Source organism: Flavobacterium sp. FlaQc-48 (assembly GCF_044007335.1).
GTDB lineage: Bacteria > Bacteroidota > Bacteroidia > Flavobacteriales > Flavobacteriaceae > Flavobacterium.
On record NZ_JBIPCR010000003.1, the window covers coordinates 230,687 to 461,372 of the forward strand.

The 230,686-nt window shown below is 34.5% G+C and carries 187 protein-coding genes, 4 tRNA genes, 1 pseudogene and 2 riboswitches (2 of these 194 cut by a window edge); of the genes and pseudogenes, 98 read left to right on the forward strand and 94 right to left on the reverse strand.

The annotated features are described in order from the left end of the window. From ACHRWY_RS06345 to ACHRWY_RS06380, 8 genes are all read left to right on the forward strand, one after another. Positions 1–481 carry the 3' portion of a DUF58 domain-containing protein gene (locus ACHRWY_RS06345; RefSeq protein ID WP_395353418.1) on the forward strand. It extends 446 nt beyond the left edge of the window, so 481 of the gene's 927 nt are visible here — the last part of the coding sequence; its start codon lies off the left edge, out of view; its stop codon occupies positions 479–481. Between the two features lie 86 nt (positions 482–567). After that, positions 568–641, forward strand: a tRNA-Asp gene (locus ACHRWY_RS06350). 571 nt (positions 642–1,212) lie between these two features. After that, a tRNA-Asp gene (locus tag ACHRWY_RS06355) sits at positions 1,213–1,286 on the forward strand. 195 nt (positions 1,287–1,481) lie between these two features. After that, positions 1,482–2,369 (forward strand): helix-turn-helix domain-containing protein, encoded by an 888-nt coding sequence (locus ACHRWY_RS06360; RefSeq protein ID WP_395353419.1) that lies wholly within the window; start codon positions 1,482–1,484, stop codon positions 2,367–2,369. 378 nt (positions 2,370–2,747) lie between these two features. After that, complete coding sequence (locus ACHRWY_RS06365) at positions 2,748–4,058, forward strand: TolC family protein (RefSeq protein WP_395353420.1); 1,311 nt, start codon at positions 2,748–2,750, stop codon at positions 4,056–4,058. Positions 4,059–4,141: 83 nt separating this feature from the next. After that, positions 4,142–5,194 carry an HlyD family secretion protein gene (locus tag ACHRWY_RS06370; protein ID WP_395353421.1) on the forward strand — a complete coding sequence of 351 codons (1,053 nt, stop codon included), beginning with the start codon at positions 4,142–4,144 and terminating at the stop codon, positions 5,192–5,194. A gap of 1 nt (position 5,195) precedes the next feature. Beyond that, positions 5,196–6,779 carry an MFS transporter gene (locus ACHRWY_RS06375; protein ID WP_395353422.1) on the forward strand — a complete coding sequence of 528 codons (1,584 nt, stop codon included), beginning with the start codon at positions 5,196–5,198 and terminating at the stop codon, positions 6,777–6,779. Positions 6,780–7,040: 261 nt separating this feature from the next. Further along, positions 7,041–7,703: an HAD family hydrolase gene (locus ACHRWY_RS06380; RefSeq protein WP_395353423.1), complete on the forward strand. Its 663-nt coding sequence runs from the start codon at positions 7,041–7,043 to the stop codon at positions 7,701–7,703. Between the two features lie 103 nt (positions 7,704–7,806). On the opposite strand, the gene ACHRWY_RS06385 is transcribed toward ACHRWY_RS06380, so the two are convergent. Next, complete coding sequence (locus ACHRWY_RS06385) at positions 7,807–8,733, reverse strand: hypothetical protein (protein WP_395353424.1); 927 nt, start codon at positions 8,731–8,733, stop codon at positions 7,807–7,809. Between the two features lie 276 nt (positions 8,734–9,009). Between ACHRWY_RS06385 and ACHRWY_RS06390 the strand changes: the two genes are divergently transcribed. Further along, positions 9,010–9,240 (forward strand): hypothetical protein, encoded by a 231-nt coding sequence (locus ACHRWY_RS06390; RefSeq protein WP_395353425.1) that lies wholly within the window; start codon positions 9,010–9,012, stop codon positions 9,238–9,240. A 327-nt stretch (positions 9,241–9,567) separates the two neighbouring features. Here ACHRWY_RS06390 and ACHRWY_RS06395 read toward each other — a convergent pair whose 3' ends face one another. After that, complete coding sequence (locus tag ACHRWY_RS06395) at positions 9,568–10,020, reverse strand: hypothetical protein (protein ID WP_395353426.1); 453 nt, start codon at positions 10,018–10,020, stop codon at positions 9,568–9,570. A gap of 105 nt (positions 10,021–10,125) precedes the next feature. Next, positions 10,126–10,207 (reverse strand) — tRNA-Leu (locus ACHRWY_RS06400). A 109-nt stretch (positions 10,208–10,316) separates the two neighbouring features. Here ACHRWY_RS06400 and ACHRWY_RS06405 point away from each other — a divergent pair. The 4 genes from ACHRWY_RS06405 (at position 10,317) to ACHRWY_RS06420 (ending at position 14,277) form a co-directional block, all read left to right on the forward strand. Further along, positions 10,317–11,705: a dipeptidase gene (locus tag ACHRWY_RS06405; protein ID WP_395353427.1), complete on the forward strand. Its 1,389-nt coding sequence runs from the start codon at positions 10,317–10,319 to the stop codon at positions 11,703–11,705. Positions 11,706–12,066: 361 nt separating this feature from the next. Continuing rightward, positions 12,067–12,489, forward strand: a complete 423-nt coding sequence (locus ACHRWY_RS06410; RefSeq protein ID WP_395353429.1) for a hypothetical protein — start codon at positions 12,067–12,069, stop codon at positions 12,487–12,489. A gap of 193 nt (positions 12,490–12,682) precedes the next feature. Further along, a complete protein-coding gene (locus ACHRWY_RS06415) occupies positions 12,683–13,054 on the forward strand; it encodes a BlaI/MecI/CopY family transcriptional regulator (RefSeq protein WP_056244584.1) in 372 nt (123 codons plus the stop codon). Further along, on the forward strand, positions 13,051–14,277 hold the full coding sequence (locus tag ACHRWY_RS06420) for a M56 family metallopeptidase (RefSeq protein WP_395353430.1): 1,227 nt from the start codon (positions 13,051–13,053) through the stop codon (positions 14,275–14,277). The genes ACHRWY_RS06415 and ACHRWY_RS06420 overlap by 4 nt, the downstream gene beginning before the upstream one ends. A 278-nt stretch (positions 14,278–14,555) precedes the next feature. On the opposite strand, the gene ACHRWY_RS06425 is transcribed toward ACHRWY_RS06420, so the two are convergent. Next, positions 14,556–15,920: a saccharopine dehydrogenase family protein gene (locus ACHRWY_RS06425; RefSeq protein WP_395353431.1), complete on the reverse strand. Its 1,365-nt coding sequence runs from the start codon at positions 15,918–15,920 to the stop codon at positions 14,556–14,558. Between the two features lie 191 nt (positions 15,921–16,111). Between ACHRWY_RS06425 and ACHRWY_RS06430 the strand changes: the two genes are divergently transcribed. Both ACHRWY_RS06430 and pckA read left to right on the forward strand, forming a co-directional pair. Then, on the forward strand, positions 16,112–16,498 hold the full coding sequence (locus tag ACHRWY_RS06430; RefSeq protein ID WP_395353432.1) for a DUF423 domain-containing protein: 387 nt from the start codon (positions 16,112–16,114) through the stop codon (positions 16,496–16,498). 301 nt (positions 16,499–16,799) lie between these two features. Further along, entirely contained in the window at positions 16,800–18,404 is a 1,605-nt protein-coding gene (gene pckA / locus ACHRWY_RS06435; RefSeq protein WP_395353433.1) for a phosphoenolpyruvate carboxykinase (ATP), read from the forward strand. A 104-nt stretch (positions 18,405–18,508) separates the two neighbouring features. Here pckA and ACHRWY_RS06440 read toward each other — a convergent pair whose 3' ends face one another. Continuing rightward, positions 18,509–19,567: a phytase gene (locus tag ACHRWY_RS06440; protein ID WP_395353434.1), complete on the reverse strand. Its 1,059-nt coding sequence runs from the start codon at positions 19,565–19,567 to the stop codon at positions 18,509–18,511. 74 nt (positions 19,568–19,641) lie between these two features. Continuing rightward, on the reverse strand, positions 19,642–22,452 hold the full coding sequence (locus ACHRWY_RS06445) for a TonB-dependent receptor (RefSeq protein WP_395353435.1): 2,811 nt from the start codon (positions 22,450–22,452) through the stop codon (positions 19,642–19,644). 267 nt (positions 22,453–22,719) lie between these two features. On the opposite strand from ACHRWY_RS06445, the gene ACHRWY_RS06450 reads away from it, so the two are divergent. Next, a complete protein-coding gene (locus ACHRWY_RS06450) occupies positions 22,720–23,820 on the forward strand; it encodes a DUF4407 domain-containing protein (RefSeq protein ID WP_395353436.1) in 1,101 nt (366 codons plus the stop codon). Positions 23,821–23,919: 99 nt separating this feature from the next. Here ACHRWY_RS06450 and ACHRWY_RS06455 read toward each other — a convergent pair whose 3' ends face one another. The 9 genes from ACHRWY_RS06455 to ruvC form a co-directional block, all read right to left on the reverse strand. Next, on the reverse strand, positions 23,920–24,630 hold the full coding sequence (locus ACHRWY_RS06455; RefSeq protein WP_395353437.1) for a PH domain-containing protein: 711 nt from the start codon (positions 24,628–24,630) through the stop codon (positions 23,920–23,922). 71 nt (positions 24,631–24,701) lie between these two features. After that, on the reverse strand, positions 24,702–25,073 hold the full coding sequence (locus ACHRWY_RS06460; RefSeq protein ID WP_065449175.1) for an MmcQ/YjbR family DNA-binding protein: 372 nt from the start codon (positions 25,071–25,073) through the stop codon (positions 24,702–24,704). Positions 25,074–25,080: 7 nt separating this feature from the next. Further along, complete coding sequence (locus ACHRWY_RS06465; protein WP_395353438.1) at positions 25,081–25,431, reverse strand: DUF4260 domain-containing protein; 351 nt, start codon at positions 25,429–25,431, stop codon at positions 25,081–25,083. After that, positions 25,428–25,826 carry a GNAT family N-acetyltransferase gene (locus ACHRWY_RS06470; RefSeq protein WP_395353439.1) on the reverse strand — a complete coding sequence of 133 codons (399 nt, stop codon included), beginning with the start codon at positions 25,824–25,826 and terminating at the stop codon, positions 25,428–25,430. The genes ACHRWY_RS06465 and ACHRWY_RS06470 overlap by 4 nt, the downstream gene beginning before the upstream one ends. A 37-nt stretch (positions 25,827–25,863) precedes the next feature. Further along, positions 25,864–26,628, reverse strand: coding sequence for a cyclase family protein (locus tag ACHRWY_RS06475; protein WP_395353440.1), 765 nt, complete (start codon positions 26,626–26,628; stop codon positions 25,864–25,866). 53 nt (positions 26,629–26,681) lie between these two features. Then, positions 26,682–27,059 (reverse strand): GxxExxY protein, encoded by a 378-nt coding sequence (locus ACHRWY_RS06480; RefSeq protein ID WP_395353441.1) that lies wholly within the window; start codon positions 27,057–27,059, stop codon positions 26,682–26,684. A gap of 120 nt (positions 27,060–27,179) precedes the next feature. Next, positions 27,180–28,313, reverse strand: coding sequence for a radical SAM family heme chaperone HemW (hemW, locus tag ACHRWY_RS06485; RefSeq protein WP_395353442.1), 1,134 nt, complete (start codon positions 28,311–28,313; stop codon positions 27,180–27,182). Positions 28,314–28,333: 20 nt separating this feature from the next. Continuing rightward, on the reverse strand, positions 28,334–30,502 hold the full coding sequence (locus tag ACHRWY_RS06490; RefSeq protein ID WP_395353443.1) for a P-loop NTPase fold protein: 2,169 nt from the start codon (positions 30,500–30,502) through the stop codon (positions 28,334–28,336). Positions 30,503–30,557: 55 nt separating this feature from the next. After that, a complete protein-coding gene (gene ruvC, locus ACHRWY_RS06495) occupies positions 30,558–31,112 on the reverse strand; it encodes a crossover junction endodeoxyribonuclease RuvC (protein WP_395353444.1) in 555 nt (184 codons plus the stop codon). Between the two features lie 114 nt (positions 31,113–31,226). Here ruvC and ACHRWY_RS06500 point away from each other — a divergent pair, with 114 nt between their 5' ends. Together ACHRWY_RS06500 and ACHRWY_RS06505 are read left to right on the forward strand one after the other, a co-directional pair. Further along, the gene (locus ACHRWY_RS06500) at positions 31,227–32,171 is read left to right on the forward strand and encodes a hypothetical protein (RefSeq protein ID WP_395353631.1); all 945 of its coding nucleotides are present in this window, start codon (positions 31,227–31,229) and stop codon (positions 32,169–32,171) included. Further along, positions 32,168–33,286, forward strand: a complete 1,119-nt coding sequence (locus ACHRWY_RS06505) for a glycosyltransferase (protein ID WP_395353445.1) — start codon at positions 32,168–32,170, stop codon at positions 33,284–33,286. The genes ACHRWY_RS06500 and ACHRWY_RS06505 overlap by 4 nt, the downstream gene beginning before the upstream one ends. Before the next feature lie 297 nt (positions 33,287–33,583). Here ACHRWY_RS06505 and ACHRWY_RS06510 read toward each other — a convergent pair whose 3' ends face one another. Both ACHRWY_RS06510 and ACHRWY_RS06515 read right to left on the reverse strand, forming a co-directional pair. Further along, positions 33,584–34,063, reverse strand: a complete 480-nt coding sequence (locus ACHRWY_RS06510; protein ID WP_395353446.1) for a hypothetical protein — start codon at positions 34,061–34,063, stop codon at positions 33,584–33,586. A 47-nt stretch (positions 34,064–34,110) separates the two neighbouring features. Next, positions 34,111–34,341: a hypothetical protein gene (locus tag ACHRWY_RS06515; RefSeq protein WP_395353447.1), complete on the reverse strand. Its 231-nt coding sequence runs from the start codon at positions 34,339–34,341 to the stop codon at positions 34,111–34,113. Positions 34,342–34,541: 200 nt separating this feature from the next. Here ACHRWY_RS06515 and ACHRWY_RS06520 point away from each other — a divergent pair, with 200 nt between their 5' ends. Both ACHRWY_RS06520 and ACHRWY_RS06525 read left to right on the forward strand, forming a co-directional pair. Next, positions 34,542–35,042, forward strand: a complete 501-nt coding sequence (locus ACHRWY_RS06520; RefSeq protein WP_395353448.1) for a DUF456 domain-containing protein — start codon at positions 34,542–34,544, stop codon at positions 35,040–35,042. A gap of 281 nt (positions 35,043–35,323) precedes the next feature. Continuing rightward, positions 35,324–35,926, forward strand: coding sequence for a DUF937 domain-containing protein (locus ACHRWY_RS06525; protein ID WP_395353449.1), 603 nt, complete (start codon positions 35,324–35,326; stop codon positions 35,924–35,926). A gap of 66 nt (positions 35,927–35,992) precedes the next feature. Here ACHRWY_RS06525 and ACHRWY_RS06530 read toward each other — a convergent pair whose 3' ends face one another. The 5 genes from ACHRWY_RS06530 to ACHRWY_RS06550 all read right to left on the reverse strand — a co-directional run bounded on the left by ACHRWY_RS06530 (position 35,993) and on the right by ACHRWY_RS06550 (position 41,027). Continuing rightward, entirely contained in the window at positions 35,993–36,901 is a 909-nt protein-coding gene (locus ACHRWY_RS06530; RefSeq protein ID WP_395353450.1) for a pseudouridine synthase, read from the reverse strand. Between the two features lie 216 nt (positions 36,902–37,117). Continuing rightward, complete coding sequence (locus ACHRWY_RS06535; protein WP_395353451.1) at positions 37,118–38,074, reverse strand: geranylgeranylglycerol-phosphate geranylgeranyltransferase; 957 nt, start codon at positions 38,072–38,074, stop codon at positions 37,118–37,120. Between the two features lie 63 nt (positions 38,075–38,137). Then, positions 38,138–38,728 carry a hypothetical protein gene (locus ACHRWY_RS06540; protein WP_395353452.1) on the reverse strand — a complete coding sequence of 197 codons (591 nt, stop codon included), beginning with the start codon at positions 38,726–38,728 and terminating at the stop codon, positions 38,138–38,140. Between the two features lie 73 nt (positions 38,729–38,801). After that, positions 38,802–39,740, reverse strand: coding sequence for a mevalonate kinase (locus ACHRWY_RS06545; protein WP_395353453.1), 939 nt, complete (start codon positions 39,738–39,740; stop codon positions 38,802–38,804). Between the two features lie 183 nt (positions 39,741–39,923). Next, positions 39,924–41,027 carry a diphosphomevalonate/mevalonate 3,5-bisphosphate decarboxylase family protein gene (locus ACHRWY_RS06550; protein WP_395353454.1) on the reverse strand — a complete coding sequence of 368 codons (1,104 nt, stop codon included), beginning with the start codon at positions 41,025–41,027 and terminating at the stop codon, positions 39,924–39,926. Positions 41,028–41,168: 141 nt separating this feature from the next. Between ACHRWY_RS06550 and ACHRWY_RS06555 the strand changes: the two genes are divergently transcribed. Beyond that, on the forward strand, positions 41,169–41,645 hold the full coding sequence (locus tag ACHRWY_RS06555; RefSeq protein WP_395353455.1) for a TspO/MBR family protein: 477 nt from the start codon (positions 41,169–41,171) through the stop codon (positions 41,643–41,645). 107 nt (positions 41,646–41,752) lie between these two features. Here ACHRWY_RS06555 and ACHRWY_RS06560 read toward each other — a convergent pair whose 3' ends face one another. From ACHRWY_RS06560 to ACHRWY_RS06625, 14 genes are all read right to left on the reverse strand, one after another. After that, a complete protein-coding gene (locus ACHRWY_RS06560) occupies positions 41,753–42,487 on the reverse strand; it encodes a hypothetical protein (protein ID WP_395353456.1) in 735 nt (244 codons plus the stop codon). An 85-nt stretch (positions 42,488–42,572) separates the two neighbouring features. Next, positions 42,573–43,238: an MBL fold metallo-hydrolase gene (locus ACHRWY_RS06565; protein WP_395353457.1), complete on the reverse strand. Its 666-nt coding sequence runs from the start codon at positions 43,236–43,238 to the stop codon at positions 42,573–42,575. A 61-nt stretch (positions 43,239–43,299) separates the two neighbouring features. Then, a complete protein-coding gene (locus ACHRWY_RS06570) occupies positions 43,300–43,872 on the reverse strand; it encodes a Crp/Fnr family transcriptional regulator (RefSeq protein ID WP_395353458.1) in 573 nt (190 codons plus the stop codon). A gap of 3 nt (positions 43,873–43,875) precedes the next feature. Beyond that, positions 43,876–44,523 carry an HAD family hydrolase gene (locus ACHRWY_RS06575; RefSeq protein ID WP_395353459.1) on the reverse strand — a complete coding sequence of 216 codons (648 nt, stop codon included), beginning with the start codon at positions 44,521–44,523 and terminating at the stop codon, positions 43,876–43,878. Between the two features lie 4 nt (positions 44,524–44,527). Further along, a complete protein-coding gene (locus tag ACHRWY_RS06580; RefSeq protein WP_395353460.1) occupies positions 44,528–45,736 on the reverse strand; it encodes an NAD(P)/FAD-dependent oxidoreductase in 1,209 nt (402 codons plus the stop codon). A gap of 144 nt (positions 45,737–45,880) precedes the next feature. Further along, positions 45,881–46,558, reverse strand: a complete 678-nt coding sequence (locus ACHRWY_RS06585) for a glycerophosphodiester phosphodiesterase (RefSeq protein ID WP_395353461.1) — start codon at positions 46,556–46,558, stop codon at positions 45,881–45,883. 110 nt (positions 46,559–46,668) lie between these two features. Continuing rightward, positions 46,669–48,258: an alpha-amylase family glycosyl hydrolase gene (locus ACHRWY_RS06590; protein WP_395353462.1), complete on the reverse strand. Its 1,590-nt coding sequence runs from the start codon at positions 48,256–48,258 to the stop codon at positions 46,669–46,671. A gap of 398 nt (positions 48,259–48,656) precedes the next feature. Continuing rightward, a complete protein-coding gene (locus ACHRWY_RS06595) occupies positions 48,657–50,534 on the reverse strand; it encodes a glycoside hydrolase family 13 protein (RefSeq protein WP_395353463.1) in 1,878 nt (625 codons plus the stop codon). 30 nt (positions 50,535–50,564) lie between these two features. Continuing rightward, complete coding sequence (locus tag ACHRWY_RS06600; RefSeq protein ID WP_395353464.1) at positions 50,565–51,389, reverse strand: hypothetical protein; 825 nt, start codon at positions 51,387–51,389, stop codon at positions 50,565–50,567. A gap of 130 nt (positions 51,390–51,519) precedes the next feature. After that, a complete protein-coding gene (locus tag ACHRWY_RS06605) occupies positions 51,520–53,634 on the reverse strand; it encodes a glycoside hydrolase family 97 protein (protein WP_395353465.1) in 2,115 nt (704 codons plus the stop codon). Between the two features lie 27 nt (positions 53,635–53,661). Further along, a complete protein-coding gene (locus ACHRWY_RS06610; RefSeq protein WP_395353466.1) occupies positions 53,662–55,965 on the reverse strand; it encodes a glycoside hydrolase family 65 protein in 2,304 nt (767 codons plus the stop codon). A 176-nt stretch (positions 55,966–56,141) separates the two neighbouring features. After that, entirely contained in the window at positions 56,142–56,795 is a 654-nt protein-coding gene (gene pgmB / locus ACHRWY_RS06615; protein WP_395353467.1) for a beta-phosphoglucomutase, read from the reverse strand. An 18-nt stretch (positions 56,796–56,813) separates the two neighbouring features. Beyond that, complete coding sequence (locus ACHRWY_RS06620; protein WP_395353468.1) at positions 56,814–58,169, reverse strand: MFS transporter; 1,356 nt, start codon at positions 58,167–58,169, stop codon at positions 56,814–56,816. A 178-nt stretch (positions 58,170–58,347) separates the two neighbouring features. Then, positions 58,348–59,379 (reverse strand): LacI family DNA-binding transcriptional regulator, encoded by a 1,032-nt coding sequence (locus ACHRWY_RS06625; RefSeq protein ID WP_395353469.1) that lies wholly within the window; start codon positions 59,377–59,379, stop codon positions 58,348–58,350. Positions 59,380–59,615: 236 nt separating this feature from the next. On the opposite strand from ACHRWY_RS06625, the gene ACHRWY_RS06630 reads away from it, so the two are divergent. From ACHRWY_RS06630 to ACHRWY_RS06645, 4 genes are all read left to right on the forward strand, one after another. Next, a complete protein-coding gene (locus ACHRWY_RS06630; protein WP_395353470.1) occupies positions 59,616–62,591 on the forward strand; it encodes a SusC/RagA family TonB-linked outer membrane protein in 2,976 nt (991 codons plus the stop codon). Positions 62,592–62,628: 37 nt separating this feature from the next. After that, entirely contained in the window at positions 62,629–64,254 is a 1,626-nt protein-coding gene (locus ACHRWY_RS06635; protein ID WP_395353471.1) for a RagB/SusD family nutrient uptake outer membrane protein, read from the forward strand. A gap of 20 nt (positions 64,255–64,274) precedes the next feature. After that, positions 64,275–65,372 carry a SusE domain-containing protein gene (locus tag ACHRWY_RS06640; protein WP_395353472.1) on the forward strand — a complete coding sequence of 366 codons (1,098 nt, stop codon included), beginning with the start codon at positions 64,275–64,277 and terminating at the stop codon, positions 65,370–65,372. An 84-nt stretch (positions 65,373–65,456) separates the two neighbouring features. After that, a complete protein-coding gene (locus tag ACHRWY_RS06645) occupies positions 65,457–68,333 on the forward strand; it encodes an alpha-amylase family glycosyl hydrolase (protein WP_395353473.1) in 2,877 nt (958 codons plus the stop codon). Between the two features lie 112 nt (positions 68,334–68,445). Here the strand turns inward: ACHRWY_RS06645 and ACHRWY_RS06650 are convergent, their stop codons facing one another. The 3 genes from ACHRWY_RS06650 to ACHRWY_RS06660 all read right to left on the reverse strand — a co-directional run bounded on the left by ACHRWY_RS06650 (position 68,446) and on the right by ACHRWY_RS06660 (position 70,531). Continuing rightward, positions 68,446–68,673, reverse strand: coding sequence for a DUF6814 family protein (locus ACHRWY_RS06650; protein WP_395353474.1), 228 nt, complete (start codon positions 68,671–68,673; stop codon positions 68,446–68,448). Between the two features lie 11 nt (positions 68,674–68,684). Next, a complete protein-coding gene (locus tag ACHRWY_RS06655; RefSeq protein WP_395353475.1) occupies positions 68,685–70,181 on the reverse strand; it encodes an MFS transporter in 1,497 nt (498 codons plus the stop codon). Positions 70,182–70,455: 274 nt separating this feature from the next. Continuing rightward, positions 70,456–70,531, reverse strand: a tRNA-Phe gene (locus ACHRWY_RS06660). 99 nt (positions 70,532–70,630) lie between these two features. Here ACHRWY_RS06660 and ACHRWY_RS06665 point away from each other — a divergent pair. The 6 genes from ACHRWY_RS06665 to ACHRWY_RS06690 all read left to right on the forward strand — a co-directional run bounded on the left by ACHRWY_RS06665 (position 70,631) and on the right by ACHRWY_RS06690 (position 77,602). Next, positions 70,631–71,365, forward strand: a complete 735-nt coding sequence (locus tag ACHRWY_RS06665; RefSeq protein ID WP_395353476.1) for a type III pantothenate kinase — start codon at positions 70,631–70,633, stop codon at positions 71,363–71,365. Beyond that, positions 71,358–72,590, forward strand: coding sequence for a hypothetical protein (locus tag ACHRWY_RS06670; protein ID WP_395353477.1), 1,233 nt, complete (start codon positions 71,358–71,360; stop codon positions 72,588–72,590). Before ACHRWY_RS06665 ends, ACHRWY_RS06670 begins: the two co-directional genes overlap by 8 nt. A 52-nt stretch (positions 72,591–72,642) precedes the next feature. Further along, positions 72,643–73,194: an LPS export ABC transporter periplasmic protein LptC gene (lptC, locus tag ACHRWY_RS06675; RefSeq protein WP_395353478.1), complete on the forward strand. Its 552-nt coding sequence runs from the start codon at positions 72,643–72,645 to the stop codon at positions 73,192–73,194. A 208-nt stretch (positions 73,195–73,402) separates the two neighbouring features. Continuing rightward, positions 73,403–74,662 (forward strand): hemolysin family protein, encoded by a 1,260-nt coding sequence (locus ACHRWY_RS06680; protein WP_395353479.1) that lies wholly within the window; start codon positions 73,403–73,405, stop codon positions 74,660–74,662. A 108-nt stretch (positions 74,663–74,770) separates the two neighbouring features. Beyond that, positions 74,771–76,870: a peptidylprolyl isomerase gene (locus ACHRWY_RS06685; RefSeq protein ID WP_395353480.1), complete on the forward strand. Its 2,100-nt coding sequence runs from the start codon at positions 74,771–74,773 to the stop codon at positions 76,868–76,870. Between the two features lie 327 nt (positions 76,871–77,197). Then, a complete protein-coding gene (locus ACHRWY_RS06690; RefSeq protein WP_395353482.1) occupies positions 77,198–77,602 on the forward strand; it encodes a hypothetical protein in 405 nt (134 codons plus the stop codon). Positions 77,603–77,611: 9 nt separating this feature from the next. Here the strand turns inward: ACHRWY_RS06690 and ACHRWY_RS06695 are convergent, their stop codons facing one another. Both ACHRWY_RS06695 and ACHRWY_RS06700 read right to left on the reverse strand, forming a co-directional pair. Then, on the reverse strand, positions 77,612–78,532 hold the full coding sequence (locus ACHRWY_RS06695) for a GYDIA family GHMP kinase (RefSeq protein WP_395353483.1): 921 nt from the start codon (positions 78,530–78,532) through the stop codon (positions 77,612–77,614). 122 nt (positions 78,533–78,654) lie between these two features. Further along, entirely contained in the window at positions 78,655–79,968 is a 1,314-nt protein-coding gene (locus ACHRWY_RS06700) for a hydroxymethylglutaryl-CoA reductase, degradative (RefSeq protein WP_395353484.1), read from the reverse strand. Between the two features lie 182 nt (positions 79,969–80,150). Here ACHRWY_RS06700 and ACHRWY_RS06705 point away from each other — a divergent pair, with 182 nt between their 5' ends. From ACHRWY_RS06705 to ACHRWY_RS06740, 8 genes are all read left to right on the forward strand, one after another. Continuing rightward, positions 80,151–82,322, forward strand: a complete 2,172-nt coding sequence (locus ACHRWY_RS06705) for a S9 family peptidase (RefSeq protein WP_395353485.1) — start codon at positions 80,151–80,153, stop codon at positions 82,320–82,322. 37 nt (positions 82,323–82,359) lie between these two features. After that, entirely contained in the window at positions 82,360–84,036 is a 1,677-nt protein-coding gene (locus ACHRWY_RS06710; protein WP_395353632.1) for a peptide MFS transporter, read from the forward strand. 76 nt (positions 84,037–84,112) lie between these two features. Then, positions 84,113–85,771 (forward strand): peptide MFS transporter, encoded by a 1,659-nt coding sequence (locus ACHRWY_RS06715; protein ID WP_395353486.1) that lies wholly within the window; start codon positions 84,113–84,115, stop codon positions 85,769–85,771. A 14-nt stretch (positions 85,772–85,785) separates the two neighbouring features. Continuing rightward, on the forward strand, positions 85,786–87,270 hold the full coding sequence (locus ACHRWY_RS06720) for a peptide MFS transporter (RefSeq protein ID WP_395353487.1): 1,485 nt from the start codon (positions 85,786–85,788) through the stop codon (positions 87,268–87,270). A 52-nt stretch (positions 87,271–87,322) separates the two neighbouring features. Next, positions 87,323–87,790: a thioredoxin family protein gene (locus ACHRWY_RS06725; protein WP_395353488.1), complete on the forward strand. Its 468-nt coding sequence runs from the start codon at positions 87,323–87,325 to the stop codon at positions 87,788–87,790. 223 nt (positions 87,791–88,013) lie between these two features. Beyond that, positions 88,014–88,466, forward strand: coding sequence for a thioredoxin family protein (locus tag ACHRWY_RS06730; protein ID WP_395353489.1), 453 nt, complete (start codon positions 88,014–88,016; stop codon positions 88,464–88,466). A 265-nt stretch (positions 88,467–88,731) separates the two neighbouring features. After that, positions 88,732–89,178, forward strand: a complete 447-nt coding sequence (locus ACHRWY_RS06735; protein WP_395353490.1) for a thioredoxin family protein — start codon at positions 88,732–88,734, stop codon at positions 89,176–89,178. A 217-nt stretch (positions 89,179–89,395) separates the two neighbouring features. Next, a complete protein-coding gene (locus ACHRWY_RS06740) occupies positions 89,396–89,842 on the forward strand; it encodes a thioredoxin family protein (protein WP_395353492.1) in 447 nt (148 codons plus the stop codon). A gap of 18 nt (positions 89,843–89,860) precedes the next feature. On the opposite strand, the gene ACHRWY_RS06745 is transcribed toward ACHRWY_RS06740, so the two are convergent. The 5 genes from ACHRWY_RS06745 to surE form a co-directional block, all read right to left on the reverse strand. Further along, positions 89,861–91,897, reverse strand: a complete 2,037-nt coding sequence (locus ACHRWY_RS06745) for a ComEC/Rec2 family competence protein (RefSeq protein ID WP_395353493.1) — start codon at positions 91,895–91,897, stop codon at positions 89,861–89,863. Positions 91,898–91,952: 55 nt separating this feature from the next. Further along, positions 91,953–92,330 (reverse strand): C40 family peptidase, encoded by a 378-nt coding sequence (locus ACHRWY_RS06750; protein ID WP_395353494.1) that lies wholly within the window; start codon positions 92,328–92,330, stop codon positions 91,953–91,955. Between the two features lie 120 nt (positions 92,331–92,450). Next, positions 92,451–93,569 (reverse strand): lipid-A-disaccharide synthase, encoded by a 1,119-nt coding sequence (gene lpxB, locus ACHRWY_RS06755; RefSeq protein ID WP_395353495.1) that lies wholly within the window; start codon positions 93,567–93,569, stop codon positions 92,451–92,453. A gap of 68 nt (positions 93,570–93,637) precedes the next feature. After that, a complete protein-coding gene (locus ACHRWY_RS06760) occupies positions 93,638–93,910 on the reverse strand; it encodes a hypothetical protein (protein WP_395353496.1) in 273 nt (90 codons plus the stop codon). Then, a complete protein-coding gene (surE, locus tag ACHRWY_RS06765; RefSeq protein ID WP_395353497.1) occupies positions 93,903–94,682 on the reverse strand; it encodes a 5'/3'-nucleotidase SurE in 780 nt (259 codons plus the stop codon). Before surE ends, ACHRWY_RS06760 begins: the two co-directional genes overlap by 8 nt. Before the next feature lie 212 nt (positions 94,683–94,894). On the opposite strand from surE, the gene ACHRWY_RS06770 reads away from it, so the two are divergent. Together ACHRWY_RS06770 and ACHRWY_RS06775 are read left to right on the forward strand one after the other, a co-directional pair. Further along, a complete protein-coding gene (locus tag ACHRWY_RS06770) occupies positions 94,895–97,078 on the forward strand; it encodes a carboxy terminal-processing peptidase (protein WP_395353498.1) in 2,184 nt (727 codons plus the stop codon). A 123-nt stretch (positions 97,079–97,201) separates the two neighbouring features. Beyond that, positions 97,202–97,987: a DNA/RNA non-specific endonuclease gene (locus tag ACHRWY_RS06775; RefSeq protein ID WP_395353499.1), complete on the forward strand. Its 786-nt coding sequence runs from the start codon at positions 97,202–97,204 to the stop codon at positions 97,985–97,987. Here the strand turns inward: ACHRWY_RS06775 and ACHRWY_RS06780 are convergent. After that, positions 97,984–99,525 (reverse strand): MFS transporter, encoded by a 1,542-nt coding sequence (locus ACHRWY_RS06780; RefSeq protein ID WP_395353500.1) that lies wholly within the window; start codon positions 99,523–99,525, stop codon positions 97,984–97,986. The two genes, ACHRWY_RS06775 and ACHRWY_RS06780, sit on opposite strands and share 4 nt — an antisense overlap. Before the next feature lie 83 nt (positions 99,526–99,608). Between ACHRWY_RS06780 and ACHRWY_RS06785 the strand changes: the two genes are divergently transcribed. After that, complete coding sequence (locus ACHRWY_RS06785; protein WP_395353501.1) at positions 99,609–100,448, forward strand: AraC family transcriptional regulator; 840 nt, start codon at positions 99,609–99,611, stop codon at positions 100,446–100,448. A gap of 177 nt (positions 100,449–100,625) precedes the next feature. Here the strand turns inward: ACHRWY_RS06785 and rpe are convergent, their stop codons facing one another. The 15 genes from rpe to ACHRWY_RS06860 form a co-directional block, all read right to left on the reverse strand. Beyond that, positions 100,626–101,288 carry a ribulose-phosphate 3-epimerase gene (rpe, locus tag ACHRWY_RS06790; RefSeq protein WP_395353502.1) on the reverse strand — a complete coding sequence of 221 codons (663 nt, stop codon included), beginning with the start codon at positions 101,286–101,288 and terminating at the stop codon, positions 100,626–100,628. Positions 101,289–101,620: 332 nt separating this feature from the next. Continuing rightward, on the reverse strand, positions 101,621–102,484 hold the full coding sequence (locus tag ACHRWY_RS06795; RefSeq protein ID WP_007804760.1) for an RNA polymerase sigma factor RpoD/SigA: 864 nt from the start codon (positions 102,482–102,484) through the stop codon (positions 101,621–101,623). Between the two features lie 119 nt (positions 102,485–102,603). Continuing rightward, entirely contained in the window at positions 102,604–104,340 is a 1,737-nt protein-coding gene (locus ACHRWY_RS06800) for a hypothetical protein (protein ID WP_395353503.1), read from the reverse strand. Then, positions 104,328–105,554, reverse strand: coding sequence for a DUF4249 domain-containing protein (locus tag ACHRWY_RS06805; protein ID WP_395353504.1), 1,227 nt, complete (start codon positions 105,552–105,554; stop codon positions 104,328–104,330). The genes ACHRWY_RS06800 and ACHRWY_RS06805 overlap by 13 nt, the downstream gene beginning before the upstream one ends. 5 nt (positions 105,555–105,559) lie before the next feature. After that, positions 105,560–108,301 (reverse strand): carboxypeptidase-like regulatory domain-containing protein, encoded by a 2,742-nt coding sequence (locus ACHRWY_RS06810; protein WP_395353505.1) that lies wholly within the window; start codon positions 108,299–108,301, stop codon positions 105,560–105,562. Positions 108,302–108,320: 19 nt separating this feature from the next. Then, positions 108,321–109,040 (reverse strand): hypothetical protein, encoded by a 720-nt coding sequence (locus ACHRWY_RS06815; RefSeq protein WP_395353506.1) that lies wholly within the window; start codon positions 109,038–109,040, stop codon positions 108,321–108,323. A gap of 195 nt (positions 109,041–109,235) precedes the next feature. Then, positions 109,236–109,487, reverse strand: coding sequence for a hypothetical protein (locus ACHRWY_RS06820; RefSeq protein ID WP_395353507.1), 252 nt, complete (start codon positions 109,485–109,487; stop codon positions 109,236–109,238). A gap of 192 nt (positions 109,488–109,679) precedes the next feature. Continuing rightward, positions 109,680–110,426, reverse strand: coding sequence for a LytR/AlgR family response regulator transcription factor (locus tag ACHRWY_RS06825; protein WP_395353508.1), 747 nt, complete (start codon positions 110,424–110,426; stop codon positions 109,680–109,682). 256 nt (positions 110,427–110,682) lie between these two features. Continuing rightward, positions 110,683–110,826, reverse strand: a complete 144-nt coding sequence (locus ACHRWY_RS06830) for a hypothetical protein (protein ID WP_395353509.1) — start codon at positions 110,824–110,826, stop codon at positions 110,683–110,685. A 73-nt stretch (positions 110,827–110,899) separates the two neighbouring features. Further along, positions 110,900–111,040: a hypothetical protein gene (locus ACHRWY_RS06835; RefSeq protein ID WP_395353510.1), complete on the reverse strand. Its 141-nt coding sequence runs from the start codon at positions 111,038–111,040 to the stop codon at positions 110,900–110,902. A 49-nt stretch (positions 111,041–111,089) separates the two neighbouring features. Further along, entirely contained in the window at positions 111,090–111,227 is a 138-nt protein-coding gene (locus ACHRWY_RS06840) for a hypothetical protein (protein WP_395353511.1), read from the reverse strand. 47 nt (positions 111,228–111,274) lie between these two features. Further along, complete coding sequence (locus ACHRWY_RS06845) at positions 111,275–111,418, reverse strand: hypothetical protein (protein ID WP_395353512.1); 144 nt, start codon at positions 111,416–111,418, stop codon at positions 111,275–111,277. 148 nt (positions 111,419–111,566) lie between these two features. After that, complete coding sequence (locus tag ACHRWY_RS06850) at positions 111,567–113,024, reverse strand: ATP-binding protein (protein ID WP_395353513.1); 1,458 nt, start codon at positions 113,022–113,024, stop codon at positions 111,567–111,569. A 409-nt stretch (positions 113,025–113,433) separates the two neighbouring features. Further along, complete coding sequence (locus tag ACHRWY_RS06855; RefSeq protein ID WP_395353514.1) at positions 113,434–113,859, reverse strand: hypothetical protein; 426 nt, start codon at positions 113,857–113,859, stop codon at positions 113,434–113,436. A gap of 234 nt (positions 113,860–114,093) precedes the next feature. Then, entirely contained in the window at positions 114,094–115,056 is a 963-nt protein-coding gene (locus ACHRWY_RS06860; RefSeq protein WP_395353515.1) for a hypothetical protein, read from the reverse strand. A 103-nt stretch (positions 115,057–115,159) separates the two neighbouring features. Here ACHRWY_RS06860 and ACHRWY_RS06865 point away from each other — a divergent pair, with 103 nt between their 5' ends. After that, on the forward strand, positions 115,160–115,900 hold the full coding sequence (locus ACHRWY_RS06865) for an LA_2272 family surface repeat-containing protein (protein WP_395353516.1): 741 nt from the start codon (positions 115,160–115,162) through the stop codon (positions 115,898–115,900). 2 nt (positions 115,901–115,902) lie between these two features. After that, on the forward strand, positions 115,903–116,505 hold the full coding sequence (locus ACHRWY_RS06870) for a CDP-alcohol phosphatidyltransferase family protein (protein WP_395353517.1): 603 nt from the start codon (positions 115,903–115,905) through the stop codon (positions 116,503–116,505). 126 nt (positions 116,506–116,631) lie between these two features. Here the strand turns inward: ACHRWY_RS06870 and ACHRWY_RS06875 are convergent, their stop codons facing one another. The 5 genes from ACHRWY_RS06875 to ACHRWY_RS06895 all read right to left on the reverse strand — a co-directional run bounded on the left by ACHRWY_RS06875 (position 116,632) and on the right by ACHRWY_RS06895 (position 121,531). Beyond that, positions 116,632–118,767, reverse strand: a complete 2,136-nt coding sequence (locus tag ACHRWY_RS06875; protein ID WP_395353518.1) for a polyribonucleotide nucleotidyltransferase — start codon at positions 118,765–118,767, stop codon at positions 116,632–116,634. 163 nt (positions 118,768–118,930) lie between these two features. Next, entirely contained in the window at positions 118,931–119,197 is a 267-nt protein-coding gene (rpsO, locus tag ACHRWY_RS06880; RefSeq protein ID WP_134147936.1) for a 30S ribosomal protein S15, read from the reverse strand. Positions 119,198–119,354: 157 nt separating this feature from the next. After that, positions 119,355–120,296 carry a TonB family protein gene (locus tag ACHRWY_RS06885; RefSeq protein WP_395353519.1) on the reverse strand — a complete coding sequence of 314 codons (942 nt, stop codon included), beginning with the start codon at positions 120,294–120,296 and terminating at the stop codon, positions 119,355–119,357. A 49-nt stretch (positions 120,297–120,345) separates the two neighbouring features. Further along, complete coding sequence (locus ACHRWY_RS06890) at positions 120,346–121,041, reverse strand: hypothetical protein (RefSeq protein WP_395353520.1); 696 nt, start codon at positions 121,039–121,041, stop codon at positions 120,346–120,348. A gap of 34 nt (positions 121,042–121,075) precedes the next feature. Then, complete coding sequence (locus ACHRWY_RS06895; protein WP_395353521.1) at positions 121,076–121,531, reverse strand: GAF domain-containing protein; 456 nt, start codon at positions 121,529–121,531, stop codon at positions 121,076–121,078. A gap of 72 nt (positions 121,532–121,603) precedes the next feature. Here ACHRWY_RS06895 and xrtF point away from each other — a divergent pair, with 72 nt between their 5' ends. From xrtF to ACHRWY_RS06925, 6 genes are all read left to right on the forward strand, one after another. Further along, the gene (xrtF, locus tag ACHRWY_RS06900) at positions 121,604–122,140 is read left to right on the forward strand and encodes an exosortase family protein XrtF (RefSeq protein ID WP_395353522.1); all 537 of its coding nucleotides are present in this window, start codon (positions 121,604–121,606) and stop codon (positions 122,138–122,140) included. Next, entirely contained in the window at positions 122,130–122,576 is a 447-nt protein-coding gene (locus ACHRWY_RS06905) for an exosortase F system-associated membrane protein (protein WP_395353523.1), read from the forward strand. Before xrtF ends, ACHRWY_RS06905 begins: the two co-directional genes overlap by 11 nt. Before the next feature lie 46 nt (positions 122,577–122,622). After that, on the forward strand, positions 122,623–123,021 hold the full coding sequence (locus ACHRWY_RS06910; RefSeq protein ID WP_395353524.1) for an HYC_CC_PP family protein: 399 nt from the start codon (positions 122,623–122,625) through the stop codon (positions 123,019–123,021). A 115-nt stretch (positions 123,022–123,136) separates the two neighbouring features. After that, positions 123,137–125,143, forward strand: a complete 2,007-nt coding sequence (locus tag ACHRWY_RS06915) for a TonB-dependent receptor plug domain-containing protein (protein WP_395353525.1) — start codon at positions 123,137–123,139, stop codon at positions 125,141–125,143. Between the two features lie 49 nt (positions 125,144–125,192). Further along, the gene (locus ACHRWY_RS06920; protein WP_395353526.1) at positions 125,193–125,534 is read left to right on the forward strand and encodes a heavy-metal-associated domain-containing protein; all 342 of its coding nucleotides are present in this window, start codon (positions 125,193–125,195) and stop codon (positions 125,532–125,534) included. A gap of 131 nt (positions 125,535–125,665) precedes the next feature. Continuing rightward, positions 125,666–126,346, forward strand: coding sequence for a DedA family protein (locus ACHRWY_RS06925; RefSeq protein WP_395353527.1), 681 nt, complete (start codon positions 125,666–125,668; stop codon positions 126,344–126,346). 241 nt (positions 126,347–126,587) lie between these two features. Here ACHRWY_RS06925 and rodA read toward each other — a convergent pair whose 3' ends face one another. From rodA to purH, 6 genes are all read right to left on the reverse strand, one after another. Continuing rightward, a complete protein-coding gene (gene rodA, locus ACHRWY_RS06930; RefSeq protein WP_395353528.1) occupies positions 126,588–127,823 on the reverse strand; it encodes a rod shape-determining protein RodA in 1,236 nt (411 codons plus the stop codon). 15 nt (positions 127,824–127,838) lie between these two features. Then, positions 127,839–129,788: a penicillin-binding protein 2 gene (mrdA, locus tag ACHRWY_RS06935; protein ID WP_395353529.1), complete on the reverse strand. Its 1,950-nt coding sequence runs from the start codon at positions 129,786–129,788 to the stop codon at positions 127,839–127,841. Beyond that, positions 129,785–130,291, reverse strand: a complete 507-nt coding sequence (locus ACHRWY_RS06940) for a rod shape-determining protein MreD (RefSeq protein WP_395353530.1) — start codon at positions 130,289–130,291, stop codon at positions 129,785–129,787. Before ACHRWY_RS06940 ends, mrdA begins: the two co-directional genes overlap by 4 nt. Next, positions 130,284–131,108 (reverse strand): rod shape-determining protein MreC, encoded by an 825-nt coding sequence (gene mreC, locus ACHRWY_RS06945; protein WP_395353531.1) that lies wholly within the window; start codon positions 131,106–131,108, stop codon positions 130,284–130,286. Before mreC ends, ACHRWY_RS06940 begins: the two co-directional genes overlap by 8 nt. Before the next feature lie 109 nt (positions 131,109–131,217). After that, entirely contained in the window at positions 131,218–132,246 is a 1,029-nt protein-coding gene (locus ACHRWY_RS06950) for a rod shape-determining protein (protein WP_007804822.1), read from the reverse strand. 54 nt (positions 132,247–132,300) lie between these two features. Then, positions 132,301–133,827 (reverse strand): bifunctional phosphoribosylaminoimidazolecarboxamide formyltransferase/IMP cyclohydrolase, encoded by a 1,527-nt coding sequence (gene purH / locus ACHRWY_RS06955; protein ID WP_395353532.1) that lies wholly within the window; start codon positions 133,825–133,827, stop codon positions 132,301–132,303. Positions 133,828–133,993: 166 nt separating this feature from the next. Here purH and ACHRWY_RS06960 point away from each other — a divergent pair, with 166 nt between their 5' ends. The 3 genes from ACHRWY_RS06960 to ACHRWY_RS06970 all read left to right on the forward strand — a co-directional run bounded on the left by ACHRWY_RS06960 (position 133,994) and on the right by ACHRWY_RS06970 (position 137,514). After that, positions 133,994–135,241, forward strand: a complete 1,248-nt coding sequence (locus ACHRWY_RS06960; protein WP_395353533.1) for an ABC transporter permease — start codon at positions 133,994–133,996, stop codon at positions 135,239–135,241. 100 nt (positions 135,242–135,341) lie between these two features. After that, positions 135,342–136,388, forward strand: coding sequence for an NAD(P)-dependent alcohol dehydrogenase (locus tag ACHRWY_RS06965; protein ID WP_395353534.1), 1,047 nt, complete (start codon positions 135,342–135,344; stop codon positions 136,386–136,388). A 238-nt stretch (positions 136,389–136,626) separates the two neighbouring features. After that, a complete protein-coding gene (locus ACHRWY_RS06970; protein WP_395353535.1) occupies positions 136,627–137,514 on the forward strand; it encodes a cupin-like domain-containing protein in 888 nt (295 codons plus the stop codon). Positions 137,515–137,551: 37 nt separating this feature from the next. Here the strand turns inward: ACHRWY_RS06970 and ACHRWY_RS06975 are convergent, their stop codons facing one another. The 6 genes and pseudogenes from ACHRWY_RS06975 to ACHRWY_RS07000 form a co-directional block, all read right to left on the reverse strand. After that, complete coding sequence (locus tag ACHRWY_RS06975; RefSeq protein ID WP_395353536.1) at positions 137,552–138,178, reverse strand: hypothetical protein; 627 nt, start codon at positions 138,176–138,178, stop codon at positions 137,552–137,554. Positions 138,179–138,264: 86 nt separating this feature from the next. Continuing rightward, positions 138,265–138,357, reverse strand: a pseudogene (locus ACHRWY_RS06980) (transcriptional regulator); the annotation flags it as partial. A gap of 274 nt (positions 138,358–138,631) precedes the next feature. After that, on the reverse strand, positions 138,632–139,186 hold the full coding sequence (locus tag ACHRWY_RS06985) for an SMI1/KNR4 family protein (protein ID WP_395353537.1): 555 nt from the start codon (positions 139,184–139,186) through the stop codon (positions 138,632–138,634). A gap of 237 nt (positions 139,187–139,423) precedes the next feature. After that, positions 139,424–140,278 (reverse strand): acetyl-CoA carboxylase, carboxyltransferase subunit beta, encoded by an 855-nt coding sequence (gene accD / locus ACHRWY_RS06990; RefSeq protein ID WP_395353538.1) that lies wholly within the window; start codon positions 140,276–140,278, stop codon positions 139,424–139,426. A gap of 77 nt (positions 140,279–140,355) precedes the next feature. After that, the gene (gene fbaA, locus ACHRWY_RS06995; RefSeq protein ID WP_395353539.1) at positions 140,356–141,423 is read right to left on the reverse strand and encodes a class II fructose-bisphosphate aldolase; all 1,068 of its coding nucleotides are present in this window, start codon (positions 141,421–141,423) and stop codon (positions 140,356–140,358) included. A gap of 59 nt (positions 141,424–141,482) precedes the next feature. After that, positions 141,483–144,056, reverse strand: coding sequence for a BamA/TamA family outer membrane protein (locus tag ACHRWY_RS07000; protein ID WP_395353540.1), 2,574 nt, complete (start codon positions 144,054–144,056; stop codon positions 141,483–141,485). A gap of 37 nt (positions 144,057–144,093) precedes the next feature. Between ACHRWY_RS07000 and ACHRWY_RS07005 the strand changes: the two genes are divergently transcribed. Continuing rightward, a complete protein-coding gene (locus ACHRWY_RS07005; RefSeq protein WP_395353541.1) occupies positions 144,094–144,822 on the forward strand; it encodes a TrmH family RNA methyltransferase in 729 nt (242 codons plus the stop codon). A 9-nt stretch (positions 144,823–144,831) separates the two neighbouring features. On the opposite strand, the gene ACHRWY_RS07010 is transcribed toward ACHRWY_RS07005, so the two are convergent. From ACHRWY_RS07010 to ACHRWY_RS07025, 4 genes are all read right to left on the reverse strand, one after another. Then, positions 144,832–145,542: a porin family protein gene (locus tag ACHRWY_RS07010; RefSeq protein ID WP_395353542.1), complete on the reverse strand. Its 711-nt coding sequence runs from the start codon at positions 145,540–145,542 to the stop codon at positions 144,832–144,834. Position 145,543: 1 nt separating this feature from the next. Beyond that, positions 145,544–146,275 carry a bifunctional demethylmenaquinone methyltransferase/2-methoxy-6-polyprenyl-1,4-benzoquinol methylase UbiE gene (gene ubiE / locus ACHRWY_RS07015; RefSeq protein ID WP_395353543.1) on the reverse strand — a complete coding sequence of 244 codons (732 nt, stop codon included), beginning with the start codon at positions 146,273–146,275 and terminating at the stop codon, positions 145,544–145,546. A 584-nt stretch (positions 146,276–146,859) separates the two neighbouring features. Continuing rightward, complete coding sequence (locus ACHRWY_RS07020) at positions 146,860–147,342, reverse strand: dihydrofolate reductase (protein ID WP_395353544.1); 483 nt, start codon at positions 147,340–147,342, stop codon at positions 146,860–146,862. Positions 147,343–147,354: 12 nt separating this feature from the next. After that, complete coding sequence (locus ACHRWY_RS07025) at positions 147,355–147,699, reverse strand: 2TM domain-containing protein (RefSeq protein ID WP_395353545.1); 345 nt, start codon at positions 147,697–147,699, stop codon at positions 147,355–147,357. 237 nt (positions 147,700–147,936) lie between these two features. Between ACHRWY_RS07025 and ACHRWY_RS07030 the strand changes: the two genes are divergently transcribed. Further along, complete coding sequence (locus ACHRWY_RS07030; protein ID WP_173970880.1) at positions 147,937–148,233, forward strand: isoamylase early set domain-containing protein; 297 nt, start codon at positions 147,937–147,939, stop codon at positions 148,231–148,233. Between the two features lie 37 nt (positions 148,234–148,270). Here ACHRWY_RS07030 and ACHRWY_RS07035 read toward each other — a convergent pair whose 3' ends face one another. From ACHRWY_RS07035 to ACHRWY_RS07050, 4 genes are all read right to left on the reverse strand, one after another. After that, positions 148,271–149,122 (reverse strand): thymidylate synthase, encoded by an 852-nt coding sequence (locus ACHRWY_RS07035; RefSeq protein WP_395353547.1) that lies wholly within the window; start codon positions 149,120–149,122, stop codon positions 148,271–148,273. Between the two features lie 83 nt (positions 149,123–149,205). Further along, a complete protein-coding gene (locus ACHRWY_RS07040; RefSeq protein ID WP_059114911.1) occupies positions 149,206–149,829 on the reverse strand; it encodes a bifunctional nuclease family protein in 624 nt (207 codons plus the stop codon). Between the two features lie 166 nt (positions 149,830–149,995). Next, entirely contained in the window at positions 149,996–150,964 is a 969-nt protein-coding gene (locus ACHRWY_RS07045) for an electron transfer flavoprotein subunit alpha/FixB family protein (protein WP_395353548.1), read from the reverse strand. Between the two features lie 80 nt (positions 150,965–151,044). Further along, positions 151,045–151,791, reverse strand: a complete 747-nt coding sequence (locus ACHRWY_RS07050) for an electron transfer flavoprotein subunit beta/FixA family protein (protein WP_071636150.1) — start codon at positions 151,789–151,791, stop codon at positions 151,045–151,047. 490 nt (positions 151,792–152,281) lie between these two features. On the opposite strand from ACHRWY_RS07050, the gene ACHRWY_RS07055 reads away from it, so the two are divergent. From ACHRWY_RS07055 to ACHRWY_RS07075, 5 genes are all read left to right on the forward strand, one after another. Next, positions 152,282–153,259 carry a pyruvate dehydrogenase complex E1 component subunit beta gene (locus ACHRWY_RS07055; RefSeq protein WP_395353549.1) on the forward strand — a complete coding sequence of 326 codons (978 nt, stop codon included), beginning with the start codon at positions 152,282–152,284 and terminating at the stop codon, positions 153,257–153,259. Between the two features lie 67 nt (positions 153,260–153,326). Then, positions 153,327–155,828 (forward strand): DUF5686 family protein, encoded by a 2,502-nt coding sequence (locus ACHRWY_RS07060; protein ID WP_395353550.1) that lies wholly within the window; start codon positions 153,327–153,329, stop codon positions 155,826–155,828. Positions 155,829–156,367: 539 nt separating this feature from the next. Next, positions 156,368–156,967 (forward strand): DNA-3-methyladenine glycosylase family protein, encoded by a 600-nt coding sequence (locus tag ACHRWY_RS07065; protein WP_395353551.1) that lies wholly within the window; start codon positions 156,368–156,370, stop codon positions 156,965–156,967. Positions 156,968–157,077: 110 nt separating this feature from the next. Then, positions 157,078–157,608: an inorganic diphosphatase gene (locus tag ACHRWY_RS07070; RefSeq protein WP_395353552.1), complete on the forward strand. Its 531-nt coding sequence runs from the start codon at positions 157,078–157,080 to the stop codon at positions 157,606–157,608. Positions 157,609–157,721: 113 nt separating this feature from the next. Beyond that, positions 157,722–160,271, forward strand: a complete 2,550-nt coding sequence (locus ACHRWY_RS07075; protein WP_395353554.1) for a sodium-translocating pyrophosphatase — start codon at positions 157,722–157,724, stop codon at positions 160,269–160,271. Positions 160,272–160,450: 179 nt separating this feature from the next. Here the strand turns inward: ACHRWY_RS07075 and ACHRWY_RS07080 are convergent, their stop codons facing one another. Continuing rightward, positions 160,451–161,065, reverse strand: coding sequence for a deoxynucleoside kinase (locus ACHRWY_RS07080; RefSeq protein ID WP_173966545.1), 615 nt, complete (start codon positions 161,063–161,065; stop codon positions 160,451–160,453). Beyond that, positions 161,065–161,880, reverse strand: coding sequence for a hypothetical protein (locus ACHRWY_RS07085; protein ID WP_395353555.1), 816 nt, complete (start codon positions 161,878–161,880; stop codon positions 161,065–161,067). Before ACHRWY_RS07085 ends, ACHRWY_RS07080 begins: the two co-directional genes overlap by 1 nt. Positions 161,881–162,101: 221 nt before the next feature. Here ACHRWY_RS07085 and ACHRWY_RS07090 point away from each other — a divergent pair, with 221 nt between their 5' ends. The 3 genes from ACHRWY_RS07090 (at position 162,102) to ACHRWY_RS07100 (ending at position 168,078) form a co-directional block, all read left to right on the forward strand. Continuing rightward, complete coding sequence (locus ACHRWY_RS07090; protein WP_395353556.1) at positions 162,102–163,007, forward strand: GLPGLI family protein; 906 nt, start codon at positions 162,102–162,104, stop codon at positions 163,005–163,007. Between the two features lie 43 nt (positions 163,008–163,050). Beyond that, positions 163,051–165,738: a carboxypeptidase-like regulatory domain-containing protein gene (locus ACHRWY_RS07095; RefSeq protein WP_395353557.1), complete on the forward strand. Its 2,688-nt coding sequence runs from the start codon at positions 163,051–163,053 to the stop codon at positions 165,736–165,738. Positions 165,739–165,828: 90 nt separating this feature from the next. Beyond that, the gene (locus ACHRWY_RS07100; RefSeq protein WP_395353558.1) at positions 165,829–168,078 is read left to right on the forward strand and encodes a hypothetical protein; all 2,250 of its coding nucleotides are present in this window, start codon (positions 165,829–165,831) and stop codon (positions 168,076–168,078) included. 66 nt (positions 168,079–168,144) lie between these two features. Here ACHRWY_RS07100 and ACHRWY_RS07105 read toward each other — a convergent pair whose 3' ends face one another. Next, positions 168,145–169,911, reverse strand: coding sequence for a DUF4153 domain-containing protein (locus tag ACHRWY_RS07105; RefSeq protein WP_395353559.1), 1,767 nt, complete (start codon positions 169,909–169,911; stop codon positions 168,145–168,147). A 181-nt stretch (positions 169,912–170,092) separates the two neighbouring features. Here ACHRWY_RS07105 and ACHRWY_RS07110 point away from each other — a divergent pair, with 181 nt between their 5' ends. Then, positions 170,093–171,559, forward strand: coding sequence for a M28 family metallopeptidase (locus ACHRWY_RS07110; protein ID WP_395353560.1), 1,467 nt, complete (start codon positions 170,093–170,095; stop codon positions 171,557–171,559). A 185-nt stretch (positions 171,560–171,744) separates the two neighbouring features. Here the strand turns inward: ACHRWY_RS07110 and metK are convergent, their stop codons facing one another. Continuing rightward, entirely contained in the window at positions 171,745–172,995 is a 1,251-nt protein-coding gene (metK, locus tag ACHRWY_RS07115) for a methionine adenosyltransferase (RefSeq protein WP_395353561.1), read from the reverse strand. Positions 172,996–173,526: 531 nt separating this feature from the next. On the opposite strand from metK, the gene ACHRWY_RS07120 reads away from it, so the two are divergent. From ACHRWY_RS07120 to ACHRWY_RS07170, 11 genes are all read left to right on the forward strand, one after another. Then, positions 173,527–176,373 carry a TonB-dependent receptor plug domain-containing protein gene (locus tag ACHRWY_RS07120; protein WP_395353563.1) on the forward strand — a complete coding sequence of 949 codons (2,847 nt, stop codon included), beginning with the start codon at positions 173,527–173,529 and terminating at the stop codon, positions 176,371–176,373. Between the two features lie 408 nt (positions 176,374–176,781). Then, a complete protein-coding gene (locus tag ACHRWY_RS07125; protein ID WP_395353565.1) occupies positions 176,782–176,973 on the forward strand; it encodes a hypothetical protein in 192 nt (63 codons plus the stop codon). A 73-nt stretch (positions 176,974–177,046) separates the two neighbouring features. After that, positions 177,047–178,351: an O-acetylhomoserine aminocarboxypropyltransferase/cysteine synthase family protein gene (locus ACHRWY_RS07130; protein WP_395353567.1), complete on the forward strand. Its 1,305-nt coding sequence runs from the start codon at positions 177,047–177,049 to the stop codon at positions 178,349–178,351. Between the two features lie 190 nt (positions 178,352–178,541). Next, complete coding sequence (locus ACHRWY_RS07135) at positions 178,542–179,630, forward strand: aspartate kinase (protein WP_395353568.1); 1,089 nt, start codon at positions 178,542–178,544, stop codon at positions 179,628–179,630. Positions 179,631–180,239: 609 nt separating this feature from the next. Beyond that, entirely contained in the window at positions 180,240–180,443 is a 204-nt protein-coding gene (locus ACHRWY_RS07140) for a hypothetical protein (RefSeq protein ID WP_194615935.1), read from the forward strand. A 188-nt stretch (positions 180,444–180,631) separates the two neighbouring features. Beyond that, positions 180,632–180,740: riboswitch (SAM riboswitch) on the forward strand. Between the two features lie 77 nt (positions 180,741–180,817). Then, positions 180,818–181,801, forward strand: coding sequence for an alpha/beta fold hydrolase (locus ACHRWY_RS07145; RefSeq protein WP_395353569.1), 984 nt, complete (start codon positions 180,818–180,820; stop codon positions 181,799–181,801). A gap of 1 nt (position 181,802) precedes the next feature. After that, positions 181,803–184,217, forward strand: coding sequence for a bifunctional aspartate kinase/homoserine dehydrogenase I (thrA, locus tag ACHRWY_RS07150; RefSeq protein ID WP_395353570.1), 2,415 nt, complete (start codon positions 181,803–181,805; stop codon positions 184,215–184,217). 167 nt (positions 184,218–184,384) lie between these two features. Further along, a complete protein-coding gene (locus ACHRWY_RS07155; RefSeq protein WP_072954712.1) occupies positions 184,385–184,810 on the forward strand; it encodes an OsmC family protein in 426 nt (141 codons plus the stop codon). A gap of 142 nt (positions 184,811–184,952) precedes the next feature. Further along, entirely contained in the window at positions 184,953–186,125 is a 1,173-nt protein-coding gene (locus tag ACHRWY_RS07160; protein ID WP_395353571.1) for a trans-sulfuration enzyme family protein, read from the forward strand. 173 nt (positions 186,126–186,298) lie between these two features. Further along, positions 186,299–186,799, forward strand: coding sequence for an RDD family protein (locus ACHRWY_RS07165; RefSeq protein WP_395353572.1), 501 nt, complete (start codon positions 186,299–186,301; stop codon positions 186,797–186,799). Between the two features lie 143 nt (positions 186,800–186,942). Next, positions 186,943–187,353 (forward strand): Rrf2 family transcriptional regulator, encoded by a 411-nt coding sequence (locus ACHRWY_RS07170; protein ID WP_055097114.1) that lies wholly within the window; start codon positions 186,943–186,945, stop codon positions 187,351–187,353. An 85-nt stretch (positions 187,354–187,438) separates the two neighbouring features. Here the strand turns inward: ACHRWY_RS07170 and ACHRWY_RS07175 are convergent, their stop codons facing one another. Continuing rightward, positions 187,439–188,221 carry a sulfite exporter TauE/SafE family protein gene (locus ACHRWY_RS07175; protein WP_395353573.1) on the reverse strand — a complete coding sequence of 261 codons (783 nt, stop codon included), beginning with the start codon at positions 188,219–188,221 and terminating at the stop codon, positions 187,439–187,441. 313 nt (positions 188,222–188,534) lie between these two features. Here ACHRWY_RS07175 and ACHRWY_RS07180 point away from each other — a divergent pair, with 313 nt between their 5' ends. The 18 genes from ACHRWY_RS07180 to ACHRWY_RS07265 all read left to right on the forward strand — a co-directional run bounded on the left by ACHRWY_RS07180 (position 188,535) and on the right by ACHRWY_RS07265 (position 212,859). Further along, positions 188,535–189,437 (forward strand): sulfite exporter TauE/SafE family protein, encoded by a 903-nt coding sequence (locus ACHRWY_RS07180; protein ID WP_395353574.1) that lies wholly within the window; start codon positions 188,535–188,537, stop codon positions 189,435–189,437. 31 nt (positions 189,438–189,468) lie between these two features. Continuing rightward, positions 189,469–190,179, forward strand: a complete 711-nt coding sequence (locus ACHRWY_RS07185) for a phosphoadenylyl-sulfate reductase (protein ID WP_395353575.1) — start codon at positions 189,469–189,471, stop codon at positions 190,177–190,179. Between the two features lie 145 nt (positions 190,180–190,324). After that, positions 190,325–191,224: a sulfate adenylyltransferase subunit CysD gene (cysD, locus tag ACHRWY_RS07190; protein ID WP_395353576.1), complete on the forward strand. Its 900-nt coding sequence runs from the start codon at positions 190,325–190,327 to the stop codon at positions 191,222–191,224. A gap of 132 nt (positions 191,225–191,356) precedes the next feature. Beyond that, complete coding sequence (locus ACHRWY_RS07195) at positions 191,357–192,601, forward strand: sulfate adenylyltransferase subunit 1 (RefSeq protein ID WP_395353577.1); 1,245 nt, start codon at positions 191,357–191,359, stop codon at positions 192,599–192,601. 84 nt (positions 192,602–192,685) lie between these two features. Next, a complete protein-coding gene (locus ACHRWY_RS07200) occupies positions 192,686–194,776 on the forward strand; it encodes a nitrite reductase (RefSeq protein ID WP_395353578.1) in 2,091 nt (696 codons plus the stop codon). Continuing rightward, the gene (gene cobA / locus ACHRWY_RS07205; RefSeq protein WP_395353579.1) at positions 194,769–195,542 is read left to right on the forward strand and encodes a uroporphyrinogen-III C-methyltransferase; all 774 of its coding nucleotides are present in this window, start codon (positions 194,769–194,771) and stop codon (positions 195,540–195,542) included. The genes ACHRWY_RS07200 and cobA overlap by 8 nt, the downstream gene beginning before the upstream one ends. Positions 195,543–195,665: 123 nt before the next feature. Next, positions 195,666–196,247, forward strand: coding sequence for a bifunctional precorrin-2 dehydrogenase/sirohydrochlorin ferrochelatase (locus tag ACHRWY_RS07210; RefSeq protein ID WP_395353580.1), 582 nt, complete (start codon positions 195,666–195,668; stop codon positions 196,245–196,247). Between the two features lie 94 nt (positions 196,248–196,341). Then, the gene (locus ACHRWY_RS07215; RefSeq protein WP_395353582.1) at positions 196,342–197,394 is read left to right on the forward strand and encodes an NAD(P)/FAD-dependent oxidoreductase; all 1,053 of its coding nucleotides are present in this window, start codon (positions 196,342–196,344) and stop codon (positions 197,392–197,394) included. A 289-nt stretch (positions 197,395–197,683) separates the two neighbouring features. Then, complete coding sequence (locus ACHRWY_RS07220; RefSeq protein WP_395353583.1) at positions 197,684–198,043, forward strand: TfoX/Sxy family protein; 360 nt, start codon at positions 197,684–197,686, stop codon at positions 198,041–198,043. A 187-nt stretch (positions 198,044–198,230) separates the two neighbouring features. Continuing rightward, a riboswitch (SAM riboswitch) is annotated at positions 198,231–198,344 on the forward strand. A gap of 238 nt (positions 198,345–198,582) precedes the next feature. Then, complete coding sequence (locus ACHRWY_RS07225; protein WP_395353584.1) at positions 198,583–199,587, forward strand: homocysteine S-methyltransferase family protein; 1,005 nt, start codon at positions 198,583–198,585, stop codon at positions 199,585–199,587. Between the two features lie 390 nt (positions 199,588–199,977). Then, entirely contained in the window at positions 199,978–202,653 is a 2,676-nt protein-coding gene (gene metH / locus ACHRWY_RS07230) for a methionine synthase (protein ID WP_395353585.1), read from the forward strand. 83 nt (positions 202,654–202,736) lie between these two features. Continuing rightward, positions 202,737–203,693 carry a methylenetetrahydrofolate reductase [NAD(P)H] gene (gene metF / locus ACHRWY_RS07235; RefSeq protein ID WP_395353586.1) on the forward strand — a complete coding sequence of 319 codons (957 nt, stop codon included), beginning with the start codon at positions 202,737–202,739 and terminating at the stop codon, positions 203,691–203,693. Positions 203,694–203,911: 218 nt separating this feature from the next. Then, a complete protein-coding gene (locus ACHRWY_RS07240) occupies positions 203,912–204,565 on the forward strand; it encodes a class I SAM-dependent methyltransferase (RefSeq protein WP_395353587.1) in 654 nt (217 codons plus the stop codon). 318 nt (positions 204,566–204,883) lie between these two features. Continuing rightward, entirely contained in the window at positions 204,884–206,107 is a 1,224-nt protein-coding gene (locus ACHRWY_RS07245; RefSeq protein ID WP_395353588.1) for a dicarboxylate/amino acid:cation symporter, read from the forward strand. Between the two features lie 128 nt (positions 206,108–206,235). Next, on the forward strand, positions 206,236–207,645 hold the full coding sequence (locus ACHRWY_RS07250) for a pyridoxal phosphate-dependent decarboxylase family protein (protein ID WP_395353589.1): 1,410 nt from the start codon (positions 206,236–206,238) through the stop codon (positions 207,643–207,645). Between the two features lie 285 nt (positions 207,646–207,930). Further along, on the forward strand, positions 207,931–210,312 hold the full coding sequence (locus ACHRWY_RS07255; RefSeq protein WP_395353590.1) for a TonB-dependent receptor domain-containing protein: 2,382 nt from the start codon (positions 207,931–207,933) through the stop codon (positions 210,310–210,312). Between the two features lie 103 nt (positions 210,313–210,415). Further along, positions 210,416–211,588 (forward strand): DUF4374 domain-containing protein, encoded by a 1,173-nt coding sequence (locus tag ACHRWY_RS07260; protein WP_395353591.1) that lies wholly within the window; start codon positions 210,416–210,418, stop codon positions 211,586–211,588. A 98-nt stretch (positions 211,589–211,686) separates the two neighbouring features. Then, positions 211,687–212,859, forward strand: a complete 1,173-nt coding sequence (locus tag ACHRWY_RS07265) for a PepSY-associated TM helix domain-containing protein (protein ID WP_395353592.1) — start codon at positions 211,687–211,689, stop codon at positions 212,857–212,859. A 290-nt stretch (positions 212,860–213,149) separates the two neighbouring features. On the opposite strand, the gene ACHRWY_RS07270 is transcribed toward ACHRWY_RS07265, so the two are convergent. Further along, complete coding sequence (locus ACHRWY_RS07270; RefSeq protein ID WP_395353593.1) at positions 213,150–215,273, reverse strand: TonB-dependent receptor domain-containing protein; 2,124 nt, start codon at positions 215,271–215,273, stop codon at positions 213,150–213,152. A gap of 502 nt (positions 215,274–215,775) precedes the next feature. Further along, positions 215,776–216,672, reverse strand: a complete 897-nt coding sequence (gene gldA / locus ACHRWY_RS07275; protein WP_395353594.1) for a gliding motility-associated ABC transporter ATP-binding subunit GldA — start codon at positions 216,670–216,672, stop codon at positions 215,776–215,778. 145 nt (positions 216,673–216,817) lie between these two features. Between gldA and ACHRWY_RS07280 the strand changes: the two genes are divergently transcribed. The 5 genes from ACHRWY_RS07280 to ACHRWY_RS07300 all read left to right on the forward strand — a co-directional run. Continuing rightward, on the forward strand, positions 216,818–217,399 hold the full coding sequence (locus tag ACHRWY_RS07280; RefSeq protein ID WP_395353595.1) for an outer membrane beta-barrel protein: 582 nt from the start codon (positions 216,818–216,820) through the stop codon (positions 217,397–217,399). 93 nt (positions 217,400–217,492) lie between these two features. Next, entirely contained in the window at positions 217,493–217,891 is a 399-nt protein-coding gene (locus ACHRWY_RS07285) for a hypothetical protein (RefSeq protein WP_395353596.1), read from the forward strand. 507 nt (positions 217,892–218,398) lie between these two features. Beyond that, entirely contained in the window at positions 218,399–219,943 is a 1,545-nt protein-coding gene (locus ACHRWY_RS07290; protein WP_395353597.1) for a hypothetical protein, read from the forward strand. Between the two features lies 1 nt (position 219,944). Continuing rightward, positions 219,945–222,299 (forward strand): PorP/SprF family type IX secretion system membrane protein, encoded by a 2,355-nt coding sequence (locus ACHRWY_RS07295; protein WP_395353598.1) that lies wholly within the window; start codon positions 219,945–219,947, stop codon positions 222,297–222,299. A 129-nt stretch (positions 222,300–222,428) separates the two neighbouring features. Further along, positions 222,429–230,686: the 5' portion of a T9SS type B sorting domain-containing protein gene (locus ACHRWY_RS07300; RefSeq protein ID WP_395353600.1), read on the forward strand. It continues 3,865 nt past the right edge of the window; 8,258 of the gene's 12,123 nt are visible here — the first part of the coding sequence; the start codon lies at positions 222,429–222,431; its stop codon lies off the right edge, out of view.

The following is a 230,686-nucleotide window of genomic DNA, read 5'->3' on the forward strand; positions in this document are numbered from 1 at the left end:
CCATCATAGGATGCTTTTGAATAAACTGGAAGAATTATTACAACAGCCAAAAGTCAAAAAAACTACTGATACGATTACCTATCTGCACCAAATTGCAGAGAAAATGCACCGCCGTTCGATGATCATCATATTTACGGATATGTTTCAGTCAGAAGATGATGAGAAGCTGTTTAATGCCTTACAGCATCTTAAACACAACAAACACAAAGTAGTGTTGTTTCATGTGGTTGATGATAAAACAGAGCTCAAATTTGATTTTGATAATACGCCAAGAAAGTTTATTGACCTGGAATCAGGCGAAGAAGTATCTATTTTTGCCGATAATGTAAAAGCAGCATATGAAAAAAGGGCAGAAGAGTATTTTAAAAAACTGTCCTTGACCTGTGCAAAGAACCAAATTAAGTACGTTCCGGTGAATGTTGGAGATAATTTTGAAAAAATATTGACTACATATTTAGTTGAAAAACAAAACTTTGGCTAAGAATTTAAAAATATATTTAATTTTTTTTAGCAAAACGCTTGCAGAAATGAAATTCTGTACTATCTTTGCAACCGCAATAACGCAGAGGTTTGGTAGTTCAGTTGGTTAGAATACATGCCTGTCACGCATGGGGTCGCGGGTTCGAGTCCCGTCCAGACCGCAATATTGGGGAAAGCCTTTCTTAACAGAAAGGCTTTTTTGCCCAAATACGGTATCTAAGATTAGTTGTGTTGTTTTGCTACGACTTTGTAACTCGTAGCTGGTTTAGTAGTTAGACCAATGAAAAGCTTTCCACTTTTGTGGATGGCTTTTTTGATTTAGGACACTTTTGATTTAACCACAAGGAGCGCTAAGATTTACTCAAAGTCCGCAAAGTTTTTTTTAAGCTTTGCGGATTTTTTGTTTTTACTTATGTTTTTTAACTGCTAAGGTCACAAAGTTGATTCATGACAAAGCTTTGCGAACTTTGTGGTTAAATTTTACCGCAAAGGTCACTAAGATTTACGCAAGGTTCGCAAAGCTATACATAAACTTTGCGAACCTTTGTGCTTTTAACTTTGCGCTCTTTGCGGTTAAATCCCGGCTTTTTAGCTTTTTTGATCTGGAATTTGAAAATTATGAGATTGGAATTTATTTAAAATCAGTTCGTTAAAAATATTTTAATTTTAATTCATAAAAACCCTTGTATAATCCAAGTTCTGTTGTATTTTTGCACTCACAATAACGCAGTTGGTTTGGTAGTTCAGTTGGTTAGAATACATGCCTGTCACGCATGGGGTCGCGGGTTCGAGTCCCGTCCAGACCGCAAATATTGGGAGAAGCCTTTCTTAACGGAAAGGCTTTTTTGTTTTTTATAGCTATTTGAATTTTAACCGCAAAGAGCGCTAAGATTTAATTTTACTTTACGCATAGAAAACACAAAGTTCGCAAAGCTGGATCAACACAAAGCTTTGCGAACTTTGTGTTTTCTAAAAAGCATACTTTAAAAACTTTGCGGACTTTGCGGTTAAATCATCGCTATTTTACACCTCAAACTATTTATTTCTTCTTATATTTATATGTCACTATTACTTCAATGGAACATTCCGGTCAGAAACTAGATAGATACTATATCAAAAAAGTAGATGCCGATAAAAAAAGCATTTATTGCCACCACGATTTGATGGGAGAATTGTTTGTGCCCACACATAAACACGACAAAGCGCAATTGTTATATGCCGAAGGTGATGTGGTTTTTGTAACGACGGAAACCAAATCCTATTTTTTGCCCGCAAGACATTTTATCTGGATTCCGAGTGGGGTGGCGCACAGTATTGAACCAAAATCTGAAAGCGTAACAATGCGTAACTTGTATTTTCCGGTTGAAAAAGACGAAGATGTTTTTTATAAAAGCGAAGGTATTTATCCGGTGAATAATTTGCTGCTTCAAATGATGCTTTTTACAAATCGTTGGAATGGTGATCTTAAAAAAGGAAGCCCGAATTTTACGATTGCCAAAGCCATTAAAGCAATACTGCCTCAAATTTGCCTGACCAATTTACCTTTAGAATTACCACAGCCAAAAGATCCGCGTTTGAGTAAAATTCTTAGACATATCGAGAATAATCTGGGAGAAACGATTCTGTTTGCTGAGGTTGCACATGAATTTGGGTACAGCGAACGCTCTTTGTATCGCTTGTTTCAGAGAGACCTTAATATGTCATTCATTCAATATTATACCATTCGAAGAATTTTAAAAGCCATCGAACTTCTGCTTGACAGAAAACTTTCGGTCAAAGAAGTGGCCCTGGAAGTAGGGTATAGTAGTGTACCGACATTCAGTAATACTTTCTTTAAATTCCTTGGACAAAGACCTTCTGATTACTTTAACGGAGAGAATATTTTATAAAACAGACGAAATTATTCTCTTGCAGATTTAGCAGATTCGGCAGATTTTTATTTAAAATGTAATTTATCTGCTTGATTTGCTAAATCTGCGATAGATTTTTACTTCAAATTAAAATAATCTGTGCGTATCTGCCTAAATCTTTTTAAATCTGCGTGAAACCTTTCAATCGTATATTTTTTTTTAACCTGCTATTATTCAATATTTTAATATAACGTTTTCGGAAATTAAAATTTTAACATTTGTCCGAAATGAATACGTTATTGACTTTTTAGAATTATCAGTCACCAAAAAAATGAAGGAACTTTGCAGTATTAAAATCTTAAAATATTCATGTTCCTTAAAATAACAAATTCTACAGAAGATTGTTTTCTCAAAATCGTGTTGATATTTTTAATCATATTGACATTTAATAGTTTGCAAGCACAGGAAATTCACTCGGTTTCGTTAAGCGAAGCGGTGAAACTGGCGAAAGAAAACAATAAAAAAATCCTTAGATCTCAATTAGAGACGACGCTCTCAGAGCAAAACATCAAAGAAAGAAAAGAACTCCGTTTACCGGATATCGAATTAAACGGTGTGTATTCGAGAATTACCAATATTACGGAATTCAAAGGAAGCGGTTTCCTGAAAGACAAAGAAGTGACAAAGGCGATTCCTGAAATTTATGAGGTGAATTCAACCTTTAAAATGCCAATTTATGCGGGTAATAAGATCAATAACGCTATTAAAATTGCCAATCAGGAAAACGAAATTGCCAAAATAAAAACCGAAAAGACTGAAAATGATATTGAGCTTGAAGTGGTGGCCAATTATCTGGCGATTTACAAAATGATGGAGCTTCAGAAGATTTTTGAAGAAAACATCAAAGAAGAAAAAAGCCGATTGAAAGAAGTGCAGTCCCTGCAAAAACACGGAACGGTGACTAAAAACGAAGTCATCAGGGCCGAATTGCAGCTTTCGGACAGAGAATTAAACTCGCTGACAAACTCCAAAAATATAAAAATCGCACTGCACGATTTAAAAACGTTGATTCAGCTTCCGGAAAACGAAGAAATAGCCATTGATACTACAGCTGCTATCGATAACATGAACGGTTTGGATCCGTATGATTTCTATTTGGAAAAAGCTTTTCAGAACGAAGAAATGCGAATCGCCAGTCAGGAATTAAACATCAAAAAAACCGAACTGAAACTGGTTAAAGGAAACTATCTGCCAACGGTAAACTTCTTCGGGAATTATGGTTTTTATTATCCAAACTATAAATTTTTTCCGCCAAATCCGTACTTGTACACTTTAGGACAAATTGGTATCGAAGCACATTTTGATATTTCGGCTTTGTATAAAAACAAAACCAAAGTACAACAAGCTACGACACAAATAGAATGGCAGAAAATGCAGACTGAAATTACAAAAGATGAAATTCAGGATAAGCTGTTTAAAGAGCATACCCAATATCAGGAAATCCTTGAAAAATTTGTGGTGGTTGATAAAGCTTTGGATTTGGCCAATGAAAATTACCGAATCGTAAAACTAAAATACCTTAATCAACTGGTTTTAATAACCGAAATGGTCGATGCTGATAATGCTTTACTACAGGCGAAATACAACAAGATTTCTACAAGATTGGATGCCGTTCTAAAACATTACGAATTGCTTCATACTGCGGGGATAATGCCGAGTGAGATTTAGTTTAAGAAGAAAGAGGGTAGACGCAAGAAGAAAGAAGAAAGAGAATAGAGTAAAGAATAAAGACAAAAGATATACAGTTTATTATGGTTAAGATAAAAAATGAAACTAAGAGAAACAGAACGTTTCATATATTAATAACAATTATTGCCTGCGTATTGGTGGCAAGCGGAATCATTTTAGGGATTTGGTTTTATGTATTCAACAGAAACCACGAAGAAACCAATGACGCTCAGGTCGAGCAATACGTAACGCCTATTATGTCGCGTATTACGGGTTATGTGCAGGAAGTTCGTTTTGATGAAAATCAGTTTGTACATAAAGGAGATACTTTGGTCATTATCGATAACAGAGAATACAAATCGAAACTGAATGTGGCTTTGGCCGATGTTCAAAGCGCGAAACAAAGCAGCGTTGTGGCCGAGAAAAATGTAGCTACAACAGCCAGTTCAACCGTAATTGGAGAATCGCAATTGGCGGCAGCCAAAACCAATCTTTGGAAAACAAAATTAGAATACGAACGTTACCAGGCTTTGGTAAAAGACGAGGCTGCGACATCGCAACAATTAGAAAAAGTAAAAGCAGATTACGAATCGGCTCAGGCACATTTTCAGGAAATGCGAGACAGGATTCAGTCTTCGAATTTAAGTACTTCTCAGGCGCAGGCAAACGTTCCTACGATGCAAACCAATATTGCTTCAAAACAGGCTGTGGCAGATAATGCAGCATTGTTTCTTTCGTACACCATAATTACCGCGCCTTATGACGGTTGGGTGGGTAAAAGAACTTTGCAGCCGGGACAATTGGTAAAAGAAGGCCAATCGTTACTTTCAATCGTAAGCAAAGAAAAATGGATTACGGCCAATTTTAAAGAAACGCAACTACAATATTTAACCGTGGGGCAGGAAGTGAGAATTCAGGCCGATGCAATTGATGGTAAAGAATTTACAGGAATAATAACTTCGCTATCACCTGCAAGTGGTGCGAGATTTTCATTATTGCCTCCGGACAATGCAACAGGAAACTTCGTGAAAATCGAACAAAGAATTCCGGTTCGTATTCAATTGAAAGAAACGGATAAACACGCTGATTTTTTAAGAGCCGGAATGAATATCACCGTTATTGCGGAACACAACTAAAATGGAAGATAAAAGTATTTTTAAATCCTGGGTTCCCAAATGGGCAATCATTATTATTTTGTTTGTCTGTTTGCTGCATTCCATGATTTTATTGGGAGTTTATACTTCAAACGTAACCTATGCGGCAAGTTTTCTGGACATTGAGCCGGAAGATTTGCAGTTTGCAATGTGTGTTACGTATGGAACTTTGCTGGCCACGATTTTGATAGAAAGTAGATTTTCGAGTTTTTTTCCTGCAAAAAATTACCTGATGGCGGTGTATTCCTTAATTGGGATTACGATTATTTCATCGGCGTATATTACCAATTTTTATCTGTTTTTATTGCTGAGAGTGGCCGAGGGAATCTTAATGGCGCTTCCGGTTATTACAATCAGGCAATTATTGATCGAGCAGTTTCATTCTAAAAATGCCATTATAATTGGCTTCTCCTTTTATTACGGTTCACTGTTATTGTCAACGCCGTTTATTATGAATATTGCTGTTTGGTTTCTGGATCATTACGATTGGAAATATATGCTGTATGTTTCAGGAGGGCTTCAGGTTTTGAATGTCTTTTTGATTCTGGTGACTTTTCGCGGGCACAGAATCACCAAGAAAATTCCGTTGTATCAAATCGACTGGATCAGTTATATTTTGGTTTTAACGGCAATTCTCTGTGGCGCTTACTTTTTTGTTTATGCCGAAAAAAAATATTGGTTTGACTCTTCTCAAATGGTTTTAATGTTGATGATTGCCTTGATAACAGGAGGTTTATTCATTTTTAAAGAACGTTTGGTAAAAAGGCCTACTTTTGATTTTGAAGTCTTTAAATACGCGAATCTGCGTATTGGGTTTTTGTTGTTCTTTCTTTTTTATATCAGCAGGGCAACGTTGAGTCTTTGTCATTCGGCGATGTATTCAATCTGGAATTGGGATCCGTCCCGGGTTGCCGGAGTACAATACATAAACGGGTTAGGAAACGTAATAGGGCTTATTTTGGCTGCTTTTTTTCTGATGAAATCCGTTTCGACCAAGCTTATTTTTATAATAGGATTTTCGCTTATTGCGTTGTTTCATTTTTGGTTTACGTTTCTTTTTGTGCCGGATGTAGCGTTATCCGATATTATCATTCCGTATATTTTGCAAGGTATTGGAGTCGGGTTTTTGTTTGTGCCGTTAATATTATTCACGACATCATCTGTTCCGGCAAAAATGGCGGTTTCTTCAGGAATTGTTGGGGTTTCAGGACGTTTTTGGGGAAGTACGATTGGTTTTTGTGTCATGCAGAATGCCATGGTATTTTTAAACAAAAAACACTTTCTCAAACTAAGCCAATTCGTAACCGGAGATAACCCGCAAGCGCAGGAAACGATTACCAAAACAGCCCAGAGTTTCGCGGCAAAAGGATATTCGCTTGACGAGTCGAATGCCCTCGCCTTAAAAAAAGTCTTCGGAACCATCACCAAGCAATCGACTTTACTGGCCGATATGGAAATTTATACCATTGTAGGCTACGGATTGTTAGTTTTGATTATTCTTATTGCGTGCAATCAGCATTTAAGACAAACAATGACTTTGGTGAAAAGTAAGGTTTGGATAGGGTAAGTTTCTTTTAGTTTCAGGTTTCAGGTTTCAAGTTTTTTCTCAGTTTATTTGTCATCCTGAGGAACGAAGGATCGCACACGATTTACCGCAAACATAATCGCCAATCTTTGTCGAGCTTCTTGTGCGATCCTTCCTGCGTCAGGATGACAAACTGTACGGTTAATGATTACTTTAACAAAAACTCAGCGAATCTCTGCGAGAAACTCTGTGCAACTCTACGGAAATAATTATCTTGCAACCGTTAAAAAAACAAAATATACAATGAAACAGCAATGTGTGATTTTTGATATGGATGGCGTGATTTCTCACACCAATCCGCATCATGTAAAGGCTTTCGAGGCGTTTTTCGATAAATATCAGGTTCCTTATACCAACGAAGAGTTCGAAGAACATATGTACGGAAAACACAATAGTTATATCATGTCGCATTTCTTCAAACGGCCAATCGCCGGAGAAGAACTTACAAGGCTTGAAGATGAAAAAGAAGGAATGTTTCGTGAAATTTATAAAGACAAAGTCGATACGATCCCGCATTATTTAGAGTTTTTAAGCGAATTGAAATCCCGTGGTTTTAAAACCGCTGTTGCAACATCTGCGCCACGTGCGAATCTTGATTTGATTATAGATACCTTAAAAATTGCTGATAAAATGGATTCTATGATGTCAAGCGAAGACGTAACGTTTCATAAACCCAATCCCGAAGTTTATTTAGAATCTGCCAAACGTGTTGGTGTTGCGCCGTCTGATTGTGTGGTTTTCGAAGATTCTTTTTCGGGCGTTACAGCCGGACTAAATGCCGGAATGAAAGTCGTGGGCGTTTTGAGTACACATACAAAAGAACAGCTTCCGCCATGTAGCTTTTATATTAATGATTATAGTGAAATTAGTGTTGATAAGATTCTGGAGCTTTTGAGTGAAAAGTAATTTGTAAAAAGTGAATTGTGAAGATTTGAACCATATAAGCGATATAAGTTCATTTAAATACAGTATGCCTTTGTCAAAGTTTAAAACTTTGACAAAGGTTTTTTTATTCAATCCACTGTCCTTCATTAATCTTTAAATCTAAATACTGTCCGGTATGCGCATTATAGGTTAGTTCCTTTGAAAGAAAGACGCCATGGGGTTTAAATTCCTGATTAATGAATTTCCAAATCAAAATGTTTTTATTGGGATCATAATACATTTCTGTTTGTGTTTTTTCATTGTAAAACTTTTTGGCAATGGCTTTGTTTTTAATTTTTTTAAAAGAGACAAACTCATTGATTTTTAAATTGTTTTTAGGAAAGTTTATTTCTTTAATTATGTTGCCAAATTCGTCCAGTTCAACATTAGAGGCATATTCCCCAATTCCTTTTTCTATGTTCGAATAAGCAAAACATAAATAATAATGATATCGTGTAGTCATTTTAAAATTTCTGGAATGTTTTTTAGCAGGAATGCTGTCTAGTACTTGTCCTTTTTTGAAGTAAATATTTTTGTAAAATTTTTCACCTACTCTTAGACGTATATATTCTTTAACTTTTTGTGATATAATTGCAGGTAAATCAACATCAAGATTTCGGGGTTCTTTTGGAATATAAGCGCCAAAGCTAAAATAGGGGCAAGGTGAAACAAACACGTCTTTTGGGAATGATTTGCAATTGCAGTTTGGGTTGGGCTTTAATTTTATGATTAAAGTGTCATTGTTTTTTAAGTTTAATTCCTGATCAATTTTTACAAATCGAGAATCGTCCAGATATAAACGATATGTTTTAAGGCTATCCAATTTTAAATTTTTTAAGTTATAAAAGCCGTTATGTTCATCAATGCCTAGATGATGCATAATATCATCCTGATCTAATAAAAAATAATTGAAATGCCTGTTTTTTTCTTCATCCGGTTCAACTTTAATTATAGTCTGAGAGAACGAAGTTAGAGAGTAAAGCAGGATTATTATTTGAATTGTCTTTTTCATCTTAATAGATTTATTTAGGCTGGTTGTAAAATTAAAGATAGAATTAAAAAATAGATTGTTATTTCGATATTTTTATAAACAAAGCATTGCTAAAGAATAAGATATAAGCAAAATTTGAATTGCCTTCAGTTTTAACTGAAGGTTTTTTATGTTTAAAGAAAAGGCCTTAGCTAAAATTTGATTTTATATATGAAAATAATAATTAAAGTTGAAGGCATATATGAGTTCAAATGCAAATAAGTTTTGAGGAATTTTGCTTTTTTAAACTTTAAAATTATGAACAAAAATCATCTGTCCAAAGAAGTTGAAATGAGATTAAAAGATTTTTTTACTGATGTTATGGATCCTGAAGATATGGCAAAGGCACTACGACAGGTAAACTTTACACTTTCTTTATGTATCATGCGAGGATGCGAAACAGTTGGGTCTGAAATCAAAAATATGGAGGATAATTTTTATTGGCTCAATAAATTAGCCGAAGCTTTAGATCCTTATTTAGATGTTTGATCAACTTTGCGTTTAAATGGATTTTAATCCATCTTCTGCAATTATAATCGACCTTTTTTGTCATTCTGAGGAACGAAGAATCGCATCCAATATTCCGCACAGGGTGTGCTCAGCGCGTGTGATTCTTCGTTCCTCAGAATGACAAACTTTGCGTTTAAATGGATCGAAATCCCTTGCTGTTAAATACTCATTCCTCTGGAATTTTCTAAAAAGTTCAAGAAAACGTGAAGTATAATAAAACAAAAAAGCTTCTGATTTCTCAGAAGCTTTTTTTAAGTGCATATAATAATATTTTTAATGTCTTGAATAGTTGATATGAAAAACTTTTTATTTTGTTGTCACGTACTTCCCTTTAATAACTGAGTCGACAAATAATTCTAAGTTGCTTTGCATCATTGAATTTGTTAAGATCATGGTTAATTTATTCTTAGGATCTTCGTTTAATATAATTACTGCTTCGAGTATTTTTTTTAGTTGGTTGGAAGAATAGAATGCATAAGAATTATAAATTGTATAATTGTAGTATTTAAAATTTATACTTTCTAAAATTTGTGTTGTCTTTTCTGATGTCCAATTATTTTCTATCGCATAGTTCTTTACTTTTTTTGTACAATAATCAATGAAGTATTTTTCATGTTTTGTTGCTGAAATTATTTTATCAATTAAAATGTTATTGCTTTCTTTTGGCATTCCCATTGGAGGAGGATTTGTCTGACCAATTGTGGTTAAAAAACATAATAAAAGACTAAAGGTTAGGATAATATTGATTTTTGTTTTCATGATTTGAAAGCTTGATAGTTGATGTGAATATTATTTTAAAGAAGACATAAAGTACAATTTGTATAAAACAAAAAAGCTTCTGATTTCTCAGAAGCTTTTTTTCAGTGCGGATAATAGGACTCGAACCTACACGCCTTGCGGCACCAGATCCTAAGTCTGGCATGTCTACCAATTTCACCATATCCGCTCAATTGTGGGTGCAAAGATAAACATAAGTTCTATATTTCAAAGCATTTTTTGAAAAAAAATATTAATTCTCTTTTTTGTATTTTTGAAATTCTATAAAAATAATTGAAATGGAAAATATAAAGTCTTACGTTCAACAACATAAAGATCGCTTTATCAATGAGTTGATCGAATTATTAAAAATTCCGTCGGTAAGTGCCGACACTGCATATTCGCAAGATGTTATCGATACTGCCGAGGCAGTAAAGGAAAGTTTATCAAAAGCAGGCTGCGATTTAGTCGAAATTTGCGACACTCCGGGGTATCCAATTATATATGGAGAGAAAATAATCGACCCCAATTTACCTACCGTTCTTGTTTACGGACATTATGATGTTCAACCGCCAGATCCAATCGAATTATGGACATCGCCACCATTTGAACCCGTAATCAAAAAGACCGAAATTCATCCGGAAGGCGCAATCTTCGCTCGTGGAGCCTGCGATGACAAAGGACAAATGTACATGCACGTAAAAGCCTTAGAGCTTATGGTGCAAACCAATACTTTGCCTTGTAACGTAAAATTCATGATCGAAGGCGAAGAAGAAGTAGGTTCAGCAAGTTTGGCCTGGTTTGTAGAACGCAATCAGGAAAAACTAAAAAACGATGTAATCCTTATTTCAGATACCGGAATGATCTCGAACCAACAACCGTCGATCACGACAGGTTTACGTGGTTTAAGTTATGTAGAGGTAGAAGTTACAGGTCCAAACCGTGATTTGCATTCAGGTTTATACGGTGGAGCAGTGGCGAACCCAATAAATATTCTGGCAAAAATGATCGCTTCTTTGCATGACGAAGACAATCATATTACCATTCCTGGTTTCTACGATAAAGTACAGGAATTATCTGCAGAGGAAAGAGCCGAAATGGCAAAAGCACCTTTTAGCTTAGAAAAATATAAAAAAGCCCTAGACCTAAACGATGTTTATGGCGAAAAAGGATATGTAACCAACGAACGCAACTCAATCCGTCCAACATTAGACGTAAACGGAATCTGGGGCGGATACCAGGGCGAAGGAGCAAAAACGGTAATTGCAAGCAAAGCTTTTGCTAAAATCTCTATGCGTTTGGTTCCAAATCAGGATTGGCATGAAATCACAGAATTGTTTACCAAACATTTCCTAAGCATTGCACCGGCCGGAGTTACTGTAAAAGTGTCGCCACATCATGGTGGACAAGGTTATGTAACACCAATTGATAGTATTGGATATAAGGCAGCCAACAAAGCCTATACAGAAACGTTTGGAGTTCCTGCAATTCCGGTTCGTTCCGGAGGAAGTATTCCAATTGTGGCGTTGTTTGAGAAAGAACTAAAAAGCAAAACCATCCTTATGGGCTTCGGTTTAGATTCTGATGCGATTCACTCACCAAACGAGCACTTCGGGATCTTCAATTTCTTGAAAGGAATTGAGACTATTCCGTTGTTTTACAAATATTTTGTAGAGCTTTCTAAATAGTTTAACCGCAAGGGCGCTAAGGTTTCGCAAAGCACGCAAAGTTTATTTTCCTAACAGGTTTTCAAAACCTGTTAGGTATCCAAATACAATCCGTTTATTCTTTAAGAGTAAGCGGATTTTTTTATGGGTGTTCAAAGGTTTAAAAAAGGTTCAGAGGAGCAAAGGGACAAAGTGACAAAGGTTTTTCTCATCAGAATTGAATAGGCTTCAGCTAAAGCTAAGGCCTTTTGAACGTTCTGAAACCTGAAACCTGAAACCTGAAACTTGAAACAAAAAAACGCTAAACTTTTTTCTTGCACATTAAAAAAATAACTCTACATTTGTAGAACAACATCTATAAACGTAGAGTTAAACTAAAAATATGAAAAACCTTCTTTTACTATTTTTTTGCGGAATGATACTTTTTAGTTGTAAAAGCAAACCCATCAATCAGAAAATTGATAAGAAGAAAGAAGGACTTTGGATTGATAATTACAAACAAGATAGTACGACCTATAAATCTTTCGAATATTATAAGAATGACCAACCGGTAAAAAAGTGGAAATCCTACATCAACGGAAAAATCTATAAAACCGAAAAATACAAAAACGGAATCTGCATCGTAAAATATTATTATGAAAATGGAAAACTACAATCAAAAGGAAAAACAAAAATCGAAGTCGATACTGTAGAAACACATTGGTTTTATTTTGGCGATTGGAAATTCTACTCCGATAAAGGAAAACTAACCGAAATTAAAAAGTATAACAACGGCGATTTGATTTCGGAACAAACAATACAATAGCCCACAGGTTTAGCGGATTAAATGGATTGATGCGGATTTTTTTTTAGAATATAGAATATAGAATATAGAATATAGAATATAGAATATAGAATATAGAATATAGAATATAGAATATAGATTGATCTTAATCACTCTAATTAGTGGCAAAAAAACTCAGCAACTTAGAGCCTTAGTAACTTAGAAACTTAAAGAAATGCAATTATCAAATTCAGAAGAACAATTAATGGAGCATCTCTGGAAGCTTGAAAAAGCTTTTATGAAAGATTTGCTCGAAGCGTATCCGGAACCAAAACCGGCAACCACAACCGTTGCAACGCTTTTGAAACGAATGATCGACAAGAAATTCGTAGCGTATAACGAATTCGGAAATTCTCGGGAATATTATCCTTTGGTCGAAAAGACCGTTTATTTCTCGAAACACGTCAACGGATTAATCAGCAGTTTTTTTAATAATTCGGCATCACAATTTGCTTCTTTTTTTACGAAAGAAACCAATTTAACGACTTCGGAATTAGAAGAACTAAGAAAAATAATCGATTCAGAAATTCAAAAAAAGAAAAAATGATATTCTATATTTTAAAATCAGGAATACTGCTTTTGGTTTTTTATGCAGTATATAAATTGTGGTTAGAGAACGAAAAAATGTTTGGTTTTAATCGCATTTATTTGTTAGCAAGTTTGGTTTCTAGTTTTGTGATTCCGTTGAAGCTTATTTCGTTTACTTCTGGTTTTTCCAATAAAATTGGATTCATTCAGCTAGAAGAATTGGTAATTCAAAAAAGTAGTGAAAATTTAGAAACAATTTCATTCAATGATTTTGCATTTGTTTTAATTAGAGTTGTTTATGCTCTTATGGTTTTGATGTTAACAATTCGCTTTGTCCTGAATTTGTATTCATTTTATAACAGAACAAAAAATAATCAGCTACAATTTGTGCAGGGAGAAAAAATAGTTTTAATCGAAGAACCAGTTTTACCACACTCTTTTTGGAAATCTATTTTTATCAATAAAAACGAATTCGAGAACGGCAAAATTCCATCAGAACTAATAGCGCACGAGAAAGCGCATTTGCAGCAAAAACATACTCTGGATATTCTTTTTGTTGAAGTTTTGCAGATTGTCTTTTGGTTCAATCCGTTGCTTTTACTTTATAAAAGAGCGATCAAACTCAACCACGAATTTCTGGCCGATGAAGCGGTAAATAAACAGTTTGGAGCTGTTAGAAATTATCAAAATCTGTTGCTTGAATTTGCTTCAAATAAAAACACCATTGCTTTGGCAAGCAATATCAATTATTTAATAACTAAAAAACGTTTACTTATGATGACCAAAAAAGAATCTCCGATTAAAATTGTACTAAAAGTATTTAGTGTAGGTGTAGTTTATACTTTCTTGTTGTTTGTTTTTAGTACAAAAACAATAGCTCAAACAGAAAAAGCTTCGCCAAAAACGCCAGATGGATTTGCTGTTAGTTATGACACCACCAGCACAAAAGAACCTGAGTTCCCGGGTGGATTAGAAGAATTTTACAAATTCATAGGCAAAAACTTCAAAATGCCCGCAGAAGCTTCTAAAAGTAAAATTAATGGAAAAGTAGAGATGTCATTTTCAGTAGAAAAAGATGGGACTTTGTCTGATTTTAAGATTGAGAAAGATCTGGGTTTTGGCCTTGGTGAAGAAGCAATTCGTGTCCTAAAACTTTCTCCAAAATGGATTCCGGCTTCTAAAGAGGGTAAACCAGTAAAAGTTTTATATAGTTTACCGATAACCATTCAGGCTGAGAAATAAGTTTTTTTTAAGGTTCAAAGGAACAGAGTGGCAAAGGTTCAAGGGTTTCTTTTGGATATGAATAGCTCCAGCTTTAGCTGGAGTTTTTTTTTGAGAAAAGAAGCCATTTCCTAACAATCTATTTTACCCCGGCTAAAGCCGGAGCCTATACAAAAAACCTCTGTCCCTTTGAACCTTTGCAACTTTGAACCTTTAAAAAAAAAATCCGCCTCTAAAAAATCTAGAAGCGGATAAAATTAAAAACTAAAAAAAATTCTAAAAAACTAACAAAACCGGACCTAAAATAAGTCCGGATTATATCCAAAATAGGGCATGTTTTGTTCGTTGAAAATCACCCCATATTCTTCTAACTCTTTTAAAATAGGCAAATAAACTTCTTTCTTTATCGGAAGTTGTACGCCCGGAGTTGTAATTTTTCCGTTCAAAATCAATAATGTTGCCATGGCAACCGGTAACCCAACCGTTTTTGCCATTGCAGTATAAGTCTGATCGTCGCCAATACAAACCATTTTTGAATCTATTTGCTGTTTTTTGCCATTGAGTTCGTATCCAAATTTGTGATACATGACAATCATATCTTTATCGTTGGGTTCTAAAGTCCAACTGTCTGATAATATTTTTTCTAATATCTGGGCAGGAGTGGCATTGGGTAAATTGACTTTTTTATCCGGATTAAATAAATCCAGTTCCAGGAGTTTATCCCACATGATATCGTCCTGATCGATTTTTAAAATCAATCGCGTTTTAATTTCTACAGAATCAGTTGGATGATATGGTAAAAAGGAGTTTACAAATTGGCGGTAACTCATATTTTCAGAGTCTTCCATGATATAACTGTCATCCGTCATCCCAAGTTGAACAAACATATTCCATGCTTTAGAATAACCCACTCTTCTAATCGTTCCGCGATATAAAGTCAGGATATCATCTAAACCATAAATCGATCTGTATTTAAGCGAATCCCGATTCGAATAGGCTTCAAATTTTCCGTAACCTTCCACTTCCAGAAATTCGGTTCTGCGAAAAACCGTTCCGTACGGAATATATTTATAAGTACCTTCCTGAATAAATTTTGCTGCACCGCCTTGTCCGGCAAGAACCACATTTCTGGGTGCCCAGGTAAATTTGTAATTCCATAAGTTGTTATCACATTCGGGAGCAACCAATCCGCCGCAAAAGGATTCAAAAAGCAGCATATTGCCCCCTTTCTCCCTAATTTCGTCAATAACTTTCATGGCACTCATGTGGTCGATTCCGGGATCCAGGCCAATCTCGTTCATAAAAATCAAATTGTTTTTCTTTGCCTCTTCGTCTAGTGCCTGCATTGCATCACTTATATACGAAGCGGTAACAAGATGCTTTTTGAAGGCAAGGCAGTCTTTGGCAATTTCGATATGCAAATGAGCCGGCAACATCGAGATTACGATTGAGGCTTTTGCAATTGCCGCTTTTCTCTCTACGGTATCAAAAATATTTAGAGCAATGGGAGTGGCATTGGGGTGTTTTTGCGTTTTTTTTTCGGCTAAAGCCAAAGACAAATCGGCTACAACCAGGTGTAGATCTTCAGTTTCTGACTTTGCCAGTAAATATCGTATTAGTGACGAGGCAGATCTACCGGCTCCAATGATTAAGATGCTTCTCATGTTTTAAATATATAACACAAATATATTAAATTGTTAAATATATAACAATTTTAATTTTCTAAAAATGCACTATTTTTTATTTTGAAGCTAAAATATAGCAGATATCTTTTTATGAAAATATTTTCGAAAACTAAAAAGCTTTTTAATTCGGTTTGAAGTATTTTTGTGTAAAATTTGAAAGTATAGAAACTATGAAAAGAAAATTTGTTTTGGCAGGAGCTTTTATGGGAATGTTAGCTATTATTTTGGGTGCATTTGGGGCTCATTTACTGAAAAAATATTTATCTGTTGAAGAGTTAAATACTTTCGAAGTGGGTGTTCGATATCAAATGTATCATGCCTTGTTTTTACTCTTTCTTTCTACCAGAAAAGACATCGTCGAAAAAACCTTAAAAACGATCTATAATTTAGTTGTTGCAGGTGTGGTTCTTTTTAGTGGTTCTATTTATTTGTTAGCAACGAAAAATCTTACAGTTTTTGATTTCAAAATTATCGTATTCGCAACACCTTTGGGTGGTTTTTTATTAATTATTGCCTGGGCAGTGTTATTTGTTACGATTTTGAGGAGAAAGTCATAAAATCTCAAATAAAAAATTCTATCTAAAAATTAATCTTTAATTTTGTCACATAAATAACATATGATCTTATTTATGTGAATTTATCTTGTTTTTTACTTTAATGTGTAAAGAATATAACAAATTCATTAAATTTTATTATAAGAAAACAATTTAAAAGCGGTTATTTTTTTATTTAATTGATTTTTAAGGTTAAATTTTACTTTTTTAATATAAATAAAAGTGAAATTGAAATAATTTTAAAGGATTAATAATAAATTCTATAATTTTGCTTTTTATTAAACATCACACACAACTTAAAATTATGGACAGTCACACAGTTTTCACGCAATCGATTTCGTTAAATGAATTAGGAATTGAAAATGCAAAAGTTCGCTACCAATTATCTGCTGATGAATTGCATGCGATCACTTTGCAATTGGGCCAAGGTGTTGAGAACTCTACAGGCGCATTGGCAATTAATACGGGTGAATTTACAGGACGTTCTCCTCAGGACCGTTTTATTGTAAAAGACAGTATCACAGAAGATCAGGTTTGGTGGGGAAATGTAAACATTCCTTTTGAGCCGGCCGCTTTTGAAAAATTATACAATAAGGTAACTCAGTTTTTATCCAATAAAGAAGTTTTTGTACGCGATTCTTATGTTTGTGCTGATGCCAACTATAGATTAAATGTTCGTGTGGTTACAGAAACTGCCTGGTCTAATTTGTTTTGCTACAATATGTTCTTAAGACCGGAAGAGTCAGAATTAGCGAATTTTACTCCTGAATGGACTGTAATCTGCGCTCCAAGTTTTATGGCAGATCCTGCTGTAGACGGAACGCGCCAATCTAATTTTGCTATTTTGGATTTTACTAAAAAAGTAGCGCTTATTGGCGGAACAGGGTATACAGGAGAAATGAAAAAAGGGATTTTCTCTGCTTTAAATTTTGTTTTACCCGTTTTCGAGAATACTTTGCCAATGCATTGCAGTGCCAATGTTGGTGAAGACGGAGATACAGCGATTTTCTTTGGATTATCAGGAACAGGAAAAACAACTTTATCTGCAGATCCTGCACGTAAGCTAATTGGAGATGATGAACACGGCTGGACTGCAGAAAATACCGTTTTTAACTTTGAAGGCGGCTGCTATGCAAAAGTGATTAATCTAACAGAAGAAAACGAACCGGATATTTTTAGAGCTATTAAAAAAGGCGCCCTTTTAGAAAACGTAGTTTTCAAATCGGGAACAAACGAAGTTGATTATGATGATGTTTCCATCACTCAAAATACACGTGTAAGTTACCCAATTACACATATCGATAATATTCAGCCGGGATCTATTGGTCATAATCCTAAAAATATATTTTTCTTAACGGCAGATTCTTTTGGAATTTTGCCTCCAATCTCAAAATTAACTCCAGGTCAGGCAGCGTACCATTTTATCTCAGGATATACGGCAAAAGTTGCAGGAACAGAAGCAGGTGTAACAGAACCACAACCTAATTTCTCAGCTTGTTTTGGGGCACCATTTATGCCTTTGCACCCAACACGTTATGCTGAAATGCTGACTAAAAAAATGAAAGATGCCGATGTAAAAGTCTGGCTAATTAACACAGGCTGGACTGGTGGAGCATACGGAACCGGAAGCCGTATGAAACTAAAATATACCCGTGCCATGATTACAGCTGCATTAAACGGGGAACTGGATAATGTAGAATATAAAAATCATAAGGTATTTGGAATCGCAAAACCACAATCTTGCCCTAATGTTCCGAGTGAAATTTTAAATCCTAGAAATACTTGGGAAGATCCTGAGTTATACGATAAAAAAGCAATTGAACTGGCGCAGAAATTCAAAGCCAATTTTGCCAAATTTGAAGAGTTTGCCAACGCTGAAATTTTAGCCGGAGCACCGATTACAGAATAAGGAAGATTACTAATTCAAACTAAAAAAGCTGTTCATTATGAACAGCTTTTTTTTTGGTTTCAGGTTTCAAGTTTCAGGTTTAGTTTGAACCTGAAACAAAAAAACTATTTTTTAACTTCGTCAATATGTTTCTGAATCAAATCCCAGGCATAATAATGAAAAGTCATTCCGTTGCTCATGGCTACAAAAAGTCCGTTTTTAAAACTTCCTCCTAAATTTATGCTGGTTACATCAGCACCATCACATTCAATAGTCGATGTTGGGATTTCTGCCAATAAAGGATAATCGTTCGGATTGCCTTTTGCACCTTCTCTTGGATATACCATAAAAGTATTGGCCTGCTGGTTTGATACTAAAATATATCCGGTAGAATCAGTTTTTTTATAAATCGCAATTCCTTCATTATCGGCTTTAAAACCTGTTTTTCCAAAAATTGTCAGTTCCTTATTGTCATTTAGAGCAGGATCGGCTTTGTATTTTCTGATCCCAAATTGTTCGTCGCAATACAAAACAGTTCCTAATTCGTTATCAACTGCGATGGCTTCGATTTCTTTCTTTCCGCTATAAGCGCCAAACTTGCGGATTACTTTTGCTGTAGCGAATTTTCCATTTCCTGAAAGTTCATATTGCCATAAATAACTTCCTGAGGGTCCTGATTTTCTCCCTACAATCGCGAAGATTTTACCGTCACTTTTTCGGGTATACAAAGCGATTCCCATTGGGTCGCGTAATGCTGAACCTTCAAAAACAGCAATTCCGCCGTTGTCAATTGCTTTTAAATCCGGCAAACTAAAAATTCTGATTTTGTTTGATTCGCGTTCTGTGGTTACGGCAACATCAACTTTTTTTCCTTCGATTACTAAACCGTAAGCGATATCTACATTGTTTGGTCGTTTTAGCACTTCAGATTTTGCAACGATTTTTCCCTTTAAATCAAAGGCATACAAAGCACCATCAGTATCTTTATCTGTTCCTACAATAATACTTTTAGAGGCATCAGTTGGGTGAATCCAGATCGAAGGATCGTCTGTATCGTGAGGTAAAGCTTGAGTAACAACAGTTGGTTTTACTGCATTTGCAGCAACTGGAGCTAATTTATCATCTTTACAAGCTGTGAATAAAGTGCTTAAAAGTAAAAATGTTATTATAGATTTATTTTTCATTATGGATTTCATTTGAATAAAATTAGACAGAACCGCTAAGTCCTGCCTAATTTAAGAATTTTATAAATGGATTATTACAAGTCAAGTTTCAAACCAAAATTATATCGGGCCTGATAATACTCTGCTTGTTTGGTATGCGCCTCAACTCCCTGGTAGTAACGTAAAGGCTGGTTAGTTAAGTTATTAGCTTCGGCAAAAAGACGAAGTTTTGGTGTAATTTTAAAAGAAGCATTGGCATCTAAGAAAAACTGTTTGTCGTAATAACTGTCTTTGTATGATTCTGAACCCAATTCATCTAAATAATCTGAAGTGAAATTGGTTGAAACTCTTGCAGAAAAACGTTTGTTTTCCCAGGACAATGATCCGTTGAACATGTGTGGCGTTGTTCCCGGAAGACTGATGTTATTTCTTTCGTTTCCATCTTCATCGGCAATTCCTTTTGCTTTAGATTTGGTGTAAGTGTAGTTTAAATAAATACCAAATCCTTTTAGGAATTTGCCCGGAAGAAAATCTAACTGGCGCTGAAATGCGACTTCAAAACCGTAAACATCAACTGTATCTCCGTTTCTTGATTGTAAAAATGACCAGTTTTCACCCGCTGGGATTGGATTGGATTGGTTTGGAAAATCAGCAGCAAATTTTGCAGCATCGTATTGATTGTCGCTGTAATTGTAAATGAAATTATCCAATCTTTTGTAGAATACGCCTCCTGAAATTAATCCCACAGATTTGAAGTAATTCTCGGCCATGAAATCATAGTTGTATGAATAGGTGGCATCAAGATCCGGGTTTCCGGCTGTAATTTCTTTATCAGCGGCAATATTGTTTACGTAAGGAGCTAATGCGTAATAATTTGGTCTTGCTAAAGCCGTTGTAACAGCCGCTCTTAAAACTAAATCTTTGGTAGCATTATATTGAAACGAAATACTTGGCAATAAATTAGTATACGAATTTGTAGTGTTGATTTTACTTTCTAATTCTTCTTCATCCAAAACACGATTTCCGGTATAATCAATATGGGTATTCTCTACACGGAAACCTAAAACCATAGATAGTTTATCGTTAAAATCCTGATCCCATCTTACATAAGCGGCATAAATACTTTCTTTAGCATTATAATTTACGGCTAAAAATTCTGCCGGATCTGCTGATTTATTGAATAAGGCAGCATTGTTTAAATCTAAACTTCCCAAAAAATTGGCAGAGGCAAAACTTCCGGGAACATATTTACTTCCGGGATTAAAGTTTTGTCCATCGTAGTAACTGTTTGGAACTTGTGATAACAAAGCCATATCAGTATTGATTGGCGTATAAGCATAGAAATTGTTATCTCTTTCTTTTTCTTTTAGTCGAAGTCTAATTCCTGTTCTCAATCTGCCTTTTTCAGAAGGAATAATGGTAAAAGGAAAACGAATGTTTACTTTGGCCCCAAATTCACTTTCGCTGGTTTCATCTGTGTTTTCAGTAACGGTTTGAAATTTGAATTTATCCAGCGATTCTCCGGTTGTTGTGATTAAAGGAAATCTGATATCGGATAAATCCTGAGTCATATCCAATCCTTTCTGACGGTATTCTATATAACGTTCTCCCGGACGGTATTCTCTTGCTTTTGCATAATTGGCAGACCAGTCTAAATCTAATTTTGAGTTGATTAAATGTTCTCCGCGAATCGAATAGTTCTGCACACGCTGATCTTCTAATCTGCGGTTTTTATCACGATCATTATCAATTCCACCTTTTGTCTGACGTTTTACACGACCTTCAAAACCTGTAATCTGTTCTCCGTTATAAATAGGTTCGATATCATCATAAGTCGTTCTGAATCGGTTTTCTCTGTCATCTCTCCAGTTGTAAATGGCATTCGCAAAAATGGTATTGTTTTCGTCAAATTTATAGTCTAGTGCTACAGATCCGCTGCGACGAATGCGTTGTACATCATACTTTCTAATTTCTGATGCTTGTAAATATTCATTTCCAAATTTATCTTTTACCCATTCGTTTTCGATATTATCAGATCCGTAGTTTACATTATTATACGATCCGCTAAAAACGGCACCTAATTTATTGTCCAGGAAACGATTTCCGTAAACTAAACCAGCTGTATATGTAGCGTGTTCGCGAATTGGCATATAACCACCGGCAAGCGTTGCTGAGATTCTTTCGCCATTTGGAGTTGCTCTGGTTACTAAATTCACAGAGCCTCCAATCGCATCGGCATCCATGTCTGAAGTTAAGGTTTTGTTGACTTCAATAGTAGAAATCATATCAGACGGAATCAAATCCATTTGTACGTTTCTGTTGTCTCCTTCGGCAGAAGGGATTCGGTCACCATTTAAGGTTACCGAGTTCAATGATGGAGCCAAACCTCTAATGATAATATTACGCGCTTCACCCTGATCATTTTGCATGGTAATACCGGGAACGCGTTTTAGAGCATCTCCAACATTGGCATCAGGAAAACGGCCCATCTGATCAGATGAAATAATGTTTCCGATGTTTTTACTGTTTTTTTGTTGGTTTAGTGCTTTGGCCTGACCTTTTAAAATGTCTCCAACCACCACTTCATTCAACTCAGTTCCTGAAGTTTTAAGCGCAAAATCAATCACATTATTTTTACCTTGTTCTACTGTTATTTCCTGAGTTATGGCGGTATATCCTATATATTTTACTTCTACTTTGTATGTTCCAACATTAATGTTCAGTAATTCAAAACGACCATTGTAATCGGAAACCGTGTATTTGTTTTCACCTACAACTTGTATCATCGCTCCCGGTAAAGGAAGTTTGTCGTCAATATCTAATACTTTTCCCGAGATTATTGCTTTTTGGGCATAACCTGAAAAGGCTAATAGCATGAATGTTACTACTAAATAAATTTTTTTCATTGTGTTTTATTTTGTTTTGTTGCGAAACTAGAACCTTAATGTTACTAAAGGCGTTCAAAAAAATTAACATAGTGTTATGATTCCCTTTCAACATTAGAAATAGATTAATGTTAAAATAACATTTAATAAATAAGGAATTTTTATGGGCGCAACTAAAAACAAATCAACTATTTACCTCATAATTAAATTTTTGGCGCTAAATTTGCCCTATCACACGAGCCTATAGGGCGAACTGACGAAATAATCATCAATCAAAAATCATCAATCATGTTAAAGCAATTTTTCATCCTATGTTCCGGAGCCGACCGAGACTTACTCGAAGGCTGTTCTGAAGGCGAGCAAACCAAATATGTTGGTATTGGCGCCACCGTTTTTTTTACCGCCGTTATGGCTTTTCTAGCGAGTGCTTATGCGCTTTTTACCGTTTTCGATTCTATTTATCCTGCTTTAATCTTCGGATTTGTGTGGAGTTTACTGATCTTTAATTTAGACCGCTTTATTGTTTCGACAATCAAAAAAAGAGATCGTTTTATGGATGAATTTCTACAAGCGACTCCTCGAATTATGCTGGCGATTATTATTGCCATCGTAATTTCTAAACCTTTAGAGATTAAAATTTTCGAAAAAGAAATCAATACTGTTTTATTGAAAGAAAAAAACGAAATGGAATTGGCCAATAAAAAACAAGTTGGTAATTATTTTAAATCAGATTTAGATAAAAACAAGGCTGAGATTGCGGCTTTAAAAACAGATATTGTAAATAAAGAAAAAGAAGTAAATGCTCTTTATTCTACTTACATCACAGAAGCCGAAGGAACTACCGGAACTAAAAAACTCGGAAAAGGTCCGGTTTATAAAGAGAAACGTGAAAAACACGATGCTTCTTTAAAAGAATTTGAAACTCTAAAAGCAACAAACGAAGCTAAAATTGCTGAGAAAGAAAAAACAGGCAAACAATTACAAGCCGATTTAGATAAAAAAGTATCGCAAACACAGCCTATTATTGAAGGTTTTGACGGATTAATGGCCCGTATTAATGCATTGGATAAATTGCCCTGGCTGCCTTCGTTTTTTATCATGTTGTTGTTTCTGGCGATTGAAACGTCTCCAATTATAGCCAAATTATTAGCTCCAAAAGGCGAATTTGACTTTAAACAGGAAGAAGCTGAAACAGCAATGAAAGCGACTCTTACGCAAAATAAATACCAACGCGAATTATTGGTGAAAACCAGTGCTCAAATGCACGACAGAGTTTATGCTGATATCGCCGAAGATAAAAACCTATACGATTTGCAACGTAAAAATGCAAAAGAGTTATTAGAACTGCAGTCGAATAGTTTTGTAGAAAAGCAGAAAGCGACTCTTTAAGTCTGAAAGTACTTCGACTTATATAAAAAAGAAAGCCAGAAAATATTATTCTGGCTTTTTTACTTTAAAAACTTTATGACTTTAGACTTTCAGACTAAATTACATGTAACTCAATATTTCTTTTTTGTAAACATCATATTCCCCTTGCATGATTAATCCGTTGTCAAGTAATTTTTTGTAATTCTGTAACTTATCAAAAAGTTCTTCTTTAGACAATTCGCTTAATTTGCGATCTCCCGTAGAAGCCGGTGTTGGTTGCTGAATTGGCTCGTAAGTTTCGTATGGTGTTGTCGCAGGTAAAATTTCTGCATAATTCGTTACCTCTTCAGTTTCAACTTCTTCTACTTCCTCTTCTAAATCATCTTCTGCTTCTATCGTTTGAGCAGGTTCTACAGGAGCCTGGTTCACTACAGGATTTTTAAGTAAATCTAATTGTTCTTTAGCGTACGTATAAATTTTTCTCGCCTGAGTTTTAGGAATATAATCTATTGAAATCGTTAAATCTGTTGTAGTGCCAAAAGAAAATTCAGAACCTAAAATGTTTTCTTTTACAAAAGTGCTTGTAATATCATCCCAGGTATAATCTGTAAAATCCATTGAAAGACCTAAATTTTTAGGTTTGCACATGATAATACGTTTATTAGTCAAGATAATACTATCTGGAAAAACAGTAATTGCTGGTTTTTTTTGAACTGCAATATAACCTATTTCTTCGTTTTTCATCAATAAATCATTGAGTTTCGAAGTGATTTTTTCAATCGCTTTTGGGTCTTGTTCTTCGTTCAGAAATTTTTTAAATTGTTCTTTCATGGTTGTATAAGTTGCTAAGTTATCTAGTAACTAAGTTGCTAAGTTTTTTTCTTATGATGCAAATGTAATGCCTAATTTTCTAATTCAATAATTTCATTCTGAATTTTCTTTGTCAAACTTTTGAAAACCAATTCATACGAATGATCGATTAATTCTTTGACCAAAGTATTCGATAAATTTCCGTTTAAGGCAATCGTATTCCAATGTACTTTGCTCATATGAAATCCCGGTTTTATCTCATCATATTCGGCACGTAATTCCTGAGCCCTTTCAGGATCGCACTTTAAATTGACAGACGGCTCGTTTTTCTCCCATTGAGAAAGCGAGGATAAAGCAAACATTTTTCCGCCTACTTTAAAAACCAAAGTATCTTCATCAAAAGGAAAATGTTCACTAACCCCTTTTTTTGAAAGACAATATTCGTAATACGTTTCTAAATTCATCTTATTTTTATTTACCAATTTCACCTAAATGAGTGTATTTAAAACCCTTTTCATATTTTAAACCATAACCAAAAACCCGATCCATTGCCGAATGTGAAAATAAAATAATTCCGGCTAACTGGATAGCTTCAAGACTCAAATAACATCCTAAAGCATACACTAAAAGTGCAATTCCTTTATGATGAAATACATTGTAGCAAAGTGCACCGCTTTTGTTTCCAAATAGATAACCCAGCATTGACAAATCCGGAGTTAAAATTAAAACTAAAAACCACCACCAGTCAAAAGTTAAACGATTGAATAAAAAAATTCCGAGAATAAATAAGGCTAATTCTTCGAGTTTGATAATTGTTTTCATATTTTCTTTTCCATCATTTTTTCCGGATATTCCAGAGCAGTAAAACCAAATTTTTCATATAAAAAGTGAGCATCAGTTGTGGCCAGTCTCCAGATTTTAATGTCTTTAAGGATCGCTTCATTCATCATTGTTTCAATTAAAATAGACGAATATCCTTTTCCACGATGCTCTTCGGCAATAAAAACATCCATTACATAACCAAAAACCACATAATCTGTAATGACCCTTGCAAAGCCAATTTGTTTGTTGTTTAAGTAAATCCCAAAACAAACTGATGCATTAATTGTAGTCTGAACTTCTTCTATTGTTCTTCCCGCAGCCCAATAAATATCCTTCAGAAAGTTTTGTATAAAGGGAATGTCAAGTTTAGCTTTATCTGTTGATACGGTTATCATTAGTATTCAGTGTTTATTTTAAGTTTTTAGTAAAAAGCTACACTCTAAAATCTGCAATTTTAAATAGTATGGGCTTGCTTGGGCTTGCATCATTTTCAAACGAAGCGATTTGAAGATTTAGTATATATTCTCCATCTTCTATTTCGTCCGGAACGTAAATCATCTCAGTAATCGTTGCATTCAATCTCGCATCAGAGTTTAAGTGTAAAGTGTCTTTTACGTTCCAGAATGCTTTGTGTGCCAGTAATTTTCCTTCGTCATGTTCTTTGTCCACACTTGGTAAATCAATCAATAAATGCTGAATTTCGCTTTCGCGGATGAATATTGCGGCTTCCTCAGACAAATAAGGCGGATTTGTATTGGAATATTTTCTTGACTTCTTGTCTTTTGGGTTGGGAATTGTTCTGATGATTAGAGCTTCGGTTTTTTTATTTACTAAAGCCGAAACCTGCTCTTTCGTAATTACCAAATCTTCTCCGATTTTTTCAGGTTCAACCGTAATTAGTTTTGCATAAAAGAAGAACTGTTTTAAAGATTGATTAATGCTGTAAAAATTATGGGTAATATGACCTAAACATTCCGTGTGAGTACCATGCCCATGCGGATTGAAGAAAATATTATTGAAATTGGTAGATGATTTTCCCTCAGAAACTTTCCCGATCCATTCTCCAAAAACTACGGGTTCAATAACCGGTTTTTCGATGTACCACGCAATTGGGTTTTCGTCTGTATTTGTTAATGCAATCGAAATGTCAATGGGTTTTGATAAGTCTATTTCGAAGTTGTTGATTTTTGCTATCATGATTGTTTAACCGCAAGGTTCGCTAAGGTTTACGCAAAGGGCGTAAAGTTTTTTTAAAGATTGTTTACAATTCTTCTGACACCATTTTTTATTAAAACTACATTGAAATTTATTAGTAAGCCTAATTTGCAATTTGTTAATTTTAAATAAGTCAGTAGTTGTGCAAAATGAATTTCATTTAATGCATCTACTGATTTTATTTCCAAAATTAATTTATTTTCGACTATTATATCCACTCGATAACCAATATCTAATTTTATTTCTTCGTAAATTAAAGGTAGAGGTTTTTGTTTTTCAATTTGTAGACCTAATTTTTTTAATTCATAAAAGAGGCATTCTTCATAAGCACTTTCTAAAAGTCCGGGACCTAGAGTTTGATGAACTTTTAAAGCACAGTTGAATACAATTCGTGATAATTCATTTTCTGACATGAGTATTAATTATAATATTAATACTCAAATGTAGCACTTAAAAATATTTTATATAAATTTATTCTTACAAAAAACATAGCGTCCTTTGCGTAAACCTTCGCGAACCTTGCGGTTAAACCCTTACTCCAAATTTAGGTAAAACAGATCACTTGCAATTCCATCTGTCAAAAATTTTCCTTTTGCGGTTGGTTTTAGGATATTATTTTCAATTGAAAGCAATTCATCATTTAAAAATTTCTGGCTTTGGTTTTTGAGATAATCAAGATATTCCAAGCCAAATTCAGTTTCGATTCTTTCTAAGGAAACACCCCAGATGGTTCTCAAACCGGTCATAATATATTCGTTATAACGATCAGAAATGGTGAGGGTTTCAGTTTCGATTGGAAGTTCATTGTTCTGAATTGATTTTAAGTAAAGCGAATTATTGGCAATATTCCAGCCCCTTTTTTCGCCATCATAACTATGTGCCGAAGGACCAATGCCGATATATTTTTTACCCAGCCAATACGCCGAATTGTTTTTAGAGAAGTAATTTTCTTTCCCGAAATTGGATAATTCATAATGGATAAAGCCATTTTTTTCAAGTGTTTCAACTAAAATCATGAAATGATTAGAAGCCACTTCGTCTTGTGGTTCAGCAATTTTCCCGGTATCGATTAGTTTTCGTAAAGCCGTTTTGGGCTCAACTGTCAGGGCATAACTCGAAATATGGGGAATACCAAACGACAACGCGGTTTCAATATTTTTCCTCCACATTTCATCTGTCAATCCCGGAATTCCGTAAATTAAATCGAGCGAAATATTATCGAAATATTTACTCGCTTCTGTCAGGCAATTTATAGCTTCAGTTGAATTATGCGCACGATTCATCATCTTTAGCTCTTCTTCATAAAAAGACTGAATTCCAATGCTTAAACGGTTTACAGGACTTTTTGATAGTTCAATAATTCGTTCTGTAGACAAATCATCAGGATTGGCTTCGAGGGTTATTTCGGGATTTTCTACGACGCTATAATTTTTATAAACTTCAGAAATTAAAAAGTTAATTTCGTCATTACTCAATACTGACGGAGTTCCTCCACCGAAATATATGGTTTCTACAACTTCATTGGAAAACTCATTTTTGCGCATGACAATTTCTTTGGCTAAAGCCAAAACCATTTCGTCTTTCTTTTTCATCGAAGTCGAAAAATGAAAGTCGCAATAGTGGCAAGCCTGTTTGCAAAAAGGGATATGAATGTAGATACCGCTCATTTTATAGTGTTCAATTTTATTTATAAGAGCAGTTTTCTCTTTTCTTGATCTTTTTTATGCCAATAAATGAATTGTTCTAAATTTTCCTCTAAACTATTTTCATCAACATCAGAAAATTTATATGTCAGAAGATCTATACTTTTAATCAATTCAGGGTTAAATTCATTTTCTTTTTGATAAATAAAATCAACATCCACTAGTTGATTCATATACTCATAATCTTTATACTCTAGAGGGCCGAAATAAGAATTATTCCAGAAACTGGGAAAATTTCTAACTAAAAGTTTGATGTTTTCTTCATCAATTATTGTTGATCTTATATGGTGGTTGTATTCTTCATTATTGCCTAATTTCCAATAGTGCATAATCATTTTATTAGGTACATTGTTGGGGTTTTTATATACTGGATTGCCAGCACTAAAAGTTGTTTTAGCTTTGGATATAATAAGTTTTTTTAAAGATTCTTTAAATAATTTATTGTCATTAAATTTTCTAGTGAAATGTGATAGCTGATAGATGTCCAAATTCTTTGCTAGGGATACTGCTATTTTGGTATTGTCATTTGTAGCATCTTTGTCTAAAGTTGATGCTGTTAATTCAATTAATCTTAATCGATAATCAAGGCCATATAGGTCAAATTTTGAATTAGGAATAAGTTTTAAATTATTAAACAAAAATGAATAAAAAAAGTTGCGTTCATTTTCCTCTGCCAATTCTTTGATTATCAATTCGATTCTGTATAATACCTTGTAATGTTGGGTTTCGTCTAAAAATAAATCTTTAAATAATAAAATTAGATTTGTAGAATCATTATTGCTTATTAAATTTTCAATCGAATTAAGTTTTAATACTGACGTTTTTCTAATATTGTGGAATGAAAAATATTTTTCATAATGCCCCAGTGAATTAATTTTTGATTGTTTATCTAATAATTCTAAATTAGGCTTTCCTCCTGTAATGGTAGGACCATTGCTATATAAAGGAAATAAGTTGTTGATTATGATAATGACACTTTTAAATTTTTCGAGAAGATATTTTCTACTACCATTTATGTTTTCGTTTGAGCTATAATCATCATTAAAATTGATAGTTCTATCAAACTCCTGAATTCCCGATTTTGGATGATAACTTTTCATAAAATTATAGCATTCTCCATTTTTAATTTTAAGATATTCAATCCAAAATAAGTCCCTTAAATTAACTTCATCTCCTATCGCAAATGCTCCAAGAAAAAAACTATTTAAAACTCGAATTATTTCTCTAGGCGAGCTAAACAAATCGGATGAAAACTCCATGTCTATTTCCTTAAACATCTCCTGAGTTTTTGTGTTATTGCTTAAACTTAAATTAACTTTGATTTGTTCAAGTTTTTTTCTAAAAAATTCTCTTAAATCAGCATCTTCTATTTTAGGTAAATGAATAGGAATGTTAATTATTTTTTCTAAAAAAAAATGGCCGTCTTCGATATCATCACCATAACGATTTTTAATTGCTTTAGCGACATGGTCGCTATCAATATTGACAATGAAAATAAAATTGCTAAAATTAGCATTTAGTTTTATTAATTTTAAAATAGTATAAATTTCTTCTTTATCTAACCTATCTAAATCATCAATAAATACAACAACTTTAAAATTTGATAATTTTATTTTATTATTGACCTTATCTTTTAATAAATCAAGAGTCAATTTTTCACCTTCCATGTCTTCTCCTAAAGCTTGGAAAATTTCACTAGCATCAAATGAAACTTCACCATTGAATATTTTAGGTAAACCAACAGTTGCGGATATTTTTACAGCTTTTAAGTATTTACTATATTTTGAAATCCATTTACCAACTTCTTGAAGATTTGTGTTTTCTTGAACGTAGAATTTTTTTGATAAAGCGTCAAAAAAATCAAATAACATCTCATCTTCACTAGAATATCTCCAAGGATTGAAATGAAATTTTAGATATTCTTTATCTCCGTCACTTTTTTCAAAGTGATCAATTTTATTTTCAATTAAGTTTAAAAAGGAAGTTTTACCTTCTCCCCATTTTCCATAGATACCTATAGTAATTGGTTCTGGATTACTAGAGTTTAATTGAATTAATTTCTGAACTTTTTCTGCATAAAATTTAAAATTAAATAAATCTTGCTGAGGATTATTTATTGCACTATCATCTAAAAAATGAATATTATTTGACATATTTTGACTATAATTGATTTAATAAATAACTGTAAACTGCCACTGCGACTGAAAACTATTTTCTAATTTTATCCTCATTCTGTTTCACAAAAGCATCCCAGCCCGAATAACTTTTTCCGGCCACGATTTTTCCGGAATTAAAGAAATGGCAAACAGCAGCTGCCAAACCATCTGTTGAATCGAGGTTTTTGGGTAATTCTTTTAAACCTAAAAGCTGTTGCAGCATTTTTGCGACCTGTTCTTTACTGGCATTTCCGTTTCCGGTAATGGCCATTTTTATTTTTTTGGGTTCATATTCTGTAATGGGAATATCTCTCGAAAGTCCCGCAGCCATTGCAACACCTTGTGCGCGGCCCAGCTTTAACATTGATTGTACGTTTTTGCCAAAGAAAGGGGCCTCAATTGCAATTTCGTTCGGATTGTGTGTTTCGATCAGTTCGATGGTACGCTCAAAAATGATCTTTAGTTTTTGGTAATGATTGTCGTATTTGGAAAGCTGCAATTCGTTCAATTGCAAAAATTCCATTTTTTTATTGATGACTTTTATCAATCCAAAACCCATGATGGTGGTTCCGGGGTCAATACCTAATATGATGCGTTCTTTTGTCAAGTGATTTTTTGTTTCAAGTTTCAGGTTTCAAGTTTGAAAATTGCTGGAAAAATGAATATTATTCATTTTCTAATTTTCAAATTGCCGCATTTTCAAATTGATTACTTTTGCAGCATGATTTCAATTCCTCACAAAGCTAAACAATTCCTTGTTCTTCTGCTCAAACTTTTGATTGTAGGTGGTGCTTTTTATTTTATTTATAATCAGTTGGCGAATAATGATAAACTAGACTGGCAAAAGTTCATCACATTGTTCCGTAAAAATCAGTCGGTTTTAGGAATTGGGTTTATATTACTTTTAAGTGTTTTGAATCGTTACTTCGAAATCCTTAAATGGCAGAACTTAGCTAAACTAATTCACGAAATTTCATTGGGAGAAGCTACAAAACAAGTGCTGGCGGCTCTGACAGCCGGAATCTTTACGCCAAACGGAGTAGGAGAGTATGCCGGAAAAGCTTTGTATTATCCAAAAGCTGAAGCTAAAAAAGTGGTTTTCCTGAACTTAATTTGTAACGGAATCCAGATGATTTTAACGGTTGCTTTTGGTCTTTTCGGCTTGTTATATTTCAATGCCAGATATGGGATCATCACAGCCAAAACCGTAGCTGTTTTATTTGGAATTTTTGTATTTCTTTTTGTTGTTTTGTTTTCGTTGAAGAAAATAACAATCAAAGGATACTCGATTGAAAAATTAGTTCATAAAATTAATGAAATTCCGAAACCTATTCATCGTAAAAACATTCTTCTGGGAGTTTTGCGCTATTTGGTTTTTTCACATCAATACTATTTTTTGTTTTTGGCTTTTGATGTCGATTTGCCTTATTTTACACTAATTGCTACAATTGCTGTGGTTTATTTTTTAGCTTCTTCATTGCCTACTTTTCAGTTTTTAGATTTTGCGGTAAAAGGAAGTGTTGCGATTTATTTCTTCGGGATTTTAGGCGTAAACGAATGGATTGTAGTTTTTATCAGCACTTTAATGTGGTTTCTAAATGTAGTTTTACCGGTAATTATCGGGGCTTATTTTGTGTTGAATTTTAAAACCATAACAAAAGAATGAGTTGGGTTTTGTATACCATATTAAGTATTTATGTAATTACTATTTTATTTATTATTTACGGTTTTACGAAAGTAAAAAACTTTCAAATTCCCATGACTGCCGGGACAAGTCTGAAACCTCAGACAAGTTTTACTATTATAGTTCCGTTTCGGAATGAAATTGATAATTTACCGAACCTTTTACAAAGTTTTTCAAAACTCAATTACCCAAATGATTTATTTGAGGTGATTTTGGTGGATGATAATTCCCGGGAGAAAATTTTTGTATCTAGTTTCAGGTTTCAGGTTTCGGTTATTGACGCCATCCGTGTTTCAAATTCTCCTAAAAAAGATGCTATTTCGACTGCGATGAAACAGGTAAAAAACAATTGGGTCATTACTACAGATGCTGATTGCCTGGTGCATGAAAACTGGTTGTTAACATTTGATCATTATATTCAGCAAAATAATGTCTCAATGCTTGCCGGAGCAGTTACCTATAAATGTGAAAATTTGTTTTTGCATGACTTTCAACAATTAGATTTAACGAGTTTGCAAGGTGCCACTATTGGAAGTTTTGGGCTTCAAAAAGCTTTTATGTGTAATGGGGCTAATTTTGCATACAGAAAAACAGTATTTGAAAGCTTAAACGGATTCGAAGGAAATAACAAAATCGCGAGTGGTGATGATGTTTTTTTATTGCAAAAAGCAGTGGGTTTATTCCCGGATAAAGTTCATTATTTAAAAGCAAAGGAAGCAATTGTTATTACAAAGCCAACTGAAAACTGGTCGTCTTTATTTTATCAAAGGGTACGCTGGGCTGCAAAAACGAGTTCGTATCAAAGTAATTTCGGAAAAGTTTTAGGATTGATTGTTTTCTTTGGAAACCTGAATTTTGTAATTGGATTTTTCTTTTTTGTTTTGGGTTTTTGGTCTTGGTATATTTTGGTTTTGTTTGTTTCTTCTAAGTTTATAATTGATTTTATTTTGATTTATATAACAAATCAGTTTTTAACTAAAGCGAGAATAAGAAGTCTGATTTTAAGTAGTTTATTGTATCCTTTTTTTAGTACGACTGTAGCTTTGTATAGTCTGTTTGGAACCTATGAATGGAAGGGAAGAAGATTTGGGAAATAAATTCCAGATTCGAATGTAATACGCATAATATTTTGGTCATATTGGAACGCTAATAGGGCACACGGATGACACGGATTCGCTTTGCGAAAACACGAATTTAAGCGGATTTTTTTTCTTTTGTTTTCTATTCGAATCAACAACCCTGGCGCAGATGAAGCGGTATCCTTTTTCTAGCTCCTTTAGCAAGGAAAAGATACAAGCAAATAGCCGGAGTAGCTCCTAAATCCCAATACAGATAAAGAGTTAAGGGATAAGTAAAATGACATGAACTTATATCACTTATATAGTGAAAAAAAATTACTCTTTAGCTTTAAGAATAACAGGTAAAATAAATTGAGTTTTTACCGGAAGCCCGCGTTTTAGGGCTGGATTTATTTTGGGGAAATCGACCAGACGCGCATGTAAAATACTATCAATTTTAATTGTGTCATAAGCCACAGAATCCTTAGGGAATTGTGGTTCGAATTTCATTGTAGCATTTGGGAAAACCGTCACTTTTACTTCGATAGTATCGAGTTCCGGATATAAGATCGAAAGTGTGTCAATGTCTAATTTTTCCTGAATTAATTGCGACATTACCTGAAAAAAACATTGCTGACGCTGCTTCTTGTCCGCTATTTTTTCGCAATTTGCCACAGATGGATATTCGTCAACTTCTTTCCAGTTGATCGATTTTAATTCTTTTTGAAGTAATTCTTTTTCAGATGGAATCTGCTTCTCAAAATATTGACAAGAATTGAAAGATAAGATCACTAAAAAAAGGAAAAATTGCTTCAAGATTTTGATGTTGAATTGAATGAACAAATTAGGGTATAAAAATACGATTATTTTTTTTGGGATGCTTTATATTGCAAATAATCTTCATAGCTTTCTAAAAGCCATTTCTCTTTGTTTTGTGCTGCAACTTGCTTTTGATCAGGATATAAAGAGGCTAGTCTGTCTGAAAAAGCAGCAATCTGAACAGTGTAATTGTAAAACTCTCTTTTATTTAAAACAATATCCGGATCATTTTTGCGATTAAAAAAATCGAAAAATAAAGCGTCAAAATCTTTCATAGAAAAGTTTAGTACTTTTTTCTTGTTACTTTTATAGATGCTGTCTTGTAATAACTGGTCGTTAATTGAAAGTTTCCTGGTTTGGGCATGCATATTGATACCGATCAAAATGATCAGGGAAAAAAATAGTATGAATCGCAAAAACCTGGACATTCGCTTCTATTGTTGCTGTGTTTGTAGGTGCAAAATTACAAAATTATATGGATTTATTATTGGTGTTACTTGGTTTTATATGCATGATTGTGGGGCTTTTTGGTAGCTTTTTGCCTGTTCTGCCCGGATTATCGAGTTGTTGGGTTGGATTGTTATTGTTGTATCTGACTAAAGCTGTCGAAAACAATTATTGGGTTTTAGGGATCACACTTTTGATTACTATAACTATTACGGTGTTAGATTATGTGATTCCGGCAAAAGGGACTAAGAAATTTGGAGGAAGCTCTTATGGAATTTGGGGAACCAACATTGGTTTAATTGTTGGTATTCTGGCTCCTATACCATTTGGAGTTATTATTGGTCCGTTTGTAGGCGCTTTTGTCGGGGAATTAATTTACGATTCTAAAAATCATAAACGAGCACTAAAAGCAGCAACGGGATCCTTGCTGGGTTTTCTCGCGTCCAGTTTTATCAATTTTCTATTCTGTGTCATCTTTTTGGGAATTTTCCTGAATATCGTATGGAAATATCGAACAATTTTATTTTAATTATGTAACATGCGTTTAAGCTTTTTCTTATATTTCCGGTTTTTATGCTAAATTTCTAAAATTTTTCAAAAATATTTTTTCTTTGTTTTGATAACGAAGGTGTTATGTTTACTGGGGCTTTGGGATTTTTGTCTTTAACAATTGTTAATTTTACAATTCATGATTTAACTTATTTTTTGGAAATGTTAAAATATTTTATATTTTTATCCCGATAAACGATGAAAAGCCTCACTTTGTCGATTATTTTGAGTGGATTTAAATAATTTTTAAACAATTTACGTATGACCCCAAACCTACAAATTGAACTTAGACGCTTTATTTCTTCTAATGTTGTTTCAAAACTGAATAAATTTTATTTTGAAAACGATGCACTTTTAATCAAGGGAATTGATGTTTCGATAGGTACAGTTTTAATGGGTTTGTACAATAGGGCCGAAGAATCGGATTTTTATAAAAATATGGTTTCACTGGTCAGGGATGATTCGACCTTTTATCAGGAAGTTGATTTTACGTCCGGCCGAATTTTATCAGTAGATGATTGTTACCGTTTAGAAGGAAACGATTTGCTGAAAGAGATTTTCACCAATAAAAAGGGAAGAATTTCTGAAATGATTTCTAATGAAGTCGGAATCAAAAGTGAGACGGCAAGAGAAATACTTAACTTTTCAGCCTTATTAGTTATCTCTTATCTTAAAAATAATATCCAGTTACTAGAAAGCTTAAAACTGCTTTTAGACGATCAAAAAAGAGATATTTTAAATAGTATTCCGCCCGGAATCAAAATCATCCTTGGTTTTTCCTGTTACGAAACTGTCGAAGATAAAAACCAATCTATAGGAAGATCAATATTCACACTTTTCGGCCACAACTTTTTCAGTTTCTAAATAAAAAAAAATCCCATCTTACAAAGTAAAACAGGATTTATATTTAAATCAATTGTGATTCGTTTCTTAAACGTTTTTCAAATTGATAATTTCCTGCTCAGTCAAAAAGCGCCAGTTACCTCTCGGTAGATTCTTTTTGGTTAAACCAGCAAATGATACACGATCAATACGTAAAACATCATAATCGAAGTTTTCGAAAATTGCACGAACCACTTTTACATTAGATGAACGTAATTTAAGACCTACTTCACTTTTTGCTTCTTTTTCAATATAGCTGATTTCTTCAACAAAAACGCGGTGTCCGTCAAGAACCAAACCTTTGCTTATTTTTTCTAAATCTTCAAATTTCAAGTTTTTATCTAAAGAAACCTGATAAATTTTAGATGATTTCTGACTCGGTAAAGTAAATTTACGAATCATATCAGTATCGTTAGTGAACAATAACAAACCAGTTGTATTTTTGTCCATTCTTCCAATAGGAGCAATTTTTGCTGTTGTAGAACCACGAACCAGTTCCAGCACATTACGGTACTCCTGACCTTCGTCAAGGGCTGTTGTAAAGTTTTTAGGTTTGTTCAGTAAGATGTACTCTTTCTTTTCAGGAGTCAAAACAACACCATCAAAATTTACAACATCATTTAACTTTACTAAATAACCCATTTCAGTTACCGGAACACCGTTTACTTTTACGTTCCCGGACTGAATGTATATATCAGCATCACGACGTGAACAAACACCAGAGTTAGAGATGTATTTGTTCAAACGAATTTCGTCTGCAGCTTTTTGTCTTTTCGGAGCCTGATTCTGTTTTTTCAATTTTTCTGCCTTTTCTTCTTCGGCAGCCTTAACAGCAGGTTTCACTTTTTTTGGCCCTTGCGCACGCTTTGCCATAGGAGGTTTTGGCTTGCTAGAGTTTGATCTTGAACTATTTGGTCTTGATCCGCCTCTTTTATTATTGCCTTCCTTATTGTTCATAAATTCTGTAATTTGTGCAAAGATAGTTTATTCTTGCTAAATAATCCTAAGTTGATTGTTCTTAGATTACTAGCTATTTTTTTTTGGAGTTGCAGGAGCCGTACAATTGGCTTTTTTTCAGGCATTTTGAGAGAAAGTTATTTCACAGAGATCCACAAAGTTTACGCAGAGATTCACAAAGCCTTTTTTTAATGTTGAATAACTCTTTGGGACGAATTAAAATTTCAGAAGCAGATTTTTACCGTGCCACAAAACGCTGGGATTAATTAAAACGATACAACAAACACCCGAAACAATCAAAAATTTAAGTACGTTATGTAATAATAGATATTGTTCTTTAGAATTCGACTTCCATAAATAAAGTAAGAAAAACAATAATACGGCAAAACACACATAGAAATAAATATCCATATACCCCACGTCGTAAATGTTGATTAAGACATAAACCGGAACCACTGTCAATATCGTCAAGGCTGTAATGATTTGCTTAGAAACTGTTTCGTTGTAAATTATCGGTATTGTTCTGTAATTATTTGCGAGATCGCCTTTCAGATTCTCTAAATCCTTTATCATTTCCCGAATTAGAAGTAATAAAAACAAGAAAACGGCATGTGACCAAATTACCATAAAATGGCTCATGTGATCCTCAATTTCTTCGAACGAAATCTTGTTGTAGAAATACAACAGAATGGCAAAGAAAGGCAAAACAGCTAAAAATGCAGCAGTCAAATTACCAACAATAGGATATTTTTTTATTTTGTGCGAGTAAAACCAAATTAGAAATATATAAGCCGAAAAGAATAAAAAAGCGCGCCACGAAACAATTAAAGCCATTAAGGCAGCGATAAAATTAAGCGTAAAATAAACCGAAAGTTTCGTTTTCTGGCTTACCAGTCTGTCCAGCATAGATTTGTTAGGTCTGTTGATTAAATCTTTTTGGCTGTCGTAGAAATTATTAATGATATATCCGGAAGCAATCGTAATGGCCGAGGCAAAAACGATTAAAAATAAGTTGAAGTCAAGTAAAATATCAAGTGCTCTTTTTTCCGGAGCCAATATAAAAATCGCAGATAAATATTGTGCTAAAACAATAATAGGAATATTATAGCCTCTCACTACTGAGAACAAACTAACAATTTTCATTACTAAAAGTTTGTGCTGTCTGCTTAACATTTTTTAGAGTTAGTTTGGGGTTTAATTTGAGGTTTGTTTTGAAACTGGTTTTTGAGGCAACTCTTAAAGTTTATCTTTTAGTAATGCTGCAGAACCGAGGCCTAATTTTCTAATGCAAGCTAAGGCTTCTTTTTGAGAAATTCCAACTTCTGTGATGTCTTTTTTTTCTACAAAGCATACAGAACCACTCCATGGGCTTGGTGCATCGGGAACAAAGACGGCAAAGTTGTTTTCGTTTATTTGCTCGATTAAAAAGGCAAATTGTAAACCCGCATCTGTAGGAACGAGTATAACTTTTAAATTTTCGTTAGATTCAAAACCCATCATGCTTTCATTTATACCTTTCATAAATGAATATCCGGGAACGAAGCTTAAAATTCCGTTTTCAAGTCTTTGAATCAATCTTTTTGCATAAGCTGTTCTGGCAATTAAGCCGGCAGTAATACAAATAACAAATATGATCAGGATTGCTGCAATCTCCTCAATTGCCAATCCTAAAAATTTCACTTTCGGGAAATGACTTATTATTGGAAGCGTAATTTTTTGAATGATATGATATCCTTTTTCCAGAATAATCAATAACAAAACAAGTGGTGCTAAAAATAGAATTCCGCCTAAAAAAGTTGCTTTGATAATCTTTAAAATACTCTTCATATTAAATAACTTTTAGGGTGATGATTTCTAGGAAGCGTATTCAATAAGCCAGTTTTTTTAAAGAAGTTTAAATTTAGAATTGGTAGACAACTTCTAATTTATAATCTTTTAAAGAAACTTTTGCACGCTCTAAATCCTCAGTAAATCCAAGAATATAACCACCTCCGCCAGAACCACAAAGTTTTAAATAATAATCATTTGTGTCGATTCCGTTTTGCCAGATTCCGTGAAATTGTTCCGGGATCATGGGCTTAAAGTTGTTTAAAACGACTTTTGACAGCTTTTTAGTATTCGTAAACAACGATTTCATGTCGCCATGCAAAAAATTCTCCACACAAGCATCCGTATATTTTACGAATTGGTTTTTAAGCATCGTACGGAAACCTTTGTCTTTTAGGTTTTCCATAAAAATGTTTACCATTGGAGCAGTTTCTCCTACGATTCCTGAATCTAATAAAAAGACAGCGCCTTTTCCGTCAAAACTTTGAGTAGGAATACCGGTTGCTTCAATATTATCTTTAGAATTAATTAAAATGGGAATGCTTAAATAACTGTTTAAAGGGTCTAAACCAGAACTTTTTCCGTGGAAAAAACTCTCCATTTGAGCAAAAATATTTTTTAGCTGTAATAGTTTTTCGCGGGTTAAATTCTCTAAAACTGTTATTTTGTTTGTAGCATATTTGTCGTAAATAGCAGCTACAAGGGCGCCACTACTACCAACTCCATATCCTTGTGGAATACTTGAGTCGAAATACATTCCGGTTTCAACATCATTTTTTAAAGTTAACAAATCAAAAGTAACCAAATCAGGCTGCTCATTTTGTAAAGCTTCTAAATAGGTAGTGTAACGTCTTAAACTTGCATTTGATGCGATTGCTTCTGCCGAAGGTTCTTCGGATTTCTTCAAAGCACCGTTGTAAAAATTATAAGGAATAGAAAGTCCTTTAGAGTCGCGGATGATTCCGTATTCTCCAAAGAGTAATATTTTTGAGTAAAATAATGGTCCTTTCATGTTTATTTAATGTCTTTCTTTATTTTATTTGGTGTAGAAGATTTTTTATTTAATCCCTTCTCAAGAATCTCTCTAACTTTTCTTATGATTATAGGATTGTTACATTCCATAATCAATTTCATTACTTTGATTTTTTCTGCTTTGATGCCCATCAATCAAAAATTTAATTAAAGATACGGAAAATTATGATGCAATTGCACCGTCTCCAATTTGGTCGCAAATGTACTGACGATTCTGACAAAATACAACTAATTCGTCCTGAATAAATTGTAATATTTTCTCGCTAACGTTTTCGGGATAAAGTACATGTACATTTGCACCGGCATCAAGTGTAAAACAAACCGGAATTTGTGTTTCATTTCTGAATTTCCAAATCGCATTGATGATCTGCAATGTGTTTGGTTTCATTAAAATAAAATACGGCATAGAGGTCATCATCATGGCATGCAAAGTCAAGGCTTCGCTTTCGACCACTTTAATGAATTCATCCAAATTTCCACTTTCAAAAATGGTAATTAACTGATCGAGGTTTTCATGAGCCTGGGCAAAACGTCTTTCGGCATAAGGATGATTGTGCATTAAATCATGTCCAACAGTACTGGATACTTGTTTTTCGCCTTTATCAACCAATAAAATAGTATCCTGATAATTTTTGAAGTTCTCATGAATCGTATATGGGAATTCAACCCCAAATAAATCTGAACTACCTTCAATATTTTTCTGATCTCCCCAAACCACTACATTTCCTTTTACGCTTCGGCAGGCACTTCCGGAACCTAAACGGGCTAAAAATGATGCTTTCTGATAGAAATATTCATTTGTCATTTCAGGATTTAAAACTTTTTCCAAACTCATGAAATTCATTGCCAAAGCTGCCATTCCTGATGCCGAAGAAGCAATTCCGGAACTGTGCGGAAACGTATTTTGGGTGTCAATAGTAAAATGATAGTCTTTCAAAAATGGCAAATAGATTTCAATTCGTTCTAAAAACTTCCGGATTTTAGGCTTAAAATCTTCTTTTGGTTTTCCTTCAAAAAGCAAATCAAAAGAAAAAATATCTTTGGTCTCATTCAGAGGTGCCGAAGTGTATCGCTTCGAAAAACCTAACTTAGTAATTGTCTTGCAATTGTTTAAAGTAAAACTCACCGATGGATTTGCCGGAATTTGATTGTCTTTTTTTCCCCAATATTTCACTAAGGCAATATTGCTGGGAGCACTCCATTCAAAATTTCCGTTTTCGATGGTCGAAGTATATTTTTTAGGAATAAAATCAGTTGCTGTAAACATGAATTATAAATTTTGGCAAAGATAGCTTTTTCACCCTATAAGTTATATAAGAAATTATAAGCTTCGTTTACTAAATGAACTTAGATCACTTGTATGGTTTCACTTTCTTTTTGACTATTTTTGAATTCAAAATTTGATAAAATGAACAAGATAACTAAGATTATAATAGCTTTAATCGTTTGTTTGGCAGTAGGATATTCTGCCAGTACTGTAACAAGACCTAGTGTTGAAACCTGGTATCCGACTCTTATAAAACCAGCTTTTAATCCGCCTAATTGGATTTTTATGCCGGTTTGGACCATACTTTATATTTTCATGGCAGTTGCAGCAGGATTAGTTTGGGATAAAATAAAAGGACAGAATGAAGAGGTCAAAAAAGCTTTGGGTTTCTTTTTGATTCAATTGACTTTAAACGCCATCTGGTCGTATTTATTCTTTGGATTAAAAAATCCTTTATTGGCCCTGATAGAAATTGTGCTTTTATGGTTATTCATTTATGAAACTTATTTGAAATTTATAAAAATCAATAAAATTGCAGGTTATTTATTAGTTCCTTATATGGCATGGGTGGCTTTTGCAGGTGTTTTGAATGCGAGTATCTGGTGGTTGAATAAATAAAGTTTCAATCAGTCAGATACTCTTGTTATCCTTTTGGCTATTCTTTCGCTGGTATTTTTTATTTTATTACTTGTGTTTTTCATAAAAGTGGAGAAAATTGAAGAAAACTATTTCAGTTTCTTAAACATCTCGTTTTTAGCGTACAAAAAATCCATTGTACTTAATACATTATTGTTTTCAAAAAGGTTTTTAGATCTTGGATCAGCATCGCAGAAATCCAGAAAAAGTTCAACTTCTTCAGGAGGCAATTTTAAATCCCTGGTGAAAAAAGTGGAAGGAATTGATGCAGCTACAAGTTTTCTAAAAACAGTTTCCTCCGTTTTCTTTTTAAGTTCTTCTTTCTTATCATTTTTAAACAGATTAAAAACTCCTTTTCCCATTCGGCCGAAGTCCATACCATTTGGAATAGTTCCGTCATAAACTCCAGTATATTTTTGCAAAGATCCGGCATCTTTTGCAAACTTTGTAGCGTCCATATCTTGTTGGGAAATTTTAAATGGTGTGAGTTTCATGTTGGTGATTACGACCTCATTTAATTCTTCAGCTTTGATAACCATATTGACGGTAATATTGCTTTTATCAATATTTTCCCTAGATATTTTTAATCTTGTAAAATAGTAATCCTGAGCAAAAAACAACAAGCTGTCTTTCTCTCTGACCAAAATAGAAAAATCTCCCATATAATCTGTTGTTGTGCTGGTTTTAGCGGTTTTATTTATAACTTCTACTTTTTTAAGCGGGTAGTTATTAGACAAGACTTTTCCGTGAAGTAACTTTTCTGTTTGAGAAATAGAAAACTGGTAGGTTAACAAAGATATTGTAGTAAGTAATTTTACTTTCATTTATTGGTGTTTAGCTGAGCGTAAAATTATTAGAATTGTCTTAATGAAAACTTATCGAATCTGTAAAATCTTGTTAATTCGAAGATTAGAATTTTGTTATGAATTTTTCTAATTCTCCATTATTAAATAAGACAGGACCATGTCCAAAGCAAAGTATTTTAGGTTTTAGCAAAGCCAGTTTTTTAATTGATTTTCGGTTTAATTCCTGATTGGTTGTAAATAACTGAGGTGGTTCATGTAAACCGACACTGGTCGTTAATAAATTCATGTTTGTCATCACATCTCCAACGATAAGGGTGCCGTCTTTTTCCCTGAAAAAGGATAAATGACCATGAGAATGTCCGGGAGTTTCGATAACAGTAAACCCTGCAATATGATCTCCTTCTTTTAATGTATGCGATACAGGATGTCCTTTTCCGGCCCAGCATTTCTTTTGGAATTTTGAAATCAAATGATTGGGATTTGGATACCCAAAAATCACATTTCCGTTTTCTGCCGTTTCCTTTTCCAGTGCACTGCACCAAAGCGGAATCTGTAAAGTATCACAAATAGTTTTACTGCTTCCCTGATGGTCTGCATGCGCATGAGTCAACACGTGTTTTGTGATAGTCTTATTCTGTATGGAATTTAGAATTATGTTGCCTGAACTTCTAATTCCGGCGTCAATAAGGATATCTTCGACTACATAACAATTAATGGCATTTCGGGGAAATAGAGGAATTTGGTAAACATCCGGAGCTATATTCTTCATCTTTTTTAAATTTTATATTTGCAAAGATTTAAAATCAGTCCCTAAAGCTACTTGATAAATGTTAAGAAATGCTTTGACGAATCCGGCTTAATGATTCCGGAGTAATTCCTAAGAATGAAGCGATATAGATTAAAGGTGTTCGCTGTATTATTTTGGCTGGAGCCGATGCCAAAAAAGTAAGATATTTTTCTTTGGCAGGGATCATTTGAAGTTTTAATACGCGATCTGCCATACAAAGATAATTTTGCTCAGCAAGAATTCTTCCAACTCGTTCCCAATTTGGGATTTCAGTATATAAAGACTGCATTTTTTCGTATCGGATAGCAAGTACTTGACAGTCTTCAATACATTGTATATTTTCAAAAGAAGAAGATTGATTTATAAAGCTGGAATAGGAAGCAATAAAACCTTCATCGCAGCTTAAATAAGTCGTAATTTCTTTGCCGTCTTTTAAATAATAAACCCGTGCTAAACCTTCAACAATAAAAAAGATTTTATTACTGGTTTTTCCCATTGAAGAAAGAAATTCTTTAGCCGTAAACTTTTCTTCTTCAAAACAAGCGTCGATTTTTTCGATTTCATTTTCAGAAAACGACGCGATAGATAGTATTTGTTTTTTTAAGGAAGGATGCATGATTTACAAGAGGTCAATTAACTCCGAAGGATTGTTTACGACTATTTTTGCGCCACTTGCTTTCAATTCTTCTTCGGTTCGGTAACCCCACGAAACCCCAACCGGAAACATACTGGCGTTTGTTGCCGTTTGCATATCAATATCGGAGTCGCCTACGAAAATGATCTCTTCGGTGTTCAGGTTCCAGTTTTTACTTATTTCTATTGCTTCAAACGGATTTGGTTTTTTAAGCAATTCTGTGCTCAGGCCAACAGCAGTATCAAAATAATCAGGAAATATTTCTGCGGCTATTTTTTTAGTAAGTTCGTCGGCCTTATTTGAAAAAACAGCCAATTTGATGTTTTTTGAGGACAACGTCTTCAATAATTCCAGAATACCTTCATAAGGTTTTGTTTTAAGTGTACAGACTTTACGATATTCGTCAACCATACATTCAAAACAGGTTTCAATTTGATCATCCGTATTGTTTGATGCAGGCAAAGCTTTGCTTACCAAATTTCGTAAACCGCTTCCAATAAAATATTGATAGGTATCGTAAGTATGAGTGGGGTAATTTAGACCTGTAAGCACTGTATTCATCGCATCTGAGATATCTTCTAATGAATTGACTAACGTTCCGTCTAAGTCAAAAATAATTCCTTTAAATTTCATTGTATTATATATTATGAGCTAAAATAAAACCGCTTGTCCAGGCATTCTGAAAATTAAAACCTCCTGTAATAGCATCGATATTGACGATTTCACCGGCAAAATAAAGATTTTGATGCAGTTTGCTTTCCATGGTTTTAAAGTTGATTTCTTTTAAATCGATTCCGCCTGCAGTTACAAATTCTTCTTTGAAAGTACTTTTTCCGTTTACTTTAAATTCGGCTTTTGTGAGTTGAGAAGCTAAGGTCTGCAATTGGATTTTAGATAAATCGGCCCATTTTGTTTCTGTTTCAATTGCCGATGCTAAAACTAAACTTTCCCATAAACGATTTGGGAAATCGAAAGGGGATTTTTTCGAAACGGCTTTTTTGGCATGTTCCTGTTTTAAGTCTTTCAGGATTTTTTCAGCATCTTCACTATCAATGTCGTTTAACCAATTGACATAAATAGTAAACTGATAGTTTTTATCGAATAAAATCCGCGCTCCCCAGGCCGAAAGCTTTAAAATAGCCGGACCACTCATTCCCCAATGTGTGATTAATAAAGGCCCGGTCGATTCGAGCTTAGTATCTTTGACGTTTACGGTAACTTGTGCGGCAACGCCTGGCAATTCTTTTATACGGGAATCCTTAATGTTGAACGTAAATAGGGAAGGAACAGGGCTTACAATCGCGTGTCCTTGTGTTTGCAGCATTTCCCATATTTTAGGATTGCTTCCTGTGGCCAAAACTAATTTTCCGGTAGCGTAATTTTCATCCTGAGTATCAATTTTCCAATGATTTTCGGCTTTAAAAATGGATTGTACACTTTGTCCGGTTAATACTTTAATACCTAATTTTCCGGTTGCTTCGAGGAAACAATCGATTATAGTTTGCGAAGAATTTGAGACCGGAAACATTCGGCCATCATCTTCGATTTTTAATTCGACACCATGTTTTTCAAACCATTCAATGGTATCTCCTGAACAAAACTGATGAAAAGGTCCACGAAGTTCTTTTTCACCTCTTGGATAAAATTTCACTAATTCATTTGGTTCAAAACAAGCGTGCGTTACATTACATCTTCCTCCACCGGAAACGCGTACTTTAGAAAGCACTTCTTTTCCTCGTTCTAAAATGGCAATTTTAAGTTTCGGATTTTTCTCTGCAATGTTAATTGCCGTAAAAAAACCTGCGGCGCCTCCGCCAACAATAATTATGTCGAAATTTTTGATCATATTTTATTTTTTTGCACAACCCGAGCGATAATAAACAGGCAAAGCAATTAAACGAATTGGCACGAATTTTTTTATTTGCCAAAGATTAAAATCATTCACACATATTTTTAAAAAAAACCTTTTAATCTGTGTGCTGCTTTTACTTTATATTTTGTCGGGAAAATCACTGATGATTCCGTCTACTTTGTAGCTTTTTATTTTTTGAATGTCTTCTTCTTCGTCTACTGTCCAGGGAAAAACAAGAAAGCCTTGTTTTTGTATTTGTTGTACGTTTTTAGCATTCAGTAACTGATAATCAGGGTTAATGGCGCGTGCTTTTATCAATTCGGCGAAAGCCAAAGCTTTATCCAGATCTTCTTCTGTTAAAACTCCAATGGGAATTTTTGAATTTAAATTTGATGTTTCCTGCAGCAGGTCCCAATCGAAGCTTGAAACGATGAAATGTTCGTAATTCCAGTTTTTTTCTGAAATGTATGCCTCAATTAAAGCGACAACTTTACTGGCAGTTCCTAAACCTTTTAGTTCGATATTGATGAGACATTTTTTATTGACCAAATCAAAAACCTCATTTAAAGTTGGTATTTGATATTTTCCATCAATCAGAAAGGTCTTTAACTGAGATAAAGAAAAAGTACTTACAAGACCTTTTCCATTTGTTGTTCTGTCGATAGTTTCGTCGTGAATTACTATAATATGTCCGTCAGAACTAAGGTGTACGTCTAGTTCTATCCCGTCGGCATTTAAGTCTAACGCTTTTTGGAATGACTTTAGCGTATTCTCAGGTTCGTATCCCTTTGCACCGCGATGCGCTATTTTTAGCATGTCTTGAGAGTTTAACCGCAAAGGTCGCAAAGTTTTACGCAAAGGTCGCAAAGTTTTTTAAAATCTTTGCGAACCTTGCGATTTTGCCTTGCGATCTTTGCGGTTAAACTTTAGATTTTTTCCAATAAAACAAGTCCGAATTCAGAATCTATGATTGCTTTTCCGTCCTGAACTTCTGTTTCTTCACCAGAAAAAGCATCTCTTAATTTAACACCATCTTGAAAAACAGATGCTACTGGAAGTTCTTTTAAACCAACTCCAAGATCTAAACCGATTATAACTTTATCAGTATAATTTGCATTCGTATAACTTCTGGAAAAAATATACGGTTTTTCAGCAATCATGTTATGAATTCCTGCACCAACTGCCGGATGATTTCTACGAAACTGACCGAGTTTTTGCCAATGCCAGAGTATTTTTTGAGTTTCGGGATTGTTTTGAATAGCATCCCAGTTCATGAAAGATCGTAAAGTAGCATCGCCTTCTGTTCCTTCAATGACCAGAGAACGACCGGATTCATCACCATAATAAACCTGTGAGATTCCGGGAGAAAGCAATAATTTGGTTCCGGATTCGAAAGTTCTGTTTCGATGCGCATCAAAAGGATCAGGATCATCGTGCGACGATACATAATTAAGAACGCTATACCCTTTTAATTCATTTTGGAGTTTCGTCGAATATTTCGAAAAGATAACTTCATAATCATTTTGAGCATCTCGTTTAAACTCAAAATTGATCATGCTGTTAAAACCATGCTGAAAATAATTTACTTTTCGGTCTCCAAAATCATAATCTTGTCCACCGCTTATTTCGTAACCATACACTTCAGCAATGCTGTAAAATGGATTTTGGTCCAGGACTTGTAAAGGATGGTGTTTTTTCCAGGTTTCAAAAGCGTAATCACATTCTTTTTTAAAATCGACCCAGACAATTTCTTCGGTATGTTTTACGGTATCGCATCTGTAACCGTCAACTCCGAATTCTCTAATATAATCCGTTAACCATTTTATGATGTAATATTTTGGAGTTCTGGGATAACCCGTTCTTTTGAAGAATTCATTTAAAGAAGAGGTTTCTTTTTCATAACGGCCTTCGTTTTTCCATTTTTCGATTAAAAAAAGAGGTAATTCTACTTCTTTAGTGCTTTCTGTTTTTACATCAGGAAGATTTTCTACCAATGTACACATGGTAGTGTTCTCAAATGATTTATAATCGCAGACAACTCCTGTTCTTACCCAGTCTTCCGGCCAGATAGGATCTTCGGGAGTTACAGGTCCGGTATGATTGATAACGCCGTCAAGCATAATCCGGATGCCTTTTGCATGTGCTTTTTTGACCAGATTGGCTAGCTCTTCTTTGGTGCCGAAGTTTGGATCTAAAGCGGTCCAGTCTCTTGCCCAATAGCCGTGAAATCCGTAGCTAAAACCGGTTCCTTCATCAACACCATCGTGAATTTGTTCTACAATTGGCGTAAGCCAGATAACGTTTATTCCTAATTGATCAAAATAGCCGTCGTCGATTTTTTTGATAATACCGATGAGGTCTCCTCCTTCAAAACCACGTAATTTTCCGGGAGTTTTGGTTCGGTTAAAATTGAAGTCATTAGAGGTATCTCCGTTATAAAAACGATCGGTAAGTAAAAAGTAAACATTTGCTCCTTCCCAAACGAAAGGTGTTTTCGAAGTATTGTCGTTATTCATTGAAATGATTATGAATCTTAAAGATAAAGAAAGAAAAGCGTATAAAAAAAAACACCACGAATTCACTAATTATTTTTTATTCGTCTAAACAGTAGTATTGTCCCTACGGGACAATGGAAAGACTTGTAATTATATTTTTTACCAATATATAATCTCTACGAGATATACACCTTTAGGAGTTAAATGTTGGTAGAAAAATAGAATAGTCAGATAATATGTCCCGCAGAGACTATACGTTTTAATTAAAAAAATTCCGCCACGAATTCACGTATTATTATTAATAAATTTAGTGAATTTGTGGCGGAAATAATAATAGCCACAGATTACAAGATTAACACCCATTTTAAAAAAATCATTTTAATCTTGTAATCTGTGGCTAAAAATCTTTCGCGATTAGCTTATTCTAATTCTAAAACAATAGCCGATTTTGGGTCTAAAGTAATTTCAGTAGCTAAATCGAATGTTTTTCCGGTTAGAACATCTTTCCCTGATTTAAAGTTTTTGATGTTTTCTTTAAAGCGATTTGTTTTGATAGTTTGCGCTGTAGGATTATTATTGAAAACGACCATTACCGTTTTGGCATCTGTATATCTAAAATAAACATACGTATTGTTTTCCGGAATATAATGTGTCATTTTTCCGAAATGAACTGCTTCATTCGATTTTCTCCAATTGAATAATTTCGAAGTAAAATCGAAATATTTAGCTTGTTCAGGTGTTCTTCCTGCTGCGGTAAGAGCATTGTTTGTATCACCAGCCCATCCTCCGGGGAAATCTTGTCTAATATCAGCATCGCCTTTGCTTTTGTCACCGCCCATTCCAATTTCTGAACCGTAATATACTTGTGGGATTCCACGAACGGTTGCCAATAAAGTCATTACCAATTTGTATTTCGTGAAATCATATTTATAAGTATGATTGATACGATCGGTATCATGATTTTCAGCAAAAACAAGAATATTGTTTGGGTTTGGATACAAATAATCTAAAGTAAAATTGTTGTAGAATTTAATCATTCCGTTATCCCAGGTTGCTTGATCTTCGTTGAAAGCTGAGCCAATCTGATCTTGTAAAGTAAAATCCATTACACTTGGTAAATTCGAATTGTAGTTTTCGATTGCCCCAATTTTACTGTCTTTTTGCCAAAACGATAAATTGGCCTGATTGTGCATCCAGATTTCACCTACAATATTAAAGTTTGGATACTCATTTGTAATTGATTTTGCCCAATTTGCCATTGCAGCAGGATCAGAATAATTATACGTGTCTACTCTAAATCCGTCAAGATTGGCGAATTCAATCCACCAGATGGCATTTTGAGTTAAGTATTTTGCTACCAACGGATTTCTTAAATTCAAATCCGGCATAGAAGGTACGAACCAGCCATCAATACAAATTTCCTGATCTAGTTTTGAAGCATGAATATCGGTGATTACTTCACGTCTGTGATGTGTTTGTGTAAAGTTTTCGAATTGGTTGAACCAGGTTTTGGTGGGGATATCTTTCATCATCCAGTGTGTAATTCCCCAGTGATTCGTTACATAATCCATAACCAGTTTCATGTTTTTTTTGTGCATTTCTGCAGATAGGCGTGCGTAATCGTCGTTTGTTCCGTAACGCGGATCAATTTTGTAAACATCAGATTGTCCGTAAGTATGGTAAGAATGCTGTTTGTCGTTGTCTTCGCATAAAGGAGTGCTCCATATAGTTGTGGCACCCAAAGATGAAATGTAATCCAGATTTTTGATAATGCCTTCAATATCGCCACCATGACGTCCGCTTGGATCCTGACGATTTCCTTTTTCAGTTAAATTGGCATCGCTGTCATTTTTAGTATTTCCGTTTGCAAAACGATCCGGCATGATTAAATACATCATATCTGATGCGTCGTAGCTTTTTCTGTCTGCTGAATTTGCTCTTCTTTCTTTAAGCGAATATTTCTGCGTAAAAGCGACTTTATTTTTGTTTTTGAAAGAGAAAACCAATTCAGAAGCTTTAAGATTTTGCGTATCGATGGTTACGAAAAGGTAGTTTGGATTTTCTGTTTTTTCTACATTTTTAATCACCACATTATTGGAGACGGAAGCTTCGAATTGGGCAATGTTTTTTCCGTAGAACATAATTTGTAGTTCCGGATTTTTCATTCCTGCGTACCAGAATGGTGGTTCTGTTTTCTGGATTTGCGCTTTCGCGGAAGCAGAAAACAACAAAGCAAGAAGGATTGTTTGTATTGAAAAGAAATGTGTTGTGAAAAGTAATATTTTTGAATTTTTCATAATAACTTTTAAATATTAGTTAAGGCTGTTTTAGTCACAAGGAATCCCAAATAAATCTAAGCCGTTGACCCAGAATTTTTTTATAGGCTTGCCCTTTTTTACGATATATATTGTTCTGCCCGGAAATTTACATTTGCTTTTGTCGGGATCTCTACCCCACATAAAATCATCACTGTAGGTAAAATAAACATCTCCAATATTGGCAAATACCTTTGTTTTGATATCGTCTTTGTAATCATACTTTTTGCTTTCCTCTTCCTCGAAATCACGTATCTTTTTCTGGATGTCAAAATAGTTTTTCTGATAGTTTATCTTTAACGGTTGTTTGGAACATAAAACAGGTATTCCGTTTTTAGCGGTGTCAAAATTTTCAATTGGAAAAGCAAAAAAATTCGTGCGGCATTCATCAAGTCCGAAAACAACTTCGTTTACGGGCATTTTCGAAAAGCCCTTTGTGCCATAGACGTAATAACTCTTCTCGATGATTTTTTTTACTTCACGCTCTACTTTTTTATTTTTAATTAATTTGTAGCTTCCTAAAGAGTCGTAATATTCATAATTTTTGACTTTCGTACTGTCTCCGTATAAAACATTATATAAAGAATCTTTGGCATTTATCTGATTAAAAATTCTATCAAACTCAGCTCCGTTATAGGTATTTTCATCATCCAGATTCACTACGATTGCAGTAGTTGTTTTTGATAAATTGTAAACACAATACAGGGCTTTGTCGATGTCAGTTTTTTCTAAAGTATCTGATTTTTTATTTTCTTGATTTGGTTTAAGGATTGTTTCGTTTTTCTGATTGCAGGAAAGTAGTAAAAGGCTTAAAAATAAACTGATAATGTTTCTCATTTTGTCTTAATTTAATTAGCGCAATTTTGATTTCCTTAACCGTTTTGGAAATTTTGCAATCCAAATGTAGCAATCTTAAAAAAAAGACAAGTAATCCATCCAGGGGAAAATTACTTGTCTTCTTAAAAAATTATTTAGTTTCAATAATGCTTATGGCATAACCTCCGCCCGGAGCAGATAACTGCGATAATTTTGATTTGTTTGTGACAGCAATTTTTTTGATGGTATAAGCTTGCGGATTTGTTTTGTAATGGGCATCTTTTGCATCGGCATAAATGGTTGCGGTGTATTTTTTACCTTTTTCAAGGAAACTGAAATCGATGTTTGATGTACGTGCCGTTTCTCCATTTACGTTTCCAACAAACCAGTTGTTTGTTCCTTTAGCTTTACGGGCAACAGTAATAAAATCTCCTGGTTCAGCCTCAATATATTTGCTTTCAGACCAGTCTACCGCTACATCTTTGATGAATTGGAATGCATCCGGGAAACGGTTATAATTTTCCGGAGTATCAGCTGCCATTTGCAAAGGGCTGTACATCGTAACGTATAATGCCAATTGGTTTGCAATCGTACTGTTTACATGCGATGTATTATCAGGATTCATTTTGCTGATATCCATTTCGAAGATTCCCGGAGTGTAATCCATTGGACCTCCAATTAAACGTGTAAAGGGTAAAACCGTTACGTGATTTGGTTTAGAACCTCCAAAAGCCTGATATTCTGTTCCTCTTGCGGCTTCGTTTCCAATTAAGTTCGGGTATGTTCTGCAAATTCCTGTTGGACGAACGGCTTCGTGAGCGTTCACCATAATTTTGTAATCGGCTGCTTTTTCAATAGCATATTGATAATGGTTTACAATCCATTGATCGTAATGGTTTTCACCGCGAGGTAAAATATCTCCAACATATCCGCTTTTTACAGCATCATATCCGTTGTCTTTCATGAATTGGTATGCTTTATCCATGTGGCGCTCGTAGTTACGAACAGAACCTGAGGTTTCATGGTGCATGATGATTTTGATTCCTTTTGACTTTGCATATTCGTGCAAACCTTTTACATCAAAATCCGGGTAAGGCGTTACGAAATCAAAAACGTAATCTTTTGAGTGACCAAACCAGTCTTCCCAACCCTCGTTCCAGCCTTCAACCAGAACGGCGTCGAAACCATTTGCAGCAGCAAAATCAATGTATTTCTTTACATTAGCATTGTTTGCTCCGTGTGTTCCGCTTGGTTTTGCTTTTGAATAATCAGAAACTCCCAATTGTACCGTTGGGAAATCGTTTGTGTAAGACCATGAACTTTTTCCGGTAATCATTTCCCACCAGACCCCCACATATTTTACCGGTTTAATCCAGGAAGTATCGTCAATTTTTGATGGGTCGTTTAAGTTTAAAGTCATTTTTGAAGCTAAGATTTCTCTAGCATCATCGCTTGCCATAATCGTTCTCCATGGAGAGTGGCTTGGCGCTTGCATATAACCCTTGTCCCCTTTTGCATCCGGCGTTAACCAGGATTCGAAAATCATATTTTTATCATCTAAATTCAGGTGCATACAAGAATAGTTGATCAAAGCTGCTTCGTGCAGGTTGATGTACAAACCATCATTTGTTTTTAACATCAAAGAAGTCTGAACGCCTGTTGGAGAAAAGTTTTTTTGCGAAACATTAGCGGTATATGCTTTTTCAGATAATCCTCGTATTTCAGATAATTTCGATTTGGTATAATCGTATTCCTGAGTATCATAGTCCCCCGGAATCCAAAAAGCCGTGTGGTCGCCCGCCATGGCAAATTGAGATCTTTCTTCTTTGATTACGAAATAAGTAAGGTTCTTTTGTGCCGGAAATTCATATCTGAACCCTAAACCGTCATCAAACAAACGAAAACGAATTACGATTTGTCTGTCGGTTCCTTTTTGATTTAAAGTAACAGCCAATTCATTATAATGATTTCTAATTTGATTTACTTCTCCCCAAACTGGTTTCCATGTCTCATCAAAAGTGGAAGTTTTTGTATCTACAACAGTAAAATCGTTCAATAAAGATTTTTTATCATCTTTAAGTTCAAGACCTAATTTACTGGTTTTGATTACCTCTTTGTTTTTGTATTTTAAATTGTAAGTTGGAGTTCCGTCATTTTGCAGAGAAAATTCCATTACGAACTTGCCTTCGGGTGACTTTAATTGTTGCGCTTTTGCAATCGAGCTAAAAGCAAACAAGATTAAACTTGCGAAAAATAAGTTTTTCATGTTTTTTAGTTTTTAGAGTATTGTAATTTAATTTATTTGTACAAATTTACTTGCAATAACTGGCTTCCCATTCACTACAATTGTTAAATCCTGATCGCCATCTACAGTAAAAGTGGTTTCATGATGATTTACAGACACTTTCAGGATTTGATTTCTAAAGTTTATTTTAAAAGAATATCCTTTCCATTCTTTTGGAATTTTTGGAGAAAAGTGCAATTGATCCTTTTTAACACGCATTCCGCCAAAACCTTCTACGATGCTCATCCATGTTCCTGCCATTGATGTGATGTGACAACCTTCCTCAACTTCTTTGTTGTAATCATCTAAATCTAAACGGGATGTTCTTAAATAAAAGGTATATGCCATATCCATTTTATCTAAATGAGCTGCCTGAATAGAGTGTACGCAAGGCGAAAGCGAACTTTCATGAACGGTAAAGGATTCATAAAATTCGAAGTTTCGTTTTAGTTCTTCTTTGGAGAAATGATCTTCGAAGAAATAGAAGCACTGTAAAACGTCGGCTTGTTTGATATAAGGCGAACGTAAAACACGATCCCATGACCATTTCTGGTTGATTGGGCGTTGTGATTTATCAAGATCTTTTACCGGAATTAAATCTTTGTCTAAGAAACCATCTTGTTGCAGGTAAATGCCCAATTCCTTTGAAGTCGGGAAATACATATCGTCTGCTACTTTTTTCCATGCCTGAATTTCTGTAGCGGATAGATTTACTTTTTCTAAGATTCGTTGGTGATCTGCAGGATATTCTGCTGCCACCTTAGTAATTTGTTCCGAAGCAAAATCAATACACCATTTTGCTATATAATTGGTATAAAAATTATTGTTGATGTTGTTCTCGTATTCGTTTGGACCTGTAACTCCCAGAATCACATATTGATTTTTCTCTTTTGAGAAAGAAGCTCTTTGATGCCAGAAACGTGCTATACCAATTAAAACTTCAAGACCTTTTTCAGGAATATAGGAGTAATCTCCGGTGAAACGGTAATAGTTGAAAATGGCAAAAGCAATTGCTCCGTTTCTGTGGATTTCTTCGTGTGTGATTTCCCATTCGTTGTGACATTCTTCACCATTCATGGTCACCATTGGGTACAATGCTGCTCCGTTTTTGAATCCTAAATTATCTTGGGCATTTTCAATTGCTTTATCTAATTGATTGTAACGATACGTCAATAGGTTTCGGGCAACCTGTTGATCTTTTGTCGCCATATAAAACGGAATACAATACGCCTCAGTGTCCCAATAAGTAGATCCGCCGTATTTTTCTCCGGTGAACCCTTTTGGTCCAATGTTTAAACGACTGTCTTTTCCTAAATAGGTTTGATTTAACTGGAAGATGTTGAAACGAATTCCTTGTTGTGCTTTTACGTCGCCATCAATCGTAATATCTGACATTTCCCAGATTTTAGCCCAGGCATCAATTTGATTTTGAAGCAAAGCATCGTATCCTGAATTTACGGCCGATTTGATCACTTTTTCGGCTGCAGCCAAAGTATTTTCGTGGTTTAAAGAAACCGTATACCCACCAATTTTCTGAATCGCTGAGGTTTGTCCTTTTGCAATAATAGTTCCATAGGTATATTGAACTTTATCTGTAGTTGAATCGATTGTCGATGGTGAAATATGAATATCTTCATCATTTGCCAGAATCGTATTGTGCATAAACGTCGTAACCCTAAAATGTGTTTTGAAAGTTTGTGCCGTTACAAATGCTTCGTTTGTACCCTTTTTAACTTCAAGAGGTTCCCAGAATTTCTCTTCCCAGTTGGCATCCTCATTGGTTACTCCTGCATCAACATAAGGCTTGTAGACGATTTTTGCGTCTTTGTTTAAAGGGGTAATTTCAAATTTGATAATTCCCACTTCGTCCAGATCCAAAGAAAGAAAACGACGAACGTTTACGGCAATTTCAGTTCCGTTTTTCAACGTTGCTTCAAAAGAACGGTTGTACCATCCTTCTTTCATATTCAACTCTCTACGGAAGTTTCTAACCTCTGTACAGGTGTTTAAATCAAGATTTTCTTCGTTGATTTCAACATCAATTCCAATCCAGTTCGGCGCGTTTAGTACTTTGGCAAAATATTTAGGATAACCGTTTTTCCACCAGCCCACTTTTGTTTTATCGGGATAATAAATTCCGGCAATGTAACTTCCCTGAAAAGTTTCTGCGGAATAGGTTTCTTCAAAATTGGCGCGCTGTCCCATAGCACCGTTACCGATGCTAAAAAGACTTTCAGACGATTTTACGCTGCCGGTATCAAATCCTTCTTCTATGATGGACCAATTGTCTGGTTTTATATAATCTTGATTCATTTTTTTCTTTAATTAGAGAATTAGATAATGTGCCAATTTGATCATTAGATAATTACTTTTTTGGCTATTTCTAATTGCTGATTGTTTTATTGTTTTGATTGATGATTTGTACTGATTTATTAGTTTGCTTAAATTTGATCATTATTCCTTTTTTAATTATCAAATTGGCACATTATCTAATTGATTAACTTGTCGATAAAACTTTCGTCAATTAAAGTGAAATCTTTAAAAATGTATTGTGCTTCGTGTAAAATTGTTTCCTCACCAATTCCCACACTTGTCATTCCGCCAATGTTTGCGGCCTGAATTCCGGCAACAGAATCTTCGAATACAATAGCATTTTTTGGATCAATATGTAATAATTGAGCCGCTTTTAAGAAAACTTCCGGGTCCGGTTTGGCATTGGTAACGTCGTTTCCGTCAACAATAACATCGAAATACGAAAGGATTCCAGTTTTTTCAAGGATTGGTCTGGCATTTTTACTCGCAGATCCCAAAGCAATTCCCTGATTTTTTTCTTTTAATAGTTGCAGTGTTTTAAAAACTCCCGGAAGAATCTCGCTTTCATCCATATCAACCAGATAAGATAAGTAATCTTCATTTTTTTGAATCAGCCATTTGTCTTTGTCTTCCTGCGAAGCCTGAACATTTCCTAATTCAAGAATGATGTCTAACGAACGTACCCGACTTACGCCTTTAAGTAATTCGTTGTCTTCGTGTGTGAAATTTATATGTAAGGATTGGGCGATTTTTTGCCACGCTAAAAAGTGGTATTTAGCGGTATCGACAATTACGCCGTCAAGGTCGAATATGAATGCTTTCTTGTTCATTATATGAGGAATTCTTCTTTATGATTTTTGAATAGTATCGTCTACATCTTTTACTTTATAGACCAAAAGAGCAGCAATTAAAAAACTGACTCCGCTTGTAATTAAAGCGTAAATAGCATCGCCATTATAAAGGTACTTTACAATTGGACCTCCAATAAGAGCATTTACAATTTGTGGGATAACAACAAAGAAATTAAAGATTCCCATGTAAACCCCCATTTTTTTAGGAGCGATTGATCCGGCAAGAATGGCGTAGGGCATGGCCAGAATACTGGCCCAGGCTACTCCGATTAAAATCATCGGCAAAACAACCCAGTCTTCATTTGGCATAAAATAAATCGAGATTAATCCGATTCCTCCAATGATTAATGAAAGTGCATGTGTTGATTTTCTTCCGATTTTTTTAGCAATGTAGGGCAGAAAAAACAGTGCGATAATAGCAGAAACCAAGTTGTAGACTCCAAACAGAATTCCGACCCAATCCCCGGCATCCTGATATTGCTGGCTTGAAGTATCACTTAAAGGCAAACCGTAAATATGATGCGCAATAGCGGGAGTTGTAAAAACCCACATACCAAATAATCCGAACCAGGAGAAAAATTGTACCCAGCTTAGCTGACGCATTGTTGTAGGCATCTTGGCAAAATCTGTAAAAATATCGGTTAGTTTTGATTTTTCTTCAGAAGGAATATCAATTTGGCTTTGAGGATCTTCAAAATTGGCTAATTCTTCAGGAGAATATTCTTTTGTTGTAAAAAGCGTTACTAAGATTGAACCAATTAAAACAGCCGCTCCAATGATAAAAGAAAGTGTCAGGTTTAGTGGTACGCTTCCCGGAACTGTACTGTTTGAAACATGGAAATATTTGGTTAAAACATAAGGCAAAGCCGAACCAATTACTGCTCCAAAACCAATTAAAGAAGTCTGAATGCTAAATCCAGCTGTACGCTGGTCTGTTCTTAAATTATCACCAACCAAAGCACGAAATGGCTCCATAGCGATGTTGAAAGAAGCATCCATGATCATTAACATTCCGGCTCCAACCCATAAGGCCGGTAAAACGGAGATGAAAATATTAGCCTGAGGCATTAGAATTAATCCTACCGAAGCTAAAATGGCCCCTACCAGAAAAAATGGTTTTCGTCTTCCGAATCTTCCCCAGGTTTTATCGCTGTAATGACCAATAACAGGCTGCACTATTAATCCCATAAGGGGAGCAATAATCCAGAACCATGATAACTCATGTACGTCGGCGCCAAAAATTTGAAGAATTCTGCTGGCATTTGCATTCTGAAGTGCAAATCCCATTTGTATCCCCAAGAAACCGAAACTCATGTTCCAAATTTCCCAGAAACTTAATTTACGCTTTTCCATTATCGTAATTAAAAAATTAATTAGACGATAAGCGCTTTGCTTATCAAAACTTACTGTTTTTTCGAAGTAAAAGTAAAAGCCTTGACGGCCGTAAAAGTATAAATTATTTTTTTAATTCAAATCATAAAAAAACCATAAATAACATTTATGGCTTTAGAATGTGTTGATTTTAAGAAAATTAGTCAGTAGATTCTCTTTTTATAAGATGTGTTTCTATTACTTCTGTAGTGTAATTTTCGTTTTCTTCTTCGTCATCATCGTGTTCTGCTTCGAGTCGTTCGATCAGCATTTTAGCGGCTTTATTTCCCATTTTTTCCCCACTTTGGCTTACGGTTGTAATGCTTGGGGTAGAATATTTAGAAATGATTCCGTCAGTAAAAGCAATTACAGCAAGATCTTCAGGAACTTTAAGTCCCATTTTGTTGGCTGTTTTGATAATGGTCACAGCAAAAAGCTCATTTACGGCAAAAACGGCATCAAAAGCCCTGTCGTGTAAAAGCTGGCTTATTGTAATTTCGCAAGTGTCAACATCTTCAATTTTTATGATTAAATCTTCATTAAACGGTAATCCGTTGTCCAAAAGCGCTTTTTCGTAACCATCAGTTCTTAATTTTCCAACGCTTACATAATCGACAGTGGTTACGAGGGCGATCTTTTTTCGTCCATTATCAATTAAACTCTGAACGGCTTCGTAAGCTGCTGCTTTATCATCAATAATTACTTTATCACATAAAATATCATTAGTTACACGATCAAACATAACAACTGGCATTCCCTGATTGATAACTTCTGTAATGTGATGAAAATCACCTTTATACTGTGTTTCTTTAGAAAGAGACATGATAAAACCATCGATACTTCCGTTGGCCAGCATTTCCATATTAAGGACTTCTTTGTCAAAAGAATCATCAGATAAACAAATCACAACACTGTAGCCATTTTCATTTGCAACCTGTTCGATTCCGTTGATTACGGTAGAGAAAAAATAATGTACAATTTCCGGAATGATAATACCAATACTTTTGGTTTTTCGATTTTTTAAACTAAGGGCAATATTGTTGGGCTTATAGTTATAAAACTTTGCAAAAGCCTGCACTTTTAAACGTGTTTCTTCTCCTATTTCAAGGCTGTTTCTGAGTGATTTAGAGACAGTTGAAATAGACACGTCAAGTTCCTTTGCAATCTGTTTTAGGGTTATTTTTCGTTTCATAGTAGTTATTTGAAAAAAATCTAATTGTTAATAAAGGTATCTGAAATTTTTATAATCAGCAATTTTTGACTTAAAAGATTACAAAAAATAGAAAGTTTTCAACACTACCACGTTTTCGTAAACCAATAAAAATTGTAAGCGGTTGGTCGTGTTAATAAATTCCTAATTTTGAAATTCGAAGTAAAATTAAAAACTTAACTAACAATCAAAAACTCAAACTAATTTAAACAAAAAGTATGAAAACAATTTACAAAAAGTTGTTATTTTTATTCTTACTGTTACCGTTTACTGTACTAGCTCAAAGTACTTTAAAAGGAACAGTTGCTGATCTGGCAACGGGGCAACCAATCCCGGGAGTAAATGTAAATGTACAAGGTGCTCCGGGCGGAACATCGACAGATTTTGACGGTAAATTTCAGTTATCTAATGTAAAAAACGGAGACAAAATTGTTGTTTCATTTATTGGATATAAAACGTCAACTGTAACTTTTAATGGTCAACAAACCTTAAGCGTTTCTTTAGAAGAAGATACAAATCAACTTAAAGAAGTTGTTGTACAGGTAGGTTACGGTACTGTTAAGAAAAAAGATGCTACAGGTTCTGTATCTCAAATTTCGGCTAAAGAATTTAATAAAGGAATTAACGTCACTCCTGAAACTTTAATTAGTGGTCGTATTGCTGGTGTAAATGTTGTTGGAGGAGGAGCTCCAGGAGCAAAAGCTGATATTAGAATTCGTGGAGGATCTTCATTAAGCGCTTCAAATGACCCGTTGATTATCTTAGACGGACTTCCGTTAAGTAACGCTGTACCAAGCGGTGCTACAAGTATTTTATCTACTATTGATCCTAATGATATTGAGTCTTTTACTGTTTTGAAAGATGCTTCGGCAGCTGCAATTTATGGTTCAAGAGCTGCAAATGGTGTAATTGTAATTACAACTAAAAAAGGGACTAAAGGTGGTGTAAAAGTGAACTTTAGCTCACAGGTTGGTGTGAATACAGTAGCCAATACAGTTGATGTTTTAAGCGCAGATCAATTCCGTAATTTAGTAAATACAAAAGGTTCTGCTGCTCAACAAGCCTTAATGGGTAAGGCAAGTACTAACTGGCAGGATGAAATTTTTCATACTGCTTTGACAACCAACAATAATATCTCTGTAAGTGGTGCTTTATTTGATAAATTACCAGTACGTTTATCTGTTGGAAATGTTAATAATCCAGGAATCCTGAGAAACACTTCTTTTGAAAGAACTACGACATCGATATCGTTAAATCCGGTTTTATTTGATAATCACTTAAAAATTGATATTAGCGGAAACTTAGCATTTGGAAAAAATCAATTTCAGGATGAAGATGGTGTAATCGGTAGTGCGATTAGTTTTGATCCAACTCAATCTGTTTATCAGTCAGGTTCTCGTTACGGAGGTTATTTTGAATGGTTAGAACCAACAGGAAATTTACCATTATTACCGGCAAGAAATCCTGTGGCAAGATTGAACCAGGAAGACAAGAGAGCTACCTCTACCAGAAAATGGGGAAATATCAGATTAGATTATAAACTTCATTTCTTTGAAGATTTAAGAGTTGTGGCTGAAGCAGGAATTGATAAATTCGACAGTAGCGGGTACAACAGACAAAGTACACAAAGTGCTTTAGGATATCAGCCTAATCCTTTTAGTACCGGAAACTGGGTGAACCTGGGAAATTATAACAGTTATACAGACAACCTTCAAAATAAAAACTTAAATACTTATTTTAATTATACTAAAGATTTAGGTAAAATTAAAATTGATGCAACGGCAGGTTATAACTACCAACTGTTTCAAAAAGAAAAGTATCAGTCTGGAGAAACTACACAGCCAACTCCGAACGAAGATGTTATTACTGATCCGGATATCAATTTGCAATCTTTCTTTGGTCGTTTAAACCTTGGGTACGATAGCAGATATTTATTGACTGTAAATTACAGAAGAGACGGAACTTCACGTTTTTCTAAAGAGAACAGATGGGGTAATTTTATGGGAGGTGCTTTTGCCTGGAATGTTGCAGAAGAAGCTTTCTTAAAAGATAATGCAACCATTTCAAGTTTAAAATTAAGATTAGGATACGGTACTACAGGGCAACAGGATATTTCGGCTCAGTACGATTATTTACGAAGAGTAACGTTAGGTACAATCAACACACAATATATTTTTGGTGGAGTGGTGTACTCAACGGCAAGACCTGAGGGATACAATCAGAATATTAAATGGGAAGAATTAGCTGAGATGAACTTAGGAGTTGATTTTGGGTTCTTCAAGGACAGAATTACGGGTACTATTAACTATTTTGATAAAAAATCAAGTGATTTATTAGCAGATGTATTGGTTCCGGACGGGGCGAACTTAAGAAATCAGGGCTTTAATAATATTGGTGATTTAAGAACAAAAGGGGTTGAGTTTAGCCTTCAGTCTGATATCATCAAAACGGATAAACTGACATGGAATGTAGCTGTAAATGCGACTTATTTAGATCAGAAAATTGAAAACTTAGGACAGACAGTTGCTGGTTTTGAGGGATATGCAGTAGGAGATAATATTAAAGGCGGAAACGGAAATAAAATCCTTATCAACACTGTTGGATATGCACCAAACTCATTTTTCGTATACGAGCAATTGTATGATGCAAACAAAAAACCAATCGCCGGAGCTTATGTAGACAGAAACGGAGATGGTAAAATTGATGATGGAGACCGTTACAGATACCACAAGCCAACTGCAGATTATACATTTGGTTTGTTCTCAACATTAAACTACAAAAAGTTTGATTTTACAATGAACTGGAGAGCCAGTCTAGGAAATTACATTTTTGATAACGTAAATTCAAACATGGGATATTCTGATGCAGGTTTAAGAAGACAAACCGATTTATCGAATGTGAGTTCAGATTACCTAAACACCGGATTTACTTTTGAAGATAACGGAACTCAGCGTTATTTATCTAATTATTATGTAAAAGATGCTTCTTTTGTCAAATTAGACAACGTGACTCTTGGTTATACTTTGGATAAATCAATATTGAAAACAACTAGTTTAAGATTCTCTGCTGGTGTTCAGAATGTTTTTGTACTTACAAAATACAACGGATTAGATCCGGAGAAATTCAACGGAATTGATGGTAACGTTTACCCAAGAGCAAGAACATTCTTGTTTGGCGTAAATGCAAGTTTCTAATAGTACATTGAAAAATAAAATTTTAAAAACATACAAAATGAAAATATCATTTAAATATATATCTTATTTTCTCCTATTTATTTTAGGATTGAATTTGACGCTTACTTCATGTACAGGCGACTTAGATGTGACGCCAAAAGATGATGATGAGTTTCTTTCTGACACTTTCTTTCAGGATCCTACATCCTATAAGAAGGTACTTGCAAAATTATATGCTGGTCTGTATGTAGGAGGAAATGACGGTGATGGTGATGCAGCTGTACCAGGGAAAAACCCTGATATTGCTGGTCTTGGTGGAGATTTTAGCAGTTACTTGCGTTTGCTTTTTGTAACACAGGAGCTTCCTACTGATGAGGCTATTATTGCCTGGTCTGACGGAACTTTGCCAACCTTAAATACACAGACATGGTCTCCGGCTAATGAGTTTTTGTACGGAACGTATTCAAGAGCTTCTTATGAAATTAGTTTGGCTAATGAATTTTTAAGACAAACTACAGATGAAAAACTAACAGAAAGAGGGGTTACTGCTGATTTGAAAACTCAAATTGCAACTTTTAGGGCAGAAGCCCGCTTTTTAAGAGCTTTTTCTTATGTTAATTTAATGGACTTGTTTGGTAACGTGCCTATTACTACAGAAAAAGACCCTGTGGGATTCTTTTATCCGGTACAAAAAACAAGAGCAGAAGTTTTTGCTTTTGTAGAGTCTGAATTAAAAGATTTAGATGCAAGTATGGTAAATGCCAAAGCAAATGAATATGGTAGAGTTGATAAGGTTGCCGCTAAATTTTTATTGGCGCAAATTTACTTAAACTCTAAAGTATATACTGGTACAGAAAGAAATAATGAAGTAGCTACTTTATGTAGTGAGATTATAAATTCTGGGTATACGTTTGCCAATGTTCCTTATAATTATTTGTTTTCTGCTAATAACGACAGAAATGGTGCTCAAAGTGAATTTATTTTCCCGGTAATTAGTGATGGTAATGCGATCAGAGCAACAGGAGGCGGAATGAGCTTTATAATTCATGCCTCTATTGGTGGAAGCATGGATCCTGCTTCAAGAGGAATGGACGGAGGATGGTATGGTACCAGAACCCGTAAAGAGTTTGTTGCCCTTTTTCCTGATGCAACGGCTACAGCAGATAAAAGAGGAACTTTTTATAGAGATGGTCAAAATTTAGACATTAATAATGTTGGGACTTTTACAGATGGTTATGCTGTTACCAAGTATATCAATGTTAATTCTGATGGAAGTAAAGCCCAAAGAACTGATATCCCGGATACAGATTTTCCAATGTTCAGGATTTCCGATGCTTATTTAATGTATGCAGAAGCTGTAGTAAGAGGAGCTAGTACAGGTAATTTAGGTACTGCTTTAGGATATGTAAACCAAATTAGAACCAGAGCTGGTGCAGCCAATATTTCTACCGGAGAGCTAACTCTTGATTTTCTGCTTGCAGAAAGAGGACGAGAATTGTTTTGGGAATGTCACAGAAGAACAGATTTGATTCGTTTTGGAAAATTTACAGGAGGATCTAAAATCTGGCAATGGAAAGGTGGAACAATGAATGGTACTGCTACAGAATCTTTCAGGGATTTAATGCCAATTCCGGCAAAAACGATTCAGGCAAATCCAACGTTGAAGCAAAATCCAGGATACTAACACCTTTATAAAACAGTAAAATGAAAAATATATATAAAATTTTAATCGCATTTATTGGTGTACTTGCGGTATCGTGTAATGCTGATGCTGTAGATGAAAGACCAATTGTTGAAGCTGTTTCGACACCTGAAATTACTGCTCCTGCAACAGGAAAAGTATTTGTTCTGGATGTTAATAAGCCAACAGAAGAAGCTGCAAAATTTCAATGGTCAGCAGCGAAATACTCTGCTGCCGTAGTAGTAAAATACAATTTGTTGATTGATAAAAAAGGAGGTGATTTTACAGCTGCTAAAACTTTAGCGAGTACCAGTAATATTACCGGGGCTTCAGTACTTGTTAAGGATTTAAATCAGGCAGCGCTTGATCTTGGCGCTCAAACAGACGTGGTTTCATTATTTGATGTAAAAGTAGCATCAAGTGTTTCAGGAGGAGTTCCTCAGGTATCTAAAACAGCAATAACAATTAGTGTAACTCCTTATACCGGAAAATTAGATTATAAATTTACAGAATGGTATTTAGTAGGTGATGCAACAGTGTCAGGTTGGGATAATAACAAAGGAAACCAAATTTTGTTCAGAAGTGCAAAAAATGCTAACGAATACACTTTTACAGGATTCTTTAAAGCAGGCGCTTTTAAAACCATTAGTACTTTAGGCAGCTGGGCTCCAATGTACGGTGGTGCAACTGGAACTTTGGCTTACAGAGGAAAAGATTCAGACCCTGATCCGGCTAGTTTTGTAATTGCAGCAGATGGGTATTATACGTTTACAATGGATGTACAAGAATTAACGTATAAACTGATTGCTTATGATGCTACCGCTGCAAAATCTTTTGCAACAGTTGGTATTGTTGGAGACAGTACACCAGGAGGCTGGGATGCATCTACAGCAATGAAAAAATCTACATTTAATGGTCATATCTGGAGTTTAGGCGTAACATCCTTAAAAGATGGTTTACTTAAATTTAGAGCAAATGATAATTGGGATGTTTCATGGGGAGGAACTACTCCTTTTTCAGGGGGAGGAAACGGTGAAAACATACCGGTAGCAAAATCTAAATATGTAATTTATTTCAATGACTTAGACGGAAGCTATTTAATGATTCCAAATCAGGAGTAATTTTTTTCTTGAAATATTTAAAAGGGCTATCTACGGGATAGCCCTTTTTTAATCACGCTAACTAACCAAATAACCACAACCATTATGAAAAAAACTATACTATTTCTATTGTTTTTATTTTCTATAGCTGTCAATGCCCAACAACTGACAGTTTCTCCAGCCATTTTTAATGTCGATGAACCTGTAACAATTACGGTTTCATTTGATTCACCAATTTGTAATGAAATGGGGATTAATCCTTCAAAAGTTTATATGCACTCAGGTATTGGGTCAGAAGCAAATCCTTGGGCAACTGCAAAAGGGAATTGGGGTAATGATGACGGGATTGGACTAATGGTTAATAATGGCAATGGTACATGGAGTATTACTATAACGCCAAGTATTTATTATGGCTTAACAGTTGCTCAGCAAATAGACGCTACAAAAATGGGTCTCGTGTTTAGAAACGCAAACGGATCTCAAACATTCAAACAAGCTCCATCCTGTTCTGATTTTTTTGTTAAAGTAGGTTCGTTTCAGGTAAATTTAACGGCGCCATTAGAAAATAGTGCTACTACAATAACATCAGGATCTGATTTTAATATTGCAGCAACTAATACAAACGGTGCTGCCGCCTATTCTTTAAAAGCAAACGGAACCGTAATCAATACCAATGTCAGTACATCTGCTTATTCGTATTCTCATAGTAATGTTACAAACAATCAGAGTTATGAATTGAGTGTCACCCAGGGCGCAATAACAATTGTAAAAAAGTTCTCAGTGATAGTAAACCCAAATACGGTTTTAGAAGCAATGCCAACGGGCTTAGTGGATGGAATTAATTACAATTCTGCCGATGCGACAAAAGCAACTCTTGTTCTGGATGCCCCTTTAAAAGACTTTGTTTACGTGGCGGGAAGCTTTAATAACTGGCAGCCAACATTGGCGTATGCCATGAAAAAAGATCCGGCTTCAGGTAAATTCTGGTTAGAATTAACGGGATTGGTTTCCGGAGTACATAATACCTATCAATATTGGGTCGTAGAAACAACTCCAATTGCAAATTCGCCTTCATTAGTAAAAACGGCTGATCCGTATTCGACTTTAGTGCTGTCTCCTTATGATGATGGCGGGATTCCTTCAGCTTCCTATCCCAATATGCCAGCTTATCCAGCCGGACAAAATTTTGAAGTAACCGTTCTGAAAACAGGACAAACACCTTATAATTGGCAAATAACGAATTTTACAAAACCGGAGAAAGATAAATTAGTAGTCTATGAAGTTCTGGTTCGGGATTTTGACGCCGCCAGAAATTATCAAAGTTTAATTGATAAAATCGAATATTTTAAAACATTAAAAATTAATGCTATCGAATTAATGCCTGTAATGGAGTTCGAAGGCAATGAAAGCTGGGGGTATAATACTTCGTTTCACATGGCTTTGGATAAGTTTTACGGAACTTCGGATAAATTAAAAGAACTTATTGACCTGTGCCATCAAAACGGAATTGCGGTTATTCTGGATGTGGCTTTAAATCATGCTTTTGGGCGAAATCCGATGGTAAGAATGTGGATGAATGATCCTGATGGAGATGGTTTTGGTTCGCCAACAGTTGAAAATCCGTATTTCAATACCGTAGCGAAACACAGTTATAGTGTGGGGGAAGATTTTAATCATCAATCATTAAAAACTCAAAATTATGTAGATCGTGTCATCAAACAATGGATTGAAGAATACAAAATTGACGGTTTTCGTTGGGATTTAACCAAAGGTTTTACGCAAGCATGTACCGCAAGCGATGATGCCTGCACAAACGCATATCAGCAGGACAGAGTAGATATCCTGAAGAAATACGCAGACTATTCCTGGAGTTTAGACCCAACACATTATACAATTTTTGAACATTTAGGAACCGATGCCGAAGAAAAAGAATGGGCAAATTACAGAGTAACAGATCCTGTGAGCAAGGGAATAATGTTATGGGGAAAAATGACAGGACCATACAATCAATTGTCAATGGGATATGCCGGAGAAAGTGATATTTCAAGAATGACAAGCACAAGCCGTGGTTTTGCTGCAAATCGATTAGTAGGTTATGCAGAAAGTCATGACGAAGAGCGTTTGATGTATAAAAACGTACAATACGGAAATTCAGATGGGACTTATAATGTAAAGACTTTAAATACAGCCTTGTCAAGAATGTCTGCTATTGGTGCTGTTTCGTTACTGGTTCCGGGGCCTAAAATGATTTGGCATTTTGGAGAATTAGGTTGGGAAAATTCTATTTTTACTTGTAACGATAATATGGTAAATACAGATTTTGATGCTGCTTCAGGCGACTGTAAACTAGATACAAAACCACAGCCTCAATGGGTAAATAATTGGCTGGGAAATACCAGTCGAAACAAAATTTACAACGATTGGGCAAAGATGATCACGCTTAAAATAAAAGAACCGGCATTCTCCGGCATTGCTACAATTGCAAGTGTGAATTCAGTATTGGTTAATATTAAAATAAGTAATGAAAATGTAGCCTCAACACAATTAAAAGATGTTTTAATTCTGGCCAATTTTGATGTTATGGCACAAAATGTTTCAACAGGATTTAAGTATACAGGAACATGGTATAATTTAATGGATAATACCACAATAAATGTTACTGATGTAAATGCTCCTGTAAATTTGCCAGCTGGCGAATACAGGATTTACGGAAACAAACAAGCAAGTTTAGCAATAGCCGATTTTGAAAAAGGAAATACAGTAAACCTGTATCCGAACCCTGTTTCAAATTATTTTACGTTAAATGTAGCAACCGTCAAAGTTCAGGTTTATGCCATTTCCGGACAATTAGTAAAAAGTTTCAATACCAATGGAAATCCGGATTTTCAGTTTGGGGTAAGTGACCTAAAGACCGGATTGTACATTGTAAAAGCAATCGATGAAAATAATAAGGTTCAGGTGATGAAATTCCTGAAAAAATAGACTCAAAGAATCTGTAAAATATACGTACTAAGTAAAAGTTTTTGGTTTGGTTAGTAATGCAAAAGGGCTGTTCTATGTAAAATAGACAGCCCTTTTCTCATGTGTTTTTTTGTTATTTCTTTTTGTTATTATATTCTCCAATAACAGCAAAATAACCAAATGTCCCTAATCCTAAAACAATTAGCGGAGTAAGGATAAATAAGATAATGATACCAAATACAAGATCATCCTGCTGGTCTGAAAGTAATTTCGGTAAGCCAAATTCAAACACGCAAAAATAAGCCGCTGCAACTGCCAGAATAACCCATAAAACACCTAAAATTTGTTTGATCGCATTCATAATTTATAATATTAAAGGTGATTAGTTTTGTTTTTATTATCGATATAGATCATTCCAATTACAAAGCAAACAGATGCAATAATAATAGGGTACCAAAGTCCGTCAAGATAATAATCTGACTTTCCTGAATTCTTGGCATGTGTAACAAAATAAGTTGAAATAGCAGGAAGCAACCCTCCAAAAATACCATTCCCTACATGATAAGGAAGAGACATCGAAGTGTATCGTATTTTTGTTGGAAACATTTCTACTAAAAAAGCAGCAATTGGACCATATACCATAGTTACAAATAAAACCTGAATAAAAACCAGTAAAATCAATGTCCACTCATCACTGGAGTTGATGCTGATGGAAATATGGCTTTGAGGTTCTTTCTTATTATTAAACGTTGTTTTCTTTTCTACATACGAAGTTCCGTCGGTATAGGTTTTTGAAATTGTGGTAATTACATCATTATTTTTGGTTGTTTCGGTGTTTTGAAGTCTTTTTTCTACAATTTCAGTTTTGCTGTTTACATCAGTAGTATTGTACATTTCTTCGTAAATCGATCGATAAGAAAAAACAGCAAGCAACATGCCCAGCATCATAATGTGTTTTCTTCCCACTTTGTCACTCAGCCATCCAAAAACAATAAAAAACGGGGTTCCTATCAATAAAGCAATTCCAAGTAATCCATCAACTTGTGAGGAATCGATATTCATAACTGTTTTCATAAAACTCATGGCGTAGAATTGTCCGGTGTACCAAACAACACCTTGTCCCATTGTGGCGCCAAACAGAGCCAGTAAAACAAATTTTAAGTTATATCGGTTTCCAAAACTTTCTTTTAACGGATTTGTGCTTGTAGTTCCTTCTTTTTTTGCTTTAGCGAAAACAGGAGATTCGTCCATATTTTTACGGATCAGATACGAAACACCAACCATTACAATAGAAACCCAAAACGGAACACGCCATCCCCACGAATCAAAAGCTTCGGCTGACAGTGTGTTTTTTGTAGCTAAAATAACCATTAAAGAGATAAACAAACCAACCGTTGCTGTGGTTTGAATCCAGGAAGTCCAATATCCTTTCTGGCCAGCGGGAGCATGTTCAGCAACATAAGTAGCAGCTCCGCCATATTCACCACCAAGAGCGAGTCCTTGTAATAATCGAAGAATTAAGACCAATAAAGGAGCAAAAAAGCCTATACTTTCATAACTCGGTATGCAGCCCATTAAAAAAGTAGATCCGCCCATTAATAATAACGTAGCCATAAAGGTATACTTGCGGCCAATAATATCACCTAGTCTTCCAAAAAACAAAGCTCCAAACGGGCGGACAACAAATCCGGCAGCAAAAGTGGCTAAAGTAGATAAAAAAGCTGCGGTTGGATTATCGCTTGGAAAAAATTTGGTTGAAATTACAACAGCCAAACTTCCAAAAATATAGAAATCATACCACTCGATCATGGTACCCATTGAGGAGGCCGAAATCACTTTCCAAATGCCTTTAGTAGAAGTTGTACTCATAAAATGTTCTGTGTTTTTAACAATAAATAAAATTGTAAACTATCATTTTACGAATATATAAGATATTTTTTTATTTAGTTGGTACTTTTTTAACAAAAAACACTTAATTGTTGACTTACGGCTGTTAGTGCAAAGAATGCAGGAAAAAATGTAAAAGGTTTGCGAAGCTATACATTAAACTCTGCGAACCTTTGTGGTAAAACTTTTTATTTTTCAGGTAAATTTTTCAGGAAAGTAATAAAAACAAAAAACCCGAATATTGCTATTCGGGTTTTGGTGGTGCCTCCAGGGATCGAACCAGGGACACATGGATTTTCAGTCCATTGCTCTACCATCTGAGCTAAGGCACCGTGCTGATTGCGGGTGCAAATATAGGATCATTTTTCGTTTATCCAAAACATTTTTTAAAAAAAATCAATTCGTATCTTTGCGTTCATAAAAAAGGAAACATGATTTTAACTGTCGATGTTGGTAATACCAGAATTAAAGCTGCTGTATTTGAGCGAAGTACTGTTCTTGAAACTTTTGTTTTTGATAAAAACGAGCTGGAAGAAAAAATTGAAAAAATTTTAAAAAAATTTCAAAATTGCTCTGATTTGGTCATTGCTTCAGTTGGAAATGTCGAAAAACAGTCTTTTTTAAATTTCGAAAGTCGGTTAAATATCCATTTCCTGACCCATGAAGATGCTTTTCCCTTTGTAAATAAATATGCAACCCCAAAAACATTAGGAATAGACAGAATGGTTTTGGCTGCAGGAGCTACTTTACAATTTCCTAAACAAAATAGATTAGTAATTGATGCCGGAACATGCATTACCTACGATTTCATCGACGAAAATGATCATTATCTGGGCGGAGCGATTTCTCCGGGTTTAAGATTGCGTTACGAAACATTGCATAATTACACGGCTAAACTGCCTTTACTGACTTTTGAATTGCCTGAAGAATATATAGGAAACTCAACTGCACAGGCTATTCATTCAGGAGTTGTCAATGGGTTCGTCTATGAGATTGACGGTTTTATCGATGAATATCAGGCAAACTTTTCAAATTTTATAATAATTTTAACGGGAGGAGATGCAGATTTTTTGGCTAAACGATTAAAAAATACCATATTTGCCAATTCAAATTTCCTTTTGGAGAGTTTGAACCAAACATTTCAATATAAAATCGACAATGATTAAAAAAATTATAGTAAGCGCTTGTTTGCTTATCTCGTTCGTTTCATTCGCTCAGCAGGGTACTGCTTCTCCTTATTCTTTTTTCGGAATTGGTGATGTGAGATTTAAAGGAACTCTTGAAAACAGATCTATGGCAGGAGTTGTGGTGGAACAGGACAGTATTCACCTAAATATTGAAAATCCGGCCAGTTATGCCAGTTTGGGACAAACTACTTTTACAGTTGGGGGAACTTTTGCAACTTCAGTATTAAAAACAAGTGAGAAATCTGAAAAAGCACAAAGAACTACTTTTGATTACTTGGCAGTAGGAATTCCTATGGGGAAATTTGGAGCAGCATTTGGTTTAATTCCGGTAAGTTCAGTTGGATACAAAATTCAAAATGACAATACAGCTACTGAAGGAGCAACAAGTACACAACTTCAGGGAACTGGAGGAGTTAACAAAGTGTTTTTTGGTTTAGGATATAAAATTAAAAAGAACTGGACAGTTGGAGCTGATGCCCAATATAATTTTGGTAAAATTACGACGACCAGTTTAGAGCTTGTTACAGGTGTTCAAAATGCAACCAAAGAAACTAATGCTTCTGAATTGTCAGGTGTTAGTTTTAATATAGGTACAATGTATCAAACTAAGATTGATAAAAAATTAAGCTTGTTTACCAGTTTAAGTTATTCCTTTGCCAGTACATTAAATTCAGTGAATACAAGAATTATTGCAGTTGATGGCGATCCGGATCCTTATACGGCTCCTTCGTCTAATGTCGACTTAAAACTACCAAACAAAGTGACTTTTGCTGCAGGTATTGGGCAGGAAAGAAAATGGTTAGTAGGTACTTCAATGTCTTTTCAGGGTAATGGACAACTTGCTAATTACTACAATTCAGCAGATAATGTACGTTATGAAAAGTATCAGAAATATGCAGTAGGAGGATATTATATTCCTAATTATGCTTCATTTACCAGCTACATGAGCAGAATTACTTATAGAGCCGGATTGAAATATGAGAAAATAGGTTTAATAATCAATAATGAGTCAATCAATGATGTTGGTATGAACTTAGGAGCGGGAATCCCCTTGGGTAATGGTTCTTTTTCAAACGTAAACGTTGGATTGGAATTTGGTAAAAGAGGAACAGTAGCATCAAATTTAGTTCAGGAAAACTATTTTAATTTTAGTTTAAGTTTCTCATTTAATGACAGATGGTTCGTGAAAAGCAAATTCAACTAAGCGTAACTTTATATGTTTTTCTAAGCTCATTACAATTTACTACATTTGGCAAATGAATTTACCAAAGAGATATATTATAACCGTTGTCACAGTTCTTGCTGTGACACTGTTTTTTGGATGCGAAAGTAATTTTAAAGAAGTTCAAAAAATTAACTTCTCAGAATTTGTTCCAGGCAGTGATGCTGATACGATTAATATCAAATACACAGATTCAGGACGTATTACCGGTGTTCTGAAAGCCCCAAAAATGTTAGATTACTCTAATCTTGATTTTCCTTTTACAGAATTTCCAAAAGGAATTGATGTCACCTTATACGATAAAAAAGAAAAACGTACTTTTATAAGATCGAATTATGCTGTTTCATACAAGCAAACCGATATTATTGATTTACAGGGAAAAGTCAAAATTACATCAGAAACTGGTCAGATGCTGGAAACAGAACAGCTGTATTTTGATCAGAAAAACGAATGGTTTTATACCGAAAGAAAATTTAAGCTAACAGATGCAAAAGGAGTTTCATACGGACAAGGCATTGATTTTAGTAAAGATTTTAAAGTGATTAATTCGCAGCGCGTAACGGGCGAAATAGAATCAAACGAATAAAAATATATATTATGGGTTATTTAAAATATACACAATACGTTTACATAGCATTTGCGGTCTACTTTATTTATGACGGATTCACAAAGCTAAACGATGGGAATGATACAGCTGCATTAAGTTTTATAATAGCAGGTATGGCGATTTTTATGTTTTTCTTTAGAAGAAAATTTGTCAGGAAATTTGATGATCGTAACAAAAAACAGTAAAAATGGAAATTAGTATTATAATACTATGTTTAATACTATCAGCCCTTTTTTCGGGAATGGAAATAGCTTTTATTTCTTCGAATAAAATTTATCTTGAAATCGAAAAGAAACAGGATAATTTTATATCAAAAATCCTCACCAGACTTACAGAGAACCCTTCAAAATTTATTGCTGCCATGCTTATTGGTAACAATGTAGCTTTGGTAGTGTATGGGTTTTACATGGGGGATTTAATTCTGGAATGTATAATCAAATTTGGATTTCATTTTTCGAACCTGACAAGTTTATTGGTTCAGACCCTAATTTCAACTTTTATAGTTTTAATAACCGCCGAATTTTTTCCAAAGGTTTTTTTTCAGATTTATGCCAATTCATTAATTAAGATTTTTGCAATTCCGGCGTATTTTTTTTACAGGTTGTTTTATTACATCTCCACCTTTTTTATTTGGGTTTCGGATTTTGTTCTTCGAAAATTTTTTAAGACAGAAGGCGATCAGGTGCAATTGTATTTTAGTAAAGTAGAACTTGGGAACTACATTACCGAACAAATGAATTCGGTTGAAGATGATGAAGAAGTAGATTCCGAAATTCAGATTTTTCAAAATGCATTAGAATTTTCGGGTGTAAAAGCACGTGATATAATGACGCCCCGTACAGAGATAGTCGATGTCGATTTATTCGACAGTATTACAGATCTTAAAGAATTGTTTATAGAAACGGGCTATTCTAAAATAGTAGTAAGCCAGAACTCATTAGATGATATAGTAGGTTACGTACACTCATTTGATTTGTTTAAAAAACCTAAGACAATAAAATCAGTTTTAATGACGGTTGAATATGTGCCGCAAACCATTCTGATAAAAGATGCTTTGAATTTGTTGATTAAAAAACGAAAGAATGTAGCAGTCGTTTTAGATGAATATGGCGGGACTTCCGGTATTATTACGATAGAAGATATTGTAGAAGAACTGTTTGGGGAGATTGAAGATGAACATGATTCAGAAGAAGAGTTGATCGAAAAAGAGTTGGGAGAAGGTAAATATTTGTTTTCGACCCGTTTAGATGTAGAGTATTTAAATGAAACCTATAAATTGATGATACCTGAAGAAGATTCTTACGGGACTTTGGGTGGTTTTATTGTTAATTTTACAAAAGAAATTCCTCAAAAAGGAGAAGAAATAGTAATTGACAGCTATCATTTCGTGATAGAAGAAGCTACAAATAAGAAAATCGAATTGGTTAAATTGACAATAAAAGAGTGATTTTTTAAATTAATAAAAAAAATTGTGTAAAATAAAACGCTAGTTGTATTGTTATTAACTAGATAATTGTATTTTCGCAAACTGAATATAAAATTAACGATAATAAAAATGGCAGTTTTAGCAAAAATTAGACAGCGTTCCGCTTTATTGATAGGAGTTATTGCACTTGCATTATTTGCATTTATAATACAAGATCTATTCACTAGAGGAACATTTGGTCAAAGTTCAAAAGATGTGGGAAGCATCGATGGAAAAGATATTTCATTTGAAGACTTTAGAGTTAAAGTTAGTAATGTTGAAAAAAGTGGTCAAGGAATTACTTCCACTGAAGCTGCAAACAGAGTTTGGGACCAAGAGGTTTCAATCGCATTATTATCTGCTCAGTTTGATAAATTAGGATTAAGAGTTGGTGAAAAACACTTAATTGAAGTTTTAAAATCAGATCCAAATATTGGTAAAAACCCAATGTTCCTTAACGCAGCAGGTATGTTCGATGTGGTAAAATTTAAAGAATACTTTAAAGCTAACCCTGAAGCGGCTCAATATATTGCTGACAAAGAAAAAGATGCTGAATTAAACGCAAAATTTCAAATCTATAATACATTAGTAAAATCTGGACTTTACACAACTGCTAGTGAAGGAAAGCTGAAATATGAAATGGAAGCTAACAAAGTAAACTTTGCTTATGCTGCTGCATTATATTCTTCTATTAAAGATAGTGAAGTGAAAATTTCCGATTCGGAAATTGTAGATTACATGAAGAAAAACGAGAAAAAATTCAAAGCAGATGCAACTCGTGAAATTCAATATGTTTTAGTAGAGGATAAAGCTTCAAAAGAAGACGAAGCTGAAATTAAAGCTAAAATAACGGCCCTTTTAAACGGAAGAGTAGAATACAATGCAAAAACAGGTAAAAACGATACATTGCCAGGTTTTAGAAGTGCAACGAACATTGCTGAATTTGTAAACTCAAATTCTGATGTTCCTTACGATTCTACTTATGTTCCTAAAAATGCTTTACCGGCTGTTGATGCTGATAAATTATTCAGCTTGCCTGCAGGAGCAATTTACGGACCTTATGTTTACGGAAAATATTATGCTATTTCTAAATCTTTAGGATTTAAAGCTGGTGTTAATGCAAAAGCAAGCCATATCTTAATTGGTTATGAAGGATCTCAGACTCCAAACCAAAAAGAAAAAAGAACTAAAGAAGAAGCTAAAGCTAAGGCAGAAGAAATTCTGGCTCAGGTTCAGGCAAATCCGGATAGTTTCATGATGTTGGCTTTTACAAGTTCTGATGATTCATCTGCACAACAAGGTGGAGATTTAGGATATTTTGGTCCAAACCAAATGGTGAAACCTTTCAATGATTTTGTATTCAATAACGGAATTGGAAAAGTGGGATTAGTAGAAACTCCTTTTGGATTTCATATTATCAAAATTACAGACAAGCAAGACGGAATTCGTTTAGCTACGATTGCTCAAAAAATTGAGCCTTCTGAAGCTACTTCAGATAAAGTATTTACATTGGCTACTAAATTTGAAATGGAAGCGGCTGATAAAGATTTTGCTGCTACAGCAAAAGAATTAGGTTTAAAAATTGCGCCTCCTGTAACTGCAAAAGCAATGGATGAAGCATTTGGTCCTTTAGGAAACCAACGTAACATTATCAGATGGGCATTTGACAAAGAAACTAGTGTTGGAGATGTAAAACGTTTTGAACTGGCTAATATTGGTCACGTAATTGCGCAATACAAAAGCGAAAACAAATCAGGTTTAGTATCTGTGACATTGGCAAGACCTTATGTAGAGTCAATCTTGAAAAACAAGAAAAAAGCTGAGATTTTAAAAGCTAAAATGACAGGTTCTACAATTGAAGCTATCGCTAAAAACGCTGGTGTAGCAGTTCAGCAAGCTGCTAATGTTACTTTAGATAATCCGGTTTTACCTGGTGGAGTAGGACAAGAACCAAAAGTTGTTGGTAATGCATTTGCATTGACTGCAAATAAAATTTCTGCACCAATTGAAGGAAATACAGGAGTTTATGTTGTGAAAAACATTAGTACTATAAAAGCCCCTGCAATTGCTAATCATGCTGAATATGTAGCTAAGCTAAAAGCTCAAAGTGCATCTGACGCAAGTAGAATTTTACCGGCTTTAAAAAGTAATGCTAAAATTGAAGATAACAGATTACAATTTAACTACTAGTTTTTAGTAAGTAAAAAGAGTAAAAATATAAAAACCCGAAACGTTCTCACAGGATGTTTCGGGTTTCTTTGTTTATGTAGGATTATGATTATTTTCAGGCACTAAAAAACTCTTTCATTTTAGTAAAATATATGGGAATAATAGAAAAATAATTTAAAAAATTTTGCTTATTCAGAATATTACAGTTAATTTGTTCGAATTTTTATTTTAGTAAGATTGATTTTGCCAAAAAATTGTTGATTAAAATTAAGAAAAGAAAAATGAGTAACTATTTTAATAATCAGGCATTTATTGTTTATGTTTAATTTGTTGAAAAGAAAACCCAGAGTGTATTCTAAAATAGAGAATCACATTTTTGGAATAATTACGGAGCTTTTAAAACTTGGCAGCACTGACATCAATGTTGATGAATTGGGGGGTAAGTATTATTTAAGTAACGAAGAGCAGCATTTTAAGGTTACGGTATTGAGTAATGATTATGTTATTCGTCTTACCAATACCCGGGACTCTGTAGCTGAGAAGTATGAAAAAGCCTTTGTCGAGGATGTATTAAAAGCTATAAAAGAAGAAAAGCATCGAAGAATGGAAGTCGTTTATGATTCCATTACCAATAGTATAGAAAAAATGGCAGAGCGTTTGCATAATACGCTGATCGAATCGAATGAACTGGAAACTCAAAAAGTCCGACGACTCGAAACAAAACATATTAAGAATAAAAAAGTGAATTTCTGATTCACTTTTTTATTTCTGTAAAATCATTTCATCATACTTAAGGATCGTTTTATATCCTTTAGAGATAAAATAAGCTTCGGGGTTTTCTTTAGAGATCACCATTACAAAGTCGCCTCCCCAGGCACCAAGACTTTTGATAACACCATTAAAATCAGGAAAAGCAATCTCTTTAATAGTTTGTATTTCCAAAATATTACTTAAGTGAATTTCATGTTTTTCAATAGCGTGAGCAAATTCCTGTAAGGTTTTTGCATTTAGGACAGCGGCCGTAATTTTATTATTATCGGTAATGTTTTGCGCTAAATTCTGATTCTTATTATTGTAGTAAGCATTTATAGCAGCTTTGCTGTTTTGCTTTTTATTTAGGTAAACATAGTAGATGTTTGATGTAAAATCAGGATTAAAGCTTACAGCTTCTACCAGAGGTGAACTGTTTTCCAGACGATAAACAATTGGAGTGTCATTCTGCGCACATGCAATGTCATAACCGCTTCCGCCAAAACTGTTTTTGAGCAGCGTAAAAGCATCAATTTGGGTCCATTGGGCAATATTGTTTAATAAAGTCGAAGAAGTACCTAATCCCCAGTTTTTTGGAAATGTAAGTTGTGTACTGATTTTATACCCTTCGGAATTATTTATGAAATCAGGATTTAAAAGATACGCTTCGTGTAATATCTGGATTAAAGTAGATTTTACGGTTTCGGTTTTGGTATTGATATTATGGATAATTTCAGAAAAGGAAATAGTGTCTTCGTACCAAAGATGATCATCGAAATCATAACTTTTCCACTGTATTTCCTGGTTTGAACCGTTTTGTATAATTAAATTTTGACCAAATTTAGTAGGTAATGCAAAAGCTCTGGCGCCATCTAAAACTAAATATTCGCCTGTAATTAAGAGTTTTCCGTTACTGTAAAAGGTTGTTTGCATACGTAAATTTTTAGCCCCGATAGCAGTGAAAATCCTTTTGCTTTTTTCTTTCAAAAAGCAAAAGATTGAAACGGATAGCGGGATGAGCTCCCTATCCGTCAGTGTTGCTCGGAGTTTCTCGTTTATTTTCTCAGATTCTCAATAAATTCAACAACTGCACTGTGAGAAACTACATTTTTCTTAAAATGAGATTTAATTAATCGGCGTTCTTCTTCGGTAGCTTCAAATTGATTGATAATGTTGTTTAAGTGCATTTTCATGTGTCCTTCCTGAATTCCGGTAGTCGTTAGCGAGCGTAAAGCGGCAAAATTTTGTGCTAGTCCGGCAACGGCTACAATTTGCATGAGTTCCTTGGCTGAAGGTTTTTCGAGGATATCAAAACATAGTTTTACTAAAGGATGCAATGAAGTTAATCCGCCAACGGTTCCTAGTGCTAACGGAATTTCGAGCCAGAAAGTGAAAATTCCGTTCTCTGTTTTTGCATGGGATAAACTTGCATATTGTCCGTTTTTAGAGGCATAAGCATGTACTCCTGCTTCTACGGCTCTAAAATCATTTCCGGTAGCCAGAATTACGGCGTCAACTCCGTTCATGATTCCCTTATTATGGGTTACCGCTCTAAAAGGTTCGACTTCGGCAATTTGCACAGCTTGTAAAAATCGCTCCGCAAATTCCTGAGGATTTGGGATGTGTTTTTCGGTTAAATCTTCTATTGGGCAGGAAACTTCTGCTCTGACAATGCAATTTGGGACATAATTTGACAAAATGCTCATGATTACTTTTACAGATTCATCTTCAGAAAACAGGCTTGAATTTTGAAATTCATCCTTTAAAGTGGCAGCAAATTGTTCCAAACAGGAATTTATAAAATTTGCCCCCATACTGTCTTTGGTTTCGAAAGTGGCATGAAGCTGAAAATAATTTTCAAGTAAACTGCGTTTGTCTTTTAGTTTAATATCCAGAATTCCTCCGCCACGTTGTTGCATGTTTTTAGTAATGCTTTGTGTGTCTGAGAAGAATTTAGGTTTTATCTGATCAAAAAAAGAATGTAATTTTTCGGCATCTCCATTAAAAGTAAAATGAACCTGGCCAATTTTTTCCGTATCAATTACAGTGGCCTTAAAGCCACCTCTTGTTGACCAGTATTTTGCTGCTTTTGCTGCAGCGGCAACAACAGAGCTTTCTTCAATCGCCATAGGAATGGTTTTGTATTGTCCGTTGATTAAAAAATTAGGCGCAACTCCAAGTGGGATATATAAATTAGTAATTGTATTTTCTATAAATTCATCATGCAATTGTTGAAGCTTTTCATCTGAATTCCAGTAATTTCTTATAATATTTAGCGCATCTTCAGGGCTTGAAAAATAGGTATTGGCGATCCAGTTTATTTTTTCTTTTTTGGATAATTTAGAAAATCCGGCAACAGCGTTGTTCATTCTCAGTATTTTAAATAATAATGTTGCGGCAAAGATACCATTTTAAGACTTTTGATTGCAATGTATTTGGAATTTGAAAAAGCGCAATCGTTATTTTTTTTAACATTTAACACTTAAAATGTGTATTATGTTTATTTTTTTTACTAAAATTGGGCTCTTTTTTATATTTAAAATAATTCTCAATGAATACGAGTAAAATTACTGTAATACTTTTATTTTTAGTGGCGACTGTTTTTGGCCAACAAAAAATTACTGTCGAAGATATTTATAGCGGAGCATTTCGTGCAAAAGGAATGGATGAGCTGCAATCGTTAAAGAATACAGACCAGTATACAGTTTTAAATGTAGATCAGGCCAGCAGAAGTATGCAGATAGATTTGTATGACTTTGCAACCCTAAAAAAAGTATCGAACTTAATTGATACAAAAAATCATAAGGATCTTGCCGACGGAATTGACAGCTATACTTTTGATGCTTCTGAAAAAAAGATTTTAATTGCCTGTAATTCAAACAAAATCTTTCGTCACTCTTTTACGGCAGATTATTTTTTATATGATTTAACTACAAAATCACTGATAAAACTTTTTGATTTTCAGGTACAGGAACCTACTTTCTCACCTGACGGAACTAAAATTGCTTATGCCAGAGAAAACAATTTATATGTTTATGATGTAGCCTCTAAAAAATCAACAGCAGTCACAACTGACGGAAAGAAAAATGCAATTATTAATGGTATCACGGATTGGGTTTACGAAGAAGAATTTGCTTTTGTCCGGGCTTTTGACTGGAGTAAAGACAGTAAAAAATTAGCCTATATTCGTTTTGATGAAAGTGCAGTTCCGGAATTTTCAATGTCAATGTTTCATAAAGACCTTTATCCAACAATTGAAACGTTTAAATACCCGAAAGCAGGAGAGAAAAATTCAGAAGTTTCATTACATATTTATGATGCGGCTGCCAATGCAACTAAAAAAGTACAGTTAGGAAATTATAATGACTTTTATATTGCAAGACTGCAATGGACCAATGATAATAATACTTTGTCAGCTCAGGTTTTAAACCGCCACCAGAATAATCTTGATTTATTATTTGTTGACGGAACTACTGCTACTGCAAAAGTGGTTTTAAATGAAAAAGATAAAGCTTATGTCGATGTTACAGACAATTTGACTTTCTTAAAAGATAACAGCTTTATCTGGACAAGCGAAAAAGATGGTTTTAATCATATTTATGTGTATGATAAAACCGGAAAACTTAAAAATCAGGTTACAAAAGGAAACTGGGAAATAACTTCATATTACGGTTTCGACGAAAAAACAAAAACTATTTTCTATCAGTCTACAGAAAATGGTTCTATCAACAGGGATCTTTACAGAATTGGATTAGACGGAAAAAATAAAGTACGTTTAACAACAAAAACCGGATCAAGTGCGGCAACTTTTAGCCCTAATTTTCAATATTTTATTACCACATTTTCCAGCGCTTCTCAACCAACAACTTACACGTTAAATGAAGCAAAGACAGGTAAGGAAGTTCAGGTTATTGAGGATAACAAAGATCTTTCTGCGGGATTGGTAGCTTATAATTTGCCGGCTAAAGAATATTTTGTTTTAAAAACAGCTAAAGGAAATGAGCTAAATGCCTGGATTATGAAGCCAAAAGATTTTGATCCTTCAAAAAAATATCCGGTTTTCATGATTCAGTATTCCGGGCCAGGATCACAACAAGTGGTAAATGCCTGGGGAAGTTCTAATGAATATTGGTTTATGATGTTGACACAAAAAGGATATATCGTAGCTTGTGTTGATGGAAGAGGGACTGGTTTTAAAGGAGCTGATTTCAAAAAAGTGACTCAGCTACAATTAGGGAAATATGAAGTAGAAGATCAAATTGATGCGGCAAAAGTAATTGGTGCTTATCCGTACGTTGATGCTTCAAGAATTGGAATCTGGGGTTGGAGCTATGGCGGATTTATGGCTTCTAACTGTATTTTTCAGGGGAATGATGTGTTTAAAATGGCAATTGCTGTAGCTCCGGTTACAAACTGGCGTTTTTATGATAGTGTTTATACAGAGAGATACATGCAGACTCCTCAGGAAAATGCAAGCGGATACGATCAAAACTCTCCAATAAACCACGTTGATAAATTAAAAGGTAAGTTTTTATTGATTCACGGTTCTGGTGATGACAACGTTCATGTGCAAAATTCAATGCAAATGATGGAAGCGTTAATTCAGGCCAATAAACAATTTGATTCTCAGATATATCCGGATAAAAATCACGGGATTTATGGTGGTCAGACCAGAATTCAGCTTTATAATAAAATGACTAACTTTATCAAAGAAAATTTATAATTTAAAACAAATTAACCTTAAATAAATAATGAATAATATGGGAGAAACTAAAGTAAAAACTGCACATCCAAAAGGACTTTGGGTATTGTTTGGAACGGAGATGTGGGAGCGGTTCAATTTTTATGGAATGCGAGCTTTATTAACTTTATTTCTTGTGAATTCATTGTTGATGAAGGAAGAAGAAGCGTCTTTAATTTATGGAGGTTTCCTTGGACTTTGTTACTTAACACCAATGTTGGGTGGTTTTGTTGCCGATCGTTTCTTAGGAAACAGAAATTGTATCCTTTTAGGCGGGTTATTAATGGCCATTGGACAACTGTTGTTGTTTACCAGCGGAAGTGTTTTTGAGTCTAACTTAAGTTTGGCAAAAATCATCATGTATTCTGCATTAGGAGTTATTGTTTTTGGTAACGGATTCTTCAAGCCAAATATTTCCAGTATGGTGGGAAGTTTGTATCCTAAACAGGAAAAAACAAAATTAGATAGTGCTTTTACTATTTTCTACATGGGAATTAATATCGGGGCTTTTTTAGGTCAGTCTATTTGTCCTTTGTTGGGAGATGTAAAAGATGCAGGCGGAATTAGGGATATTCATGCTTTTAGATGGGGATTCATGGCGGCTTCTGTTGCGATGCTTTTAGGGACAGTTCTTTTTTACTTCCTGAAAAATAAATATGTGGTTTCTCCTGAAGGAAAACCATTAGGAGGTTTGCCTTCTAAAAACGATGCTTCTGATTTTGAAGAAGGAGAAGCGCAAAAAGCTAATTTTTCTAATAAAGCTTTGATAATTGCGGGAGTTGCATTTATTGCTTTAGGATTCTTTTTTCACTACGCTGTAGGTCAGAATTTGATTTATACACTAATTTACTCAAGTGGTTTATCATTGGCCGGCTTAATTATTTCCGATACTTCTTTAACTAAAATTGAGAGAGACAGAATTATAGTTATTTATATCGTCTCATTCTTTATTATTTTCTTCTGGGCAGCTTTTGAGCAAGCAGGTTCATCTTTAACTTTTATTGCAGATAACCAAACGGATAGAAATTTCTTTGGCTGGCAAATGCCCCCATCTATGGTTCAGATTTTTAATGGACTATTTGTAGTGATATTAGCGGTGCCTTTCAGTATACTATGGGATACTTTAAGAGCGAAAGACAGAGAACCAATTTCTCCTGTAAAATTAGCCGTAGGATTGGTTGTGATATCTTTAAGTTTCTTTATGATTGCAACTCAGGTTTCATATATTGGAACTTCAGGTTTGTTATTGGTTAAATGGCTTATTTTATTGTATTTCTTAAATACATGCGCTGAGTTGTGCTTGTCTCCAATTGGTTTGTCATTAGTAGGTAAATTATCTCCAAAGCGTTTTGCGTCATTATTGTACGGAGTATTTTTCCTGTCAAATGCATCTGGTTATGCTTTAGGAGGGACTTTAGGTTCTATCTTACCTGCAACTGGTGATAAATTTGCAAAAGCAAAAGAATTAGGGATTGATCTTCAGGCAGTTTTAGATAATAAAATTGTACCAACTGCTGAGCAGATAGCTTTATTAGATCAACATCAGATTAGTGTTCATAACCACTTTTTTGCCGGATTCGAAATCCATAATTTATATGAATTTTTTATGGTATTTGTTGTTTTAACAGGGATCGCGGCAATTGTATTATTTGCTTTGACTCCATTCCTGAAAAAAATGATGCATGGTGTTAGGTAAATAATCAAAATGATATATCAGAATTACCTACAGGTTTAGGCTTGTAGGTAATTTTAATTTTAAAGAGTTTGTAGTTATGTGGAAAAAGCATCCAAAAGCATTGCCTTTTTTATTTTTATCTGAAATGTGGGAGCGTTTTGGGTATTATTTAATGATTGGAATCTTTACTTTATATCTAAAAGATGTAAAGGATGGTTTTGCTATGACCGAGAAAGAAGCTTCTGATCTATACGGGACTTTTATTGCATTGGTTTTTCTAACCCCTTTTATTGGCGGACTTGTTGCTGATCGCTATTTAGGATATAGGAAGTCTATTATTTTCGGTGGAATTTTAATGGGTATTGGCTATTTCTTAATGGGAATACACGACATAACAGTACTTTATATTGCCATGACTTTGGTGATTATTGGAAATGGTTTTTTCAAACCCAATATTTCTACATTGCTGGGAAGCTTCTATTCCAAAGAAGAATATAAAGATAAAAAAGATGAAGGCTACAATATTTTCTATATGGGAATTAACGTTGGCGGTTTTATCTGTAATTTCTTTGGGGCTGCTTTACAAATCCTTTTAGGCTGGCACTGGGCTTTTATGGCGGCAGGTGTCGGGATGTTTATAGGGGTTATTGTGTTTTTATTAGGCACGAAACATTACGTGGGATATGATCAGAAAAAGGGTGTGCAGGAAGGCGATATGCCTTTTTATAAAATTATCCTGTTTATTTTATTGCCTTCCTTTATTTTTGGAGCCATTGGCTGGCTGATAAAAGGAGTAGCTTCAGAAACTAATTTAGACAGCTCTGTTTTTGGTTCAGACAGTACAGATGCTTTTATTTTTGCCTGTATTCCGATAATTTTCTTTTACGGATCACTTTATTTTAAAGCTAAAGCAGAAGATAAACGATCAATTGGGGCCTTGTTGGCTATTTTTGGAGTAGTAATTTTGTTTTGGGGTGTTTTCAAACTTAATGGTTCAGCGCTTACTACCTGGGCTGACCGCTACACCGACAGGGAAGTGGCCGGAACAACCGGTCAGTTTGTTGGAAAGCTAAAATTAGCCAAAGAAGTAGAGTACAAAAAAGAATCTACAGAGCTTTACGATCATCAGTTTCGTTTGCAAAAGGTAAATGGAGTTGTAGAGAAAGAGGTCAATTATCCTTTGTATTTTAGAAATGTTGTCCCGGAGAAATTACCTGCTGAAGGTGCTAAAGTACATCTTTGGGCTACAAATTTAAGTCAGTCTATTAACCCGGCCTGGGTAATTATATTAACACCCTTGATTGTTGCGTTTTTCTCTTTTTTACGATCCAGAAAAAAAGAACCTTCAACACCTACTAAAATTGCTTTTGGTTTGTTGATTTCGGCGTTATCGGTTCTGGTTATGATAGCTGCAGTAAAAATTGGTAATAATGGAGCAGAAAAAGTTAGTGCCTGGTGGCTGGTGGCAAATTATGGAATCATAACAATAGGAGAATTGTTTTTGAGTCCTATGGGATTATCGGTAGTGTCTAAATTAAGTCCCGTAAATATTACTTCTTTGATGATGGGAGGGTGGTTTTTATCTACGTCGATTGGAAATAAGTTAAGTGGGGTTTTGGCTAGTATGTGGGATACGTACAATAATAAAGTCAACTTTTTTTGGGTTAATTTTGCACTGTTAATGTTTGCGACCGTGCTGATGTTTGCTTTAGTGAAGCAACTTAATAAGGTGATGAAAGAAAGAGGAATCAATTAATTATAAATAAATAAATGGAGCAAAAGATTACTTTAGAGGAGATTCAAAATTTTAAAGGCAATTACCCAAAACAATTATGGTATTTGTTTTTTGTTGAAATGTGGGAACGGTTTTGCTTTTATGGAATGCGTGGTGTGCTTACATTTTTTATGGTAGATCAGCTTTTGTTAAAAGATGAACATGCCAATTTACAATACGGAGCCATTCAGGCTTTTGTATATGCCTTTACTTTTATTGGGGGTATTTTCGCGGATAAAGTACTGGGATTTAAAAAATCATTATTTTTTGGAGGGATCGTCATGATTCTGGGGAATCTTTTGATCGCCTTTTCGCCTCAGACCATGTTTTATTACGGTATTGCATTTTCAATCATTGGAACAGGTTTTTTTAAGCCAAACGTTTCTTCTATGGTGGGTGAGTTATATCATGAAAATGATGGCAGAAGAGATGCAGGTTATGGTATGTTTTATGCCGGAATAAACGTAGGGGGTCTTTTAGGAGGCGCGTTGTGTATTTATTTAGGGAAATTTTATTCGTGGCAATTGTGCTTTTTATCGGCAGCTGTAGTGATGTTTTTAGGTTTGATTACCTTTTTGTTTACTAAAAAATATTTAGGCCCAATTGGAGATTCTCCTTTATTGGAATTAGAGCCGGCAAAACGACGAATTCGTGAAATTGCCGTATATGCAGTATCGATTTTAAGCTTGCCGTTTATCTTTATAATGGTAAAAAATACCGATTACACTGATTATTTCATGTACACGATTGGAATAATTGCCGTATTGTATTTTACTTATGAACTAATTAAACTGGGAGATGTGAAATTACAGAAAAAGCTTTTTGCGGCCTTTTTGTTTGTATTCTTCTATCTTTTGTTTAATGCTATTTATGAGCAAAGTGGAGGTTCTTTATCTCTTTTTGCAAAAGATAATTTAAGCAGTAAATTGCTGTTTTTCACCATTGATCCTAATGTGGTAAATAACAGTTCGAATACCTTTTTTGTGGTAGTTTTAAGTCCGCTAATTGGTTTGTTGTGGATTTGGCTGGGAAAAAGAAAGATTGAGCCTAACACCTTAATAAAGTTCGGAATTGGATTCTTATTTTTAGGAGCGTCATTTTATGTTTTTTATCTGACTAAGTTTTTTGCAAATTCTAAAGGTATAGCATCTTTAAATGTATTTACCTTTGCTTATCTGGTTACGACAATTGGAGAGCTTTGCCTGGGGCCAATCGGTATGTCGATTATTACCAAATTATCTCCAAAGAGACTATTCGGGATGATGATGGGATTATGGTTTCTGGCTAGTGCTTTCGGACAATTGTTTGCCGGAAAGCTAGGGGCAGAGATATCGAGATCAAATACAGGCGATACGTTACTTTCTAAGCTTCAGTCGTATACAGAGGGTTATTATCAGTTGGCTATCTATTCGCTTGTTGCGGGAGTTGTTTTAATTGCGATTTCGCCAATTATTAGAAAATTAATGCAAGAAGTAAAATAGACAACATTTTACAATTCTTTTTTTGTTTAAATTTGTGGAAAATAAGATAAAAATGAAAAAAATATTTTTGATAATGTTATTCTTAGTTGGTGCATTTGCAACGCAGGCACAAGAACTAAAATGGTATACAGATGTAAGAGAAGCGATTACAGTAAGTAATAAAGAACAAAAGCCAATGCTAATGTTTTTTACCGGCAGTGATTGGTGCGGCTGGTGTATTCGTTTGCAGAATGAAGTTTTAAAAACTCCTGAGTTTAAAAAATGGGCGACAGACAATGTTGTTTTGGTTGAACTGGATTATCCCCGAAGAACAGCACAGACTCCTGAGCTTAAAAGCCAGAATAATGAATTGCAACAGGCTTTTGGAATTCAGGGTTTTCCTACCGTATTTTTTACAAGTGCCGAATCGAAAGATGGTAAAGTAAATTTTAAAGGTCTTGGGCAAACGGGTTATGTTGCCGGTGGTCCATCTGCCTGGTTAACAGTTGCAGAAGGAATTGTTCATCCAAAAAAATCTTAAAAAGAAAAAAAGTACTTAAAAAAATATAAAAAGCTCCTTACGAATGTGTAAGGAGCTTTTTTGTTTAGTAAGAAAATCTGAACATTAATTTAGGGTAAATTAAATATTTTGTATTTTATTGCAATTAAAAAAACATATAATGTATTTTTTGTATTAATAAAAATTGGAAAATTAAAATAATATGTTAATTTCGTCATGCTATTCTAACCAAAACCAATTTAATATGACCAAAAAATTACTTATCCTACTATTCTTTTTCGGTTCATTTTTTATGCATGCACAAAATCTAGTTTGGAGAACAAATATGACTGATGCTATTGCAATTAGTAATGAACAAAAAAAACCAATGTTAATTCTATTCACTGCCTCAGGTGTACCGGAGAATCTTCAGAACGAAATTTTTAAAACTCCGGATTTTGCAGTCTGGTCGCGTGATAATGTTGTTCTGGTAAAACTGGATTTATCTGATGTCACTACAGATGATAGTGATAAAGAACAAAATGTAAAATTAAAAAATGCATTTGGAGTTCAGGATTTACCTGAAGTTTGCTTTGCAAGTGCTTCGGTTCGAAAAAACAAAACCACATTTAGTGCTTTAGGAAAAATTGCTTACAAACCAGGTGGAGCTAAAGTGTGGATCGCAGAATCAAATGCGATTTTGCACCCAAGTGAATAATTAAATTTAAATTAAGTTTCTTAGTTTAATTTGTAGATTCCCTTTTTACGTTAGCGTAAGAAGGGATTTTTTTTTCAACAGTTCACTGCTTTAATGTGTAGTATTGTTATTTATGAAGAGATTTTTTTTCATTTCAATAAAAAATTAAGGTTTTATTAATGATTTGCTGTTTTTGCTAATTTTTAGTTATTTTTTATTGAGATATAGCTTGTTTGGTGTGAATATTATATTAATTTAGGCGCATTAACCTACTAAGAAATTTAATATGACCAAAAAACTACTTATCCCATTATTCTTTTTTGGTTCGTTTTTTATGCAGGCGCAAAATTTAGTTTGGAAAACAAATATGAATGATGCTATTGTGATGAGTGATGAACAAAAAAAACCTTTACTGATTTATTTTACGGCGTCTGGAGTATCGACAAAAATTCAGAATGACGTTTTTGTAACTCCTGATTTTGCCGTTTGGTCAAGAGACAATGTAATTCTGGTAAAACTTGATTTGTCTGACACTGAAATATCTGATGTTGTTAGAGATCAGAATGTGAGGCTGAAAAATTCTTTGGGTGTCCAGGAGTTACCTCAAACATGTTTAGTATTTGCTTCAGTTCGAAAAGGTAAGACTACTTTTAATAGTGTAGGCATAGTTCCTTTTAGACAAGGAGGAGCAAAGGTTTGGATTGCTGATGCTAATTCGCTTTTAAATCCGTAGATCAATTTCACGGTTGACTTTATAGTCCCTTCTTAACTTAATGAACGAGAAGGGATTTTTTGTATTTGAAAGTATTTTAAAACTATGTTTAAATTGTGATTTTATTGGCTGTTGGTCGTTTTAAGCTAATTTTATTTATATAATTTTTTATTTAAACTTGTTTTTGTTTGTAATTTTGTTAAATTAGTAAAATAAATATAATTTAAATCACTTCAGTATGAAACAAAAATTACTATTTCTACTATTTTTTCCAGCCTCTTTCCTTCTGCATTCACAAAGTTTAACCTGGAAAACCAATATGAATGAGGCCATTTTAAAAAGTGATGAAGAAAGAAAACCTTTATTGATTTTTTTTACGGCATCTGGTATTTCGCAGAGTATTCAGAATGAGGTTTTTGCAACTCCGGATTTTGTAGACTGGTCAAATAGCGTTGTTTTGCTAAAACTGGATTTGTCTGATTCAACCATAACGGATACAGAGAAAGATCAAAATTTAAAATTAAAAGAAGCTTTGGGTATTGAGGAATTACCGCAGGTTTGCCTTGCTACAGCTTCTGTCAGGAAAAATAAACCTACTATAAATAAGCTGGGGCTTCTTGATTATAAATTTGGAGGAGCAAAGAAATGGATTAGTGATGCGAAAAAAGTAATACGTGGAGAGTAAAGGATAAATTAAGGTTTGTCATTTCATTTTATAGAATCCGTTTTCGCTGGTTGAATGAAAAGGAACTCCCTTTTTAAGACATGTTATTTTCCATTTTTTTTGAATGGAATAAGAATTAGAAGCATCTGAAATGATGAATTTGGGGTGTAAATCTAATAAAACCCGATCCAGGTTTATTTTGGGTGATTGCGTAAGCAGGAGTATATCCGGCTGAATTTTGTTTTTGTAAATACCGGAACTATCAATTACTAAAATTTTTTCACCATTAAAAAACAAAGTGTTTTTGATTTTAGAAACAGATTTGATATTCCCGTAATTTCCAACTAAATAAGCATTCAAAACATTGTTTTTTGATGCTTTTGCAGCAAGTGTATCGCTCGAATAAATGGAGATATTTTTTCCGGTTCTTTCAGAGATTAAAGTATTTTTCTTTGTGTGGTAAAGAATCATTTCATGTTGGCTTTCTATTTCTTTTTTGGTATAAATCAAAGAAACCTGAACTGAAATTAATGAGATTAGTAAAATAATTAGTTTGCTGTAATCGGGTTTCTTTGCCCAAATAACAGCAGAAATAATCATGAGATAAAACGTCAACAGATAGTAAGAATTAAAGCTGATATCCCGAATGACAAACCATTCAAATGAAGCAACCCAATGAATTGTTTCGTTTAAAAAGTAAATGCTTTTTTCGAAGATTTCGATTAATACCAAAGGAGGAGGCGAAAAAATAGCCAGAAGCATAACTATAATTCCGGCAATCATGATAAAGGATAAAATTGGAATAATAACAATATTAGTTACAAAAAACAAGCCCGGAAATTGATGAAAGTAATACAGGCAAAGTGGGAGTGTGCCAATTTGTGCGGCAAATGAAACTGTTAATGCATTCCAGATATATACGGTAATTTTATGTTTTGGCTCCCGGATGTTTTTTAAAACAGGTTGTAACCAAATGATAGAAAATAAGGCAATATAACTTAGCTGGAAACCAACATCAAATAGAAAATAGGGTTCGAAAAGGAGTATTAGCAAAACAGAAACCAGTAATGTGTGATAAATGTTGCCTGTTCTTCGTAAGTGGCTGCCAATAGCTACAAATGAAAACATAACGACGGAGCGTAAAACTGAAGGCGATAATCCTGAAATTATGGCAAAAATACCCAGGGATAGTAAAACGGAAAGTAATTTTATAAAAGAGCCTTTGCGGGTATTTGGGATTGGCTTTAGAATAAAATTAATAAAGAGCATAATAAAGCCTACATGTAATCCTGAAACCGAAAGGATATGAGTAGCCCCGGAATACTGATAATCCTGTATAATATCAGATGAGATCTCCTGTTGCTGACCTAAAATTAACGCCAGGGCAACATTCATTTCGGCTTTGTTAAAATGTGCTTTTTCAAGATTACGAATGATCCGGGCATGTAAAAGGCCGGAGTAATACCAAATATCTTTTTTACTATTCTGATTAATTGAGATTTCGGCTTTGTTTAAATATAACTGGGCATAAATTTGTTTGTCGGCCAGATATTTACCATAATCAAATTGATTGGGGTTTTTATTAGAACTGTTGTATTGTAAAGAGGTATTAGCTCTTAAAATATGGCCAATTTTAAGGTCCTCTTTAATACTGTCTTTCTCTATGTTTACAATGACCTTTCCTGAATATGCTTTGTTATTAATGTTGCTGATCAGGGCCGTAAACCGATCATTGTAGGTATTGCCCTTTAGTTTTTCGCGTAAGGTAAAAGTAATAGTCTGCGGGGTTTCAAATGCTTTTTTGCAATGAGTGTAATGGGAATTTTGAAGGGATTCTGTGTGCGATATAAGTGTCAGGCTTCCAATAAAGAATGAAATATAATATGTTGTCATTCCAAAGAATGGGATCGCCTTTTTATTTTTCCTTATGGTGAAGTAAAGTGTCAGAAATGCAATTAAGCCAACAATAAATGCAAAGACGATTATTGTGATTGCAGGTTGGCAATAATAAGAAAACAAAATACCAAAGATGAACCAAAGTGTAATTTTGGTTAAAGGGAAATCTAATACTTTCATGGTTCAAAAGTATTAAAAAATTGTAAGAAAAAAGATATGTTTTATTTGTTTCTGTCTAGTCAACAATTCTATTGATCTGAGCGAAGGAATTTTGATAGTAAGGTTCTTTGGTGGAAGAAATAATAACTCCTTTTGATGTTGAAGAATGTACAAACCTAATTTCATTTGAATTGACTTCGACAATTAGGCCCACATGATTAATTTGCTTGCTTTTATTGGTTCTGAAAAAAATTAAATCGCCTTTTTGGGCATCATTAAATTTAATTATCTTTCCAACTTTTGCCTGTTCAAAGGAATTTCGGGGCAATTTGATATTTTCAGATTCAAAAGTTGTAAAGACCAATCCGGAGCAATCATAACCGCTTTTTGTTGTTCCGCCAGCTTTGTAGCGAACACCAATATTATCTGTTGCATGTTCGATTAGGTTGCTCACAATATTTTTGTGTTCCCGCTTTGATTCTTTCCGTGTAACTGACGTTGACGCTGATTTGCAAGAAGCAAATAGAATTGCTGTAAGTGCTAAAAGGTATATTTTTTTCAAAACAAAAAAGAATTAAGCTTGTTTTAAATCCGTAACTATAAGTTTAGCGGTTTTTTTGCTGGCACCAACCCCGCCTAATTTTTGCTCGAGAATATCGTAATTCTTAAGTAGTTTTTCGCGATAGCGAGGTTCTAATAGCTTTTGCAATTCCTCTTTGATTCGTTTGGTATTGCATTCGTTTTGAATTAATTCTGTAACAACTTCCTCGTCCATAATTAAATTGACAAGCGAAATATATTTTAAAGTAATAATGCGTTTTGCAATTTGATAAGAAATAGAACTTCCTTTATAGCACACAACTTCAGGAACTTTAAAAAGGGCAGTTTCAAGAGTTGCAGTCCCGGAAGTTACCAGAGCTGCGGTTGATGAACGCAGTAAATCATACGTTTTATTCGAAATAAATTTGATGTTTTTATTGCTGATAAATTGCTGGTAAAACTCAAAGTCCTGACTGGGCGCGCCTGCAATTACAAATTCGTAATCCTGAAAATCATCAACAACACTTAACATTACACTCAGCATTTTAGTAATTTCCTGCTGACGGCTTCCGGGTAAAATGGCAATAATGGGTTTCTCTCCCAATTGATTTTCTTTTCTAAATACAGTTTCGTCAAATGGAGGCTGATTCTGGATCGCATCAATTAACGGATGCCCGACAAAATCTACAGGAAAATGATGTTTATCTTCGTAAAAACTTTTTTCGAATGGCAGGATCACAAACATCTTATCGATATCGTGTTTAATTGCTTTAATACGGTTTTCTTTCCAGGCCCAAATTTGAGGTGAAATATAATAGTGTGTTTTGTAATTTAAAGATTTTGCCCATTTCGCAATACGCATGTTAAAGCCGGGATAATCAATAAAAATTAAAACATCCGGCTGGAATTCCAGGATGTCTTTTTTGCAAATTTTTATGTTGTTTAATATGGTTTTTAAGTTAAAAATAACTTCAACAAAACCCATAAAAGCAAGTTCTTTGTAGTGTTTTACTAAAGTTCCGCCAGCTTTTTGCATTAAATCACCACCCCAAAATCTAATTTCAGCCTGAGGATCTTCCTCGTACAAAGCTTTCATTAAATTAGAACCGTGTAGATCTCCGGACGCCTCACCGGCTATTATGTAATATTTCATATTAATTTTTTTGAAAAGAATATTCCTTTATTAAACACAAAAGAATTTTTGCCGGACAAATATAAGATTTAAATAAATAGGGTTGAAATTGCCAGCACAATCACGGCCAGAATAACGCCTCTGGCAATATATTCTTTATTTTTCTTTAAGAGAATTAAAAAAACACCAAGATCTAAAGTAGTGCCCAATGTGATTACTTTGCCTAAATAACCCTGTTCCTTAATCGTTTGGATTCCGGTAGAAATATCAAAAGTTGTAAAGAAAGTTATGAATAAATAACTCCCAAGTAATGAGGTGAAAATTCCGACTATAAAGCCAATCAAGATGTCTTTTTTATTCATTTAATTTCCAGGTATTAAGTTGTTGAATAGTGTGATGGGCTGTCAGGTCAAATTGTACGGGAACTACAGAAATATAGCCATTTTCCAAAGCCCACTCGTCAGTGTCTTCGCCTTTATCCTCGTTGGTAAATTTACCCGTTAGCCAGTAATAATCTTTCCCGTAAGGAGTTTGTCTTTTGTCAAATTTTTGTGCATAGTAGGCTTTTGCCTGACGACAAATTCTGATTCCTTTAATTTCTTTTTCTTTTAGCTTTGGAAAATTAACATTCAGCACAACGCCCGGAGGTAATTTGTTTTGAAGCGTTTCTAAAGTAATTTTTTTTACGAATGATTTTATTTGTTCGAAATCAGCATTCCAGTCAAAATCCAATAAGGAAAAACCAATGGCCTGAATTCCTTCGATTCCTGCTTCAACAGCCGCACTCATGGTGCCCGAATAAATTACATTTATAGAAGAATTTGAACCGTGATTAATGCCTGAAACGCATAAGTCGGGCTTTCTTTTTAGAATTTCATTTACTGCGAGTTTTACACAGTCAACAGGGGTTCCGGAACAGCTGTATTCCGTTATTAAATCTTCTTCTTTTGAAATTTTATCCAGAAATAAAGTGTTGTTGATCGTAATGGCGTGTCCCATGGCACTTTGAGGTTTGTCCGGAGCTACGACAACGACATCGCCAATGGTTTCCATAACACTAATTAAAGCTCTGATTCCGGGTGCAAGAATTCCATCGTCATTGGTTACTAATATTAAAGGTTTTTCGTTTTTCATGCTGCGGTTTTTATTCTGATTTGGCAAAATTAAAGCTTGTAAAAGCAAATGTAGTAACAGATTTTGGTAGAATACTAACAAAAAGATAAAAATTGTAAACTAAATTAAAGAAGACTTTTGGACATCAAACATTTTTATATCTTTAACAAAAAATTATAGCGAACTTGGCATGCTGGCATAATTTTTACTGTTAACTTAGATTAAAAAATTTGATGAATGCTATTATTAAGTTTATGAAAAGAAATTATAAAATACTTATAGCCGTATTATGCTTGTCTTTGACATTGTTTGCATTTAAAATAAATGCAGATAAAACAGTTGATCCGGACCCAAACAGAGATAAAACACTTTTAGAATTGTTAGCGTTTGTTATTGAAAAAGGACATTATAGTCCGGCAGAAATAAACGATGAATTTTCAAAAGGAATCTTTAAAGACTATATAGAGGCATTAGATCCTTCGAAGAGATTCTTCTTGCAGTCTGATATTGATGAGTTTAAGCAATATGAGTTGCAACTGGATGATCAGTTTTTAAATAAAGATTTAACGTTTTTCAATCTTACTTATACAAGATTGATGAAAAGAATGGAAGAAAGCAAAAAACGCTATAAAACTATTTTAGCGCAGCCATTCAACTATGATGTTGATGAAACTTTTAATGCGGATTATGATAAGTTGCCTTATGCAAAAAATGCAACAGAAATCAATGAAAGATGGAGAAAGCAAATTAAGTTATCGACATTGTCTTCGCTTGTTACCAAACAAAAATTAGAAGAAGATAAAAAGAAAACAGATCCGGCTTATAAAGCAAAATCTTTTGAAACATTAGAGAAAGAAACCCGTGAAAGTTCATTGAAATCTTTAGACGATAACTTTAGTCTGATAAAAGATTTAAATAAAGAAGATTGGTTTTCTGTATATGTAAATTCAATCATGACGCGTTTTGATCCGCATACAAGTTACTTTGCTCCGGAAGAAAAAGATCGTTTTGATGTTAATATCAGCGGAAAATTAGAAGGAATTGGTGCCAGATTAACAAAGAAAAATGATTTTACACAAATCGATGAATTAATTTCCGGCGGACCGGCATGGAAAGGAAAACAACTTGAGGCGGGAGATTTAATCCTGAAGGTAGCACAAGGAAACGAAGAGCCTGTAGATGTTGTAGGGATGCGTTTAGATGATGTTGTGAAAAAAATCAAAGGTCACAAAGGAACTGAAGTAAAACTTACAGTTAAAAAAGTAGACGGAACAATTAAGGTAATTTCTATTGTAAGAGATGTTGTTGAAATCGAAGAAACCTACGCTAAATCTAGTATTGTAGAAAGAAACGGATTGAAATACGGTGTAATTTATTTGCCTAAATTTTATATCGATTTTGAAAATAAAGACGGTCGTGATGCCGGAAAAGATATCGCTCTTGAAGTTGAAAGACTGAAAAAAGAAGATATTAACGGAATTGTACTGGATGTGCGTGATGACGGTGGAGGATCTTTGTCTACCGTAGTTGATATTGCCGGATTATTTATCGAAGAAGGACCAATTGTTCAGGTAAAATCTGCAGGAAAAAAGAAAGAAGTTTTATACGATAAAGATAAAAAAATCGAATGGGACGGACCATTAGTAATTATGGTAAACAGTTTCTCGGCTTCGGCTTCAGAAATTTTGGCTGCTGCGATTCAGGATTACAAACGTGGAGTTATCATTGGTAGTAAACAGACATACGGAAAAGGAACTGTTCAAAATGTACTGGATCTAAATCAATTTGTTCGAAATGCAAATTATGGAGATTTAGGGGCCTTGAAAATTACCGGACAAAAGTTTTACAGAATTAACGGAGGTTCAACACAATTAGAAGGTGTACATAGTGATGTTGTGATGCCGGACCGTTATGCTTACTTAAAAATGGGAGAACGTGATATTGATAATGCAATGCCATGGGATAAGATAGACCCGGCAGATTACAGTACCTGGAAAACAAACGAAAACTTTACTAAAGCTATTGAGAACAGTAAAGGAAGAATTGCTCAGAATGCCCAGTTTAAATTGATTGAAGATAATGCAAAATGGATTGATATAAAAAATAAAGAAAATACATATAGCTTAAATATTAAAAATTTTAAAGCTACTCAGGAACAAGTTGAAAGTGAAGGTAAGAAATACAAACCCATTTCAGAATACAAAAACAATCTGGTTTTTAAATCTTTGCCTTATGAAGAACTTGAAATGAATAGCGATGCCACTTTAAAAGAAAAGAGAGAAGCCTGGCATCAGGCACTATCTAAAGATGTTTATGTAGAAGAAGCATTAAACGTTTTAGATGATTTACAATCTAAAAATGTTGTAAAGAATACAAATACAGGCAAAATAAAAAGAGATAAATTAGTTAAATCTTAAATTCTTTAAAGAGAATTAATTTGTTTAAAACGCTCCGGGAAATCAAATTTTTTGGAGCGTTTTTTTGTAGGTTTATAATTGGTGGTTACTTTTGAGGGAGTAATAGGATAAAAAGAATAAGAGATGAAAAAATATATATTGTTGGGCCTGATAAGTTTTTTGTTGCTTTCCTGTAAAAAGGAAATAAATAGTCAGACGAATGAAAATGACCAACAGCAACAGAGTTCATTTGTATCTGATCAAAGTGATAAAGATTCATTATATTCCATTGCTTACTTACCAACTTCTACCACCACACAAGTTGTAAAACATCAATATTATACATTGTCTTATAATGAAAAGTTTGAGCAGGCAGAATGGGTGGCTTATGAATTGAAAAAAGAATATTTGAAAGATGGAAATTACAAACGCCCTTATTTTATTGAAGATCCGAAAGTAACGACAGGTTCTGCGGATTGGAGAAATTATAAAAATTCCGGATATGACAAAGGGCATCTTTGTCCGGCAGGTGATATGGAATTTAATAAAAGTGCTTATGATGATACCTTTTACACTTCGAATATTTCGCCTCAGGATCACGATTTTAATAGTGGAATCTGGAACAGACTGGAACAAAAAACACGGTATTGGGCAGGCAAATACAATGATATTTATGTTGTAACAGGTGGAATTTTGAAAGATTCAGATAAAAAAATAGGAACAGAAAAAGTATCTGTTCCTAAATATTTTTATAAAATTATTTTAGCTAAATCAGGAAAAGAACACAAAGCAATTGCTTTCTTGGTTCCAAATCAAGATAGTAATAAGTCACTATATGATTTTGTGGTTCCTATTGAAACTTTAGAAAAAATGACCGGAATTGATTTCTTTCCTAATTTGAAAAACTTAAAAAGCAGTAAGGATTTTTAAATCGATAAACTACTTTGCTTTTTGCGAGGATTGAATAGTAAAAAACTCATAATTGCCAGGATCCAGACACCAATACCTCCATAAAGTAGTATCATTTCAAAACCATGAGCCAGTGCTGCATGTAAAATGGATTGAGATGAATCTAAGGTTATTAGTTGAGGAAAATCCTGATCAGGAGAAGGAAAGTTTCCTGCTGCAATTTTTTCTGAAAGAGAATGCAATGCTTTTTTATCGATTACTCCGGAAAAAGCAGCATTTAAATAGACGAAAATTCCTTTGACCAGAATAAATCCCATTAAAGCAATATTAATAGACAAGGTAATTAATCTGGCGCTCATGTCTATTCCTGAAGCCATGCCTGAACGATTAGAAGGAACAGAGCCAGTAGTTGTATTGGTAACCGGCGTATTGGTTAAACCTAAACCAATTCCCGCCAGTAAAGAACCAGGAAGCATGGTGAGCCAGCTGGCATTTTCTGCTATGCTGCCATATCTCATAACTATAAAACCCAATCCTATTACAAATAAACCTAACGGAATTACGATTCCTGAACGATATCGAACCGAAAGATATTCAGCAAAAGGAGGAATGATTAAAGTAGGCAGGGTATAAGCCAGTAAAGAAAGGCCTACCGTTACAACATCATATCCCAGACAGCTTTGGAAATAAATAGGAAGATAAATTATGAAAGGCCAAAAGCTAAAATTCATGCCAATAGACCCCAGGATAGCACCTGAAAAATCACGTATTTTAAATACCGAAAAATCAAACATCGGGTAAGGGTTCATTTTTTCGACCCATAGAAATAACACAAAACTTATTATGGTAATAGCTAAAATAGCCAAAGCTATCGGGCTGGTAAAACCAAGGTCAGGCCCTTGTGTAATAAAATAAGTTAATCCAAATACAGCGGCAGATAATGTGATCATTCCCCAGATGTCAATTTTTTTAGCATCGGAATCTTTAGATTCATCTACATAACCGTAAACTAGAATTACAGCAAGAATTGCTATTGGAACATGTATTAAAAACACCCATTCCCAGGACAATATTGCTATGATTGATCCTCCTATTATAGGACCAAAACCCAATCCGACACCAAGAATAATCCCCCAGAGACTAAAGGCCCTACTGCGTTCTTTTCCTTCCTGAAATTGATGTGATAAAGTAGCGACCTGACAAATTAACATTGCACCTCCGCTTATTCCCTGAAAGAAACGACTGATTACTAACAAAGTTACATTCTCTGCTAAACCGCAAATTAATGATGAGATACCAAATAATACTAAAGTAATCATCAAAATCTTTTTTCGGCCATATCGATCTGCCAGCGTTCCTGCTGCCATTAAAACTGTGGTACATCCTATGGTGTAGATATTCATGATCCATTGCATGTCTTTTAGATTCGCATTCAGGACCTTTTCTAGTGTTGGAAGGATAACGGGAACACTCGAAATTTCAAGAGAAAACATTAAGGTGGCCAGACAAATAGCAATTAAGGCAATGTTGTTTTTGCTGGAGTAAAATTTTTGCTTCATTTTATATTTTATTTTTAGCAAAAATAAACTGAGTATTCGTCTTTTATCAGTATAATTAAAGGATAAAAAAGTACTTTTGTAAGATGAGAAAAGAAAATATGCATCAATCGGTGGAGGTAATTTATAAAAAAGTTGATGAATGTCCGATAGTAAATTCACAGTTTAGTTTTTTTCAGTTGGTGTATGTGATCTCCGGTAATGGATTGCTTCGTATTAATGGAAATGCTATATCGTATCAAACCGGTAATTTAATGTTGCTTACTCCAAATGACTATCACACCTTTGATATTCATACTACAACAGAGTTTTTATTGGTAAAGCTTAATAGTGAGTTTGTAAAGCAATATAAATCAGGAAGTATTGATCATATTGAATGCTTATTGCATTATGCAACACATTTATCGGGTTGTATTTTGAAACGAAAAGAAGATGAATTTCTGGTCAAATCAATATCAGAAGCATTGATTCATGTCGTAAACAATAAGGATATTTATGATGAAGATTTAATGATACATTATGTTAATGCTCTTATTGTAATTGCTGCAAGAAATATTGCAAAAGTAAAACCGTCAGGTATTAAAGAAAGTGTTGACAAAAGAATTCTTGAAATCATCAATTACATTCAGGCAAATATTTATTGTCCACAAAAAATAAAGATTTCCGTGATAGCCGTCCAATTTGATATATCAGAGACGTATCTGGGAAGCTATTTTAAGAATCATTGCGGAGAAACGATTCAGTCTTTTGTTTCAAATTATAAAATCAGATTAATAGAGCATCGTCTAAGTTTTAGTGACATGAGAATTAACGAAATTGTAGAGGAGTTTGGTTTTTCTGATGAAAGTCATCTCAATAAATTTTTTAAGAAACATAAGGATATTAGTTTGACCGGATATAGAAAAGCCAAAGTCTTTCCGAATTGATTTTACTTTTAGTATTCATTGGATCGGAATTTTGCAAAAAGGTTTTAGTGGCGAATTGAAGATTATCAATGTTTTTTACACCGATTTTGCAGATTAAAGCCAATTTAATTTAGAAGTTTATCACATAAAAAAAGCCGAAGAGAAATCTTCGGCTGGTATTCTTTATCTTTTTTAAACTTAAAAAGCAGTTAAAGTTTTTAACTCTGCAATAGTTTGTGTTGGATTTTCGGCTTTGAATACGAAGCTTCCTGCTACCAAAACATCTGCTCCGGCCTCTACCAGTTGTTTTGCATTTTTGCTTGTGACACCGCCGTCAATTTCAATAATTGTAGATGCATTTTTGCGTGTTATTAAAGCTTTTAGTTTTTTTACTTTATCATAGGTGTTTTCGATAAATGACTGTCCTCCAAAACCAGGATTCACACTCATAATACAAACCAGGTCGATATCGTTTATAACGTCTTCTAATAAATCAATATTGGTATGCGGGTTAATAGCAACTCCGGCTTTCATTCCTTCAGCTTTAATGGCTTGTAGTGTTCTGTGCAAGTGGGTACAAGCTTCATAATGTACCGTTAAGCCATTGGCTCCTAAATCAGCGAAGTTTTTAATGTATCTATCCGGATCAATGATCATTAAATGTACATCAATATATTTTTTTGCATGTTTAGAAATGGCTTCCAGGACCGGCATTCCAAAAGAGATATTCGGTACAAAAACGCCATCCATAATATCAATATGAAACCAATCGGCCTGACTGTTATTGATCATCTCGATATCACGTTGCAGATTGGCAAAATCAGCAGCAAGAACAGAAGGGGCAATAAGTGTATTCTTCATTGTAAGTAGTTGTGTGTGTTATTTTTTGCAAAGATAAATCATTTATGAATTATATTGAAATTTAACCGCAAAGCCCGCAAAGATTTACGCAGAGGCCCCAAAGTGTTGCAGGCCTTGTGTATTCCTGCAGAATAAAGATCTGGGTATATTTTGTATTTAAATTGTGCTAAAAATAAAAAACTCCGGTAATCAGCCGGAGTTTCAATCATCAATCAAAAAACGAACAGTCAATCAAACTGTTGTTTGCTTTAATACCCAATATACGTAATTTCACAATAAATTCCAAATCCCAATATTTGGAATTTGGAATTTTATATTGGTTTTTGGGGTGATTACCCAAGATAAGTTTTAAGAATTTTACTTCTTGAAGTATGTTTTAATCTGCGGATTGCTTTTTCTTTAATCTGACGTACACGTTCACGGGTTAAGTCAAAAGTTTCTCCAATTTCTTCTAAAGTCATTGGGTGTTGATCGCCAAGACCAAAATACAAACGAACAACATCTGCCTCTCTTGGAGTTAATGTTTCTAATGAACGCTCGATTTCAGTACGCAATGATTCGTGAATTAACTCTCTGTCCGGGTTTGGAGATTCTCCAGAACGTAAAACGTCATAAAGGTTAGAATCTTCTCCTTCAACAAGCGGAGCATCCATAGATAAATGACGGCCAGAGTTTTTCATTGACTCTTTTACATCATTTACAGTCATGTCTAGTTCTTTTGCAATTTCTTCAGCAGAAGGCGGACGCTCGTTAGATTGCTCTAATAACGCATACATTTTGTTGATTTTATTGATAGAACCAATTTTGTTTAATGGTAAACGAACAATACGGGATTGTTCTGCCAAAGCCTGAAGAATCGATTGACGAATCCACCATACGGCATAAGAGATGAATTTGAAACCACGAGTCTCATCAAAACGTTGGGCCGCTTTAATTAAACCTAAGTTTCCTTCATTAATTAAGTCAGGAAGAGTTAATCCTTGATTTTGATATTGTTTAGCAACCGATACAACGAAACGTAGGTTGGCTTTTGTTAATTTTTCTAAAGCTCTTTGATCACCGGCCTTTATTCTTTGTGCTAATTCTACCTCTTCATCAGCGGTAATTAGGTCAACTTTTCCAATTTCTTGTAGGTATTTGTCTAACGATGCAGTTTCACGATTGGTTACCTGCTTGGTGATTTTAAGTTGTCTCATGTTTTTTGTCTCCTCAATTTTTAAGTGTACAAGTAGTTATACGTAAAGAGATACGAAAAGGTTACAAAAAAAATATTTAATTTTTAAAATTTATATTTTATCATTCTAATATTAGGCTTTTAATTAATATTGGAGTCTTTGATTTCTATCGTTTCTTTAATAAAAACTGGTTTTCCGCTGGCAGAGAATCCTTCTAATATTATTTCGAATTTACCAGATACATCTGATGCATAAAATGCGATTTTTGAATCAGGATTGCTTAAATCCACTTTTGGTAACCATAATAACTGATGCCTGTAGTCAGGAATCCGGGCATTTTTACTGTTGGCGTAATCCGGTTGAAAATATTCTTTCTTAGATTGGGGGCGTAAGAGTTCAGGCCTTAGAATAAAGTTGCCTTTAAGTTTAGTATCGTAATCTCCGTTTTTAGTTGTGAAAACAACTACACCATTAAACGATTTTGCTCCATAGTAGTAGATTCCCTTTATAACATTAATTTTATGGATGTTTTTAGGATTGTATGCAAAAAGTTCAGTAAGGTCTTCCAGGATTAATCCATCAACAACGATTAGTGCAGGCAATTGAGATTCGTAGTTTGGATCGTAGTCGTAAACGTGAATAGTATAATTGTTTTTGTCTTTTGAATAGTATGTACCGGCAACCACTTCTGTCATGGTTTCTGCCATTGTTGGGAATCTTGTAAAGGCATCCAGTTTATATTCTTTTGATAGCGTACTGTAAAAAGGAATAGTATCAGCAGAAGCTAATAAACTGTCTTTTTTGATGTTGTAATAAGCATTTTCGATTTGACTTGCGATTAGTCTTTCGGAAATATTTTGTTTGAATTGTGAATTAAACTGAAGAGCAGGAAATGTCAGGTTTGAGAAATCTATCTCTTTTGGTTTGTCAATTGCAATGGTGTAATCTTGTTTATTGTCTTCCAGAACCTGAATGATTATATTAGAACCTGAATTCGGTTTTTCCAGATTAAAAATGAATTTACCTTCAGAATCTGTTTTAGTTATTTTTAAATTAGAATTTTTACCTACAATAGAAAGAGCAATTTTTTTATTGTTGATTTCTGTACTGGTTGAGGATATTTTTCCTGAAATTATTTCACCACGCAATTCTGGTAATAGGAATTCGGTATTTTTTATTTCGTTATCAGAATTCCTGCCAGCATTGACCTCCTGAAGTTGTTTAAAGTTTATTTTATTTTGAGCTAAAAAGCCGTCCTCTTTTCTTATCGAAAGCATATAATTGCCTTTGGTAAAATCATCAGAATTCGTATTGATTTTTAATTCTATCAAATCCCGATTGTTATAGGTTTTACTTTTTAGGTCAAAAGAGATATTGTCGTCAGATACAATTCCTGTAGGAGAAATTTCATTTTGAGAAATGGTATTGGTTGGTTTATCTTTATATGGATTTACGATATAGATATCAATGCTACAATATTCTGCAGCTTTTTTATTGAGCATCCAGTTGGTATATCCAATTATCTTATAGCTTCCCGTTTCTAAAGTTGTTGGGATGAAAAAATCGCTATTGGCGACGCCATTCTCCAGAAACAATTTGTGAGTAAAAACGGTTTTTTTATTGCTGTCTATAAGTTGTAAATAGGCAACTTTGCTATAGTTTGATGTATTGCTGGTTAATTTGCTGATACAAAAAATCTGATACAATAAAGTCTCTCCGGTTAAATAGGAGTTAGCATTTGTACTGATATAAAGCGATTCGTTTAGCTTTTTGTCTATTTCATTTAGTTCAGTTATGCTACTGTTTTTTTGGGCAAAAGAAATTTGCTGAAAACTAAAGGCTAAAGCTATAAGTACTATATGTTTTAATCTATCCAAAATGATGGTTTTATGTTTGATGAAAATGAAGTGCAGTCTCCGCATTCTATAGGGTACAAAATATAATCCCCGCTTTCGTCAGGAAAGTAAGTTTTTAATCCTGTACCCAGTAAGTCAAGAATTAAATCTCCCTGGCAAATCGATGATTGACCAAAACAATATTTAAATAGATAATTTTTGATATCATCTTCGGGAATTGGAGCTGGACAATCGTATGGATATGGTGGAGTTGGTGTTCCGGGAAGAATATCTGTAAAATTGAAAAATAATCTTTTTTCTGAATAAGAAGAAACATCAAAATAACCAATTACTTTTTCTCCGGGATTGTCAACGGGGTTAATATTACCGTAAAAAAAGCCTGGTTGTGTTTGGGATAAAATGCTTCCTGTATTTGATATTTCTTTTAGCGTTTCAAAAAAAGTATGAGCTGCCAGATTTTGAACATATTGTTTTACTAATATGCTATATCGGCTCCTGATGATTGGATCTTTGCTGCTAATAAACCTGACAGGAAAATCAGTTACTTTATCTTGTGCTAATTGATTCGTATTTGTTAAAATTAATTCATTTGATTTTTTACTTGAAAAACAAATTCTGGCTTCTTCTTTTCTTTCTATAAGATCAACTCTTCCTTTCGGGTTTGAACCGGCAGCAAAAAGTACAGGAACCGCTTTTTTAAAATACCATTTTGGCGCAATAATTTTGTATGTTTCTTCGTATTCGTATCTGTAATAGCGCGAATTGTTTGTTGGGTCTGTACTGGTTAGTGTAATTTCGACACCAAGATCATTGTTTTTTGTTACAGATTTAGCTTCTAATTTGTCAATTTGAGTTTGTTGTGGTAACTTCTCTGTAGTTGAAATATAAGATCTTCCGTTGCTTGTGCGAATGTGCAATTGATAGGTGCGATCCGGACTGGCCTGAAATTGATTTAATGAAACGTACAATCCCCCATTTTCTTTAAAGTCATATTTATTGCCAATATCGTCTGTTATAAAAACGACTGCCTTGCTCTCAAAAGTGGGCGTTTTTTCTTCAAGCTTATAAGTTCTCGATAGTTTTACTTCTTGATTTTTAAATTGGTTCGTAAGTGTTGCTTCAATTACAACAGCATCTTCAAATCCGTTAGTTTGATATTGGTATGGAGTCGTGCACCCCAATACCGATGAGAGAATTAATGTTATAAGAAATCTATATAGAAAGACTTTTTTCATCACCTTTAAAATTTAAAATTATAAGTAATAGTTGGTATTGGAACAGAGAAAATAGAAGTTTGATAGGCTTTTACCTGACCTTCTTTTGTTACAAAAAAGATAGAATAAGGATTATTGCGCCCTAACACGTTATACACAGAAATATTCCAGAAACTATGTGCCAGTTTTTTTATTTTATGGTTTCCTTCGATGTTTATCCCAATGTCTAATCGGTAATAGTCTGGTATCCTGTATTTGTTTCTGTCGCTATAAAGTGTGTATGAGGCACCATTGTACTCGTATTTTCCAATAGGATAGGTTATTGGTCTTCCTGTCTGATATACAAAGTTCGAAGAAAAACTGTAACGATGCGTAATTTTGTAGTTCATTACCACACTTACATCATGAGGTTTGTCGAAATTGGTTGGAAAATAAGCACCATTATTTACTTTCTCATCATTAAACTGACTGTCCAGTTTTATAAATGTTCTGGAATACGTATATCCAATCCATCCATTAAGCCTTCCAACTGATTTTTTTAGCAAAAATTCAACACCATACGCTTTTCCGTCACCTTGTAACAACTCTGTTTCTAAATCTTTATTTAAAAGTAAGTTTGCTCCAACTTTATAATCGAGTATATTTTTTGATGTTTTATAATACCCTTCAACACTTAACTCGATATCCTGATAATCCAGCTTTTTGAAAATACCCAAAGAATATTGTAACCCGCTTTCAGGTTTTACATTCAGATCAGATAATTTCCAGGTATCTGTAGGTGATTGCGTAGTATTATTGGTTAATAAGTGAATGTATTGGTAATTTTTATCAAAACCAGCTTTTACAAATAAGCTTTCATCAAAAATATATCGTAAAGCAACACGTGGTTCAAAACCACCATTACTATTAATTACTTCATTATTGCCATATTTTTTTTCTTCTACAACAGTCGAAGGAGTTTTAGGCACGCCATCCTGATACACTTTTTGAGTGGATTCTCCTAAGGCTGCATAGTAAGAATATCTTGCGCCAATGTCCAAAAGAAGTTTTTCGGTTATTTTAAACTTATCAGAAAAAAATACGGCTGATTCCAGTCCTTTTTCGCTATCGATTTTTATGGGGGTTACCGTTGATGCTCCTTGCGGATTTATCTCGCCGGGATTTACTTTATACAGTTTGCTTGCGATACCGTAAGTGAATTTATGTTTACTGTTTAGTTCACTATTAAATTTCAAACTTGCCTGAGTTTCGTCTATTTTATATTTAAAAATAAAGGATTCCGGATTAGCCGATTCGTAATTGATACTGAATTTGTATTCGCTGTTAGAGACATTCAATTCGCTAGTGTTTTTTTCATTAAAAGAATGTTTCCATTTTAAAGAAATAAGACGGTTGCTGTATTGATACAATGAATCTGGAGTGATGCTGTATTTGTCTTTACTGTAATATCCTGTACCTTCGACAGCATTGTTTTTGTTTATTTTGTGGGTGTATTTTGCAAACAAATCATAAAATGAAGCCTGACTGTTTTTTAGGTTTTCATCATCTAATGATTTTAAAATCCAGTCCGAATAGGTTGCTCTTCCGCCTACTAATAAACTTGCCTTTCCTTTTACAACCGGAATTGAAGCTGTAAGATTACTGGTTACAGGGCCAATACCTCCTTCTCCGGAAAATTTTTCAGTGTTTCCGTTTTTAGAAGTGATATCAAAAACAGATGATAGCCTGCCGCCAAATTCAGATGGTATACCGCCTTTGTAAATGTCAACTTTGTTTATTGTGTAGGGATTAAGAGAAGAGAAAAATCCAAAAAGGTGAGCCGGATTGTATATCGTTCCATTATCCAGCAGCATTAAATTCTGGTCTTCTTTTCCTCCACGTACATTAAAGCCTGAAGAACCTTCACCGGCAGTTTTAATTCCCGGAATAGTTAAGGCAATTTTCAGGACATCTCTTTCTCCAAGCACTAAAGGAACTGTTTTTACACCTTCGGCTTCGATTGTAGTAACTCCTGTTATGGCAGTTCTGATGTTTTGACTGTTTTTGCCTTTTACGACAACTTCTTTCAATTGGTTTATTTTTTCTATGATAGAAAAATCCAAAGTTCCGTTGCTGTAAATCATTATTTTTCGGGATGTATTATTGTACAATATAGATTCGATCTCTATTGTCGCTAATCCTTCGGGAAGTTTAAGGCTGTAAAACCCTTCGCTATTTGTGGTGGTTGTGATGGCAGTATTTTTTACCTTAACCGTTATGCCCGATAAATGTTTTTCGTCTTTCAAGTCGGTTATATGCCCGGAAAGCGTGTATAGATCAACTTCAGAACCTATAGTTTCTTTTCCGATTAAAGCGATTGGAGCAGTTTCTTCTTCGCCCTTATTCTTTTTAATAGGATCATACTGTTGAAAAAAGATTGGAACATTACTATTTTTTGACTTGTCATTTTGAAACTTGTCATTGATAATACTGTTCTTTGTTAAGATGATTTTGTTTTTATCGATAAAAAAATTAAGATCGGTATCTTCAAAGACTTTGTTTAAGATGTCTTGTATGCTCTTGTTGGAGTAGTCTCCGGAGATTAGAACATTCTTATCAAACCAGTCTTCCTGAAAATAAAATCGATAGCCGGTAGAGGCTTCTATTTTTTTTAAAACATCAATTCTGCTGGTATTGCTATAATTAAGGCTAATGTTGCTTTTTTGATCTTGTGAATAGATTAATTGATTAAAACCGAAAAATAATAAAAGGATGGTAAATATTCTCATTTGGATAATTTCACAGGTTTTAATTATTAATATATTTCAATAGATTCTTCATAAATAATGGGTTGTCGTCCTTTTTTAAGCTCCTATAGGTAAAGTAGAAATCATTTATTTTTTTCTTGCTATTTGGAAATAATGTTATGATTTCTTTTTTATCATTTATCAGGTAAAATTTATTTTCTTTTAATAGTATAAAATCATGTCTGGGAATGAATTCTATTAGGTCAAGTTCCGCTTTATTGGTTTTTTTCTTCTCTTTATAATATTTTATAAAAAGCGTTATGTTGTTTCCTGTTGGAATTTCTTCATAATATCCCTTTTTGAAACTTGTAGTGTTTATTGTTTTTAGATTAACAAACTTCTCATTTCCTATTTTAAAACAGTCAATATTTTCTTTGATAAGATTAATTTTGGTTGTGTTTAATTCACCATAAGGCCTTAACACAAGTTCATCATTATAAATATCATAATTTAATAGTAAATCAAAATAATCCTGATTGTTATAGTGAATGCTTCCTTTTTTAAAATCTTCAGAGATATAATAACGATGCTGATTGTTGATGGTTTTTTCAAAATTCAGATGTGCCGGGCCATTCTCAAAATCTAATGTTTCTACGCCAATATTTTTGTCAAAAGAATTGTACAATGAAATTTCATTGTTGCTTTGGCAATAAGAGGTGTAAATATTTAAGAATACTCCAAATAAAACAAAATGAAGGAGTTTTTTTTGATTTTTTTTCAAAGGTTTGGTGGTTTGTTTTGGTTTATGGTTTTCAAAAATATCAAAAAAATGTTAATTTGTCGTATATAATTGTTAAAAAATGTTATTTTTTTTAGTTGATAGTCGATATGGATAAATGCTATGAAATAAAAAAACACCTGGACTTAAAAGATTAAGCTGAGGTGTTTTGTCTAAAAAAAGGGCAAAAATTATGATCTAATCGGAATAATCATCAGAAGTATCTAAGATGTCATCGAATATTTTTTTTAATGATTTTAAATAGAGTGGAAAGGCAAGAATCAGTAATATATATTCTTTTCTTAGTACGGTGATATCGTCGAGAATTTCATATAAACTAGGAATAATGAGTGTTAATGAAATAGCAATACCAACCCAAGGATTATTTTTTATTTGTTTTAAAATTGATAAAATTTTCATGTCTTGTTGTCTGTTTAGCGCAGTTCTCATCTAATTTTATTTTTGAGTTTTCCTGGGATAAAAGTAATTTTGATTTTTCTGCGTTACGCTAAAAATGTCATGAAAGCCATTTTTCCTGTCATGAAATTTTCAAAACCTCTTAATGGACTTATATATTTCTTTCATAATAAAAAAAATCCTCTCGTAAGGGAGAGGATTTATAGTATTGTTGTCTTGTTTGGATTAAGACAGGATATTCATTTTTTTTAAAAAATCTTTATACGTATCGCTTAAGTTTATTTTGTGATCTCCTTTAAGAATAATAAGATTGTCTGCCAGGATAATTTCTTCGATTTTATCCGTATTTACTATAGTGTTTCGATGGGTTTTTACGAATTTATTTTTGTCCAGCAGATTGCTTATTTTCGTTAGGGAAATCTGAATTACAAATTTTTCTTTTTCGGTAATGATATTGCAATAACGCTCTTCGACTTCAATGTAAAGAATTTCGTTTATGGCTACTTTTTTTAGCGAATTTTTCTTTTTTATAAATAAGTAATCATCACTAATTACAGTGTCCTGTTCTTCGCTCATAAAGACATTCGTTTGAACATAGAATTTTTCTACGGCCATTTCGATAGCGTAAAGAATTTCAAGCTCATTAAAAGGTTTTAATAAAAAACTAAAAGGTTTGGTGAGTTTTGCCCTTTCAAAAATCTGACGGTCTTGTGAGCTGGTCAGGAAAACAAATGGCTTCGAAGCATTGGGAATAATATTGATAGATTCTGCAAAAGTAATTCCGTCCGGTTTTCCGTCCAGAAAAACATCGATAATAATGACATCGATCGTATTCTCATAAAAAAGTTTTAATGCATCTGTAAAGTTGGCGGCAACGCCTGTGATGGTATAATTGTTCTCGATCAGAACTTTGACAAGTGCATCGCTTTGCTCAGGAGTGTCTTCGATTATTAAAACATTAATATTATCCATGATTTCTTGTTTTTGGGGAGCAAGTATGTATGTGGTATTTTAATGAAGTAAAGTAAAGAATTATTATAGAGAAAAGAATTGTTTAAATCGTGTTTTTTAAGAGTATTTGTTAAAATAAAGTAGTTGCTATAATTTATTGGCTAAACATTTGGGCGGGTATATTTGTTTTTTTATAGAATAACGAGGGTTGAATTCCAATCTTTCTTTTGTAAGAAAGATTGGAGTTTTATTAAAGCCAGAAGTACTTGTTTTTAGATTAATCTCCTGAGCTTGTCTTTGTACCTCTAGAAGTTTTAGGATCTTCTCCTCCTGTAATCACTTGTAGTTGTTTTCTTGAAAGAGCAGTGAAGTTTTTCAGTGTTGATGTTTTTTGCTGTGTTTGCATGGTTTTATTTTTCATGGTGTTTTGTTTTTTAGTTATAGTAATTCCTTTTTTTAGTTATAGTAATTCCTGATCTTTTAATTTGTTTGAATTAATCTCCTAAACTTGTTTTTGTACCTCTCGAAGTTTTTGGATCATCTCCTCCTATGATAGTTTGCAATTGTTTTCTAGAAAGAGGAGTGAAATTTCTTAGTGCTGAAGTGTTTGCGGTTTGTGATGCTTTATTTTTCATGGTGTGATTTTTTAGTTATAATAATTCCTGATCTTTTAATTCATTTGAATTAATCTCCAACACTTGTTTTTGTACCTCTAGATGTTTTTGGATCTTCTCCTCCTGCAATAGTTTGTAATTGTTTTCTAGAAAGAGGAGTAAAGTTTTTAAGGCTTGATATTTTTGTAGTGTTTGTTTTATTTTTCATGATCAGTTGTCTTTTTAATTTATCTGTCTTATTGATTTGGTTTTAAATTATGTTGTTACACTAGTCTTTGTCCCTCTTGATGTTTTAGGATCTTCTCCTCCTGTAATAACTTGTAGTTGTTTTCTTGAAAGAGCAGTGAAGTTTTTCAGTGTTGATGTTTTTTGCTGTGTTTGCATGGTTTTATTTTTCATGGTGTTTTATTTTTTGATTATAGAAATAAAAATAAATAAAAAAAGAAGACGAATATGAAAAAATGTAGGGTAATTTAGAATGAAATGTTTTTATTGATTTGCCTCATGTTATTAAGGCAAATAATAAAGATTGCCTGTAGAAAGTTTATTAAGTAATTGTTTTTGGGAAACTCAATATCATTTTGGTTCCCTTGTTAATCTCGCTTTCTATAGTCAAGGTTCCGCTGTTTTTTTTGATCATTTGTTTGCACAATTGCATGCCTAAACCAGTTCCTATAATTTCGGAGTTGCTTTTTTTAGCTAAAAGTTCTCCTTCTTGTAGGAGTTCTTTAATCGTGTTTTCGCTCATTCCAATTCCGTTATCCTCAATTACAAGATCACAGAAATCAGGGGTGGTTTCTTGAGTGTAAAAACTTATTTTGCCCTTTTCGTTAGAAAATTTAATAGCATTGTCTAATAAATTTCGGAGTACAATTTTTAAGGAGTCAAGATCTACATAAATAAAAATATTTTTCGAAACCGAATTCTCAAAAGTAATCGCTTTGTCCAGCAGTAAAGGTTTATAGTTGTATTCGATTTGCTGTACGATAGAATACAAATGAATAGATTCCTTGTGAAAATACAGTTGTTTGGTTTGGAGCATTGCCCAATGCAATAAATTGTCTAATAAGCTATAAGCGCCATTGGCAATCGTACTATTCTGTATGATAAGTTGGTGAAGTTCATCATAATTTTTTGTTTCGAGTGTGGCAGATAATTTAGCATTACTCGTTTTTAAAGCATTTACAGACGATCTTAAATCATGACTTACAATAGAGAATAACTGATCTTTAGTAGCGTTGAGTTCGTCGAGTTTGTTCTTTTGAAGTAGAATAGTTTTCGCATTTTTTACTTTTTGACCGTATAGGTAAACCCCTCCGGTTAAAATTAATAGTAAGCCTATTGCGGCAAAAAATAAACTGTTACGTTCTGTATTTTTAAGTTTATTCTCGACCTCGAGTACTTTAATTTGTTTTTGTTTTTGCGCTACCGCAAACTTTTTTTCAAAATCAGCGACAGCCCAGATTTTGTTTTGATTATTGAGAGAATCTTTCCATTGGGTGGATTCTTTTCTATAGACTAGTGCTTTTTTATAATTACCTCTATTCTCTTCTACAATAGCCATGTTGAAGGCTGTGGTTTGTTTTAAGTCAAAATCCTTTATATTTTTAGATAAGGTATAAGCTTTCTGAAAATAGTATATGGCTTGTTGGTCTTTATATTGTGCGTAATAAAAATTAGCGATATTTATATTAGCTCGAACAGCACTTTTTGTAACTTGTTTAGGGTTTAAAATTGCATCATTTTTTAAATAAAATTCTGCTTTATCAAATTGCTTTAAGTGTACATAACATATTCCGATATTTGCATACAAAGTAGTTATTTCATCTTCATCTTGATGGTTTAAAATTCCTTTTTCGGCTCTCAAATAAAATACAATTGCTTTTTCAAATTTTTTTTCATAATAAAACAATACTCCAATATTATTATCAACTAGATAATAATATTGGAATGATTTGTTTATTGATCCAAATTCAATACTTGCTTGCTTGTAGAGTGCTTTCATTATTAATGAATAGCCTCTAAAGTAATGACAATATTCTTTTGTTTCTAGATCAGATTTCGTATTCAATTGTTTCATGGAATACACTAACGTCGAATCCCATTCTTTTTTTAAAAAAAAGTATTGTGCTTTGTTGAAATTGATTTCACTCTTTAATAAAGTTGCTTTTTTTTGAATAGCAATCTCAAAATAATTTAATTTTTTTTCATTTTGTGAGAAGATTATTGACGTTAAAAAAAGAAAAAGAAAAAGAAAGTTGTTTTTTTTTTGAATCATTATTGACATTTTATAAAATCCCCATGATGTTATTTTATTAACGATGTTCGAATTTTGAGTTTAATAATCATCATGTTTGTAAAAAATAGCAGTTATCAATAAAAATAATATAAATGAGGAGAATTGCTTTTGTGGCTTAAACTCCTACGCTTGTTTTTGTGCCTCGAGAAATTGTTGGGTCCTCTCCATCTCCGCCGCCTACATTTGTTGGACCTATATTTCTCAAATAAGATATAACTTCTGTGATGTTTCCAACTGTTTTAGAAGTGTAATCGAGCTCTACATACCAAACATCATAAGTTTTAGGGCTATGCTTGTCCCATATGTAGTCAAAATAAATTTCTAAATTAGATCCATTTTCTATAGGATTTTCAAAAGTAGGATCTGCTGATTCTTTAGAATTAACGTATAAAGTTGCACAAATTTTTAATGTTTTTACATCACCATTGTTAAAAAAGTTTGCTGAAGCAAGAGGAGGAATTGGAAAAGTTAGATTCTTGAGGTCTTTAAATTTAAAATCTTTTGTGTTGATCTTTGTAAGCTGGATAAGATTTAAGCTCATAATAGGGTTTTTAGGGTTAATGTTTCTATTTTTGGTGGGATAAAGTTATTTTTTTTCTTTGAATAACAGATGAATTTAATGTATTTTTTTTAGTTTTATTCGCGTTAAAAAACACAGCCCTTAATTCTTCTACCAGTTGCATTGTTATTACTGTCTTGAGGAAAAACGAAAAACCCCAATTCATTTGTTTGAATTGGGATTTTCTATGAATAAATTTTTAGCGAAATGTATTTTTTAAAAAAACAGATCAACTTGCGAGTTTATTTTTTCCATATAATAATCGATCTTTCTAATGGCTCTGTTAAAGAACAAATTTTGTTCTTTAATACCCGATTGCCCTAATGGTTTTGAATTGCTAATTTGTTGCTTAAAAAACTGATGAACGTTTTTGCAACTGTCATCATTGTCAGTAATAAAATAACCAAGTAACGTATAAGGAACAAACATGGTCAGTTTTTCATCGGTTTCAATGAGCATATTATTGTTTAGTAAAATCAGCTCGTTGTAATAAATAGCAAAATTAGTATTGGGTTTGTTGCATTTTTCCTGTATCAAACTGATAATTCTTTTTAAGTCTTTGCAAAGTGCATTGGCACTTTTTAAATCAAGTAACCCAGCTTCATAAAAGTACAGGATCTGCTGTAGGCTGCTGTTTATTGTTGTGTCGTTCCAAATTTCGTTTACAAAGGTGTTTTCGTATGCTTTTTTTAGTTTCTGCATAAACTCGGTAAAAGATTCTTCGATAACAAAATTCTCAAACGAAACTTTTTTCTGATTTGTATTTAAAAGGTTCAGCCAGACAAAAGCTTTGAACTTTGATAAGATCGTTCCGTCCATAAAATAAAATAATGGAATATCCTTGGCGGAATAGAAGAGTGTTGTTTGGGGATTTTTAGTTAATATTTCGATTTGTTCTGCTGATGTCCTGAAATATTGATGCATATCTTTTAAGGTCTCTATTTCGATTGTTTTCTCAACAATAACTTTTTCTTTTTTCGAAAATAAATTATCCAGAGAAATATTGAAATGATCTGCCAGTTTTATGGTTTCATCAATCGAAAATTTACTTTTTTCAGAGATTCTTCTATGAGAGGCGTCATAGCTAATTTCTAAAACGGAAGCAATCTCATCTATTATAGAAACTGATTTTGGGATTTTACTCCTAATTGCTTTTAAAAATGATTCCTGATATTTCATAATTTGCGATAATCACAAATATAAGAAATAGTTTTATTGATTTAAGCAAATTCGTGTGTGATAATTGCAATAGGTTTGTCCTGTAATTTTAAAATAATGATTTATGAAAATATCAATTTTAGTAGTGCTAAGTTTTGTTTTTGGATGCTCTTACGGTCAGGATTTCATCCAAATTCAAAATGATTCTGTTGCAGTACATTCGCAGATTTTTAGTCTTTCGCCAATGTCGAGAAAAGTAGATAAAGTAAATGGGCTGGTACTTGGTTTTGGACATATTGATAATAAAAATATAGAGCATCAATCAATAAATGGATTAAACATAGAAGCAAATCCGGCGCCTGCAGTTGGGGTATTATATGTTTTTATGGCATTAATGTATTTTGATAAAATAATAGAAAATAATAAAATTAAAGTTATAAAAACTACTGAGGAAGATTACAGGATTAAGAATATGAACTATACTCCTGATTTAAAATTAAACGGATTGAATATTAGTTCCGGATGCTTTTTTACCACAACGAGTATGAATGGATTAAATATTTCTGCCGGAAACAAATTCAACAATTTTAATGGTCTTTCGGTTACTGTTTTAGGAACAATTGCAGATCATCAAAACGGACTTTCAGTAGGTATTTATAATGCGAATAATAATTTGTCTGGTTCGACAATTGGAATCTACAATCAATCGTATCAATTAAGCGGATTGCATATCGGGGTTTTTAATCAAACCAGAATAAATAGAGGTTTGCAGGTTGGAATTTTGAATAAATCAAATTCAAAAGGTTTTCAGTTAGGGATTTGGAATGTTAATAATAAAAGGGTGATGCCTTTTTTAAATTGGTAATCATGAAAAAGGTTCCTTTATTTCTTATTGGTATTCGATTACTATTAGGCTTTGTTATGATTTTAATTGCGAATAGTAATTTTGTCTACGTTAGGATGATTTTAGTATCATTAATGATATTCGGATTGTTGACAGATATTTTTGATGGTATTATTGCACGGAAGGTTGGTGTATCATCAGAAAAATTGCGTAGGATGGATAGTCAGGTTGATTTGGTTTTTTGGCTTTGTGCAGGCTGGTGTGCATGGTTGTTAAATCCTGAAATAATTATCGAGCATCAATATGCTATTATTTCAATTTTTGTAATGGAAGGCCTGACGTATGTTTTTAGTATTCTAAAATTTGGAAAAGAAACATGTACGCACGCTTTTTTATCTAAATTATGGGGAGTAACATTGTTGATTGCATTTGTTTCGATGATTGGTTTTGGTCATGCCGGAATTCCTTTTTTTCTCGCCGTATTTTTTGGCATAACAGGACATATTGATGTTTACCTGATCATTTATTTTTTACCTAAATGGACGCATGATGTTCCAAGTTCTTATCATGCTTATTTAATTCGGGATGGAAGATCAATTAAACGGCACAAATGGTTTAATGGGTAAATTGTTTTAATAATCGACCAAGGAGTTAGTTTTGTTATGAATGAAAGCGATAAATACGAAAAACCCCAATTCAAATAAAAGAATTGGGGTTTTCTATGAATAAACCTTTAGTAAACTAAGATCTGATTACTCTTTTTTCTCCTCACGTGGAGGTCTTTGTAAAAGTGCTTTTCTGGACACTTTTTCTTTTTTGGTTTTAGGATCAACACCTAGGTATTTCACCTGGAATACATCGCCCATGTTTACAACATCGGTAACATTTTCAGTGCGTTCCCAGGCTAATTCAGAAACGTGTAATAAAACTTCATTTCCAGGCGCAGCAGTATATTCTACTACGGCTCCAAAATCTAACATTTTAATTACTTTTACTTCGTAAGCTTCTCCCATTTGTGGTTTGAAAGTGATTGACTTAATTTTAGCCAATACCGCTTCAATTCCGGCAGGATCTGTACCTAAGATTTCGATAACACCTTCTTCATTTACTTCGTTGATTACGATAGTTGTTCCTGTAGCTTTTTGTAATTCCTGAATTACTTTTCCACCAGGTCCAATTAATGCTCCAATAAAGTTTCCAGGAATAGTTCTGGTAATGATTTTTGGAGAATGTGCTTTAACGTCAGCTCTTGGAGCAGCGATAGTCTCAGTTAATTTTCCTAAAATGTGTAAACGTCCTTCACGTGCCTGCCCTAAAGCCTGCTCCATAATGTCATAACGTAAACCATCAATTTTAATATCCATTTGACAAGCAGTAATACCGTCAGCAGTTCCGGTTACTTTAAAGTCCATATCTCCTAAATGATCTTCATCACCTAAAATATCTGACAATACAGCAAATTTCTCTCCATCGGTAATTAATCCCATAGCGATACCAGAAACTGGTTTTACCATTTGAATACCAGCATCCATCAAAGCCATTGTTCCTGCACAAACTGTAGCCATAGAAGAAGAACCGTTAGATTCTAAAACTTCAGAAACAATACGAATAGTATAAGGACAATCAACAGGAATCATGTTTTTCAAAGCTCTTTGAGCTAAGTTACCGTGACCAACTTCTCTTCTTGAAGTTCCTCTTAGAGGTTTTGCTTCACCGGTTGAGAAAGGAGGGAAGTTATAGTGCAAATAGAATTTCTCTTCACCTTGTTCAGATGGAGAATCAATTTGGTTAGCTTCTCTGGATGTACCTAAAGTTACTGTTGCCAAAGCCTGAGTTTCTCCACGTGTAAATAAAGATGAACCGTGAACTCTTGGTAAATAATCGATTTCACACCAGATTGGTCTGATATCTGTAGTTTTTCTACCATCTAAACGAACTCCTAATTCTAAAACTACGTTACGAACAGCTTCTTTGTTTGTTTTGTAGAAATATTTAGAAACTAAATCTCCGTCAGCAGCTAATTCTTCTTCAGTAAATAAAGCTTTTACTTCTTCTTTTACTTCAGCAAATGCAGCAGTTCTTTCATGCTTAGCTGATCCAACTTTTGCAATGTTGTATATTTTATCGTAAGCAGCAGCTTTTACTTTTTTGTAAATTTCTTCGTTTTCTTTCTCACCTTCGTAAGTACGAATTTCTTTTTTACCAAAAGCGGCTTGCAAACGCAATTGTGCCTGAATTTGAACTTTAATAGCTTCGTGAGCAAATTTGATAGCTTCTACCATTTCTGCTTCTGAGATTTCTTTCATTTCTCCTTCAACCATTGCTACAGAGTCCAAAGAAGCTCCAATCATCATGTCGATGTCAGATTTTTCCAGGTCTTCTCTGCTTGGGTTGATAACAAATTTTCCGTCGATACGTGCAACACGAACTTCAGAAATTAAGTTATAAAACGGAATGTCTGAAACTGCTAATGCTGCAGATGCTGCTAAACCAGCTAAAGCGTCCGGCATAACAGTTTCGTCATGAGACATTAACTGAATCATAACTTGTGTTTCAGCGTGGTAATCGTCTGGGAAAAGCGGACGTAAAACACGGTCTACTAATCTCATTGTTAATACTTCGCTATCGCTTGGACGAGCTTCTCTCTTGAAGAAACCTCCCGGGAAACGACCAGCTGCTGCAAATTTTTCGCGGTAATCTACCGTTAATGGTAAAAAATCTACCGCTGGGTTAGCGCTACGTGCAGATACTGCTGTTGCAAGTATCATCGTGTCGCCCATTCTTACTACTACCGACCCGTCAGCTTGTTTGGCTAAACGACCCGTCTCGATTGTGATGCTTCTGCCATCACCTAAATCGATCTTTTCTACAAATAATTGTGGAATCATAATTTTTCCTTATTGGTTATACAATGGGTTTTAGTTGTGTTGTAGTTGTTGTGTGTAGTTGTTGTTAATCTAAAACCCAATGAAAAACCAAACTTTTTTTCTTATAAAATGCTTGTAATGTAAAAACAAAAAGAGGCACTCTCGCACCTCTTTTCTATATTGATTATTTTCTGATATTCAATACTTTGATAATCTCACGATATCTGTTGATCTCTTTCTTTTTCAAGTAGTCCAACAAAGCTCTTCTTTTACCTACTAATAGTACAAGTGAACGCTCAGTGTTGTAATCGTGACGATTTTTTTTCAAGTGCTCAGTTAAGTGTGAAATTCTGTAAGTGAACAATGCAATTTGACTTTCTGCTTTTCCAGTGTTTGTTGCTTCACCGTGTTGTGCAAAAATTTCTTCTTTCTTTTCTTTAGTTAAATACATTCCAATATTATTTAATGATTTTTATGTATGTCATACAGCTTTTGTAAGACGGGTGCAAAATTAGTCTAAAAAAACAAAAGAATCAAACAAAAATAAAAGAATCTTAAAATAGAGTGTTGATTTTTATGTTTGAGGAATTTATAGCCTTATTGTTTTGTTAATTTGTTACTGTTATAGGTATTGTATAGTGAACTCTGACAGGGATGCCTCTTTGTTTAGCCGGAATCCAGTTTTCATAGTTGGTAATTACTCTAATAGCTTCTTCATCCAGGCCATATCCTAATGATTTTAGGATTTTTGGCTCAACAATTTTACCATCCTTTTCAATTACAAATTGAACAATTAATTTTCCGGCTATTTTATTGGCTGCAGCTTCTTTTGTTTTTACAAAATTAGCCCCGATGAATTTATAAAAATCAGGTATTCCTTTTTTAGGTAATGGTTTTGTGTCCCGGGCATCGTATTGATTTTCTATTCCATTAGCGCTGATGCTCTTTCCGGAAATGAACTTTCCCTTGTTGTAGGTTTCAATGTATTGATATTTTGTAATCTTATTAAAGTCTTTCCATTCACCATCTTTAAGTGCATTTTTTAAAATTCCTTTTGTCGAGAAATTTTCCCGATCTTCTTCAAAAAGACCATTTCCGTCTTTGACTGCATGCTCATTTTTGGAATTCCAGAAGTCATAAATTTTTAAATCTGAGCTAAGTTCTTTTTCATATTCAACGTATTCTCCAATTAATTTAGGATTACCATTTTCATACCATTCTAAAAAACTTCCGTTTAATCTTGATTTGATATAATTTTCTTCTCTTTTTTTATTTCTATTCTCATAAAAGTAAACATATTTGCCTTCTTTAGAGAACCCGTCTTTCGTTTTAGAATTTCCTTCCATTTTTAATACGCCAGACTTATAGTAATCTTTAATTTGATATAAATCTTTTTCAATATGATAATCTTTTATAATTCTATAAGAGTTATGGTTTTCTTTTGAAGCATTTTTTCCAATCGAATCAAAATACACGATTTTGTCTGATGCGTTTTGCGAAAAAAGGAACATTGGTAGCAATACTAACAGGAAATAAAAAGTTTTTTTCATTGATCTTTTGTTCTAAAAAGGTATTTCTAAAATTACGGTGATTATAAATTTACTTTAATCTAAGTACTTTTTTCGGGTTCTGTTTCTCGCTTAAAGAAGAATAGGAAGATTTTACATTGTTTTCGTCGATACTAATTCCCGAAATTAGAATTCCTTTGTCATAATTGTCGCTAAATGTAGTTTTGCGAACCTTATCATTTCCAATCCAGAGACCTTGTTTCAGGCCATTTTTAATCTCTCCTTTTTGAGTTACAAACTCCTCCGTTTCTTCATGTTCTCCATTTCCATCGATTACAGTTTGGGTTCTGTCTTCATTCCAGCAATTAAGAAGCAAAGTCTGGGATTTCTTTGTTTTAGGATCCCAGAGATTTTGTTTCTCGGACTTTTTGCTTTGGTTTTCATACCAGTTGATTTCTTTGCCTGATTTATGATCGTCAGCATAATCTATTACCGATTGTTTTGCCCCGTTTTTATAGTAGCAAATAAACTCTCCATCCTTTTTGAGGATATCCCTGTCGAGAGTGGCGCCAGTCATTTTTTTTCTTCCATTTTTGTAGAAATCAGTAATAACGTATCTCGCGCTTTTTTGAGAATAGTTGGTAATTACTCTGGTGTAACTGTAGTTCGGAGAAGTAGTTTCACGATTTAACGAGTCAAGAAAAATCTTTTTCGAGACCATGTTAATTTGTGCTGATAGACCCGCTGAAATTATAGCAAGAAGTGCTGTGAAAATGCTTTTTTTCATTCGGGTCTGTTTTTTTATGCTAAAAAGAGGGCTTTTAGAATAATTTAGCAACCTCCTGATTTACGAATTCTAAAAATCTTTCGTCGGCTTCAGTAAAAGGATCGATAACGTGACTGTCAATATCAATTTGACCAATATTTACTCCGTTAACGAATAATGGAACTACAATTTCAGATTTTACAGTAAAACTGCAGGCAATATAATTGTCTTGTGCAGCCACGTCCGGAACTACAAAATTAGCATTGCTTTCGGCTACTTGTCCGCAAATTCCTTTTCCAAAAGGAATCACAGTATGATCCGTTTCCGCCCCAACATAAGGGCCTAAATGGAGGGTTTTGTTCTCGTGATTGGCAAAATAAAAACCAACCCAGTTGTAATATTCTATATTTTCATTTAATAATTGGCAAATTGCTAATAGTTTTTCGTCTCTAACTAATTCTGTATTAGTTATTATAGTACTTATTTTTGGTTGTAATTCCTGAAATGTCATGATGTGAAAATTTTATACAAAAGTATTTAAAGCTAAAGTCAAAAAATACATAAATTTGAAAAAAAATTCCCTTTGAAAAAATATTTAGTACAATTCAAGCCATTCCTGATTTTTATAGGCACTTTTTTTACTGCATATATTGTACTAACCTTGTTGTATAAACTTTATTTGAACACTTTTGAACCCAATGAGGTTGACGGAATAACCCATATTGTTGGTCGTAATGTGGAACAATTAATGAGTATGTTTAATTGTGATATTAAAATTCAGAAAAGTATAACAGATTCCTGGTTAGATGTTTGGTACAATAAAAAATATATCATTAGAATTGTCGAAGGCTGCAATGCTGTTAGTGTCATTATCTTATTTGTTTCTTTTGTACTGGCTTTTTCCGGAAAATTTAAAACAACCCTGATTTTTATATTATCCGGGATCTTGCTTATTTATGCTCTCAATGTTGCCCGTATCGCGATGTTGGCTGTTTTATTGTTTTATTTTCCCGAAAAGGGGCATTTTTTGCATGGCACTTTGTTTCCTTTGGTTATTTATGGATTAGTATTTCTTTTGTGGGTTATATGGGTAAATAAATTTTCAAAATATGCTAAATAAAATACTGAAGCATAAATTTAAAATACTGATTGCGATTCTAATTGTATTGTGCTTTGCTGTTATCAGGGCTTTTGAAAATAAACTGTTTTATGATCCTTTTTTGATTTATTTTGAATCGGATTTTAAAAATTTGCCATTACCTCAGGTAGAATTTTTTAAGCTTTTTTGCAGTCTTGTGCTTCGGTTTGTTTTGAATACTGCTTTGTCGTTAATGCTTATTTATACCTTGTTCCAGGATCGTGATATTCTTAGGTTTAGTGCACTTTTATATGGTTTTTTTATAGTAATACTTTTAGGGCTCTTTATTATAATCCTGGAATGTTTTCCGGAATGGAATTGGCTTCTTTTTTATGTAAGACGATTTATCATTCAGCCCATATTTGTAATATTATTTATTCCTGCTTTTTATTACCAACAACAAAATTTAAAAAAATAACATTTTATTACATTTTTTTTTAAAGTCTTTTAAATACTTTTGCAGTATGAAATTAAAAAAGTGTACAGGATTATTTTTAGCGTTCCTATTGTTGGTTTCCAACATTGGGTTTGCTTTTGATGTACACTATTGTGGAGGAGAGATTGCTTCGGTTTCATTAAACACGACAGCTTCAGCAGCTCCTGAAAAAAAATGTTGTGGAGCCTCAGAAAAAAAATCATCTTGCTGTAAAGATAAAGTAGTTCATTTTGAGAAAAAATCTGACAATGCTACTTTCAAAATATTCTTTTTTCAACTTGCTTTTCCTGCGGTAATCCAGGAGTATAAGCCTATTGCTTTTCTGTCTGTCCCAAATTTCAAAAGCAATCAGATCATTTCGTATTATTCTGATGCCAATGCGCCCCCCTTATTTAAGTTATACCACCAGTATATTTTTTATTCCTGATTTTAATGTTTAGAATCAAGTCAGTTTTTGACTTGTATACTGCTATTTGTTAGTTTCTTAATTCGTTGGAAATTTTCAGAAGCAATTTCTCTAATAAACATTAAAATCATTTTTTATGCAAAAAAATATAATGCTTTTTGTTATGTTTTTACTTTCGGTTTCTGCTTTTTCGCAGGAAGATTTAGAGGAAGTGAAAATAACCAAAAAGCAAAAAGGATTAAAAAAATCCTATACGTTAACTTCTAATACAACTGTTATTACAAGCAAGGAATTATTAAAAGCAGCCTGTTGTAATTTGGCGGAGAGTTTCGAAACAAACCCTTCTATCGATGTGAATTTTTCTGATGCCTTGACCGGGACCAAGCAAATAAAAATGCTTGGTTTAACAAGCCCTTATTTAATGATTACCGAAGAAAATATTCCTTCGGTTCGTGGAGCTTCTCAGGCTTACGGATTATCATTTACGCCCGGAACATGGATAGAAAGTGTTCAGATTACAAAAGGTGCCGGAAGTGTTGTGAATGGTTATGAGAGCATATCAGGACAAATAAACACAGAACTTTTAAAGCCTTTAAATGACATTCCGTTTTTCTTAAACGCTTATGGTTCTACCGATGCCCGTTTTGAACTGAATACCCATTTCAATAAAAAGCTTTCTGATAAATGGGCGACAAGTTTGTTTGTACATGGTAATGCCCGTGTAGCAAAAAACGACATGAATGATGACGGATTTTTGGATAATCCTTTAGGAAAACAAATTAACGTTTTGAATCGTTATCAATATTACAACCCTGAAAGTGGTCTTGTGAGTTTTATCAATTTCAGATATATGAATGATAAGAAACAAACCGGAGAAGTTGATTTTGATAAAGACACTGATCGCGGAACAACAAATCATTGGGGTTCAGAGATTAATACGGAACGTTTTGATGTTTCGACAAAAATAGGATATGTTTTTAAGGATATGCCTTATCAAAGTATTGGCTTTCAGAATGCTTTTAACAGTCATAATCAAAACTCTTATTTTGGCTTAAATCTTTATGATATTAGACAAAATAGTTTTTATTCTAATTTGATTTTCAATTCGATTATAAACAATACGAAACATAAATTCTCGACTGGTCTGAATTTTACGTATGATCAGTATCAGGAGTTTGTGAATGTAAATGATTACAGCAGAATTGATAACTCTGTTGGGGCATTTTTTGAATATACCTATGATAATACAGATAATTTCAGTCTAATATTAGGCGGGAGGGTAGATAATCATAACCGATTAGGATTTTTTGTAACACCCCGTTTACACATGAGATACAATCCGTGGAAAAACGGAGTCATTCGTTTTTCTGCGGGAAGAGGAAAACGTTCAGCTAATATTTTTGCCGAAAACCAGCAGCTTTTTGCAAGCTCAAGAACGTTTTCTATTTTAGATAATAGTGGAAAAATTTATGGTTTAAACCCTGAAATTGCATGGAATTACGGAGTGAGTTTTTCGCAAAAGTTTCGACTTTTTAATAAAAATGCCGAGATTGGTTTTGATGTGTATCGCACCGATTTTCAAAACCAGGCCGTGGTCGATTTGATGCAGAGCCCTCAGGAAGTTTTATTTTATAATTTAAAAGGAAGTTCATTTGCAAACAGTTTTCAGGCAGAATTTAATTATGAATTGATTCATAATTTGAATTTAAGAACAGCATACAAATATTATGACATTCAAACCGATTATTTGAGAGGTACATTTCAACGTCCGCTGCAGGCTAAACACCGTTTTCTGGGGAACCTGGAATACGAAACGAATTTGAATGATGGCAGGCAATGGAAGTTTGATTATACCTTTAATTGGTCGGGAAAACAACAATTGCCTTATACAGCATCGAATCCTGCTGCAGATCAGTTTCCTGATTTTTCACCGTCTTATGCCGTGATGAACGTTCAGGTAACAAGAGTTATTTCTCCGGTATTAGAGGTGTATGCAGGTGGGGAGAATATTGGAAATTATAAACAAGAGAAAGCTATTTTAGGGGCAGCGGATCCGTTTGGTCCTAACTTTGATGCTTCTGTTGCTTATGCTCCAATTTTTGGACAAATGTATTATGCAGGATTAAGATTTAAAATAAAATAAAGAATTCAATTTCAAAAATAAATTTCAATAACAATAAAATATAAATAAGATGAACAAGATAGTTTTAATCGCAATGATCAGTTTTTTAGGATTTTCGGCTCAGGCTCAAACTAAAAAAAATAAAAATTTAAAATACACTACCGAGGTAAATGGTAACTGTGAACAGTGTAAAAAACGTATTGAAAAAGCGGCTTATGGTGTTCCTGGTGTAAAATCAGCTACATGGGATATCAGTTCACATCAGTTAGCGGTGATTTTAAACGAAGAGAAGTCATCGCCGGCAGATTTGAATACTGCTATTGCAAAAGTAGGACATGATACTAAAGATGTAAAAGCAACTGAAGCTGATTATGATAATTTGCATTCTTGCTGCAAGTATGTAAGAGAATAATCATTATGGAGAGCCCAAGTGTAAACTTGGGCTTTTCAATAGTTAATTTATCTTTAAAATATGGCAATTTATTGTGGTTGACACAAATTATTGTTAATTTCACGAACTTATAAATATAACCAAACGCATTTATGAATAATTTTGATTGGACTCAATTAATCAACCCTGAATTTTATATTACATTAAGTATCGGTGGTTTTCAAATTGGTTTATTTATTGTTTTGTTTATAGTTTTTGCTGAAACAGGACTTTTTGCAGGTTTCTTTCTTCCGGGAGATAGTTTGCTGTTTTTGGCTGGCATCTACAGCCGTGATCTAATACAAAATGTTGTTGATATCCCTGCTGATTTCGTAAACGTATTTTTGCTTTCAACGCTAGTTGCAGTGATGGGAGTTTTGGGTAATATGACCGGATATTGGTTTGGAGCCAAAAGCGGTTATTATTTGTTCAAAAAAGAAGATTCTTTCTGGTTTAAAAAGAAATATTTATTACAATCTAAGGATTTCTTTGAAAAATATGGTGGAAAAGCAATTATTTACGCTCGTTTTCTTCCAATCTTCAGAACGTTTGCCCCAATTATTGCCGGTATCGTTTCTATGGATAAAAAGAAATTTATGTTCTATAATGTTCTAAGTTCTTTCTTGTGGTCATTTATACTGATTTTTTCCGGACATTATTTATACGGAGTATTTTTGAAACAAGGTATAGACTTAAAACAACACATCGAATACATCATTATTATAATTGTTATTATCTCTACATTTCCGGTTTTGCTTAAGCTTTTAAAGAAAAGACCAAGTGAACATGTTTAAGGATATATAATAAAGCTTATAAAAAAGTCCGAAGTTAATTACTTCGGACTTTTTTTATGTTGGAAAATGATTGTAATGGCTTTTATTGTAAGATTATGTGAAAATTATGTTTGGGTAATGAAGGAGTTTTAAGTCCTGTGAGTTCCCTTATAACTTGAGTTTTCAATTGATCTTAGTTCAATAATTTGGTGTCAGTGTCAGATTGATGTAGAAGTTTAGTGTGTAAAACTACTTGTAAATATTACCATTCATTTACTTTGTTGGCATCCATCTTTAAGAAAATAAACAACAAAATTGTGAATCCCCAAAGTCCGGAACCTCCATAAGAAAAGAAGGGGAGTGGTACTCCAATGGTTGGGAAAATTCCAATAACCATTGCAATGTTTACGAAAAAGTGTATGAATAAGATTCCTGCAACACAATAACCATACACTCTGCTGAATTTAGTTTTTTGTCTTTCAGCCAGGTATATAACCCTTAGGAATAAACCCACGAAAAGAGCAATGACAACCAGTGATCCTGCAAAGCCCCACTCTTCGCCAACAGTGGTAAATATGTAATCTGTGTGTTGTTCAGGAACAAAACCTCCTTTTGTTTGTGTGCCTTCCAGGAAACCTTTTCCAATCCATCCTCCGGATCCAATAGCAATCTCTGATTGATTTGTATTGTATCCAATACCCTTCATGTCGACAGTCTTACCCAGTAATATGTTAAAACGGTCACGGTGGTGTTGTTTGAAAATGTGGTCAAAAACGTAATCAACAGATAAAACAAATGCAGAAATGATCGCTAATAAAATACTGCTTAAGATAATATTTCGGTCTACCGCCCTGCCTTTAAAATGGATGATAAGCAATACTCCTAAAGCGATTAAAATAACGGCATAAGGTTCCAGTACAAGTGTTAGTACAAATAATAAAATGGTAATAAAACCTGTCCAGACATACCATGATGGTAATCCTTCACGATATAATACAACAATAAAAATACTGTAGATTAAGGCACTTCCCGGATCGGGTTGTGGCAGGATTAGCATTACAGGCAGAAATACAATAGCCAAAGCCTGAATTTGCCTGTTTGTGTCTTTTAGGTTTATTTGTGTATCGCTTAAGTATTTTGCAAGTGCCAATGATGTAGCGGCTTTTGCAAACTCTGAAGGCTGTAAAGTAAAGCTTCCTATGGCGTACCAGCATCTTTGTCCGGCAATTGTTTTTCCAAATAGAAATAAACCGGCCAATGATAGTAAAGAAACTCCAAAAATGATACTGGCATATTTTTCGTAAAACTTTCCGTCAACAAAAAGTACCACAAAAATCAATGGTATCGTACAGCCAATAAAAATCAGCTGTTTCTGATAGGTTCCTTCTGTTGATAATAGTGATGAAGAATAGATATTTAGCCACCCCAGTACTACCAACGAAATGTAGATAAAAACGCTTATCCAGTCAATGTTGTTTTTTACACTTTGATTTTTCATTTGAAATAATCTTTGTTAGTTTTCTTTAGTGGTGTCTACGGGAATATTCTTAACTTCTACTTTGGTTTTTACGATTTTGGCTCTCATAACAGAATCTTTTGGTGTAGATTCAATTGCGCTTGCTTCGCTCATTCCGCCTAGTTTTGCATATTCGCTTGCTAAGCTTTTATTTAGAACCCGAATTTCCAAATCATTTCTCGTAATTTTCTTTCTAAGGTATTTCTCGATCATCAAACTCGCAATCGGACCTGCAACTGTTGCACCAAAACCTCCGTTTTCAATCATAATTGCAATAGCAATTTTTGGATTGTCTTTTGGGGCAAAAGCCACAAAAATAGAGTGATCCTTAAGTTTTGTTCTAACGCCATTAATTTTAGCATAGTTTTCAGCAGTACCTGTTTTTCCGCAAATGTCGATGCCTTCTACACGAAGGGCATGGGCAGTTCCCATGTTGTATACATCAAACAAACCGCTTATAACTGGCGGGAAATACTTTTTGTCAATTGTAGTTTCGTGCTTGGTAGTGAATTTAGCGTCTATTTTCTTGCCTTCAATTTTTTTGATGATGTGAGGGGTGTAATAATAACCCTGATTGGCTACCGTCGCCATCATATTGGCTAACTGAATGGGTGTCATTAAAACCTCTCCCTGACCAATTGCATTAGATACAATTGTGGTACTTCTCCAGCCTCCGTTAGGATAAATCTTTTTATAAGTCTTAGATGTTGGGATGTTTCCTTTTTTACCCGTTGGCAAATCATATCCCATAAATTGACCTAATCCAAAACTTTTTACGTGATCACTCCAAACATCAACCGCTTTGCCGGGATTGGCGTATTTGTTAATGGTTAACATGTATGCCTGTGCAAAATAGGTATTGCAGGAATTATAGATTCCGTTATGTAACTGATGTGGTCCAAAACCGTGACATTTCATAAAACGGCCACGGCCATAACTAAATCCATGGTGGCACATAAAAGTAGTTTGCTCGTTAATAACCCCTTCCTGAAGTGCTACCAAACCAGTCAGGATCTTAAAGGGAGAACCTGGAGGGTATTCGGCTAAAAGTCCTCTGTCGTATAAAGGTTTTGCAATAGAATCATGATATAAAAGGGTGTAGTTTTTAGATCTTTGTCTTCCAACTAAAATACCGGGATCGTAAGATGGTGCGGTAACCAGTGCTAAAATCTCTCCGGATTTAGGTTCAATGGCGACAATTCCACCTCTTTTATTGATCATGAGCTCTTCGCCATACTTTTGAAGCTCAGCATCAATAGTTAAATTAATATCTTCTCCGGCAACGGCAATAGTATCGTATTTACCATCCTTGTAAGAACCGATTTCTCTGTTGTATTTATCTTTCTGAATGTATTTTACCCCTTTAATACCTCGTAGTATGTCCTCGTAGCTTTCTTCGACACCCTGGCGACCAATTAAATCTCCACTATTATAGTAAGGGTTTTTAGCTATTAATCGTTCATTTACCTGTGTAATGAAACCAAAAATATTGGCACCGTAATCTACTTCGTAATCACGAAGGGAACGCTTCTGGAAATAAAAACCTTCATATTTTCTGATTTTTTCCTGAAAAGCAGCAAACTCATTTTTGTTTAGCTGAGATAAAAATACAGATGGTAATCTTGGGCTGTAGACTTTAGCCTTCGCAATTCTTTTATCGTAATCTTCTCTTGTAATATTTAATAAAGCACAGAATTCACCAATATTAAGATCTTCCTTAATTTCTCTTGGTATAACCATGATATCATAAGAAGCCTGGTTGGCAACTAATAATTTACCATTTCTGTCATAAATATAACCTCTTTCCGGATAGTCATATTTTTTCTTTATGGCATTATTTTCTGATTTTAACTTGAAGGTATCGTCAATAACTTGTAGATAAAATATTCTAATCACTAGCAAAGATGCTGCAATAATAATTAAAGAGGGCAGCAGAATTTTTCTCATCGTTTATTCGGCTTAATAAGATAAATTATTATAATTGAGGTGATTATTGTAAATATAGAGCTAAATAATGTTCGGAGCAAAATATCCCAAATAAATTTAAACTGAAAGGCTTCCAGTACAAATAATACAATATGATGTAGTACAACCGATACTAAAATAAATGAAAATCGTTCCGGTGTAAGGGAATCATTTAATTTTATCGTTTGATATTCATAACTCAGTCCAAAAGAGAATTTAAAAATATAGGGCCTGTAGTAAGCTAGAATAACACAGGCTGTTGCATGAATTCCTCCTGAATTGCAAAACATATCCATTGTTAATCCAAGTAAAAAACTAGAGATGATTAAACCTGCTCTATTGCTGTTTACCGGATATAAAATAATATACAAGATATATGGAAAGGGACTTATATACCCTAAAAAATTCATATTATTGAAAATAACAACCTGAATTGTTAGTAACATAATAAATCGAAAAATATTGACTAACAAAGCGCTATTCATCTTTTTCCTTGTTTTCTAAATTAATAAGTTCTTCTCTGTCCTTGGTTTTGATAATATAAACGTGCCCTAAGTTGGTCATGTCATTAAATAATTTAATATTAATGACATAAAAACTGGAGTTGTCTTTTTTGTATATATTTTCGACTGTTCCAATATTAATTCCTTCAGGGAAAATTACAGATTGACCTCCTGTAACAATGGTATCTCCTTTTCTGATAGAGGCTAGTCTTGGTACATCTTCAAGCTGAACAAATCCTGTGCTTTTTCCGTTCCAGGTTAATGAACCAAAGTGATTTGACTTCTTTAATTTAGCATTAATCTGTGATTTCATATTTAATATGCTCACCACAGTTGAGTATTTTGGAGAAGTGTCGTCAACAACTCCAATAATTCCTAAACTGTTTATTACTCCCATGTCTGGTTTTACACCATCATTTGCTCCTGAATTTAAAGTAATAAAGTTTTCATGGGTGTTATAGGAGTTGTGAATTACCTTTGAAACAATAATATCTTTAGGTTTAACTCCTTTTACGCTGTCCGGTAAAGGCAGTTTTGCGGTATCTTGTTTGCTAAATAATAGGCTTTTTAATCTTGCATTTTCAAGTACAAGCTCGTCATTTTCGGTTCTTAGATTCAAATATTCGTTTACGCGATTTATTTTTTCGTAAACACCTCCGGTTAAAAAATTTGCAGAACTGATTACTTTACTTCTATGGTAAGAATGCGATTGAATTGTGAGAGCCAACGAAATACCTAAAAGCAGCAAAAACAGCAATCGATTACTGTTTCTTATAATGAAATTAAAAATTTGCTGCATTTCTTGTTTGGTTATTTTGTTTCAGGATATGCTTTAAGTTTCAAATTTTATAAGAGTCAAATTCAATTAATTCGACTCTTATAAAATATATTTATGATTATTTTGAATCTTATTTAATTAAGATACTTTTAAATTTTGCAATGTTTTTAAGTGCCATTCCGGTTCCGCGAACTACAGCTCTTAACGGATCTTCGGCAATGTAAACAGGTAAATCTGTTTTTTGTGAGATACGTTTGTCAAGACCTCTTAACATAGATCCTCCACCGGCTAAATAAATACCAGTGTTGTAAATATCAGCAGCTAATTCAGGAGGAGTTTGAGATAACGTTTCCATTACGGCATCTTCAATACGTTGAATCGATTTATCTAATGCTTTTGCAATTTCACGGTAAGAAACGTCTACTTGTTTTGGTTTACCGGTAAGTAAATCTCTACCCTGAACTGACATGTCTTCCGGAGGTCCATCAAGATCTTCGATAGCAGCTCCAATTTGAATTTTTATTTTTTCGGCTGTACTTTCACCAACAAATAAGTTATGTTGTGTACGCATATAATAAACAATATCATTTGTAAAAACGTCACCTGCAATTTTTACAGATTTGTCGCATACAATACCTCCTAAAGCAATAACGGCAATTTCTGTAGTACCACCACCAATATCAACAATCATGTTTCCTTTTGGTTGCATGATATCAATACCAATACCAATTGCTGCTGCCATTGGCTCATGAATCAGGTAAACTTCTTTTCCGTTTACTCTTTCACAAGATTCTTTTACAGCTCTCATCTCAACTTCAGTAATACCAGACGGAATACATACTACCATTCTTAAAGCTGGAGTAAACATTCTTTTTTTCAATGCCGGAATACTTTTGATGAACATGTTGATCATCTTTTCCGAAGCATCAAAATCGGCAATTACACCATCTTTCAAAGGCCTTATGGTCTTGATGTTTTCATGCGTTTTACCTTGCATCATATTGGCTTCCTTACCAACAGCAATGATTTTGCCTGATATTCTATCACGTGCAACGATCGACGGACTATCAATAACAACTTTATCATTATGTATGATTAAAGTGTTTGCGGTACCAAGGTCTATCGCAATATCCTCGGTCATGAAATCAAAAAATCCCATAAGTTTTTTAGGGGTTTAAAATGTTATAAATTATTTTGAACAAAGTTAAACAAATTAATGTTTAAAATGACGTGTTCCAGTAAATACCATTGCAAGATTGTTTTCATTGCAATAATTTATGCTTAATTCGTCTTTTATTGAGCCTCCCGGCTGAATTACAGCTGTTATTCCTGCTTTTTTAGCTAATTCTACACAATCCGGAAATGGAAAAAATGCATCACTTGCCATTGAAGCACCAGTTAAATCAAATCCAAAAGCTTTTGCTTTATCAACTGCTTGTACTAAAGCATCAACTCGTGAAGTCTGACCTGTTCCTGATGAAATTAAAGTTCCGTTTTTGGCAAATACGATGGTATTTGATTTTGTGTTTTTACAAATTTTAGAAGCAAAAATTAAATCTTCTACTTCCTGAGCAGTAGGTTCAGTAATAGTAACGGTTTTTAAATGCTCTTTAGTATCTGTAATATTATTTCTGTCCTGAATTAACAAACCATTAAGACATGTTCTCACTTGTCTTGAAGGCAATTCAACTTCATTTTGAACCAATATGATTCTGTTTTTCTTTTCTTGTAAAACGGCAATTGCTTCATCATCATAACTTGGGGCAATTACCACCTCGCAGAATAATTTGTTGATTTCCTGAGCGGTAGCTAAGTCAATTTTAGTGTTTGCAATCAAAACCCCGCCAAAAGCAGATGTTGGGTCACAAGCCAAAGCTGCTAAATAAGCTTCGCTAATTGTTTTTCTTGAAGCCAAACCACAAGCATTGTTATGTTTTAAAATAGCAAACGTTGGTCCGTCCGTTTTAAACTCATTGATCAGGTTTACTGCGGCATCTACATCTAATAAGTTGTTGTATGATAATTCTTTTCCGTGAACTTTTTTGAACATCGCATCAAAATCACCAAAGAAGAATCCTTTTTGATGAGGGTTTTCACCATATCTTAAAACCTGGCCACCTGCAATACTTTCTTTGTAGATAGTTTCGTCAGTATTGAAGTAATTAAAAATAGCACCATCATAGTGAGAAGAAACGTGAAATGCTTTTGTTGCAAACAAACGTCTGTTCTCAAGAGTTGTAGCTCCGTTTTGTTCCGTAATCAAATCAAGAAGTAAACTGTACTCATTTACCGAAGCCACAATTACAGTGTCTTTAAAGTTTTTTGCACCGGCACGAATTAATGAAATTCCACCAATATCAATTTTTTCAATGATATCCTGTTCGCTTGCTCCTGACGCAACTGTTTTTTCAAACGGATACAAATCAACAATGACTAAATCAATCTGCGGAATATCAAATTCTTTCATTTGCTGAACATCACTTTCGTTATCCTGACGGTTTAAAATTCCGCCAAAAATTTTTGGATGTAATGTTTTTACCCTTCCGCCAAGAATTTCAGGAAATGAAGTAATATCTTCAACAGGAACTACCGGAATTCCAAGATTTTTTATAAAATCTTCTGTTCCTCCAGTCGAATAAAGTGTTACGTTTTGTTCATGTAATTTTCTAACGATTGGCTCTAGTCCGTCTTTCGAAAAAACTGAAATTAATGCTGATTGTATTGTTTTAGTTGTGCTCATTGTGTAGTTATGATTTTTCAGACTGCAAAAGTAGTTTTTTTATATATTAATTTAAAGAAAATTAATGTAACATTATGCTAAAAAAATCTACTGATGAGTAAGTTAACTTTTATTAGGTTTTTGATTTTAATTTATTGAATTTTACTTTATTGAAAAATATGAATATATGTTAGTTTATCTACGATTATTAAAAGAAAGTTTAAGCTTTGCGATAAACGCTTTACGAAATAATAAATTGCGTACGTTGTTATCGCTATTGGGTGTAACAATTGGTATTTTTTCAATTATTGCCGTGCTGGCAGCGGTCGATTCTTTAGATCGAAAAATTTCAAAAGATTTAAGTAGTTTAGATAAAAATACGATTTATTTAATGAAGTTTTGCTTTGGGCCGTCTGAAATTCCACAATGGAAAAGAGAACAGTTTCCAAATGTGAAATATGACGAATACATTGGTTTAAAAAATTCACTTAATAATACGGAACAAGTCGCATATCAGCTTTTTGTAAACAAGGAAACTTTAAAATACGATTCTAAAACAGTTAGTGATGTTAATATAGTTCCTTCGTCAAGCGAAATGGTCGATATTGAGGGGTTAAGTTTTGACAAAGGAAGATTTTATAACGAATCTGAATCGAATTCCGGAACAGCGGTTATTGTTTTGGGATATGATATCGCCGAAGGTCTTTTTGGAACAAGCGATCCTCTTGGTAAAAATATTCGTTTGTATGGACAACGCTTCACCGTAATTGGCGTTATTGCAAAACAGGGAGCAGGTTTTTTTGGAGATAGTAATGATACATCAGTTTATTTACCGGCTAATTTTTTACGCCGAATGTATGGTGATAGTGATTCGATGACACCGGTAATTGTTTTAAAGCCTGTCAAAGGTGTTGATATGGAAGCTTACAAAGCTGAAGTGGCACAAAAACTACGAGCCATTCGTGGAATGAAAGCAGGAGAAATGGATAATTTTTTTATTAATGTACTTTCCGGCTTCACTGATTTTATTGATGGAATTTTAGGTCAGATGAATGTTGTGGGATGGATTATAAGTGGATTTTCTCTTTTAGTGGGAGGTTTTGGAATTGCAAATATTATGTTTGTTTCGGTAAAAGAACGAACCAATTTAATTGGAATTCAAAAATCATTAGGGGCTAAAAACCGTTTTATTTTATTTCAGTTTTTGTTCGAGGCCGTTATTCTTTCTGTGATAGGTGGAATTATCGGATTGCTGATGGTTTGGGGAATTGCTTTGATTTTGACGAAAGCCCTTGACTTTGAATTTGTTTTAAGCTTAGGCAACATACTTTTAGGAACAGGATTGGCTGCCCTTATTGGATTAATATCCGGAATTTTGCCGGCTATTTCAGCAGCAAATTTAGATCCTGTTGAAGCGATTAGAACCGGAATGTAAAACAAAGCCTATTTAAAAATTAATTCTTTTACAACTTCAATTTTTACTTAGTTGTTGAATTTTGTCGTAATTTTAATTCCCTAATTAAAAATATGATAATATGATACCAGTAAAAGCTTATGCAGCCTATGATGCTGAAAATCCATTAAAACCGTATACGTTTGAAAGAAAAGAAGTTGGTGCTCATCAGGTTCAGATAGAGATTTTATATAGTGGCGTTTGCCATTCAGATATTCATACTGCAAAAGGAGATTGGGGACCAGTCAATTATCCGTTGGTTCCGGGACATGAAATAGTAGGCCGAATCGTTGCTGTTGGTAGCAAAGTGTCTAAGTTTAAAGTTGGAGAACTGGCAGGAGTGGGGTGTTTTGTTGATTCGTGCAGAGTTTGTCCAAGTTGTCAGTCCGGAGAAGAACAGTTTTGCGACGAAGGAATGACCGCAACTTATAATAGTGTCGAAAGAGGAACTAATATTCCAACCCGAGGCGGATATTCAACCAGTATTATTGTCGATGAAAGTTATACACTGCATGTTTCTGAAAAATTAGACATAAAAGGAGTAGCGCCGTTATTATGTGCCGGAATTACCACTTATTCTCCATTACGTTATTTAAAAGTAGGTAAGGGACATAAAGTTGGTGTTTTAGGACTGGGAGGTTTGGGGCACATGGCAGTAAAATTTGCCGTTTCTTTTGGTGCCGAAGTTACGATGTTAAGTCATTCTCCTTCAAAAGAAGCTGATGCGAAAAAGTTAGGGGCACATAAATTTGCATTGACATCAGATCCTGCAACCATGGAATCGTTGGCGAATAGTTTCGATTTTATCCTGAATACAGTTTCGGCAAAACACGATCATAATGCATACTTAAACCTATTAACAACTAACGGAACCATGATTGTGGTTGGTGCCCCGCCAGCGCCTGCAGAAATTCCTGTTTTTACCCTAATCATGAAAAGAAGAAGCATCATGGGAAGTTTGATTGGAGGAATTAAAGAAACTCAGGAAATGCTGGATTACTGTGCCGAACATAATATTACTTCAGATGTTGAAATAATCGATATGTCGTACATTAATGAAGCTTACGATAGAATGAATAAAAGCGATGTAAAATATCGTTTTGTTATTGATATGGCTTCTTTAAAATAGGGGCAGAGTTGCAGAGTTGCAAAGGTTTTTGCTTTTGAAATATAATTTATAAAAAACCGAAGAATATTTCTTCGGTTTTTTTGTGATGAATTATTCAGTCATAAATGGCTATTTAACGGAATTTGATAATTTAGGCCGTAATGCTGTAGTTTTTCTTTTGTAATAATTTACTGTAAGTGTTATCAACTGGAAATAATTAAATAAATTTGGTAGACAGATAATCTAAATTACTGAATAAATGAGCTTTATACTAAAACCTGTTGATGTTGTGGAGTCCATTTCCCGGGACGATTTTAAAAAGAACTATTTAGATAAAAGAAAGCCTTTAATTATAAAAGGATTAACGAAAGACTGGCCTGCACGAGAAAAATGGTCGACCGATTATTTTAAGCAAATTGCAGGAGATATTGAGGTAAAACTAGTTGATAATTCTAAAGCAGATCCAACAAAAGTAATTAATGCCTCTATTGCGAGTATGAAATTTGGTGATTATCTGGATTTGATTAAAAGAGAGCCAACACAATTGCGTATTTTTTTCTTCAATCTTTTCAAACACAGGCCCGAACTGGTTCATGATGTAAAAGTCCCCAAAGAATTAATGGGTGGTTTTATAGAAAGTATGCCGGCAATGTTTTTTGGAGGATCAAGTGCAATCACCTTTTTGCATTATGACATCGATTTGCCTCATCTTTTTCATACCCATTTTGGAGGTAGAAAACATATTATCTTGTTTGATAATAAATGGAAAAAAAGACTTTATTGTGTTCCAAACACCACATACGCTTTAGAAGATTATGATGTTGCCAATCCGGATTTTGAAAAGTTTCCCGCTCTAAAAGGGGTTGAAGGTTACGAAGTTTTTCTGGAACATGGCGATACTTTATTCATGCCGACAGGAATGTGGCATTGGATGCGTTATATAGATGGTTCTTTCTCTCTAAGTCTTCGTGCATGGGATTCTTCCATAACCAGAAAAATGGCCAGTGTTTGGAGTTTATTTATGCACGGGGCAGTAGACAGCGCGATAAAAATAGTTTTTAGAGAACGTTATGCTCTATGGCGTGAGAAACGGGCATTTAAAATTGCCGAAAAAGAGTTGAAAAAGGATTTGAAAAAAGCAGAGTAATTTTGAAGTTTATTTTTAAACTAAAAATAATACAATATTATTTTTTTGTTTTATCTAATTTTGGTTTTATAAATGGAAATCTAATCTTATTTAAATCCCACTTAATATCATTTGAATCATAAGTGTAATTGTTTTTCTTATATTTTAAAACGGTATCTTCTTCTTGTGTTGTTCTTCGGATGAAATAAAAATCTTTTTCTTTTAAAGAAGATTCAATCACTTTGATTAAAGTAAAATAATTTTCAGATTTTAAAGTATCCAATTTTGATGCTATAAAAGTTATATGTCGAAAATTATCTTTATAGTTTAATTTCACAAAATCAGAAATTGTATTATTTGGTATTTCAACTAGATCGTTAGGTTGTAGATCTATAAAATTAGCAATTGTATCAATTGGTCCATTTATGCAAATTCGTCCAATTTCATTTCTTTGGAAATAATATATTTTTGATTCATTATCGATTATAAAAGTATTCGTTCCGTAAATTAACCATCCGGGTATTGGTGGAGGAGGCGGAATATTTTTATTTTTTGGTTTTTTCGAAATATTAGAAATGATGTCTTTTTTAGAAATTATATACGGGGTATTTTGTATAGTATTCTCTTTTTTGCTGCAATTAAAAAGAAGAAAACAAACGATAAAACCAATAAAAGTTCTTGTCATAGAAATAAGATTTAAATTAAAGATATAAAAAATCCCAAGAAATATTTCTCAGGATTTAGGATCGAAATCTATATGTTTTTGAAGCCTTATTTTTCTTTTAATAATTTTTCTAAATACTCTACTTTTTCTTTTTCTGCCTGAAGCATACGTTCGAAAAGTTCCACCACTTTATCTAATGGCTTTTAGAATTGCTGAAAAAGGATTAAAAAGGGATTTGAAAAAAGCGGGATGATTGGGAATTGTCATTCGAATTCAAAACAAAAAATAAAACAATCCTAAGTAGAAATCTTTTTTTTTTATGTTTTTACTTTTATTACGAACTTGAATTTAATTCGATCCCTTTTGCTACGACTCTGAGGTTTTTTAGTGTTGTAAATTTTTTTGCTTCTTGTTCATTGGAGCATGTTTTAAATTTTTAGGTAGATACAAAGTTGGCAGATTTGCAGGGAATATTTATAAAGATTTTTCTCCTTTTGTCTTTACAACACGTATGATCCAATCTTCAAACCTCCTACAAGATTTGAGTTCGTCTGAAGTTTCTGTATAGTTATATATAGGGTATTCGTGACAATAAATGTCAAAATTGTTAGTATCTTGTTTTGTTGTGCAAAATCCTATCCAATCTCCCATAGATAGATGACTGCCAATCATGAAATAGCTCTCTTTTGTTGCCTCATCTTCTTCTTCGATTTCTTGTTGTACCATCGCATTGTGCGTCTTCAATTGCGCTAGGTTGTACAGTTCAAATTGGGTTGTATATTCGTCAATAAAGAAGTAGCCAGATCCAATTTCTTGTAAGAAGTAATAATACGAATCCTCTAATTGATTATTCGTTAAATTCTTTATAGCCTGTAGTTCTTCAGTTGAAATATTTTGAATTTGGAAAGTTTTGAATTCGGCTTTTTCTAATTGTTTTTTTTCTCCATAAGATTCATTTTTAATTATGACTTTATTACTTAAAATCCAGTTTTTTAATTCATTAACGGCATTTATATATTCGATTTTCATTTTATATAAATTTTAATTAAATATTTAACATAATGGATTAATGAGTTTTATATTAAATATAAACTAACAAATTAAGGAGTGTAAATATAAACAAACATATCATGAAAATAAGTTTTTTCTTGCTTATCTAATGTTCTTATTGCAGTCTCTTCTGTAAAATTAAAGCCATCAGTACTGAGTCTCGTTTTTTAGAAGTTCTCAGTTACTAAGGTTCTAAGGTTGTTAGTGTTGTTAAAACTATCTAATAGTATTATTTTGAATCAAATCGATGTATAAGTTAATCTTATCTTTCAATTCTTTTCTAGGCGTGATAAAGTCAAGGAAACCGTGTTCTAAAAGAAACTCAGCGGTTTGAAAACCTTCCGGCAAATCTTTTCCTGTCGTATCACGTACCACACGAGGACCTGCAAAACCAATCAAAGCACCTGGCTCAGAGATATTGATATCTCCTAACATGGCGTATGATGCCGTTGTTCCTCCGGTAGTAGGATCCGTACATAAAGAAATGTAAGGTAATCCTGCTTCGGCAAGTTGTGCTAATTTTACAGATGTTTTTGCCAATTGCATTAAAGAATAAGCCGCTTCCATCATACGAGCACCACCAGATTTAGAAATCATTAAAAAAGGCATTCTGTTTTTGATAGCATGATCAATACCTCTGGCAATTTTTTCTCCTACAACAGCTCCCATAGATCCGCCAATGAAGGCAAAATCCATACAGCAGATTACAAGTTCTTTTCCTTTAGATTTTCCCACTCCGGTACGCACAGCGTCTTTTAAGTGAGTTTTCTCCATAACATCTTTTAATCGCTCTGCATATTTTTTTGTATCCACAAAATGCAAAGGATCTTTTGATGTCATATTTTTGTCTAATTCAACAAATTCATTATTGTCGAATAAGATTTCAAAATAGGTTGCGCTTCCAATTCGAACGTGAAAATCATCTTCAGGGCTAACAAATAAGTTTCTCGCTAATTCGTCAGCATCAATAATTTTTCCGGTAGGAGATTTGTACCACAATCCTTTCGGAACGTCCATTTTATCTTCGGTTGCAGTCGTAATCCCTTTTTCTTGTCTTTTAAACCAAGCCATATTGAATGTTTTTTTAGGTTTCAGGTTTAAAGTTTAAAGTTTTTGAAACTTGAAACCTGAAACTTTAAACTTTTATATTATAGTGTATTCACGTTATTCAAGTCAGCAAAAGCTTGTTCAAGTCTTGTATTGAATGTTACTTCGCTTTCACGAACCCATCTTCTTGGGTCGTAATATTTTTTGTTAGGAACATCAGCACCTTCAGGGTTACCAATTTGAGTTTTTAAATAGTCAATGTTTTTAACCATATAATCACGAATTCCTTCAGTATATGCAAATTGTAAATCAGTATCAATGTTCATTTTGATAACTCCGTATCCAATCGCTTCTCTGATTTCTTCAAGTGTAGAACCTGAACCTCCGTGAAAAACGAAATCTACCGGGTTAGGACCTGTGTTGAATTTGTTTTGAACGAAATCCTGAGAGTTTTTTAAGATTTTTGGAGTTAATTTTACGTTTCCTGGTTTGTAAACACCGTGAACGTTACCAAAAGCTGCTGCAATTGTAAATTTAGGGCTTACTTTAGATAATTCTTCGTAAGCATAAGCTACTTCTTCTGGTTGTGTGTATAATTTTGAGCTATCAACGTCAGAGTTGTCAACACCGTCTTCTTCACCACCTGTAATACCAAGTTCGATTTCTAGTGTCATTCCCATTTTGCTCATTCTGGCCAGGTATTCTTTACAGATCTCGATGTTTTCTTCGATTGGCTCCTCAGACAAATCGATCATGTGAGAACTAAATAATGGTTTTCCTGTTTCTGCAAAATGTTTTTCAGAAGCATCTAATAAACCATCGATCCAAGGCAATAATTTTTTTGCACAGTGGTCTGTGTGTAAAATTACAGTTGCACCGTAAGCTTCTGCCAAAGTATGAATGTGTTTTGCTCCTGCAATTCCACCAGCAATTGCTGATTTTTCACCTGCATTAGACAATCCTTTTCCAGCGTTAAATTGTGCTCCTCCGTTTGAAAATTGAATGATAACCGGTGCATTAAGTTTTGCTGCAGTTTCAAGAACTCCATTGATTGTGCTGGACCCTGTAACATTTACTGCAGGTAAAGCAAAACCTTTTTCTTTCGCATAATTAAAAATCTCCTGTACCTGATCTCCTGTAGCTACTCCGGGTTTGATATTGTGTGCCATTGTAATTTTTTTATAGTTGTTTTTAGTTTTTAGGTTGCAAAAATAAGAATTAATTAGCATTAGAACGGATAATTTATTCCAAAATTATAAACTACGTGCCCAAAATTGTATTCTTTAAACCATCGGTCTCCCTTGTCATGTGCCGGATTATAAGTCTTAAAGCCTAAATCTAAACGAATAACAAAAAAGCTTAAATCGTATCGTAAACCGAATCCTGTACCTAAAGCAATTTCAGCTAAATCGTTTAAGTTGTTAAATCTTGCCTTCTCATCAATGACATTATCGAGCACATTCCAGATATTTCCGGCGTCTGCGAAGATCGCTCCTTTGACATCGCCGAATATTTTAAATCGGAATTCTGCACTCATTGCAATTTTCATGTTTGCCTCATTAAAATCGTTCGCCGCATTCGTACTTCCGGGACCCAAAGAATAAGGTTGCCAGGCGCGGTTATCGTTTGATCCTCCCGAATAATAACTTCGTGAAAACGGAATATAATTCGAGTTTCCAAACGGAATTGCAATTCCAAAAAAGCTTCTTACCGCCAATACTTGCTCTTTTCCAAAATCCCAATGTTTGATATAATCAAATTCGGTTTTAATATATTCTGAATATTCTAAATTGAATATTTCATAATTGCCATTCGAATTTTTAGGTAAATTTCCAAGACTCGAAATTGCTGATAATAATGTACCTGCAGATTCTATTTTGGTTTTAAACTGATAAAAAGTATTATCAGCAAGATCTTTTTTAGTGGTTTTGGTAAAGGTGTAGCTTGTTGCTAAAATAAAATCGTTTTCAGTTAATCTTCTTCTTCTTTCTTCTATACTTTCTACATCGTTATATTCTGACATTCCGGGTTTTAAATCGGTCTTGTCATTTAATACTTCGCTAGTAAAACCTGTAGTTCCTTTTGGGATCGTTAGATCTTTTCTGTCTTGCTCTTGCGGTTCATCTCCCCAGTTGCTGAGATCAGTATTATGGTCTTTACCAATATTATTTAACTCATTATAAGAAGAAGTATAGACATTAAAATAGTTATTCGGATTTAAATTTCGAACATATTGTGCATTTAATAATTCAAGTTTTGCGGTATTGTTTCGTTTTGGTGACCAATTATAAGCAATTCCGCCTGTAAAGTTTTCTTTATCCAGACCTATATTTCGCTGTTTAGAAAAACCTGCCGCAATGCTGGTAGAAGGAATCATCCTTTTTGGAATAATTTTTTCTGTTCCAAAAGGCATTAGGATTCTCGGGAAATTTAACTTTAAATCGATTCCATATTCTGAAACATTAAAAAAGGTGTTGTTCGGATTGGCCATATCTTTTGAGGAACCAAGATTTAAACGGGTCGAAATCTCAAGGGTTTCGGCTCTGTTAAATACGTTTCTAATGGTTTCAGAAATACTTGCACCAATACCAAAATCCTGAATATTGGAGTGTGTCAAATCAAAAGTAGCTCCAAAACTGTACTTTTTTCTTGGTGTCAGGTAAACATTGGCAATTAAGGATTGCGCTGTTGAATCGCGTTTGTCAACTTCATATTGTATCGAAGGATAATTAAAAATTTTCAGGTTGTTTAAGTATCTAGATGAAAGAGTTGTTCTTGTATCTGAAAAGGTACTTCCTTTATTGATAAAAATAGCATCAGTAATGGCGCGGGGTTTGTATTTTAGTTTTTTAAAACTGTATAAATGAAAATTGTTGTAAGTTGTACTATCAGCAATTTTGGCTTTTGCATTGGCTGCCGAATAGTCGGTGTAGATATTAACATCGCTTATTTTATATAATTTAAAAGGCTCTGTTCTGCTGGAGTCTCTTTCCTGGATATTGTTGTTGTTGATAATTAGAGTTAGGTTTGCTTTGTTTTTCTTGCCAATTGTGTCAATGTCAAAAGTAACATAGGTAGGTTGAAAATAATAAGCACCGTGATTTCTAAAATAGGTTGTAATACGGTTTTTCTCCTCTTCTAAATCAGACGTTTTATACTGTTTTCCTGATTTTAAAAATGAAGGGTCATTGTTGTTTTTGTATAATGAATCCAGTGCCGGAGTCATAATATTGGTTTTGATCGTATCTAAAATATAACCGGGCCCTGTAGTAATAAGGTAGTTTATTTTTGCTTTTTTTCTTGCAACACTATCAATGCTGTAATCGGTTTTAACGTTAAAATAACCACTGTTAAAGTAATAGAACTTTAAGCGTAAAAGAGATTTTTTTGTTTTTGCAGTATCGATAATTACCGGAGGCTCTCCTGTATTTTTTAAAAATTCATTTAATCCTTTGTTTATAAAAGACTGTCCAAGACGATCGACCTGTTTTGCTGAAAGTATTTTGGACCAGCGTTCATATTTACCGGGATGATTCCTGAATTTGGCCTGATAAGTAGAATCGGGGTTTAAGTTGGCTAAATTGTATAAATTTAAACGTAAACGGTACCCCAGCAAAGTACCATTTGGTTTTTGATACATTTGGTTAGATGCTATTTCATCATTAGTAGACTTGCCATTTACAAGAATATTATTTTTAACAAGAAGGTTTTTTCCATCTGGAACTCTTTTTACAGCATCACAAGCGCAAATAAATATTGCTATTAGGATAAATGCTGTTATTTTTGTGGAATTCTTTTTCAAGTGTTCTTAAATATTTAATTCAAAAGTACATTATTTTATGGTTAGTAAAAACCAAATAAAACTTATCTCAGGTTTACATCAAAAAAAGCAACGTTTTGCAAATCAATTATTTTTCGCCGAAGGAGTAAAAGTAATTCAAGAATTGTTGCAATCCAATTTTGAATTAGAGCATTTATATACTACTCTAAGCGATTTTGAAACTGTCGAATCTTCAAAACGAACTTTGATTAATGAACAGGAACTCAAAAAAATAAGCGCTTTGTCGACTCCAAATTCTTGTTTGGCAGTTTTTAAAATTCCTGCCGAAAAGAAAGTAACAGACTCAGGTTTGATTTTAGCTTTAGATGATATTCGCGATCCCGGAAATCTAGGCACAATTTTACGTCTTTGCGACTGGTTTGGTATCAAGCAGGTTGTTTGTTCTAAAGAAACTGTTGATATCTATAATCCAAAAGTTGTACAGGCAACAATGGGTTCTATTACCAGGGTAAATGTAACTTATGTTGATCTGAAAGCATTTTTAACCCAAACAAAACTAACTGTTTTTGGAACCTTTATGGACGGCGAAAATATTTATCAATCTAATTTGCCTCAGGATGGAATCATTATTATGGGTAATGAAGCCAACGGTATTTCGGCAGAGATTGAAAAAATGGTTACAGGCCGACTCACAATTCCGAGATTTGGAGAGCTGCAAAAAACCGAAAGTTTAAATGTAGCTACAGCAACAGCAGTTATTCTTAGTGAATTTAAACGAAATAGTTAAGGATTTGTTTTAATGAAAAGTAAAATTTATTAAAATTGCTCTTGATTTCATCGAGTCAATGTTATCAGTCCATGGGCTAGGTCCTTTTGTGGGATTATCGCGAATTAATTCATCACTAATACCAAACATACCTCTAATCGAAGGAGAGAAGATAAAGTATTCAGAGAAAATATCAATTCCAAAACCCAGTTCATAAGCCGCTGTCCATTGCTTTACCCTGAATTTTCCTTCATTGTTGTCATCCTGTGATTTTGCATTGCTTGATAGATTCAGTGTAGTCGACATTCCTCCAACTAAATACGGACGGATATTTCCGGTACGTAAAGCAGAAAATTTTAATAATAACGGAAAGTGGATATAGGTACTGTTTACTTCTCGCAGATAATCCTTTTCTAACGGTAAATTAGGGTAATACAAATCACGTTTCGTATAATACAAACCTGGTTCAAAACGCAAATTAATGTATTCCTGTAATCTTAAATCGGCCACTACACCTACATTGAAACCAGTAGTTTTTTTTACCTGAATATCAGGACCGGGAGTTTTGTAATCAAATTTAAAGTCGAAACTATTAAATCCCAGATAATATCCAAAATACAGGCGTTGTTTTTGCCAGTTTTCAAGATTAATAATAGGATCCTTGCTAAACATGCTCTTAGCAAATTGAGAATACCCGTTTGTCGTTAAGACTAATAAAATTAAGACTACAATTTTTTTCATACTATTTTTTAGATGCAGAATAAATGGTTGCAACCCCAAAAGTTTGAGGCATGGCTACAACATCTATAAACCCAATTTTTCTTAAAATATTGTTCAGGGCTTCTCCGTAAGGAAATGCTGCCGCAGATTCAGATAGATAGCCGTAAGCTGAATTGTCTTTAGAGAATACTTTTCCAATAATAGGCAGGATGTTTTTGCTATAGAATTTATAACCTTGTTTGTATGGTGTTTTGTCCGGAACGGAGGTTTCGAGAATTACAAATACACCGTTTGGTTTTAAAACTCTTAAGATTTCGGCAAAACCTTTTTCAAGATTTTCGAAATTTCGAACTCCAAAACCAACTGTTATAGCGTCAAAATAATTGTCTTCAAAAGGTATTTTTTCAGAATCCCCTAAAACTAAGTCAATAACATTTGATAATCCTTTTGCATCAACTTTCTTTTTTCCAACCTCAAGCATACCTGCTGAAATGTCTAAGCCAATAATCTTTTCAGCGTTGGTTTGTGTCATTAAGATGGCCAGGTCACCCGTTCCGGTTGCAATGTCAAGGATGATTTTTGGTTTTGTGTCAGAAACTATTTTTAATACTTTTTTTCGCCATTTGGTATCAATTCCAAATGAGATTACACGATTTAAATTATCATAGTTGCCTGAGATGTTATCAAACATTTGGGCAACTTGCTCTTTTTTACCTAAAGAAGAGTCTTTATATGGGGTTATTTTTTCAGACATTTTTTTTATTTACGCAAATATAATACAATCTGACTTAACTGTAATTGGGTTTTTTAATTTGTCTTTTTAAATGTTTAAAAAGGAGGATTTTAATCTTTATTCCGGTAGTTTCTTTTGACCATCCCTAAAAGTAGGTATTTTGAAAATATCCCTAAAAGTGGGTATTGTAAGGTGTGGTTTTTATGGCCAACTTTGTCAAAGTAAAAATGATGAAAGTTTAATGATTGATAGTAATAACAATGACTTAAATCAGATGAGTGTTTTTTTGCACTGACACTTAATTTGTTCTTGTAAATAGTTTTAAAAGTATTATCTGGGGTTAGTACTTAATGTTGAAAGTGTGAAATACGTTCTTAGGATTAAATTTGTTTTTGGAAATTTTAATTTTCTTGCCTTTAATGTCTTAGTGGTATTTGTTATTAAAGGCTCTTTTGAGATTCGTTCTCAAATCTAACATTTATGTTATTCAATTATTCAAATGTTTCTTTGGCATTTGTGATTTTTTTTCCAAAACTATTTCCTGAAAGAGTTATTGTTTTAAATCAGTTGTTTTTAAAAAACACCCTTCAAAAGAGGGTGTTTTTTTATTTTCTAATGTAAGTTTCGTAAGTGTAATCATAAAGATGTTTTTCATCTGTAAAATTTTCTTCAGATTCGACGAGTTGCCATTCATTGAGATTAATGTCAGGAAAAAATGCATCGGCATCAAAAGTATGATGCACTTTGGTTATTTCTATAATATCTGTGTAAGGTAAGCCGATGTTGTAGATTTCTCCTCCGCCAATAATATAAGAATCTTCGTTTTCAGGACAGGCAGCAATTGCTTTCTCTATGCTGTCAACAACAATGCAGCCTTCAGGATGATAGTCATTCTGACGTGTAATTACAACATGAACTCTATTAGGAAGAGGCTTAGGGAAGCTTTCGAACGTTTTTCTTCCCATAATAATATGATGATTAGTCGTAAGCGATTTAAATCTCTTGAAATCATTTGGCAAATGCCAGACTAATTCATTGTTTTTTCCCAGTGCGTTATTTTCGGCTACAGCCGCTATCATTATAATCATGGTAATCTTAAACTAAATTTTATTTTCAGAGTCCTCGTTTATTCTGGAGTCTAACTGACTAATTCTTTTTTGTTGTAAAGCAACCAGTCGGTCAATTTGTTCTCTTTCCCATTTTTTATTCATAAATCTATCCGTAATGTAGACCTTTATAAAATGTAAAATAAAGATAAAGAACCACACCGTGATTCCCCAGATACACCAGTTTTGATCCGTATTGGCACCAAAACCAAAAAATCGATTAGCAATAAATAAAAATAAACTTCCTAAAAGAAAAAGTACAAAATGAAAATATAGAATCTTTTTTTGTCTAAGTCTTCTTCTGGCATATTCGTATTGTTCGTGCACTTCTTTTTCCATAAGATATAAATGAGGTCATAAAGTTAAAATTTATTTTGTAATCACCCTAGCCGGATTCCGGAATATTTCCTTTAAAATGAACTAAGAGTCTGAAATTCAAAATTTAATATGGATTTAATTATTAATATAACTAAAAAAATATTCAGTTTTTGATATTATCACAAATCGGATGTGAAGATATCGAAAGTTCCTGTGAATTTGTGTAATTTAGTCTATAAATCTAAAAACTAAATAGTTATGTCTTTAAAGAAACAATTTATTAAAACGAAGCCCGTAGTTAAAGTTACATTTTCTATAGATGCTAAAGACGCAAGTTCTGCGGCAGTTGTTGGAGATTTTAACAACTGGAATGTTGAAGAAGGAACTTTGAGTAAGTTAAAAAACGGCACTTTTAAAGCCACTTATGACTTGGTTAAAGATGCAATTTACGAGTTTAAGTATGTAATTGATGGGAGTTATGTAAATGACCCTGAAGCGGATTCCTATAAATGGAATGATTTTGCAGGAAGTGAAAATAGTGTTTTAGTAGTATAAAAAAATCCGCTTAAGATTAAGCGGATTTTTTTATATTTTACACAGCAACACTTCCTTTAATGCCAGCATGCGGCTCATAGTCTAAAAGTGTGAAGTCGTTATAATCAAAATCAAAAATGTTTTTAATCTCTGGATTTAAAATCATTTTTGGTAATGGTTTTGGTTCACGTGTCAATTGTAATTCTAATTGTTCGAAATGATTGTTGTAAATGTGTGCGTCTCCAAAAGTGTGAATGAATTCGCCATATTCTAAATCGCAAACCTGAGCAATCATCATGGTTAATAAGGCGTAAGATGCAATATTAAAAGGTACTCCCAGAAATATATCAGCACTTCGCTGGTACAGCTGACAGGATAATTTTCCTTTTGTTTCGCCTTTTTCCAAGTCAGGACTGGTTACATAAAACTGAAAAAAAGCGTGACAAGGAGGCAAGGCAGCTTTATTGTTGGCTACATTTTCTTCAAATGATTTTTTAGTATCCGGTAAAACCGAAGGGTTCCATGCAGAAACTAACATTCTGCGACTGTTTGGATTTGTTTTTAATTCAGTTATCAATTCAGAGATCTGATCAATTTCTTCACTATTCCAATTGCGCCATTGATGACCGTAAACGGGACCTAAATCTCCATTAGAATCTGCCCAGGCATCCCAAATTTTAACTCCGTTTTCCTGAAGATATTTTATATTGGTATCACCTTTTAAAAACCAAAGCAGTTCGTAAATAATAGATTTTAAGTGTAATTTTTTGGTTGTAACCATTGGGAAACCTTCACTTAAATCAAAACGCATCTGGTAACCAAAAACACTTTTTGTTCCGGTTCCGGTTCGGTCTCCTTTCTGACAACCGTTTTCTAAAACATGTTGTACTAAATCTAAGTATTGTTTCATTGTTATTTAATCGTTTAATTGTTTAATCGTTGATTTGTTTATCGATTTAACGAATAAACGGTTGAACGATTAACCAGTTGAATCTATCTTTTTGAGATTTCATCTCTAATTTTAGCGGCTTTTTCATAATCTTCCTGGGACACAGCCTGATCTAAAAGCTCGTTTAATTCCTGTAAGCTATGTTTGGCATATACATCTCCGGACTGATTGGTTTCTTCTTCGTGGCCAAAAGTTTCGGGATTAGAAAGTACATCGTCGATTTCCTGAGAACCCTGATCTGTTTCTGCAGTGTTCGATTTTAAATAAATACCGGCTTTGTCCAGGATATTTTTATAAGTAAAAATCGGAGCGTTGAAGCGTAATGCCAAAGCAATGGCATCTGAAGTTCTCGCGTCGATAATTTCTTCGATTTTATCCCTTTCGCAAATTAAACTCGAATAAAAAACACCATCAACAAGTTTGTGAATAATGACTTGTTTTACAACTATGTCAAATCGTTCCGCAAAGTTTTTGAATAAATCGTGCGTTAAAGGACGAGGAGGTTTGATTTCTTTTTCTAAGGCAATAGCAATCGATTGGGCTTCAAAAGCGCCAATAACTATTGGTAGTTTTCTTTCACCGTCAACTTCATTCAAGATTAAGGCATACGCGCCATTTTGAGTTTGACTGTATGAAATTCCTTTTATAGATAATTTTACTAGACTCATATATGTGGGTAAAAAAGGGCAGTTAATGCCTCATTTTAATACTTTTTTTGATTGGAAAATAAAGGTGCAATTTTAATCAAAAAATATGGAACAAAAAAGCCACCTAAAACAAAGATACGATTATCTTGTTTTTAGGCAGCTATATTTTTATAGAGAATTTTTTGAATTAAGAATGTTGAGCTTTGAAAGCTTTTAACTTCTCAGTTAATTTAGGTACAATTTCAAAGGCGTCTCCAACGATACCGTAATCAGCCACTTTAAAGAAAGGAGCTTCCGGATCGCTATTGATAACCACTTTTACTTTTGAAGAGTTGATCCCTGCAATGTGCTGGATCGCACCTGAAATTCCAATTGCAATATATAAATTTGTTGCTACCGGTTTTCCTGTTTGTCCAACGTGTTCGCTGTGAGGTCTCCATCCTAAATCAGAAACAGGTTTAGAGCACGCAGTTGCAGCGCCTAATACTGCTGCTAAATCTTCAACTAATCCCCAGTTTTCAGGGCCTTTTAGGCCACGTCCGCCAGAAACTACGATATCAGCATCAGCGATAGATATTTTTCCGCTTACTTTTTCTACAGATTCTACTTTTACTCCAAAGTCGTTATCTCCAATAGACGGATTAAAATCTTCTTCGGTTGCAGATCCTGCACTTTCAAAAATTCCGTAAGAGTTTTTAGCCAGTCCAAGAACTTTTACATCTGTATTGATTTCGGTAATGTTGAAGGCTTTGTTTGAGAAAGCATTTCTTTTCACCTGAAAAGGAGAAGTGCTAACAGGTAATCCAACCACATTTGATGCGAAACCGGCATTCAAAGCCACCGCCACTAATGATGAAAGATAAATACTGTCTGTAGTTGAAGAAAGTAAAACTACTTTTGTTCCTTCTTTATCGGCAGCTTGTTTGATAACATCGGCATAAGCCTTAGCGGTAAAACCTGCTAATTTATCGTTTGTTACTTTAAGTACTTTATCAACTCCGTATTTAGATAACTCACTTACATCGCTAATGTTTATAGTCAAAGCGGTTACGGTTGTTCCTAAAGTCTCTGCTACTTTTTTAGCGTAAGAAGCTAATTCAAAAGCAACTTTTTTAAATTTTCCTTCTGCAGATTCTGCATATATTAATATTGACATAATTTTTTGTTTAGAAGTTTAAAGTTTCAGGTTTAAAGTTTCAAGTTCGAAAACTGAAAACGGCGACTGAAAACTGATTACTAGATTACTTTTGCTTCGTTGTGTAATAAATTGATTAACTCGTCTAAATTATCAGGAGAAACTAATTTCACTGCTGATTTAGGGGCTGGTTTTTCAAATTTCACCGCTTTTGTATTTACAGGAGCGTCAACTGGCTCAAGGATAGTAAGTGCTTTTGTTCTTGCCGTCATAATCCCTCTCATGTTTGGGATACGAAGATCTTTTTCTTCAACAAGACCTTTTTGGCCGCCAATGATTAATGGAAGAGTAGTGCTTACTGTTTCTTTTCCGCCATCGATTTCACGAACTGCTTTTACATTATTTCCGTCAACAGTGATAGCTGTACAAGAGTTTAAAAAGTTAGAGCCTAAAATTCCGGCAATCATTCCCGGAACCATTCCGCCATTGTAATCAAGAGACTCTTTTCCTGCAATTACAAGATCGTAGCCTCCGTTTTTAATTACTTCAGCCAATTGTTTTGCAACAAAAAATCCGTCAGTTGGATTTGCATTTACACGAATTGCTTCGTTTGCGCCAATTGCCAGGGCTTTACGCAATGTTGGTTCAGTATCCGGGCCTCCAACGTTTACAACGGTAACATTTGCACCTTGTTGCTCCTGAAACCAGATAGCACGTGTTAAACCAAATTCGTCGTTAGGATTAATTACATATTGTACACCATTGGTATCAAATTCCGAGTCACCATTGGAGAAGTTAATTTTTGAAGTAGTATCAGGCACATGGCTGATGCAAACTAGTATTTTCATAAGTATATATTTTGAATTTATAATATGCTTTTACAAATTTAGAATTTAATTTGGAATAATTATACTATGCATGCATAATATTTTTTAAAACTATTACGATTTCGAAGATCGTGAAGTTTATATGCCTTTTCATTGTCATTGAAAAGAGATAATATACTCATTTCTATTGATTCTTAGGAATTTTGCAAAGCAGAGATCTTCGACAACTGTTAAACTTCGGGTCTGTTTATACTATTTTCCGCATTATTTCGTTTTAAAGAAATAATTTTATGAAATCAAAATTAAACAAAAAGAGTTGAGTTTGTATGATAAGTGGTTTAGGGGCGAAATAATAGCTATTATATCGATTTCGTAATTATCACAATAATTTTTAAAAAGTTAAAAGCGCAGGACAGGAGTAAGATCATGTGATTTTAAATCTAATTTATGCTTTTAAGTTATTTAAAATATTTATTTTTGCTCTTCAGAAAATTCAACATACAATATAAATATGAGAACAATACAATTTAGAGAGGCCATTTGTGAAGCGATGAGCGAAGAAATGCGTCACGATGAATCCATATATTTAATGGGCGAAGAAGTTGCAGAATACAACGGAGCATACAAAGCTTCAAAAGGAATGCTTGCTGAGTTTGGCGAAAAAAGAGTAATCGATACTCCAATTGCTGAGCTAGGTTTTACAGGAATTGCAGTAGGTTCAGCTATGAACGGCTGTCGTCCTATTGTAGAGTATATGACATTCAACTTCTGTTTAGTTGGTATTGATCAAATTATAAATAATGCTGCGAAAATGCGTCAAATGACCGGAGGACAATTTAATGTGCCTATCGTTTTTCGCGGACCAACTGCTTCTGCAGGTCAATTAGGAGCGACTCACTCACAAGCTTTAGAAAACTGGTTTGCAAATACTCCGGGTCTTAAAGTGGTTGTACCTTCGACTCCTTATGATGCAAAAGGACTTTTGAAATCTGCCATTCGTGATAACGATCCTGTAATTTTTATGGAATCTGAGCAAATGTATGGTGATAAAGGTGAAGTGCCGGACGGAGAATATACTATTCCGTTAGGAGTTGCTGATATTAAACGTGAAGGAAAAGATGTGACTATTGTATCTTTTGGTAAAATTATTAAAGAAGCTTTTATCGCTGCTGATGAATTGGCTAAAGAAGGTATTTCATGTGAAATTATCGATTTAAGAACAGTTCGTCCAATGGACAAAGACGCGATCTTAAAATCTGTTAAAAAAACAAACCGCTTAGTTATTTTAGAAGAAGCCTGGCCATTTGCCAGTATTTCATCTGAAATCACTTATATCGTTCAGGAACAAGCGTTCGATTTTCTTGATGCGCCAATTCAACGTATTACAACAGCAGATACACCTGCGCCTTACTCTCCTGTTTTGCTAAAAGACTGGTTGCCAAATGCAGCTGATGTAGTAAAAGCAGTAAAGAAAGTATTATACAAATAGTAAATTAAACAATACTTACAAAACTTCATCAGTCATATTAATTGATGAAGTTTTTTTTTGCCAGATTATGAAAAGAATAATTTTACTCAGCCTGTTTTTTGTATTTGCTCTTGTGAATATTGCTACTGCACAAACGAAAGTGAGTGGGATTGTTTTGGATAAATCGAATCAGCCTGTTCCTTTTGCAAACGTTGTTTTTAAAGGATCAAATACAGGAATAGTTTCTAATGAAGATGGTCGTTTTTATCTGGAATCGCCAAATACATATACTGCTTTATTAGTTACTTCGGCAGGATTTTCAGATCGTGAAGTTCCTTTGGAGAAAGCTGTAAATTATGATTTTAAAATTGTTTTGAGCGAAGCCGAAGCATTAAATGAAGTTGTAATCTATACAGGAAAAACTTCAAAAAAGAATAATCCGGCATTGGATATATTGAGGAAAATTTGGGAAAGAAAGCGTAAAAACGGGTTGTACCAATTCAATCAGTATCAAATGCAGAAGTACGAAAAGGTAGAATTTGACATGAATACTATCGATAGTGCTTTTATGAAAAACAAACTCTTTAAAGGTATGGAGTTTGTCTTTAAACATGTTGATACTTCTGAAGTTACAGGAAAAACATACCTGCCAATTTTCATCAACGAATCTGTTTATGATGTCTACGGAGATAACAAATTAAAGAAAGTAAAGGAAAACATAACCGGAAATAAAATGTCCGGCTTTAACGGAAACCAGCAAATTTTATCTTTTGTAAAAGATCTTTATTCCGATTATAATATTTACGATAATCACCTTAAGTTTTTTGATAAAAGTTTTACAAGCCCACTTTCAAGAACCGGAATTGATGTTTACAATTACGTCTTAAAAGACAGTGCTTATATTGATAAAAAATGGTGTTATAATATCGTTTTTTATCCAAGACGTAAAAACGAACTGACCTTTAAAGGAGATTTTTGGGTAAATGATTCTACTTTTGCGATCAAGAAAATTAATATGGGCGTTACGAAGAGTGCCAATATTAACTGGGTAAAAGATATTTATATAGAACAGGAGTTTGAAGTAGAAAATGATTCTGTTTTTCTCTTGACGCGTGATTATATGATGTCGGATTTTGCTTTAAACAAAAAAGAAAAATCAAAAGGAGTTTACGGAAAAAGGACCACTTTATACCGAAACCATAAATTCAATATTCAAAAACCGGAGAAGTTTTATAAAGAAGAAGTCAACTTTATCGATAATGCTGTTTATGAGCGGCCACCTGAATTTTGGGAGGAAAACCGATTTGAGAAATTAAATAAAGACGAAGCGGGTATTTATAAAATGTTAGATACCTTGCAGACGGTCAGGCGATTTAAACAGCTTTACAGTCTCGTCTCTATTTTAGGAAGCGGCTACGTAGAGTTTAAAAACTTTGATTTTGGGCCTATATTCTCCACATTTGGATATAATGAAGTCGAAGGCTTACGAATAAGGGCAGGAGGGCGAACTTATTTTGGTCCAAATGATCCGTGGCGTATACAAGCATATACGGCTTATGGTTTTGACGATAATAAATTCAAATACGGTGTTTCAGGAAAATGGATGGTCGATAAGAAAAGCCGAACTATAATTTCGGGAGGAAACAGGCGAGACATCGAGCAAATTGGAGCGAGTTTAACCACAACAAATGATATTTTAGGCCGAAGTTTTGCTTCTTCTGCCTTGTTTACAACCGGAAGTAACGGGAAGTTAACCAATATAAATCTAAGCAACGTTTCGATTGAAATGGAGCCCAAAAAGAATTTTGTCGTTCAGGCAGGTTTCTCTTATAGAACTTTAGAATCGGCATCTAGTGTGTTTAGTCTGGATTATTATACTACTTTGCCATCGGCTGCAAATCCTGCGGGAGTTGTTAAAAGTGATGTAAAACAGTCAGAAGCCAATATTCAGTTTGAGTATATGCCAAACCGTAAAACGATTGGTTACGGGGTAGAACGCGATCTTGTTGACAGTCCTTTTAGTCATTTCTTTGTTAATTTTAGTTATGGACTTAAAGGGGTTTTAGATAGTGATTTTGCCTACGAGAAAATACAATTATTCTACAAACAACCTATTATTATTGGGCCATTAGGAAGATCTAATATTATTTTGGAGACCGGAAAAACCTGGGGAACAATTCCGTTAGGATTAATGAGCGTAATTCCCGGGAACCAGACTTATTTTACAATCGAAAATACATTTAGCAACCTTAATTTCTATGAATTCATAACCGATCAGTACACAACCTTACAATGGAATCATGATTTTGGAGGAAGATTATTTGCCAGAGTCCCATTTATGAGAAAACTAAACTGGAGAGAATTTGTTGGGGTAAAAGGAGTTTACGGAACCATTTCAAATGCTAACAGGGCAATCAACGCTTCAGGGCAGCCCTACAATGCACCGGAAAATGTGTATTGGGAATATAACGCCGGAATCGGGAATATCTTCAAAGTATTCCGTATCGATTTCTCCTGGAGAGGAAGTTATTTGAACACTCCGGATGCTAATAAATTTGCAGTAAAAGGATCTTTTGGATTCTATTTTTAATATTTAGAGTGAAATAATCTCGCAAAGACGCCAAGTCGCTAAGTTTAAATTCTTGCTGCCTGGCGTTTTTGTTATTTATAGTACAAGATACTTTGGATTATTTTACACAGATTTGCAGATTTAAACTGATAAACGCAGAATTTATAGTTTCATTTTAAAGAAAAACTGCTTAATCTGCCAGTAAAAAAAACTTTGTTTCTCCGTGTCTTTGTGAGATTGTTTTTGAGCTTCACTTTGTGGAGTTTCTGGTGTGATCCTTCCTTCGTCAGGATGAGAATCCCAAACTTTGTGTCTCTGTGTCTTTGTGATACTATTTTTAAGCTTTACTTTGTGGAGTTTCTGGTGTGATCCTTTCTTCGTCAGGATGACAATCACCAACTTTGTGTCTCTGTGTCTTTGTGATACTATTTTTAAGCTTCACTTTGTGGAGTTTCTGGTGTGATCCTTCCTTCTTCAGGATGACAATTACAAACTTTGCGTCTCTGTGTCTTTGTGAGATTCTTTTTTATTTAATTTTGAGATAGACTTAAAATGACATCATGCAAGAAGCTATTGATTTTTTAATTAGTAAAAATCCAATTTTTCAGGAAATCATCGAGAAATACGGATTACCGCCAATCCCGAAACGTCCTCAAGGTTTTGAAACTTTGGTTTTGCTGATCCTCGAACAGCAAGTTTCTATAGATTCGGCGAAAGCTGCATTCTTAAAAATCAAAGCATATACCACTTGCAATCCTGAAACGATGTCTGTTTTATCAGACGAAGAATTTAGAAGTCTTGGTGTGAGCCGCCAAAAAACAAAATACATTAAAATCTTAGCCGATGCCGTTTTAAATAAAGAACTTGATATTGAAAGTTTAGCAGCCAAATCAGCAAAACAAGTTCGGGAAGAACTTATAAAGCTAAAAGGAATTGGAAACTGGACGATCGATATTTATCTGATGTTTTGTTTGCAGGAACCGGATTTGATTCCGTTAGGCGATATTGCGGTTGTCAATACAATCAAAGAATTGCTTGATATTCACGACAAACCCGAAATGGAAATTCGTGCTGAACAATGGAGCCCGTATCGATCTTATGCCACATATTTGCTTTGGCATTATTACCTAAATAAGCGAAACAGGAAAATTACATATTAACTGGCTGTTATTTAAAAGAAAAGTGTGTAGATTAATGTAGTTTTTTATTGTAAAAAAGGATTGTTTAGTTACTTTTGCAATCGAAATTATAGAAAAAATAAAAAACGAAAATGACCGCAGACAAACTAACAACTTTCGATGTATTAATCGAAATACCAAGAGGAAGCAGAAATAAATACGAGTACGATTTTGAAATTAAAAGAATGCGTTTTGACAGAATGTTATTCTCTTCAATGATGTACCCGGCAGATTATGGATTTATTCCGGAAACTTTAGCTCTTGATGGTGACCCTCTTGATGTATTGGTTTTGGTAAACGAACCAACTTTTCCAGGATGTGTTATGGAAGTAAAACCAATTGGTGTTTTCCACATGGCAGATGATAAAGGCCCGGACGAAAAAATTATCTGTGTACCGGTTTCTGATCCAATCTGGAATTCTTTAAATGACCTTTCAGATATGAACCCGCACTTAGTAAAAGAAATCGAGCACTTCTTCCAGGTTTACAAAGATCTTGAAAACAAGAAAGTAGATGTAGAAGGATGGGGAGACGTAAACGAAGCTTTTGCAATTATTGCAGAGTGTACCAAGCGTTTTGATGATATTAAAAATAAACCAGAGGGATTATTTAGCATTAAATAATTTTTACCCTATTCTATTATAAAAAAAGCAATACTACCGTTAGGAGTATTGCTTTTTTGTTTAAATTCGTTTTAGTTAGTTTATTGAATATTAACCAATAACCATTAAATATTATGAACGAATTTATGATTTACTTGCCAATTGTCATGGCAATTATAGGATTACTTTTCATGGGAATAAAAAGGACCTGGGTTTTAAAACAGGATGCTGGCGATGGCAAGATGAAAGAGATCTCAGATCACATCTATGAAGGAGCACTAGCATTCTTAAAAGCTGAATACCGATTGCTGACTTTTTTTGTAATTGGTGCAAGTTTAGTTTTGGCCGGAATTTCTTTTATTGTTCCTACTACACATATATTAATAGTGGTGGCGTTTATTTTTGGAGCATTTTTCTCGGCTTTAGCGGGAAATATGGGAATGAAAATAGCGACTAAAACCAATGTGAGAACAACTCAGGCTGCCCGTACGAGTTTACCTCAGGCTTTAAAAGTTTCTTTTGGCGGTGGAACCGTAATGGGACTTGGAGTTGCAGGCTTAGCAGTTTTAGGACTCACAGGGTTTTTTATTGTTTTCTTTCAGATATTCATGCACGGGGTTTGGACTTCATCTGAAGATATGACTAAGGTTTTAGAAACTTTAGCAGGATTCTCATTAGGTGCTGAATCGATTGCTTTGTTTGCCAGAGTGGGTGGTGGAATCTACACAAAAGCGGCAGATGTTGGTGCCGATTTAGTAGGGAAAGTAGAAGCCGGAATTCCGGAAGATGATCCTCGTAATCCGGCTACAATTGCAGATAACGTAGGGGATAATGTTGGAGACGTTGCAGGTATGGGAGCCGATTTATTTGGTTCGTATGTAGCAACTGTTTTAGCCGCAATGGTTTTAGGAAATTACGTCATCAAAGATATGGGCGGAAACATTCAGGATATTTTTGGCGGTATTGGCCCAATTTTATTGCCAATGGCGATTGCAGGTTTCGGAATCTTATTTTCGATTATAGGAACTACATTGGTAAAAATATCTGATGATAATGCCAAAGAAGCACAAGTACAAAAAGCATTAAATATTGGAAACTGGGTTTCAATTGTTTTAACAGCAATTGCCTGTTTCTTTTTAGTACGTTATATGTTGCCGGAAACCATGCAAATGAGCTTTTTTGGAGAAGGTTCTAAAGATATCTCCTCAATGCGTGTCTTTTATGCAACTTTAGTAGGTTTAGTGGTGGGTGGAGCTATTTCATCAGTAACCGAATATTATACAGGATTAGGTACGAAACCCGTTATGGCAATTGTACAAAAATCATCAACAGGAGCAGGAACAAACGTAATTGCGGGTTTGGCAACCGGAATGATTTCTACTTTTCCAACGGTAATTTTGTTTGCTGCAGCCATCTGGATTTCATATGCGCTGGCAGGATTTTACGGAGTGGCGCTGGCAGCGTCTGCCATGATGGCGACTACCGCTATGCAATTGGCAATTGATGCCTTTGGACCAATTTCTGACAATGCCGGAGGAATTGCCGAAATGAGCGAATTACCAAAAGAAGTTCGTACCAGAACTGATATTTTAGATTCAGTTGGAAACACAACTGCAGCAACCGGAAAAGGTTTTGCAATCGCATCCGCAGCTTTAACTTCTCTGGCCTTGTTTGCGGCCTATGTTACATTCACGGGAATAGACGGAATCAATATCTTTAAAGCCCCGGTTTTAGCCATGTTATTTGTGGGAGGAATGATTCCCGTAGTATTCTCGGCTTTAGCCATGAATTCTGTTGGAAAAGCCGCTATGGACATGGTATATGAAGTACGCCGTCAGTTTAAGGAAATTCCCGGAATTATGGAAGGAACAGGAAAACCGGAATACGGAAAATGTGTTGAAATTTCTACAAAAGCCGCTTTACGCGAAATGATGTTGCCTGGAATCTTAACGATTGGTTTTCCGATTGCAATTGTACTTTTAGGGAAATTGGTGTATGCAGACAACAATCAGTTGATTGCTGAAATGTTAGGAGGATATATGGCCGGAGTTACCGTTTCCGGGGTGCTTTGGGCTGTTTTTCAAAACAATGCCGGAGGCGCCTGGGACAATGCTAAAAAATCTTTTGAAGCAGGAGTTTTAATCAACGGAGAGATGACCTATAAAGGTTCTGATGCACACAAAGCGGCCGTAACCGGAGATACCGTTGGAGATCCGTTTAAAGATACTTCAGGACCATCCATGAATATTTTGATTAAACTGACTTGCTTAATTGGTTTGGTCATCGCACCTATTTTAGGCGAAGGGCATTCGGTTTCGGCTATGGCTGGAAAAGATTCCTGTTGTGCCAAAACTGAAATGCATGCAGGCGGAGTTTCTAAATGCGGGGATTTATCCGGTATGACCAAAGAAGAGTGTATTAAAATGTGCAAAGAAAAAGGATGCACAGCCGAAGAAACAGCAAAATGCCTGGCTCATTATAATGCAAAAGGAAAATATTTATATCAAAAAACCGATTGTTTCGATACCACTAAATACAGCAAAAACCGACTTGAGGTTAATTTGTCTACTGTTAACGGCGTTACAACCGGAACCGTAACCAAAACAGAAAACGGTAAAACAACTACCGAAGTTTATGAAGGTACTGAAGCTGAAGTAAAAGCAAAAATTGAAGCAGCGAAATAATTTAGCGTATATCATATCCTAACAGGTTTCCAAAACCTGTTAGGTATTATTTGATTGCGAAATTAAAAATGTAATATCATCCCTAACAGGTTTTCAAAACCTGTCAGGATAATAAAAAAATGCCTCTAAAATATTTAGAGGCATTTTTTTATTTGTGTAAATTCGTGCAATCCGTGTTTCTAAAACAATCCGTTCAATTCTGCATCAATTCTGTTAATGATGTTTCCTAAATCTTCCGGATTATCAACAAAATTGATATTATCTACGTCGATAATCAATAGTTTTCCTTTAGTATACGTTTGTACCCAGGCTTCGTATCTTTCGTTCAGACGGCTTAAATAATCGATCGAAATAGAGTTTTCGTAATCACGTCCGCGTTTGTGAATTTGTCCTACTAAATTTGGAATAGAGCTTCTTAAATAAATCAATAAATCAGGAGCTTTTACTAAAGATTCCATTAATTCAAAAAGAGAAGTATAGTTTTCAAAATCACGACTTGTCATTAATCCCATTGAATATAAGTTGGGAGCAAAAATATGTGCATCTTCGTAAATCGTTCGATCCTGAATAATTTTTTTGCCACTTTCGCGAATTTGTAATACCTGACGGAAACGGCTGTTCAGGAAATAAATTTGCAAATTAAACGACCAGCGTTCCATTTGATGGTAAAAATCATCCAGATACGGGTTGTCAACAACATCTTCGTAATGAGGTTCCCATTTAAAATGTTTGGCTAATAATTTAGTCAAAGTTGTTTTTCCAGCGCCTATGTTTCCTGCTATTGCTATGTGCATTACGGTGTTACGATTTTATAATTTAAAATTTCTTTGGCTGTAAAAATAGATAAAATTTGGTCTTTGTAATGAAAATTGTCAAATGATTTTTCTAAAATTTCAATTTCAGAAAATGTATCAGAATTTCCGTTGTTAATGTTTCTAAGATACAATAAATTAGCTTTACTGAAAAGATATTGATGGTGGTTTATTATTTCGATCGAATCAAAATCGGATACTTTTCCCAGGGCAGTTGTTTTTCCAAAAATGTCACAGGAAAACCAATTGTTTTTTTTATCAATCCAATAAAAAGTATTGAAATCGGTCTGGTAATATTTTATCGTTTCTATAAAGGGCGTTGAAACAGTTTTATATTCATTTTTTAAATAATCAAAAAGACCAATTTGCTGATTTAAGGTATTGTAGATCCAAAGCTGATTTTGTGTTGACATTCCGATTGCCGAAACAACAATAGGCGTATTATTTAAAGAAAAATTAATTTCTGTCATTTTATTCAGTTGGTTGTCTAATAAAACGACAGTATTAAAATCTTCGTAAAACAATACGATCTTAAGGGGATTTTGTAAATCGACTTTTGTAATTTTTCCCAGTGAAACATTTTTATATTCAAATATTTCTTTGCCTTTTGTTTTGCTAAAAACATTGTCTTTTATCTGGTAAGAATATCCAAAAGAATCATAACCTGAAAATTCATCAGCATCAATTGAAAGCGTAGAAATTAAGGTAGCTTTTATTTTTTGGTTCTGTGAAAAAACAACTGAAAAGGAGCAGGTGATAAAAAGAAAAGATAGAAAAATACGTACCGTTTTGCCCATGAGATTAGATTCTAAAACGCCAAATTACAAAAAACTACAGTACAAATTGTGGAAAGGGTATAGATTTAGGTTTTAAAACTTTTTTACTGTAATAGTCTAACTAATAGACGATTTTGTCTATATCTTACGGGTATTGATATATTTAACTTTCGGTATTTTAAAATAAATAATACATTTGAGAGTACGTTTTATCGGATTGATCCAATTTTAAAGAAAACAAAATGAAAAAAGTAATCTATTATATGTCCTTAATGCTTGTGTTTACTCAGATGCACGCGCAAAAAGAGTTTCAGGGAATGGCTGTTTATGAGTCAAAGACACAAGCACCAAAATTTGAAGGCATGAGAGGCAATCGAGATATTACGCCCGAAATGCAAAAGAACATGGAAGAGCGAATGAAACAAATGCTGGAAAAAACATTTATTCTGAATTTTGATAAATCGGCATCTGTTTATAAAGAAGAAGAAAAACTGGAAGCTCCGGGGCAACAAGGCGGCGGAATGCGAATTATGATGAACTCCTTTATGGGCGGCGGCGGAACTTTTTATAAAGATGTAAAAGCCAAATCGTATACGGTAGATAAAGAATTTATGGGAAAAGAATTTTTAGTGGTGGATTCCCTGCCAAAGTTAAACTGGAAAATGGAATCTGAAACCAAACAAATTGGCGGATATACCTGTTATAAAGCAACAGCGGTAAAAGAAGCCAGTAAAACTGATTTTAGAAACTTCAGGCCTAAAAATAACGATGATAAAAAAACTGAAGAGAAAAAAGACGATGTAAAGAAAACTTCGGGAGAAACTAAAACCAATTTTGAAGATAATTTTGAAATACCAAAAGAGGTAACCATTACTGCCTGGTATTCGCCGGAGATCCCGGTAAATCAGGGACCTGAAAACTATTGGGGATTGCCGGGTTTAATTTTGGAAGTAAATGATGGACGAACCACTATTTTATGTTCAAAAATTATTTTGAATGCCAAGGAAAAAGTAGAAATAAAACCTTCTAAAAAAGGAAAAGTGATTTCTCAGAAAGATTATGACGAAACCGTAATTAAAAAAATGGAGGAATTTAGAGAAATGAACCGTGGCCGTGCAGGAGGACCGCCTCCAATGATGGGGAGATAAAAACTTCACCCCTAAAACTTAATCTATTCTAATCATTTTTTTAATGAACAAGACTCTTTTTATACTCGCCTTATTATTTACTTCTTTATGCTTTTCCCAGAGTGTTCGTTTTGAAGGTTTTATTCAGGATGAACAAAAAAATCCGTTAGAAATGGCCAACATTATGGCCGTAAATACGGCTACCAAAGCTATGGACTCTTATGGGATTACCAATGACAAAGGAAAGTTTCAGTTAACCCTGAAACCTAATACGTCTTATTCAGTTAAAGTAAGTTATCTCGGGATGAAATCGAAAGAAATTTCAATTACCACACAAAATGCCAATATTGTCCAGAACATTGTAATGGATGATGCCGGAATCGAACTTGAAGGCGTTGAAATTGTTCGTGAAATGCCGGTTTCGATAAAAGGGGATACGATTGTTTATAACGCTGATTCTTTTAAATCCGGAACCGAAAAAAAATTGGAAGATGTATTAAAGAAACTTCCGGGTGTTGAGGTAAATGCCGATGGTGAAATTGAGGTTGAAGGTAAAAAGGTCAGTAAATTAATGGTCGAAGGAAAAGATTTTTTTGATGGCGATACCAAACTAGGCGTTAAAAATATTCCTGCCGATGCCATTGATAAAATTCAGGTTTTAAGAAATTACAATGAAGTAGGTCAGCTAAAAGGACTGGAAAACGACCAGGATAATGTGGCAATGAACATTAAACTGAAAGAAGGTAAAAAGAACTTCTGGTTTGGTGATGTAACTGGCGGAACCGGAGTTGGAGAACTGGATAGCAGGTATATTATTAATCCAAAGTTGTTTTATTACAGTCCAAAATACAGTATTAATCTGATTACCAATTTTAATAATATTGGAGAATTGCCGCTAACGGCGCAGGATTATTTTAAGTTCACGGGAGGATTTAAAAATCTGATGAAAAAAGGAGGAAGCAATTTTAATGTTTCTTCAAACGACTTAGGTATTTCGATTTTAAGAAACAATCGTGCGAAAGAAATTGAAACCAAATTTGGAGCAACCAATTTTGCTTATTCTGTTACCAAAACATGGAATATTAGTGGTTTTGGAATAATATCTACTTCAAAAACGGATCTTGAAACGAAGTCTCAAACGACTATTTTAGATTCGGGAGATGAACAAAAAAGAGACGAAGAGACGCATCAAAAAAATAATTTAGGACTTTTTAAACTAAGTTCAACGTATAAACCCAATGATAAATTTCAATTTGATTATGATGTCCTGACCAAGATATCCAAACAAAATGAAGATACAGATTTATTACGTGAATCGATTGTAAACGGTACATCTGCTTTAGAAACCATTTTAACGAATAAAAAACAAGATCCAACCTCAGTAAATCAAAATCTGAGTTTGTATTATACCCAAAGCCCTAAGAATATTTTTGCTTTTGAAATGCAGCATTTGTATCAGGACGAAAATCCATTTTACAATGCTAATTTGCGTACACAACCCTTTAATCTGGCAGATTATATTTCAGGACAAAACAGAAACGACCTGAATCAGGACCGATATGTGAAAACAAATAAGGTCGATGCTAAATTGGATTATTATTATATGGTGACGCCAAAAAGCAACATCAATGTTACTTTAGGAAATACCTATTCCTATCAGGATTTTAATTCTCACATTTTTCAGATTCTGGACAATGGAGATAAAAACGATTTAAACAGTGCCGAAAATAACAATCAGGTAAACTACAATTTCAATGATGTGTTTCTGGGGTTTCATTATAAAATCCTGGCAGGAAAATTTACGTTGACTCCGGGTGTTAGCGTGCATTCATATACCATGCAAAACACACAATTGGGAACCCAGTATTCGCAGAATTTCATGAAAGTCCTGCCTGATTTTTTTGCTTTGTACCAAATCAAAAAAGCAGAAACATTAACGTATAATTTCTCTTTGTCGAATGATTTTACAGATATCAATCAATTGGCGGCAGGTTATGTCTTATCCGATTACAGCAGTTTGTTTCGCGGCAATCGTTTCCTGGAAAATGCCACATCTCAAGTACATTCCTTGCGTTATTTCAAATATAATATGTTCAATTTTGAGAATATTTTTGCCAATGCGACTTATACTAAAAAAGTAGATGCCATTAAAACCAAAGCCGATTTTACCGGAATCAATCAGTCATCATCACCTTATAATTCTAATTTGGCCGATGAAACGTTTACCGGAATGGGAAATTACGGGCGTTCTTTTTTAAAGAATTACAAAGCATCAGTAAATGCCACTTTCAATTGGTCAAAATTCAACAATATCCAGAATAATGTATTGACAACGACAGAAAGTTTTAGTCAAAGCTATACCGTAAAAGCTTCAACAAATTATAAAAATGTACCTAATATTGAGTTTGGATATAATGCCTTAATAAACAAGTATAGCGGATCAACCTATTATACAGACAAGCCTTTTGCCAGATTAGATTATTATTTTCTGAACAGTTTTTCGTTTGTTTCAGAATATGAATTTTACCATTATTATACCAATAATAAAACCGTCGATAACGAATATGATTTTTTAAGTGCAAGTTTAATTTATCAAAAAAAGGATAGCAAGTGGGAATACAAAATCTCAGCAACTAACTTGTTAAATACAACTTATCTTAATGATGACAGCTTCTCACAGTTCTCTACCAGAATTTCACAATATACTGTACAGCCTCGCTATATCATCTTTTCAATGAAATATAATTTATAGTAATTTAATTACAACGCTTTGTGTTTTTGATACTTTTTTAAATAAGAAAGAAATATCTTTGTTTAAATAGTAATAACTAAAAATTTAAGCATGCGTAATTATATTTGGAATTTCTTAGCGTTCTTTTGTTTAATATCTGTTTCTTTTTCTCAAACAAAAACGATTGAAAAGGGAACTTATATTTCTACCAACAAAGGACAAAAAATCAAATTGAATTTGTTGGATGATAATAAATATGAATTGGTATTTTATTCCGGCGATTACAAAACCAAAGGTGATTCCTTAATCTTTGAAAATAAAGATAAATCACAAAATACTTTTGATCTTTCTTTTTCGGTTGATAAAAAAGCGAAAAACATCAAAATTAAATTTTTAAATCCGTCCTACTATTCATTTTACATTGGAACCCAAAAAGGGAACCAGGCAGTGCAATATCAGAGAATATCAGATATAAAAACCAAAGTTGATCCTGAATGGCTAAAAGCAGATTTAGAGTTTGATATTGAAAAAACAGATTACGTGTATTTGGTTTATGAAGATTATAACGGGCAAAGCAATGTTTTTAAATATGCCTTGCCAAAAGATGTCTCAGAAATTAAAATCAATTATGAATTAGCACTTTTAACCGATTTAAAAATTACCGGATTGTTTGACAAAAAAACAAACGAGCTTAAAATTTCTGAACAGTCAGGAAAAGATCCTCTGGTATTTGTCAATGAGAAAGAGGTAACACCTGAAAGAACTTCAAAAGTTAAACCACTTGAAAATGAAACTGTTTTAAATTGGACTTATCCGGGAAAAGAACCTTTGGCTACAGAAGATTTTGGAGTAGCGACAGACAGTACAGCAACAGCTGATTATGCTACAACAGTAACGGTGGATACCGCTTATGCAAAACTATACGATTTTAAATTAAAAATAGAAAACAATCTAAAAAGTGCTGTTGCCGCAAATAAACTAGCAAAAAGCAAATATTTAGTAATTGCAGTTGATGGTAAAAATGCTTCGGCAAAAGAGAATTTTAATGCATATGTAAAAGATCAGGAAGTGCAAACGTCATATGCGATGTATGATGCGTACAATCCGATTTATGATGTTTTTAATTATTATTTAGCAGGATCCGATGATCAAAAATGGCTTAAAAATAATAAAATAAGCAACGATCCAAGTGTAGTGGTTTTAAATGCTGACGGAGATATTTTAGCCATAGCCCATTCTAATTTGACAGACAAGAAATATGAGTTGAACTATTATGGAGACTTTTTTCAGAAACTAAAACGCGCAGACGCCTTCGTTTCTTTTGATAAAACGTTCAAGAATAAAAAAGCGGCTGATGCAGATTTAATTGCAGCATTTAATAAAGCATCACAATTAGAATCGTATTATGATTACGATTCAGATGATGTGAGCAATGAGAATGCTACAGAATTTGTGATCATGAAAAAATCTTTAGACAAAAAAGAAGTTGCTCAAAACTGGAAAAAACTGATTGAAGCACATCAAAAAGATGCAAAACCGAATATGTATCTGGTGGAAACCATTTTGAAGGAAATCAGCAATCAGGGATTTACAAAACAGCTTTTTAATGAAGAGCGAATTCTTACTGATACGGATTTCCTGTCTATTGATTATTTATTAAAACATTCTGATAATATTGAAGAAAGCCGTACAGCATTTAATGCCACAGAAGGAGAAGTACACAATGTTGGAAATGTGGTTTCTGAAATTTCTTCAGCATTGCAGCGAAATAGTTATGTTTCGCAGGAAGGGGTTTCCGGCGAAGTGAATAAAGATAAAATAATTTCAACCTACAAAAAGATAATTGCGGGTGGTAAAGGAAATTTTGAAGCTTACCGAAATTATTTTGAATATTTTAGTCAGGTAGAAGACAAAGACGGCTCTAATACAAGCTTTTTAAGAGAATTTAGTACTTATTTTGATGCTAATTTGGCATCAGGAAAAGAAAGTCCAATTGAAAAATTAGACGTTATGTTCTCGACTTTAGATCCCTCTTCGGCCTACTCTTATGATGGATGGGCTGCTTTTAAAGAATACCATTCAAACTTGTGTAATTCAGCTGCATGGACAGTAGTTTTGAAACCTGCAAATTCCGGTTTTATAAAATCAGCCATTATTTGGTCAGAATATAGTTTGGTAGTAACTAAAAACAATTCCTATTATTTAGACACTTTGGCGCAGTTGTATTATAAAGACGGACAAAAAGAAAAAGCGATTCAAACGCAAACTTTGGCCGTTAAATATTTAAACGCAGCAGTAGAAGAAGAAACGGCCAGCGAAATTAAAGAGACGCTTAGTAAAATGCAAAACGGAACATATTAAGTTTTACAATTTATCTGCAATATAAAAGCAAACCCGACAAGATTTTAAGTTTTGTCGGGTTTCTTATTATTTAATATCTACCATTATTTTTAATTGATAATTGTCAATGGTTTTTTTGCCCTTTTCAATATATCCATTCACATTTAGGTAAGTAATTAAAATTTTATACTGAGATGTTTCGACCAGTTGAGTCACTTTTTCATTATTTGGGCCAAGCCCGAATGCTGAATTATTATGGATAAAATCTATTGTTTTTAGGGGAATAATATCTTCATTAATTTGTAATTCAATTCCATAATTCTTTTTTCCGGATTTGATTGAATAATTTTTGTTTTCAATTTTGGCACATTCAGTGCATTCAAATTCAGTATTGCTTGAAATCCTAAAAGACAAATCATATCCATGAATGATTTCGACACTTTCATCATTTTCATAGTAAGCATAGTATATTTCTGTATCGCTATCCTGATATCGTGAATATCTGGATTTATATTCATAACCCAGGGCTTCCATTATTGCAAATTCATTAGGCGTTTTATTTCTTTTAAGAAGTGCTTCCAATTTTGTTTTAGCATACGGAACCATAATTGCTGCACCATAATTTTCTTCTAAGAAAGAAACAATACTGCTTAAATCTTTTTGCTGCCCGAAATTCAGTTTTTTATTAGCCGACGGTTGCATGTAAGATTCAAATCGGGATAATTGGCTGTTTTTTGAAATTGAATCTGCACTTTGTGGCCCTAAAATCGAAAATAATCCACCAATACATAAGCTTATTGGAATGAATTTTATCTTTGGATTTTTTTGAATTAAAAAATAGGCAACCACGATCGATAACCAAATTGACAGGAGAAGCACATAATAACGTTCATGTGTAAATCCGTAAAGATTGACCCGGTATAAAATGGCCCAAAAAAGCAATCCCAATAATGGAATTAATAGAAAATAAAACCAACGATTAAAGGTTCTCATCCAGAGATTATTCGTTTCAGTTGCAATAGGATGAACCAATAAAAAAGAGAGAATCCCAAAAATGGCAAATACCAAAACAAGATACGAAACCCAGCCAACAGGTAAAGACAGTGTTATAAGAATCTTAACTTCGTAACATATCAATATCACCAGATAGAGACTAATTAAAGGCAGTAATACATATTGAGTGAAATTTTTAAGTCCTTTAGGATAATTTAAAACCAAAGGATTTTCACTGTTATTAGTTTCAGGAACGCCGCTTAAAAAGAATATCGTATTAAAGATTCCGGCAATGACTAGAAAGGTATGAAGATAAATATGATCATAAAACTCTACCTTGAATAACTGGTCAATTGCCAGTATGGCCAGTGCTAATCCGCAATAAAGAACAACGCTGTATAGAATAGAGGTTAGAATTCGAAGAAAAAGTTGTTTATTAAATTCCCAAAATTCATTCTGATTATAGGTTCTTGGCAGAAATCCCGCAAATGAAACCAACAAATGTAAAGCAATATTCAGTACTAAAAACTGTAGAATTTCGACGTTTGTAAAGTTTTTATGAAAACTAAAAATAAATAAAGCAATTAAACTTCCAAGCCCAATACTTGTTGCGTAGCGTAAAATAGTATTCCTTCTGGAAGCCATAAAGTATAAACTGACTGAGAGGAATAACACCAGGCATAAAGAACAGCTCATGATCGCTTTTTCATAAAATTCCCGATTCGGGCTGCTGTATTTTATCTCATTGAAAATAATAGCAAATACAGTTCCCACAATAGAGATTATGATTTCAAGAGGGAATCGAAGAATTGTTTTGGCGGTGGAATTTAAAACGTTACGGAATGATGGAAATCTGCTCATTTTTTTAATCAGTTATTTTGTACTAAGAAAGGTAAATTGTAAGAGATAAACAAATAATACTACCAATGAGAAAAAAATGCTGTCAGCATTTTACTGATTTTACATTTCAGTACTATTTCAAATAGAAAGAAGCGATTTTTTCTTGATTAATTACTAAGTTTGGAATACTAAATTAAAACGTATGAAAAATAAAATGATCCTCGTTTTGATTGCTTATGGAGGAGTAGTTTTTTCGCAGGCAATTAAAAAACCGTTAGTTTCAGCAATTACAGATAAAGACCTTAAAACCGATATGTACCAGATGGCTGGTGATCATTTTAACGGTCGTGAGGCAGGAACTTTAGACGAATTAAAAGTATCAATGTGGCTGGCAAACAAAGCCAAAGAAGCAGGAATGGCTCCGGCTGGTGATGACGGAACTTATTTTCAGTTTTTTGATTTGTACAGGCATCAGGTAACTCCTAATACTAAATTTAAAATTGGACCAAAAGAATATAAATTGTGGAAAGATGTTCTGGTAGCAGAAACCACAAATATTAAAGTCGATGCACCATTAGTGTATTTGGGGGCAGCAACAAAAGAAGAAATTGAAAAGGCAGATGTTAAGGGAAAAGCAGTTGTTTTGCTGGCATCTAAAGAAGGAATTGCAGATGATATTTCGCTTTTTGACAGACGATATCCAGGTCTTGTTCGAAATAAATATTATGATCTTGTAGTCAAAAAAGGAGCGGTAGCCCTTATTATGGTTGCAGATCAATTGGCAGAAGAAAGCTGGTCTCAGGTTGAACCACAAATGACAAGAGGTATTTATGGAATTGAAGGTTTCAGAGATAAAATAGGTGCTACAATGCCGGTTTTTTGGGTGCACAATGACCAATTAGCTTATTTAAAAAGTACTAAAGATTTATTGTCGACAGAAGTAATTTCTGAAACCTATAAATATCCTTCAGTAAACGTAGTGGGAACAATCGAAGGAACAGATGCTAAATTAAAAAACGAATACGTTCTTTTTAGCGGACATCAGGATCACGATGGAGTAAGACAAAAATACGGTCAGGATTCCATTTATAACGGAGCCGATGATAATGCAAGTACTTGTGTAGCAATGTTAGCTATTGCAAGAGCTTACAAAAAACAACCAGGAAAAAGAACTTCTCTTTTTGTGTTTCATGGTTCAGAAGAACGTGGTTTATTAGGTTCAAGATGGTATGCATCGCACCCGACAGTTCCTGAAAAAGACATTATTGCGGTATTAAACGGGGATATGATTGGCAGGAACAATGTAAACCAGGCCGCTCTTTTAGGGTCTAGTTCTCCTCACGAAAACTCTTCAGATTTAGTAGCAATCGCTAAAAAAGCCAATGATGAAGGACCAAAATTTGACTTAGATAAACTTTGGGACAGACCGGAACATCCGGAATATTTTTATTTCCGTTCAGATCATTTGCCTTATGCAAAAAGAGGGATTCCATCTGTTTTTTATACCAGTGTTTTGCACAGTCAATACCATACACCCATGGATGAATCTGAAAATATTGATTTCGTAAAATTGCATAAAATGACCGAATGGATCTACCGCACAGGCTGGATTTTATCTAATGATGCCAATCGTCCTAAAACATTACCAAATGTACAATTAGAGCGATAAAGGACTCTAAAGTTTTGATTTGTAAAAATAAAAATCCGTTTCATCTGTGTTGAATTGAGACACAGATTTAAAATTAGTCACTAAAAATAAAAAAGGCTGCCTAAATTAATAGACAGCCTTTTTTTATGTGTAAGAGTAACTAGTTGTCAAAAAATCTAACAATCTAAGTAGTCTATAATCTAAATTTACAATCCAAATTCAGCTTTTACTTTGTCTACGAAATCAAGTTTTTCCCAGGTAAACAATTCAACAGTAACTGTTTTTACATTTCCTCCCGGAGCAGAAAAAGTTTTAGTTACCACTTCTGGTTTACGTCCCATGTGTCCGTAAGCAGCTGTTTCGCTGTAAATAGGATTTCTTAATTTCAAACGTTGCTCAATAAAGTAAGGACGCATATCAAAGATAGCTTCTACTTTTTTAGCGATTTCACCGTTAGTTAAGTTTACTTTAGAAGTTCCGTAAGTGTCAATAAAGATTCCCATTGGTTCAGCAACTCCAATTGCATAAGAAACCTGTACTAAGATTTCGTCAGCAACACCGGCAGCCACTAAGTTTTTAGCAATATGACGTGTAGCATAAGCAGCACTTCTGTCTACTTTACTTGGATCTTTTCCGGAGAATGCACCACCACCGTGAGCACCTTTTCCACCGTAAGTATCCACAATGATTTTTCTTCCTGTTAAGCCAGTATCTCCGTGAGGTCCACCAATAACGAATTTTCCTGTTGGGTTAATATGGTAGTTGATTTTATCATTGAATAAATGCGCGTGCGTTGGATTTTTTGCAATGATTCTTGGAATCAAAATTTCGATAATATCTTTTTTGATTTTAGCCAGCATAGTAGCCTCTTCATCAAAATCATCGTGTTGAGTCGAGATTACAATCGCATCAATACGAGTTGGTTTGTTATCGTCGCTATATTCTAACGTTACCTGAGATTTTGCATCAGGACGTAAATAAGTGATTTCCTTATTCTCACGTCTTAAAATTGCTAATTCCTGTAATAGGCTATGAGATAAATCAAGTGCCAATGGCATGTAGTTTTCAGTTTCGTTAGTGGCGTAACCAAACATCATTCCCTGGTCTCCTGCACCTTGCTCTTCTGGCTTGGCTCTGTCAACCCCCTGATTAATATCTGCTGATTGCTCATGAATGGCTGAAAGAATCCCACAAGAATTGGCTTCAAACATATATTCGCTTTTTGTGTATCCAATTTTACGGATTACATCGCGGGCAATTTGCTGCACATCAAGATAAGTATTCGATTTTACTTCACCTGCTAAAATTACCTGACCAGTTGTAACAAGAGTTTCACAAGCTACTTTTGAGTCAGCATCAAATGCCAGAAAGTTATCAATTAAAGCATCCGAAATTTGATCTGCAACTTTGTCTGGATGCCCTTCACTAACAGATTCTGACGTAAATAAATAAGCCATAATAATTTATTAAATTAACATTAAGCGAGGAAAAGTAATTGCTGAAAGTGCTAAAGGAGGTATCCTGCTTTAGCATTTTTTACTACTGAAATTAATCTTTCAGCATTCATAACGAACCATTTCATTATGAAGAGGTTGCAATCAGTTCAAATTTTTCCTCTGTATTCGCGTGCAAAGGTATAAAACCATTTTGATTTGCAAATTAAAGTTTTGATTTTTTTGTTTTTATATGCAGAAATTTAACATATCATACTATTTTGATAGGGTAATAGAAATTATTTGTGTTTTTGTTTGGCGGATTGAAAAATAGTTTGCAAATTTGCCCCATCAAAACGATAGAAAAGATGAAATCAACAATTTGCAATATGTCATGTAAGATGCCGGAGCCTTCCGCAGAGATGCTATTGTAGTTTTTTTTCAAAAAAAATATAAATAGAACCTCTGCTAACCGCAGGGGTTTTTTTATTTCAAAAAAGAACCAGATTGTAAACCATTTTTTAAACCAAAACAGTAACAAATCAGAAGAAAGAAATGAAAAAAAATGTAGTATTAGCATTAGGACTTTTAACATTTTCCGGAATCTATGCTCAGGACAATAAAAAAGAGCAGGATACTTTAAAGAACAATGAATTATCGGAAGTAACGATAGTAGGATCGAGAAGTAAAAACCGGGTAAAAACGGATGTTCCTGTTCCTGTAGATGTTTTTAATATCTCAGACATAACAAAGGGATCTCCACAAACCAGTGTTACTCAGATTTTAAATTATGTTGCACCTTCTTTTACAAGTAATGCAACTTCTACAGCAGATGCTACTGATCATGTCGATCCGGCACAACTAAGAGGTTTAGGTCCGGATCAGGTTTTGATATTGGTAAATGGTAAACGAAGACATTCAAGTGCCTTGGTAAATATAAACGGGTCGCCGGGAAGAGGATCTGTGGGAACAGACTTAAACGCTATTCCATCATTCGCTATAGAAAGAATCGAAGTTCTTAGGGATGGTGCTGCTGCCCAATACGGTTCTGATGCTATTGCAGGAGTCATTAATATTGTATTAAAAAAGAATGCCAACTTTATTTCAGGAGGAATACAGTATGGTACCAACTTATCTTCAGGATCTAATAACTTTAAAGGAGGAGCCGATGGTCAGACTGTACAAGCAGACCTTAACTACGGAACTTCATTAGGTAAAGCTGGAAGTTTTCTGAACATTACAGGAAGTGCTGTGACCAGACAGGCAACAAGCAGGGCAGGAATTAGAAACAATGCTATTTTTAATGCTTACAATGCTGTCGAAAACAGAGCGGCTCAAAATGGTGTTGCCATTAACTCCTTGTTTAGTAATATTAATAACACGCCAAATTCAGCACAAATTCTTACTTCACTAAAGCAATATGCACCACAAGTGAGTTATTTTACACCGGCACAACAAACAGCGATCTCATCTGCGACCACATTGGCTCAAATGCAAACGGCTTTGAATTTTGATGTAACCAATAATGAAATCGCGTACAGAGGCCAGGAAAGAAGCGATTATAATATGAGTGTTGGTCAGTCAGAACTGGCTTCAGGACAGCTATACTATAATACTAAATATCCTTTGACAGAAACTACAGCGTTATACTCTTTTGGTGGAGTTTCGTACAGGAATGGTAAATCTTATGCATTTAACAGATTGCCTAATGGTTCCGGAACTTTCACGCAAGTGTATGAAAACGGATTCCTGCCGGAAATACAATCTAATATTTTAGATGCATCATCTGCTGTTGGAGTTACAACAGAATTATTTGGTTTTGATACGGACCTGAGTACAAACCTGGGAACAAACTCTTTTCAATATGATGTAAACAATACGAGCAATGCTACTTTAGGAACCAATTCAGGTTCAAGTTTTGATGCCGGAAAAGTTTCGTTTTTGCAAAGTACAACCAATTTAGATTTAAGTAAAAAACTAGATGTGTTAGAAGGGTTAAATGTTGCTTTTGGTGGAGAGTTCCGATATGAGAACTATAAAATTAAACAAGGAGAAGAAGCTTCTTATGGATTATATGATACAAACGGAAATTTAGTTTCAGGAATTCTGCCAAGTAACTCGCCATTAATTGTAACTGATTTTTTTGGAAACAAACGTGGAGCGGGAGCACAGGGATTTTCAGGTTTCCAACCGACAGATGCTAAAGAAAAAGACAGAAAAAGTGGTGCTGCTTACATAGATTTAGAATTAAATGCAACTAAAAACTGGCTTATAAACGGAGCTGCACGTTATGAGAACTATTCTGATTTTGGTAGTACTGTCATTTTTAAACTAGCTTCTCTTTTAAAATTGAATGACAATATCAATTGGAGGATTTCAGGGCAAACCGGTTTTAGGGCACCATCATTACAACAAAAATATTTTGAGGCAAGTTCAACTCAGTTCATAAATGGTTCTCCTTATCAGGTAGGTTATTTTACAAATGATTCACAAGCAGCTAAAAGTATTGGAGTTGAAAGTTTGAAACCTGAAAAATCAAAAAGCATCAGTACTGGATTTACATTTAAAATTCCTGAAGCCAATATTACCATTGCAACAGATGCTTACTTTACAAGAATCGATGACAGAGTGGTGTTAACAGGTCAATATGCAAGACCAACAGATGCGCAAATAAATGGGGCAACATCGCAGGAGCAAAAAGATGCCCTGACTTTGTTTCAACAGGCATTTGATTTAAAAGGTGTAGAAAGAGCTTCGTTCTGGACAAACGGAATCAACTCTGAAACTAAAGGTATCGATGTAGTAATTTCTCAAAAATATGATGTAATTCAGGATTTTACCATTAGAAATGATTTTGCTTTAAGCTACAATACAACTAAAAGGGTTGGAGCGTTAAATGTACCTCAGTCAATTATCAACGCAGGCGGGGATCCTTATATATATTCATTTTTTCCGGAATCAAGCCGTATTTATTTAGAAGAGGCAATTCCAAAATTGAAAGCGAACCTAATGACCACTTTCAACATCAAAAAACTGGATATTTATTTAAGAAACAGTTATTTCGGAAAAGTGACAGATCCGGGAGCAACAGATGTAAACTTAGACGGATCATCTTCAGTTTATGAACACCCTGTTTACAGCGCCAAAATAGTGACCGATTTATCTTTCGGATATCAAATCAACGAGAAATTCAGGTTTACAATTGGTCTTAATAATATAGGAGATGTTTATCCGGACAGAAATAATCCATCAACTCCTGCATTTACCAATACAACACCAACATTGTCTCCTGCACCAAGTACAGATTTAACAAACGCCAATCAGTTTGCTTATTCAAGAGCAGTATCACAATTTGGATTAAACGGAAGATTTGGTTTTGCCAGATTAAGTTTTAAATTCTAAAAATATAAGATTGGCCTACAGGTTAAACGGATCGAACAGGTCTGCACAGATTTTTTTTAATCCTTTAATCCGTGGCCAATTTTTTTAAAGCAGAATGCGAGTATTTAGGAGGCTTTGAAAAAAATTAATGTTAAATATCACTTTTTGTTTTGGTAGTTCTGAAAATAGTTTCTATATTTACTCTATCAAATTAGTCGAGTTTAAAAAAGAGAATTAATTTAAATAAAATGAAAATGAAAACAGTAGCGAATAATATGATGATATGTTGTGAGATGATGCAAATGTGCATCCAAAATCGCTGTTGCCAAAAGTGAAAGAGTAAATCTTTGTTATAGTTAGAACTATAAGCCCTTTTGGTAGCCATCCGAAAGGGCTTTTTTTTATTTCAACACTTTTAAATTTTAAATTATGAAAACACTAAACTCAATCGCAATAGAGTATTTATTGAGAAACGATTCTCAAAAAAACAATAATAAATCAGAAGATACAACAAGAGAGGTTACAAGAATAAATGCAGAGCGGGATATAAAAAGTCAAAAATCATTACTGCTTCTAATGTATAACCTGGAAGAAGAAGGAGAGGATTTTTTTATACAATAAATATCAATTTCAAAGAAACAATTTCAATAACAATATATAATAGTATTAACAATACCTAAAAAAAACTAAGATCATGAGCACACAAAAATTCGCAACAAACGCATTACACGCTGGACACGATGTTACTAAAAATGCAGGAACAAGAGCAGTGCCAATTTACCAGACATCATCGTATGTCTTTAACGATTCAGACCATGCAGCCAATCTATTTGGTCTTGCTGAATCCGGATTTATTTACACCCGATTAAACAACCCGACAAATGATGTTTTAGAACAGCGACTTGCAGCACTCGAAGGCGGAATTGCAGCAGTAGTGACAGCATCCGGAGCATCGGCAATTTCTACCACTTTGCTGACTTTGCTAAAAGCGGGCGATCATATTGTGGCTTCCAATAGTTTATACGGAGGAACTTACAACCTTTTAAATGTAACTTTGCCTCGTTTAGGAATTACAACCACTTTTGTAGATCCTTCAAAACCGGAAAACTTCACTAAAGCAGCCAAAGAAAATACAAGAGCCTTTTTTGTAGAGTCTTTAGGGAATCCAAAATTAGACGTTTTAGACTTAAAAGGAATTTCGGCGGAAGCCAAAAACTTTAAAGTGCCTTTTATTGTAGACAATACGGTTGCTACACCTTATTTATTGAATCCAATTGAATATGGAGCAGATATCGTAATTCACTCTTTAACCAAATATATTTCAGGAAACGGAACTTCGTTAGGAGGCGTTATTATCGATGCAGGAAAATTTGACTGGTCAAACGGAAAATTCCCTGAATTTACAGAACCTTCTGCAGGATATCACGGATTAGTATATCATGAAGCTCTTGGAAATGCAGCTTTCATTGCAAAAGCCAGAATCGAAGGTTTGCGTGATTTTGGAGCAGCTTTGAGTCCTTTTAATGCTTTTCAAATCATTCAGGGATTAGAAACATTACCAATCCGAATTCAGAAACATAGCGAAAATGCTTTGGCTTTGGCCTCGTGGTTAGAAAAACAAGATGAGGTAGTTTGGGTAAATTATCCAGGATTAAAAAATAATAAATATTATGATTTAGCACAGCAATATTTACCAAAAGGCCAAAGTGGTGTTATCACATTTGGACTAAAGGGAGGTTTTGAAGCTGCTAAAAAAGTGGTAGATCAAACGAAATTATTCTCTCTTTTGGCCAATATTGGTGATACAAAATCATTGATCATTCATCCGGCAAGTACAACACACCAGCAATTGTCTGATGCTGACCAACTAGAAACGGGAGTTTCAAAAGATCTGGTTCGGCTTTCTGTTGGACTTGAAGATATCGAAGATTTGATAGCTGATTTGCATGCCGCTTTCGCAAGCGTTACCCAATCGCAATACAGTATTAATAAAAATTAGGTTTTTTTGTTTTTTGTTTGAAAAATTGCCTTTAGTAGCGTGAGTTCTGCTAGAGGTGATTTTTTATAAAAGAAATTCAACATAAAAAATTTCACAATAGCTGTAGAGACGCATTATGGAGAACCTATATCAGCCGTGCTGCTATGCGTTCTACGGATATGGTTTAATTAACCCCAATAAATTAAAAATTATGTCAAAGCTTAAAATAAATATCATCCTTTTTGGAATTGGAAATATCGGAAGTACTTTGATCAATCAGATTATCGAAAGTCAGGAGTTTTTTCTCGAAAGTAAAAATGTCGATTTTCATTTTCCAATAATCACAAACTCTACAGTCGCTTTTTTTGAGAAAGAAGGCGTTGGATATGCCTGGGAAACTAATTTTCTGGAATTGGCAGTTCCTTTTAAAGTGCAGGATATTATTGAATTTGCCAAAGAAAATGAATTTGAAAACCTGATCGCTGTTGATGCAACGGCAAGTGATGAGTTAATACATCATTATAATACCCTGATCGAAAACGGATTTAATATTGTAGCGGTAAATAAAAAAGCCAATACCTTGCCAATTGAATTGTATAAAGAGATCAGGTCGAATCTTAAAAAATACGACAAGGAGTTTTTATATGAAACATCAGTAGATACCGGTTTTCCGGTGTTACAGACCCTAAGGGATTTGTATTATTCAGGAGAGAAAATTACAAAGATACGTGGTGTATTTTCAGATAACCTGAGTTATGTATTTAATAGATTTGCAACCGAAGAAGCTACTTTTTCATCTCTTTTAAAAGATGCAAGCTTATTAGGATTGATGCGGTCTACTTTTAAAGAAGATTTATCCGGAAATGATACCGCCAGGAAACTACTGATTTTGACGAGGGAAATTGGAAAAGATTTTGAATTATCCGACATAAAAATCAATCCGCTAATTACAGAAGAGCATCTGGAGACAAATGGTGTCCTTAATAAGGAAGCAATTGACAGGTCTTTTAAAATTGCAAAAATAACACAGAAAGACAATCATGTATTACGATATGTAGGAGAATTTGATGTGCAGAAAAACACTTTAGAGGTCAAAGTGGTTTCAGAACCAGTTACATCTGCTATTGGTCAACTGAAAGGATCAGATACCATTTTCGAAATCTACACACAATCATACGCAGATGTTCCAATCGCAATCCAAAGCGCTTCGGCATGCAAACAAGCCATTTCAAGAGGGATAATAACTGACATTTTGAAAGTAGCAGAAAAAATTAAAAATAAAGAAGCAGTTTGGCTGTAAGTGGTTTCCAATAGTAGTTAGTTGTTCTTTGATATAGTGAAACAGGAAATTTATTACGTTAAATTTTGTAGGATTTTAATTTCATTTTATTGAATAGCTGTTTTGTAAGATGTTTTTTAACGTTAAAATGATGTTTTTTAACGTTTTTTAAGATTAATTTGTTGATCCTCACTTGCGTAATTGAAAAAATATTCGCACATTTGTAACACCTCAAAGCTCAGAAAATAAATTTAACTATTTAACAATAGTTATGTCGATCGGGACAAAAGTTGAATTAACTTATTTCTTATTGATTTTTTGAAGAAGAATGAGTTAAAAAATATTTCAGCAGTTTCGAAAAGCTTATTAAAATAAAACAAATGCAAGAATTTTTTAAAATAGCAAGTAAATCACAGATGAATAAATCCCTACAGATGAACAAGATGTTTAACGTCGCACGTATTTGTGTACGCGTCTGTTGATACTAAAAGTATATATAAGTTGTAAAAAACTTAAACCCTTTTGGTATTCAAATCCAAAAGGGTTTTTTTATTCCATTGGGTTGCCATAACAAAACATTAAACAAATAATAAAGATTATAAAACGCAAACTAACGTAAACTTAAATATCATGAGCAAATTAAACTACATAACAAAAACTTTTTCTACATTGAAAAACTTAAGAGCTAAAAGAAACAATCCGCCGCCGCCAACAAATGAATTGGTACATCCTAGATTCGGGATCACTGAGGCAGATAAAATAGCAGAGAAAAAAGAGCCAAACTCATTATTGTTTTTGATGTATTCAAAAGAAAATGAAACACTTTTTATCTAAATCAAAAAGTATCATAAAATAGGGTTATACCTGCTTAATTTTACTGGGCAAACTGTTCGGTAATTTTTTGCGTACAATAGTTTGTGTTTGAATTATATTTATGAAATTGAGGAATCAGTTTCGATAAAATTTGTTAGTTTAAGAAATAAGTAGTTAATTTGCACCTTTAAGTTCAAAAACGTATTGAAATGTTATAAAGAAAGGACGAGGGATTAGACCCGATGAATCCTTAGCAACCCTTCGTTAAATCGAAGAAGGTGCTGCATTCTACCACGCCCAAACGTGGAAAGATAACAACAAGAATTTTCTAGTTTCACTCTAGTACTTTCTTTCTAATATTTCCACATACAAATCAATAATAAAAAGATTTGAAATTGGAAAATATACCAAGTCCCATTATAATTCACGAATTCATCACCGAAAGTGGTGCATCATATTCATCATTACCATTAAGTTTTACCCTTTCTGGTTTACCATTGCATAGCGCACCTATTGTTTTGGTCAATCATGCTTTGACCGGAAACGCTCAGGTTACCGGTGAAAATGGGTGGTGGAATGACTTAATTGGCGATGAAAAAACAATCGATACCCATAAATATACAGTATTAGCATTCGACGTTCCCGGAAACGGAAATGATTCGTTTATAATTGAAAACTATCAGGACTTTACAACAAGAGATATTGCCAGAATTTTTATAAAAGGTTTAGAAGCTTTAAATATCGATCAGGTTTACGCCATTATCGGAGGATCTGTGGGCGGAGGAATTGCCTGGGAAATTCTTGCATTGGAACCTGGCATTACCCAAAACCTGATCCCGATTGCAACCGACTGGAAATCGACAGACTGGATGATTGCCAATTGCTACCTGCAAGAGCAAATACTGAACAATTCTTCCCGACCAATAGAAGATGCCAGAATTCATGCCATGTTGTGCTACCGCTCTCCTGAATCATTCAAAGAAAAATTTCAACGTACGATCAATAACAACCTTTCGATTTTTAATATCGAAAGCTGGCTGGCGCATCACGGCGAAAAATTGCAAAAGAGATACCAATTGGCATCGTATAAATTGATGAACCAATTGCTCAAAACCATAGATATCACCAGAAATAGTGACGATTTCGAAACTTTATTGTCCAGAACAAATGCAGCGATTCACATTATCGGAATCAACTCGGATTTGTTTTTTACACCAAAAGAAAATCGCGACACTTTTCAGGAATTAAAGAAGTTCAAAGACAATGTTTTTTACAGCGAAATAGATTCGGTTCACGGACATGACGCTTTTTTAATCGAGTACAAACAATTAGATCATTTACTTGCCGATATTTTTAAGGCAGAAACAATAGAAAAATAAAATGAAAATATTAAAATTTGGAGGCAAATCGTTATCAAACGGAGAAGGACTTAACAAAGTAGTTTCGATCATTTCTGATAAAGTAAATCAAGGAGAACAAATTGCAGTTGTCGTTTCGGCTCGTGGAAAAGCTACTGATGAGTTAGAATATATTTTGAAACTTGCCGCTAAAAATGGTAATTACAAACCATTATTTGAGAATTTTAAAACCTATCAAATTTCAGATTATCCTCAGGTAGATTTTTCCGAAGAATTTAATATTTTAGAAAAACTTTTTGAAGGCGTTAGTTTAATTGGAGATTACAGCAATAAAATCAAAGATCAGATTTTATCTAAAGGCGAATTGCTTTCGGCTAAATTACTGACTGCAATTTTAAAAGAAAAAGGAATTCCTGCAAATTTTGTTGATTCAAGAATATTATTAAAAACCGATTCTAAATTTGGAGATGCACAGCCTTTAGAGCAGCTTTCTAAGAAAAATGTTGTCAATTATTTTAAAGAACACAATGGTTCGACTGTAAACATCGTAACTGGTTTTATTGGTTCAAACAATAATAACGATACAACAACTTTAGGTAGAAACGGCAGTAATTATACCGCATCATTAATTGCAAATTATTTAAACGCCGAAGAACTTCAAAACTTCACCCACGTTGACGGAATTTACACAGCAAATCCGGATTTGGTTGCAGATGCTAAAAAGATCGAGTTTTTATCATTTAATGAAGCGAACGAATTGGCGAACTTTGGAGCAACAATCCTGCACGCCAAAACGATAATTCCTTTATTAGAAAAAAATATTCCGCTTCGTATTTTAAATACTTTTAATCACGAAAATCGCGGCACTTTAATCACTTCAGATTCAGCTAAAGAAGGAATCAAAACACTTTCTGTTTTAGAAAATTTATCATTGGTAAATCTTGAAGGGCGCGGATTATTAGGAAAAGCTGGTGTTGATGCCCGAATTTTCAAGGTAATGGGCGATCACAATATCAGTGTAAGTATCATTTCGCAAGGTTCTTCAGAAAGAGGAATTGGATTGGTTGTGGCTACAGATAAGGCTACAACAGCCATGATCGAATTAGAAAAAGAGTTCGAAAATGACTTTTATTCTAAAGATGTCAATCAGATTACGGTAACAGATAATGTTTCGGTTATTTCGATTATTGGTCAGGATTTGAGCACTTTCCATAAACCGTATACCGCTTTAATCAAAAATAAAATTGTTCCGATTTTGTTTAACAACACCGTTACGGGTAAAAACGTGAGTTTGGTGGTTAAAAAATCAGAACTGAATAAAGCATTGAACGTAATTCACGGAGAGATTTTTGGAGTTTCCAAGAAAATCAACATCGCTATTTTCGGTCACGGATTAGTAGGCGGAACTTTAATCAATCAGATTTTGGAATCAACTGCAGCGATCGAAAAACGTAAAGACATCAAACTGAATGTTTTTGCAATTGCAAACTCTAAGAAATTACTTTTAAATAAAAATGGCGTAACTTCAAGCTGGAAAAATGATATTCAGAAAGATGGTCTCGAATATACCATCAATGATGTAATTGCTTATGCCAACCAACATCATTTAGAAAACCTAATTGCAATTGATAATACAGCAAGTGCCACTTTCGTAGAAAATTATATTTCGTTGATCGAAAGCAGTTTTGACCTGATCTCATCAAATAAAGTTGCCAATACATTAAGTTATGGTTTTTATAAAGAACTGAGAAAATCTTTAGCAGAAAATCAGAAGAATTATTTATACGAAACCAATGTTGGTGCAGGATTGCCATTAATTGATACGATCAAATTATTGCATCTTTCTGGTGAAAATATCACGAAGATAAAAGGAGTTTTCTCCGGAACACTGAGTTATTTATTCAATAATTTCTCTGCAAAAGGCGTTCCGTTTAGTGAAATTCTAAAAGAAGCAATTGATAACGGATATACCGAACCGGACCCGCGTGAGGATTTATGCGGAAATGACGTGGGAAGAAAATTATTGATCCTGGCAAGAGAATTAGATCTGCAAAATGAGTTTGAAGAAATCTCGATCCAGAATTTAATTCCGGAACATTTACGTGATGGAAATGTATCTGATTTCTTAACCAAACTAAAAGAATTCGACCCAATTTACGAGAAAATAAAAGCCGATCAAAAGCCAAATCACGTATTAAGATACATTGGTGAATTGTCTGGAGATCTGCAAAATGATAAAGGAATTCTCGAAGTAAAATTAGTTTCAGTACCTTCTGATACCGCTTTAGGTGGATTAAAAGGGTCTGATTCTTTCTTCGAAATTTATACAGAATCTTACGGAGATCGTCCAATCGTTATTCAGGGAGCCGGTGCAGGTTCTGCGGTAACGGCGAGAGGAGTTTTTGGAGATATTTTGAGATTGTCAGATAAAGGGTAGAAAGATTTTAGATTTTCTAAAATTCAGTATAGTTTGTCATTTCGACGTAAGGAGAAATCGCACACGAAACTCTACAAAGTAAAGTATCAGTCTTGTCGACAATCGATTGCGATTTCTCGTTCCTCGAAATGACAAGATTGCGAAAAATAAACAAAAAACAAAAAAACATGAAAGTAACCTTAAACAGAGTAAACGACGCTTTTCATTTTAAACTCAAAAATGAACGTGGTCATGTAGTTGATGTTGATAGCAGAGCCGAATTTGGCGGAAGCGATTTAGGTGCAAGTCCGATGGAATTAGTATTGATGGGAGTTGCAGGATGCAGCGCTATTGATATGATTTCAATATTAAAAAAACAACGTCAGGAAATAAAAGCATTTAATGCTGAGGTAGAGGGAGAACGCGTAAAGGTTGGAGAAGCAACACCATTTAAAGAAATCAATGTGGTTTTTTATTTAGAGGGAGATATCAATCCTGAAAAAGCAAAAAAAGCGGCACAGCTTTCTTTTGAGAAATATTGTTCAGTAGCCAAAACGGTTGAGCCAACAGCTACGATCAAATACAAAGTTGTTTTAAACAACGAAGAATTATAGAATTAGAAATTAGTCAATTAGAAAATTAGATAATGCTCAGATCGGGTATAAATGAAATTGACTCGTTTTAGTTTAGATTTTAAGTTTTGCTTACCGCAAAACTTGAAACTTGAAACTTGAAACAAAAAAAACAAAACACACAATGAACGAAGAAGAATTTGGCTTTGAAACTTTAGCCATAAGAACACATTTAGAAAAAACGCAATTTCAGGAACATTCTACTCCCTTGTATTTATCATCAAGTTTTGTATTTGACGATGCAGAAGATATGAGAGCGTCTTTCACTGAAGAAAAAGTACGTAATATCTACTCACGTTTTAGCAATCCCAACACAACCGAGTTTGTAGATAAAGTTTGCGCCATGGAAGGTGCTGAAGCGGGTTATGCTTTTGCAACCGGAATGGCAGCGATATATTCAACTTTTGCAGCATTGCTGGAATCAGGTGATCATATTGTTTCTGCAGGAAGTGTTTTTGGGTCGACTCACGCGTTGTTTATGACTTATTTTCCAAAATGGAATATTGAAACAACGTATTTCGACATTAATAAACCGGAAACAATAGAGAGTTTTATTAAGCCGAACACTAAAATTTTATACGCTGAAACACCTACAAATCCAGGTGTAGATGTAGTTGATTTAGAATTGTTGGGTGCAATTGCCAAAAAACACAATTTGATTTTAATTATCGACAACTGTTTTGCAACACCCTACATTCAGCAGCCTATTAAATTTGGTGCGCATATAGTAATTCACTCAGCGACAAAACTTATAGACGGACAAGGTCGTGTTTTAGGAGGGGTTGCAGTTGGAGAAGCTGAATTGATCCGTAAAATATACTTGTTTTCAAGAAATACAGGACCGGCAATGTCGCCATTTAATGCCTGGGTTTTGTCAAAAAGTTTAGAGACTTTGGCAGTTCGTGTTGATAAACATTGCGAGAATGCTTTAAAAGTAGCTGAGTTTTTAGAAAACCACCCAAATGTAGAGAGCGTGAAATATCCGTTCTTAAAATCGCATCCAAAATATGAAGTTGCTAAAAAACAAATGCTTTTAGGCGGTAATATAATTGCAATTGAAATTAAAGGCGGAATTGAAGCAGGAAGAAAATTCCTGGATAAGATTAAATTATGTTCACTTTCGGCAAATATTGGAGACGTAAAAACTATTGTAACACACCCGGCATCAACAACACATAGCAAATTATCTGTTGAAGAAAAACTGGCTGTGGGAATTACAGAAGGATTAGTACGGGTTTCTGTAGGTCTGGAAACCGTAAAAGATATTATTGCAGATTTAGATCAGGCACTTTCTTAAGAATTTTAGATTCTTTATTTGTTTAAAATTTACTATAAATAACGATTTTTGATTGTAATTTAATTACTATTAAAAATCGTTATTATTTTTGTTGTAGTTGGAGTAAAAAGTATATTTTTGTTAAAATAAAATTGTAAAAAAATATTAAACAATTAACTTAAAAATAATACCAAATGGTTAACTCTACTTACATTATTGACGACAAATTACTAGTTTCCGGAGGAAAACGTTTTCTTAATTATATTCTGGATATTATATTTATTTTGATAACAGTATTTGTTCTGGCCATCGTTTTGGCTATTTTGGCTAGTATTTTTGGATGGCAAGGATTCTTAATTTGGATGAGAAGTATGAGTGATCTTGATGGACAATTAGTTTTTGTTGGGACTTCAATATTGTATTATATATTCTTTGAAGGTATTTTTGGAAGATCAGTGGCTAAATTTATTACAGGCACGATAGTAGTAAATGAAAATGGTCTAAAGCCAGATTTTGGCACTATTGTAAAAAGAACCTTTTGTCGATTAATTCCTTTTGATGCTTTATCTTTTTTAGGAAGCAGAGGTTGGCATGATTCCATATCAGATACATATGTTGTGAATAGAAAGGCTTTAGGCGAAGAATTAAAAATGTTTCATGAATTTAATCTAATAGGAGTTAAGGAAATTAGTTAAACTATACTAATTTAGTAGAACTTACTTTTTCATTGTGTTATTTTTCTCATTCAAAAAGCTTATTTTTGTTGCAGAAAAATATGAAGTTTGTAATTTTAGAAATAAATCTAAAATCGACATGCTACAATCTAAAATATATATAAGTGCTTTCAAAGAAAACAAAATACGGAATTAAAGCTTTAACTTATTTAGCCAGACGTGAAAATAATGAACCTGTACAGATTGCCGAAATTGCTAAAAGCGAACATATTTCGATAAAATTCTTAGAAAGTATATTGTTATTGCTTAGGAATTCCGGTTTCCTGGGAGCCAAAAAAGGAAAAGGCGGAGGTTATTATTTGATAAAAGACCCAAAGGATATTAGTATGGCAAAAGTCTACCGCATTCTTGAAGGTCCAATTGCTTTGCTGCCTTGTGCCAGCCATAATTTTTATGAAAGATGCGATGATTGCGATGACGAAACTACCTGCGCAGCAAGACGTTTGATGATGGAAGTTCGTGATAATACACTTAAAATATTAGAAAGTAATTCACTGGCAGATATTGCATTTTAATTAATTCTGTTGAAATAAATATAAAAAGAAAGACCATTTCAGTAATCTGAAATGGTCTTTCTTTTTATACCAGAACTTTATGTATTTAAAAAATCAATTTATATCCTGCTAAAAATAACATTACGGCAATAGCATTTCTAAGGAAAGCATCAGGAACTTTCCCGCTTAACATACTTCCTATGAATATCCCCGGAAGTGATCCCATTAATAATTGACCTAATAAAAGTAAATCTAAATTTCCCATTGAAGCATGTCCTATTCCGGCAACAAGCGTTAACGGAACAGCATGGGCAATCTCAGTTCCTACCAAACGAGGCGTTGGTAAAAGCGGGTACAAGAAAAATAAGGTAACGGTTCCTAAAGCTCCGGCTCCAATAGATGTTAATGTTACGGTTGCTCCTAATAATACTCCAATCCCGATCGTCAGCATGTTTTGCGTGTGACTTTCACTATGAAATTTATCCCCCGCATGTTTTTGAGAATATACTAACAGCTTCTTTTTGAATAAAATCGCAATTGAAGTAAAAAGCAATGCCCAGCCTAAACTGTATTTTATGACTGCATTTATAGTAGAAATATCGGTTTTAATGCTGTTTAGAATCCATAAAGTCAATAGAGCTGCGGGAACACTTCCTAGAGTAAGCCATCCTGTAATTTTCCAATTAATGTTCTCTTTTTTATGGTGTACAAATACACCTCCCATTTTGGTAAACGCTGCATAAAGTAAATCGGTGCCAACGGCTGTTGTCGGGGGAATACCAAAATATAATAAAATAGGTGTCATTAAAGAACCACCTCCAACACCTGTCAATCCCACAACAAAACCTACTACTAAACCTGCAATTACAAGACCTATCTGAAAATCCATGTATAAAAATTTGCTGTAAAAATAAGAACAATTTTATAATAATCCGATAGATTTGGTAGACTTTAAAGTGCTATATTTGCAATTGAATATCTTTAATGTTTTATCTAGTTGAAATACAGGTCAATATAGTTTTTAACTTCAGAAGCTAATTTGTTATATTTTTTAAAGTTGCTGCTGACTTAATCAAAAGAGAATTAGCGTTGTAAAAAAATTAAATAATGTTTTGATATTTAGAAATAAGTACTAATTTTGCATAGTAATCTATTAAGCCGATAGGGTAATAGGTTTCGAAGCTCAAAACCAAGCCAGTAATATGGAAGAAGAATTGAAAATAGATAGTGTAAGTATCAAATCAGATGCGTTAATAAAAGAAAAACTATGGGTTATAATTCCTGTTGTTTTATTAGTAGGTTTATTATCTACATTGGTTTATAATCACTATGCTGATTTTTCAGTAGATGGGTTTGTTTCAGGATTTAATCAAGAGTTTTTAGTGTTTTTTGCTATTGGAGTTTTTGCACAATTGGTTGATGGAACACTTGGAATGGGGTACGGAGCGACTTCTACTTCATTTTTATTGGCTTACGGAGTACCTCCGGTTGTGAGTAGTACCGCAGTGCACGTTTCAGAAATGTTTACAACAGGTGCATCTGCACTTTCACATCACCGTTTTGGAAACATCAATAAAAAATTGGTAAAACATTTGTTGATTCCGGGAGTTTTAGGTTCCATAACAGGAGCTTATTTATTATCAGATGTCATTAATGGAGATATTATTAAGCCATTTATTGCGGTTTACATGATTATTTTGGCAGTTGTGATTATCAAAAAAGCACTGAAAAAAACTATTGTAAAAAAGAAAACTAAAAAATTAAGTGTTTTGGCAGCTTTTGGCGGTTTTATGGATTCAGTTGGAGGTGGCGGCTGGGGACCGATTGTGACTTCAACATTATTAGGAAGAGGCAGAAATCCCCGATATACTATTGGATCTGTAAATGCAGCTGAGTTTGCGATTTCATTTGCAAGTGGTATAACTTTTATGCTTTTTGGAGGAATTCACGGTTGGCAGGTTATTATAGGTTTGATTTTAGGAGGCGTAATTGCAGCACCAATTGGAGCTTATCTGGTAAATAAAATCACAAGAAAACCAATGATGATTGCCGTTGGAGTTTTAATTATATTATTGAGTTTAAAAACATTATCTAAATTATTGTAATACATTTTTTAGAAAGGGAAAGAAAGAGAATATGAGTGCAATTATTATACAATCATTATTAGATAAAACAAAAAATCTTTCATTGGATGAAACGTTGGCTTTTCTGGCAAATGAATATCCGGGAAAAGTAATTTTTTCCACTTCATTTGGTCAGGAAGATCAGGTAATTACAGATTTTATTGCAAAAAGTAATCAGGATATTACCATTTTTACTTTAGATACCGGAAGATTATTTCAGGAAACTTATGATGTTTTTCACAAGACATTAAAGAAATACAAAAAGCAAATAGAAGTTTACTTTCCGGAAGCAGCATCAGTAGAAAATCTACTAAAACAAAAAGGACCAAACAGCTTCTATGATTCTGTAGAAAACAGAAAAGAGTGCTGTTTTATTCGAAAAGTAGTTCCGTTGCGAAAAGCTTTGGCGGGAAACTCAGTTTGGATCACAGGTTTAAGAGCGGAACAATCTGAGAACAGAAATGATTTACAATTGTTTGAATACGATGGGGGTTTTGAAATCATAAAATTCAATCCGTTATTAAAATGGACTTTAGAAGAAGTCGAAACGTATTTATCAGAAAATAATGTTCCTCAAAATGCTTTACACAAACAAGGATTCGTAAGCATAGGCTGTGCACCATGTACAAGAGCCATTTTTCCTGGTGAAGATATAAGAGCCGGAAGATGGTGGTGGGAATCAAGCCATAAGGAGTGCGGTTTGCATAGCGCTAAGAAAGAGTAAAGAAGAAAGAGTAAAGAAGAAAGAGTAAAGAAGAAAGAGGCAAGAGAATAGAACAAAGAGAACAGAATAAATAGTGGAAAGTTTTAGAATAACTCACAAACTTAAAACCTGAAACCTGACACTAAAAAATATCAAACAAAAAACAATGAGTTCAGTATTAAAAACAAACGCTTTAGAGAGTGAAGCGATATACATTTTCAGAGAAGTAATTTCACAATTTGACAAACCTGTTTTACTTTTTTCTGGAGGAAAAGATTCTATAACATTAGTACGTTTGGCGCAAAAAGCATTTTTTCCTGCTAAGATTCCGTTTCCTCTTTTACATGTTGATACAGGACACAATTTCCCTGAAACCATTGCTTTCAGAGATAAATTGGTAGAAGAATTAGGACTAGAGTTAATTGTTCGTAATGTTCAGGATGCTATTGATGAAGGAAAAGTGGTTGAAGAAACCGGAAAATATTCCAGTAGAAACAGCTTGCAAACGATCACGCTTTTAGACGCTATCGAAGAATTTAAGTTTGATGCTTGTATTGGTGGTGCGCGTCGTGATGAAGAAAAAGCAAGAGCAAAGGAACGTATTTTTTCAGTTCGTGATGATTTCGGTCAATGGGATGAAAAAAATCAACGTCCTGAGTTATTTGATATTTTGAACGGAAAAATAGAAAATGGTCAAAATGTTCGTGTTTTCCCAATTTCAAACTGGACAGAATTAGATGTTTGGAGTTATATCGAAAAAGAGCACATCGAAATACCATCGATCTATTTCTCACATAAAAGAAAAGTTTTTTTGAGAGACGGTTTAATCTGGTCACATTCTCCTTATGTGTACCAGGAAGAAGACGAACAAATCGAAGAAAGAATTGTTCGTTTCAGAACCGTTGGAGATATGAGTTGTACCGCTGCGGTTGAATCTTATGCTGCAACAATTAAGGAAGTTGTTGGAGAAATCAGAGAATCAACTATTTCTGAAAGAGGAGCCAGAATCGATGACAAACGTTCTGAAGCGGCAATGGAGAAAAGAAAACAACAGGGATACTTTTAATTCAGTTAAAAATTTAGAATTAAAAATTAAAATCAAAAAAACATACAGCGTTAAAATTTTGTAACAGCGTTTCAACAACCTGAAACATTAAACTTGAAACAAAATTTTTAAAACCTGAAACAAAATATAGAAATGGAAGTTTTAAAAATAGCAACAGCAGGAAGTGTAGATGACGGAAAAAGTACTTTGATTGGAAGATTATTGTACGATACAAAATCATTGACAACTGACAAAATTGAAGCAATCGAAAAAAGCAGTAAACAAAAAGGGTACGATTATCTTGATTTTTCATTGGCAACTGATGGACTAGTAGCCGAAAGAGAGCAAGGAATTACGATTGATGTGGCGCATATTTATTTTTCGACAGCAAAGAAAAGTTACATTATTGCCGATACTCCGGGTCACGTAGAATATACCAGAAACATGGTTACAGGAGCCTCGACTTCACAGGTTTCTATTATTTTAATTGATGCCAGAAAAGGAGTTATTGAACAAACGTACCGTCACTTTTTTATCAATAATTTATTGAGAGTAAAAGAGGTAATTGTTGCAATTAACAAAATGGATTTAGTTGATTATTCTGAAGAGGTATTCAATAAAATCAAAGCCGATTTTCAGGCATTAAATGCTAAAAGTACATTTAAAGAACAAAATGTAAGTTACATTCCGTTAAGTGCAATTAATGGCGGAAATGTGGTGGATCAGTCAAAAGATATGCCTTGGTACACCGGGCAAACTGTTTTAGAACATTTAGAAGGATTAGACGCTGAGGATGTTTTTGAAACAGGAAAAGCACGTTTCCCGGTTCAGACTGTGATTCGTCCAAAAACAGAAGAATACCATGATTTTAGAGGTTACGCCGGAAAATTATACGGAAACTCCATTAAAGTTGGAGATGCCGTAACGGTTTTACCTTCTTTAACAGAATCTAAAGTATCAAAAATTCACTTTTTCGATAAACAATTTGATGAGGCCGTTGCAGGTTCATCGATTACAATCGAATTGGAAAATGATATCAATGTTACAAGAGGTGATATGATTGTAAAATCAGCTGAGCTTCCAAAAATTGAAAAAGAAATCAATACAACAGTTTGCTGGATGGACAGTAAAAAACTGGTAGCAGGTACAAAATATATCGTACAGCACAATACCAATTCTGTTTTGGCAAAAGTAGAAAGTATCAAAAATACCATCTCAACAGATTATTCCGGAACAAAAGAAGCCTCGCAATTAGCTATAAACGAAATAGGAGAAGTTAGTATCAAATTAAGCAAACCATTATATTTTGATGCTTACAACGATAATAAATCAAACGGAGCTTTTATCTTAATTGATACGGCAACGAACACAACAGCAGGAGTAGGATTTATTAGATAGTTGATAATTTATGGTTTTTAGTTGATAGTTATGCTGCCAAAAACCAACCATAAACAACCAACCATAAACTATAAACTAAAAGAAATGGAAAGTTTTAGAACAGAAATAGAAAATCCGATTGTTCAGAAAGAGATCATCGATTTAGAAAAAAAGATTCATTTATTCCGTGGAGGAAAAATTGATGATGAGCGTTTTCGTAGTCTTCGTTTAGCGCGTGGAATCTACGGGCAGCGTCAGGAAGGCGTTCAAATGATTCGTATTAAATTGCCTTATGGTAAAGTAACGAGCGAACAATTGGTGCGTATTACTAAGGTTTCTGATGAATATTCTACAGGACGTTTGCACATTACAACACGTCAGGATATTCAGATTCACTATGTAAGTCTGGACAGAACTCCGGAACTTTGGGCAAATTTAGCAAAAGACGATGTTACCTTGCGTGAAGCTTGTGGTAACACTGTAAGAAATATTACAGGAAGCGAATTAGCAGGTGTAGATGTAAACGAACCATTTGATGTTTCGTCTTATGCACACGCCTTATTTCAATACTTATTAAGAAACCCTATTTGTCAGGAAATGGGACGTAAATTCAAGATTTCGTTCTCATCATCTGATGAAGATACGGCTTTGAGTTATTTACACGATTTAGGATTTATTCCAAAAATTGTTGATGGCGTTCGCGGTTTCAAAATCATGTTTGGAGGAGGTTTAGGATCGCAACCGGCACATGCTGAATTGCTGTCAGAATTTGTACCGGCGAATGAAATTATTCCAACAGCAGAAGGAATCATCCGTATTTTTGACAGATACGGCGAACGTGCTAAAAGAATGAAAGCACGTATGAAATTCTTAATCAAAGAAATGGGAAGAGATGTTTTCCTTGATTTGGTTGAAAAAGAGAAAAAAGCAATCGCTTTTGAAACTTACGAAATTGATACAACCGCTTTTGACGGACCAATTCCGGAACCATTATTAGAAGTTCCAGCCGTTACTATTGAAGATTCTGCAGCTTATGAAGCGTGGAAAAAATCAAACGTAATTGCTCAAAAACAAGCAGGTTATTACGCTATTGGGATCAAAGTTTTGTTAGGGGATTTTTATACTGATAAAGCGAGATTATTAGCCGGTTTAATTAAAAATTACGCAGCAAACGAACTACGTTTTTCATTGCGTCAAAATATTGTAATACGTCACGTAAAAGAGGCCAATTTACCTTTCTTTTATCAGGAATTAGCCAAATTAAACTTTGTTCATTTAGGGTATAATTCTACAGCAGATATTACGGCATGTCCCGGTACAGATACTTGTAATTTGGGGATTGCAAGTAGTACCGGTATTGCAGAAGAATTAGAAAAAGTTTTAAATGCAGAATATCCTCAGTATTTAAATAACCGCGAGATTGAAATTAAAATTTCGGGTTGTATGAATGCTTGCGGGCAACATAATATGTCTGCAATTGGTTTTCAGGGAATGTCGATCAATTCAGGAAAATTAGTGGCTCCGGCATTGCAGGTTTTATTAGGCGGAGGAAGATTAGGAAACGGTTCAGGACGTTTTGCTGATAAAGTAATTAAAATTCCAAGCCGTAGAGGACCAGATGCGTTGCGTACCATCTTAAATGATTTTGATGCGAATGCTAACGGAGAAAAATTCCTTAATTATTACGATCAAAAAGGAGAGAAATATTTCTATGAGATTTTAAAGCCTTTTGCAGATGTAACCAATTTAACCGAAGCTGATTTTGTAGACTGGGGAAATGCCGATAACTACGTAAAAGCAGTTGGAGTAGGAGAATGCGCCGGGGTTGTGATCGATTTAGTAGCGACCTTATTATTAGAAGCCAAAGACAAATTGACTTTCGCTCAGGAATCATTCGACGAAGGAAAATGGTCAGATGCAATTTATCATGCTTACGCTGGATTTGTAAATGGTGCAAAAGCATTGTTGCTTTCAGAAAATGAAAAAACTAATAACCACGCAGGAATTGTTGATTTATTTGATACTGTTTTTATCGCAACTGATAAAATTCAATTACCAACATCATTTAGAGAATTGGTATATCAAATCAATCAAAATGAACCTACGGAAGTATTTGCGAAAGCATACATTCAACAAGGAATTTCATTTTTTGATACCATCGAAAAATACAGAGCTCAAGAACTGGCAGATGCTTAATATCAAACCAAAAGTAACTTTAGTTGGCGCTGGCCCCGGAGATCCGGATTTGCTTACGCTGAAAGCCGTAAAAGCCCTTGCTGAAGCGAATGTGGTTTTGTATGATGCATTGGCCAATGATGAAATATTAGCACATGCTCCTAAAGATGCGATCAGAATTTTTGTTGGAAAAAAAATAGGAAATCACGCTTATACGCAGGATCAGATCAATCAGCTAATTGTTGATAATGCCTTAACGTATGGAAATGTAGTGCGTTTAAAAGGTGGAGATCCTTTCATTTTTGGACGTGGAAGCGAAGAGATCGAATTTGTCGAAAGTTTCGGAATCCCGACAGTTGTAGTTCCGGGAATATCTTCGGTAGTGGCGGTTCCGGCGAGTCAGGGAATTTCGATTACCAAAAGAGGTGTTTCAGAAAGTTTTTGGGCGATTACAGGAACCACTTCTGACAGGAAATTATCTTCAGATGTGGCCTTGGCTGCACAATCATCTGCAACAGTAGTCATTTTGATGGGAATGCACAAATTACCCCAAATTATCGATTTGTTTCAAAAAGAAGATAAAGGAGATTTGCCTGTAGCAATCATTCAAAACGGAACAACAGCGGAAGAAAAAGTAGGAGTTGGAACAGTAGATTCGATTCTTGAAATTGTGAAACAACAAAAATTGAGTTCACCAGCGATTATTGTTCTGGGAAATGTTGTGCGAGAAAGCAACAAATTAAAAGGGTTTTACGAGGAATTTCTATCCAAAGAAATAATTCATTAGAATTGTGTTCCGTCAGGAACAGGTAGAAAAAAAATATTCCAGTAAAAATGTTCCGTTGGGAACCTGATTGTTTATACGATTCAAAAAAATCATCTAATTTTGGTTAGATGAAAATAAAATAAGATGGAACAGAATGAATTATATCCGGTTTTCTTAAAACTTCACAATCTGAATGTTTTGATTGTAGGAGGGGGAAATGTAGGATTAGAAAAGCTCTCTTTTTTACTGAAGTCGAGCCCTAATGCAAATGTTGAGGTTGTAGCACCAAACTTTCATTTAGAAATTAAGGTTTTGGCTGAAAATCATCCTTCGATTACCTTAACAAAATCGAAGTTTAAAAAGAAAATGCTCAAAAAGCGCCACATGGTTATCGCTTGTACCGATGATTTAAAAGTCAATAAAAAGGTATACGATTTGTCCAGAAAGCGTTATTTGATCTGCAATATTGCCGATACACCGGATTTATGTGATTACTATTTAGGCGGAATTGTAACAAAAGGAAATGTGAAAATTGCCATTTCGACCAACGGAAAATCTCCAACAACAGCCAAAAGGCTAAGAGAGTTTTTTGAAGAAGTAATTCCGGATGATATCAATAAAATGGTCGAAAACCTCAATGAATATCGAAAGACGCTGAAAGGCAATTTTGAAGATAAGGTGAAAAAGATGAACGAGATTACCGCTTCATTAAAAAATAAAGAGTAAAAATTTCAAAAGAAATGAATGATAAAAATCATTGAAATTAGAATAAATTATTCGTTTCTTTGCATTATTAAGAATGATTATAAACAACAACATAATGATTAAAACAGATATACTTATAATTGGAGCAGGCCCAACAGGTTTATTTGCCGTTTTCGAGGCAGGATTATTAAAATTAAAATGTCATATTTTAGATGCTTTGCCACAAGCAGGAGGACAACTTTCAGAATTGTACCCAAAAAAGCCTATTTATGATATTCCTGGTTTCCCGGAAGTTTTAGCAGGAGATTTAATTGATAACTTACAAGAGCAAATTAAACAATTTGAACCAGGTTATACATTAGGAGAGCGCGCTGAAACGATCGACAAACAAGAAGACGGAAGTTTCATTGTAACCTCAAACAAAGGAACTAAATTTCACGCACCGGTTATTGCCATTGCAGGAGGTTTAGGAAGTTTTGAGCCACGTAAGCCACTTATAGAAGATATCGAGTTTTATGAAGATAAAGGAGTAAAATACTTCATCAAAAATCCGGAGAAATTCAGAGATAAAAGAGTAGTAATTGCAGGAGGAGGAGATTCAGCATTAGACTGGAGTATTTTCCTTGCAAATGTAGCTTCAGAAGTAACTTTAATTCACCGTAGAAACGAATTTAGAGGAGCTTTGGATTCTGTAGAAAAAGTACAGGAATTAAAAACAGCCGGAAAAATTAAATTAATTACGCCTGCAGAAGTAATTGGAATCAATGGTGCTGAGCATGTTGAATCTTTGGATATCGAAGAAAACGGAGCACACCGTAAAATCGAAACCGATTTCTTCATTCCACTTTTCGGATTAACACCAAAATTAGGTCCAATAGGAGACTGGGGATTAGAAATCGAGAAAAATGCCATTAAAGTAAATAATGCATTAGATTACCAAACTAACATTCCCGGAATTTTTGCCATTGGAGACATCAATACATATCCTGGAAAACTAAAGTTGATTCTTTGTGGTTTCCACGAAGCAACTTTAATGTGTCAGGCAGCATACGGAATTATCAATCCGGGTAAAAAATACGTCCTTAAATATACCACAGTTTCTGGTGTAGACGGTTTCGACGGAACCCGTAAAGAAGCTCCAAAAGCGGTTGTTAAGGCGATAATTTAATTCTTAAAGTTGCTAAGAAGCTAAGTTTCTAAGGCACTAAGATTTTTATATAGTAAGCCCAAACCATTTACGGTTTGGGCTTTTTTAATAAAGCATGTAAATCCCAGAGGGATGTTATATTTATAGAATTACCGATATTTGTTGGACGGAAACCCCATCGGGGTGACATATTAATTACAATAATTACATATCGCTCCGCTGGAGCTTTGGTTGAAAAATAATTATTGGCTATAAATATTACGCTCCGCTGGAGCTCTTTTATTTCTATCTTTATTTCATAAACAAAAAAATGGCATTCGACGAAGACAACGCACAAAGAATCCGAACCTTCCTCCAACATAAAGAAGTAGATTTTTTCGAAAAGAAAATGTTTGGCGGACTTGTTTTTATGGTAGATAACAAATTATGTTGCGGAACTCGGCTAGACAAACAAATTGGCGAAAATCTTTTACTCTGCAGAATCGATGATAAAGCGTATACAAATGCAATAGAAAGAGACGATATATTACCAATGCCAAATGCCGAAAGACCAATGAAAAACTACATTTTTGTCACCGAAAATGGCTGGCAAAAAAGTAAGGATCTGGCATTTTGGCTGGAGCTTTGCTTAGCATTTAATCCGCTTGCCAAAGCAAGTAAGAAAAAATAAAAATTCAGCATATTTATAGGTGATGCCAGCAAGTTGACATTAAACTTAGCACCTTAGTATCTTAGCGTCTCAGCATCTTTAAAAATAAAACTTAGAACCTTAGCAACTTAGTATCTTAGAAACTTTAAAAAACACTTGCAATTGTTCAGGTTATGTCTTTACTTTGCACTGTTCTTAAAATTACTGAAAGTTATCACGAAAGGCGGAGGGAAAGACCCAATGAAACCTTAGCAACCCTTTATCATAAAGAAGGTGCTACATTCTACTTTATACTATTCTTAGTATCAAAGATAGATAACACAAATACATAAAAGTATTTCTCAAAACTCTTCCTGACAACTTACAATATAATTTTACCGAATTCACCTTGGTATCATGAGCGAATCATTGGCACATTTTTGCCAACATCGTTCCTGTGAATCAAAATGACGTATCCTAACAGGTTTCAAAAACCTGTTAGGTATAATTCAAGATATAAAAATTAAAAAACTTAGCATCTTAGCGCCTTAGCGTCTTAGTGGCTAAAAGACAAATAAGTCATGGCAATAACAATTCAGGAAGCAATAAAAAAAAATATCCTAATCCTTGACGGAGCAATGGGAACTATGTTGCAACGCTATAACTTTTCGGAAGAAGATTTCCGCGGAGAGCGTTTCAAAGACTTTCCGCATCCCTTAAAAGGAAACAACGATTTACTATCCATAACACAACCACAAGCGATTCGAGATGTCCACGCCGCTTATTACGAAGCCGGCGCAGACATCGTAGAAACCAACACCTTTTCAGGAACGACAATCGGTATGGCCGATTATTTCCTGGAAGATTTGGTTTACGAACTAAATTACGAATCGGCTAAACTTGCCAGAGAAGTAGCCCATGAGTTTACCGCCAAAAATCCGGACAAACCACGTTTTGTTGCCGGTTCAATCGGGCCAACAAACAGAACCGCAAGTATGTCACCGGATGTAAACGACCCGGGTTACAGAGCCGTAACCTTTGATGATTTACGTATTGCCTACAAACAACAAGTAGAGGCGTTAATGGATGGCGGATGTGATTTACTTTTAGTAGAAACCATCTTTGATACCTTAAATGCTAAAGCAGCACTTTTCGCGATTGAAGAAGTAAAAGACGAACGTAATATTGATATTCCAATCATGGTTTCAGGAACCATTACCGATGCTTCTGGAAGAACACTTTCAGGACAAACGGTTGAAGCTTTCCTGATTTCAGTATCTCATATTCCGTTATTAAGCGTAGGTTTCAATTGCGCTCTTGGAGCCGATTTGTTGAAACCATACCTTAAAACATTAGCACAACATACCAGTTTTAATGTATCGGCACACCCAAATGCAGGGTTACCAAACGCATTCGGACAATATGATGAAACACCGGAACAAACCCAGGCCTTCATCAAAGAATATTTAGATGATAATTTAATCAACATCATTGGTGGCTGTTGCGGAACAACTCCGGATCATATTAGGTTAATTGCAGAAGTTGCGAAGGATTATAAACCACGTGTGGCGCCGGTATTTGCATAACATTTACGTTTCCCGCAAAGTTTTCAAAACCTTGCAGGTTGCTGAGAATAAAAAGTTCCGTAGGAACGACATGTTGGTAGCAAAGTAGGAACGACATGTTGGTAGCAACGTAGGAGCGAAATATATAATTGGTTTAAGTTTTTATAAACGATAATTGAAATCGTGAAGAATATAAAATTGTTTTGAAACCGAGTGTTGCGTGAGGGATAGAAGCGGTTAGCCCACAGCCTGACGAAGGAAGTGCGGGGACTAGGAACGGATAGCCCGGTTCGCCGCGGCGAAACACGCCCAAAATAGGATTGTAAAAATTAAAGGTATTTAAAAACCTTATAACATATAGAATAAAAACTCAGAACCTAAGCAACTTAGGAACTCAGTAACTTAAAGAAAATGGCAGAAAACAGAAGAGACCTTGTATTAGCAGGATTAGAACCGTTGATTATTACGCCAACCAGTGTTTTTGTAAACATTGGCGAGCGTACGAATGTAACAGGTTCGAGGAAATTCCTTCGCTTAATCAAGGAAGAGAAGTATGACGAGGCACTTGATATTGCAAGACAACAAGTAGAAGGAGGAGCACAGATCATCGATATTAATATGGATGAGGGAATGCTTGACGGTGTTCAGGCAATGACTAAATTTTTGAATTTAATTGCATCAGAACCCGATATTTCGAGAGTGCCCATTATGATCGACAGTTCGAAATGGGAAATCATTGAAGCAGGTCTAAAAGTAGTACAAGGAAAAAGTGTTGTAAACTCGATTTCGTTGAAAGAAGGAGAAGAAGCCTTTATTCATCACGCCAAATTAATCAAACGATACGGCGCTGCAGCGATTATCATGGCTTTTGACGAAGTAGGTCAGGCCGATAATTTTGACCGCAGGGTTGAAATTTGCCAGCGTTCTTATGATATTTTGGTTAATAAAGTTGGTTTTCCTCCACAGGATATTATTTTCGATTTGAATATTTTCCCCGTTGCCACCGGAATGGAAGAACATCGCCTGAATGCTTTGGACTTTTTTAGAGGGACAAAATGGGTTCGTGATAACTTGCCACACGCCCATATTAGCGGTGGTGTGAGTAACGTTTCGTTCTCTTTTAGAGGAAACGATCACGTTCGTGAAGCCATGCACTCGGTGTTTTTATACCACGCGATCAAGAACGGAATGACAATGGGAATCGTAAATCCGGAAATGCTTTCGATTTATGATGATATCCCAAAAGATTTATTAGAACACGTAGAAGATGTAATCTTAAACAGACGTGACGATGCAACTGAACGACTTTTAGACTTTGCGGAGAACGTAAAAGGCGAAGTAAAAAGTGATGAAAAAGCGATTCAGGAATGGCGTTTAGGCACAGTTCAGGAACGTATTACACATTCATTGGTAAAAGGAGTTGATGCTTTTATTGAAGAAGATGTTGAAGAAGCGCGTTTAGCGGCAACAAAACCTATTGAAGTTATCGAAATCAATTTGATGACAGGAATGAATGTGGTTGGAGATTTATTCGGAAGCGGAAAAATGTTCCTGCCTCAGGTAGTAAAATCGGCACGTGTAATGAAAAAAGCCGTTGCGTATTTATTGCCTTATATTGAAGCAAGCAAACAAGCCGGAGACAAACAAGGAAACGGAAAAATATTGATGGCAACCGTAAAAGGTGACGTTCACGATATTGGTAAAAATATTGTTTCGGTAGTATTGGCGTGTAACAACTATGAGATTGTAGATCTGGGTGTTATGGTGCCTCCGGAAAAAATTATTGCCGCGGCGATTGAACATAATGTTGACATTATTGGTTTAAGCGGACTGATCACACCTTCGCTTGACGAAATGGTGTATCTGGCCAAAGAATTAGACAAACAAGGAATCAAAATTCCGATTATGATTGGTGGAGCAACCACTTCGCGCGCGCATACGGCCGTGAAAATCGCTCCGCAATATAGAGAAACTGTAATTCATGTAAACGATGCTTCAAGAGCTGTAACCGTTGCAGGAAACCTTTTAGATCATAACAGAAAAATATATGCAAGCGATATTCGTGCAGAATACGATGCGTTTAGAGAAACGTTTTTGAATCGTTCGAGAGATAAAAACTTCCTGACGATTGAGCAAGCACGTAAAAACAAATTACAATTGGATTGGGACGAATACACGCCAACCAAACCAAAAGTAATTGGAAAACAAATCATCGAAGTAGATCTTGATGTTTTGGTCCCGTATATCGACTGGACGCCGTTTTTCAGAACGTGGGAATTGTTCGGGAAATATCCCGCGATTTTGACGGATGAGGTTGTGGGAGAACAGGCAACGTCGGTTTTTGCAGATGCTCAGGAAATGCTGAAAGTTATTCTGTCAGAGAAAAAACTAACGGCAAAAGGAATCTACGGAATTTTCCCTGCCAACCAAATTGATGATGACGATATCGAATTGCGAGATGAAAACGGAAAAGTGTTGGAGAAATTCCTAACACTTCGTCAGCAATCACAAAAAACAAAAGGAGCACCAAACATTGCTTTGTCTGATTTTATCTTGCCAAAAGACAGCGGAATTACAGATTATATGGGAGCATTTTGTGTAACAACAGGTTTTGGTGTAGACGAATGGGCAGCCGAATTCGAAAAAGATCTGGATGATTACAATTCGATTATGGTAAAAGCATTAGCCGATCGTTTTGCTGAGGCTTTCGCCGAATACCTGCACGAAAAAGTACGTCAGGATTTCTGGGGTTATGATCCTCAGGAATCACTTTCGACAGAAGATCTGATCGAAGAAAATTACAAAGGGATTCGTCCTGCGCCGGGATATCCTGCTTGTCCGGATCACTTAGAGAAACCAACCATCTGGAAACTCTTAAATGTAGCCGATGAAATTGGAGTAACGCTGACAGAAAGTATGGCGATGTGGCCGGCATCATCTGTTTCAGGATATTACTTTGGAAATCCAAAAAGTAAATATTTCGGACTCGGAAAAATAAAAGAAGATCAGGTGGTCGATTACGCCAAACGACGCAATGTACCAACAGATTACGCCATGAAATGGTTAAACCCTAATATAGCAGACTAAAAAAAAGTTTCAGGTTTCAGGTTTCAAGTTCACGCATAACTTGAAACCTGAAACTTAAAAAAACTTGAAACCAAAAATAAAAAATGAAAGTAACACAACATATAGAAAACGCCAAAGGAAAAACATTATTCTCATTTGAAATTATTCCGCCTCAAAAGGGGAAAAGCATTCAGGAATTATACGATAATATCGATCCGTTAATGGAGTTTAAACCACCATTTATTGATGTAACGACTTCTCGCGAGGAGTATATTTATATTGATAAAGGCAACGGACTTTTAGATAAAAAACTAACCCGTATGCGTCCGGGAACGCTTGGAATTTGCGCTTCTATAAAACATAAATACAATGTAGATACAGTTCCTCACGTACTTTGCGGAGGATTTACCAAAGAAGAAACTGAATATCTTTTGGTAGATTGTAACTATCTTGGAATCGACAATGTGATGGCTTTACGTGGTGATGCCATGAAAGACGAGCAATATTTTATCCCGAAAGCCGGAGGAAACGATTATGCAATTGATTTGGTAAAGCAAATTAGTTTATTAAACCAGGGAAAATACCTTCATGAAGTGATGGATGCCGATAACAGAGCCAATTTCTGTATTGGAGTTGCAGGTTATCCGGAAAAGCACTTAGAATCTCCATCGTTACAATCGGACTTAAAAAGACTGAAAGAAAAAGTAGATGCAGGAGCTGATTATGTGGTAACACAAATGTTTTTCGACAACTCAAAATATTTTACATTTGTAGAAAAAGCTAGGGAAATGGGCATCACAATTCCGATTATTCCGGGAATCAAACCAATCGCTGTTCAAAGGCATTTACAGGTTTTACCTCAAATTTTCCGTATCGATTTACCCGAAGATTTAATTCATGCCGTAGATCAATGCAAGAACAATGCTGAAATCAGACAAGTAGGTATCGAATGGGCCATTCAACAGTCATTAGAATTAAAAGCTGCCGGAGTTCCTGTATTGCATTATTATTCTATGGGGAAATCAGAGAATATTCGTCAGATTGCGAGCCATCTTTTTTAATTTTTTTCACCCTTAAGAAATTATTATTAAGAGTAAATTTTAATTTCTTAGTAGTAAGAGAATAAAAGTTTTTAGGAGCTATTTCCAGCTGTCCGCTATATCTTTTGTGGCGAACCCCGCCACAAAAGGATGCCGCTCCCATCTGGGCTAGGGCATCAGGAGTTAAGTTAAGGCATTCAGAAAGATAAAGGATTGGAATTTTATTTAAATTTATCATCATGAAACAAGAAGAATTACAGGCAATAGCTTCTCAGCTTAAACATCCAACAGGTGAAAAAGGAATAGAAATGGGGAACATGATGAATGAAACCAACATCAACATGACGCGCCATTCGGTTCAAAATCTACATATAGCATCAGGAGATACAATTCTCGAATTGGGTCATGGAAATGCGGGACATGTAGCATTCATTTTTGAACAAGCTGAAAACATTAAATATTACGGACTCGAAATGTCGGAACTAATGTTTCAGGAAGCGCGCCGGACCAACAGGAATTATGTTTCTCAAAAACAAGCCTTCTTTTCTATTTATGACGGAAACACAATTCCGTTTGAGGATAATATATTTAATGAAGTATTTACAGTAAACACGATTTATTTCTGGCAGGAACCTGAAAAATTGCTTTCGGAAATCTACAGGGTTTTACAGCCAAAAGGAATTTTGTGTATTACTTTTGCCGAAGAAAGTTTCATGAAACAGCTTCCTTTTACTCAATTTGAGTTTGAACTTTACAGTACTGAAAAAGCCGAAAAACTAATGGAGAAAACTTCTTTTAAAATTATCAACAAAGAAACGTTGACGGAGAAAGTAAAAAGCAAAACCGGAGAATTGGCAGACAGGGCTTTTACTACTTTGGTTTTAGAAAAATAATGATTCTGCGAATCAAGGATTAAAATGTGCCGTTAGGCACAAAATGTTGGTAGCCATTAAATTCGATATGTGTTGGCGTGCCGTAGGTACGCAACAAAACGGTAAATATTGCGTACCTACGGCACGCTAATTTATTTTAATTCATGATTTCTACCAACATTTTTTGCCTAACGGCACATTTGATTGGTATAGATTACAAAATCATTTGAAATCCTTTCAATCAGTGGCATAAAAAAAATAATTCAGTACTCTTTTTTTGAGTAATTTAATTGATTTTTATTTCACGTTTCTATTTCCAAATTGTAATACGACTAAATTATGGAGGTTAAAAAAATCAATTTTCTAAAAAGTTACAGCAGTGTTTTATTACTTCTGGGAGGAATTATAATTGGAAGCATTTTGGGTTTAGTTTTTAAAGAAAAAGTTGCCGTTATAAAGCCAGTTGGAGATATATTCCTGAACTTGCTTTTTACAGCGATTATTCCGCTTGTTTTTTTTACCATTACTTCTTCTATTGCCAATCTGGAAAAAACAGAAAAGTTAGGGAGGTTATTTGTTATTATGATAGCAGTTTTCTTAGGGACACTTTTGATTTCGGCAATTGTAATGATCATAGCGGTTTATCTTTTTCCCATTCACGAAAATATTATAATTACTAAACTTCCGCTGGAGCATATCCAGTCCGGAAGTGTTGGTGATCAAATAGCACAACTGCTTACGACGAATGATTTTTATGAATTGTTATCCCGAAAAAGTATGCTGGCGCTTATAATCTTTTCATTTTTAATAGGATTTGCAACTTTGCAATCAGGAGAAAAAGGGAATGCTTTCAAAAGTTTTCTGGATTCAGGAAACGAGGTTATGAAACAGCTTTTGACTATGATTATGAAATTGGCGCCAATAGGGTTAGGAGCTTATTTTGCTTATCAGGTTAGTTATTACGGACCACAATTATTTGGGGTTTATGCCAAACCATTAGGTGTTTATTATGTAGCTTGTATCTTTTACTTTTTTGTCTTTTTTAGTTTATATGCTTTATTGGCCGGAGGTAAAGGAGCTTTTAAAGTTTTCTGGAGCAACAATATTACACCTTCATTAACGGCGATCGGAACCTGCAGCAGTATCGCAACCATTCCGGCAAATTTAGACGCAGCAGAAAAAATCGGAATCCCTAAACATGTCCGTAATCTGGTTATTCCGTTAGGGGCTCCTTTACATAAAGACGGTTCGAGTATGTCTTCTATTCTAAAAATCACCTTTCTTTTTGCTATGTTTGGTAAAGATTTTACTTCACCGTCGACCATACTTCTGGCATTAGGAATTACCATAATCGTTTCGATTGTCGAAGGCGGAATTCCAAATGGAGGTTATATTGGAGAAGTTCTGGCCATTACCGTTTATGGGTTTCCAATGGAACAAGCGCTTCCAGTTGCTATGATTTTAGGAACTTTGGTTGATCCGATTGCCACTTTATTAAATGCCAACGGAGATGTGATTTGTTCTATGATGGTCTCGCGGTTCTCTGAAAAAACCAAGTGGTAAAAAGTAATTTTTCAAAATAAAGCCACCTCACTTTAATAAAATCAACATCAATCTGCTCAATCTGCATGATCTGTGGGCTATTTTTGGCAACAAGGAGTGATACAGCTAAGCATTAAAAATAACATAATATGAATTCAATACTACAACACGATCTGAATAATCTCGAAAACTTACTGAATCAGGCCAAACAACAAGGCATTGATTTTTTGAATAATCTCGACAATGTTCCAACTTCAACTAAAAATACAATTGATCCAACGCGAAATTTAAATGAAGAGGGATTAGGATCATTAGCCGCTTTAAAAGAATTTAACGAACGATTGGCACCATTGATGGTTGCTTCGCCCGGACCACGATATTTGGGTTTCGTAACTGGTGGCTCAACTCCGGCTTCAATTGTGGGAGATTGGTTAGCATCAGTTTATGATCAAAATACACAAGCGATAAAAGCACAAGGAGGAGTTTCAGCCTTAATAGAATTTGAAACCATCAATTTGTTATTGCAGCTATTTGATTTGCCAAAATCATTTTTAGGTGGTTTTGTAACAGGGGCAACAATGTCAAATTTTACGTGTTTAGGAGTGGCAAGACAATGGTTTGGAGCGCAATCCGGAAAAGATTTTGCAAAAAACGGAATAATTGAAACCATCAATATTCTGACAGCTACACCGCATTCTTCTTCAATAAAAACATTAGCGATGTTGGGAATTGGAAGTAATAATTACACCACCCTTAAAACCATTGAAGGCAATCGTGAAGCCATTGATATAGATGATCTGGAAAAGAATATTCAAAATTTAAACGGAAAGCCTTTTATTTTAATTTCGAGTGCCGGAACCGTAAATACAGCCGATTTTGATGATTTTGAAGCCATTTCAAAACTAAAAGAGAAATACAATTTCTGGTGGCATATTGATGCTGCTTTTGGTGGTTTTGCTGCTGTTTCAGAAAAGTTTAAACACCTTGTTGAAGGTTGGGAAAATGCTGACAGTATCACAATTGACTGTCATAAATGGCTCAATGTGCCTTATGAAAGCGCTTTTTATCTGATTAAAGAAAAACACGTAAACCTTCAAACAGAAACTTTTCAGAATTCGAACGCACCCTATTTAGGGAATCCATTAGAAAACTTTAATTATCTGAATGTATTGCCGGAAAATTCACGCCGCTTAAGGGCTTTGCCGGTTTGGTTTTCCTTAGTAGCTTACGGTAAAGAAGGTTTTCAGGATATTGTAGAGAACAGTGCTTCTTTAGCATTACATTTTGCCAATGCATTAATTGAAGATGATAACTTTGAACTTCTGGCGCCCATTCGCCTTAATAATGTTTGTTTTACCTTAAAAGGAGATCATAATCAGGAAAATGTAAGTCCGTTTTTGACCCGTTTAAATGATAAAGGAAAAGTATTTATGACACCAACGATATATCAAAACCGTAAAGGAATCAGGGCTTCTTTTGTAAACTGGAGAACAACAGAAAGAGATGTTAAAATAATTGTTCAAGAATTGAAAGAGACTATTTCGGATCTGGATTTGTAGTATAAATTATAAACTTTTGCAAGCCTGCTTTCTTTGTGAGCGGGCTTTTTTTATGTTTGATTTCATGTTTTTAAGTAGATTTAAGTTCTAATTTTTAACTTTTTAAACGGGACATCTTAAGCAAATATTAAGAAAGAATTAATTTAATGTTGTAAAACAGGTCTTTTTTTGCCAAATAAATATTTAAAAAGTTAATTAGTATTCTTATTTAGAATAATTAAATATAACTTGGAAAACCTGGTATTAGAAGTTAATTTTGTGCCAAATTAATTTCAACTTTAAGTAATGCAAATAAATAGAATATTTCTCTTAATCTTGGTTCTCTTCACTTCACTTCAAGGTTTCTCACAAAATAACAAAGTAAAATTAACCGGAGTCATTTTAGAAAATAACGCACAACCTGTCGAAGGTGTTTCTGTAGCCTTAAAAGGTACTGCTTATTCAACATTAACGAATGAGAAGGGGGAATACGAAATCATAGCAGAACCGTCGAATTATATCTTATCTATTACTTATGTTGGATATAAACCAAAACAAATAAAGATTAATCTAAAAGAAGCAAATCAAACAGTGCCAACTCTCACAATTGAGGAAGATATGGCTGCATTAGATGAAATTCAGGTTAAAGGAATATCGAAAGTAACCAAAATCAAAGAATCTGCTTTTCAGGTTAATGCGGTAGATACGAGGTCAATGGCCAATATTACATCTAATTTGAGTCAAGTATTGAATAAAACTACCGGAGTAAAAGTTAGGGAACAAGGGGGTATGGGGTCTGATTTTGATTTTTCTATTAATGGTCTCTCCGGTAGTGCCGTAAAGTTTTTTATAGATGGTGTGCCTTTGGATATTATGGGGAGCTCAATGTCGTTAAACAATATACCAGTTAATTTGTCAGAAAGAATTGAAGTTTATAAAGGTGTAGTGCCCGTGAACTTAGGTTCTGATGCTCTTGGTGGTGCTGTAAATATTATTACCAATCATCAAATATCAAATTATTTTGATATGTCCTACAGTTTCGGATCCTTTAATACACATAGTGCTTCATTGACAGGTCAGGCTCGTGATAAAAAATCAGGATTAACTTTTAAAGCTTCAGGTTTTTTCAATTATTCTGATAACGATTATAAAATGAGAGATGTACAGGTCATAGAAGTGATTGATCAGGATAATTCTCGTTTTGTTACCGGTGATTTTAAAAGATTCAATGATCAATATAAGTCTGCTATGGGACAGGCTGAGTTAGGTTTCGTTGATAAATCCTGGGCAGATGTGTTCTTTGTTGGAGGAAGTTATTCGGCAACAGAAAAAGGGATACAGACAGGTACGAACCAAGACGTAGTATATGGTCAGGTTCATAGAGGAGGAGATGCTTATTCATTTTCGCTACGATATTTAAAAAAGAATTTGTTCACAAAAGACCTTGATTTAAGCTTTTTTTCTTCCTATTCAGATGATCAATATACTGTTACAGATACTGCGTTTCGAAAATATTATTGGGATGGGAGTTATGTGACGACTACTTCTTCTGAAATGGGAGGGCCTGCCACTAAATGGAATATTCAGCGTCCAAAATATTTTATAGGATCGAATCTTAGCTACAAAATAAACGATAATAATTCATTAAGTCTTAACTACACTTTGGATAAGGTCGACAACAAGACTTATGACGAATTACTTACTGACAAAGATCATAATCCGGGGAAACTTACAAAAAATATTATAGGGCTATCCTATCAGCAGAATTTCCTGGAAGAAAAACTGACCAACACGTTTTTCGGTAAATATTATGGTATGTTGTTAGAACAGCCTTTTGCGATTACTGATTCCGGAAGCGGGGCGGGCGAAACTGTTAAAGATAACAATGGTTACACCGGATATGGAATTGCATCACGCTATAAAATAACACCATCAATAGGTATAAAAGCATCTTATGAAAAAGCATATCGCTTACAAAGAGTAGATGAGGTATTTGGTAATGGGTACTCGGTTGTAGCAAACCCTGCGCTTAAACCGGAGAATAGCAATAATTATAATTTGGGTGGTTATTGGAAGAATGAAGCAGAAAATCACCATTTTTTTGTTGAAACGGGAGGGTATTTAAGAAATGCGAAAGGCTTTATTTCTGCAGTTGTTTATCAGTCAAATAGTCAAATAAGTAGATTCGAGAATACATCAAATGTATTAATTAAAGGACTTGAGGCTGATATAAAGTACAATTATCAGAACAAAATAAACGCCGGGATAAATTTTACTTATCAAAGTACAGTTGACAATACGAAATATCCTAATGGATCAAATTCAGGAACAATATCCGCTACATACAAAGATGATTTGCCTAACAGGCCCTGGATGTTTGGTAATGCGAATTTAGGATATAGAAAGTCGGACTTTATCAAAAAAGGGAATAATCTACAGTTTAACTGGGATTTGCAATATACACACTGGTATTACCTCACATGGGAAAACTATGGAACAAAAGAAGGGAAGAGTATAATTCCTAATCAATACATACAAAATGCATCTGTTTCTTATTCTATGAATGAAGGAAGGTACAATGTTTCTTTGGAGTGTAACAATCTAACCAATGATTTGGCTTATGATAATTTTAAGCTACAAAAGCAAGGCCGCGCTTTTTCCATTAAATTTCATTATTTCCTAAAATAAAATTGAACGAAATTATTTTTTTAATAACTATATAAAAAACATTTTAAGCATGAAACGATTTATTAGATCCTCTTTTTATTGTCTATTTCTTAGTACCCTGATAATGGGTACAACTACTTCTTGCTCCAGCAATGATGACTCTGGGAGTAATTCTGCTGATGGAAAAGCGGATTATGCACTATGGTTACAATTAGGGAGCTGGCCAAATACAACCCAATACATTGTAGGAGTTGATGATTTAACAAAAGGCAGCGTTAGTTTGGTAGGTAATGGTGCCGAAGTTACAAGCAAGGCAGATTATGGAATTATTGCCAAAAACGGATTTTATTACTATCCAAGTACAAGTTCTAACTTTGGTAAAATGACTAAATTCGAATTTAAGAACAATCAATTGTCTGTTGTAAAAGAAGTGCCTTTTACGTATCAAAAATCCATAAATTGTTATACATGGGTTGATGACAACACACTAATATTGTTTGGAACAAATGGTGATGGAAACAAAGTGTTGTATACTGTTGTAAACGCCACAACACTTGAAATTAAAAATGGGGAATTGGCATTGCCTGCGATTCCTGCCGGATATACTTCTTACAATCAGGGGAATATTGAATATTCAAACGGAAAATTATATGTTGCATTCTCTAATATGGCTGTTTGGCCAGCACTTGCCGAAGCAGGTATGAATATTGCAGTAGTAAATTATCCGAGTTTCACTGTTGAAAAGGTGATTGAAAGCTCTGATGCTGATGGTAATGGAGGATCTAATATGTGGATGCCAACTTCTTGTACTGATGAATCTGGTGATGTTTATATGATGTTTTTTGCTGATTGGATGACAGCTACAACAAGTCCAACAAAAATATTTAGAATCAAAAAGGGTACAACTACATTAGACTCTTCTTATAATTTTAATCTTGGTACTGCTTTAGGGGGAGAAACTGCCAGCGGATTCTGGTATGTTGGTAATGGTAAGGCTATTGTTAAATACTTAGATTCAAAAATAGTAGCAGCAAATCCTTCCGGATTGTTTAATACCAAATTTGCCTTAATCAATATAGCAACCAGCTCGGTAATTAAAAAATTAGATCTACCTGCAGATAAAGGAAGCCAATTACAAAATGTAATTACATCTGATGGTAAAGTATTTATTCAGGTTAATGCTGAAACGACTAAAGATTATGTTTGGGAAGTTAATACTACAACAGGTGCCGTAACTCCAGGGGTAGAAATTGTTGGGGGTTATGATTATATTTTACGTTTAGATAATTTGAAATAATCTAAGTAAAAACAGCTTAAATAAAATACTAAATTATTTTTTTGAACCGCAGGCCATTTTTGATGGCCTGTGGTTTTTATCTTTTTATACTTTTAAATATGTTTTCTTTATCATCAAAATCAAAAAATCAAAAAAGTAAAAAGTCTCTATTCAGCAGAATCAATTCCTGGCTGCATTTATGGCTCGGATTAGCTTCAGGAATCATCGTATTTATTATGGGGATTACCGGTTGTATTTTGGTTTTTGAACAGGAAATCAAAGAACTGACATCACCGTATTTAAATGTCCAAGCTCAAAGTCCGGACAAATTATTGCCGCCTTCAAAAATTTACGCTGCAGTTCATAAGGCATTGCCCAATAAAGAAATTCACGGAGTTTGGTATAATGGTTTAGATAAATCAATTAAGGTCGATATCGAATCGGATTCGTTGATTTATGTAAATCCGTATAACGGCAAAATTACCGGAATAGTTCATCACGAAGACTTTTTTCATTTTATGGATGAAGGACATCGTAATCTCTGGCTCGAAAGGGAATTAGGCTCGCAGATAACAGCCTGGGCAACTTTTATCTTTTTCTTTTTATTGATAAGCGGATTGATACTCTGGTTTCCGAAAAAATGGAACAAAACCACCAGAAACAGTAGTTTTAAAATAAAATGGGATGCGAAATTCAAACGTCTGAATTATGATTTGCATAATGTGATGGGCTTTTATACACTCATTTTAGCTATGCTTATTGCTTTTACAGGAATGTTGATGAGTTTTCACTGGTTACGCGAAAGCACGTATTGGATAAGCGGCGGATGGGCAGACGAAAAGGATAAAAAAGAGCAGGTTGTTGCGGTTACAAAAGATACGTTATCCAGGCAACAATCAGATAAATTGGCTGCTGCCGATTTTATCTGGAAGAAAGTGCGAACAGAAATTGCCAGAGAAAATAAAGAAGCCGTTATTATTCATTTTCCGGATGAGCCCAAAGAAGATTTTTATGCTTGTACCGATATGCATCGCGGGGTTTGGAGAGATTTATATTTTGATTCCCAAAGCTTAAAATTGCTTTCAAAGTCCCAAAAATATATTAGTGACGAACGTTTTTCAGATTGGTTAATGCGATCGAATTACAGTCTTCATATTGGTGGAATAGGCGGTTTACCAACTAAAATAATCTATTTTACAGCCAGTTTAATTTGTGCCAGTTTGCCCGTTACCGGATTTTATATCTGGTGGGGAAGAAAGAAAAAGCAAAAAACCGGAGTAACTTCAGTTTGATCTTACCTATTTTTGTTAGTTTTAAAAGTCTTTTGTGAGAAGTAAAATTCTTCAAAAGACTTTTTGTTGTTTTAAGTCTGGTAAACAAAGAATCAATTTTTGTGTTTTCTGATGTAATCCTTCTTTCAGGATTAAAAAAGGAGGAATTAAAGGCATTAAAAATAGTGTAAATCTATTTAAATCCGTGTCATCCGCGTGCCATGGGCTAAAAGCAGAAAGAGCCCGCTAACTACAACAGGCTCTTTTCCATCAAAAAAAAACAAAAACAAGGAAACTAAAGATCCAAAATATTAAATTCTATACGTAAAGGCTATTGTAGCAATGCGGTTATCAAGATCATATCTTTTATGGATACTCGTTTGCGCTATAACCGAATTGATGTGGAAATTATTGGTATTGAAAATATCGGTAATATTAAATTTGATGTTGCCTTTGTTAGAAAGCACTTGTTTTGAAATTCCGATACTGAAATCAAAAAAAGCATCTCTTTCATAAATACCCAGATTAGATTTCGATTGATATTGTGCATTTGCCTCGGCCTTCCAGCTCTCTGTGATCGTAAACGAGTTTTGTACGCTTAAATTCAAAGTAACAATCGGGTCAATTTTAGTCGTATTGACTACATTTCCCATAAATTTATTTTCGAAAATATTAAAAAGTGTATTTACGGACCACCATTTATAAATTTCGGCAGTATTGGTAATGTTAACACCATAATTATAGGACTTGTCAACATTAATTTGAGAAGTTACAGTAGTATTATTTGCCGGATTGTAAACATACACTTCCGTAAATACATCTTTGGTTTTGCTGAAATATAACGAAGCCATAAAAGCACTTTTCCAGGCATAACCAATTTCTGCTGAATGGGTGATTTCAGGAATCAAATTTGGATTTCCCTGTGAATAATTAAAAGAATCATCATAAAAACGAAACGGATTCAGATCAAACTGACTGGGTCTGTTGATTCTTTTGCTGTATGAGGCATGTAAGGAATGATTGCTGCTTAGTTCATATTTCATGGCAATACTTGGAAACCATTTTAAATAATCGTCTTTATGCTCTTCATTCAGCGTTTTTTGTAAAATGTTTATAGCAGTATATTCGGAACGCAAACCACCCTGAATATTGAATTTTTCCAGTTGATATTTATAATTGGCATAAGCGGCATAAATCTGTTCCTTGTATTCAAAATGATTGGTCGAGTTAAGGTCAACAATCCATTGGTTATTATCCTTGTATTCATAAACAGATGGATTGTCGTTGTTTTTTACACTGGCTTTAAATCCCCATTCGATAGATTGCTTTTCTTTTAGCGGATTGGTAAAATCAACTTTTCCGGTAAAAACTTTTAATTGCGAGGGGATAAAACCTCTTCTGTCATTTATGTTAACAGTGCTTAAAGGATCTATATTTTTGGCGCTCTGAAACTGATTCGACCTGAATTTGGAAGTTTCATATTCAAAATCAAAAGACATGTTTTTTCCTTCGGTATTAAATTTGTGCACCCCTGAAAAAGCATACGTATAATCGTTCCATTTCTCTTTGCTGTCATTGTAAGTTGCAGCATCAAATTGTACCTGATCCATGGCATTAAGCAGCGTATTTCTGCCATTGGCAATATTTTCGTAGCGCCCTAATTTAGCATCAACATATACTTCTAAATTCGTTTTAGGAGAAACTTCATAAGTGGTTCCTATTTTAAAATTGTTTGAAGTAAGCGGTTCATCAGTAGTTGAGGTTTGATGGTTTTTGGTCGAAATGGTTTGTCGGGTAGCATCAGTATATTGATTTTGGTCGAATTCTTTACGTTCTTCCTCGCCTCTAAAAGTGTAGCTGTAGTTGCCGTAAACGCCAAATTTTTCTTTATTATAACTTAAGTTTACGCCAGAATTGGTCCTGTTTTTTCGGCCCCTTGCATAGTTGGTAAAGACCGTTCCTTTAAGTCCGCCGGCATTGGGTTTCTTTAAAACAATATTAATAATTCCCGCTTTTCCCGTGGCATCATATTTAGACGAAGGATTCGTAATAACTTCGATTTGTTTGATATTTGAGGAGGCTGTAGACTTTAAATAGTTTGCCAGTTCTTTTTGCGAAAGCTGTGTTAGTTTACCGTTGATCATCACGCCAACACCCTGTTGCCCGCGAATTGATAATTCGCCATCCTGAGACACCACAACACCCGGAGCACGGGATAAAACATCTAATGCCGTTCCGCCTTCAGAAACGATACTGTTTTCAACATTAAAAACCAATCTGTCTGATTTTTGGGTATATAAAACTTTCTTTTTTGTAATGACAATTTCATCTAAAACATTTATGGAGGTTTCCACGATACTATCGGTTTCTTTTTCTGTCTGTGAGTATCCGTAGACCGAAAACGCGAGCATAATAGAGGTTATAAAATTCTTCATGATATTTGGATTTGATTTTTTTTGGAGTATGGGTTTGTATTAGGCTGTATTCGTAAAGAAGAAATACAGTTGCAATGTTTTAAACAGGTTTTCTCTATTTCAAAACAAGGTGTTCCAGTTTATCAGATAGTGTTTTTCGAAGATGCAAAAAGCGATTGAGAAGCTTAGAAAAAAAGGTTTTGATAAGGCGTAATACAGCAAACATTAAAGTGGTATTTTGAAGTTTCAGTTGCCAAATATAACACTATTTATATCAAGTCTAAATAAAAATAGTTAAAATTTGCAACAAGAAAACCTAACAAATTGATAATTAGTTACCCGGGATTTTATAAAAAGAAGAAATTATAGGTTATAAACCGGACTTGCGGCAAAATATTTCTAAAATAAAGGTGGTACGGTGTGATGAATAGGGAAGGTTGAAAAAAAGCGTCATAAAAAAAGCCAATTCTTTCTGTTTTTTAAAAGAATTGGCGAATATGTACAAACTACGATTAAACGTAGCTTACTTCGTAATTTCCCTGAAAACAGCTTCCAGGTTTTTATTTTTCTGATTGAGTTGTAACGTTTTTAAGCCATTTTCATTGGCGAAATCAAAAATAGCAGGACGCATATCTTTTTCGGCAACAAAAGTAAGCTCCCAGGTCATGTCATGTATATTTTTGTACGACGTAATGTTTTCAAGTCTGGCCAAAAGCTGTTCTTCGATCTGATAATCAAACTCTACCTCAATAACTTGCTCTTTATTTGCAGAAACAAGATGATTTAATTTGTTATCAGCAACAATATTTCCTTTGTCAATAATGATGACACGATCGCAAATGGCTTCTACTTCCTGCATAATGTGAGTCGATAAAAAAACCGTTTTATCTTTCCCCACATTTTTAATTACGTTACGAATTTCCATTAACTGGTTCGGGTCCAGTCCGGTAGTAGGTTCATCCAGAATTAAAACATCCGGATTGTGCAATAAAGCATTCGCAAGTCCCACACGCTGGCGGTATCCTTTAGACAATTGCCCAATCTTTTTATGGCTTTCCGCTGTCAGTCCTGTCAGTTCAATTACCTCTTCAATTCTTGATTTTGGCACTTTATAAACATCGGCATTAAAAGCCAAATACTCACGAACATACAAGTCCAGATACAACGGATTATGCTCCGGTAAATATCCAATAGAACGTTGAACTGCCTTGGCGTTTGTCATGACATCATGACTATTTACAAGGGCTGAGCCACTATCGGCAAGTAAATAAGTGGTCAAAATTTTCATTAAAGTAGATTTTCCGGCACCGTTTGGACCTAGAAATCCTACGATTTCTCCTTTCTCGATTTTAAAAGAAATTTCATTTAAAGCTTTTTGCTCTCCGTAACTTTTTGATATGCTGTTTACTTCTATCGACATGACTTTTTATTTGCTACAAAAGTAAACAGAAATAGTCTCGATTGCTACATTTTTGTCTTTTAAAGAAATCATAAAAAAAACTTAAAGGCCAACACTCACGGCATCGTTATTGTTAAAAGGATATTAAATTAAAAAAATAATTCAAATGAAAAAAATTCTAGTGATGGCTGCTTTGGCTATCTGCAGTTTTGCAAATGCTCAAAAAGGAACAATCTTAGTAGGTGGTAACATTGGCTATTCTTCTGAAAAAACAGAATACCAATTTAGCGAAGAAAAAACAAATACATTTAGTTTTTCTCCTAAAGTAGGTTACCAATTTAACGATAACTGGACTGTTGGGGGAGAATTTACAGTATCTTCATCTACTGATGACAACGGTACAAGAGAAATCAAAGATAATGGTTTCAAATTAGGGGCATTTGTTCGTTATTCAGTGCCATTAAGCCAGACTTTTTCTGTTTTTGCAGATATGGGTGCAGGTTTCCAAAATGCTAAATCTAAAGTATATGGTCCTGGAAATGCTTTTGCAAAAAGTAAGGCCGATGGTATGTACGTTGGGGTTACTCCGGCTCTTTTCATTAACATGAAAAAAGGTTTTGGTTTAAACTTTAGTATTGGTGGTTTAGGATACGAAACATTAAGCTACGATAATAACGGACCTGATGTGAACAAATTCTACTTCAACTTTGGTCAGACATTTAATATTGGAATTTCTAAAAACTTCTAATCTTAAGTTATATATTCAATTTCAGAAAGCACTCCAATTTGGGGTGCTTTTTTGTGTTTTTGAGAAACAGTATTTATTGAATCAAAACAGTCCATGACTGAAAAATTAAATATCCATGGTTTACAACACGTTGCTTTTGAGGGGTTAGGCTGTATCGAAGAATGGCTCTTTTTCACTGGCATGGAGAAACTTTTTCTCTTCCGGAAAATGCCTCCCGGTTATTTGAGTCCAAAGGATGTCAAAATCAGGGATTTTTTATATGAAGATCATGTTTTGGGCCTTCAGTTTCATTTTGAAGTAACGCCTCCATCCATGCGCGAAATGGCAATTGCAGGACAAAACGAATTAATAGAGGCTAAATACATCCAATCTTTAGAAACCATTTTGCAAACGACTCCCTTTATAGAACAGAACAATAAAGTCATGTTTGGTTTTTTGGACATTCTATTAAATAACAATTCCAAAATTAGTGAAGCGAAAACGAAATCATAACTAATTCTCTTCTGCTGTACTTTACATCTAACCATAAAAAAAACGAATAAATGATTGACAGCACCCCATTCTGCCAGACGTTTTTGCTTTTGCTTCAATGGCGGCTTTATTAATTTATAATAAGGTTTTCCGTCATTACGACACTGTTCCCATCCTAAATTCAACAACAATAATTTTTAAAAGCCAGTTATAAGATGCTCTTGTAACTGGCTTTTGTTTTTCGGGCAGTCCTGATTTTGTAAGAGCATTCAGACTGAATGAAAAAGCATTGATTCCTGTTACAAAGGCCAGGCAGGCAATAGAGAACGGCTGTGTGTTATTTTACGTTATTCTGTTAGTTTAAAAAAATATAGGTGTAAGTGAATAGATTATTTACTATGAATTTTGCCAATTGATTGGAAATAAAGGCATTTAAAATAAAAAAACAAGATTTGAGTAATTTAAAGTTACATCAAATGAACTGATTTAGTGTTTTTATTTCTTGTCCCAATTTAAAAAACGGATTCGATGAAAAAAAAAATACATAATCTGCACTTTAGATCAGAGCGCCTTTTTTCCTGTACTAAAAAAGACAGTACAGCAAGTAAAAATAATGGTGGTAAAAGTAAATTATTCAACTTTGGTAACAGCATTCTTCTTTTAGCCCTACTTTTTTTAAGCACCCATAAAATACATAGTCAGGTAATTATACCGATGACACTTCCGTTTGAGAGAATTTGTGCTGATAGTGATTATAATGAATTTAACGTTACTTTCGAAGTTCAGAATTTTCCATCTTCAGCCGCTTATGTGGTAGAATTGTCTGATGTTACGGGCGATTTTGCAAAACCCACTGCGACAATACTACTCAGTACTACTGATTTATCCGTTAACCGCAAAAGGCTGAAATTTGCTGTACCTTATGATTTAATAGGGTCAGAGAAATATAGTCTTAGGATAAAAGAAACAACTACCGGTATTGCCAGCCCTACATTCTTTTCCATAACAGGTTATAAAGCATTTTCTGCTTACTATAAAATTCATAACAGCCAGTTTGCTATAAATAACCTTAAACCAACGGCTACATATTGTGTTGGCGGAAATTATGTTTTGTCTGTTGATACTCCTACAGCAGAAAATGATTCTCCTTTAAAATATCCTTCTCTTAAGTATAACTGGTATAAAAACAACGGGCTTCTTTTGCCTGAAACATTAGTTGCTGCAGATACTCAGGGAACCTATACTGTTACAGAGCCTGGAATATATTACGCCAAAACAAATTATGGTGACTGTTCATCCAATTCATATTCGAATCAGGTAACGATAACCGAATCTACAGCCGCTGCCACGACCAATATTACTTCAAGCCTTGGAAACCCATTTTGTGCTACAGATGGGGCTACAATCTTAAGTGCAGAGTCAGGCACTCATTACCAGTGGTTCAAAGACAAAATACGTATTGATGGGGCTACAAACCAGACTTACAGTACTGCAGTGACAGGAGTATATACTGTTGAGGTAGGCTTTGGCAGTTGCCATGTTACGGGTTCAATAAACCTGGAAAATCAGGATTTTACAGCAGAACTGGACGTTCCTGCAAACAATACAATCGATACCCAAAACGGAGGAACTCTTGCGGTAAGCCTAACGACCAACGCAGCAGATCCCTCTTATAAATGGTATCTGGACGGTGCAATTATTCCTGATGCTCTGACAAATAGTTATTTGGTTCAGGCAGCAGGAACTTATAAAGTATCCGTTACCCAAACGACAGCTTGTACCGCTACCAAAGAATTGGACTTTAAGGTATCTGATTCGAGCCTGAAAAATATTCCAAATATAATAAGCCTGAGCAGCGCATTTAATTCCTGGGATATACCAACAGCTTATAAAAATCCTGAGACCCATATTATGATTATGAGTTCACAGGGAGAAGTAATGTTCAATGGCACGGATTACAACCCTGCCAAATGGGAAATAAAAGATTTTAAAAATGTAAATCCAGTTTACTACTACATTATCACAACAGCTGATAAGCAGGAAAAAAAAGGATCTATAACAGTAATTAAATAACATGAAAAAAATTTTACTATTCATCGCTTTTCTTTACAGCACAACAGATGCACTCTATGCTCAGGACAATGTCAAAGGAGATGGAGTTGTTTCATTTTCTATACCGGTACGAAATTCATTAAAATTCAACAGATATATCATTAACCCAACATTCAGTTTTGTCCGGGAACAAAACTCGACGGTGAGTTTTTATAACAAGCGCCAATGGGTGCAATTTGATAATGCCCCGCAAACCTATTTATTTAGTTATTCCGGAAGATTCAGGGAAAATGAAGGAATTGGTGTAGCACTATTCCAGCAAAACTATGGCCTTATGACCACTTTTGGAATCATAGGAAACTTTGCCCATAATGTAGTCCTGCAGGAAGACAGCAACCTTACTTTTGGTGCGAATGTTGGTTTTTATAAAAGCGGACTGAACCAGGGAAAAATCATTACAAACGATACAAACCTTACTATAGACAACATACCGTCTAATTCATTACTTACAATAAATCCGGGTATTAACTACGGGAATTCTTTTTTGGATGTTGGTTTGTCAGTAAACAATTTATTGCTCTATAATTTTGCGGCTTCCCAAATGGTAAAAGACGATCCGGAGCAGTCAGTACAAGCCCATCTTATGTACACAGGATATGTAAATACCTATGGCTTTTTTGACAGAAGTAAATTCTCGGGGATTTTAAAATCAGAATTCAGGAAAGACAAAACCGTCATTTCCGGTTTGGCCATGTTTTCTATTCCAAAAGGATTCTGGGCACAAGCCGGTTACAATACTTTATACGGTATGTCAGCAGGACTTGGTGTTAATATCACGCCCAAAATAGCGATTGAGTACAACTACGAAAAAGGAACCGGTAATTTCTCTAATCTGGGGGCATCTCATGAATTTGTTATTGCTTATAAATTTAAAAGCAAAAAATATTATTATGGCGATGACGAAGATGAAGGAGGACTTATTGAGGTTAAAAACACGGCACCTGTAAAATCGAAACAACCAGTCGTGACAACCGATCAGGCAACACAAGCGAACCTGACTGCAGATGCTAAGGCTAAAGCCGATGCAGAAGCAAAAAATAAATTAGCGGCTGAAACTAAAGCCAAAGCTGACGCCGGGGAACAAGCACGATTAGAAGCCGAAGCCAGTCTTGAGGCAAAAAATAAACTGGAAGCCGAAACTAAGGCCAAAGCAGATGCCGAAACCCAATTACGATTAGAAACCCAGGCTAAAGCCGATCTGGAGGCAAAAAATAAACTGGAAGCCGAAACTAAGGCCAAAGCAGATGCCGAAACCCAATTGCGATTAGAAACCCAGGCTAAAGCCGATCTGGAGGCAAAAAACAAACTGGAAGCTGAGACTAAAGCCAAAGCGGATGCAGAAGCACTACAAGCAAAATTAGCGGCTGATAATAAAGCCAAAGCCGATGCTGAGGCATTGCGACTGAAAACAGAGACAGATGCAAATGTTGCCGTGATGGCAACCAGGGATGCTACTGCCCAATCAATGGACCATGTAACGGAATCTGTTGAGGATTTACATAAAACACAAACGGATTTATTCAACCGATTGACAACAATAGTGGTTAAAAAACAAAAAGACCTTACAGACCTGAAAGAAGAGTATGATTTAAGCCAAAAAGGAATCTATAAACAACCTAAACCTTTTGTAAGTACAGTACCGGAAAACAATGAGGCCGAAGCATTAAAATCACAAATCACACAGGCGAATAAGCAACAAGAGGAACTGCTTCTGAAGTTGACGAATTTATATAATGAGAGACTTAAAAAGGTGCCAAATAAAAATGAGGCACTAAACAAAAGTTATGCAGCAAACATTGAAGTACTAAAAGCAGAACAATTGGATACAAAATATAAGAGTACCAACCTCATTGCCAGTCTGGAAAGCACTAAAGAGGAAATTGAAATAGCGAAAAAGCGCAGAATTAAGCGTGCCGCATTTGAGAATGAAGAAGACCGTTATCAGGAAGATCTCAACTCGCTGCAACGTATAAAAGAAACAACCCAACAAAGCCATGTTCCTTTATCCTCAGCTGATTTTGATAGTGGGGATCAACACACGAACATGCAAATTATCAAAAATGTTAAAAGGATATCAAATGGATATTATATGGTCATTGCGACCCATAACAATATTGCCAAAAGAGACGAATTCCTGACTAAAGCTGTAGCTGCGGGACAATCTGATGTTAATTTCTTTTACGATGTAAATTCCAGTAAATATTACATTTTTTATGATAAGTATGACAATTTGCAAGAGGCCATGAATGCATTGGAGTTAAAAGGAAATAAGCCATACAACAAAAAAATGTTTATCGTAAAAGTTGAAAATAATTAAAGATAAATCTAAAACATAAATATGCTACTGATTTTTTCAGAAGTATATAAACTCCTTTTTAGAATACTTTTTGTCTTGTTTTCTCCGGTTTCTCCGGGAAAACAAGACAGAATATAAAATAGAAAAACTATGAAAAAATCTACTATTTTAAAACCTGGATTGTTGGCTTTGATTTTCCTGCAAAGCCTTATATCGTATTCACAAAATTGGGTATCCTATATCCCAAAACAGTGTGGCGAAGTAAAGCCGGATCTATTTAGGGTAGCAAAAGAGCCCTCTTTAATACAGCCGTTTACGGAATTTACTGCTGAACCAGCAAATGCTAAAATCACTGCCGCACCTCCTGGTAATCCTGCAATTAAGTATGCAGAAACCCCTTACTTAGGAATAATAGCCCAGTGTCCTAATGGTGGCCCTGTATTACCGGTACTATTCTTGTGCGGGAATGCAGAGACCCGTCTTATCGACACGGGTATAAAAGATGCTGTTTCTGTTACCTGGTATAGATTTAATAGTGGATCATGCCCCCCGGCTGCAAACAGTAATTGTGCTAACGAAACGGCAAGTGCTTCCTGCTGGTCAATAATAGGAAGAGCGCCTGATTATCTGGTAGGTAATGATGGCCAGTATAAAGTAGTAATAGTAGATAAGACCAATACATCCTATACGTATTATTTTAATGCCACTAAAACACCCTCCAACAATGCAACATTTACCAAAAGCGATATCATTACCTTTTCAGGTTCAGGTGGTGCAAATTCATGTTCGATAGAAGGACGCATTAGTGTGGGTGGTTTTAGCAGTGGTTATGAATATTGTTTTACCCAGAATTCAACGTCAGAAGGTGAGGTATGGCAGGACAGTAAGCTGTTTCAAACCGACATTAAAGGGACTTATAATATATTTGTGAGATTAAAAGGAGTTGCAGGCTCTTGTGTTTTTAATATAGGAAGTCAAACGCTGATTGAAAATATAAAAAAAGACCTTGCTTTTACATTTACCCCATACGATATTGCTAAATGTAATAAAGAAGAGGGATCTTTTTTAACAAATATTGTGGATGAAAAGAATCCTAATATTCCGTTTGTATACAGGATTTATAAGGTAGATAGTAAAACGAATGTTAGTACTCTGGTAGAGACTTATGGTCCTACTTTTGAGACACAATATTTTTCGGATAAGTATAAAACTACAAATGGAACTACAGGAGGAAATGAAACATTCCAGTGTAGAGTTACGACTAGCTACTCGGACTGTTTTGATTTTACCTATTCAAATTTTCTAAATTTTCCAGCTGAGCTACAAGCTTCACTTGAAATTACTGAAAAATTAACGCCATGCGGCAGTAATGGAACAATCGAGATAACTGCTAGTGGAGGTACAGGAAAACTTACGTATAAGGTTACTTCTTCAGATGGAAGATTTACGGTTCTTGGCAATACGATACAAGTATTTGCTGCCGGAACCTATGAGGTTGAGGTTAAGGATGTTGCTGGATGTCTTGCTACAGCTTCAATTGTAGTTCCTAAGGCTTTAAAACCGGAATATACTATCGAAAAGACAGCTTCAAACAGCTGTTTTGGAGACAATACAGGAAGCATAAAAATTAATATTACCAATCCCAACGGATACATAATATCTTATAGTATAGATAATGGAGTTACATTTCAGCCCGGTAATACGTTTTCATATTTGCCATCAGGCACTTATGATGTAGTGATACAATATAGCACGGGAATAACATCTTGTACACTTTTAGAAAAAGTCACAATAGAGGGACCAACTTCATCTTTGTCTGCTACAGCCAGTATTACAGCATTATCCGGCTGCGGTCCTGCAGGAAATGAACTTCAGGGAAAAGTAACCATCACAAATGCGCAGGGAGGAGTTCCTTTTCCTGCCCCAAATTTATACCAGTATAGTTTTGACGGGGGCAAGACCTGGCAAACTTCTAATACAGCTTTTATAAATCCCGGAGGACCTTACATCTTTGATATAAAAGATGCAGCCGGTTGTATCTATGCAATGTCGGCTATTAATATGCCGGCTAAACCAACTGCGCCAGTCATTAGTATTGATACGGTTTACACTTGCGATGGTAATACTATAACCGTTACCGTAAAAGGCGGATCTTCGGATTTCGTTTATAGTTATCTTTATTATATAGACGGCAAACTGAACACCAATACAGTAAAACCTAATGTGTTTTTAAATGTTGGCAGCGGTCCGCATAAAATAACAGTAGAGTATAAAGCCAACAGTACTTTATATCCGGAGGCAACGGCATGCGGCACAAAATTAGATTTTCCTATCACGATCGATGCCAACAAAACATTCTCAGCGGCAGTAATAAACGCTGCAAATGTAAAATGTAATGGAGGCTCAGATGGCGGATTCACTATTACCGCTGTAAATTTTGATCCTGTATACGGTTTCGATTATTCTCTCGATGGCGGCCTTACCTGGATAAACAGTAAAGTATCACCTGTTATTATTACAGGTCAAAAAGAGGGAACTTACCAGATAAAAGTGCGATACAACAATACTGCAGCTGGTTGTTCTTTTTCATTGACACAGAAAATAACAGCTCCCAAATCTTTAACAGTAAGTAAAGTAGATATAGTGACTCCTGCTACTTGTCTTACTGGCGCAACGATTAAAGTGACAGTTTCCGGAGGAACGGGTGGATACCAATATCAGTTACTGGACGGAACAACTAAAGCTATTATCATCGATTTTCAAAATTCGAATACATTTACGAATGTTCAACCGGGAAGTTATATTGTAGTAGTCAAAGATGCCAATGGTTGCCAGTCACAAAACAGTACGATAAATGTTGTGATTGCTGCTCCGGATAAACCTGTAGCAACAATAAACGAAAAAAGTTTATGTTATGATGGCAGTAAAGCAGCAATAATAGTGAATATAACCGGTGGTGTAGCGCCTTATACCTATCAGGTACAATACCTGTCGGGGGCGTTAAGCCCTGCTATTTCTATTACTGGCTCTTCTTTCACCTATGATGCAAAAGAGACTGGAGGGTATACTTTTATAATAACAGACGCCAATGGTTGCCAGACTACAGCTGTGAGCGCGACCATAGATGCTAAACTTACAGCAACCACAAAAACAACAGTATCGTTAAGCTGTACTAATACGCCAGGAAAGATAGAAGTAACGCTTAGCAATGGTACAGCCCCATATACGTATGTGGTTAGAGATGAAATGAGCAAAGTCTTATATGAAAGTGGCAATATTACAGGCCCCACATTTACTTATACTACAGATAAACCCTCAAGATATTCTTTTGTGATAAAAGATAAAAATTCATGTCAACTAACAGTTTATGCTACCATAGCGCCAATTACAAATCCTACGGTAACAGCAGCATTTACGCCTGTAACCTGCAATGGTTTGTCAAACGGTTCTGTAGTATTAACCGGACATGGAGGATCAGGAAGTTATGAGTTTAGTGATAAACCTGCCACAGGATTTTCAGCATCAAATACTTTTTCTAATTTACCTGCAGGAAAGCATACTTTTTATGTAAAAGACAGCAATGGCTGTACAGGTCAAATCGAAATAGAGATTAAAGAACCAGGCCCAATCAATGCTTCGGCCTCTGTAACAACGCCTTATACTTGTGATACCAATGCTGTTATTACAGCCACAGCAAGTGGAGGAAATAGTGGTTTTACGTATGTATTGAGTTTTACCATAAATGGAGTTACCACTATAGTAGCAAAAAACACAACCGGTATTTTTGAAAATTTAACAGTTGCCGGAGATTATACGGTCACCGTTACTGATGCGAAACTTTGTTCTCCTTCTCCTGTAGTAATAAATGCAGGAACTATTGAGGCTATAGTTAAGCCATCAGCAATGGTCATTACAAATACAGCTCTTAAATGCCCGTCTAATAAAGTAGAGGTTACCATTGAGAGTGTTACAGGAGGAAAAGGGCCATACGAATATGCCATAACTGCACCTGCAACATCAATAAGACCTTACCAAAGTTCTAATATATTCAAAGACCTGGCTCCGGGTACTTATACCTTTATAGTTAAAGACGCTAATAAGTGTACCTTTTCAATGATTTATACTATTGCAGCATTACCTGTTATTAGTATAAAAAGCAGTGTAGTTAGTAATGTACAGTGTAAAGGGGAATCTAATGGTTCTATAAAATATACCATTTCCGGATTAGGAAACGATGCGTCTTACTCTTATATTTTTGATGGAGGAACTCCTGTTACAGGTACTACATCACATACAGGAAATTCTTTTGATCTTGAATTTACAGGACTGAGTGCAGGAGAACATACCTTAACAGTTACAAATACAACCACCACTTGCTCTGTTACCAAAAAACAAAAGGTAGCAGCACCAACTGCTGCTTTAACAGTGGTGTCTACAACAGTTACACCGGTTACCTGCAAAGAAAATGGAACTGTTGTAATCAATGCGTCCGGAGGCTGGGGAGGATATGTGTATACAATAAAGACTCCGTCTGGTATTGTAATGGAACAAACAGATAAGACTTTCAAAGATCTGGTTGCGGGTGAATATTCTTTTTTAGTAAAAGATTCTGGTAAATGTACCAGCAGCACAGGTACTTTTATAATTGAGAGTAATGTTACAATAGATGCCGTTATCGATGCGTCAAAGACTGCATGTTATGATGCAACGTCAGGAGCGACAATAAAAGTGAATCCAAATACGCATGACAATTATATTTACAGCCTTAATGGAGCTGTACCACAAAATAACGGAACGTTCGCGGGACTAACTGCCGGTACATACAAAATTAGAGTTATAGATACTTCAACCGGATGTTATAAAGATCTGGAAGAACAAACGGTTATTTCATCATTAACTGCTAGTACAAATGTAAAAATCGGTCCTAAATGTGATTCATCTATTATTGAGATTGAAGGAGAGGTTAAGGGAGGAACTCCAAATTATACTTATACAGTAACTATTAATGGAGATGTAACATCAGATCCAACGGTATATCATGTTACGGGTAATGCCTTTTCGTACACGAATACTGTAGCAGCAACTGCCGCAACTGCAACAACCTATTTGTTTACGTTTGCTGATGCAGCAGGTTGTACGACTACTTCAACAGAAATAATACAGCCCAAAACAGACCCTGAAATAACATCAGCATTACAGGCCAATGTGATCAAATGTAATGGCGGTACCACAGGTTCTATCAATGTAGTGATTAATCCGGCCAAAGGAGTAGGCCCTTATGATATTAACGTTACGAAATCAGGAACTCCAAATGTTGACTATGGTACAAAAACCACAGGACTTCCGGCAGGAAATTACACAATAACAGTTACAGATGCCAATGGTTGTGCTACTACTGCATCAGCCGTTATTATACAGCCAGATCCTATCGTAGTAGATGTTGAAACAAAAGGATTAGAATGCATCGGTGATGGCGTTTCGCAAGGTAAAATTATTATCAAAAGTGTTTCCGGGGGGACTAAAAATTATGATTACTATATAACAGGTAATAATACTACTCAGCATAAGGCTAATGAAACGGGATCAGCTGAGGTTGTTTTTGATGTGAATTTTGGTCTGTATCAAATTAAAGTTGTTGATAATAACAGTTGTGACGTACAAGTTTCAAATGTTATGATTGCAGCCCCTGTTGATGAATTGGATATTGATATCACAACAACAGTAAACTGTACTGGTGGTACTGCTACGGTTACGATTGGGTCAACTTTTACAAGTGAGGGACCATTTCATTTTAACATTTATAAAGGTCCGGGACAAGTATGGACAGCAGATAACGTTGAGGGCTGGCAGGGAGAATCATCATTGGGCAGTAAAACAACAACCTTTACTCCTTTGATTCCCGGAGCAACCTATTCTTTTATTGTGTACGATCAAACCTTAAAATGTTATTATTATCAGACTGCAGAAATGGCAATTCCATTTGCATCCGGTTTGACTGTAGATGCAGTAGTTGCAAATAATCGTAGCTGTGCCGGTTCTAATGATGGTAATGTGAGTTTTGATATTGTAAACGGATACACATCTTCAGTAGATGTTTCATATCAGGTTTATGAATCAATTTCAAATGTACCTGTTGGTATTGCCGGCACTGGCACTATTGCAGCAGGAGCAACTTTACATGTTGATCAGTTAGGACTTGGATTTTTGCCTGTTGGTTCCTATTATGTTCTGGTAAGGGAAACCTCAGGGACAAATGCAGGATGCGGTGTGCCAACAGCCAGTTTTGATATTAAGGAATCTGCTTCTTTATTACGTATTACGGCTTCTGCTACCAAAAATGCAAATTGTAATGCACAGTCAGGTATAATCGAAGCTTGTGCACAAGGCGGCAGCACAATAAGCGCCAGCCCCGGAGTAGCTGCGGTTCCTTATTTATATCAAATTTTCCCGGATAATGGGGCTCCTGCTCCAACAGCAGATTCTTTCCTTGTTGCTTCACATACAAGCAATACGTTTAAGGCAGATGCAGGTAAATATTTGGTTTATGTAAGAGATGCGTATGGCTGTATTCAGGTTGCACCGGTAACCGTTGTTTTAGACCCTGCACCGACAATGAAGGCGGAGGTAATTAACCCATGCACAGCAACAGAGGGCAAGTTTGAAATTAAGGTTACTTTATTAACCACAGGTGTAGGAGATCATACGTATAGCCTGGATGGTGGGACTTTTAGAAAAATAGCATCAACCCCTTTCACACTTTCTAATCTGTCTTCAAAAACACATACTGTTACAATAAAGGACGCTAATAATTGTAGCGTTGAGGAGAGCATTAAAATAGAACCGCCTTTAGAAATAGACGCCAGTTTTACTACGGTTCCAGATTGTACAACAGCTAATGGTAAAATTACGGCAATTGCTTCCGGAGGTTCAGGAGTGGGTAACTATGAATTTACGTTAGTAAACAATACGGTAGCAGGTACTGATATAGTGCAAATGAATGATGGCATTTTTAAAAATGTTGCAGCAGGAAGTTATACGGTTAAGGTAAAAGATTTAATTACCGGATGTGATAAGTCAAAAGACGTTAGTCTTGTGGTTCGGACTGCAATTGATTTTTCATTAGATAGTACACCTTCAAGTTGTACCGCAGGGCAGGGAAATAATAATAATGGAACTATTACAGTAACATTGACCAATACTGATAATGCGCAGTATGAATATGTACTTGAGGAAATCTTATCGTCAGGTGTAATAAAAGAAATAAAAACTCAAACAACATCTTTATTTACAGGTTTAACAGCTGGTGATTACTGGGTTACTGTTAAATCTGATAATGGATGTGAGGATAAAAAACCGGTAACAATACCTGATGCTGTACCGGTAACAGCAACATTAGATCAGGATGATTTTAAATGTAATGCAAAGGACCTGAAAGCAAAAGAGGTTACCATTACTCCAGCGGGAGGAAGCGGCACCGGAGCAATTACAGATTACATGTACAGCAATGATGGACAAAAATGGATTACAGAAAATATATTCGAAGTTATAGATACCGGACAGCCTCAGCAATTAACGTACTATGTAAAAGATAGTAAAGGTTGTATTTTTAGTAAGGAAATAACCATCGCCCCATTCCCTAAATTAACGTCTCCTGAGGTGACTTTTGGCCCGGCAATGGATTGTGATACTAATAAGCAGGAAATAAATGTGGTTATAAAAGGAGGAACAAGCACGCCAAACCCATTTACGTATCAGGTATATGAGGATGGTGAGCTGGTAACCGGAAAATTATCGGTAACCGGTAATGCCTTTACCTATTATGCTTCAAAAGCAGGCAGTTATTATCAATTCGAGATATTCGATAATAATACGACTTGTTCTATAATGACCGACCCGTATGAGGTTCCATTATTCAATGATTTGAAAGTGGTAGCTATTGCATCAGCCGAGGTAGCATGTAAAGGAGACAGTACCGGAACAATTACGATCAATGTTACCGGATATTCCGGACACTATACCTATGAGATTCTTAAAGAGGGGCTTTCTTTAACTCCGGCAATTACAGGAGAAGGTGATACTGCTTTGGGAGCAACTGTGACTTCGGGATTGCCTGCGGGTACAAACTACACCGTTATGGTTAAAGAAACTACTTTTCCTAAATGTTCAGGTGGCTCAAATGAGGTTGATATTACCGAGCCTTTAGAACCATTGAGTTTAAGTAGTGACCTTGTAAATGTGAACCAGAATTGTAATACTTTGGGAGCCGTAGTGACAGTTCCAATTACCTCTGTAACAGGAGGGACACCGGATTATATGTATGCATTTGTTCAGGACGGGACTTTGCCGGACGGATTCTATACCAATAGTAATACCGCTACACTTGATCCGGCGTTAAACACGGAATGGGA

Coding starts and splice junctions, on each gene's coding strand:
- ACHRWY_RS06370 (WP_395353421.1), top strand. CDS start 4,142: ATGGTTAAGATAAAAAATGAAACTAAGAGAAACAGAACGTTTCATATA.
- ACHRWY_RS06375 (WP_395353422.1), top strand. CDS start 5,196: ATGGAAGATAAAAGTATTTTTAAATCCTGGGTTCCCAAATGGGCAATC.
- ACHRWY_RS06380 (WP_395353423.1), top strand. CDS start 7,041: ATGAAACAGCAATGTGTGATTTTTGATATGGATGGCGTGATTTCTCAC.
- ACHRWY_RS06385 (WP_395353424.1), bottom strand. CDS start 8,733: ATGAAAAAGACAATTCAAATAATAATCCTGCTTTACTCTCTAACTTCG.
- ACHRWY_RS06390 (WP_395353425.1), top strand. CDS start 9,010: ATGAACAAAAATCATCTGTCCAAAGAAGTTGAAATGAGATTAAAAGAT.
- ACHRWY_RS06395 (WP_395353426.1), bottom strand. CDS start 10,020: ATGAAAACAAAAATCAATATTATCCTAACCTTTAGTCTTTTATTATGT.
- ACHRWY_RS06405 (WP_395353427.1), top strand. CDS start 10,317: ATGGAAAATATAAAGTCTTACGTTCAACAACATAAAGATCGCTTTATC.
- ACHRWY_RS06410 (WP_395353429.1), top strand. CDS start 12,067: ATGAAAAACCTTCTTTTACTATTTTTTTGCGGAATGATACTTTTTAGT.
- ACHRWY_RS06415 (WP_056244584.1), top strand. CDS start 12,683: ATGCAATTATCAAATTCAGAAGAACAATTAATGGAGCATCTCTGGAAG.
- ACHRWY_RS06420 (WP_395353430.1), top strand. CDS start 13,051: ATGATATTCTATATTTTAAAATCAGGAATACTGCTTTTGGTTTTTTAT.
- ACHRWY_RS06425 (WP_395353431.1), bottom strand. CDS start 15,920: ATGAGAAGCATCTTAATCATTGGAGCCGGTAGATCTGCCTCGTCACTA.
- ACHRWY_RS06430 (WP_395353432.1), top strand. CDS start 16,112: ATGAAAAGAAAATTTGTTTTGGCAGGAGCTTTTATGGGAATGTTAGCT.
- pckA (WP_395353433.1), top strand. CDS start 16,800: ATGGACAGTCACACAGTTTTCACGCAATCGATTTCGTTAAATGAATTA.
- ACHRWY_RS06440 (WP_395353434.1), bottom strand. CDS start 19,567: ATGAAAAATAAATCTATAATAACATTTTTACTTTTAAGCACTTTATTC.
- ACHRWY_RS06445 (WP_395353435.1), bottom strand. CDS start 22,452: ATGAAAAAAATTTATTTAGTAGTAACATTCATGCTATTAGCCTTTTCA.
- ACHRWY_RS06450 (WP_395353436.1), top strand. CDS start 22,720: ATGTTAAAGCAATTTTTCATCCTATGTTCCGGAGCCGACCGAGACTTA.
- ACHRWY_RS06455 (WP_395353437.1), bottom strand. CDS start 24,630: ATGAAAGAACAATTTAAAAAATTTCTGAACGAAGAACAAGACCCAAAA.
- ACHRWY_RS06460 (WP_065449175.1), bottom strand. CDS start 25,073: ATGAATTTAGAAACGTATTACGAATATTGTCTTTCAAAAAAAGGGGTT.
- ACHRWY_RS06465 (WP_395353438.1), bottom strand. CDS start 25,431: ATGAAAACAATTATCAAACTCGAAGAATTAGCCTTATTTATTCTCGGA.
- ACHRWY_RS06470 (WP_395353439.1), bottom strand. CDS start 25,826: ATGATAACCGTATCAACAGATAAAGCTAAACTTGACATTCCCTTTATA.
- ACHRWY_RS06475 (WP_395353440.1), bottom strand. CDS start 26,628: ATGATAGCAAAAATCAACAACTTCGAAATAGACTTATCAAAACCCATT.
- ACHRWY_RS06480 (WP_395353441.1), bottom strand. CDS start 27,059: ATGTCAGAAAATGAATTATCACGAATTGTATTCAACTGTGCTTTAAAA.
- hemW (WP_395353442.1), bottom strand. CDS start 28,313: ATGAGCGGTATCTACATTCATATCCCTTTTTGCAAACAGGCTTGCCAC.
- ACHRWY_RS06490 (WP_395353443.1), bottom strand. CDS start 30,502: ATGTCAAATAATATTCATTTTTTAGATGATAGTGCAATAAATAATCCT.
- ACHRWY_RS06500 (WP_395353631.1), top strand. CDS start 31,227: ATGATTTCAATTCCTCACAAAGCTAAACAATTCCTTGTTCTTCTGCTC.
- ACHRWY_RS06505 (WP_395353445.1), top strand. CDS start 32,168: ATGAGTTGGGTTTTGTATACCATATTAAGTATTTATGTAATTACTATT.
- ACHRWY_RS06515 (WP_395353447.1), bottom strand. CDS start 34,341: ATGAAAGATTTTGACGCTTTATTTTTCGATTTTTTTAATCGCAAAAAT.
- ACHRWY_RS06520 (WP_395353448.1), top strand. CDS start 34,542: ATGGATTTATTATTGGTGTTACTTGGTTTTATATGCATGATTGTGGGG.
- ACHRWY_RS06525 (WP_395353449.1), top strand. CDS start 35,324: ATGACCCCAAACCTACAAATTGAACTTAGACGCTTTATTTCTTCTAAT.
- ACHRWY_RS06530 (WP_395353450.1), bottom strand. CDS start 36,901: ATGAACAATAAGGAAGGCAATAATAAAAGAGGCGGATCAAGACCAAAT.
- ACHRWY_RS06535 (WP_395353451.1), bottom strand. CDS start 38,074: ATGTTAAGCAGACAGCACAAACTTTTAGTAATGAAAATTGTTAGTTTG.
- ACHRWY_RS06540 (WP_395353452.1), bottom strand. CDS start 38,728: ATGAAGAGTATTTTAAAGATTATCAAAGCAACTTTTTTAGGCGGAATT.
- ACHRWY_RS06545 (WP_395353453.1), bottom strand. CDS start 39,740: ATGAAAGGACCATTATTTTACTCAAAAATATTACTCTTTGGAGAATAC.
- ACHRWY_RS06550 (WP_395353454.1), bottom strand. CDS start 41,027: ATGTTTACAGCAACTGATTTTATTCCTAAAAAATATACTTCGACCATC.
- ACHRWY_RS06555 (WP_395353455.1), top strand. CDS start 41,169: ATGAACAAGATAACTAAGATTATAATAGCTTTAATCGTTTGTTTGGCA.
- ACHRWY_RS06560 (WP_395353456.1), bottom strand. CDS start 42,487: ATGAAAGTAAAATTACTTACTACAATATCTTTGTTAACCTACCAGTTT.
- ACHRWY_RS06565 (WP_395353457.1), bottom strand. CDS start 43,238: ATGAAGAATATAGCTCCGGATGTTTACCAAATTCCTCTATTTCCCCGA.
- ACHRWY_RS06570 (WP_395353458.1), bottom strand. CDS start 43,872: ATGCATCCTTCCTTAAAAAAACAAATACTATCTATCGCGTCGTTTTCT.
- ACHRWY_RS06575 (WP_395353459.1), bottom strand. CDS start 44,523: ATGAAATTTAAAGGAATTATTTTTGACTTAGACGGAACGTTAGTCAAT.
- ACHRWY_RS06580 (WP_395353460.1), bottom strand. CDS start 45,736: ATGATCAAAAATTTCGACATAATTATTGTTGGCGGAGGCGCCGCAGGT.
- ACHRWY_RS06585 (WP_395353461.1), bottom strand. CDS start 46,558: ATGCTAAAAATAGCGCATCGCGGTGCAAAGGGATACGAACCTGAGAAT.
- ACHRWY_RS06590 (WP_395353462.1), bottom strand. CDS start 48,258: ATGAATAACGACAATACTTCGAAAACACCTTTCGTTTGGGAAGGAGCA.
- ACHRWY_RS06595 (WP_395353463.1), bottom strand. CDS start 50,534: ATGAAAAATTCAAAAATATTACTTTTCACAACACATTTCTTTTCAATA.
- ACHRWY_RS06600 (WP_395353464.1), bottom strand. CDS start 51,389: ATGAGAAACATTATCAGTTTATTTTTAAGCCTTTTACTACTTTCCTGC.
- ACHRWY_RS06605 (WP_395353465.1), bottom strand. CDS start 53,634: ATGAAAAACTTATTTTTCGCAAGTTTAATCTTGTTTGCTTTTAGCTCG.
- ACHRWY_RS06610 (WP_395353466.1), bottom strand. CDS start 55,965: ATGAATCAAGATTATATAAAACCAGACAATTGGTCCATCATAGAAGAA.
- pgmB (WP_395353467.1), bottom strand. CDS start 56,795: ATGAACAAGAAAGCATTCATATTCGACCTTGACGGCGTAATTGTCGAT.
- ACHRWY_RS06620 (WP_395353468.1), bottom strand. CDS start 58,169: ATGGAAAAGCGTAAATTAAGTTTCTGGGAAATTTGGAACATGAGTTTC.
- ACHRWY_RS06625 (WP_395353469.1), bottom strand. CDS start 59,379: ATGAAACGAAAAATAACCCTAAAACAGATTGCAAAGGAACTTGACGTG.
- ACHRWY_RS06630 (WP_395353470.1), top strand. CDS start 59,616: ATGAAAACAATTTACAAAAAGTTGTTATTTTTATTCTTACTGTTACCG.
- ACHRWY_RS06635 (WP_395353471.1), top strand. CDS start 62,629: ATGAAAATATCATTTAAATATATATCTTATTTTCTCCTATTTATTTTA.
- ACHRWY_RS06640 (WP_395353472.1), top strand. CDS start 64,275: ATGAAAAATATATATAAAATTTTAATCGCATTTATTGGTGTACTTGCG.
- ACHRWY_RS06645 (WP_395353473.1), top strand. CDS start 65,457: ATGAAAAAAACTATACTATTTCTATTGTTTTTATTTTCTATAGCTGTC.
- ACHRWY_RS06650 (WP_395353474.1), bottom strand. CDS start 68,673: ATGAATGCGATCAAACAAATTTTAGGTGTTTTATGGGTTATTCTGGCA.
- ACHRWY_RS06655 (WP_395353475.1), bottom strand. CDS start 70,181: ATGAGTACAACTTCTACTAAAGGCATTTGGAAAGTGATTTCGGCCTCC.
- ACHRWY_RS06665 (WP_395353476.1), top strand. CDS start 70,631: ATGATTTTAACTGTCGATGTTGGTAATACCAGAATTAAAGCTGCTGTA.
- ACHRWY_RS06670 (WP_395353477.1), top strand. CDS start 71,358: ATGATTAAAAAAATTATAGTAAGCGCTTGTTTGCTTATCTCGTTCGTT.
- lptC (WP_395353478.1), top strand. CDS start 72,643: ATGAATTTACCAAAGAGATATATTATAACCGTTGTCACAGTTCTTGCT.
- ACHRWY_RS06680 (WP_395353479.1), top strand. CDS start 73,403: ATGGAAATTAGTATTATAATACTATGTTTAATACTATCAGCCCTTTTT.
- ACHRWY_RS06685 (WP_395353480.1), top strand. CDS start 74,771: ATGGCAGTTTTAGCAAAAATTAGACAGCGTTCCGCTTTATTGATAGGA.
- ACHRWY_RS06695 (WP_395353483.1), bottom strand. CDS start 78,532: ATGCAAACAACCTTTTACAGTAACGGAAAACTCTTAATTACAGGCGAA.
- ACHRWY_RS06700 (WP_395353484.1), bottom strand. CDS start 79,968: ATGAACAACGCTGTTGCCGGATTTTCTAAATTATCCAAAAAAGAAAAA.
- ACHRWY_RS06705 (WP_395353485.1), top strand. CDS start 80,151: ATGAATACGAGTAAAATTACTGTAATACTTTTATTTTTAGTGGCGACT.
- ACHRWY_RS06710 (WP_395353632.1), top strand. CDS start 82,360: ATGGGAGAAACTAAAGTAAAAACTGCACATCCAAAAGGACTTTGGGTA.
- ACHRWY_RS06715 (WP_395353486.1), top strand. CDS start 84,113: ATGTGGAAAAAGCATCCAAAAGCATTGCCTTTTTTATTTTTATCTGAA.
- ACHRWY_RS06720 (WP_395353487.1), top strand. CDS start 85,786: ATGGAGCAAAAGATTACTTTAGAGGAGATTCAAAATTTTAAAGGCAAT.
- ACHRWY_RS06725 (WP_395353488.1), top strand. CDS start 87,323: ATGAAAAAAATATTTTTGATAATGTTATTCTTAGTTGGTGCATTTGCA.
- ACHRWY_RS06730 (WP_395353489.1), top strand. CDS start 88,014: ATGACCAAAAAATTACTTATCCTACTATTCTTTTTCGGTTCATTTTTT.
- ACHRWY_RS06735 (WP_395353490.1), top strand. CDS start 88,732: ATGACCAAAAAACTACTTATCCCATTATTCTTTTTTGGTTCGTTTTTT.
- ACHRWY_RS06740 (WP_395353492.1), top strand. CDS start 89,396: ATGAAACAAAAATTACTATTTCTACTATTTTTTCCAGCCTCTTTCCTT.
- ACHRWY_RS06745 (WP_395353493.1), bottom strand. CDS start 91,897: ATGAAAGTATTAGATTTCCCTTTAACCAAAATTACACTTTGGTTCATC.
- lpxB (WP_395353495.1), bottom strand. CDS start 93,569: ATGAAATATTACATAATAGCCGGTGAGGCGTCCGGAGATCTACACGGT.
- ACHRWY_RS06760 (WP_395353496.1), bottom strand. CDS start 93,910: ATGAATAAAAAAGACATCTTGATTGGCTTTATAGTCGGAATTTTCACC.
- surE (WP_395353497.1), bottom strand. CDS start 94,682: ATGAAAAACGAAAAACCTTTAATATTAGTAACCAATGACGATGGAATT.
- ACHRWY_RS06770 (WP_395353498.1), top strand. CDS start 94,895: ATGAATGCTATTATTAAGTTTATGAAAAGAAATTATAAAATACTTATA.
- ACHRWY_RS06775 (WP_395353499.1), top strand. CDS start 97,202: ATGAAAAAATATATATTGTTGGGCCTGATAAGTTTTTTGTTGCTTTCC.
- ACHRWY_RS06780 (WP_395353500.1), bottom strand. CDS start 99,525: ATGAAGCAAAAATTTTACTCCAGCAAAAACAACATTGCCTTAATTGCT.
- ACHRWY_RS06785 (WP_395353501.1), top strand. CDS start 99,609: ATGAGAAAAGAAAATATGCATCAATCGGTGGAGGTAATTTATAAAAAA.
- rpe (WP_395353502.1), bottom strand. CDS start 101,288: ATGAAGAATACACTTATTGCCCCTTCTGTTCTTGCTGCTGATTTTGCC.
- ACHRWY_RS06795 (WP_007804760.1), bottom strand. CDS start 102,484: ATGAGACAACTTAAAATCACCAAGCAGGTAACCAATCGTGAAACTGCA.
- ACHRWY_RS06805 (WP_395353504.1), bottom strand. CDS start 105,554: ATGAAAAAAGTCTTTCTATATAGATTTCTTATAACATTAATTCTCTCA.
- ACHRWY_RS06810 (WP_395353505.1), bottom strand. CDS start 108,301: ATGAGAATATTTACCATCCTTTTATTATTTTTCGGTTTTAATCAATTA.
- ACHRWY_RS06820 (WP_395353507.1), bottom strand. CDS start 109,487: ATGAGAACTGCGCTAAACAGACAACAAGACATGAAAATTTTATCAATT.
- ACHRWY_RS06825 (WP_395353508.1), bottom strand. CDS start 110,426: ATGGATAATATTAATGTTTTAATAATCGAAGACACTCCTGAGCAAAGC.
- ACHRWY_RS06830 (WP_395353509.1), bottom strand. CDS start 110,826: ATGAAAAATAAAACCATGCAAACACAGCAAAAAACATCAACACTGAAA.
- ACHRWY_RS06835 (WP_395353510.1), bottom strand. CDS start 111,040: ATGAAAAATAAAGCATCACAAACCGCAAACACTTCAGCACTAAGAAAT.
- ACHRWY_RS06840 (WP_395353511.1), bottom strand. CDS start 111,227: ATGAAAAATAAAACAAACACTACAAAAATATCAAGCCTTAAAAACTTT.
- ACHRWY_RS06845 (WP_395353512.1), bottom strand. CDS start 111,418: ATGAAAAATAAAACCATGCAAACACAGCAAAAAACATCAACACTGAAA.
- ACHRWY_RS06850 (WP_395353513.1), bottom strand. CDS start 113,024: ATGAAAGCACTCTACAAGCAAGCAAGTATTGAATTTGGATCAATAAAC.
- ACHRWY_RS06855 (WP_395353514.1), bottom strand. CDS start 113,859: ATGAGCTTAAATCTTATCCAGCTTACAAAGATCAACACAAAAGATTTT.
- ACHRWY_RS06860 (WP_395353515.1), bottom strand. CDS start 115,056: ATGAAATATCAGGAATCATTTTTAAAAGCAATTAGGAGTAAAATCCCA.
- ACHRWY_RS06865 (WP_395353516.1), top strand. CDS start 115,160: ATGAAAATATCAATTTTAGTAGTGCTAAGTTTTGTTTTTGGATGCTCT.
- ACHRWY_RS06870 (WP_395353517.1), top strand. CDS start 115,903: ATGAAAAAGGTTCCTTTATTTCTTATTGGTATTCGATTACTATTAGGC.
- ACHRWY_RS06875 (WP_395353518.1), bottom strand. CDS start 118,767: ATGATTCCACAATTATTTGTAGAAAAGATCGATTTAGGTGATGGCAGA.
- rpsO (WP_134147936.1), bottom strand. CDS start 119,197: ATGTATTTAACTAAAGAAAAGAAAGAAGAAATTTTTGCACAACACGGT.
- ACHRWY_RS06885 (WP_395353519.1), bottom strand. CDS start 120,296: ATGAAAAAAACTTTTTATTTCCTGTTAGTATTGCTACCAATGTTCCTT.
- ACHRWY_RS06890 (WP_395353520.1), bottom strand. CDS start 121,041: ATGAAAAAAAGCATTTTCACAGCACTTCTTGCTATAATTTCAGCGGGT.
- ACHRWY_RS06895 (WP_395353521.1), bottom strand. CDS start 121,531: ATGACATTTCAGGAATTACAACCAAAAATAAGTACTATAATAACTAAT.
- ACHRWY_RS06905 (WP_395353523.1), top strand. CDS start 122,130: ATGCTAAATAAAATACTGAAGCATAAATTTAAAATACTGATTGCGATT.
- ACHRWY_RS06910 (WP_395353524.1), top strand. CDS start 122,623: ATGAAATTAAAAAAGTGTACAGGATTATTTTTAGCGTTCCTATTGTTG.
- ACHRWY_RS06915 (WP_395353525.1), top strand. CDS start 123,137: ATGCAAAAAAATATAATGCTTTTTGTTATGTTTTTACTTTCGGTTTCT.
- ACHRWY_RS06920 (WP_395353526.1), top strand. CDS start 125,193: ATGAACAAGATAGTTTTAATCGCAATGATCAGTTTTTTAGGATTTTCG.
- ACHRWY_RS06925 (WP_395353527.1), top strand. CDS start 125,666: ATGAATAATTTTGATTGGACTCAATTAATCAACCCTGAATTTTATATT.
- rodA (WP_395353528.1), bottom strand. CDS start 127,823: ATGAAAAATCAAAGTGTAAAAAACAACATTGACTGGATAAGCGTTTTT.
- mrdA (WP_395353529.1), bottom strand. CDS start 129,788: ATGAGAAAAATTCTGCTGCCCTCTTTAATTATTATTGCAGCATCTTTG.
- ACHRWY_RS06940 (WP_395353530.1), bottom strand. CDS start 130,291: ATGAATAGCGCTTTGTTAGTCAATATTTTTCGATTTATTATGTTACTA.
- mreC (WP_395353531.1), bottom strand. CDS start 131,108: ATGCAGCAAATTTTTAATTTCATTATAAGAAACAGTAATCGATTGCTG.
- ACHRWY_RS06950 (WP_007804822.1), bottom strand. CDS start 132,246: ATGGGATTTTTTGATTTCATGACCGAGGATATTGCGATAGACCTTGGT.
- purH (WP_395353532.1), bottom strand. CDS start 133,827: ATGAGCACAACTAAAACAATACAATCAGCATTAATTTCAGTTTTTTCG.
- ACHRWY_RS06960 (WP_395353533.1), top strand. CDS start 133,994: ATGTTAGTTTATCTACGATTATTAAAAGAAAGTTTAAGCTTTGCGATA.
- ACHRWY_RS06965 (WP_395353534.1), top strand. CDS start 135,342: ATGATACCAGTAAAAGCTTATGCAGCCTATGATGCTGAAAATCCATTA.
- ACHRWY_RS06970 (WP_395353535.1), top strand. CDS start 136,627: ATGAGCTTTATACTAAAACCTGTTGATGTTGTGGAGTCCATTTCCCGG.
- ACHRWY_RS06975 (WP_395353536.1), bottom strand. CDS start 138,178: ATGACAAGAACTTTTATTGGTTTTATCGTTTGTTTTCTTCTTTTTAAT.
- ACHRWY_RS06985 (WP_395353537.1), bottom strand. CDS start 139,186: ATGAAAATCGAATATATAAATGCCGTTAATGAATTAAAAAACTGGATT.
- accD (WP_395353538.1), bottom strand. CDS start 140,278: ATGGCTTGGTTTAAAAGACAAGAAAAAGGGATTACGACTGCAACCGAA.
- fbaA (WP_395353539.1), bottom strand. CDS start 141,423: ATGGCACACAATATCAAACCCGGAGTAGCTACAGGAGATCAGGTACAG.
- ACHRWY_RS07005 (WP_395353541.1), top strand. CDS start 144,094: ATGGTTAGTAAAAACCAAATAAAACTTATCTCAGGTTTACATCAAAAA.
- ACHRWY_RS07010 (WP_395353542.1), bottom strand. CDS start 145,542: ATGAAAAAAATTGTAGTCTTAATTTTATTAGTCTTAACGACAAACGGG.
- ubiE (WP_395353543.1), bottom strand. CDS start 146,275: ATGTCTGAAAAAATAACCCCATATAAAGACTCTTCTTTAGGTAAAAAA.
- ACHRWY_RS07020 (WP_395353544.1), bottom strand. CDS start 147,342: ATGATTATAATGATAGCGGCTGTAGCCGAAAATAACGCACTGGGAAAA.
- ACHRWY_RS07025 (WP_395353545.1), bottom strand. CDS start 147,699: ATGGAAAAAGAAGTGCACGAACAATACGAATATGCCAGAAGAAGACTT.
- ACHRWY_RS07030 (WP_173970880.1), top strand. CDS start 147,937: ATGTCTTTAAAGAAACAATTTATTAAAACGAAGCCCGTAGTTAAAGTT.
- ACHRWY_RS07035 (WP_395353547.1), bottom strand. CDS start 149,122: ATGAAACAATACTTAGATTTAGTACAACATGTTTTAGAAAACGGTTGT.
- ACHRWY_RS07040 (WP_059114911.1), bottom strand. CDS start 149,829: ATGAGTCTAGTAAAATTATCTATAAAAGGAATTTCATACAGTCAAACT.
- ACHRWY_RS07045 (WP_395353548.1), bottom strand. CDS start 150,964: ATGTCAATATTAATATATGCAGAATCTGCAGAAGGAAAATTTAAAAAA.
- ACHRWY_RS07050 (WP_071636150.1), bottom strand. CDS start 151,791: ATGAAAATACTAGTTTGCATCAGCCATGTGCCTGATACTACTTCAAAA.
- ACHRWY_RS07055 (WP_395353549.1), top strand. CDS start 152,282: ATGAGAACAATACAATTTAGAGAGGCCATTTGTGAAGCGATGAGCGAA.
- ACHRWY_RS07060 (WP_395353550.1), top strand. CDS start 153,327: ATGAAAAGAATAATTTTACTCAGCCTGTTTTTTGTATTTGCTCTTGTG.
- ACHRWY_RS07065 (WP_395353551.1), top strand. CDS start 156,368: ATGCAAGAAGCTATTGATTTTTTAATTAGTAAAAATCCAATTTTTCAG.
- ACHRWY_RS07070 (WP_395353552.1), top strand. CDS start 157,078: ATGACCGCAGACAAACTAACAACTTTCGATGTATTAATCGAAATACCA.
- ACHRWY_RS07075 (WP_395353554.1), top strand. CDS start 157,722: ATGAACGAATTTATGATTTACTTGCCAATTGTCATGGCAATTATAGGA.
- ACHRWY_RS07080 (WP_173966545.1), bottom strand. CDS start 161,065: ATGCACATAGCAATAGCAGGAAACATAGGCGCTGGAAAAACAACTTTG.
- ACHRWY_RS07085 (WP_395353555.1), bottom strand. CDS start 161,880: ATGGGCAAAACGGTACGTATTTTTCTATCTTTTCTTTTTATCACCTGC.
- ACHRWY_RS07090 (WP_395353556.1), top strand. CDS start 162,102: ATGAAAAAAGTAATCTATTATATGTCCTTAATGCTTGTGTTTACTCAG.
- ACHRWY_RS07095 (WP_395353557.1), top strand. CDS start 163,051: ATGAACAAGACTCTTTTTATACTCGCCTTATTATTTACTTCTTTATGC.
- ACHRWY_RS07100 (WP_395353558.1), top strand. CDS start 165,829: ATGCGTAATTATATTTGGAATTTCTTAGCGTTCTTTTGTTTAATATCT.
- ACHRWY_RS07105 (WP_395353559.1), bottom strand. CDS start 169,911: ATGAGCAGATTTCCATCATTCCGTAACGTTTTAAATTCCACCGCCAAA.
- ACHRWY_RS07110 (WP_395353560.1), top strand. CDS start 170,093: ATGAAAAATAAAATGATCCTCGTTTTGATTGCTTATGGAGGAGTAGTT.
- metK (WP_395353561.1), bottom strand. CDS start 172,995: ATGGCTTATTTATTTACGTCAGAATCTGTTAGTGAAGGGCATCCAGAC.
- ACHRWY_RS07120 (WP_395353563.1), top strand. CDS start 173,527: ATGAAAAAAAATGTAGTATTAGCATTAGGACTTTTAACATTTTCCGGA.
- ACHRWY_RS07125 (WP_395353565.1), top strand. CDS start 176,782: ATGAAAACACTAAACTCAATCGCAATAGAGTATTTATTGAGAAACGAT.
- ACHRWY_RS07130 (WP_395353567.1), top strand. CDS start 177,047: ATGAGCACACAAAAATTCGCAACAAACGCATTACACGCTGGACACGAT.
- ACHRWY_RS07135 (WP_395353568.1), top strand. CDS start 178,542: ATGTCAAAGCTTAAAATAAATATCATCCTTTTTGGAATTGGAAATATC.
- ACHRWY_RS07140 (WP_194615935.1), top strand. CDS start 180,240: ATGAGCAAATTAAACTACATAACAAAAACTTTTTCTACATTGAAAAAC.
- thrA (WP_395353570.1), top strand. CDS start 181,803: ATGAAAATATTAAAATTTGGAGGCAAATCGTTATCAAACGGAGAAGGA.
- ACHRWY_RS07155 (WP_072954712.1), top strand. CDS start 184,385: ATGAAAGTAACCTTAAACAGAGTAAACGACGCTTTTCATTTTAAACTC.
- ACHRWY_RS07160 (WP_395353571.1), top strand. CDS start 184,953: ATGAACGAAGAAGAATTTGGCTTTGAAACTTTAGCCATAAGAACACAT.
- ACHRWY_RS07165 (WP_395353572.1), top strand. CDS start 186,299: ATGGTTAACTCTACTTACATTATTGACGACAAATTACTAGTTTCCGGA.
- ACHRWY_RS07175 (WP_395353573.1), bottom strand. CDS start 188,221: ATGGATTTTCAGATAGGTCTTGTAATTGCAGGTTTAGTAGTAGGTTTT.
- ACHRWY_RS07180 (WP_395353574.1), top strand. CDS start 188,535: ATGGAAGAAGAATTGAAAATAGATAGTGTAAGTATCAAATCAGATGCG.
- ACHRWY_RS07185 (WP_395353575.1), top strand. CDS start 189,469: ATGAGTGCAATTATTATACAATCATTATTAGATAAAACAAAAAATCTT.
- cysD (WP_395353576.1), top strand. CDS start 190,325: ATGAGTTCAGTATTAAAAACAAACGCTTTAGAGAGTGAAGCGATATAC.
- ACHRWY_RS07195 (WP_395353577.1), top strand. CDS start 191,357: ATGGAAGTTTTAAAAATAGCAACAGCAGGAAGTGTAGATGACGGAAAA.
- ACHRWY_RS07200 (WP_395353578.1), top strand. CDS start 192,686: ATGGAAAGTTTTAGAACAGAAATAGAAAATCCGATTGTTCAGAAAGAG.
- cobA (WP_395353579.1), top strand. CDS start 194,769: ATGCTTAATATCAAACCAAAAGTAACTTTAGTTGGCGCTGGCCCCGGA.
- ACHRWY_RS07210 (WP_395353580.1), top strand. CDS start 195,666: ATGGAACAGAATGAATTATATCCGGTTTTCTTAAAACTTCACAATCTG.
- ACHRWY_RS07215 (WP_395353582.1), top strand. CDS start 196,342: ATGATTAAAACAGATATACTTATAATTGGAGCAGGCCCAACAGGTTTA.
- ACHRWY_RS07220 (WP_395353583.1), top strand. CDS start 197,684: ATGGCATTCGACGAAGACAACGCACAAAGAATCCGAACCTTCCTCCAA.
- ACHRWY_RS07225 (WP_395353584.1), top strand. CDS start 198,583: ATGGCAATAACAATTCAGGAAGCAATAAAAAAAAATATCCTAATCCTT.
- metH (WP_395353585.1), top strand. CDS start 199,978: ATGGCAGAAAACAGAAGAGACCTTGTATTAGCAGGATTAGAACCGTTG.
- metF (WP_395353586.1), top strand. CDS start 202,737: ATGAAAGTAACACAACATATAGAAAACGCCAAAGGAAAAACATTATTC.
- ACHRWY_RS07240 (WP_395353587.1), top strand. CDS start 203,912: ATGAAACAAGAAGAATTACAGGCAATAGCTTCTCAGCTTAAACATCCA.
- ACHRWY_RS07245 (WP_395353588.1), top strand. CDS start 204,884: ATGGAGGTTAAAAAAATCAATTTTCTAAAAAGTTACAGCAGTGTTTTA.
- ACHRWY_RS07250 (WP_395353589.1), top strand. CDS start 206,236: ATGAATTCAATACTACAACACGATCTGAATAATCTCGAAAACTTACTG.
- ACHRWY_RS07255 (WP_395353590.1), top strand. CDS start 207,931: ATGCAAATAAATAGAATATTTCTCTTAATCTTGGTTCTCTTCACTTCA.
- ACHRWY_RS07260 (WP_395353591.1), top strand. CDS start 210,416: ATGGGTACAACTACTTCTTGCTCCAGCAATGATGACTCTGGGAGTAAT.
- ACHRWY_RS07265 (WP_395353592.1), top strand. CDS start 211,687: ATGTTTTCTTTATCATCAAAATCAAAAAATCAAAAAAGTAAAAAGTCT.
- ACHRWY_RS07270 (WP_395353593.1), bottom strand. CDS start 215,273: ATGAAGAATTTTATAACCTCTATTATGCTCGCGTTTTCGGTCTACGGA.
- gldA (WP_395353594.1), bottom strand. CDS start 216,672: ATGTCGATAGAAGTAAACAGCATATCAAAAAGTTACGGAGAGCAAAAA.
- ACHRWY_RS07280 (WP_395353595.1), top strand. CDS start 216,818: ATGAAAAAAATTCTAGTGATGGCTGCTTTGGCTATCTGCAGTTTTGCA.
- ACHRWY_RS07285 (WP_395353596.1), top strand. CDS start 217,493: ATGACTGAAAAATTAAATATCCATGGTTTACAACACGTTGCTTTTGAG.
- ACHRWY_RS07290 (WP_395353597.1), top strand. CDS start 218,399: ATGAAAAAAAAAATACATAATCTGCACTTTAGATCAGAGCGCCTTTTT.
- ACHRWY_RS07295 (WP_395353598.1), top strand. CDS start 219,945: ATGAAAAAAATTTTACTATTCATCGCTTTTCTTTACAGCACAACAGAT.